193 protein-coding genes and 1 tRNA gene (1 of these 194 cut by a window edge) are annotated in these 230,686 nt (G+C 34.6%); 76 read left to right on the top strand and 118 right to left on the bottom strand.

What is annotated here, in order from left to right:
• The 13 genes from E5D58_RS04775 to rpsF all read right to left on the bottom strand — a co-directional run.
• Positions 1–1,306 carry the 5' portion of an alginate lyase family protein gene (locus E5D58_RS04775; protein WP_317129270.1) on the bottom strand. 896 nt of this gene lie to the left of the window's left edge, so 1,306 of the gene's 2,202 nt are visible here — the first part of the coding sequence; the start codon lies at positions 1,304–1,306; the stop codon falls past the left edge of the window.
• A 646-nt stretch (positions 1,307–1,952) separates the two neighbouring features.
• Positions 1,953–3,011 (bottom strand): T9SS type A sorting domain-containing protein, encoded by a 1,059-nt coding sequence (locus tag E5D58_RS04770; RefSeq protein WP_136480700.1) that lies wholly within the window; start codon positions 3,009–3,011, stop codon positions 1,953–1,955.
• 5 nt (positions 3,012–3,016) lie between these two features.
• Complete coding sequence (locus E5D58_RS04765; RefSeq protein ID WP_136480699.1) at positions 3,017–4,069, bottom strand: polysaccharide lyase family 7 protein; 1,053 nt, start codon at positions 4,067–4,069, stop codon at positions 3,017–3,019.
• Between the two features lie 73 nt (positions 4,070–4,142).
• Entirely contained in the window at positions 4,143–5,144 is a 1,002-nt protein-coding gene (locus E5D58_RS04760; RefSeq protein WP_136480698.1) for a sugar kinase, read from the bottom strand.
• 5 nt (positions 5,145–5,149) lie between these two features.
• Positions 5,150–7,456 carry a chondroitinase-B domain-containing protein gene (locus tag E5D58_RS04755; RefSeq protein ID WP_136480697.1) on the bottom strand — a complete coding sequence of 769 codons (2,307 nt, stop codon included), beginning with the start codon at positions 7,454–7,456 and terminating at the stop codon, positions 5,150–5,152.
• A gap of 98 nt (positions 7,457–7,554) precedes the next feature.
• Positions 7,555–8,793 (bottom strand): T9SS type A sorting domain-containing protein, encoded by a 1,239-nt coding sequence (locus E5D58_RS04750; RefSeq protein ID WP_136480696.1) that lies wholly within the window; start codon positions 8,791–8,793, stop codon positions 7,555–7,557.
• 207 nt (positions 8,794–9,000) lie between these two features.
• Positions 9,001–9,957 (bottom strand): sugar phosphate isomerase/epimerase family protein, encoded by a 957-nt coding sequence (locus E5D58_RS04745; RefSeq protein ID WP_136480695.1) that lies wholly within the window; start codon positions 9,955–9,957, stop codon positions 9,001–9,003.
• Between the two features lie 518 nt (positions 9,958–10,475).
• Positions 10,476–11,855 (bottom strand): histidine--tRNA ligase, encoded by a 1,380-nt coding sequence (gene hisS, locus E5D58_RS04740; RefSeq protein ID WP_136480694.1) that lies wholly within the window; start codon positions 11,853–11,855, stop codon positions 10,476–10,478.
• Positions 11,856–11,861: 6 nt separating this feature from the next.
• Complete coding sequence (locus E5D58_RS04735; RefSeq protein WP_136480693.1) at positions 11,862–12,332, bottom strand: DUF6495 family protein; 471 nt, start codon at positions 12,330–12,332, stop codon at positions 11,862–11,864.
• A 62-nt stretch (positions 12,333–12,394) separates the two neighbouring features.
• Positions 12,395–15,520, bottom strand: a complete 3,126-nt coding sequence (locus tag E5D58_RS04730; protein ID WP_136480692.1) for a TonB-dependent receptor — start codon at positions 15,518–15,520, stop codon at positions 12,395–12,397.
• A 135-nt stretch (positions 15,521–15,655) separates the two neighbouring features.
• Positions 15,656–16,102 (bottom strand): 50S ribosomal protein L9, encoded by a 447-nt coding sequence (gene rplI / locus E5D58_RS04725; protein ID WP_136480691.1) that lies wholly within the window; start codon positions 16,100–16,102, stop codon positions 15,656–15,658.
• Positions 16,103–16,115: 13 nt separating this feature from the next.
• A complete protein-coding gene (gene rpsR / locus E5D58_RS04720) occupies positions 16,116–16,412 on the bottom strand; it encodes a 30S ribosomal protein S18 (protein ID WP_019388303.1) in 297 nt (98 codons plus the stop codon).
• 2 nt (positions 16,413–16,414) lie between these two features.
• Positions 16,415–16,753, bottom strand: coding sequence for a 30S ribosomal protein S6 (gene rpsF, locus E5D58_RS04715; protein ID WP_136480690.1), 339 nt, complete (start codon positions 16,751–16,753; stop codon positions 16,415–16,417).
• Positions 16,754–16,961: 208 nt separating this feature from the next.
• Here rpsF and E5D58_RS04710 point away from each other — a divergent pair, with 208 nt between their 5' ends.
• On the top strand, positions 16,962–17,657 hold the full coding sequence (locus E5D58_RS04710; RefSeq protein WP_136480689.1) for a LytR/AlgR family response regulator transcription factor: 696 nt from the start codon (positions 16,962–16,964) through the stop codon (positions 17,655–17,657).
• Positions 17,658–17,672: 15 nt separating this feature from the next.
• Here the strand turns inward: E5D58_RS04710 and priA are convergent, their stop codons facing one another.
• The 4 genes from priA to nadC all read right to left on the bottom strand — a co-directional run bounded on the left by priA (position 17,673) and on the right by nadC (position 22,447).
• A complete protein-coding gene (priA, locus tag E5D58_RS04705; RefSeq protein ID WP_136480688.1) occupies positions 17,673–20,120 on the bottom strand; it encodes a replication restart helicase PriA in 2,448 nt (815 codons plus the stop codon).
• Positions 20,121–20,130: 10 nt separating this feature from the next.
• On the bottom strand, positions 20,131–20,559 hold the full coding sequence (locus E5D58_RS04700) for a DUF2147 domain-containing protein (RefSeq protein WP_136480687.1): 429 nt from the start codon (positions 20,557–20,559) through the stop codon (positions 20,131–20,133).
• Positions 20,556–21,503: a YihY/virulence factor BrkB family protein gene (locus tag E5D58_RS04695; RefSeq protein ID WP_136480686.1), complete on the bottom strand. Its 948-nt coding sequence runs from the start codon at positions 21,501–21,503 to the stop codon at positions 20,556–20,558. Before E5D58_RS04695 ends, E5D58_RS04700 begins: the two co-directional genes overlap by 4 nt.
• An 83-nt stretch (positions 21,504–21,586) precedes the next feature.
• A complete protein-coding gene (gene nadC / locus E5D58_RS04690; RefSeq protein WP_136480685.1) occupies positions 21,587–22,447 on the bottom strand; it encodes a carboxylating nicotinate-nucleotide diphosphorylase in 861 nt (286 codons plus the stop codon).
• A 130-nt stretch (positions 22,448–22,577) separates the two neighbouring features.
• On the opposite strand from nadC, the gene rlmH reads away from it, so the two are divergent.
• Positions 22,578–23,051, top strand: coding sequence for a 23S rRNA (pseudouridine(1915)-N(3))-methyltransferase RlmH (gene rlmH / locus E5D58_RS04685; RefSeq protein ID WP_136480684.1), 474 nt, complete (start codon positions 22,578–22,580; stop codon positions 23,049–23,051).
• On the opposite strand, the gene hpf is transcribed toward rlmH, so the two are convergent.
• On the bottom strand, positions 23,048–23,347 hold the full coding sequence (gene hpf, locus E5D58_RS04680; protein WP_136480683.1) for a ribosome hibernation-promoting factor, HPF/YfiA family: 300 nt from the start codon (positions 23,345–23,347) through the stop codon (positions 23,048–23,050). The two genes, rlmH and hpf, sit on opposite strands and share 4 nt — an antisense overlap.
• A 149-nt stretch (positions 23,348–23,496) precedes the next feature.
• Positions 23,497–24,507, bottom strand: coding sequence for a Gfo/Idh/MocA family protein (locus tag E5D58_RS04675; protein WP_136480682.1), 1,011 nt, complete (start codon positions 24,505–24,507; stop codon positions 23,497–23,499).
• Positions 24,508–24,587: 80 nt separating this feature from the next.
• Here E5D58_RS04675 and E5D58_RS04670 point away from each other — a divergent pair, with 80 nt between their 5' ends.
• From E5D58_RS04670 to E5D58_RS04620, 11 genes are all read left to right on the top strand, one after another.
• Positions 24,588–25,166, top strand: coding sequence for a non-canonical purine NTP diphosphatase (locus E5D58_RS04670; RefSeq protein ID WP_136480681.1), 579 nt, complete (start codon positions 24,588–24,590; stop codon positions 25,164–25,166).
• A gap of 68 nt (positions 25,167–25,234) precedes the next feature.
• Positions 25,235–27,454, top strand: coding sequence for a RelA/SpoT family protein (locus E5D58_RS04665; protein ID WP_136480984.1), 2,220 nt, complete (start codon positions 25,235–25,237; stop codon positions 27,452–27,454).
• Between the two features lie 26 nt (positions 27,455–27,480).
• Positions 27,481–27,939, top strand: coding sequence for a Fur family transcriptional regulator (locus tag E5D58_RS04660; protein WP_136480680.1), 459 nt, complete (start codon positions 27,481–27,483; stop codon positions 27,937–27,939).
• 7 nt (positions 27,940–27,946) lie between these two features.
• Positions 27,947–29,230, top strand: coding sequence for an adenylosuccinate synthase (locus tag E5D58_RS04655; protein WP_136480679.1), 1,284 nt, complete (start codon positions 27,947–27,949; stop codon positions 29,228–29,230).
• Positions 29,231–29,340: 110 nt separating this feature from the next.
• The gene (locus E5D58_RS04650; RefSeq protein ID WP_136480678.1) at positions 29,341–31,167 is read left to right on the top strand and encodes an OstA-like protein; all 1,827 of its coding nucleotides are present in this window, start codon (positions 29,341–29,343) and stop codon (positions 31,165–31,167) included.
• Positions 31,168–32,349, top strand: coding sequence for an aspartate aminotransferase family protein (locus E5D58_RS04645; protein WP_136480677.1), 1,182 nt, complete (start codon positions 31,168–31,170; stop codon positions 32,347–32,349).
• Between the two features lie 149 nt (positions 32,350–32,498).
• A complete protein-coding gene (locus E5D58_RS04640; RefSeq protein WP_136480676.1) occupies positions 32,499–33,887 on the top strand; it encodes a tetratricopeptide repeat protein in 1,389 nt (462 codons plus the stop codon).
• A 53-nt stretch (positions 33,888–33,940) separates the two neighbouring features.
• On the top strand, positions 33,941–34,903 hold the full coding sequence (locus tag E5D58_RS04635) for a DUF368 domain-containing protein (RefSeq protein WP_136480675.1): 963 nt from the start codon (positions 33,941–33,943) through the stop codon (positions 34,901–34,903).
• Positions 34,903–35,919 carry a DUF368 domain-containing protein gene (locus E5D58_RS04630; RefSeq protein ID WP_136480674.1) on the top strand — a complete coding sequence of 339 codons (1,017 nt, stop codon included), beginning with the start codon at positions 34,903–34,905 and terminating at the stop codon, positions 35,917–35,919. Before E5D58_RS04635 ends, E5D58_RS04630 begins: the two co-directional genes overlap by 1 nt.
• Positions 35,916–36,656 carry a shikimate dehydrogenase family protein gene (locus E5D58_RS04625; protein WP_136480673.1) on the top strand — a complete coding sequence of 247 codons (741 nt, stop codon included), beginning with the start codon at positions 35,916–35,918 and terminating at the stop codon, positions 36,654–36,656. Before E5D58_RS04630 ends, E5D58_RS04625 begins: the two co-directional genes overlap by 4 nt.
• A 106-nt stretch (positions 36,657–36,762) precedes the next feature.
• Positions 36,763–38,736: a DUF349 domain-containing protein gene (locus tag E5D58_RS04620; RefSeq protein WP_136480672.1), complete on the top strand. Its 1,974-nt coding sequence runs from the start codon at positions 36,763–36,765 to the stop codon at positions 38,734–38,736.
• Between the two features lie 49 nt (positions 38,737–38,785).
• Here the strand turns inward: E5D58_RS04620 and mazG are convergent, their stop codons facing one another.
• Positions 38,786–39,562, bottom strand: coding sequence for a nucleoside triphosphate pyrophosphohydrolase (gene mazG, locus E5D58_RS04615; protein WP_136480671.1), 777 nt, complete (start codon positions 39,560–39,562; stop codon positions 38,786–38,788).
• A gap of 466 nt (positions 39,563–40,028) precedes the next feature.
• Positions 40,029–42,422: a mechanosensitive ion channel family protein gene (locus tag E5D58_RS04610; RefSeq protein ID WP_235835855.1), complete on the bottom strand. Its 2,394-nt coding sequence runs from the start codon at positions 42,420–42,422 to the stop codon at positions 40,029–40,031.
• A gap of 279 nt (positions 42,423–42,701) precedes the next feature.
• On the opposite strand from E5D58_RS04610, the gene E5D58_RS04605 reads away from it, so the two are divergent.
• Positions 42,702–44,162, top strand: a complete 1,461-nt coding sequence (locus tag E5D58_RS04605) for a circularly permuted type 2 ATP-grasp protein (RefSeq protein ID WP_136480669.1) — start codon at positions 42,702–42,704, stop codon at positions 44,160–44,162.
• 6 nt (positions 44,163–44,168) lie between these two features.
• Positions 44,169–45,119: an alpha-E domain-containing protein gene (locus E5D58_RS04600; RefSeq protein ID WP_136480668.1), complete on the top strand. Its 951-nt coding sequence runs from the start codon at positions 44,169–44,171 to the stop codon at positions 45,117–45,119.
• 176 nt (positions 45,120–45,295) lie between these two features.
• Here the strand turns inward: E5D58_RS04600 and E5D58_RS04595 are convergent, their stop codons facing one another.
• The 9 genes from E5D58_RS04595 to E5D58_RS04555 form a co-directional block, all read right to left on the bottom strand.
• On the bottom strand, positions 45,296–46,264 hold the full coding sequence (locus E5D58_RS04595; RefSeq protein ID WP_235835840.1) for a transglutaminase family protein: 969 nt from the start codon (positions 46,262–46,264) through the stop codon (positions 45,296–45,298).
• Positions 46,227–48,782 (bottom strand): circularly permuted type 2 ATP-grasp protein, encoded by a 2,556-nt coding sequence (locus E5D58_RS04590; protein ID WP_136480667.1) that lies wholly within the window; start codon positions 48,780–48,782, stop codon positions 46,227–46,229. The genes E5D58_RS04595 and E5D58_RS04590 overlap by 38 nt, the downstream gene beginning before the upstream one ends.
• A 10-nt stretch (positions 48,783–48,792) precedes the next feature.
• Positions 48,793–52,128 carry a transglutaminase family protein gene (locus E5D58_RS04585; protein WP_136480666.1) on the bottom strand — a complete coding sequence of 1,112 codons (3,336 nt, stop codon included), beginning with the start codon at positions 52,126–52,128 and terminating at the stop codon, positions 48,793–48,795.
• 330 nt (positions 52,129–52,458) lie between these two features.
• Positions 52,459–54,726: an aconitate hydratase gene (locus E5D58_RS04580; RefSeq protein WP_136480665.1), complete on the bottom strand. Its 2,268-nt coding sequence runs from the start codon at positions 54,724–54,726 to the stop codon at positions 52,459–52,461.
• A gap of 1,389 nt (positions 54,727–56,115) precedes the next feature.
• Positions 56,116–58,893: a bifunctional aconitate hydratase 2/2-methylisocitrate dehydratase gene (locus tag E5D58_RS04575; RefSeq protein ID WP_136480664.1), complete on the bottom strand. Its 2,778-nt coding sequence runs from the start codon at positions 58,891–58,893 to the stop codon at positions 56,116–56,118.
• A 358-nt stretch (positions 58,894–59,251) separates the two neighbouring features.
• Positions 59,252–60,205 carry an AAA family ATPase gene (locus E5D58_RS04570; RefSeq protein WP_136480663.1) on the bottom strand — a complete coding sequence of 318 codons (954 nt, stop codon included), beginning with the start codon at positions 60,203–60,205 and terminating at the stop codon, positions 59,252–59,254.
• Between the two features lie 5 nt (positions 60,206–60,210).
• Positions 60,211–61,596, bottom strand: coding sequence for a peptidylprolyl isomerase (locus E5D58_RS04565; RefSeq protein ID WP_136480981.1), 1,386 nt, complete (start codon positions 61,594–61,596; stop codon positions 60,211–60,213).
• A gap of 25 nt (positions 61,597–61,621) precedes the next feature.
• A complete protein-coding gene (locus E5D58_RS04560; RefSeq protein WP_235835839.1) occupies positions 61,622–62,473 on the bottom strand; it encodes a peptidyl-prolyl cis-trans isomerase in 852 nt (283 codons plus the stop codon).
• 10 nt (positions 62,474–62,483) lie between these two features.
• The gene (locus E5D58_RS04555; protein WP_136480662.1) at positions 62,484–64,433 is read right to left on the bottom strand and encodes a peptidylprolyl isomerase; all 1,950 of its coding nucleotides are present in this window, start codon (positions 64,431–64,433) and stop codon (positions 62,484–62,486) included.
• Between the two features lie 152 nt (positions 64,434–64,585).
• Here E5D58_RS04555 and E5D58_RS04550 point away from each other — a divergent pair, with 152 nt between their 5' ends.
• Positions 64,586–64,822, top strand: a complete 237-nt coding sequence (locus E5D58_RS04550) for a hypothetical protein (RefSeq protein WP_394345701.1) — start codon at positions 64,586–64,588, stop codon at positions 64,820–64,822.
• Positions 64,823–64,948: 126 nt separating this feature from the next.
• On the opposite strand, the gene E5D58_RS04545 is transcribed toward E5D58_RS04550, so the two are convergent.
• From E5D58_RS04545 to bshC, 5 genes are all read right to left on the bottom strand, one after another.
• Positions 64,949–65,176, bottom strand: a complete 228-nt coding sequence (locus E5D58_RS04545; RefSeq protein WP_136480660.1) for a DUF3820 family protein — start codon at positions 65,174–65,176, stop codon at positions 64,949–64,951.
• A 10-nt stretch (positions 65,177–65,186) separates the two neighbouring features.
• The gene (locus E5D58_RS04540) at positions 65,187–65,720 is read right to left on the bottom strand and encodes a DUF922 domain-containing protein (protein WP_235835838.1); all 534 of its coding nucleotides are present in this window, start codon (positions 65,718–65,720) and stop codon (positions 65,187–65,189) included.
• 37 nt (positions 65,721–65,757) lie between these two features.
• The gene (locus tag E5D58_RS04535) at positions 65,758–67,692 is read right to left on the bottom strand and encodes a LysM peptidoglycan-binding domain-containing protein (RefSeq protein ID WP_136480658.1); all 1,935 of its coding nucleotides are present in this window, start codon (positions 67,690–67,692) and stop codon (positions 65,758–65,760) included.
• Positions 67,693–67,852: 160 nt separating this feature from the next.
• Positions 67,853–69,388 (bottom strand): glutamine-hydrolyzing GMP synthase, encoded by a 1,536-nt coding sequence (gene guaA, locus E5D58_RS04530; protein WP_136480657.1) that lies wholly within the window; start codon positions 69,386–69,388, stop codon positions 67,853–67,855.
• A gap of 133 nt (positions 69,389–69,521) precedes the next feature.
• Positions 69,522–71,132 (bottom strand): bacillithiol biosynthesis cysteine-adding enzyme BshC, encoded by a 1,611-nt coding sequence (gene bshC / locus E5D58_RS04525; protein WP_136480656.1) that lies wholly within the window; start codon positions 71,130–71,132, stop codon positions 69,522–69,524.
• Positions 71,133–71,398: 266 nt separating this feature from the next.
• Between bshC and E5D58_RS04520 the strand changes: the two genes are divergently transcribed.
• The 3 genes from E5D58_RS04520 (at position 71,399) to E5D58_RS04510 (ending at position 76,129) form a co-directional block, all read left to right on the top strand.
• Positions 71,399–72,940 (top strand): alkaline phosphatase PhoX, encoded by a 1,542-nt coding sequence (locus tag E5D58_RS04520; protein WP_136480655.1) that lies wholly within the window; start codon positions 71,399–71,401, stop codon positions 72,938–72,940.
• A 3-nt stretch (positions 72,941–72,943) separates the two neighbouring features.
• On the top strand, positions 72,944–74,734 hold the full coding sequence (locus E5D58_RS04515) for a cytochrome-c peroxidase (RefSeq protein ID WP_136480654.1): 1,791 nt from the start codon (positions 72,944–72,946) through the stop codon (positions 74,732–74,734).
• 132 nt (positions 74,735–74,866) lie between these two features.
• Positions 74,867–76,129: a carboxypeptidase-like regulatory domain-containing protein gene (locus E5D58_RS04510; protein WP_136480653.1), complete on the top strand. Its 1,263-nt coding sequence runs from the start codon at positions 74,867–74,869 to the stop codon at positions 76,127–76,129.
• A gap of 84 nt (positions 76,130–76,213) precedes the next feature.
• On the opposite strand, the gene E5D58_RS04505 is transcribed toward E5D58_RS04510, so the two are convergent.
• The 8 genes from E5D58_RS04505 to E5D58_RS04475 all read right to left on the bottom strand — a co-directional run bounded on the left by E5D58_RS04505 (position 76,214) and on the right by E5D58_RS04475 (position 85,003).
• Positions 76,214–78,871, bottom strand: a complete 2,658-nt coding sequence (locus E5D58_RS04505; RefSeq protein ID WP_136480652.1) for a DNA gyrase/topoisomerase IV subunit A — start codon at positions 78,869–78,871, stop codon at positions 76,214–76,216.
• A gap of 3 nt (positions 78,872–78,874) precedes the next feature.
• Positions 78,875–79,015, bottom strand: coding sequence for a hypothetical protein (locus tag E5D58_RS14920; protein WP_168796627.1), 141 nt, complete (start codon positions 79,013–79,015; stop codon positions 78,875–78,877).
• A 127-nt stretch (positions 79,016–79,142) separates the two neighbouring features.
• Complete coding sequence (locus tag E5D58_RS04500; RefSeq protein WP_136480651.1) at positions 79,143–80,993, bottom strand: DNA topoisomerase IV subunit B; 1,851 nt, start codon at positions 80,991–80,993, stop codon at positions 79,143–79,145.
• A 118-nt stretch (positions 80,994–81,111) separates the two neighbouring features.
• Complete coding sequence (locus tag E5D58_RS04495; protein ID WP_136480650.1) at positions 81,112–82,017, bottom strand: DMT family transporter; 906 nt, start codon at positions 82,015–82,017, stop codon at positions 81,112–81,114.
• A 127-nt stretch (positions 82,018–82,144) separates the two neighbouring features.
• A complete protein-coding gene (locus E5D58_RS04490; RefSeq protein WP_136480649.1) occupies positions 82,145–82,657 on the bottom strand; it encodes an SRPBCC family protein in 513 nt (170 codons plus the stop codon).
• An 86-nt stretch (positions 82,658–82,743) separates the two neighbouring features.
• Positions 82,744–83,838 carry a redox-regulated ATPase YchF gene (ychF, locus tag E5D58_RS04485; protein ID WP_136480648.1) on the bottom strand — a complete coding sequence of 365 codons (1,095 nt, stop codon included), beginning with the start codon at positions 83,836–83,838 and terminating at the stop codon, positions 82,744–82,746.
• Between the two features lie 67 nt (positions 83,839–83,905).
• Positions 83,906–84,508, bottom strand: a complete 603-nt coding sequence (locus E5D58_RS04480) for a thiamine diphosphokinase (protein ID WP_136480647.1) — start codon at positions 84,506–84,508, stop codon at positions 83,906–83,908.
• Between the two features lie 141 nt (positions 84,509–84,649).
• On the bottom strand, positions 84,650–85,003 hold the full coding sequence (locus E5D58_RS04475) for a 4Fe-4S dicluster domain-containing protein (protein ID WP_136480646.1): 354 nt from the start codon (positions 85,001–85,003) through the stop codon (positions 84,650–84,652).
• A 68-nt stretch (positions 85,004–85,071) separates the two neighbouring features.
• Here E5D58_RS04475 and E5D58_RS04470 point away from each other — a divergent pair, with 68 nt between their 5' ends.
• The 9 genes from E5D58_RS04470 (at position 85,072) to E5D58_RS04430 (ending at position 96,064) form a co-directional block, all read left to right on the top strand.
• A complete protein-coding gene (locus E5D58_RS04470; protein ID WP_136480645.1) occupies positions 85,072–86,130 on the top strand; it encodes an acyl-CoA reductase in 1,059 nt (352 codons plus the stop codon).
• Positions 86,131–86,207: 77 nt separating this feature from the next.
• Positions 86,208–87,272, top strand: a complete 1,065-nt coding sequence (serC, locus tag E5D58_RS04465; RefSeq protein ID WP_136480644.1) for a 3-phosphoserine/phosphohydroxythreonine transaminase — start codon at positions 86,208–86,210, stop codon at positions 87,270–87,272.
• Between the two features lie 47 nt (positions 87,273–87,319).
• Complete coding sequence (locus E5D58_RS04460; protein ID WP_136480643.1) at positions 87,320–88,270, top strand: D-2-hydroxyacid dehydrogenase; 951 nt, start codon at positions 87,320–87,322, stop codon at positions 88,268–88,270.
• A gap of 179 nt (positions 88,271–88,449) precedes the next feature.
• Positions 88,450–89,091, top strand: coding sequence for a DUF937 domain-containing protein (locus E5D58_RS04455; protein ID WP_136480642.1), 642 nt, complete (start codon positions 88,450–88,452; stop codon positions 89,089–89,091).
• Positions 89,092–89,297: 206 nt separating this feature from the next.
• Positions 89,298–89,750: a DUF6146 family protein gene (locus tag E5D58_RS04450; protein WP_136480641.1), complete on the top strand. Its 453-nt coding sequence runs from the start codon at positions 89,298–89,300 to the stop codon at positions 89,748–89,750.
• A 36-nt stretch (positions 89,751–89,786) separates the two neighbouring features.
• Positions 89,787–90,089, top strand: a complete 303-nt coding sequence (locus E5D58_RS04445; RefSeq protein WP_136480640.1) for a DUF6787 family protein — start codon at positions 89,787–89,789, stop codon at positions 90,087–90,089.
• Positions 90,090–90,469: 380 nt separating this feature from the next.
• A complete protein-coding gene (locus E5D58_RS04440; protein ID WP_136480639.1) occupies positions 90,470–92,866 on the top strand; it encodes a TonB-dependent receptor in 2,397 nt (798 codons plus the stop codon).
• A gap of 64 nt (positions 92,867–92,930) precedes the next feature.
• On the top strand, positions 92,931–93,503 hold the full coding sequence (locus E5D58_RS04435; RefSeq protein WP_136480638.1) for a type 1 periplasmic binding fold superfamily protein: 573 nt from the start codon (positions 92,931–92,933) through the stop codon (positions 93,501–93,503).
• A gap of 245 nt (positions 93,504–93,748) precedes the next feature.
• Positions 93,749–96,064 (top strand): patatin-like phospholipase family protein, encoded by a 2,316-nt coding sequence (locus E5D58_RS04430; RefSeq protein WP_136480637.1) that lies wholly within the window; start codon positions 93,749–93,751, stop codon positions 96,062–96,064.
• Between the two features lie 84 nt (positions 96,065–96,148).
• On the opposite strand, the gene guaB is transcribed toward E5D58_RS04430, so the two are convergent.
• From guaB to E5D58_RS04395, 7 genes are all read right to left on the bottom strand, one after another.
• Positions 96,149–97,621, bottom strand: coding sequence for an IMP dehydrogenase (guaB, locus tag E5D58_RS04425; RefSeq protein WP_136480636.1), 1,473 nt, complete (start codon positions 97,619–97,621; stop codon positions 96,149–96,151).
• A 118-nt stretch (positions 97,622–97,739) separates the two neighbouring features.
• A complete protein-coding gene (locus E5D58_RS04420; protein WP_136480635.1) occupies positions 97,740–98,195 on the bottom strand; it encodes a heme-binding domain-containing protein in 456 nt (151 codons plus the stop codon).
• Between the two features lie 4 nt (positions 98,196–98,199).
• A complete protein-coding gene (locus E5D58_RS04415; protein WP_136480634.1) occupies positions 98,200–100,671 on the bottom strand; it encodes a TonB-dependent receptor domain-containing protein in 2,472 nt (823 codons plus the stop codon).
• Entirely contained in the window at positions 100,652–102,016 is a 1,365-nt protein-coding gene (locus E5D58_RS04410; protein WP_136480633.1) for an HTTM domain-containing protein, read from the bottom strand. The genes E5D58_RS04415 and E5D58_RS04410 overlap by 20 nt, the downstream gene beginning before the upstream one ends.
• Positions 102,017–102,071: 55 nt before the next feature.
• Positions 102,072–103,178, bottom strand: a complete 1,107-nt coding sequence (locus E5D58_RS04405) for an imelysin family protein (RefSeq protein ID WP_205660296.1) — start codon at positions 103,176–103,178, stop codon at positions 102,072–102,074.
• A 93-nt stretch (positions 103,179–103,271) separates the two neighbouring features.
• Positions 103,272–104,468 carry a DUF4856 domain-containing protein gene (locus E5D58_RS04400; protein ID WP_136480632.1) on the bottom strand — a complete coding sequence of 399 codons (1,197 nt, stop codon included), beginning with the start codon at positions 104,466–104,468 and terminating at the stop codon, positions 103,272–103,274.
• 158 nt (positions 104,469–104,626) lie between these two features.
• The gene (locus E5D58_RS04395; RefSeq protein ID WP_136480631.1) at positions 104,627–105,490 is read right to left on the bottom strand and encodes a hydroxymethylglutaryl-CoA lyase; all 864 of its coding nucleotides are present in this window, start codon (positions 105,488–105,490) and stop codon (positions 104,627–104,629) included.
• A gap of 93 nt (positions 105,491–105,583) precedes the next feature.
• Here E5D58_RS04395 and E5D58_RS04390 point away from each other — a divergent pair, with 93 nt between their 5' ends.
• The gene (locus tag E5D58_RS04390) at positions 105,584–106,543 is read left to right on the top strand and encodes a spondin domain-containing protein (protein WP_136480630.1); all 960 of its coding nucleotides are present in this window, start codon (positions 105,584–105,586) and stop codon (positions 106,541–106,543) included.
• A 136-nt stretch (positions 106,544–106,679) separates the two neighbouring features.
• Positions 106,680–107,852: a zinc-dependent metalloprotease gene (locus E5D58_RS04385; protein WP_136480629.1), complete on the top strand. Its 1,173-nt coding sequence runs from the start codon at positions 106,680–106,682 to the stop codon at positions 107,850–107,852.
• An 8-nt stretch (positions 107,853–107,860) separates the two neighbouring features.
• Here the strand turns inward: E5D58_RS04385 and E5D58_RS04380 are convergent, their stop codons facing one another.
• A complete protein-coding gene (locus E5D58_RS04380) occupies positions 107,861–108,892 on the bottom strand; it encodes a quinone-dependent dihydroorotate dehydrogenase (RefSeq protein ID WP_136480628.1) in 1,032 nt (343 codons plus the stop codon).
• Between the two features lie 127 nt (positions 108,893–109,019).
• On the opposite strand from E5D58_RS04380, the gene pepT reads away from it, so the two are divergent.
• The 17 genes from pepT (at position 109,020) to cysK (ending at position 130,356) form a co-directional block, all read left to right on the top strand.
• The gene (gene pepT / locus E5D58_RS04375; protein ID WP_136480627.1) at positions 109,020–110,255 is read left to right on the top strand and encodes a peptidase T; all 1,236 of its coding nucleotides are present in this window, start codon (positions 109,020–109,022) and stop codon (positions 110,253–110,255) included.
• A 129-nt stretch (positions 110,256–110,384) separates the two neighbouring features.
• Positions 110,385–112,829: an arylsulfatase gene (locus E5D58_RS04370; RefSeq protein ID WP_136480626.1), complete on the top strand. Its 2,445-nt coding sequence runs from the start codon at positions 110,385–110,387 to the stop codon at positions 112,827–112,829.
• Between the two features lie 137 nt (positions 112,830–112,966).
• Positions 112,967–113,617 carry a hypothetical protein gene (locus E5D58_RS04365; protein WP_136480625.1) on the top strand — a complete coding sequence of 217 codons (651 nt, stop codon included), beginning with the start codon at positions 112,967–112,969 and terminating at the stop codon, positions 113,615–113,617.
• A gap of 43 nt (positions 113,618–113,660) precedes the next feature.
• Positions 113,661–115,709 (top strand): sigma-54 interaction domain-containing protein, encoded by a 2,049-nt coding sequence (locus E5D58_RS04360; RefSeq protein WP_136480624.1) that lies wholly within the window; start codon positions 113,661–113,663, stop codon positions 115,707–115,709.
• A 231-nt stretch (positions 115,710–115,940) separates the two neighbouring features.
• Positions 115,941–116,249: a hypothetical protein gene (locus E5D58_RS04355; RefSeq protein ID WP_136480623.1), complete on the top strand. Its 309-nt coding sequence runs from the start codon at positions 115,941–115,943 to the stop codon at positions 116,247–116,249.
• A 49-nt stretch (positions 116,250–116,298) separates the two neighbouring features.
• Complete coding sequence (locus E5D58_RS04350; protein ID WP_136480622.1) at positions 116,299–118,596, top strand: arylsulfatase; 2,298 nt, start codon at positions 116,299–116,301, stop codon at positions 118,594–118,596.
• A gap of 23 nt (positions 118,597–118,619) precedes the next feature.
• Complete coding sequence (locus tag E5D58_RS04345) at positions 118,620–120,266, top strand: hypothetical protein (RefSeq protein WP_136480621.1); 1,647 nt, start codon at positions 118,620–118,622, stop codon at positions 120,264–120,266.
• A 52-nt stretch (positions 120,267–120,318) separates the two neighbouring features.
• Positions 120,319–121,188: an MORN repeat-containing protein gene (locus tag E5D58_RS04340; RefSeq protein WP_136480620.1), complete on the top strand. Its 870-nt coding sequence runs from the start codon at positions 120,319–120,321 to the stop codon at positions 121,186–121,188.
• A 5-nt stretch (positions 121,189–121,193) separates the two neighbouring features.
• Complete coding sequence (locus tag E5D58_RS04335) at positions 121,194–121,703, top strand: peptidoglycan-binding domain-containing protein (protein WP_136480619.1); 510 nt, start codon at positions 121,194–121,196, stop codon at positions 121,701–121,703.
• Positions 121,704–121,796: 93 nt separating this feature from the next.
• Positions 121,797–123,350: an arylsulfatase gene (locus tag E5D58_RS04330; RefSeq protein ID WP_136480618.1), complete on the top strand. Its 1,554-nt coding sequence runs from the start codon at positions 121,797–121,799 to the stop codon at positions 123,348–123,350.
• 114 nt (positions 123,351–123,464) lie between these two features.
• A complete protein-coding gene (locus E5D58_RS04325) occupies positions 123,465–124,388 on the top strand; it encodes a transporter (protein WP_136480617.1) in 924 nt (307 codons plus the stop codon).
• A gap of 10 nt (positions 124,389–124,398) precedes the next feature.
• Complete coding sequence (locus tag E5D58_RS04320) at positions 124,399–125,229, top strand: hypothetical protein (RefSeq protein WP_136480616.1); 831 nt, start codon at positions 124,399–124,401, stop codon at positions 125,227–125,229.
• A gap of 52 nt (positions 125,230–125,281) precedes the next feature.
• Positions 125,282–126,130 (top strand): hypothetical protein, encoded by an 849-nt coding sequence (locus E5D58_RS04315; protein WP_136480615.1) that lies wholly within the window; start codon positions 125,282–125,284, stop codon positions 126,128–126,130.
• Positions 126,131–126,363: 233 nt separating this feature from the next.
• Positions 126,364–127,092: a DUF3575 domain-containing protein gene (locus E5D58_RS04310; RefSeq protein ID WP_136480614.1), complete on the top strand. Its 729-nt coding sequence runs from the start codon at positions 126,364–126,366 to the stop codon at positions 127,090–127,092.
• Between the two features lie 64 nt (positions 127,093–127,156).
• A complete protein-coding gene (locus E5D58_RS04305; protein ID WP_136480613.1) occupies positions 127,157–128,695 on the top strand; it encodes a phosphatase PAP2 family protein in 1,539 nt (512 codons plus the stop codon).
• A gap of 117 nt (positions 128,696–128,812) precedes the next feature.
• Positions 128,813–129,412 carry a YdeI/OmpD-associated family protein gene (locus E5D58_RS04300; RefSeq protein ID WP_136480612.1) on the top strand — a complete coding sequence of 200 codons (600 nt, stop codon included), beginning with the start codon at positions 128,813–128,815 and terminating at the stop codon, positions 129,410–129,412.
• Between the two features lie 32 nt (positions 129,413–129,444).
• Positions 129,445–130,356 carry a cysteine synthase A gene (gene cysK / locus E5D58_RS04295; RefSeq protein WP_136480611.1) on the top strand — a complete coding sequence of 304 codons (912 nt, stop codon included), beginning with the start codon at positions 129,445–129,447 and terminating at the stop codon, positions 130,354–130,356.
• A 73-nt stretch (positions 130,357–130,429) separates the two neighbouring features.
• Here the strand turns inward: cysK and yajC are convergent, their stop codons facing one another.
• The 3 genes from yajC to nusB form a co-directional block, all read right to left on the bottom strand.
• A complete protein-coding gene (gene yajC, locus E5D58_RS04290) occupies positions 130,430–130,726 on the bottom strand; it encodes a preprotein translocase subunit YajC (protein ID WP_136480610.1) in 297 nt (98 codons plus the stop codon).
• An 18-nt stretch (positions 130,727–130,744) separates the two neighbouring features.
• On the bottom strand, positions 130,745–131,215 hold the full coding sequence (locus E5D58_RS04285) for a DUF1573 domain-containing protein (protein ID WP_136480609.1): 471 nt from the start codon (positions 131,213–131,215) through the stop codon (positions 130,745–130,747).
• Positions 131,216–131,297: 82 nt separating this feature from the next.
• The gene (gene nusB, locus E5D58_RS04280) at positions 131,298–132,245 is read right to left on the bottom strand and encodes a transcription antitermination factor NusB (protein ID WP_136480608.1); all 948 of its coding nucleotides are present in this window, start codon (positions 132,243–132,245) and stop codon (positions 131,298–131,300) included.
• Positions 132,246–132,451: 206 nt separating this feature from the next.
• On the opposite strand from nusB, the gene E5D58_RS04275 reads away from it, so the two are divergent.
• Entirely contained in the window at positions 132,452–134,215 is a 1,764-nt protein-coding gene (locus tag E5D58_RS04275; RefSeq protein ID WP_136480607.1) for an ABC transporter ATP-binding protein, read from the top strand.
• Positions 134,216–134,369: 154 nt separating this feature from the next.
• A complete protein-coding gene (locus E5D58_RS04270; RefSeq protein ID WP_136480606.1) occupies positions 134,370–134,753 on the top strand; it encodes a PUR family DNA/RNA-binding protein in 384 nt (127 codons plus the stop codon).
• A gap of 122 nt (positions 134,754–134,875) precedes the next feature.
• On the opposite strand, the gene E5D58_RS04265 is transcribed toward E5D58_RS04270, so the two are convergent.
• On the bottom strand, positions 134,876–135,211 hold the full coding sequence (locus E5D58_RS04265; RefSeq protein WP_136480605.1) for a tRNA-binding protein: 336 nt from the start codon (positions 135,209–135,211) through the stop codon (positions 134,876–134,878).
• 46 nt (positions 135,212–135,257) lie between these two features.
• Here E5D58_RS04265 and E5D58_RS04260 point away from each other — a divergent pair, with 46 nt between their 5' ends.
• Positions 135,258–135,815: a thioredoxin family protein gene (locus E5D58_RS04260; protein WP_136480604.1), complete on the top strand. Its 558-nt coding sequence runs from the start codon at positions 135,258–135,260 to the stop codon at positions 135,813–135,815.
• Here the strand turns inward: E5D58_RS04260 and E5D58_RS04255 are convergent.
• From E5D58_RS04255 to E5D58_RS04235, 5 genes are all read right to left on the bottom strand, one after another.
• A complete protein-coding gene (locus E5D58_RS04255; RefSeq protein WP_136480603.1) occupies positions 135,812–136,297 on the bottom strand; it encodes a GNAT family N-acetyltransferase in 486 nt (161 codons plus the stop codon). The genes E5D58_RS04260 and E5D58_RS04255 overlap by 4 nt on opposite strands.
• A 2-nt stretch (positions 136,298–136,299) precedes the next feature.
• Positions 136,300–136,845: a YfiT family bacillithiol transferase gene (locus E5D58_RS04250; RefSeq protein ID WP_136480602.1), complete on the bottom strand. Its 546-nt coding sequence runs from the start codon at positions 136,843–136,845 to the stop codon at positions 136,300–136,302.
• 171 nt (positions 136,846–137,016) lie between these two features.
• Positions 137,017–138,654, bottom strand: coding sequence for a lipocalin-like domain-containing protein (locus E5D58_RS04245; RefSeq protein ID WP_136480601.1), 1,638 nt, complete (start codon positions 138,652–138,654; stop codon positions 137,017–137,019).
• A gap of 164 nt (positions 138,655–138,818) precedes the next feature.
• Complete coding sequence (locus E5D58_RS04240) at positions 138,819–139,751, bottom strand: peptidylprolyl isomerase (protein ID WP_136480600.1); 933 nt, start codon at positions 139,749–139,751, stop codon at positions 138,819–138,821.
• Positions 139,752–140,042: 291 nt separating this feature from the next.
• Entirely contained in the window at positions 140,043–142,247 is a 2,205-nt protein-coding gene (locus tag E5D58_RS04235) for a RecQ family ATP-dependent DNA helicase (RefSeq protein WP_136480599.1), read from the bottom strand.
• Positions 142,248–142,485: 238 nt separating this feature from the next.
• Between E5D58_RS04235 and E5D58_RS04230 the strand changes: the two genes are divergently transcribed.
• The 7 genes from E5D58_RS04230 (at position 142,486) to E5D58_RS04200 (ending at position 147,121) form a co-directional block, all read left to right on the top strand.
• Positions 142,486–143,403 carry a KpsF/GutQ family sugar-phosphate isomerase gene (locus E5D58_RS04230; RefSeq protein ID WP_136480979.1) on the top strand — a complete coding sequence of 306 codons (918 nt, stop codon included), beginning with the start codon at positions 142,486–142,488 and terminating at the stop codon, positions 143,401–143,403.
• Positions 143,403–144,227 (top strand): twin-arginine translocase subunit TatC, encoded by an 825-nt coding sequence (gene tatC, locus E5D58_RS04225; protein ID WP_136480598.1) that lies wholly within the window; start codon positions 143,403–143,405, stop codon positions 144,225–144,227. The genes E5D58_RS04230 and tatC overlap by 1 nt, the downstream gene beginning before the upstream one ends.
• Entirely contained in the window at positions 144,220–144,567 is a 348-nt protein-coding gene (locus E5D58_RS04220) for a carboxymuconolactone decarboxylase family protein (protein ID WP_136480597.1), read from the top strand. The genes tatC and E5D58_RS04220 overlap by 8 nt, the downstream gene beginning before the upstream one ends.
• 23 nt (positions 144,568–144,590) lie before the next feature.
• On the top strand, positions 144,591–145,331 hold the full coding sequence (lptB, locus tag E5D58_RS04215) for an LPS export ABC transporter ATP-binding protein (RefSeq protein WP_136480596.1): 741 nt from the start codon (positions 144,591–144,593) through the stop codon (positions 145,329–145,331).
• A 259-nt stretch (positions 145,332–145,590) separates the two neighbouring features.
• Positions 145,591–146,451 (top strand): SPFH domain-containing protein, encoded by an 861-nt coding sequence (locus E5D58_RS04210; protein WP_136480595.1) that lies wholly within the window; start codon positions 145,591–145,593, stop codon positions 146,449–146,451.
• 248 nt (positions 146,452–146,699) lie between these two features.
• Entirely contained in the window at positions 146,700–146,942 is a 243-nt protein-coding gene (locus E5D58_RS15100; RefSeq protein WP_136480594.1) for a hypothetical protein, read from the top strand.
• Between the two features lie 2 nt (positions 146,943–146,944).
• On the top strand, positions 146,945–147,121 hold the full coding sequence (locus tag E5D58_RS04200; protein WP_136480593.1) for an Arc family DNA-binding protein: 177 nt from the start codon (positions 146,945–146,947) through the stop codon (positions 147,119–147,121).
• Positions 147,122–147,141: 20 nt separating this feature from the next.
• Here the strand turns inward: E5D58_RS04200 and E5D58_RS04195 are convergent, their stop codons facing one another.
• Positions 147,142–148,032: a DUF808 domain-containing protein gene (locus tag E5D58_RS04195; protein WP_136480592.1), complete on the bottom strand. Its 891-nt coding sequence runs from the start codon at positions 148,030–148,032 to the stop codon at positions 147,142–147,144.
• A gap of 6 nt (positions 148,033–148,038) precedes the next feature.
• A complete protein-coding gene (locus tag E5D58_RS04190; protein WP_136480591.1) occupies positions 148,039–148,791 on the bottom strand; it encodes a CDP-alcohol phosphatidyltransferase family protein in 753 nt (250 codons plus the stop codon).
• 98 nt (positions 148,792–148,889) lie between these two features.
• Here E5D58_RS04190 and E5D58_RS04185 point away from each other — a divergent pair, with 98 nt between their 5' ends.
• Entirely contained in the window at positions 148,890–149,987 is a 1,098-nt protein-coding gene (locus E5D58_RS04185; RefSeq protein WP_168796626.1) for a putative type IX sorting system protein PorV2, read from the top strand.
• A gap of 47 nt (positions 149,988–150,034) precedes the next feature.
• Complete coding sequence (locus E5D58_RS04180) at positions 150,035–151,177, top strand: lipoprotein N-acyltransferase Lnb domain-containing protein (protein WP_235835836.1); 1,143 nt, start codon at positions 150,035–150,037, stop codon at positions 151,175–151,177.
• Here the strand turns inward: E5D58_RS04180 and E5D58_RS04175 are convergent.
• From E5D58_RS04175 to E5D58_RS04025, 31 genes are all read right to left on the bottom strand, one after another.
• On the bottom strand, positions 151,164–152,555 hold the full coding sequence (locus E5D58_RS04175) for a sugar transferase (RefSeq protein WP_136480589.1): 1,392 nt from the start codon (positions 152,553–152,555) through the stop codon (positions 151,164–151,166). The genes E5D58_RS04180 and E5D58_RS04175 overlap by 14 nt on opposite strands.
• 56 nt (positions 152,556–152,611) lie before the next feature.
• On the bottom strand, positions 152,612–153,622 hold the full coding sequence (locus E5D58_RS04170) for a glycosyltransferase family 4 protein (protein ID WP_136480588.1): 1,011 nt from the start codon (positions 153,620–153,622) through the stop codon (positions 152,612–152,614).
• Positions 153,576–154,883, bottom strand: a complete 1,308-nt coding sequence (locus E5D58_RS04165) for an O-antigen ligase family protein (RefSeq protein ID WP_235835835.1) — start codon at positions 154,881–154,883, stop codon at positions 153,576–153,578. The genes E5D58_RS04170 and E5D58_RS04165 overlap by 47 nt, the downstream gene beginning before the upstream one ends.
• 149 nt (positions 154,884–155,032) lie before the next feature.
• Positions 155,033–156,154: a glycosyltransferase gene (locus tag E5D58_RS04160; RefSeq protein WP_136480587.1), complete on the bottom strand. Its 1,122-nt coding sequence runs from the start codon at positions 156,152–156,154 to the stop codon at positions 155,033–155,035.
• 3 nt (positions 156,155–156,157) lie between these two features.
• Complete coding sequence (locus E5D58_RS04155; protein WP_136480586.1) at positions 156,158–157,201, bottom strand: glycosyltransferase; 1,044 nt, start codon at positions 157,199–157,201, stop codon at positions 156,158–156,160.
• Entirely contained in the window at positions 157,198–157,635 is a 438-nt protein-coding gene (locus E5D58_RS04150; RefSeq protein ID WP_235835834.1) for a serine O-acetyltransferase, read from the bottom strand. Before E5D58_RS04150 ends, E5D58_RS04155 begins: the two co-directional genes overlap by 4 nt.
• 96 nt (positions 157,636–157,731) lie before the next feature.
• Positions 157,732–159,060, bottom strand: coding sequence for a glycosyltransferase family 2 protein (locus E5D58_RS04145; protein WP_136480584.1), 1,329 nt, complete (start codon positions 159,058–159,060; stop codon positions 157,732–157,734).
• Positions 159,061–159,074: 14 nt separating this feature from the next.
• Positions 159,075–159,968: a hypothetical protein gene (locus E5D58_RS04140; RefSeq protein ID WP_136480583.1), complete on the bottom strand. Its 894-nt coding sequence runs from the start codon at positions 159,966–159,968 to the stop codon at positions 159,075–159,077.
• A 2-nt stretch (positions 159,969–159,970) separates the two neighbouring features.
• Complete coding sequence (locus E5D58_RS04135; RefSeq protein ID WP_136480582.1) at positions 159,971–161,398, bottom strand: MBOAT family O-acyltransferase; 1,428 nt, start codon at positions 161,396–161,398, stop codon at positions 159,971–159,973.
• A 2-nt stretch (positions 161,399–161,400) separates the two neighbouring features.
• Positions 161,401–162,564, bottom strand: coding sequence for a glycosyltransferase family 4 protein (locus E5D58_RS04130; protein ID WP_136480581.1), 1,164 nt, complete (start codon positions 162,562–162,564; stop codon positions 161,401–161,403).
• A gap of 3 nt (positions 162,565–162,567) precedes the next feature.
• Positions 162,568–163,371 carry a sulfotransferase family 2 domain-containing protein gene (locus tag E5D58_RS04125; protein WP_136480580.1) on the bottom strand — a complete coding sequence of 268 codons (804 nt, stop codon included), beginning with the start codon at positions 163,369–163,371 and terminating at the stop codon, positions 162,568–162,570.
• Positions 163,368–164,459, bottom strand: coding sequence for a glycosyltransferase (locus E5D58_RS04120; RefSeq protein WP_136480579.1), 1,092 nt, complete (start codon positions 164,457–164,459; stop codon positions 163,368–163,370). The genes E5D58_RS04125 and E5D58_RS04120 overlap by 4 nt, the downstream gene beginning before the upstream one ends.
• Before the next feature lie 4 nt (positions 164,460–164,463).
• Entirely contained in the window at positions 164,464–164,979 is a 516-nt protein-coding gene (locus E5D58_RS15165; RefSeq protein WP_317129267.1) for a serine acetyltransferase, read from the bottom strand.
• A gap of 115 nt (positions 164,980–165,094) precedes the next feature.
• The gene (cysQ, locus tag E5D58_RS04110) at positions 165,095–165,853 is read right to left on the bottom strand and encodes a 3'(2'),5'-bisphosphate nucleotidase CysQ (RefSeq protein ID WP_136480577.1); all 759 of its coding nucleotides are present in this window, start codon (positions 165,851–165,853) and stop codon (positions 165,095–165,097) included.
• Between the two features lie 2 nt (positions 165,854–165,855).
• A complete protein-coding gene (gene cysC, locus E5D58_RS04105) occupies positions 165,856–166,449 on the bottom strand; it encodes an adenylyl-sulfate kinase (protein ID WP_136480576.1) in 594 nt (197 codons plus the stop codon).
• Positions 166,450–166,557: 108 nt separating this feature from the next.
• Positions 166,558–167,946, bottom strand: coding sequence for an asparagine synthetase B family protein (locus E5D58_RS04100; protein WP_136480575.1), 1,389 nt, complete (start codon positions 167,944–167,946; stop codon positions 166,558–166,560).
• Entirely contained in the window at positions 167,933–169,105 is a 1,173-nt protein-coding gene (locus E5D58_RS04095) for a glycosyltransferase family 4 protein (RefSeq protein ID WP_136480574.1), read from the bottom strand. Before E5D58_RS04095 ends, E5D58_RS04100 begins: the two co-directional genes overlap by 14 nt.
• Entirely contained in the window at positions 169,106–170,260 is a 1,155-nt protein-coding gene (locus E5D58_RS04090) for a glycosyltransferase family 4 protein (protein ID WP_136480573.1), read from the bottom strand.
• On the bottom strand, positions 170,260–171,183 hold the full coding sequence (locus tag E5D58_RS04085; protein ID WP_136480572.1) for a hypothetical protein: 924 nt from the start codon (positions 171,181–171,183) through the stop codon (positions 170,260–170,262). The genes E5D58_RS04090 and E5D58_RS04085 overlap by 1 nt, the downstream gene beginning before the upstream one ends.
• A 5-nt stretch (positions 171,184–171,188) precedes the next feature.
• Positions 171,189–172,634 carry an MBOAT family O-acyltransferase gene (locus E5D58_RS04080; RefSeq protein ID WP_136480571.1) on the bottom strand — a complete coding sequence of 482 codons (1,446 nt, stop codon included), beginning with the start codon at positions 172,632–172,634 and terminating at the stop codon, positions 171,189–171,191.
• 20 nt (positions 172,635–172,654) lie between these two features.
• A complete protein-coding gene (locus E5D58_RS04075; RefSeq protein ID WP_136480570.1) occupies positions 172,655–173,659 on the bottom strand; it encodes a glycosyltransferase family 2 protein in 1,005 nt (334 codons plus the stop codon).
• A gap of 88 nt (positions 173,660–173,747) precedes the next feature.
• Entirely contained in the window at positions 173,748–174,842 is a 1,095-nt protein-coding gene (locus tag E5D58_RS04070) for a glycosyltransferase (protein WP_136480569.1), read from the bottom strand.
• An 11-nt stretch (positions 174,843–174,853) separates the two neighbouring features.
• Positions 174,854–175,543 carry an NAD-dependent epimerase/dehydratase family protein gene (locus E5D58_RS04065; protein WP_136480568.1) on the bottom strand — a complete coding sequence of 230 codons (690 nt, stop codon included), beginning with the start codon at positions 175,541–175,543 and terminating at the stop codon, positions 174,854–174,856.
• Positions 175,544–176,569, bottom strand: a complete 1,026-nt coding sequence (locus E5D58_RS04060) for a glycosyltransferase family 2 protein (RefSeq protein ID WP_168796625.1) — start codon at positions 176,567–176,569, stop codon at positions 175,544–175,546.
• On the bottom strand, positions 176,566–177,642 hold the full coding sequence (locus tag E5D58_RS04055) for a glycosyltransferase (protein ID WP_136480566.1): 1,077 nt from the start codon (positions 177,640–177,642) through the stop codon (positions 176,566–176,568). Before E5D58_RS04055 ends, E5D58_RS04060 begins: the two co-directional genes overlap by 4 nt.
• 6 nt (positions 177,643–177,648) lie before the next feature.
• A complete protein-coding gene (glf, locus tag E5D58_RS04050; RefSeq protein WP_136480565.1) occupies positions 177,649–178,797 on the bottom strand; it encodes a UDP-galactopyranose mutase in 1,149 nt (382 codons plus the stop codon).
• Positions 178,776–180,023 carry an ABC transporter ATP-binding protein gene (locus E5D58_RS04045; RefSeq protein ID WP_136480564.1) on the bottom strand — a complete coding sequence of 416 codons (1,248 nt, stop codon included), beginning with the start codon at positions 180,021–180,023 and terminating at the stop codon, positions 178,776–178,778. The genes glf and E5D58_RS04045 overlap by 22 nt, the downstream gene beginning before the upstream one ends.
• Positions 180,024–180,374: 351 nt before the next feature.
• Positions 180,375–180,725 (bottom strand): four helix bundle protein, encoded by a 351-nt coding sequence (locus E5D58_RS04040; protein ID WP_136480563.1) that lies wholly within the window; start codon positions 180,723–180,725, stop codon positions 180,375–180,377.
• 176 nt (positions 180,726–180,901) lie between these two features.
• A complete protein-coding gene (locus E5D58_RS04035) occupies positions 180,902–181,747 on the bottom strand; it encodes an ABC transporter permease (RefSeq protein ID WP_136480562.1) in 846 nt (281 codons plus the stop codon).
• A gap of 31 nt (positions 181,748–181,778) precedes the next feature.
• Positions 181,779–184,274, bottom strand: a complete 2,496-nt coding sequence (locus tag E5D58_RS04030) for a GumC family protein (RefSeq protein WP_235835832.1) — start codon at positions 184,272–184,274, stop codon at positions 181,779–181,781.
• Positions 184,261–185,055 carry a polysaccharide biosynthesis/export family protein gene (locus tag E5D58_RS04025; protein WP_136480561.1) on the bottom strand — a complete coding sequence of 265 codons (795 nt, stop codon included), beginning with the start codon at positions 185,053–185,055 and terminating at the stop codon, positions 184,261–184,263. The genes E5D58_RS04030 and E5D58_RS04025 overlap by 14 nt, the downstream gene beginning before the upstream one ends.
• 105 nt (positions 185,056–185,160) lie before the next feature.
• Here E5D58_RS04025 and E5D58_RS04020 point away from each other — a divergent pair, with 105 nt between their 5' ends.
• The 5 genes from E5D58_RS04020 (at position 185,161) to secA (ending at position 192,419) form a co-directional block, all read left to right on the top strand.
• On the top strand, positions 185,161–187,026 hold the full coding sequence (locus E5D58_RS04020; protein ID WP_136480560.1) for an ABC-F family ATP-binding cassette domain-containing protein: 1,866 nt from the start codon (positions 185,161–185,163) through the stop codon (positions 187,024–187,026).
• Positions 187,027–187,032: 6 nt separating this feature from the next.
• Positions 187,033–187,806, top strand: coding sequence for an O-methyltransferase (locus tag E5D58_RS04015; protein WP_136480559.1), 774 nt, complete (start codon positions 187,033–187,035; stop codon positions 187,804–187,806).
• 68 nt (positions 187,807–187,874) lie between these two features.
• On the top strand, positions 187,875–188,450 hold the full coding sequence (locus E5D58_RS04010; RefSeq protein ID WP_136480558.1) for a cob(I)yrinic acid a,c-diamide adenosyltransferase: 576 nt from the start codon (positions 187,875–187,877) through the stop codon (positions 188,448–188,450).
• Positions 188,451–188,678: 228 nt separating this feature from the next.
• Positions 188,679–188,900 (top strand): DUF2795 domain-containing protein, encoded by a 222-nt coding sequence (locus tag E5D58_RS04005; RefSeq protein WP_019387375.1) that lies wholly within the window; start codon positions 188,679–188,681, stop codon positions 188,898–188,900.
• 165 nt (positions 188,901–189,065) lie between these two features.
• On the top strand, positions 189,066–192,419 hold the full coding sequence (secA, locus tag E5D58_RS04000) for a preprotein translocase subunit SecA (protein ID WP_136480557.1): 3,354 nt from the start codon (positions 189,066–189,068) through the stop codon (positions 192,417–192,419).
• A 158-nt stretch (positions 192,420–192,577) separates the two neighbouring features.
• Here secA and E5D58_RS03995 read toward each other — a convergent pair whose 3' ends face one another.
• The 14 genes from E5D58_RS03995 to recR form a co-directional block, all read right to left on the bottom strand.
• The gene (locus tag E5D58_RS03995) at positions 192,578–193,267 is read right to left on the bottom strand and encodes a peptidoglycan DD-metalloendopeptidase family protein (RefSeq protein WP_317129266.1); all 690 of its coding nucleotides are present in this window, start codon (positions 193,265–193,267) and stop codon (positions 192,578–192,580) included.
• A 12-nt stretch (positions 193,268–193,279) separates the two neighbouring features.
• A complete protein-coding gene (rimO, locus tag E5D58_RS03990; protein WP_136480555.1) occupies positions 193,280–194,584 on the bottom strand; it encodes a 30S ribosomal protein S12 methylthiotransferase RimO in 1,305 nt (434 codons plus the stop codon).
• Positions 194,585–194,715: 131 nt separating this feature from the next.
• Positions 194,716–195,690, bottom strand: a complete 975-nt coding sequence (gene ftsY / locus E5D58_RS03985; RefSeq protein ID WP_136480554.1) for a signal recognition particle-docking protein FtsY — start codon at positions 195,688–195,690, stop codon at positions 194,716–194,718.
• Positions 195,691–195,947: 257 nt separating this feature from the next.
• On the bottom strand, positions 195,948–196,097 hold the full coding sequence (locus tag E5D58_RS03980) for a DUF4295 domain-containing protein (RefSeq protein WP_136480553.1): 150 nt from the start codon (positions 196,095–196,097) through the stop codon (positions 195,948–195,950).
• A gap of 46 nt (positions 196,098–196,143) precedes the next feature.
• Positions 196,144–196,326, bottom strand: coding sequence for a 50S ribosomal protein L33 (gene rpmG / locus E5D58_RS03975; protein ID WP_008271040.1), 183 nt, complete (start codon positions 196,324–196,326; stop codon positions 196,144–196,146).
• 25 nt (positions 196,327–196,351) lie between these two features.
• Positions 196,352–196,588 carry a 50S ribosomal protein L28 gene (gene rpmB, locus E5D58_RS03970; protein WP_136480552.1) on the bottom strand — a complete coding sequence of 79 codons (237 nt, stop codon included), beginning with the start codon at positions 196,586–196,588 and terminating at the stop codon, positions 196,352–196,354.
• An 82-nt stretch (positions 196,589–196,670) separates the two neighbouring features.
• Complete coding sequence (locus E5D58_RS03965; RefSeq protein ID WP_136480551.1) at positions 196,671–197,921, bottom strand: competence/damage-inducible protein A; 1,251 nt, start codon at positions 197,919–197,921, stop codon at positions 196,671–196,673.
• Complete coding sequence (locus E5D58_RS03960; RefSeq protein WP_136480550.1) at positions 197,921–198,262, bottom strand: Hpt domain-containing protein; 342 nt, start codon at positions 198,260–198,262, stop codon at positions 197,921–197,923. The genes E5D58_RS03965 and E5D58_RS03960 overlap by 1 nt, the downstream gene beginning before the upstream one ends.
• Position 198,263: 1 nt before the next feature.
• The gene (locus tag E5D58_RS03955) at positions 198,264–198,875 is read right to left on the bottom strand and encodes a fumarylacetoacetate hydrolase family protein (RefSeq protein ID WP_136480549.1); all 612 of its coding nucleotides are present in this window, start codon (positions 198,873–198,875) and stop codon (positions 198,264–198,266) included.
• Positions 198,876–199,652 carry a 3'-5' exonuclease gene (locus tag E5D58_RS03950; RefSeq protein WP_136480548.1) on the bottom strand — a complete coding sequence of 259 codons (777 nt, stop codon included), beginning with the start codon at positions 199,650–199,652 and terminating at the stop codon, positions 198,876–198,878.
• 100 nt (positions 199,653–199,752) lie between these two features.
• Positions 199,753–201,069 carry a dihydrolipoamide acetyltransferase family protein gene (locus tag E5D58_RS03945; protein WP_136480547.1) on the bottom strand — a complete coding sequence of 439 codons (1,317 nt, stop codon included), beginning with the start codon at positions 201,067–201,069 and terminating at the stop codon, positions 199,753–199,755.
• Between the two features lie 131 nt (positions 201,070–201,200).
• A complete protein-coding gene (locus E5D58_RS03940) occupies positions 201,201–201,815 on the bottom strand; it encodes an HAD family hydrolase (RefSeq protein ID WP_168796624.1) in 615 nt (204 codons plus the stop codon).
• Positions 201,808–202,377, bottom strand: coding sequence for a hypothetical protein (locus tag E5D58_RS03935; RefSeq protein ID WP_136480545.1), 570 nt, complete (start codon positions 202,375–202,377; stop codon positions 201,808–201,810). Before E5D58_RS03935 ends, E5D58_RS03940 begins: the two co-directional genes overlap by 8 nt.
• Positions 202,378–202,995 (bottom strand): recombination mediator RecR, encoded by a 618-nt coding sequence (gene recR / locus E5D58_RS03930; protein WP_136480544.1) that lies wholly within the window; start codon positions 202,993–202,995, stop codon positions 202,378–202,380.
• Between the two features lie 114 nt (positions 202,996–203,109).
• Here recR and E5D58_RS03925 point away from each other — a divergent pair, with 114 nt between their 5' ends.
• On the top strand, positions 203,110–204,558 hold the full coding sequence (locus tag E5D58_RS03925; protein WP_136480543.1) for a sodium:solute symporter: 1,449 nt from the start codon (positions 203,110–203,112) through the stop codon (positions 204,556–204,558).
• Here E5D58_RS03925 and E5D58_RS03920 read toward each other — a convergent pair.
• A complete protein-coding gene (locus E5D58_RS03920) occupies positions 204,529–204,891 on the bottom strand; it encodes a CoA-binding protein (RefSeq protein WP_136480542.1) in 363 nt (120 codons plus the stop codon). The two genes, E5D58_RS03925 and E5D58_RS03920, sit on opposite strands and share 30 nt — an antisense overlap.
• A gap of 107 nt (positions 204,892–204,998) precedes the next feature.
• On the opposite strand from E5D58_RS03920, the gene E5D58_RS03915 reads away from it, so the two are divergent.
• The gene (locus E5D58_RS03915) at positions 204,999–207,467 is read left to right on the top strand and encodes an outer membrane beta-barrel family protein (protein ID WP_136480541.1); all 2,469 of its coding nucleotides are present in this window, start codon (positions 204,999–205,001) and stop codon (positions 207,465–207,467) included.
• 460 nt (positions 207,468–207,927) lie between these two features.
• Here the strand turns inward: E5D58_RS03915 and E5D58_RS03910 are convergent, their stop codons facing one another.
• Positions 207,928–208,935: a 3-oxoacyl-ACP synthase III family protein gene (locus E5D58_RS03910; protein WP_136480540.1), complete on the bottom strand. Its 1,008-nt coding sequence runs from the start codon at positions 208,933–208,935 to the stop codon at positions 207,928–207,930.
• A 232-nt stretch (positions 208,936–209,167) separates the two neighbouring features.
• On the opposite strand from E5D58_RS03910, the gene htpG reads away from it, so the two are divergent.
• The 7 genes from htpG to E5D58_RS03875 all read left to right on the top strand — a co-directional run bounded on the left by htpG (position 209,168) and on the right by E5D58_RS03875 (position 217,328).
• Positions 209,168–211,078 carry a molecular chaperone HtpG gene (gene htpG, locus E5D58_RS03905; protein WP_136480539.1) on the top strand — a complete coding sequence of 637 codons (1,911 nt, stop codon included), beginning with the start codon at positions 209,168–209,170 and terminating at the stop codon, positions 211,076–211,078.
• Positions 211,079–211,295: 217 nt separating this feature from the next.
• The gene (locus E5D58_RS03900) at positions 211,296–212,450 is read left to right on the top strand and encodes an iron-containing alcohol dehydrogenase (RefSeq protein ID WP_136480538.1); all 1,155 of its coding nucleotides are present in this window, start codon (positions 211,296–211,298) and stop codon (positions 212,448–212,450) included.
• 221 nt (positions 212,451–212,671) lie between these two features.
• A complete protein-coding gene (locus E5D58_RS15175; RefSeq protein WP_136480537.1) occupies positions 212,672–213,496 on the top strand; it encodes an FKBP-type peptidyl-prolyl cis-trans isomerase in 825 nt (274 codons plus the stop codon).
• Between the two features lie 87 nt (positions 213,497–213,583).
• Positions 213,584–214,858, top strand: coding sequence for an acyloxyacyl hydrolase (locus E5D58_RS03890; RefSeq protein WP_136480536.1), 1,275 nt, complete (start codon positions 213,584–213,586; stop codon positions 214,856–214,858).
• Positions 214,859–214,893: 35 nt separating this feature from the next.
• Positions 214,894–215,529: an MOSC domain-containing protein gene (locus tag E5D58_RS03885; RefSeq protein WP_136480535.1), complete on the top strand. Its 636-nt coding sequence runs from the start codon at positions 214,894–214,896 to the stop codon at positions 215,527–215,529.
• Between the two features lie 41 nt (positions 215,530–215,570).
• Positions 215,571–216,812 carry a DEAD/DEAH box helicase gene (locus E5D58_RS03880; protein ID WP_136480534.1) on the top strand — a complete coding sequence of 414 codons (1,242 nt, stop codon included), beginning with the start codon at positions 215,571–215,573 and terminating at the stop codon, positions 216,810–216,812.
• 12 nt (positions 216,813–216,824) lie between these two features.
• Positions 216,825–217,328, top strand: coding sequence for a cupin domain-containing protein (locus E5D58_RS03875; RefSeq protein WP_136480533.1), 504 nt, complete (start codon positions 216,825–216,827; stop codon positions 217,326–217,328).
• Between the two features lie 7 nt (positions 217,329–217,335).
• Here the strand turns inward: E5D58_RS03875 and E5D58_RS03870 are convergent, their stop codons facing one another.
• On the bottom strand, positions 217,336–218,001 hold the full coding sequence (locus E5D58_RS03870) for a M15 family metallopeptidase (protein ID WP_136480532.1): 666 nt from the start codon (positions 217,999–218,001) through the stop codon (positions 217,336–217,338).
• Between the two features lie 38 nt (positions 218,002–218,039).
• On the opposite strand from E5D58_RS03870, the gene E5D58_RS03865 reads away from it, so the two are divergent.
• The 3 genes from E5D58_RS03865 to E5D58_RS03855 all read left to right on the top strand — a co-directional run bounded on the left by E5D58_RS03865 (position 218,040) and on the right by E5D58_RS03855 (position 221,198).
• Positions 218,040–218,633 carry an alpha-ketoglutarate-dependent dioxygenase AlkB family protein gene (locus tag E5D58_RS03865; RefSeq protein ID WP_136480531.1) on the top strand — a complete coding sequence of 198 codons (594 nt, stop codon included), beginning with the start codon at positions 218,040–218,042 and terminating at the stop codon, positions 218,631–218,633.
• 511 nt (positions 218,634–219,144) lie between these two features.
• Entirely contained in the window at positions 219,145–220,449 is a 1,305-nt protein-coding gene (locus tag E5D58_RS03860; RefSeq protein ID WP_136480530.1) for a DUF819 family protein, read from the top strand.
• Positions 220,450–220,499: 50 nt separating this feature from the next.
• The gene (locus tag E5D58_RS03855) at positions 220,500–221,198 is read left to right on the top strand and encodes a DUF4369 domain-containing protein (RefSeq protein ID WP_136480529.1); all 699 of its coding nucleotides are present in this window, start codon (positions 220,500–220,502) and stop codon (positions 221,196–221,198) included.
• A 58-nt stretch (positions 221,199–221,256) separates the two neighbouring features.
• On the opposite strand, the gene E5D58_RS03850 is transcribed toward E5D58_RS03855, so the two are convergent.
• From E5D58_RS03850 to E5D58_RS03815, 8 genes are all read right to left on the bottom strand, one after another.
• Positions 221,257–221,330, bottom strand: a tRNA-Thr gene (locus tag E5D58_RS03850).
• Between the two features lie 60 nt (positions 221,331–221,390).
• Complete coding sequence (locus E5D58_RS03845; protein ID WP_136480528.1) at positions 221,391–221,660, bottom strand: hypothetical protein; 270 nt, start codon at positions 221,658–221,660, stop codon at positions 221,391–221,393.
• A gap of 27 nt (positions 221,661–221,687) precedes the next feature.
• Positions 221,688–222,701 (bottom strand): type I phosphomannose isomerase catalytic subunit, encoded by a 1,014-nt coding sequence (locus E5D58_RS03840; protein ID WP_235835831.1) that lies wholly within the window; start codon positions 222,699–222,701, stop codon positions 221,688–221,690.
• On the bottom strand, positions 222,664–223,071 hold the full coding sequence (locus tag E5D58_RS03835; protein ID WP_136480527.1) for a 6-pyruvoyl trahydropterin synthase family protein: 408 nt from the start codon (positions 223,069–223,071) through the stop codon (positions 222,664–222,666). Before E5D58_RS03835 ends, E5D58_RS03840 begins: the two co-directional genes overlap by 38 nt.
• A complete protein-coding gene (gene idi / locus E5D58_RS03830; RefSeq protein ID WP_136480526.1) occupies positions 223,055–223,591 on the bottom strand; it encodes an isopentenyl-diphosphate Delta-isomerase in 537 nt (178 codons plus the stop codon). The genes E5D58_RS03835 and idi overlap by 17 nt, the downstream gene beginning before the upstream one ends.
• 113 nt (positions 223,592–223,704) lie before the next feature.
• Positions 223,705–225,627, bottom strand: a complete 1,923-nt coding sequence (locus tag E5D58_RS03825) for an OmpA family protein (protein WP_136480525.1) — start codon at positions 225,625–225,627, stop codon at positions 223,705–223,707.
• Between the two features lie 11 nt (positions 225,628–225,638).
• A complete protein-coding gene (locus tag E5D58_RS03820) occupies positions 225,639–226,571 on the bottom strand; it encodes a PorP/SprF family type IX secretion system membrane protein (RefSeq protein WP_136480524.1) in 933 nt (310 codons plus the stop codon).
• Between the two features lie 32 nt (positions 226,572–226,603).
• Positions 226,604–230,686 (bottom strand): Calx-beta domain-containing protein (locus E5D58_RS03815; RefSeq protein WP_136480523.1); only part of this gene is annotated, 4,083 nt, incomplete at its 5' end.

Here is a 230,686-nt window from a genome sequence, read left to right as displayed (position 1 = left end):
TACCGTAATCTTGAACTACTTCATTACCATCTTCAAATAAAGCAAAAGACAATTTATCATAATGACCGTGACTTAATCCATGGGCCGTGTATTTAAAAACCAATTCCAAACCGTAACTACGTAAAATTGCAACCCCTCCTTCATCGCCATTAGCCCCATCAGATAATTCAATTGATTTTTTCACAAAAGGTTTTTCCTTTCCTTCTTTTATACCCAAAGCAACAGCTAAACCTGCATCATCAAGAGTAACTTCATCTTGTTTCTTTGCTATACTTAGCAATTCTGGGTTGTTTCCTCCAAAATGATACGCAATATCTACTGCTGATACTAAAGATGAATTAAAGTAAGACATCCCTTTTTGAGAGTCGTTTAATAAAAAGAACTCTCCATCTTTATCTGATAAATTTAATAAGGCATTTACGCTTTTAATAAGTACACTATCCTTGAATTGGAATACTTTCTGTTCTGGTCTTTTATTTTGAAGTGCTTGTGCAAAAATTAAAAAAGGATAAGAAGCATACCTTTGATAATAAGGCCCTTCTGTAAAATACCCATCTGGAGAAAATGGGTCGTTTACATTGGCAAAAAAGCCTATGGCCTGACCTTCCTTTCGAATATAACCACCGTCGTCATCCTTTTCATTGGGATCATAATCAGCATTTTCAACACCACTCAATGCTCTTTCTAAAAGAACATCATCATCCATAACCAAAGCAATCATACCTACAGCAACATTACCCCAAGTTGCATGGTTATGAACCCTATTAAAAAACTTTAAATTATGTATTGATATATGATCTGCAAAAGGTCTAAATAAATCGTTTTCTAAAATATTGCGTTCATCTTCTGATAAAAAATCATAAATACAATCATAAGCCTGACTTGTATAAACCAGCCAATTAGAATCATTTAAACATTGCCAAAATAATTTACCTCGAGCATAGGATCTTGGTTTTGGATGAATAGGCCATTTTGGATATTCTTTTGCATATTCGAACAACATGTCCTTAACAAATTTGGCGTATTTTTCATCCTGAAGGATTTGATATAACACCCCTGCTTTTTGCATTAACACATAATTCTTTTTATGTGTTTCATGTGTGTATCCTCCAGAATAGTCTTTTGGAAGCGGCACATCAAAACCATTTTTAATTTCTGCATCAACTTCAACTTTGGTTGCTTCTAATGTTTTATCAAAAATGGGTATACGTCCTAAATTAGCCCTAATATCTTTGACACCTTGTTCTGTTAATATTAAACTTGGATGCTCTTGTTTGGTTGATGAAAATTCCTCTACCTTATTCACTGATTGCTTTTTACACGAAATAGCCATCATACATAATATAACAAGTAATACTCTAATTGACATTCTGTTTATCATCCTTATTTTAGTTAATTGAAATAACACCTAAATCTTTACTATCTGTACCTTTTCCTTTTAAAGGCGAATTATTCGATAACCCAAATGAGTTTTCAATGAACCCGGATTAAAAGTCCAAGGTTATTTCACGATACTAAAACTATATTAAATAATACAACACAAAAAAGTTTGCTTTCTCATGTTTTAACTGGTTAACCAGTTTGGTTTACCAAAAATAAACATTATAAAGCGTTATCCAAATTTTATTGTGTTAAAAACAGCATTTCAAACATTTTAGTAGAAAAAAAACACTTACAGCAACTTCAAACCAACATAATTATAAACTCCCCATTTATACGGACCGTTGCTCCCGAAACAACACTATTATATTCGGATGCCAAAAACAAAACCGTTTGAGTTACATCATGCAACCAAACATGCTTTAAAAGCAGCTACCCTCAAATTATGTAAATTAGTATTTAAAAACTCCTGATTGATAATCAGCCAAAAGCAAGGACGCTATTAACAAACTGACTAAGGTTCTTTTAACACATACAGAAACCTCCTACTGAAAATTACTCTATTTATTAATTCAATATTCAATTTTTTTGGATTGATTCATTGCACCGCCTGTAACCTTAATAATATAAGTCCCCTTGCTTAATGAAGGTATATAAAGGGTCTCTTTAGCTTTTCTTATGCTTTTTCTCAAAACTTTTCTTCCGTCGATTGTGTAAACTTCAATATGCTTAGCTTCTCGTGGTAGATTATATAGCTGTAGCGTGTTTGCAACAGAATCAGATACCACACAAAACTCATGCTTTGGTTCCAAAACATCTAGTGACAATGGTTCAACTTCTTCAATACTAAAATTTGCAAATAAGACCTGTTCATCTCTAAGGTCTTGCGGATTGTTCAAGCTTCTGTAAATACCCCATTTTGGTCGAACAAATTCTGCATCTTGCCTCCAATGAACCATATCATTATTTGAGTATTCGAATAATACAGCACCATCACTAACCCTTTTAATTTCAATAGAATAGGCGCCAGAAGTCCCATATTCTATTACTTCAGAGACTTCTAACCAGGTACCAATAAAGGGTTGTAAATCGGTTTTCTTTAATGTAATTTGGGTGTCAATTTCAGCATAACGTAATTCTAAGCGGTCTGGACTTCCCTTACGGGTAGTTAGCGTATACATGGGCATACCATCAAAAGGGCCTCCTACAGATTTTAATTGATGCAAATGTGTGAAATTAGGAGAAGATTGAAACCCGTCTGTCAACTTAAACTTCCATTTATAGATCACTTGTTCTCCTACAACACCCAATAAATTATCAGGAGATTTGGAATACGATTTTATTTCGTTACGCTGTCTATCAAAATTACGACATCTATCATTATCGGGCGTAACATGCATGTAAAAACGGAACACATTTGCGTTCAAATCAGCATCAAATAATTCATCAATATGATCACCAAAATCTTCATGTCCACAATCTGGAACTTCAATGGGGTTATATCCAGGAGCTAATACTGATGTAATCAGATTATAGGTATTCCCTAGTCCGTCGGCATCTAGACGCACTTGACCATAGCAATAAAGTGTAAATAGCCATGTAAACAAAACACTTATATATTTCACTTTCATATAGTTTAAAGTTTCTCCAAATTTATGCTATCTGGTACCGTTCCAAAACCAACCGTAGCCTCTTTAAACCAAACCTCGGCATAACTTCCATGAGCATATTGTGTTTTAATATCCCCATTGTAGGTTTCTGATTTTGTCGACTTGCCGTTAGCTTGATTATAAGCCCCTTGTTTAAAAATTTGTATTTCTCCAGCATAAGCAGAGTCTCGCTCAATTCCTTCCCTATTTCTGGACTCATATACTTTTAAAACTTGCTTTGGAATATTTTCTTTTTTTGAAAAATCTGATTTCAACAAGTTTTTTTCAAACCTTTTAGTTTCGTGTCCTTTGCTTGAGAAGGTTAAATGCATGATACCTTTATACACATTAATCTCATACCTAAACTCTTCACCTAAAGCAATACCATCTTCTGGCTCATCGGGATACCGGTCTTTACTTGTTCCTAGTACAGCCCAATTAGTTCCCCAAACGGCTGTTGAAACATCCCATCTTCCAGAATTATCACCCTCCGTGTTAATTTCGTAGTTCCAAAAAACAGAACCTTTAGTATGGCCTGGGAACTTTTTGTAAAATATTTTTAAAGGTTCATTTTTATGTCCTTCCTCACTATGTATCTGACCTATAACCACCGAGTAGGAAGATGGCACCCTTGCATCTCCTGTTGTTGATACATGCTGCACTTTTAATGTTCCTGTTAATTTACCTCCTACCTCTGGTATCCAATGTCTTTTTTCTCCCAATTCTGTCCTTGTATTATTGGAGGTTTTTGAAGTAATTCCAGAATTGGGGGTTTTGTAAACTACCCATTTCGTATTGTCTTCAATTTCCACGAAAAAAAACTGGTCTTTCTGAAAATTATCTAAAGTATCTGAACGTGTTCCATCTCCTAACAGAATTCTCCAGTTATGCATAAAAGGGATTACCTCGCTTGGATAAACTATAGTGCTTTTGTTTGCGTGATTAGTATTCTTTGATTTATCAATACAACCTATGTTAAGAAAAGTAAGCCCTATAACTAATAAGAATGGTACTATTATTTTTATATTTATTAGACTCATGCGTGTTAATTCTTTATGATTTGCTCTAGTTTAAAATAGCTTCTCTAGGGATAGATAAACTGGCTTTAATAATCTACCTCTTTATAGCCCCATATGTATTTCCGGCCATTAAACTGCTCACATTTTCCAAAGAAACAATATTGACATCTCCTGGAATTGTATGTTTTAAGGCACATGCCGCAGAGGCAAAATCTAATGCTAACATATCATCATAATGTAACAGCCCATATATTAAACCTGCCGCAAAAGCGTCTCCCGTACCAACACGATCTATAATATGCGTAATATTTAGCATATCGGTTTTAATATATGTCTCTCCATTCCATAATTTACCTTGAATCTGGTGATGCGAAGCACTCATGATTCTTCTTGTTTTTTTAACGACTTTTTTAATATGTGGAAAATGACTTACCAATTGTTTGGCTAAGCTTTGAAAATTATCTTTTGGAGCGCCTAATCCAAACATTTCCCTAATACCTCTGCTACTGGTAATAACAACGTCACTATTTTCTACCATATCTGGAATCACCTGTTGCATAGTTTTACCATACTTCCACATATTATTTCTGGAGTTTATATCTCCTGATACTGTGACTCCTAATTTATTTGCTGTTTTAATGGCATCAAGACAACATTTAGCAGCACCCTCAGAAATCGCAGGTGTAATACCAGTCCAATGAAACCAATCTGCATCTTTAAGAGCTTCTTCCCAATTAACCATAGAAGGTTGAATTAATGAAAAGGCAGACCCCTCTCTTTCATAAATCACTTCGCTGGGCCTATGAACCGCTCCTTTTTCAAGGAAATACTTCCCCATCCTATCATCTCCATAGATAACATTTTCAGTATTTAACCAATGTCTGCGCAAAAATTGTGTGGCTGCTTTTCCTAGAGCGTTATCAGGAAAACGCGTAACATGGGCAGCTTTCATGCCTAAATAAGCACAGGAAATACCAACATTTGCCTCTCCTCCCCCATAAACAAGTTCGAGCGATGAAGCTTGAGAAAATTTTTCATATCCCGGCGGAGACAGGCGCATCATAACTTCTCCAAATGTGACAACTTTTTTAACCATAACTTCTAATACATCAGTTTTAACTTTAAATTTTGCACAGTTTTTATTTGCCCAGAATTGGTTATAACATTCTCGGATTCCATATTGTTTTTGGCACCCCACAAAATGGCAACAAACTCGACTGGATTATTATTAAATGTATTCTTAGTAATATTTACATTCACAATACCTCTGTGATTTAATAAAATCTTATGCGCTTCGTTAACTCCGCAATTTGTAAACGTGGAGTTAGAAACTAGAAGATTTCCACCAATTGTAGATTCATCATAACCACCTCTGTAATAATCGATAACATTAGAATTAACAGAATTAAAACTACAGTTCATTACAGTCAAATACTCGGTATTATAATCTCCTTTATCATTAGTTTCTTCAGATATCTCAAGTCCATTCTCACAATGTGAAATGGTAGTATTCATAAAAGTTATTTCTTCTGCAAATGATTGCTTATACACCTTCAATGCATAGTTAAAATGACTGATTTCTGAATCAATAACTTCTAAACCAAAATGATTAAACATATTGTCTTTCAAGCTAGCAAATGCGAATTGGGTGTTTGTGCCTTTTAACTTGATGCCTTTCAATTTTAACTTACCATAGGGGTGCAACGCAAAAGCAGGTGTATTTTCAGGACCATTATATACTATCTCCGTCTTTCCTTTAGATTGAATAACTATGGGTTTGTTTATAATTAAAGACTCTGAAACCGTAAAGACACCATCCTGCAACTCTATAATATCGTTCTTTTCTGCGGTCCTTAATTTTAAATCCAACTCTGCATCATTGGTTACAATATGTGTTGTTGGCTCTTTAACTTCAACAACATTAGAATACCAACTTGCACCATATTTAGTTTTGTCTAGGAGGTCTAAATCAATAGGCTCTGAGTTTAAAAATGCACCTATTTGATTGGACTTACTCCTTGGATTTCCTAAAATATCTTTTGTAATAGTTTCAAAATCAAACCCACTATAAATTTCAACATCTTCGAAACCCAATATAGGCACACTAAGATCTTCTCCAATGCTGGTTAAGCTTAGGGTTTTTAAATCCAAACCATCTCGCTTTGCAAATGAGACGCCATTATTATGAATAATATTACTTGCAAAAGTAACACCATCAGCCTTATCATGTTCAATAATAGGCCTTGAATCCCCTAGCTTATTATAAATTACATTATTTACGACTTCTGTTCTTAGGGGTCTTGCTGAACGTATTTCAGATTTAGGTAATACGTTAGCCTGATCAATATTTGTTCCCACACCAAATTGCCATGGAGAATTACAATTCACATATGTGTTATAAGCCACTACAACATCAGTCACTTGATTATATCTGTTTAAGGGTGACTTAGGAATACCATTCATAATAGCCAATGGACTTCTAAAATTTTTTCCTTTTAAATTGTAAAATAGATTATTGGTAATCCAATGACCCGTATTCACAATTCTAATGCCGCCATAATTTTCGTTTTTACCATCTCCTATAAAGTAGTTACCATCAATCAAACAATAATTACCATGACGTGTTACAACCGAGCCTTCACTTCTATAAAACACGTTGTTTTTAATAATATTGAAATTCGTTTTACTTGAAATAATTTCCACTTCTCCATTACAAGCTTCAAACAAGTTATTTGCTATGGTTGTATTACTAGGAGACATGGATGTAAAACTGCTTCCTAGTTGAATGGTTTCTCCTCTAGCGCCACCTTTTCGAGGTCTTGGTCCAAAGTGGTTATTCACTATTTGGTGATAATTCCTAATACTTTGATTTCCTTTAAGATCAACGCGCACTGTTGGCCCACCATTTGTTTTTCCAGCAAGATAACAGTGACTTAATGTATTGTTTTTTCCATAAAATTGAACCCAGAGATTATCATCATCACGATTCAAGTTATTATAATCTAGAATAACACAATTTGAAACGCTACAATGATTGGCAACGTTTTTCTCGCTAGTTCTAAAAGCTATGACATTGCTTAAAGGAGAATGCCCGTTTCTAAAGAACAAGCCTTCTACTTTTAAATATTCACCGCTAATTTCAAGACTAGAAGTACCTTCAATAAATACACCACCCGGTGTTTCAGCTTTTAAAACTATTGGTTTTTCTGCTGTTCCTTTACCAATTAATTTAATTTCAACGTCTTTCCAAACACCATTAGCCAATATAATTTGATCACCTGGTTTCGCTTTTTTTATAGCTCCGAAAAGCTCATTAGAATCAGATACTTTTATAGCTTCAATAGTTGGTGCTTTTTCACACCCTAAACTTAAAAGCAACACACTTAAAAAAAACACAGCTATCTTCATGACATTCTATTTGTTGTATCAAATACTAATTAAAATGTTTTACAATAAGAAAAAGCCTTTTACGAGTAAAAGACTTTTTCCAAACAAAACTAAACTGACTACTTCTTAATTATTCTTTTAGTTACCGAACCTTGATCTGAGTTTATTTTCATGAAATAAACACCTCTTGAAAGTTCAGAAATATTTAAACGGTCATTTTTCAACGCTAGTCCCGATAATACTTGTTCCCCTAAAACACTGTATAAAGATATAGATGTTATGTCAATATTTTTTGTTGTGATAGTAATTACATCATTTGCCGGGTTGGGATAAACTTTCACGCTATGTGATAGTACATTTTTATCTAAACCTAAAGTAGCATCTGATACTACTAATTCTGATGAATAATTGAATGCTTTATCAACAGTATATATTTTGTAATAATTTCCAGCTGCATAAGCCTCATCAAAACTGGTGTCTGTACCTATATAAACGATGGTACCTTCAAGACTTCCTGTACCGTTGGTAGTCGTGTTACCTACTTGGTAAATACCATTTTGATTCGGATCATTATCTGCCGAAGGCATTGAAGTGTACTTAACCACAACATAGCCTCCACCATCAACACCACTAGCTGGTGCTGTCCAACCTACAGAAGCAGTACCACCATTATTGGCATATGTACCCCCTGTAGCCGCATCTGGAGCAGTATCGTCATAAGCACCTGAATAAACAACAAAATCATCAAAATGTATTAATGGTTTGTCTACATTCTTCTCGCCTCCTATTCTAGCTACAGCCCAATTTGAAGCATTAAAAGTATCACCCGTTGTAACCGTACCATACGTTTTCACCCAAGTATTAGCCACAAAACTTCCTACATCAGTTTTATTAGTTGTTTTCCCGCCAGAAGTATTATTCAAGTAAACACCTGGCTTTAAATTTTCATCTGGAAGCGCTTCACTAGATTTATAAAAAAATTGAACTGTATATTCAGTACTCACAGTCATAGTATTAGGAGACACTGTTGATGGTGCCTGAAGACGCGCATTGTCTTTATCGTTATTAAGCTGAGCCTGAACTGAAAAATTACCAGACCTTGCATCACTTGGGGTATCTAATATGCTCTCATCAGTGGTTCCTCCAGTAGTTGAAATAGACCATGTTGGTGATGGTGTATCTTTTGCACCACTTCCCTGACTCGCTAAGTTACCAGCAGTTTGCCCTTCAAGACCCCCATCCATTATAGGAAACTCTCCTATAACTTGTTGGCTCCAACCAAAATTTAAACCCAAACAAAACACCAAAAGAAAGTAAAACCTATACGATTGTTGTTTAAAAAGTAATGTTGTTTTCATAATGTAATAATTTTTAGAAATGTATTAGTTAGTATTTAACTGGTAAACAAATTATACTCTTGGAAAACCAAACTGGTAAACCAATTTGGTTTTCCAAATATATAAGTATTTATTGATTAAAAAAAAATATTTTTCCGGATTTAACGATTAGGCTAAATAAACCTTGACCCACTTACACCAAAATGTGACTTGTTGACATCCATTCTGTTAGGCCTTTTCCCATAAAGTTTGCAGCGTTTTTAAATCAGTTTTCATGGCTTGATACACCAGCTCCTCATTTATGGATATTTCTCTTTTTCCTTTTTCGGCGCCACCTAAATCATACTCAACGTGCAAGGACACAGGAGGGCGTAAATCGTACTTTTTTAATAGTTTAAAAAAAGATTTAAAGTCTACAACTCCTTTTCCTAATGGAACATTCATGATCTGCCATTTGCCATTTATTTCTACCCACTTAAAATCCTTTAAAACCATCGTTCTTACTTTAGATTTAAGTAGTTCAAAAGCATTCTTCCAAGAATTAAACCCCTCTACGGTAGCATGCCTAATATCAAATTGTACACCAAAATAGCTCGAATCAATATTCTCAAGTAATTGGTAAACCTCCCAAAAAGAGGCTCCAATTTTAGTACCGGCATGATTTTGATAACACCCAACTAGCCCTAAACTCTTATTAATTCTAGCCAGGTCTAATAATTGTCCATTATATTTTTTAAGTGTTTCTACCATCCCTAACTCATAATCATAGTTAAACCAATTGGTTCGATAGTATTTTATACCTTGCCTTGAGGCTTCCTGAAGAATATTTAAGTCCAAACGCCTCTCAACACTTTCAATTTGAGTGGTAATCATATTACATTTAGAACCTCCATTTATAATGCCCTTTATAGCTAAAGGTAAATCGACTTTCAAGTTAGAAGGTTCCACATGACCGCCGGGCCTAACTGTTAGATCCACCCCAGAAAACCCCATTTCATGGGCCTTGGCTCCTAAGGTCTCATAATCTAAAAATTGTAAATGCTTAGAAAATATACTAACCTCTAAAGGTTTTACAGCATTATAGTTGATAGGCGAAAACACACTGCTACTAAACCCCAAATTAGAAACAAAGCCCGTAGCTAAAGCTGCTTTCTTAATAAAATCTCTTCTTGAATATGGCTCCATATTTTATAATTCTTTCTCTACAAAATACGACTTTTATAAAGAAAAAAAAGCTCTATAAGTTTTAAAACTAATTAACACTTATTGTTTAGCTAAGAAAGATTTATTGGTATGAAACTTTACTAAATACCTGCTACACATTAAATTGGATACCTTAGGCCTACTATTAATCTAGAGTATAACTAATGGTTCTGTTCTCAATTACCTTATAAATCGTAACTGGTTTTAATGGAAGCTCTATTGGATTTTTTGTTAGCAAAACCTCTTTTAAGATAAGGGAGTTTTTTCTCCTCCAATTCTTGCCACAGTCTAATTTGAAATTCTTACATGTATCGCTTGTTGTAATGGCGCTATAAATTACATCCACTAAGTTAATTTATAGAACACCATAAAACCTCTCTAATGGTTTACATTGCCCACCGTTACGAATTTAAAAAGGCATGCAATGGAACTAGAAGTTTAAAAGCCAAACTAAAAAATGGTTCCTTCTTATTAATAGAAAAAAGTATGTTATAACGGACTTACTGTATAATCTTCACATGGTTAATCATGGCTCCTAAGGATAATTTGTGTTGCGCTCCTGAAGACATGTCTTTGAGTGTAAACAGATTTGAATTCATTTCTTCCTCACCTACCAAAACAACAAAAGGAATATGTCGTTTATTAGCATGATTCATTTGTTTTTTCATTTTAGAGGCATCTGGGTATAGTTCGGCATGGACTCCCTGCTCTCGCAATTGTTTTATTGCTTTTAAACTGAATAAGGCCTCCTTATCTCCAAAATTTATAAATAACACCTCTACATTTTTATTTACGGTCTCTGGGAATAGATTTAATTCTTCAAGAACCAGATAAATCCTATCCAGGCCAAAACTAATACCCACACCGCTCATGCTCTTCATCCCAAATATTCCAGTTAAATCATCATAGCGCCCGCCACCACCAATTGACCCTATTTTAACTTGATCTGGAGCAGAAACTTCAAAAATGGCTCCGGTATAATAATTAAGTCCCCTGGCAAGGGTAACATCTAGTTGCAATTTGGCAGTTAACAACCCTAACTCTGAAACCGCATGATTAATAAAAGCCAACTCTTCAATTCCTTTTTGACCTTCGTCAGAAGTCGACAATATATGCTTTAGACTTTCTATTTGAGCTTCAAAAGTTCCTGAAAGTGTAAACAATGGTTGAAGTTTTGAAATTCCTTCCTGAGAAATACCTTTAGAAAGCATTTCTTCCTTTACTTTATCTTCACCAATTTTGTCAAGTTTGTCAAGCGCCACGGTAAAATCAATAAGTTTATCGCTGGCCCCAATAACTTCGGCTATACCCGACAATATTTTTCTGTTATTAATTTTAATGGTAACGCCGTCTAATTTCAAGGCTGAAAAAACAGCATCATACAACTGAATAAACTCTACTTCCTGCCATAAACTTTTGCTTCCTACCACATCGGCATCGCATTGGTAAAACTCTCTAAAACGTCCTTTTTGAGGTCTATCTGCTCTCCATACAGGTTGTATTTGATATCGTTTAAACGGGAACTCAATCTCGTTTTGATGTTGCACTACGTAGCGGGCGAAAGGCACCGTTAAATCATAACGTAGGGCTTTTTCTGAAATAGAAGATGTTAACTTATTAGAATCTTTATTGGCATAGGCCTGTTCATTAGCTTTTGCTAGGTAATCTCCAGAATTTAGAATCTTAAAAATTAAGCGATCGCCTTCATCTCCGTATTTACCCATTAAGGTACTTGAATTTTCAAAACTTGGTGTTTCAATAGGTTGAAATCCAAAGGTTTCAAAAGCTCCACGAATCGTATTAAATATATAGTTTCGTTTTGCTACTTGTTCTGGATTAAAATCTCGGGTGCCTTTAGGAATACTTGGTTTTTGAGCCATTTAATTCTAATTTATTAACTTATCGAAATACATGTACAACTCGCCTTTAGTAATAACAGCGCCCTGTTCTATCATTTTAAATTTATCGAGGTTTTTATCCTCTGAATAATCTTTATCAGCTTGCAAAAACTCAACGTTTTCATCCATCAAATTTTCGCGTAACCAGTTATAACCTTCCTTAGTTGTAATATCAATAGCATCATTCTTCACATTAACAACAATGGCGTGCATTTTATCTTCGCCCAACTGGAATAAATACATATGCTGTGCAGAAAAATGTTCAAGGTATTCTGCTTTATTTAGAACACCTTCCCAAATTAAATCGCTAAATACGTCAAGCTCAGTTTCTGCCAATTCGGGTTTATTCGCTTTTAAATTTGTCCATTCATCAGCCGTTATAGACTGTGTCGCCAAAAAATTAATAAACTCTTGATGTAATTCCTCAAATTGTTCTTTTGTAAGTCTTGAATACTTCATTGTATATAAATAAATGCGCCCCTAAATAGGAGCGCAAATTTAAGAATATATATGGTATTTTCTTAGAAAATGTAGCGTAATCCCACCTGAGCTTGCCATCTTGAAGCCAAACTGGAATCAAACCCAAATGTAGCTGTTTGATTTTGATTAAAAGAATAGGTAGGCACGTTATTATCATCAACAGTTACACCTATTGGTTGTACATTATTTGGTTGTTGAATAACACCCCAATTTGAATTTAACAAATTACCAAAATTCAAAATATCTAAACTAAACTGAATGGTATTCGTTTTATTTTCGGAAACTTTTAATCTAAAATCCTGAAGCACTTTAAGATCCCATCTGCTTCTCCATGGGGCGAGAGCTCCATATCTTTCTGCGTACTGACCACGCCTTCCATTTAAATAATCATCTTGCTGAATATAGCGTTCTAAAGCCGCTCCATCTCCTGTATTAGCAAATTGCATCTGGCTAATATCACTCGGCGTAGGGATATAAATTAAATCATTTAAACCAGAACCATCGCCATTAATATCACCTCCATAGGTATAGTTAAACCGCCCGCCTTGAGCATACTCAAAAAACATAGACACCGTTGTTGCCCACTTATCATTTCCAAACACCCACTTTTTACTTGCTACACCAATAATTCTGTGCGTATCTCCATATTTAGAAAATGCTAAAACATCATTATTTACATTCCCTAATGCGGGATTAAAGGCAAAAGCATCTCCCGTAATTTCTGCTTCTATAGAATTAACATCTTGAGAATTTAAATAGCTATACGCTAACATGGTATAAAACCCATTGTTAAATGTTTTTTGACCTTTTATGGATGCATTCCAAATGCGCCCTTTATCGGAATTTGTAAAAACATAAGCATTGTTAATAATGTCATCTGACGTATAAATAGGTCGGTTATCCACGCCTTGCAATGTTCCTGATGGTGGCAGTAAGCCCCAGTTTTGAACATGTGCCCCGTTAATATCTTTGGTATATGATACATCACCTGTTAAGATAATACCGTTTTCAAATTTATAATCTGTACCTATATTAGTTCTCCATACTTGTGGGAATTTATAATCTGGATCCACAGCCTGATAGAAAAACACTTCAGGATTGGCCACTTGATTTCCTAACCATACAAAAGGGAAGCGTCCTGTAAATATTCCAGATCCGCCGCGTAACTGAAACGTCTTATCACCTCTTACATCATAATTAAATCCAACTCTTGGAGATACTAACCAATCATTATTTGGCATTTTGGTATTATCGAGAAAAACGGTTTCTCCTGTATTAGGATTTACATAAGGAATCTCTGGTACGTAACAACAAGCTCTATCAATTACTTCTTGAGCTTTTTGAGCCGTGTCAAAAAACAAAGGTTTATCAAAACGTAAACCTGCGGTTAGCTTAAATTTTTCTGAAATATTCCATTCATCTTGAAAATAAAAAGCCAACTGCCCAACGTTGGTCTCTGCTAGTGCCCAACCACCAGGGTTTCCAACACCATTTGCTTCTAATGTATTATGAGCTGCGGTGGCATCTTTTAGCATCGTATCAAGACCTCCTCCTGGTGCTGAATCTGCCAGCAACTCTGAAACACTTCCGTAAGATGGAAAAAACACACCACGAGCCCCGTAAACCCCAAGATTGAATGAGTTATCGAATTCAAATTTTTCAAAAGACATCCCAATAGTAATGGTGTGATCGCCTTGATAGAAGTTTAAATTATCTGTAAACTGAAATACTTTTTGGTCTAACTTATTATGAATCGAAAATGGTTCATGACCCGCAATTATATAATTAGAGCCGTCTTCTTGAACAGTTATAGTAGGCGCAGGAACCGATAACGGATTTCTAAAATCATCAAAATGCGTGTAACCTACCTGAAGCTTGTTCGAAGATACTTCAGATAAGGTGGAATTGAGCTCTAACTGAATAGACTGAATATTATTATTGATTTCATACCCAGAGTTTTGAAACTGTAAGGTAGCCGCATTAGGACCTCTAAATCCAAGAGCCGTTGGGTGAGCTGGTTTTTCCTTTGAAGCCTCTAAAAAATTATAGATAACCGCTAACCTATTATTATCGTTGATATTCCAATCTAATTTAAATATACCTTTTGTAGAATTAGATGCATATGTAAAACCTTCATAAGCCCCAGTATTATAACCTAATGTTGCTAGGGCGCTTTGAACCGCCATTAAATCTGTAGCGGTCACTCTAGATTCATTAATGGCTCCCGTTCCTCTGTTTGGTACCCAACCATTCGATCCTAAATCATCACGCTCATCTTTTTCAAAGTTCACAAAAAAGAACAGTTTATTCTTTACAATAGGTCCGCCCAGAGCAAAACCATACTGAGATTGATTTAAATCTGGTCTTGTAACTTCTTCTCCTTTTATCTTTTTCCCAGTCATACTTTCATCTCTATAGAAACCATAAACCGTTCCATGAAACTCGTTAGTACCGCTCTTTGTTACTGCGTTTACGGATGCACCTGTAAATCCAGATTGAGTCACATCGTACGGCGCTAGAGACACTTGAATCTGATCAATAGCATCTAAAGAAACCGGTTGCGCACCTGTTTGCCCTCCCGGAGTAGCGGCATCTAGCCCAAAAGGATTATTAAAAATAGCTCCGTCGAGAGAAAAATTATTGAATTGATCGTTGCGCCCTCCAAAGGAGTTTCCATTTGCAGTGGGTTCTAACCTTGTGAAATCGGAAGCCGACCTCGATATGGTTGGCAATCGTGTTAATTCCCTTCTACCAACACTTGTTTCAGCACCTGTTCTGTCACTGTTAAACGTTCCTGCGCCTCCTGTTCCTTGAATTACAACAGCGTCTAGCTGTTCGCTATCTTCAGATAAAACCACGTCGATATTTTGGGTATTACCCAAACTTAAAAACACATCGTTAAGCGTTTGCTCTTTATACCCTACATAACTAATGGTAATGGTGTATGGACCTCCTACTCTAAGGTTCAATAAGTTAAAACGTCCATCGAAGTTTGAAGCAGCACCATACTTAGTACCTGTTGGTGTGTGAATAGCTAATACATTCGCACCAGGGAGTGGGACCGATGCTTCGTCTAAAATTAATCCCTTAATGTTTGATGTGGTTACTTGAGAATATGCCAGTAGACCAAAAAACAAAAAGAAAATAGCAAGGTTTGTTTGTTTCATTTTGATTATGTTATTTGAATTAGTCTGAAATCTACTATGCATGCATAGTAGCTGTTAAACAAAAGTACCACAAAAAAAAGCCACTCGGAAAGAGTGGCTTAACTTTATTTAAAGCTTTTATTAACTATTTGTTAATTAGCTTGCTTGTGCAATTACTTCAAAATCAAGATCTACAGATACTTCTCTGTGTAAACGAATAACAGCAGTATACTTACCTAAACGTTTTACCGTAGTAACTGTAATGAATTTTTTATCAATAGTTTGACCCTCTTTTTCTAAAGCAGCAGCAACATCTATATTATTTACAGATCCAAATAATTTGTCTCCAGAACCAACCTTTGCTGGTATTTTAATTTCTAATGCCTTTATAGCTTCTGCAATTTTATTGGCATCATCAACTATTTTCTTTTCTTTGAAAGCACGTTGCTTCAAATTCTCAGCTAATACTTTCTTTGCAGAAACTGTAGCCAAAATAGCCTGTCCTTGAGGAATTAAAAAATTTCTACCATAACCGTTCTTAACTGTTACAACATCGTCTTTAAATCCTAAATTTTCAACGTCTTGTTTTAATATAAGTTCCATTGTTATGTGTATTTTATTTTAATAAATCTGCTACGTATGGCATCAATGCTAAGTGACGTGCTCTTTTTACGGCAACAGACACTTTTCTTTGATACTTTAATGAAGTACCTGTTAAACGTCTAGGTAAAATTTTACCTTGCTCGTTTACAAACTTTAATAAGAAATCTGGATCTTTATAATCAATATATTTAATTCCAGACTTTTTGAAACGACAATATTTCTTTTGCTTATTAGTTTCAATATTAAGCGGTGTTAAATATCTAATTTCACCGTCTTTTTTTCCTTTTGATTGTTGTTCTATTGATGACATAATTAAGCTTTTTGTTTAAGTTTATCTCTTCTTCTCTCTGCCCAAGCAACAGCATGTTTATCTAACTTCACAGTTAAATAACGCATAAAGCGCTCATCACGTCTAAATTCTACTTCTAAAGCATCAATAACCTCTCCTGGCACTTGATACTCGAATAAGTGATAAAACCCACTTTTCTTGTTTTGAATAGGGTAAGCTAATTTTTTAAGCCCCCAATCTTCTTTCGATACCATCTTAGCGCCGTTAGAAACAAGAAAATCTTCATATTTCTTTACTGTTTCCTTTATCTGATCTTCAGATAAAACGGGATTTAAGATGAAAACAGTTTCATAATGATTCATAAAAATCGTTTTTATTGTTAAAAATTGGCTGCAAAAATAAATAATTTCTATATATTACACAATATTCTCTCTTCTTATTTATTAGCAATTTTAACTGATTAAAAATTGTTAAAATTATGTTAAAATAAGCACTTTACCGATGTTTTTTGGTTTTAAGCCGAATTTTTTGTACTATTGTCGATATCTTAACCGAAATAATATAAATGTTATGACTTTAAACTGTGTAGTAGTAGACGATTCAGCAATACAACGTCTCTCTATCGTTAAGTTAGTAGAGAATCACCCCTCTCTCAACTTAATTGCAGAGTACAGTAGTGCTTTAGAGACTAAAAATGGTTTAAATACGCATCAAGTTGATTTAATCTTCTTAGACATTGAAATGCCAGTGCTAAATGGATTTGAACTTTTAGACGTATTAAACAACAAACCCCAAATTATTTTCGTAACCGGTAAAACAGAATATGCTTTTAAAGCGTTTAATTATGACGCTACCGATTACTTACACAAACCCATTACAAGAGAACGTTTCAATACCTCTGTCGACAAAGCCTTAGAGCAGCACAGACTTACTCAAGACTTTAAAGAAGAAGATGGTGAACACATTTTTGTAAAAAGTAATCTTAAAAAGCGTAAAGTATACATTAAGGATATTAAATGGATTGAGGCTTTAGGTGATTATGTAAAGTTAGTTACCGAAGAAAACAGCTTAGTTGTTTTATCAACCATGAAAGCTTTTGAAGCAGAACTGCCCGAGGGTAAATTCTTAAGAATACACAAATCTTATATCGTTAATCTAGACAAGATTGACAGGTTTAACAGTAAAAATGTTGAAGTTGGAGCCTACGAAATTCCTTTAAGTAGAAATAAAAAGACCCAACTTGTTGACGCTTTAAATAATATTTAGAAACCAACAACTAAATTAAAAGTTATCGACATTTAAAACTACTTTAACCGACCGAAAATCTTTTATACTAAAGAAGCTATTGTTTATTTTAATAATAGCTTCTTTTGTTTTTGATAGCGATTGCTTTTTTGGAATTTTTACCAGAATATTTTTATGAAATTGATTTCGTATTCTAGCAACTGGAGGTGCCTCGGGACCTAGAACAAAATCTCCAAATAATTGCCTTACAGACTTAGCGTACCAAATAGAGGCTGTCTCAACTCTATTATAATCCTTGTGTTTTAAAGTTATCTTTATCTGCTTATAAATTGGCGGATATTTAAAGTTATAGCGGTCGTTCATTTGCTCCTTATACATCTCTCCATAATTATTAGTTGAGACCTGCTGAAGAATATTATGATTCGGATTATATGTTTGAACAAGTACTTTTCCGCGTTCTTCAGTTCTTCCAGCCCTGCCAGAAACCTGTACCATTAATTGGAAACTTCTTTCGTGTGCTCTAAAATCAGGAAAGTTGAGCATATTATCTGCATTCATAATTCCAACCAATTTTACATTTCTAAAATCTAAACCTTTAGTCAGCATTTGCGTACCTATTAAAATATCAATTTCTTGCTGCTCTAAAGCGGTAATAATTTTTTCGTATCCATGTTTACCTCGAGTAGTATCTAAATCCATTCTCGCCACCTTATAATCTGAAAACAATAACTTGGCCTCCTCTTCTATCTGCTCTGTACCAAAACCCTTACTATCCATTTCTGGGCTACCACAAGCTTCACACGTTTTATGCATGGCTGTATTATAACCACAATAATGACATCGTAATTGATGTCTATATTGATGATAAGTTAAACTTACATCGCAATTTGGACATTGAGGAGCATGTCCACAAGTAACACATTCTATAACAGGAGAAAAACCACGTCTGTTTTGAAACAAAATTATTTGATAGCCTTCCGTTAACGTCTCATTCATCTCCGCGATAAGCCTATCGCTAAAATGCCCTTTCATTCGCTTTTTTTTAAGCTTATCTTTTATATCCACAAGCTCTATGTCCGGCATTAACACATTATTGTAACGATATAGCAATTCAACAAAACCATATTTTTCTTGCTTAGCATTATAATAACTTTCTAAGCTTGGGGTTGCCGAACCTAAAAGCACCTTAGCACCATGCATGTTTGCTAGAACTATGGCGGCATCTCTGGCATGGTATCTTGGGGCTGGGTCAAACTGCTTATATGATTGTTCATGCTCTTCATCCACTATAACTAACCCCAGATTATGAAATGGCAAAAATATAGATGATCTAGCTCCTAACACTACCTGTGCTTTACGTTCATTATTTAAAACGTTGTTCCAAACTTCCACCCGTTCATGAGTTGAATATTTCGAATGAAAAACAGCTACCTGCTCTCCAAAATAATTCTGCAACCTTGTAATTAACTGTGCTGTTAAAGCTATTTCTGGCAACAAATAAAGCACCTGCTTATCCTGCTTAAGCGTGTCTTCTATAAGCTTTGCATACACCTCTGTTTTTCCAGAAGATGTAACGCCATGCAATAAAACGGTATTATAAGTATTAAACAACGATTTGATTTTAGATAAGGCTGTTTGCTGATATGTATTTAAAAGCTTTGAAGTCTCTGTATCCTCACCAGAGTATACTACCCTATCTGTTTGAATAAAATATTCCTCAAGAATTTCCTTGTCAATTAATGTTTTAATGATAGCGCTTGAGGTATCGCTCTGTTTTACCAAATCTGATACTTTAACAGGCTTTTTCGTTTTACTTGAAATAGAGAATAAACTTAGTACTACCTTACTTTGCTTTGGTGCTCGATTTAAACCATCAAGCAAGTCATGAAGTGCTTTTTCTGAAGAAAATTTAGAATGCATCTTAACGTACCTTACTAGCTTAGGTTTGTATTTTTCATACACCTCTTCTTCAACAACAATAGCTTCTTTTTCCAGTAAACGCTTTATCACAGGAAGCACCGTTTTCTTATCAAGTATGTTGGAAATATCATGAATTTTAAGCGATGACTGATGCTGCAAAGCTTCATAAATTAAAAACTCATCGTCTTTTAAAACCGATTCATCAAAAACCCCGTTGCCACCCTTTATAATCGTTTCACTTTCTAAAATAAATGCATTTGGTAACGCTGCTCTCATAACATCTCCTAACGTGCACATATAATAATTAGCAATCCATTCCCAAATCTTTAGTTGCTTGGTATTTACGATGGGGACTTCATCTAAAATTTGCTCAATGTCTTTTGCTTCATATGTAAGTGGAACCTTGTTATGGACACTAAAAACAAGGGCTGTATAGATTTTGGATTTGCCAAAAGAAACAGAAACCCGCATACCAGTTTTTAAAAATTCAGCTTCTGCATGTGTTACCCTATAAGTGAATAACTTTTGTAGAGGAATAGGAATTATGACATCAATAAAATACATGAATAATCATTTAATTAATGACGCGTTCCCAATTTTGAGTAGCAAATAAAAAAGCAATATACCCACGGACATTTAAAATATTAACATTCGTATCTTCTAACCAAATTTTGCATTTATATGTTTTTCCTTTACTAGGATTAATAATGGTTCCTCCTTCATAACCATTACCTTTCTTAATCATGTCCTTTAAAATTACCATACCAAGAATAGGTTTGTTTTTATAAGAGCCATCACATTTTGTGCATAACGCATCTTTGCGTTCTTTGTTCAATATTTCAACTATCTTCCCATAAACTTTTCCATTATCTCGATAAATTTCTACAATGGATTTTTCTTCTCCTGTTTCATCATCAATAGTTTTCCATTTACCAAAAATATCTTGACCATTAGAAAACATAGGTAGCACCAAAACCAAGCATATGAGTATGTTTTTTTTCATTTCTTTCTTTGTTTTTTCAAATTATTTAATGACGCATTAAGCTCATATCCTAATAACAAGATATTTGAATTAAGCCATAGGTATAACAGTAAAATTAATAGCGCACCTATTGAACCATAGAGCTTATTATACTGACTAAAATTCTCTATATAAATACCAAACAAGTACGATGTTAAAATAATTAAAAGTGTTGTAAACAAAGCGCCTACAGAGAAAAACTTAGAGTGCTTCCCCTCTTTAGTTCCAAAATAGTACAAAGTCGCTGTAGCTAAATAAACCATAATGACGAAAAACACATATTTTACTACATTGGTCCAAAACACCCCGCTATTACTCAAATCTATACCTGTATTCTCAAAAGCGTGAAGAACACCTTGTACTATGTATAGTTGGAAATACCCGAGAACAGCAATAGTAATGATAAGCAAAAATGCTAGAATGAGGGCGATGCTCATCGCATATAAATACTGCTTATAAATACTTCTTGTGGTTTGTTCATGATACGAATTCTCAAAACCTGAAAAAACAGCATTAACCCCATTTGCCATTAAAATGATGGATAGTAAAAATACTGATGACAGTAAGCCACCTCTTTGCGAATTATCAATATTTTCGAATATATTGGCAAAAAAGAAGTCGGAGGTACTAGGCGGTAAAAAAGACTCAAGAAATTTCAAAAACTCTATCTTAAAATCGTCAATTGGGATATAGGGTATAACTATTAAGACAAATAGTAAAAACGGAAATATTGCAGTAAAAAAACTAAAAGCTATGGCACTGGCTCTTGTTGTTAAAGCCCCCTTTACAATGCCCGTAATATACAACTCAATTAAATCGTAAAAAGACAAGCCCTCAAGCCCGGGAAGCTTCAACTTCTTTAATAAGCCAACCAATAAATTTATTACCGGAATCTTATCAAGTTTATCCTCAATGGGTTTTGTCATTAATATTTGTTTTGAGCTATCAAAACAAAGTTATTAAAATTAAGAATGTTTCTAGGTGCTCCTAAAAATTAAAAAAAGATTTCTTACTTCATGGCTTTTAAACTCAAATCCATGTTATGCACGGAATGTGTAAGTGCTCCACAAGATATATAGTTTACCCCGCATTCGGCATAATGCCTAATGGTAGTTTCATTAATATTCCCTGAAGATTCTGTCAAACATTTATCGCCAATCAATTGAACGGCCTTCCGTGTATCTTCGTAATCGAAATTATCCAATAAAATTCTATAAACACCGTCGTTGCTTAAAATTTCTTCTACCTCAACTAAATCCCTGGCTTCAACCATGATTTGTAAATTCTTACCAGTTTCTCTTAAGTACTGCTTAGACATTTCAATGGCCTTAGTTATTCCTCCGGCAAAATCAATATGATTGTCTTTAAGCATAATCATATCATAAAGTGCAAATCTATGATTTTCTCCCCCTCCAATTTTTACAGCCCATTTTTCTAAAACACGAATTCCTGGAGTGGTTTTTCTAGTATCTAAAATCCCTGTTTTTGTACCTTCAACAAGATTTACAAACGTTCTTGTTTTCGTAGCAATGGCGCTCATGCGTTGCATCGCATTAAGCACCGTTCTTTCAGCTTTTAAAATAGATTGTGATGGCCCTTCAATATACATGACCACATCTCCATATGTAACCTCTGTTCCATCTTCTATTCGAACATCTAATTTTAAATTCTTGTCCACATAAGCAAACACCTTTTTCGCAAAATTAACACCTCCTATTATCCCTTTATCTTTCACCAACAACTTTGCCTTTCCTCTTGCATTTTCAGGGATACAAGCTAATGAGCTATGGTCACCATCTCCTACATCTTCTCGAATAGCATTTGCAATTATCGATTTTACTTCGGTATCAAACTGCTCTTGTGTAATCATAATTTTTTTGAGATTTTGCAGCAAAAATAAGAAATTGATTTACTAAATTAAATTTTACTTTTACGAAATTTTTATTTTTCTTAATATTTCAATGCGTTATTCTTAAATACGAAAGACTAATTTTGATTTTATGACTATAAGACTTATTGCCATAGGCAAAACCGACAATAAAGCACTTATCCAATTAATGGATAATTATATAAAACGGCTTGGGCATTACATTAAGTTTTCCTTGGAAATTATTCCTGATATTAAGAATAGTAAAAACCTAAGTGAAAGCGTTCAAAAACAAAAAGAAGGAGAACTTATTTTAAAAAAGTTAAACCCATCGGATATTATGATATTACTTGATGAAAACGGAAAACAATTTGATTCGGTAGGTTTTTCTTCTTACCTGCAAAAACATATGAATTCAGGTATTAAACAACTGGTTTTTGTTATTGGAGGCCCTTATGGATTTTCGGAAGACCTCTATAAAAAATCAAATGGGAAACTGTCATTATCGAAAATGACCTTTTCCCATCAAATGATTCGTTTATTTTTTATCGAGCAACTTTACAGGGGTTTTACCATTTTAAAAAACGAACCCTACCATCATCGCTAGTGCGTTTTATAAACTTGCTTTCTTTTTTTAAGCTGGCGCTCTAAATCGCTAATGGTTTCTCTAACCGATACTTCAAAATTACGCTCATTAGATGTTGCAAATATTCTTGGACCTGGTAAACTTAACTCTATATTGCAAATTTTACCTTCAGTGTGATTCTTCTCATCTTGTTTAAAGTGTACAGACGCACTTATTAAAAACTCATATCTGTTAAAAATCTTTTCTAGTTTTTCTTTCGTGAAAGCTGAAAGTGTTTCGCTTACATCGACTCCTACATACTGAATGTTTACTGTCATAATCGTTCTCTTTTTTTATTTATATTTCATTGGAAAGATACAAGAATTTTGCACAACAGAAATTAACAAAAATCATAAAAAAACTATAAAAAAAATATCAAATTAAAGGTTCAAAGCAGATGAGATCCTTAGACCTATTGGCAGGTATTTTAACTTTCTAATATCTCTATTTGTTTAACTACTTGTAATTCTGTTACTGGAAATGGTTGTTCAAAAATCAAAGTGTCATAAACAGCATCGAACACCTTTAAATAGGATCCCTGAACAGATTTAATCTTTTCCGTTTTTGACACTTCATTATCTATAGTAACCAATACACCTTCTTGATTTGGCTGCTCCAACCCGAAGTTAGGGTCGTTTGGAGACAAACCAGATTGCAATTGTCTTTCTTGAGTATCGCATCGATGCTTAGTATATGATCCCTTTGAACCATGCAAGACAAACGCAGGTGGAATATTTGCCACCAATAAACTAGTGGTTAAAAAAACGTGCAGCCCATTTTTATACGTTAATTGAACATACGCATAATCATCTACTTCTGTATTTGGTCGGTTTTTACCAGTAAATTTTGTCCATTCAATTGGTTCCCCAAATAATGCCAATGCCGCATCAACCAAATGAGGACCCAAATTATATAAAACACCATTTCCAGGGACATTAGACTCTTTAGTGATATTATCAGAAATATTATACCTGTATCTATCATACCTAAAGTGTACTTCAATTAATTGCCCTAGTCTGCCAGATTCAACCATATGTTTCACAGATAAAAAATCACTATCATATCGCCTATTTTGAAATGGCATAATACATCGGTTTTGTTTGCTAGCTTCTTCATACAGGGCTTTTGCATGAGAAGCCTTAACAGTAAAAGGCTTCTCCACAAGTACGTGTTTTTTTGCTTTTAACGCTTTCATAGCAAATTCGAAATGCGTCGAGCTTGGGGTATTCACAACAACCAATTCAATATCAGCTTGTGCCAATAGATCGTCTACATTGTCATAGCTAATTATTTTAGGGTAAGTCATAATTGCCTTTTTAACGGATCGTTCTACAATAGCCGTTAGCTCAAAGCCAGGGTGTATCTTTAAAAACGGGCAATGAAATAGGCTACCCGACATACCAAAAGACAAGACTCCCGTTTTAATTATTCTATCCATATTTTCGAATTTATCCTTTTTTTTATTTCGTTTAAATCAATATCGCAGTAATTTTGAAATTTAAATATTTCTTTTTCATTATGCAACTCGTATTCGCAACCAATAACTTAAATAAATTAAAGGAAGTTCAAGCTCTAATACCTAAACATATTTCATTACTAAGTTTAAAAGATATTAATTGCTTGGAAGATATTCCTGAAACACAAAATACTATTGAAGGTAATGCCATACAAAAGGCGGAGTACATAAAATCTAATTATGGATACGATTGTTTTGCAGATGATACAGGCTTAGAGATTAATGCTTTAAACGGAGCTCCCGGAGTGTATTCGGCCAGATATGCAGGTCCTCAAAAAAATTCGGATGATAATATGAAAAAAGTGTTATCGGAATTAGAAAAGGGCTCCTCTCGAGAAGCCCAATTTAAAACGGTTATAGCCTTACATATTAAAGGAAAAGTCATAACATTTAAAGGTATTTGCAAAGGAGAAATAACTCAAGAAAAAATAGGAAAAAAAGGTTTTGGCTACGATCCCATTTTCAAACCTGAATCGTACCAAAAGACCTTTGCTCAAATGGATTTGGAATTAAAGAATAAAATTGGACACCGCGGAAAAGCAATAACCCAATTAGTTTCGTATTTAAGTTCTTTAGACTAATATTATAACAACAAAAAGGTAATACAGAGGTTGGTGGTTTCTTTTGTTTATCTTACTTTTAATCTATGATGACAGCAGAAGACATAGAAAAAGAAAATGCAGCTATTGCCAAGGCATACAAAGAACTACTTAAAGTAAGTTACACAACGCTCTCAAAGGAAGACAAGCACCTTATAAGACGTGCTTTTGAAGTTGCTTTAGATGGCCATAAAGATCAACGTAGGAAATCTGGCGAAGCCTACATTTTTCACCCTATAGCAGTTGCCAAAATTGTGGCCCAAGAAATAGGCTTGGATGCTACTTCCATAGCCGCGGCTTTACTTCACGATGTTGTTGAAGATAGCCCTGATTATGAAATCAAAGACATTGAAAAAGAGTTTGGAAAAACGATTGCTAAGATAGTAGATGGACTTACTAAAATTTCTTCATTGAGTAAGGAGAAAGATATGGACGTGTCTTTGCAAGCTGAGAACTTTCGAAAAATGTTACTTACACTTAATGACGACGTAAGAGTTATCATCATTAAAATAGCAGATAGGCTTCACAACATGCAAACCATGGATTCTATGAGGCCAGACAAGCAGGATAAAATAGCCTCTGAAACCTTATATATTTATGCCCCGCTAGCACATCGTATTGGACTGTACACCATTAAAACTCAACTAGAAGATTTAAGTTTAAAATATACGGAACCCGATGTTTACAACGACATTTTAAATAAAATCAAAGAAAGTAAAGAGCAGCAAGATTTATACATTGAACAATTTAGTGATGTTGTTAAAAAAGCATTGGATAAAGAACATTTTGAATACACCATAAAAGGGCGACCAAAATCAATCTTTTCCATTCGAAAGAAAATGTTAAATCAAGGCGTTTCTTTTGATGAAGTTTATGATAAATTCGCTATTCGAATAATTTATAAGAGCGATATTGCTAATGAAAAATTCCTTGCTTGGAAAATCTACTCTATTGTTACCGATCATTTTAGGCCCAACCCTCTGAGGTTAAGAGATTGGATTACCTCTCCCAAAACCACCGGCTACGAAGCATTGCATATTACTGTGATGGGGCCCAAAGGGCGTTGGGTAGAAGTTCAGGTACGTAGTGAACGTATGAATGAAATTGCCGAAAAAGGGTATGCTGCGCATTATAAATACAAACAAGATGGTGAAAAAGAAGATAGTCTTGAGAACTGGATTAATAAGCTTCAAGAAGCCTTAGAAAGTACTGAGAGTAACGCTGTAGACTTTGTAGAACAATTTAAGCTGAATTTATACTCCCAAGAAATTTATGTCTTTACTCCCAAAGGAGATTTAAAATCATTACCTAAAGGTGCTACGTCCTTAGATTTCGCTTTTAATATTCATACTGAGGTAGGTATGAAAACCCGTGGTGCCAAAGTTAATGGCAAATTAGTGCCACTTAGCCATGAATTACAAACAGGTGATCAAGTAGAAATATTAACCTCAGAAAGTGCAAAACCAAACCCTAACTGGTTAGAATACGCGACTACAGCCCGAGCAAGAGGTAAAATTAAATCTGCTTTAAAAGAAGATCGAAAAATAATTGGTGAAGAAGGCAAGGAAATATTAAGAAGAAAACTAAAACAGCTAAAAATTAACCTTGACGAAAAGACCGTTAATGAATTGGTTAACTACTTCAAGCTCAAAACAAGTTTAGACTTATTTTACCGCGTTGGCATTGGGTTTATTGACAACGCCATGCTCAAGAATTTCGCGTCTTCTAGAAGTAATGCCTTAATGAGTTTTATAAAAAACAAAATTTCTAGAAAGGCGCCACCGTCAAAAGAACAGCTTGAAAAAAATGAAGTCACCTCAAACTACGATTTACTTGTTTTTGGCAAAGACGAAGAAAAGTTAGATTATAAGCTAGCTAATTGCTGTAATCCTATTCCTGGAGACAAGGTATTTGGTTTTTTAACTGTTTCCGAAGGTATAAAAGTTCATAAAAAAAACTGTCCGAATGCGTTAAGTCTGCAATCTAATTACGCCTACAGAATCATGACCGCCAAATGGGTGGATTCGACGCAGCGCGAGTTTTCTGCTAAAATTGCACTCACTGGCATAGACCATATTGGACTGGTAAATGAAATTACAACCATTGTTTCTGAAAACATGCATGTGAATATGAAGAGTCTTAGTTTTGAGAGTAACGATGGCCTGTTTTCTGGAAAAATAAGTGTTGTAGTTAAAAACAATACCATAATCAAAAAACTGCTTGATAAACTAAAAAAAATTAATGGTATAGATAAGGTTACTAGAGTGTAAAAAAAGTGTAAATTTGCCAGGCAATTATGAATTCAAAATCAGACTCAAAAAATCAAGAGATCGTTAAAAGCGTTTTTACAAGCTTTTTAGAAACAAACGGACATAGAAAAACACCGGAGCGCTACGCTATACTTCAAGAAATTTATAACAGTAATGAGCATTTCGATATAGAATCTCTATATCTAAATATGAAAAACAAAAAGTACCGGGTTTCGCGAGCTACACTGTACAACACCATAGAATTACTTTTAGAATGTGGCTTGGTTAGAAAACACCAATTTGGTCAGAATCAAGCGCATTATGAAAAATCTTATTTTGATAGACAACACGATCATGTCATACTAACCGATACAGGCGAGGTAATTGAGTTTTGTGATCCCAGAATTCAGTCAATAAAGAAAACAATCGAAGAAATTTTCGATATAGAAATAAACAACCATTCACTCTATTTTTACGGAAATAGAAAATCAACAACAAATAACTAATTTTAAAATGGCAGTAGATTTACTACTTGGACTACAATGGGGCGACGAAGGCAAAGGAAAGATTGTTGACGTGCTTACATCAAATTATAACATTATTGCACGTTTTCAAGGCGGACCAAATGCGGGCCATACTCTAGTTTTTAACGGAAGGAAACATGTTTTGCATACGATTCCTTCAGGAATTTTTCATGAAGATGCCACAAATTTAGTTGGAAATGGCGTGGTTATCGATCCAGTTATCTTTAAAGGAGAACTTGATAAGCTTGCAGAGCAAAATGTAGACTTTAGAAAATCGCTGTTAATATCGCGTAAAGCTCATATTATCCTTCCTACACACCGCCTTTTAGACGCGGCTAGTGAAGCTTCAAAAGGAAAAGCAAAAATTGGTTCTACCTTAAAAGGAATTGGGCCAACATATATGGATAAAACTGGTAGAAATGGTATTCGCGTTGGCGATTTAGAATTAAGTGATTGGAAAGAACGTTATAGAGCACTTGCGGACAAGCACGAATCTATGATTGCTTACTATAATGTAGATATTGAGTACGATTTAAAGGAATTAGAAGCAGAGTTTTTTAAAGCCGTAGAGGTTCTAAAATCTCTAACGTTTATTGATTCGGAAGAATATATTTACCAAGCTCAAAAATCTGGTCAGTCTATTCTTGCTGAGGGAGCACAAGGATCTTTATTAGATATAGATTTTGGAACCTATCCATTTGTAACTTCTAGTAACACCACGGCGGCAGGAGCGTGCACTGGTTTGGGTGTTGCGCCAAACCAAATAGGTGAAGTTTTTGGTATTTTTAAGGCTTATACCACACGTGTTGGTTCAGGGCCGTTCCCAACAGAGTTATTCGATGAAGATGGCGCTACTATGGCAAAAGTGGGTAATGAGTTTGGAGCTACCACAGGACGTCCAAGACGTTGTGGCTGGCTAGATCTTGTTGCTTTAAAATACGCCTGCCAAGTAAATGGTGTTACCCAGTTAATGATGATGAAAGGCGACGTGCTTTCTGGCTTTAAAACCTTAAAAGTTTGTACTGCTTATAACTATCAGGGAGAAACTATTTCTCATTTACCTTATAATATAGAAGCTGAAAATGTAGAGCCTATCTATACTGATTTCAGTGGATGGAATGAAGATTTAACTGAAATGTCGGATGCTTCACAAATGCCAGAAGCATTGCACGACTATATAGCATTTTTGGAAAAAGAACTTGAAATCCCTATTACTATTGTCTCAGTAGGCCCAGATAGAAAACAAACTATTTTCAGAAAAGAACTTGTATAGTTTAGAATAATAGATTTTAAAAAAACGCTCCAAATAATTTTGGGGCGTTTTTTGTTACAACAACAAAAACACCATATTAATCGTTATTTTTGCGACAAACTTTTTACATTTTGAATAAACTACAAGTTTTTCTTTGTTCATATATTATAGTCTCGTTTTCAGTAGCAACTTCATTAAGCGCTCAGACTAAAAAAAAGATTGAAATTGAATACGCAGGTAAACTCACAATTGATGAAGCCAATTATCCAGGGGCCAAAGTTTTAACGCGCGATGACAAGCAACAAGTCCACATAAAACATGGCGGAGCAAATATGTGGTGTGATAAAGCGTTTCATTACACTAAGGAAAACTTCATTGAAGCCTTTGGCAATGTGCTTATTAAAGAAGGTGACACTATTAATATGACCTCTAAATATGTTGAATATAGCGGCATAACAGAATTGGCATTTGCAAGCGGAGATGTTGTTTTAAAAGATCCAAACTCTACGATATCTTGCGATACTTTGTATTTTGATAGAACTAAACAGCAAGCTTATTATAGAAGTGGAGGTACAGTTGTTAAGGATTCTTCAGGAACAATTACCAGTCAAATAGGACGGTATTACATGAAAACCAAAAAATATCAGTTTGTTAATGATGTCGTTTTAGTAAACAAAGAATCTACCATTAATTCTAACTATTTCGATTTTTATTCCGATACTGGTCATGCCTATCTATTTGGCCCCTCTACTATTACCACCCCCACCAGTAAAACCTATTGTGAAAAAGGGTTTTATGATACGGAAACTAAAATAGGACACGCCCTTAAAAATGCTAAAATAAATTATGACAACCGAATTGTTGAAGGAGACAGTCTTTACTTTGACAATAATAAGAGCTTCGCATCTGCATCAAACAACATTGTTGTTACAGACACTATTAACAAAAGTATTATTAAAGGTCATTATGCCGAAGTTTACAGAGAAAAAGACTCCTTATTTATAACTAAAAGAGCTCTTGCCATAACCATTCAAGAAAACGATTCCATTTACATGCATGCCGATCGAATTATGGTAACTGGTAAGCCAGAAGAACGTATTTTAAACGCTTATTACAATGCCAAAATTTACAAATCGGATTTAAGTGGCAAAGCCGACTCTATTAATTCCAATCAAAAAACTGGATTAACCAAACTCATCAATATTTCTAGCTTCAGTTCAGAAGATAAGTTTTCTGTAAATCGAAGACCAGTCATTTGGAATATTGAAAATCAAATGACAGGAGATACGATTCATCTGTATTCCAATAATGATACTGAAAAAATAGATTCTCTCGTAGTTTTTAACGATGCATTTATAATTAGTAAAGATACAATTAGTGCTAATGGGTATAATCAAATAAAAGGACTCTCTTTAGTTGGATTATTTAACGACAAAAACGAACTTAACCAAGTCGATATTACTAGAAACGCCCAGTCTATTTTTTATGCGAGAAATGACCAACAAGAACTTATAGGTATAGATAAAGCCAAATCGGGTAGTATATCTATTCTATTTGAAGAAGGGGCTATCGAATCTTATTCACGTTTCAATCAGGTTGATGGCACCTTGTACCCTGAGTCCATGTATCCTAAAAAAGAATTACTCTTAAAGGGCTTTGATTGGCGGGACAGTGAACGTCCGCGGAATGTTGAGGATTTATTTATTGATGACGATTTATATGAGTTACCCGTAATTAAGGGATTAGACGATTACGTTCCTCAAGAAGAATTTCTAGATGAAGACATGATTGAGCGGGTTAAAGAAGCTGAAGAAAGTAGCCCCTCTGGCATCAAAGAACCCTCTAAAGCATCGAGAAACCTTCCATACAGGTCTCAGAGTCAAAAAGACTCTCTCTTATTGTCTGCGAAAGAAATAAAGAAACCAGCGCAGTCCATTAAAAATGAAGGTATTAAATAAATGACTTCAGACTTTTATAAATATCAGACCCAAACATCCCCTCACCCATTAGGAATGGAAATAGCCCGTGCAGAAGGCTCTTATATTTTCGACACTAATAATAAAGCCTATCTAGATTTTGTTGCTGGGGTATCTGCCTGTCCATTAGGTCATAGACATCCGAAAGTGATTTCTGCCATAAAAGAACAACTTGATAAGTATTTACATGTTATGGTTTATGGGGAGTATATTCAAAATCCAGCTGTAGAACTTGCTAAGCTTATAGCCAAAAACACAGAACCTTCTTTAGAAACAACCTATCTAACAAATTCAGGAACCGAAGCTATTGAAGGTGCTTTAAAACTAGCCAAACGCGCTACAGGGCGCAGTGAAATTATAGCCACGAACAGAGCATACCACGGAAATACTATGGGCTCTTTAAGTGTTATGGGGTATGAAGAACGCAAACAAGCATTTAGGCCACTTATCCCGGGGGTAAAGTTTATAGATTTTAATAATCAAAAACAACTTTCAGAAATAACAGAACAAACGGCTTGTGTTATTTTAGAAACTATACAGGGAGGTGCTGGTTTTATTGAACCAACCAATAATTATTTGTTAAAAGTAAAACAAAGATGTAAAGAGGTTAAGGCCTTACTTATTCTGGATGAGATACAGCCTGGTATTGGAAGAACAGGAAAACTGTTTGGTTATCAACATTATAATTGCATTCCTGATATTTTAGTTACTGGCAAAGGTCTAGGGGGCGGTATGCCTATAGGTGCCTTTACAAGCTCTGCTAAACTAATGGCCTTGTTACAAGACAAACCTAAACTTGGTCATATTACCACTTTTGGTGGACATCCCGTGATAGCTGCTTCGGCGCTTGCGACCCTTAAAGAGATTACAACTTCTAACTTAATGGTATTGGCATTAGAAAAAGAACAACTTATTCGTTCTTTACTTGTACACCCATTAATTCAAGAAATAAGAGGAAAAGGGCTTATGTTGGCCCTAATAACGCCATCAACGGGTATTACCAACGCTTTAATACTTGAAGCTCAAGAAAGAGGCCTTATATTATTCTGGTTACTTTTTGAGCCCAAAGCAGTTAGAATTACGCCACCTCTTACTATCTCTAACGATGAAATAGTTAAAGGATGTCATCTCATTATTAGCATTTTAGATGATTTAAAGACATAACCTTATTTGTTTAACAAATTGATTTTCAAGACAAAACCATTAAAAACGGCATAACTGTTGATTACTTTGTTAAAAACATTTAAGTGAACTTACATTCTTAATCAATTAGAATCTTAAATTTATTCAAGTCGAATCTTACAAATGTGCTTATGGAGTTTAGTCATGATGACAACAAAAATTTGCCGCTTACCAAGTTTGAATCAATGTTAAAAACGAATCATGTTTTGTTCTTTGATTCCGAAGAATTTGAAAACATTATTCATCATTACCTCAACCAAGGAAAAATAGCCCTAGCAAAAAAGGCGATTAAATTAGGACTTGACCAGCACCCAACATCCATAAACTTAAAACTTTTTAAAGTAGAAATATTTGTTTTTGAAGACAAACTTCAGGAAGCCGATAACCTCCTGAATGAGCTGCATAGTTTAGACCCAATGAATGAGGAAATTTACATTCAAAAGGCCAATGTTTATTCTAAAAAAGACAACCACCCAAAAGCAATTGAAGTTCTTAAAAAAGCATTACAACTAACTGATGATGTTGTAGATTTATACTCTTTAATTGGTATGGAATATTTATTTCTAGACAATTTTGAAGAAGCAAAAGTTTATTTCATGAAATGCCTAGAAAGCGACTTAAATGATTATTCTGCACTATACAATATCATTTATTGCTTTGAGTTCTTAAATCAAAATGAAGATGCCATTTCTTACTTGAATATATATTTAGATAAAAACCCGTATTGTGAGGTTGCATGGCATCAATTAGGGAAACAATACTTTATTCTAAAAGACTATAAGAAAGCGTTAACATCTTTTGATTTTGCTGTGATTTCTGACGACACTTTTGTTGGCGCTTACCTTGAGCGAGGTAAAACCCTCGAAGCGCTTAAACGATACGAAGACGCCATAGAGAATTACACCATAACACTTAAACTTGATGATCCAACCTCTTATGCCTTACTAAGAATAGGCAGTTGTTATGAAAAATTAAATAACGATGAATTGGCCCTTCAGTATTTTGATAGAACTGTTCATGAAGATCCGTTATTAGACAAAGGATGGATTGCCATTACTAAATTTCATAACAAAAAAGGCGATTATCAAAAAGCACTCTATTATATAAACAAGGCTATTAATATCGATTCAGAAAACGTTATCTATTGGAAGCTTTATTCTCAAATAAACCATAGATTAGACCATTTTGAGGAGGCAGAACGTGGATACAAAAAGACTCTCGAATTAGGTAATTACGAATTAAATACGTGGTTATCAAGAGGCGATTTATTAATAAAACTGGGAGAACCAGAGGCAGCGATTTACAACTTTGAGCAAGCCATTGAATTTTATCCGGACAATGCAGAAATTGAATATCGCTTAGCTGGTCTATATCTGTATTTAAACGAAACAGATAAGGGTACCTTTTATCTTAAAAATGGGATAAAGCACAATCTTGATTATGCCTTTATTATAGAAGAATTGTTTCCTAAAGTTTCTAATAAAGTACTTGTAAAAAAACTTCTTAAAGCGCACCTTTAGTCTCTTTTAAATATTAAAAATGTATACCTTTGACTTTTGTCAAAATACTAACTATGCATCGAAGTTTAAAAGATTATATAATCGTTACATTTAAAGGGTTAGCCATGGGTGCAGCAGATGTTATACCTGGAGTTTCAGGAGGCACCATTGCCTTTATTTCGGGGATTTACGAAGAACTCATCCAGAGTATCGACAATCTTAGCTTAGAGGTTTTCAAGATTTGGAAAAAAACAGGGTTTAAGGCTGCATGGCAATCAATTAACGGGAACTTTCTTTTAGCCTTATTTTCAGGCATAGCAATAAGTATTTTATCGCTTGCAAAAATTATTAAATGGTTACTCGCAAACGAACCTATTTTATTATGGGCTTTCTTTTTTGGCTTAGTACTCTCCAGCATTCTCTTTATTGCAAAGCAAATTAAAAACTGGAATGTCACGACCCTTATAGCCATTATTATAACAAGCGTAGTCTCGTATTTAATAACGTTGGCAGAACCTTTTGCTTCACCAGACAGTTCAATTTACTTGCTTTTTTGCGGATTTACAGCAATTATAGCAATGATATTACCTGGTGTTTCAGGGGCCTTTATTTTACTTATTCTTGGCGCATATCAAACCGCCATTGAAACCGTTAACAATTTAGTGGAAGGAATTTTAAAGAGCAATTTCGAGCTATTTAAAGATGCATTTATCAACTTTTTATTACTAGCTATCGGCGCTGTTGTTGGTTTAAAAGTATTTTCTAAAATCCTGAACTGGATGTTTCAGCATAAAAAGAATATCACTCTAGCCATACTTACGGGATTTATGATAGGGTCACTTAATAAAATATGGCCTTGGAAAGAAACCTTAACCTGGCGTATTAATTCTCACAACGAAAAGGTACCGTTTCTAGAGGAAAGCATTTCTCCCTTTGCTTTTCAAGGGCACAATCAATTACTTTTTGCTCTAGGTTTAATGATTTTAGGTTTTTTAACTATTTTTATTTTAGAAAGACTAGGAGCAAAAAAACAATAATGCAAAGTACTCGAACATTTCGTGATAGGTTTTTCCTTGTTCTTAAAGGACTTGCCATGGGTGCTGCCAATAAAGTGCCAGGTGTATCAGGTGGTGTTGTTGCATTTGTTGCAGGTTTTTATGAGGAGTTTATCTATTCGTTAAAAAAAGTAAATAAAAAAGCTTTTGCATTATTAATTAATGGTCGATTTAAAAGCTTTTATAGATATATTAACGGTAGATTTCTAACCTTACTATTTTCAGGAACTGTTATTAGTTATTTTAGTGTTTCTAAGGTGCTTGACTATCTTATAAAACACTACGAACTTTATGTTTGGAGTGTTTTTTTTGGTATGATAATAGGCTCGATATACTATATATACAGAGAGTTTGATGATTGGCATTACAAAACTTACATCTCCCTTTTTATTGGAATTTTACTTGGAATTAGTATTAGTTTTTTAAATCCAGCAAAAGAAAACGACAATTTATGGTTTGTTTTTTTCTGTGGTATTATAAGTGTATCCGGGATGACGCTTCCAGGATTTTCAGGGTCCTTCATACTAATTTTATTGGGAAATTATGTGCTGTTGCTTGTAGATTCAGTAAATGCACTGTATGATACCATAGCAGATATATTCACTGGAGATTTTAGTTTTATTCGTAATAACGAAAGAATAGAAACACTCCAAATTCTTGCAATTTTTACATTGGGCTCATTGGCAGGTTTAGTTAGTTTTTCACATGTGTTAAGCTATATTTTAAAAAACTATAAAAGTATTACGCTTGCTGCCATAACAGGGTTCATAATAGGATCATTGGGAGTTGTATGGCCCTGGAAGAATACCTTATATAAATTAGATCCAAACGGCGATTATCTTCTAGATTCTAGAGGAGAAAAAATAATTGAAAATTACGAACGCTTCATCCCAGAATGGCATGGAGAAACATATCTTGCTATTGGTTATATTCTAGTTGGAATTGCCATAGTATTAGCGCTGATATGGTATGGACAAAAAACCACAACAAATAAATGAACAAATTAGGGCTTTTAGGTAAAAATATATCTTACTCATTCTCTCGATCTTATTTTAAAAATAAATTTGAAAAGGAACACATTGAAAATACATCTTATGAGAATTTTGATATTGAAAACATTGACCTGTTTCCTTCCATCATAGAAAATACTCAAGATTTAAAAGGACTTAACGTTACAATTCCGTACAAGCAAGAAGTCATGCCATTTCTCAATAAAATAAACAAAAAAGCCAAAGCCATTGGAGCGGTTAACACAATACGAATAACTAAAAAGGGGAAGCTTATTGGGTACAATACCGACTGCTATGGTTTTAAAAAGTCTATTGAACCCTATATAAAAAGCCATCATAAAAAAGCTCTTATTCTAGGCACTGGAGGTGCTAGTAAAGCCATTGCATATACCTTCGAAGAAATGGGCATAACTTATGCCTATGTATCTAGGAAGCTCTCAAATAATGTCGATTTCTCGTATGAAAGCCTTTCCGAACAGGATATTAGAAACCATCAACTCATTATTAACTGCACACCATTAGGCACTTTTCCTAATGTTGGTGATTGTCCAGACATCCCTTATCAAGGTATAACTGAAAATCATATTTTATTTGATTTAATATATAATCCACAAGAAACCAAGTTTTTAAAACTAGGAAAGGAAAACCATGCTATCACGATTAACGGCCTTAAAATGTTAGAGCTACAAGCCGAAAAAGCATGGTCCATTTGGGATTTAAAATAAAACTTCAAGTATATTAGTTAAAACCGCTTGTAGCTCTTTGTTTATACTGTTCTTGTTAGTATCTTTAAAGTCAAAAGAAATTTGACGAACCTTAACATTTTTTAAAATGTCTGATACAAATACCACAAATCAACTAGAAGGAGCCGACAACAAGAATTCTGAAAAGAATTCAGCAGAAGTCAATCAAAATGATACGTCAAAACCTAATATGGGTAGTGACAAAACAGAGGTTCAAGAAGAAGCTGTAGAAGAACAGGTAGAAAACTCAGAAATTATAGAAGCACAGGACGAGGTTATAAATGAAATAGAAGAATCGAATGCCGAAGATGCCGAAGATGAAGGCAATAAAGACCGGCATAAAATTGAGGTAAAGGACTATGACACCATGTCTCTAGAAGCCTTAGCTATTGAATTAGAAAGACTGCTTAGAACAGAGAAAATTCAGGCCATTCGCTCTCATGTTAATAGTATTAATGCTGAATTTAAATTGAAATTTCAAGCCTTAATTGATGAAAAAAAAGAAGATTTTATCAATAGTGGTGGAAACGAAATAGATTTTTATTATTCTTCCCCTGTTCAAAAAAGATATAAAGAAGCTTACAGAAACTACCGTGCTAAACTAAACGAGCATTATCAAAGTTTAGAGAAAAATCTAAAACAAAATTTAGCCGATAAATTAGCCATTATAGAAGAATTAAAGGGCTTAATAAATGTTGAAGAAAATATAAACACCACATACAAACATTTTAAGGAACTTCAAGAACGCTGGAGAAACACAGGTCCTATTCCGCGGGACAAATACAACAATGCATGGAATAGCTATCATCATCATGTAGAGTTATTCTACGATTTTCTGCATTTAAATAGGGATTTACGTGATTTAGATTTTAAACACAATCTTGAAAAAAAGCTTATGATTATTGAAAGAGCTGAAGAGCTTGCCAAAGACGATAATGTTATGCGTGCCTTTAGAGAGCTTCAAGAATTGCATAAAATGTGGAAAGAAGAACTTGGTCCTGTAGGAAAAGAACATAGAGAAGAAATTTGGGAGCGTTTCAAAGCGGCAACCAAGATTATCAATGATAAACGCCATATTTATTTCCAAGAAATTGATAAAGTATATGAAAAGAACTTAGAGAAAAAGGAGGAAATTATAGCCAATATTGAGGCTATAGGGGCCCAAGAAAGTGGTTCTCATGGCTCTTGGCAAAAAAAGATAAAACAAATTGAGGCGCTAAGAGAGGATTTTTTTAATGCGGGTAAAGTTCCTATTAAAGTAAATGAAGCAACTTGGGCTAAGTTTAAAGATGCCGTTAGAACTTTTAATAGAAAGAAAAACGCGTTTTACAAAGGTTTAAAAAAAGAACAATACAAAAACCTTCAGCTTAAATTGGAACTAATCGAAATTGCCGAAGCCAACAAGGATAGTGACGATTTTGAATCTGTAACCCCATTGATGAAAAAAATACAGAGCGATTGGAAAAAAATTGGGCATGTGCCTCGAAAAGATAGCGATAAAATATGGAAACAATTTAAAGCAGCTTGTAACCACTATTTTGATAGAATTCACGCCAAAAGAAATGCAGCTACCCAGGAACAAGTGGAAGCTTACAACAAAAAAAATGACTTACTAAATGCCTTAAAGGAACTGAAATTACCTAAAGACAAGGAAGAAGGTGTTAAACTGGTTAAAGAAAAAATTAAAGATTGGCATACCTTTGGGCGCGTACCAAGCGACAAACGCTATATTGACAGTAAATTCCAGAAAACTATCGATAGCCTACTTAGCGCTCTAAAACTTGATAAAGCCGAGGTCGAAATGATTAAGTACGCGAATAAACTTGATGTTCTAAATAATTCTGATAGTAGTAAGAATTTAGACAATGAACGTACTTTTATTCGAAAGAAAATTGATGAAGTAAAAGGACAGATTAACCAATTGGAAAACAACTTGCAGTTTTTTACCAATGTAGAAGACAATAATCCTTTGGTTAAGGAGGTGCATCAAAACATAAAAAAGCACAAGGCCGACTTAGAGATATGGAAAACTAAATTGCAAAAAATAAAGGAGTTATACTAACTCCTTTATTTTGCAGTTCAAATATTAAATTTTAGAGCTAGTTTTTAGATTAAGGTATGTGTTTCGCTTCTTCCCAAAACGCATCCATTTCGGCCAAGGTCATATCCTTTAGGGGTTTATTCAAGCTTTTAGCCTTTTCTTCGAGATACTGGAAACGTTTCGAAAACTTCTTGTTAGTCCGCTCCAAAGCGTTTTCAGGGTTAATATCTAAGAATCGGGCATAATTTACCATAGAAAAAAGCACATCACCAAACTCGCTCTCAATACGGCCTTTATTCCCCAATTCAATTTCATCATTAAGCTCGTTTAACTCTTCCTGTACTTTCTCCCATACCTGCTCTGGTTGTTCCCAGTCAAACCCAACACCAGCAACTTTTTCCTGAATTCTATTGGCCTTTACTAAAGCTGGTAAACTTTTAGGCACGCCCTCTAAGACGCTAGTTTTACCTTCCTTAAGTTTCAAATTTTCCCAGTTGCGCTTTACATCTTCTTCATTATTCACCTTAATATCTCCATAAATATGTGGGTGCCTATTGATAAGTTTTTCACATATTTCGTTACACACATCGGCGATATCAAAATTCTTAGTCTCACTACCAATTTTAGAATAGAACACAATGTGTAACAACACATCGCCTAACTCCTTTTTTACCTCGTCTAAATCATCATCTAAAATAGCATCACCCAACTCATATGTTTCCTCTATAGTAAGATGACGTAGCGTTTCCATAGTTTGCTTTTTATCCCAAGGGCATTGGGCTCGAAGTTCGTCCATTATGGTTAACAACCTATCAAAAGCTTTAAGTTGATCTTGTCTGGAATTCATGTATTATGTTTTGTGTAAAAATACGATTTTGGTTTACTTGATTGGAATAGGTTTTTTAAACAAAAAACCTCTCATCAATTTCTCTTGTTTAGCGAAGATCGATTTGTTTTTTTGATAATTAAAGATAACATCACATTTTTTATATTTATCAGTAAAACATGTCTTTTTTCTCGTAAAAATAGTTTTAAACATCACTAAACAAACGAGACAAAACTAACTGCTGTAAAATATTTTCCAGAGAAATCTTTTAACAACTCATAAACCTTGGGATAAAGAGTTTACAACTTTATCAATAGTACCAGTATATTCTATACTTTAATACTTAGCAGCTACTCTAGGTTGTCTTGTTTATAGATGTTATATCAATAATTAGATGAAATTTACCACATTCCGTTATGCCCAGCTAATTAACTATATTTATTAATGGGACACACGTTATAAAAAACACAGCTAATTAGCGAGTCCGTCAGCCCTGTTTTCGTTCTTCCGATATAACTCGTCTTACTGGAGCAGGAGCATCAATACCCTCTTCTTTGAGCTTTTTAAATATTTCTAACGCAATATCATTATCGGTATTCAGGGTATCCGAAAATGTGGTCCAGTACATTAAAGAAAAACTCAGATTACCATCAGGGTCATAACCATGAAAATAAGTTGTTGGCTCTGGATATGCACTTGTATTAGGCTGATCTTTTGCTATTTTATTAAACAACTCAATAACTCGTTCTGGGTCGGCATTAGCAGACGTTTTCATTGCCACATTACTTCTTCTATTTCTATTAGACAATGTCCAATTAACGACTTTCTTCGAGATTAAATCACCATTAGGAATGATAACTTCTGCACCAGAATATGCCCGGATATTGCTAGAACGTACCCCAATATTGGTAACAACCCCCATTTCCATATCCACCTCAATAGTGTCTCCAATATTCACTGGGCGCTCAAAAGCAAGAATCAACCCCGAAACGAAATTAAGAACCACATTTTGTAAGCCAAAACCAATACCAACACCAAGAGCACCAATAATAAACCCAAGCTTGCTCAAATCTACTCCTGCCGCGGTAAATCCTGCATAAAGCCCAATAGCGATCACCACTATTCTTAAAACCAGTGAGACAGCCGGAGCAAGCCCTCTAGGCAAGACATTCACCATCCATTCATCTTGAAAAATCGCTGCTGCTAGTTTTGACAGAATCAAGGCCATGACGAATATTCCCCCAAAAGCCAGCATGCCTCCTAAGGAAATAGTCATTTCTCCAATTTGCCATTCTACTGCTATAATTTCGTAATATCTATTTAGAATATAATCGTACAATTCAAACCCCTTAAGTGTAAACACCATCCAAACAAGAAAACCGATGAGATTAAACAATGGTCTTATTCTTCGGTGAGTTGCATTTACTAACGACGACAAAGTCTGGATGCTAGTGTTAGTTCTAAACTTAAAAACTAGAATTACAAGACTTATAAAGACTTTTGTTGATAGGTACACGACAAATGCAAAAACAACAGAAATCAGTACGGCCCTTGTTAAGTAATTTGATAAAGCAAACATGCCTATTATATTAGCAATGACAGCGATTATAAGCAATGCCATAAACAAGATAGAAATCATGTTGAAAGGCCGAATAATTTGCGAAAAATTCTTAGGATGCTCTTTAACAGTTTTTCGTCCAATGTACAAAGACGTTACCAGTAATAAACTAATAAACATGGCCAAATTTCTTAAGAGATAAGCTTTAGAACCAATAAATGCCTCAAATACATTAATAATATAAACAATAAACAATAACCATAAAAAGGTGCTAATTCTTTTATTCGTCAATTTTGGTAATAACAAAACGGTAGTTAGTAAAATTACTAGTATATGAAATTCGGCATAAGCTGGAACCATGGAATCATAAAAGAAAGCCGATATTAACATCCCTGCCGATAAGGTTGTAAGGATGGGATTAACAAGAATGGTTTTAGCTTGAATTTCTACAGGGTTTTTTAATGACAAAATTTCCTCTTTATTCCATTTTTTATTGGCTGTAAGAAGAAAAACCCATAATAAAACAAGGAAGACTATTTGGAGTATAGCCGTTTTCATATTTAAACGGAAAAACTCTACAAACTGGTTCTTGTTTCGTTTTACCCCACTTACTAACAACTGATATGAAGATGGTGTTTGAAAGGCTAAACTATCACTAAGTGCCATCATATCAGCCTGTTTCCAAATCGGCTTTTCATCAAAAACAAAATAATCTTTGCGTCTTTGATTCTCGGCAACCTCAATATTTGAGATTTCCTGATCAATAACCAAGATTAATTCTGTGATTTTTTTTTGAACTTTAAATACATCATCAAGTCTCAAATGTGCAGCCTTTAAGACTTCTCGCAAAGAAGAAATAGCCCGGTTCAAACTTTCCTGCATATCTTCAGATTCACTCCTGTTTGCAAGTTCCTTTTTAGTGAGTTCCCACTTGTTTAAATCTGAAAACACTTGGTTTACAATTTTGCTTATCTCTTCAGAGCGATCCTTAATGGCATTTTGATGTTCATCTAAAACCGTTTTATAATTAGACCACTCTACTTTTCTTACTTTTAGATCTCGCAACGTGATGTCATCTCGTTTAAATAAAACCGTATCTACTAGTTTAAGAATATGAGGCTTTTTCAAGGTTATAATTGAGTCTATTTCAAAAACTCGTGTATTATCATCTAAAGCACTTTTAAGTTTGAGTAACTCCTGACCTAGTTTCTCGGACTCTTCTGAAATATCACCAAGCTCGATAAATTTCTGAGCCACAGATACACTATCAACCACCACAGCAGGTTCTTGTGCGCGCATACCAAAAGACACAAATAAAAGCATCAATACAAAACAAGTTATTCTAAACATTGAAGGAGTCATAAACACTAGGATTAAAACCACCAATATACTCAATAATTTGCTTTAAGTTTCTAGCACTTTAATGGATTGTACAGAAACTTAGTTTCGTACAAACAGATTAAATATTGATGATTTACAATTCAACAATAAAACCCATAAAATATTATAGCATCCCTATAATATAGATGTATTTTTATTGAATTACGATAGATTAACATTGTATTTATTGATAATTTTATAACTGATTATTACGTTATTTTTATGGATAAAAAGACTCCCTTATTTTCTTCGTATTCTTTTAATAATAACTTTCTAGATGAAGTTTTCGATTCTAAAGGCTCCATAAGAGAAGTTTACAAAACTTTATTTGATCTGTATGAAGAACATAGCACGGCAGATTTTGAAGCTTTAAATGAATATGCAAAGAATTCCTTTTTTAATCAAGGTATTACGTTTCAGGTTTATGGAAATAATGAAACCAAAGAGAAAATTTTTCCTTTTGATTTGTTTCCCAGAATTATTGATCATAAAGAATGGGATCATATAGAACAGGGTGTTTTGCAACGGAGCAAAGCGCTTAATTTGTTTTTGGAAGATTTATATCACGATCAACACATCATTAAAGAGGGCATAGTACCCGAAACACTCATTGAATCGTCTGTCAACTATTTGAAAGAGATGAAGGGCTTCAACCCTCCTGGAGGCATTTATAATCATATTTCAGGAACAGATTTAATAAAACATGCTGATGGCAATTATTATGTTTTAGAGGATAATATTAGATGTCCATCTGGGGTGAGCTATGTTATATGCAATAGAACAGCATTAAAACGTGCTTTATTCGGTGTTTTCGACAAATATCAAATTCATACGGTTAATGACTACTCTCAAAACCTTCTTGAAATATTAGAAACTGTAAAACCAAAAGGTGTCGATAAACCCAATTGCGTAGTGCTTACGCCAGGTGTGTTTAATTCTGCATATTATGAGCACTCTTATTTAGCAAAAGGTATGGGTGTTGAACTGGTTGAAGGTAGAGATCTTTTTGTTGAGGACTGTTTTGTTTATATGAAGACCATCAATGGCCCTAAAAAAGTGGATGTGATTTACAGAAGAATTGACGACGCATTTATTGACCCCGAAGTTTTTAATCCTGATTCTGTTTTAGGTGTTCCTGGTTTATTTAAAGCTTATAAAGCAGGTAATGTATGTCTTGCCAATGCACCTGGTACTGGTGTAGCAGATGACAAGGCTATTTACACCTACATGCCAGCAATAATAAAGTATTATTTAAATGAAGACCCTATACTTAAGAATGTACACACCTATCATTGCAGTAGAAAAGAAGATTTAGAATATGTACTAAATAACATTCATAATCTGGTAATAAAACCTGTTGATGAAGCTGGGGGCTATGGTATTCATATAGGAAACAAATTATCTAAAAAAGAAATAGAGAACGTTAAAGCCATTATTCTAAAAACACCCAGAAAGTATATTGCCCAACCCATAATGTCACTTTCAGTACATTCTACCTATATAGAATCTGAGAAATCTTTTGAGCCTAGGCATGTAGATTTACGAACATTTACCTTGCTAGGAAAAGACAAGAGCTATGTTTTAAAAAGCGGTTTAACTAGAGTAGCTTTAAAACGAGGAAATTTAGTTGTGAACTCATCACAGGGAGGCGGATCAAAAGATACGTGGGTATTAAAAAAATAGAAGTTTATGTTAGCTAGAGTAGCCAATAATTTATTTTGGATGAGCAGATATATAGAACGCTCAGAGCATGTTGCACGATATTTACGAGTTAATTATTTCTCTTCATTAGATGCTCCTAATGAGCTGTCGCAATCTAGGCAGTTTGTTTTAAGGTCCCTACTTTTTATGGTAGGCGAACCCGTAAAAGAAGGTACTCATGTTAAAGAAACGGATGTATTATACAATATCTGCCTAAATCCTAAAAAGACCTATTCGATAATAAATTGTGTAAAATTAGCTCGTGAGAATGCTAATAGTTCTCGTGATTTATTATCTACAGAATTGTATGAGGCCACAAATAAATTTTATCATTTTGTTCTAAACTATTCCTCAGATTATCTAGTAACAAAGGGTTTATATGACTTTGCTACAAATATTATAGAGTTTACAGCAATATTAAAAGCAAAGATTAGAAGTACCTTGCTTTATGATGAAGTTTATTCCATTATTAACTTAGGGCTAAGCATGGAAAGAGCAACACAAGTTATTAGAATAATTAATTCAAAATATAACGATATACAAATCATAGAGCTTAAAAAAGAAGCAGGTGCCCTGGTGGCACCCACCTTAGAGTGGGATACATTATTACGTTGTGTAGAGTCTTATGATATGATGAGAAGATTTACAAAATCAAGTCCAAACAGCATTAACACTCTAGACTTTTTAATATTAAATCATCAATGTCCAAAATCTGTTATCAATAGCCTGTCAGATGTATCGCACCATGTGCATAATTTATCAGATGACACTAAACCCCAAAAAGGGTCTACGGCATTTTTAGTAAATAAAATATACGCTGAATATCAATATAAATACATTGAAGAAATTGAAGTTGACTTTAGAACGTTTATAGAAACTATTCTTAATAAATTAGTTGAAATCAGTAAAAAAATGGAAGAAGAATTTTTCTATCATTAGAGATTAGTATTTATGAGGGCTTTAATTAATAAAAGTTTGATTTCACAGCTTTTTTGATTAATTTAAAAACATGGATAAAGCACGGATGCAATCAACGCTCATCACTAATGCCGATGCTGAATTAATAAATCAGCAACAGCAGCAGCAACAATAATTAATTGTAAATAAATACACTGCTAAGAAGACTGTATTTGACCATCTGTATCTGTATTATTTAATGATCTAATATCAACAGAAACACTAAGTTTACTGGTGCCAGAGCTATAAACGACTCCTTTTAATGGCGGAACATCGTAATAATCTCTTCCCCAGCCTACAACAATATGTTGATTTTCTGGAATTTTATTGTTTGTAGGGTCAAAATCAACCCATCCGAACCCAGGAATAAATACAGCAAACCATGCATGAGAAGCATCAGCTCCAATTAGTTTAGGTTTTCCTGGAGGTGGTAATGTTTCAATATATCCACTAATATATCTTGCTGGCAAACCCACACTGCGCAAACAAGCAATACCTATTTGAGCAAAGTCTTGACACACCCCTTTTTTCTCTTCCATAACAACATCCAATGGTGTGGACACATTTGTAAAACCAGAAACAAAACTAAAATCAGTAAAAATACGCTGCATTAGCTCTTTTGTAGCCTCAAAAACAGAGCGATTGGGTTTAAAAGACTCTAAAGCATATTCCTTTATATTAGCTTTACTATTCTTTATTAATATGGAGTCTAAAATAAATTGTTTGGGTTCAAAGTTTTCCATAGTATTGACAGACAAACTATCTAATGCCGAAGCCAACGTAACTTGGGTACTTTTCTCTGAATAAAAGCTTTCTTTAATAGCTGAATAATCTCTAGAAATCTTGCATGCAGAGGTTACTGTTAACCTTTTATGTCCTTTTTGTATAGAAAACCGCGTAAGGTTATTCCCAAAAAAATCTTTTCGTTCTGAAAACTCTGATGGTTTTGGATCTATATCGACATGATATTCTAAAAGTTCTTGACCTGGTGACTGCCTTGGCTTAATGGTGGCAATATTATGACCAAATACAACCTCCTCACTATAGCTATACTCGGTAATATGTGTAATTAAAAAGTCCATAACTGTATTAACTAAACTTTTGCCTTGTAAGTTGACTTTGGTCATCAACATGGTTAAAGTAAGTGTCTGAAATAGCCTTTGAAGTTCCGTAAAGCAATTTATTTAACTCAGCCAATAACTTATTTAAACGTTCTCGTAGATATACATTATCTTCAGAAACAAACATAAGATCTTCAACCGAAACTAATCTTAATTTAGAAAAAGCCTCAAAAATCGGTTTTTCATAATCTTGTAAGGCCCCTTTAACCTTTGAATGTGGTAAATGTGCAATATCTTTTTTCAACCGTTTAACCAAATACGTCAATGAACGCGCATATTTTGTATCCAAAAGAATTAAAGAAATGACGCTATTTATATTTATATAGGAGCGATAAGTGTATCTGTAAATATTCAAACTTTCATGACTGTGCAACATAGCCTCTAAAATTTCATATTCTATATAATCTTCCGTTACAACAGTTAACATGCTCTGAAAATTAGATATATTCAATATGACACGCTCAAGATTGAGTCCAATAAAATAAAGAAGCAAACCTTGATCAACCAAAATACTTTCTTCAATTAATCCCATAAATGCTATTAGCCTAGTGATCAATCGGTCTAATACTTTTATCAATTTTTTATAAGATAACAACTTAATATCTTCATTAATTATTGGGTCCCATATTTGATGAATACTTTCAAAAACGCGCCACATATCCGTTGACCATAAGTTTCTAATAGAATAATAAGAATTACTAAACATTGCCAAGGTATGGGCTAAACTCCCTACTTTGTGCTTATCTACAATAACAGAAATTAATTCATCCTTTAGATTACTTACTGCAGGTTCTTTTTTGTCGCCAACAAATCCAGGATAGGTATTAGTTAATTGCGTAACGGAACGTAATAGTATACTCAATTTGGTATTTTGCTCAAGATTAACAACTTCTTCATTGTTTGCCATTTGATTGAGTACCATTCTTAAATGCCTACTCGTCACTAAAGCTCTTCCAATATAACGTCCAGCCCAATATAAGTTTTCTGCGGTTAGACTAGGCAAGTCATTCAATCCTGCCGCAACCACTGTATTAGTATTATCAACCCTTGGAACCTTTGTTCTTACTAAGTTTTCATCTATGATACAAAAATCTTTACTTGTTCCGCCGCGTTGATTGCTAACGCGTACATTTTCTTTAGTAGATGACACCCTTACCAAGCCACCAGACATCACAGTGTATCCTTTATCTTTAGCTATTGTAAACGCTCGGCATACCATATTTCTTGGTTCTAGCTTACCTTGTACTAAATTCGGTACGGTAGAAAACTTTATTTTCTCTTGAGCTACGTATAAATGTGGTCTACTTTTTATTTTAGCCTTTAACGTTTCGAGTTCTTTTTCATTTAAAAACTCAGCAAAAACAATACTTTCCCTATTCGATTTATCTATACGCTTAATTACTAGCTTGGAAATATCAGACAATACATGATCCAACTCTTTTTTTTGCCCACACCACCAGGTAGCAATCTGCGGTAAAATTAATTTCTCATCCAAAAAGTATTTAGCAATAGCCGGCATAAATGGAATAAGACCAGAGTTTTCAATAATACCAATGCCTATTGGATTTAAAATACTTACATTTTTTCTTCGAACAACATCTAACAAACCAGCCACTCCAAGATACGAGTCTTCACGAAGTTCTAACGGATCTACAAAAATATCATCCACCCTTCTGTAAACAACATCCACTTGTTTTAATGCTTTAAGTGATTTCATCCAAAGTTTTCCGTCACGCACCACTAAATCACTACCACGAACTAAAGGGAAACCATAATACGATGCCAGATAGGCATGCTCAAAATACGTTTCATTATGCGGTCCAGGAGTAAGCACAACCACAGTTGGATTAATCTTGTTTTCGGGTGCCGCATTCATTAACAGTCTATTAAAATCATTTAAAAACTGATCTTGTCCGCTTACATGAATATTTCTATATATATTGGGTAATACACGACCTGCAATGGTTCTGTTCTCTAGAGAATACCCCATGCCCGAAGGTGCTTGAGCTCTATCATTAACCACCCACATTCTACCATCTGGTCCTCTAGATAAATCGGCTGCATAAATTGATAAATACTTATCTGTATTAAATTCTATGCCATCACACTGGCGTAAAAATCCTCTGTGTCCAAAAATAACCTCATGTGGTATAATCCCTTTTTTAAGTAACTGCCTGTCTCCATAAATATCTTTTACTACTAAATCGAGTAAAGTAGCTCTTTGTTGCAAACCTTTTTCAACTTTATTCCATTCATTTTTATGCATTATGAATGGCACAAGATTCAAGCTCCATGGGCGATTAAGACCATTGGGGTCATTATACACATTATAGGTAATACCATTTTCAGCTAGATTCCAATCAATTTCTCTTTGTCTTGAAATTAGCTCTTCAGTCCCTAACTTTTTTATTATTTCATATAAATTCTTCCAAGTGTCCTTAACGTCTCTATTATCTTGAAACATTTCGTCATAGGCAGCACCTTCAAAATAGTTTTCAATTAACGACTCAACATCCACCTTCATAAAAAATTAATTATTTTTTACGCAAATCTAAGGTATTTGGAAATTCTGGATCAACAGGAAGCGTTTTATATCTGAACTTTCTTTGGCTTTCCTGTTCTTCTACAGTTCTTAGTGGCGCTGAAACATCACTAGCCGTTATCTCTTCTATAATATCAACTTCGGTTTGAGTTTCTCCTATATCCCAGAAACGATTAATTCTTCTTGACTCTGCTTCGAAACTATTTACAGGAAAAGTATCATACGACCTTCCTCCGGGGTGCGACACAAAATATTTACATCCGCCAATAGATTTTCTATTCCAGGTATCTACAATATCAAAAGCTAAAGGTGTATCTACTCCAATCGTAGGGTGCAAAGCAGAATAAGGATCCCAAGCTTTATATTTAACCCCAGCTACATATTCGCCTTTTACGCTAGTTGGTTGCAACTGTACTTTCACACCATTACAGGTTAACACATATCTTTCCGTAGTAAAGTTTGTAACTTTTACCTGTAACCGTTCTAAAGAAGAATCCACGTATCTCGCCGTTCCGCCTCCTGTCATTTCCTCACCTAAAACATTCCAGGGTTCAATAGCGGCTCGCAATTCTAAATGAATATTATTAATATCTACCATGCCATGTAATGGAAATCTAAACTCAAAGAAAGGATCAAACCAGTCTTCTTGGAATTTATACCCAGCCCTGTTAAGCTGTTTAACCACATCTTTAATATCTTCCCTTACATGATGTTCTATTAAAAACTTATCATGTAATTCGGTTCCCCAACGCACTAGGTCGTGTTCATACGGTTTTTTCCAGAACCAAGCCACCAATGCTCTGACAAGAAGCATTTGTACTAGACTCATTTTAGGATGGGGTGGCATATCAAACCCGCGAAGTTCTAATATTCCCAACCGTCCTGATGATGAATCTGGAGAATATAATTTGTCAATACAAAATTCCGCTCTGTGTGTATTACCTGTTAAATCTGTAAGCAAATGTCTAAACAACCTATCTGTTAGCCAAAACGGTACCTCTCCGTCCTTAGGTATTTGGCTAAACGCTATTTCCAGCTCATATAAATTTTCCATTCGGGCCTCGTCTATGCGAGGCGCTTGGCTGGTTGCGCCAACAAAAGCACCTGAAAATAAATAAGATAAGCCCGGGTGATGTTGCCAAAACGTTAGTAAACTCCTTAACAAACTAGGTTTGCGTAATAATGGACTATCTGCAGGGGTTATACCTCCAAGCGTTACATGGTTTCCTCCTCCAGTACCAGTATGTTTACCATCTAACATAAACTTCTCTGTACCTAATCGTGCTTTTTTCGCCTCACCATAAAGCATCAATGTATTATCTACTAAGTCTCCCCAATTGTGAATAGGATGCACATTTACTTCAATAACACCTGGATCCGGAGTAATCTTCATAGACTCCACTCTATTATCATGAGGTGGATTATAACCTTCTAAAATCACCGGGATTTTTAATTTCTTAGCAACAGCTTCAATGGAGGCTATTAGATCAAGAAAAGCATCAATTGAATTGAGAGGGGGTAAAAACAGGTATAGTTGACCGTCTCTAATCTCTGAGCAAATGGCCGTTCTTACAAAATACTTCGGTTTTTCAGAGTCTATACCATTCTCACAAAAATGCTTGTACCTTGCATTTACTAAACGTTTAAAGCTTGGCAGTTTTTTCCGTTTTTCAAATAAGTCTGGTTCGTAAATTGGAAAATCTGCAAATTCAGGCTTTATTATCAAGGCGTTCAAAGGTAGTCTTAGTCCAATAGGTGATGTCCCTGGCGTTAAAAACAAATGCCTTCTTCTAAAATCCCATTCTGAACTAAACCATTGTGCTTTAGACTTATTTAAAGGTAAAACATACCCCGCAGCCTTATCTGTTCCTCTTTCGAGTATTTCCGCTATGCGTTTCCTAATAAGATCTTCACTATTTTCATCAGTTATATCAATATCAATGGGCATATTGCCTTCTTCCCATAATGAATAAAATGCATCCTCATAGGCAGGCATAACGCTTTCAGTTGATACGCTTAGGTAATCACATAACGTATCTAAAAATAACTTATCACTGCCCTCAGGTACTTTAGAATTTGGAGCAAAGCATGAAAGTAGTTCTGGATTATTCCAAATAACTTTACCGTCTTTTCTCCAGTATAATTGAATCTCCCAACGTGGTAATGGCTCTCCAGGGTACCATTTACCCTGGGCGTGGTGTAACATACCTCCATTGCCCATTTTGTCTAATAAGCGTTTTGTTAAGTTGTTTGCCAACTCTCTTTTGTGAGGACCGTCGGCATCTGTATTCCATTCTGGAGCTTCCATATCGTCAATAGACACAAAAGTGGGCTCCCCGCCCATCGTTAACCGTACATCTCCCTTTTGCAAATCGCGCTCTACTTTATGCCCTAATCTATTAATGGCCTTCCATTGTTGATCTGTATAAGGTTTGGTAACTCTTGGCGATTCAAGGATTCTTGTCACAGAATTACTAAAAGAAAACTCTGTTTCGCAGGGATCTGTCATCCCAGTAACCGCAGCAGCACTATCATAATGCGGGGTACAAGCCAAGGGAATATGTCCTTCTCCTGCTAGTAAACCAGAGGTTGCATCGAAGCCTATCCAGCCCGCACCTGGCAAATACACCTCAGTCCATGCGTGCAAATCTGTAAAGTCCTCCGGTGGCCCAGAAGGGCCATCCAGTGATGGTTCGTCTGCCTTTAATTGTATTATGTAACCAGAAACAAAACGTGCTCCAAAACCTAAATGTCTTAGCACTTGTACAAATAACCAAGCATAATCTCGACATGAGCCTGTTTTAAGCCTTAAGGTTTCTTCTGCACACTGAACACCTGGCTCAAGCCTAATATTATAAGATAAATACTCATATATTTTTTGATTAAGATGTGTTAAAAAATATATGGTCTTTCTAGGCGTGTAATCAATCGTTTTTAAAAATTCGGCTATAAGATCGTGTTTATCATTTACTTCTAAATAAGGTGTCAGTTCTTTTTTTACACTTTCGGCATATTCAAAAGGGTAATCTTCAGCACTTTCCTCAACAAAAAAATCAAAGGGATTAATAGTCTTTAAGTCGGCAATAATTTCCACATCAATCGATAATTCATCAGTCTTTTCAGGAAAAACCACACGGGCCTGATAATTTCCAAATGGATCTTGCTGCCAATTAAAAAAATGGTTTTCTGGAGTTATTTTTAAGGAATAAGATTCAATTGGAGTCCTACTATGAGGCGCCGGTCGAAGTCTAAATATATGTGGAGATAGACTAACTCTCCTATCAAATTTATATGAGGTTTTGTGAGAAAGAACAACTTTTAAGGCCATAAAAAAAGTTTAATGAATACATTTTTCTTTGGAATAAAGTTATTTGTTTATTTCTAAAAAAACTACTATTCAAGGAGATAAAACGACTTAAAACACAATCCAATAAGTAGTTATATAATATCCTTTTTTATTAAGTCTCAAAACGAAATATCCTAAAAAAAAGGATGAATATATTATTTATATGATATTTAAAAACCAGTAAAGCCATACTAATATGATAACAATTTTAACCTATTCGCCCATTAAATGGTGCTATAATTTTTATACTAAGAATATTAGTAATAATAAACCAACACCAAAATGTTGGTTTTTATGTTAGCTAAAGAAAGATTAAGCATTTTGCTTCTTTATAAGATTTAAGGCAGACCCTTCTTTGTACCAAGCAATTTGTGCATCGTTATAGGTGTGGTTCAACTTGATAATATCTTTGCTGCCATCGGTATGTACTATTTCTAGTGTTAATTGCTTGTCTGGAGCGAATTCATTTAAATCCAAAAAGTTGAAGGTATCATCTTCCTGTATTAAATCGTAATCCGATTCATTAGCAAAGGTTAAACCTAACATACCTTGTTTTTTTAAATTGGTTTCATGAATACGCGCAAAAGACTTGACGATTACTGCGGCGACACCTAAATGACGTGGTTGCATTGCTGCATGCTCTCTAGATGACCCCTCGCCATAGTTATGATCTCCAACCACCACAGTTTTAATGCCCTTGGCTTTATAAGCACGTTGAACATCTGGCACACCACCGTAATCACCCGTTAATTGGTTTTTAACAAAATTTGTCTTTTTATTAAAGGCATTTACGGCACCAATTAAAGTGTTGTTGGCAATGTTATCTAGATGTCCTCTAAAACGCAGCCATGGCCCTGCCATAGAAATATGATCGGTAGTACATTTTCCAAATGCTTTAATTAATAGTTTAGCCCCAGTAATGGAATCCCCTAAAGGCTCAAATGGCGTTAAAAGCTGTAAACGTTCTGAATCGTCTTTTACCACAACATTAACGTGACTTCCATCTTCCTCTGGTGCCAAATACCCATTTTCTTTTACATCAAAACCTTTAGGTGGTAATTCCCATCCTGTTGGTTCGTCTAACATGACCTCCTCTCCATTTTCATTTATTAGCTTGTCGGTCATTGGGTTGAAATCTAACCGTCCAGCTATCGCAATTGCAGCCGTGATCTCTGGTGACGCTACAAAAGCATGCGTATTTGGGTTACCATCGGCACGTTTTGCAAAGTTTCGGTTAAAAGAATGTACAATACTGTTTTTTGGTGCGTTTTTAGGATCTGAATATCTAGCCCATTGCCCGATACATGGTCCACAAGCATTAGTAAATATCTTAGCATCTAATTTTTCAAAAACTTGAAGTATCCCATCACGCTCAGCAGTATAACGTACTTGTTCAGAACCTGGATTGATACCAAACTCTGCTTTAGTTTTTAAGCCTTTATCTAATGCTTGTTGGGCTATTGATGAGGCTCTTGACAAGTCTTCATAAGAAGAATTAGTACAAGACCCTATTAATCCCCATTCTACTTTTATTGGCCAATCATTATCAGTGGCCTTTTTAGACATTTCTGAACCTACAGTAGTAGATAAGTCTGGTGTAAAAGGTCCGTTTAATAGGGGGCCTAGATCTGATAGATTAATATCTATTACCTGATCAAAATATTGTTCCGGATTGTTGTAAACTTCTGGATCTGCGGTTAAATGAGGCCTTACATCATTAGCAGCATCTGCCACATCTTCTCTATCCGTTGCTCTTAAATAACGCTCCATAGAATCATCATAACCAAAGGTAGATGTAGTTGCTCCTATTTCGGCTCCCATGTTACAAATGGTTCCTTTTCCAGTACAAGACATTGACAAGGCTCCAGGTCCAAAATATTCTACAATGGCACCTGTTCCACCTTTTACCGTGAGAATTTCTGCAACTTTAAGTATAACATCCTTAGGTGCGGTCCAACCCGATAGTTTACCTGTTAATCTAACACCAATTAATTTTGGAAACTTTAATTCCCACGCCATGCCAGCCATTACATCTACAGCATCAGCTCCTCCTACACCAATGGCTACCATCCCTAAACCACCAGCGTTAACCGTGTGAGAATCGGTACCAATCATCATCCCTCCAGGAAATGCATAATTTTCTAAAACTACTTGGTGAATAATACCTGCTCCAGGTTTCCAAAAACCAATACCATATTTGTTGGAAACAGACTCTAAGAAATCAAACACTTCACTACTTACCGTGTTGGCATGCTTTAAATCTTTGGCAGCCCCTTCTTTAGCTTGAATTAAGTGATCACAATGCACCGTTGTAGGCACTGCTACCTTATCTTTACCAGCTTGCATAAACTGCAACAACGCCATTTGTGCTGTCGCATCCTGACACGCAATTCTATCGGGCGCAAAATCAACATAATCTTTCCCTCTTTGAAAGGCCTTAGTTGGCATACCATCCCAAAGGTGATTGTACAATATTTTTTCAGAAAGCGTTAGTGGTTTTCCAACAACTTCTCGTGCCTTATTAACGTTCTCTGCCATTTTGGAGTAAACGCCTTTTATCATGTCTATATCGAATGCCATAACCTGTATATTTAATGTTTAATGCTTTTATGTTCAGAATCACTAATATACGAAATTTGGACACCGATTGAAACCGAATGAAATAGAGTTCTTTTATTTTAAATTTGGTAAAATCTATTTAACCAGATCAGTTAAAACCTTAGAATATGTGGGCTACTTTTTTCGTAAAGCAAAAAACTGAATTCTTTGACTTTATGAGAAAAATTGTTAAAATTCGTGTAATGTCGGCTATAAGTCATTAAAATTACTCACCTCGAAAGTTAGCAAATATTGGCACTCAAATCTTTTAATTATAAAAATATCTGCCACAACTTTTTATTAACAAAAGTTGATAAATTTCCGGTAAATCCCTAGGACAAAAGGTGGTTTCAAAAAAAACTCTTACTTAAAATAATTTGTTTAATAATTTAAACATCACAACAAAAGCACTAAATTTGTAGAGTAAAACAAAAAACGCCAATGCTGTTAACACTGACGTTTTTAAAAAGGAGACTAAATTTTGTACATCTAGTCAAAAACATCTCTTAATTTCTGTTTATTTGTTTTGGACGCAAATAAAACTTTTAGAAATTTAAATGTTTCGTTTTCCTTAAATAAGAATTCAAAGGCATTCTAATGGCAACTAACGAATGCCTTATTTTTCTAATTCAAAGATACTATTATTTCATATTGATTTTACACGAATTCATGCAATATTTTTTCACAAAAAACACACAAAGCAATGAAAATCAATTGATTAAAAACTTACAAACAGAAAAAAGTTAACAACTTTCATAATAAAATTTGGTATCACTTCACTAACAATCATTACAAAAACCTAAAAGACCAAAAAAAGTCGCTGATTATCAGTTATTTATAATAACAAAACATTTACTAGCACCGTATACAAAAGCATTGCGTCTAACCTTTACCTTCGGAAAGATCAGCGCAACCGAAAAAAATTCAGCCAATTTTGGTATTTTGGTGTTTCGCAACGCTTTGCATATATAACGTTAAACGAATCACTCCAAAAACCCAAGAATTTTAGAATTCAAAACCCCAATAGCAAGTACGCCCGCGTTAGGAGTTAAAATGACATCTTTTTTAACCTAAGCAAATAAGACGTCATTACGAGGAGGTATGACGAAGTAATCTCTTTACTGTTTAGAGATTGCTTTACCATATTCCCAATGACGTTCGTTTGAGATATTAAAAAGATATAGTGGAAAGCCCTACCTGTTTCCTGCAAGGTTTTGGAAAACTTGTAGGTATTAAAGGTAACGATCTTTTAAAAATCAAAGGTGAAATGAGAAGATTGTCACGTCGCTCATGCTTCGCTCCTCACAATGACGCATAAAAAAAAGCCCGAGCATAAAACTCAGGCTTTTAAATATATGATTGAATCTGTAATTAGATTACCAATTCTTTTTGTGACGGCTTAAACTTAGTTAATACAATACCTTCAACTGCTTTTTCATACTCTTCCATAGTTGGTGTTCTTCCTAAAACAGTCGATAACACTACTACCGGAGTTGATGATAATAAAGACTCTCCTTTTTTACCATCGGCATCTTTAACCACACGCCCTTGGAACAAACGTGTAGAGGTTGCCATAACCGTATCTCCTGGTTCTGCCTTTTCTTGATTACCCATACAAAGGTTACAGCCAGGACGTTCCAAATATAGCATGTTTTCATACTTAGTACGCGCCAATCCTTTAGGGGCACTATCATCAAATTCAAATCCAGAATACTTCTGTAGCACTTCCCAATCGCCTTCTGCTTTTAACTCATCTACAATGTTATACGTTGGAGATGCAACAACTAAGGGTGCGTTGAATTCAACCTTACCATGCTGCGCTTCAATATTCTTTAGCATCTGAGCTAAAATCTTCATATCCCCTTTATGAACCATACAAGAACCAACAAATCCTAGGTCTACTTGTTTAGTACCACCATAATAAGATAACGGACGGATAGTATCGTGCGTATAACGTTTTGAAGGATCATCGTTGTTTACATCTGGATCGGCAATCATTGGTTCAGCAATTTCATCTAAATCGATAACCACCTCTGCGTAATACTTGGCATTTGAATCCGGTCTTAAAGCTGGTTTAATTCCTGTTTTTATCTCAGTAATTCTAGTATTCGCTTTATCAACTAAGCCTTGCAGTACTTGCTTATCATTATCCATACCTTTCTCAATCATGATTTGGATACGGTCTTTAGCAATTTCTAACGATTCTATCAACGTTTCATCTTCTGAAATGCAGATAGATGCTTTAGCTTTCATTTCTGCAGTCCAATCAGTAAACGTAAAGGCTTGGTCAGAAGTTAATGTTCCGATATGAACCTCAATAATTCTTCCTTGGAATACGTTCTCTCCTCCAAACTGCTTTAGCATTTGTTGCTGTGTTGCATGAACCACATCACGGAAATCCATGAAGCTTCTCATGTTACCTTTAAAGGTTACTTTAACCGATTCTGGAATTGGCATGGTAGCCTCGCCAGTAGCAAGCGCTAAGGCAACGGTTCCTGAATCTGCTCCAAAAGCAACACCTTTGGACATACGTGTGTGTGAATCTCCACCAATAATAATATCCCAATCATCTACTGTAATATCATTTAATACTTTATGAATTACATCGGTCATAGCATGGTACTGACCTTTAGGATCACGTGCTGTAATTAATCCGAAGTCGTTCATAAACTTCATTAATTTAGGAATGTTAGCCTTAGACTTATCATCCCAAACAGATGCCGTGTGACATCCAGATTGGTAACTCGCATCAACAATAGGAGAAACCACTGTTGCTGCCATCATTTCTAACTCCTGAGAAGTCATTAATCCTGTAGTATCTTGAGACCCTACAATATTAACTTCTACACGAACATTAGATCCTGTATGTAATGTTTTACCTGGAGTGGTTCCAACAGCATTTTTATTAAAGATTTTTTCAACTGCTGTTAAACCTTGCCCTTCAATAGATATCTCTTTAGAAGGTGCATAAACTTGAGGCACATCTATGCCTAATAGCTTACAAGCAAAGGTTTGTAATTTTTTACCGAAAACCACAGCATAAGATCCACCAGCTTTAATAAACTCCATTTTTTGTGGTGTTAAAGCAGCAGAAATATCTTTTAACTCTTGGTCTCCCTTATATAATTTCTTTTCTTTTGTATTGATTGTTAGAACAGTTCCTGTTTCAACAGAATATACTTGTTCTAATACTGGCTCTCCATCAGCGTCGTAAACTGTTTTTCCTTCTGCATCTTTTTTAGTTACCCAGTTTTTAAGGTCGATTCCAATTCCTCCAGTTACACCAACAGTCGTTAAGAAAATTGGGGCAATTCCATTAGTCCCAGCAATTACAGGAGCAATGTTAATGAATGGTACATAAGGACTTGAAGAAATACCTGTCCAAAGTGCCACGTTATTTACACCAGACATTCTTGAAGATCCCACACCCATTGTTCCTTTTTCCGCGATCAACATCACACGCTTATCTGGATGTTGCGCTTTTAAAGCCAACACTTCTTGTTGCATGTCTTTATTATGCTCAAAAATACACTGACCGTGTAACTCTCTATCCGATCTAGAGTGTGCATCGGCACCTGGGGATAATAAATCTGTTGAAATATCACCAATCCCAGCAATATATGTTACAACATCAATCTTCTCTTCTACTTCTGGAAGTTTGGTAAAGAACTCAGCCTGAGCGTAACTTTCAATAATATCTTTTGAAATAGGACACCCCCTTTTTATAGCAGCTTCCAATCTCTCGATATCAGCCTCATACAAGAAAACCTGCGTTTTTAAAACTTCAGCAGCTTTCTTAGCGATATCAACATCTTTTTGATCTAAAACTAAATCTAGCAATACTTTAATTGAAGGACCTCCTTTCATGTGAGACAATTGCTCAAAAGCAAAATCGGGAGTAATTTCTTCAACAACAGATTCACCAAGAATAATCTCTTTTAAAAATTCAGCCTTGACACCTGCAGCACTTGTAGTTCCTGGTAAGGTGTTATAAATAAAAAAATTTAGAGAATCTTCTCTGTGTGGGTTATCTGAATCTTTAATCTGAGCAATAATTTCGCTGGTTAGTTCAGCCGCATCGATTGGCTTAGGATGTAATCCCAGAGCTTTTCTTTCCTCAATCTCCTTGATGTAATCGTTGTAGTTCATAAATGAATTTATTTCTATGTTAAATTGCCTTGTTTAAATAAATCGAGCTTTTTTTCAGTCTCTAAACATAACCATACTTTTATCAAAAGAGTAAGGTTGAATTTTAAACAAAAGCGACGCAAAATACAAATTTAATGCAAAGATGTAAAACTAAAAGTAAGATATAAATACGTATTTATACTTAATTATTATAGTAGCATAATTATTAAATATGATTTAAATTTTATCAAAAAAAACTTCATAAAATGCATATTCAACAAGTCGATGTTTTAAAAAACTTGCGCTATACCATGCTTTCGAAAATTCATTAAACAGAACAACGAATTAATTAGGATAAAAGCGCAGCATTAATTCAGACTTAAAATAAACCCTTTATAATCTGTGTTTCTGAAATACCCTCGGCCTCAGCTTTGTAGTTTTTAATAATTCTATGCCTAAGTATACCTTCTGCTACGGCTTGAACATCTTCAATATCTGGCGAAAATTTACCTTGAATAGCCGCGTGTGTTTTGGCCGCTAACACTAAATTTTGAGAAGCTCTTGGTCCTGCTCCCCAATCAACATATGTTTTAACAAGTTCAGGTGCCATCTCGGAATTTGGGCGTGTCTTGCCAACCAAAGCCACCGCATATTCAATAACATTATCTGCCACAGGTATCCGACGAATTAAGTGCTGAAAGTCGATAATTTCCTTGGCTGAAAATAAAGCATTTATTTTTAAATCGGTATCGTTTGTTGTAGCCTTTACCACCTCTACTTCTTCATTGAAAGATGGATAATCTAAATTAATAGCGAACATAAACCTATCTAACTGAGCTTCAGGTAAGGGATAAGTTCCCTCCTGTTCTATTGGGTTTTGCGTAGCTAAAACAAAATAAGGTAAGCTAAGTTTATAATGATGTCCTGCAACCGTAACCGCCCGTTCTTGCATCGCTTCAAGCAGAGCTGCTTGTGTTTTGGGAGGGGTTCTGTTTATTTCATCTGCTAAAATAATATTTGAAAAAATAGGGCCTTTAATAAATTTAAAATGTCGGTCTTCGTCCAAAATCTCACTACCTAAAATATCACTAGGCATTAGATCTGGGGTAAACTGAATACGTTTAAAATCTAACCCTAAGGCCTGAGCAATTGTGTTTACCATTAAGGTCTTTGCTAATCCTGGAACACCAATTAATAAAGAGTGTCCCCCAGAAAAAATTGAAATTAAAATCTGCGTTACTACCTCTTCTTGACCAATAATAATTTTGGATATTTCTTTTTTTAAATCTTTGAATTGCTTTACAAAGTTTTTAACGGCAACGACATCTGACATACGACTTATTTTTTTAACCAATTACCGGAGAAATCACAATCTCTATAATCACCACTAATTTTGATATAAGTATCTACTATATGTTCTTCTTGCCACGCTTCAATGGCTTTTATCTTTTTCTCTTCTAGTGCTAGCTGTTTAATCTTTAAATAATCTCTAGCATAATCTGCTTTATGCTCGTTAACCCTATCTGTAACTCGCAATATCTTAAACTTAACATTGCCTGTTCTATCTTCTTCCCTTAAAACTAAACTTACCTCTCCATCTTTCAAATTTTGTATTTGGGAATACAATTCAGGATCCATTCTTGTTAGTTCAAAATTATAGTCCTGTGTTGTTGGATTAATTAACTGCCCGCCATCATTACGTGTCTCTTCCTCATCACTTGCCTCTCTAGCAGCATCGGGAAACGATATTATGCTATCAACTATTTTTTTTCTTACGCCTTCTAACCGTTCTTTCGCCTCCTTAATAGCTTCGCTAGACACTTTTGGTGTTAATAAAATGTGTGCTACGTCATATTCTTGACCTCTAATTTTTTCGAGCATTATGATATGATAACCAAAATCAGTCTTAAATGGTTCAGAAATTTCGCCTTCTTGCAACGAAAACGCCACTTCTCTAAACTCCTTTACCATTTGAGGCTTTTTTCTATGCAACGTATATTTCCCGCCTCTTGATGCTGAACCTGGATCCTCCGAGTACAGAACTGCTTTAGACCTAAAACTAGCTCCTCTTTCAAGAATATCTGCTTTAAAACTTTTCAATCTATCGATCACCTTTTGTTTAGCCTCCTCAGAGACAATTGGTTCTGCAACAATCTGCGCCACTTTTAATTCTGTTCCAAAAGTTGGTCTTTCTTCTTCAGGTATTTTTTTAAAAAAAGTCCTCACTTCTTCAGGTGTTATTTCAACCGCTTCGACAATTTGACTTTGCATACGTTGCGCAAGCATATTGGCTTTATTAATTTCAAACATCTCATCCCTAAAGCTCTGCTCATCTTCTTTTTTATAAATAGCCAAAAGCTTTTCCATAGATCCATTGGTTTGCTGCAAAAACTGCTGAATCTGATAATCTACATTTCGTCTAACTTCGGAATCTGGAATAATAATACTATCTTGAATAGCATGATGCGCATATAACTTATCTTCTAGTAGTTTTCCAAACAACTCACAAGACCCAATTTCATCTGTGTTTACGCCTTGAGCTTTCAGCTGAAGCATCGTTTTATTGATGTCGGAATCTAAAACAATGTAGTCTCCTACTACGGCTGCAACGCCATCAACTTTTCTTGCATTTTTTGTAACTACAGTATCTACCTTTTTAGATACAGTCTCCACTTCATCTTCAATAATTTCTTGGCTAAATGCTTGAATATTAAAAAGCGCCATATATATGGCTACCAGACATTTTAAATTAATTATATATTTCAAATTGTTTGTTTTTTATAGCATCCTTGGTAATATCTTTTTCCAACTCTCTAATGAGTTCAAGTTTTCGTTTGTTAATCACTATCTGATCAATTGTGGGCTTAACATACTCTAATGGTGCTGTTTCATTTCTTAGTAAAACCTCATTTATTTGCATCAAATATACTCCTAATGAATCTTTGAGTTGTATAAAATTAGATTTTTTTAACAGTTGGTTTTTGTTTTCTGGTGTAACAACAGGAATTTTCTTGATAACATGGCTTAATTTAATCCATATCGAATCATTAAATGAATAGGATTTAAATTGAATGGATATAGAATCTAAGATTTTCTTATCCTCATTATCAAAACGCTCAAAACGCTTTTTAATCTTCTTATAATCAAAAATGTTTTCATCTAAGTGTACATATCGAAACTTAAGAAGTTCCTCATTAAGTTTAAAAGCCTCTTTATTATTTTCGTAGTACTTCCTAGCCTCATTAAAGGTTACTGTTGTATCAATATTACGCTGGATAAGGGCTTGCATATATGCTTTGGTATATAAATCATTTCTATACTGAACTACCAGTTTATCAAACATACTCTGCTCATCTTCACTTAAATTCAAAACAGCACCATCTAGCAATAGTTGTTGTGTAGCCCATTTATTGATAAAGTTTTGAACTATTAATGTGCTATCCGCTTTTGATGCTTCACTAGGAACCAAATCCTTTATGTCATTATAGTACAAATAACTCTCATTAACTCTAGCTACAAGATTTTCCTCATCTGGTTTTTTTAAATAACCACATGAAATAAAAAACACTAAAAGCCATATGAATACTAATGTTTTACGCACCTTTTTATGTTTATTTAAGCTCTCCTTTCACTTTATTAAGCACGGTTTCATTAACCTCAACCTTATATTTATTAGCCAAATCACGCATCCACTTTTCCTCCTTGTAAGTTTGATAATCATTAATAACCGCTCCTTTGGCTTCATCGAGTGTTTTCTGCTGACTCGGCATAACTTCTTTAACTTGAACTACTACATAGGACTGATTATGTTTATATATTTTGGAAACCCCTTTTTGAAAAACTAAATTTTCTGGTAGTCCTTGATGTGAAGCGTCCAGAACACCAGTAGTAAAAATAACTTCTATTTTGTCATTACTATTAACCAAAGTTTTTATCTTTTCCACCTCTAAGCCCTGCTCCAAAAGTTTTGACACCTTTTTAATATTTTTTTTGCTCGAAGACGTTGCTACAATCGCATCAATCCTTTTTGGAGTCACATAGTTTTGCTTATTATTTTCATAGTAGTTTTGTACCTCAATCGAGTCTGACTGAGTTTCATTCCAAATGGTCTCTTCCATTAACTCAAACAGTAATAAGCCATCTCTATACTCAGAAATTAGATGGGCATATTCTTCATTGTCATTTTCTAAATGATCCTCTTGATACTGGATTACTTCTTGACCTAAAAAATCTTGGTATTTCTTAGTTAGTAATTGCTCAAAGGGTTCTTTTTGTCTTGAAGTTCTCATTGTTCTTAAAAGGAAATCGGCAAAATCTTGATACGCTATATTTCTATCTCCAATCATCACTAAAGATTCGTTGCCTTTAAAGTTATCTGGTAACTTCCATGAATTGGTAAAATAGCTTTCATCCAATATCGATTCAAAATAACTTAAATCTGGTTGATGGGTATCAACTTCATATTTTTCAACTAGTTTCTTTATCAAGGCTTCATTAATTAATCTAGATCTTGAATCTTTCTTTACGCTCTCAACTAATTCAGGCTCCAACGTTTTAAAATCTGGAACTGGTTTTTTGCCCAGTAACTTAATGATATGCCACCCATAATTAGTTCTTACAGGTTTAGAAAACTCACCAATACTATCTAAAGAAAAAGCTTTATCAACAAAAGGTTTTGCATCTATATCACTTCTTCCAAAAGCAGCCAATTTACCACCATTTTGAGAAGTATTTCGGTCCGTTGAAAACTGCTTTGCAAGTTCCTCAAAGCTTTCTCCTTGCTCAAGTTTCATATAAATATCTTGAATTTTGTCTTCTAGTTTTTCAGACAAAGAATCATTTTCTCTTTCAGCAATCATAATATGTGCTACCTCAACTTTTCCATCTGACTTTCTTTTATCTATAACCTTTACAATGTGATATCCAAAACGTGTTCTGAAAGGCATGGAAATTTCACCAACATGGGTGTTATATGCCATACTTTCGAATTTATAAACCATTTTAAAAGCACCAAAATACCCCAGTTTTTCTCCAAAAACCGTTGAACCATTATGTACTTCTTCTCTAACCTTATCGAAACCCTCTTTTAGAGCTCGTTCTCTAAGTTTTAATAAATCGTTGTATACTTTTAAAGTGTCTTCTGGAGTGGCTGTTTCTTCAATCCGAATTAAAATATGATCCGCTTCAACCTCATACACAGATCTTTCGTAAGCCTCTTTAACCAAGTCCTCTGTTACTTGAGGGTCTGACATATAGTTTTTTGCCAATTGCTTTTCATAACTATTTAGCTCTTTTAAGTACGATTTTTTCTTATCGTATCCTAAATTTCTAGCCTCCTTAAGCTTTAACTTATATCTTGTAAAAAGTTTTAAATACTCGTCTACATCTTTTTGAGAATCGTCTTGAACTAAATCCAGATTCTTCCTGTATACTCTAATAAATTCAGAGGCGTATACTGGTTCATCGGCTACTGTAAAAAGCACTTCTTTCTCAACTAACTGGGCGTAACCAGGCATTGCCAATAAAACAAAAAGTAACGTAAATAAGGGTCTAAAATTCATTGAAATATTTTTTTTGAATAGATACAAAAATAGTAATATAAAGCAATTACACAAGTAGTTTTAGGAACGATTAAACACAGTAATTAGTATACTTTTTCTATTTTTGATAAGGTCTAACAAGAAGTTATTTAACCAATTAAAAAAAGAAAATCTTGAGAAAACTAAAGCTCATTTGGGACTTTCGTGGAGGCAACGCATATGAAACAGCAAAACATCATGAAATCCATTTAAAAGAATATATTAAAATAGAGCAACTGGACGTATCTGTAACAGGAGCTGAATCTCTAACCGATATGCACGCTATTGCCTTTTTAGTTATTGATGAGCAATACATGAAACCCATTAGAGATGCTTTAAAACCTCATAGAGGTCAAGTTTTCAAAAATTAAAGTGATTATCGTAATAACGTAATACATAAGCCGTATACTCATTGAAAATTAACGTTTTAAGAAAAATATGGCTTAGCATCATGAATTTCAGGATTTAAAACAATTAACACTAAAAAACAATAAGTATTATCTTTTATATTGACTCTGTATGTTCCTTATCAAATCTTCTAAGCCGTTAAGTTTTAATTCGTATACCTGTTCTAGCATTTTACCCAATTTACCTTTAGGAAACCCTTTAGCATGATACCACACTATATAATGCTCTGGTAAATCGATAAGATACCTATCTTTATACTTCCCATAGGGCATTTTTGTGAGAGCTAAATCGATTAAAAATTGTTTATCCGGTAACATATCACCCACCTCATAATTTAAATTTATCGAGCTTTTTTAACGCTCCTTGTACATCAGCCTCCCATTTATTTTGCGACTCCATATCTCTTGAATAATCGGTCGATTCGTCATATACATCTTGAAATCTAGACCAAGCCTCCAAAATACTATCGTGTACTTTTTTTAGTTCAAACTCAATAGAATTCGAAACTTTTAACGTATTAATTCTTTGTCGAAGTTTACGTGCAAACAACTCGGTAATATCAAAATGCAACTGTTCATGTTTTAACACATGTGTATCAGCCAAGCCTATTCGATACCAGGATTGTTCTGGGTAAAAGTGGGCTTGAACTGTCGATGTAAAATCCAAAATATCCCCGTTCTCTGTTTTGGTTAAAGAAAACCCAAAAGCTATTCCAGAAGCAGTCAATGCCGCAGCTCTTTCGCGAGTATTTGGCGGCGCTTTAAAATCATTCCAATCCAACTTATTTGAAGCCTCCCATGGTATAAAAGGCTCATCTTGTAAACAGCATAAACAACTAATAAAACAAAGTAATCGAATCACACAAAAGGATATGTTTATAAAACGTATAAGTTAGCGCTTAGTGTTTTACCTCAACTATATTCAAATCATCATACCTTACCAAATAAACAGCATTGTTGTAATAACCTCCAGACAGCTTCTTTTTGTATGCAAATTTATTTTCAACATACTCCGTTAAAGCTGCATTATTAACAGACAAGTAGATGCCCTCTGAAGACACCAATCTTAAAACAGTATCCATAGTTAAATCAAACCCCTTCACTGCTCTTTTATTAGGGGTAATATTGTAAAGTTCAGAATATTTTTTTACAAAAATATTATTATCCGATTCACTATATTCTTTTGTTGTTGAAGCAAATTGAAATTTGAGTTTTGATAAGTGCGTATTGTTAATTTGGTCACCTTGAAAAGCAGCATTAATATGAGTTGTTACTAGCTCAATATCAACTGCCTCTTGCTCTAACTCTTTGTCTTCTACTTTAATTAATGATGCTAAAACACTTGTAACATTTGAAGCAAAACCATGATTTCTAGTCTCAAGAAAAACCAAATTTTTCCCAGGTTTTAATACTGATTCGATATCATCTTTTGTTACAAAAAATTCGTCTTTCCCGTCTTTATTTTTTCTTGATTGAACATGAGTAGCCTGTGGGAATTCGGTTTTAATATCTTTAGCTATGGCAATGGTTTTAGTATCTGATACCACGATAATATTATAAATAGAATCTACGCTCCTAACATAATTAAAGATTTCATTTTTCAACAAAGCATCCGATGGTTTAGATTGAAACACGTTTTCATATAACTCTACCTTTGATCCTATGGGAGACATTATTGGCGTGTTGTAAATCCTTAATTCTGAAGCTGCTTTATCAAAACACTTTGGCGTTAATGGCCCTATAACAGCATCAACATCTTCAAAATTATTTTTATTTATAATTTTAGAGACTTCACTTATTTGATACTTAGTGTCGTAAACATCTATCTTAAGCGATACACCAAGCTTTTTTAACGAATCTGCAGCAACTAATATGCCCGAATAAAAATCTAACGAAGCGTTTAAATAGGGATCTTTTTGAATACTCCTTTTAGTACCGGCAATAGAATCAAAATCTACTCTATTCAACCTAAAAGGCAACATTACAGCTATATGCTTTGTTGAAACATCAGAAATACTGTCTATTAAATTTACGGGTTGCAAATTGGATGAAGCAGCACTTGTAATGTCTTCGGAAAATGGAATCTTTAAAATCATTCCCGACTTTAACCCACTTTCTTTTAAGTCTGGGTTTAAAACTTCTAAAGCTTCCTGATCCAAACCGAGCTTAAGCTTTAGTCTGTAAAACCCTTCCTTAGGCAATACCGTATAATAACTGTACTTACTATCCACCTCTTTTTGCTTGTCTGCATCAAGATTTGGAACATTGATAACTTCGCCCTCTTTTAAGACATCAGCCATATTGGGGTTTAAAGCTTCTAATTCTTCTACCGTAATTCCATACTTATAGGCTATACGCCATTTACCTTCTTTCGGTTTAACCGTATACTCTACTGTTGTATTTGTTTCTTCTACAATTTCTGTTATTTCAAATATTGGAATTTGAAGCTTATCTCCCTTTCGTAAAGGGTTTGAATATAAAAAATTGTTATACTTTTTAATATCTTCTTCTGTTACATCATAGCTTTTAGAAAGACTATATAGTGTTTCCTTTCGTTTTGTCTTATGCGTCTTAAAACCTTTTAGTTCTTTTGAAATCGTAACTTTAGGTTTAACCGCTTTTGATATGGGAATAATTAAAACCGTATTAGGCTTCAGACCATTTTTAGCATCAGGGTTAAACTTTAAGATATCTAAAGGGGTTACAAAGTAACGCTTAGCAATACCCTCAATAGTTTCTCCCTTTTTGACTTGATGTGTACTAAAATTTTGAGCATTAATATTACTAAAGCTAAAAATACACGTTAGAACTAAAACTAATAAAAATCGATTCATATGATGATATTATCTCTAAGACATAAAAATAACCAAACCCTACCAACAATCATATATACGTATTTTCCTAAAAAAAGGATGATTGTTGATCATTTTCTAACACTTCATCACGAAGTGTGCCATATTGGTTTAATACACAACGGCAAAACAACTTAAGATATTATTCCCACTCAATAGTGGCAGGTGGTTTAGAACTAATATCATAAACTACCCTATTCACCCCTTTTACCTTATTTATAATATCATTGGATGTTTTTTGAAGGAACTCGTATGGTAAATTTACCCAGTCTGCAGTCATTCCATCTGTGCTTTCAACGGCTCTTAAAGCAACACATTTTTCATATGTTCGCTCATCTCCCATAACACCTACACTATTTACGGGCAGTAACATCGCTCCGGCTTGCCAAACCTTATCATAAAGCCCCCATTCTTTAAGACCATTAATAAAAATAGCATCAACGTCTTGTAAAATTCTAACTTTCTCTGCGGTAATGTCTCCCAATATACGAATACCTAAACCAGGACCTGGGAACGGATGCCGCCCAAGTAATTCAGGATCTATTCCCAAACTAGCTCCAACTCGTCGTACTTCATCCTTAAAAATAGCTCTTAAAGGCTCTACGATATTAAGCTTCATAAAATCAGGAAGCCCACCTACATTATGATGACTTTTTATGGTTGCTGAAGGCCCTCCAGTAGCAGAGACACTTTCAATAACATCGGGATATATGGTACCTTGTGCCAACCATTTAACGTCGGTGAGTTTATGTGCCTCGTCATCAAAAACTTCAATAAAGGCATTCCCGATTGCTTTTCGCTTTTTTTCAGGATCTTCAATACCTTTTAGTGCCTCCAAAAAACGATTTGATGCATCCACACCTTTTACGTTAAGCCCCATACCTTCGTACTGATTCAAGACACTAGCAAACTCGTTTTTACGCAATAACCCGTTATTAACAAAAATACAGTATAAGTTTTTCCCTATGGCTTTGTTTAATAAAACCGCAGCTACAGTTGAATCAACACCGCCCGATAAACCGAGAACCACTTTATCCTCGCCAACTTTTTCCTTAATGGCCTCCACCGTTTCCTCAATAAAAGAATCTGGTGTCCAATCTTGATGGATTCCTGCAATGTTTACTAAAAAATTCTCTAATACCTGCTTACCATCAGTAGAATGGTAGACCTCTGGATGAAATTGAATGGCATAGGTTTCTTCTCCATTTATTCTATATGCGGCGTTCTCTACATCATGCGTACTTGCAATCAAAACTCCATTTTCTGGGAGCCTTTTAATGGTATCACTATGGCTCATCCAAACTTGACTACCAGTATGTATGTGTGCAAAAAAGGGCTCATTTCCTTTTATAAACGATAAGTTTGCCCTTCCATACTCCCGTGTGTTAGACGGTGCTACTTCTCCTCCCGAAAAATGTGCCAAATATTGTGCTCCATAGCATACCGCTAGAGTTGGTTTTACCCCTCTTATTCCAGACAAATCAGGATGTAAAGCATCTTCTCCCCTTACTGAGTTTGGACTACCAGAGAGAATTACCGCTTTGTAATCTTCAAGGTTATTTGGAATTTTGTTAAATGGATGTATTTCGGAATATATGTTGAGTTCCCTAACTCGACGGGCAATAAGCTGTGTATACTGCGATCCGAAGTCTAAAATTAATACCTTATCATGTTGCATGCGCAAAAATAGGAATTGATTTTATATTGGCGAATATCAGCAAAAAGAATTTTAATTAAATTTAAAACATCTTGTTTAAAATGGGCTCAAGGTTTTATTCTTATTGCAGTTTTCAGCATACAACATATGCTTTTTAAAGCCCATCCATAGTTAAGATTGTAAAGTTGCCACTTAAAGGGTCTAAATTCTTTATCAAAGAATCTATTAAGGCATCACCATATTCTAAATAAAACTCAGAAAAGTTTACACTTCGTTCTTGTAAACTTTGATTCGGAAATAATTGATTTTGAAGCTCCGTCATTCGATAAACCTTATCGGACAAGGTTTTCTTCTGAGCCTGAAGCAATCTTTTTTCCAACTTTTCAAGTCCTTTTAATTGCTTAACTTCTTGCGCTTTTACGGCTCCTACAAAGGATGCATCCGTGACTTCAGCTATTTTAAAAAGTTCCGTAAATTGTTGCTTTAAGTGCTCTTTCTGGGATGAGAAATCTATATTAATATTCGATATTTCCCGCACTTTTTTATTTATCAATGCATGTCTGTTTAAGAACAAGTCCGAATAAGAAATTGCTAAATTCTCACGCTTTTTCTTCTGACCTCCAGACTCAAGCAAAACAGAATTCCTAAGTAACAAAATAGGGAAAGGCACATGTACCGCGTTAAAAGTAGATTTTAATTGCAACCAATAAGACAGCTCACCTCCACCTCCAATATAACAAAGATTAGGCAAAATAACCTCTTGATATAAAGGTCTCATCACCACATTTGGCGAAAAGCACTCAGGCTTAAGCTCTAGATGCTCCAATAAAACTTCTTCATTCCATTGAATATCACTATTTAAAACTTTGTATATACCATCTTCGTAAACAATACGTTCCCTTAAACCTTCTGATAAATAAAATAAGTTAATGTAACGTGGGTTAACCTGAACTTTGTAATCAGAGGACAGTTTTTCAATCACCTTATTGGTATCTGTAACGGCCCTATAGGATATATGCTCTGTAAGTTCATCCTTCATAAAAGGTACGAATAACCTCTTTAACTCAGAATTATTGGCATCTATAATTACCAAACCAAAAGCCTTAAACAGCTCGTTGGCAATATACCTAGTGGCCTGTGCCAAATTAGAATGATTTAAATAAGCTTCTTGAAACAACAAGCGAATGTGTTGGGCATTTTTAGAGTGGCCTAATTCTTCAGAAAACACCTCAAACACAGCTTCCAAGCCCTCATTAGATAATTCACCTACGGCCCCACTCGCAAACCTGTTCCATTGTACCTTCTTTCCTTTAAAATTAAAATAATTTATTTCTTCAAAATCATGATCTTCCGTCGCCATCCAATATACAGGTACAAAATTATAATCAGGGTAACGCACTTTTAATTGTTCCGAGAGGTTTATTGTCGACACAATCTTGTATATGAAATATAGAGGACCAGTAAATAAATTTAGTTGATGACCAGTAGTAATGGTAAACGTTTTTTTATCCTTTAAACTTTCAATATTCTGTATTGTAATGCCTGAGGCCTTAACATTTTCATATTGCGCTAAAACCGATGACACCAATACATCTCTTGACTCTTTATTAAAAGACTTAGTTTTTTCAGCGATTTGAGATTTAAAGTTTTCTAAACTTGGAAAACGATTATATAAAGGTTTTAATTCTGGTTTTTCGTTTAAATAATCACAAATCAATGTTGAAAAAAAACCTGTTTCATGAAACGGAAGTTGATTTATCTGCATATATCTTTTTAAAACCTTGTAAATATACAGCTATTCTTATTCTAGAAATCTAAAAAATAAGTTAAGAAATTTATTCTCCAATAACCTTTTGTAAATACTCTGATAACATATGCCCTACAAGAACAAAATTGACATAATAAATTATTAAACTGGTTAACTTTTTTATAACTCTCAATTAATAAAAGCGCATCACTCAGTTAACAAGTTTATGAAATCCTAGCAATAATTTTGAAGCAAATAATAACCAAAAAATATTCTATTAAATTATGAAAAAATTTCTTAAACTTTTTATGATACTAACCGCACTTACAGCTGGCAGTATGGTTTTTTACAGCTGTGAAGATGGAGAAGACGGTATAAACGGTATCGATGGTAAGGACGGTGCTGATGGTAAAGATGGTGAAAACGGAAAAGATGGTCAGGATCTAACAATTTCTGAGTTGATTCCTTTAACCGCATCTGCTACCCCAAACTTATTAAAAGTAGATCCTGCTTTTTCTAATATTGAGGTTACTCCAATCTTATCGTCTGAAGACGTTCTTGAAAGCACCCCAAATTTTGTTTATGGCTCAATGGCCGATGGTGCCGGCTTATTAGCTGAGGGGGACGGCACATTCACGCTTATCAATAATATTGAAGCAGATTATTCTATAGCAAGAATCAAGTTAAACAAAGATTTACAACCACTGCATGGTGAATATATTTTAAATGCTTTTGCCACTGCGTTTACAGCGCAATGTTCAGGTTCCTTAGTAACTCCTGAAGAACACGGCTTTGGCCCCGTTTATTTGTCTGGTGGTGAATGGGGAGGCTCATCAAAAGGTGTTTTTGCTACCAACCCTTATAAATCAGCTCAAAATGCTAGTAGTGCTATTATGCTTCCTAAATTAGGACAATGGTCAACAGAAAACGCCGTTGTAATTGGTAAAGATGCATACTCCGACAAAACTGTTGTATTTATAGGTGATGACCATTCAGACAATTCAGTGCCATCGGGTCAACTTGGAATGTATGTTGGTAGTCGAGGTGATTTTAGCAGAGGAAAACTATACGGGTTACGAGTAACATCGGCTGGAATTGACTTTGAAATGGACATGGTTGAAGGCACAGAGTATAATGCCGATTTTATTGAATTAGAAGAAACCGAAATTAGCTTATTAGATGCCGAAGCAAAAAGTAAAGGCGTTATGGGCTTCTCTAGGCTTGAGGATATAGATTGGAGACGTGGTTCGGCAGCCAATCAAAGAGAAATTTATTTTGCTGTAACTGGCAGAGACAAACCAGATTTAATTAATAAGGGTACCAGACTTGGACGAATTTACAAAGTTGTTTTAAATGACACAGACCCTACAGGCCCTGCAAAAATAACCTGTGTTTTAGATGCCGATAAAGAAGGTGGCAAGGCAGATGGCTTCCATTCACCTGACAATATTCTTGTTACAGAAAACTTTGCATATATTCAAGAAGACCCTAATGGATATGCATCATTAAACCCTGATATAATTGGCTATGCAAAGCTATACCAATACAACCTATCAACAGGAACTGTAAAAACTGTATTGGAATGCGACCAAGATGCTGCTGCAACGGCCGGATATGGCACTACTGATAGAAGATGGGAGTTAACAGGGATGATTGATATAACAGAAACTGTCAAAAATGGAAAAAACACCTTTTTATTAATTACCCAAAACCACGGTTGGGAACCTGCAGATGGTTCTGCTTTTACCGATGTAAATGCCAACTCTGCTTACAACTCAAGAAAAGAAGGTTCTGTTTTACATGTAATTACTGGATTAGAAAGATAATTGATGAATACAATCTTATTAAAAGTAAAAGCTAAGGCATATACATATAGTATATGTCTTTTGCTTTTTTCTACAATCGCTTGCAAGAGGGATGCTGAAAAAAATAAAATCGGCTATAATGAAGAAACTATTGAAACGCTCTTTTTATCAGACATAAATCAATGTATTAAATCTCTTGATTCTATCAATAATCAAGGAAACGTTAAACTTGATTACTATAAAAAGGCTCGCAAACATTTTAAACACCTGGAGCCTGTTTTAGCCTTTATAGATCAAAACAACTATAAATCTCTAAATGCCCCAAATATTCTTCAAGTTCATGAAGAAGACCCAACCGATATTAAAATAAGAAACCCTTTCGGGTTTCAGGTTATTGAAGAGATGCTTCATGAACAGCCAATAGATTCTTTAAGACTTGCTGAAACGGTTAAGATAACGAGCAGTAGACTTAAGCTTATTGAAAAAAACACCTCTATCAATTTAAAAGATTACCACATTATATGGCTATTGCGCAACCAAATTGTTAGAATTGCTACTACAGGAATAACAGGGTTTGATTCACCTGTACTTAGTCAATCCTTGGATGAAAGTATATTCTGCTACGAAACCCTTGAGAAAATCGTTGAATTAAATAGTGATAAATTTAAATGTAAAGCTCTATATAATAACCTTGTTAATGCCTTTGACAAGGCCAAAACAGCTCTACAAAATGATTTTGATAGCTTTGATCGTTATGCCTTTATTCAAAACCATATTCACCCACAATTAGAGCTTTTGGTTGATACACAAAACGATTGGAATATTGTATTTCCTTTTAATCTAGCCCTATCAAACACGTTATCATCTCTGTTTTCAAAGGACGCATTAAACGTAGATTTTTTCAGTGATTATAAGAGTGATACGACGCTTTTGACAAAAAAAATACAATTTGGAAAAACCTTATTTAATGATAATAATCTATCTAAATCTAAAAATATGTCATGTGCTTCATGCCACATTCAAGACAAGGCTTTTAGCGATGGTAGGGTAACTTTTGATAGCAGACAAAAACGAAATTCGCCCACTTTAACGTATGCTGCATATCAGCAGCTATACTTTATGGATGCCAGAATGGGAAGTTTGGAGGGGCAAATTATTGGGGTTATTAATAATCATGACGAATTTAATATGTCTACAGATTCTATTGTTGCTAGGGTAAAATCGACCCCAAGCTATAAAGTCGCTTTAGATTCCCTTTATAGAAATCAAAGAGATGAATTCAATATACGGCATGCCATAGCCTCTTATGTAAGAACATTAAGCCCTTTCAATTCAAAATTTGATAAAAATATAAATAAGACCGAAAATTCACTTACCAAGGTTGAAAAAAGAGGTTTTAACTTGTTTATGGGAAAGGCTGCATGCGCAACATGTCATTTTCCACCATTGTTTAATGGAACTGTTCCTCCAAATTTTACAGATACCGAATTAGAAATAATTGGCGTACCCAATACCAGTAAAAATATAACACTAGATGACGATTTTGGCAGATACCATGTTCTTAAAACAATAGAAAGAAAAGGAGCTTTTAAAACACCTACCATAAGGAACATTGAAAAAACAGCCCCATACATGCACAATGGTGTTTATCAAACTTTAGAACAAGTAATGGATTTTTATAACAGAGGTGGTGGCGCTGGATTAGGATTTGACATACCATTACAAACCTTACCTTTTGATAATTTAGAGTTATCTGATGATGAACAAAAAGCCATTATTGCTTTTATGAAAACATTAACTGACAATTCGTACTAAAAAAAGCCGACAACAAAAAAAGCTTAAAAAACCCAAATATTAAGTTTTTTTTAACTTTTGCAATTAGTTAAAAATTAGACTATTAAAACAAAATTTCGTAAATTAAAGCCATAGTTGAAAAAAGAAAAAGTCATGAAAAATTTAGCCCTTTTAAGTTTAGGTTGTGTCTTTCTGTTTGCTTTGGTTTTTCCAAGTACGCTTTTAGCTCAAACTGACGAAGCGTTCACAGAACTTAAAGGAAAAGTTGTGGATGCACAATCCAAAAAGCCATTAGTTTTTACTGATGTTGTAGTAAATAATTCAAACATTAGTACCGTTACAAATACTGAAGGCGAATTCCTCATTAAAATTCCAGAACGCTTATTAGCAGAAACCATAATAGTTTCACATTTAGGCTTCGAAAAGAAGGAATTTAATATTTCTGCTATGGATAAACTTAAAGAAATAGTTTTAAATCCAGTTGTTACAACTTTGAATGAAATTAGTATTATAAGTACAAACATTGATGCTAAAGACATCGTATTGGAAGCTCTTAAGAAAAAAGGTAATGCGTATACCAAAGAAAATACGCTTATGACAGCTTTTTACAGAGAAACAATTAAAAAACGACGTAAGAACGCCTCTTTGTCTGAAGCTGTTGTTAAAATTCATAAGCAACCTTACTTCGATTATAGGAATGATAACATCGAGCTTATAAAGGCAAGAAAAAACACAAATTATACTAAACTAGACACCTTAGCTTTAAAACTTCAAGGAGGTCCATTTAGTAATTTGTATACAGACATGATAAAATATCCTGAGTATATATTTACTGAAGATGATTTACCACTTTATAAGTTTCAGTTTGAGAACTCCACGCAAATAAACAATCGATTAATCTATGTTATAGGTTTTAAACAAAAGGAAGATTATAATACCCCATTGTACTTTGGAAAACTTTATATTGATGCTGAAACAAGAGCATTAACTAGCGCTGTTTATAGTTTGGATGTGTCAAATAAAACACTTTCTAGCAGAATGTATGTGCGTAAAAAGCCTAAGAAAGTTGATGTATACCCCACCGAAGCCAGCTACAGGGTTAATTACAGAATTAAAGACGACAAATGGTATTATGCCTACAGTAACATAACCTTAACTTTTAAAGTAAACTGGAAAGGCAAACTATTTAACAGCAGCTATACATTGAATAGCGAGATGGCAGTAACTGACTGGCAAATTAATAATCAAAAGCTTGCAAGTGTAAAAAGGCAATTGATTAGACCAAGTACTATTTTAAGTGAAAAAGCTTCTGGCTTCTCGGATCCAAGATTTTGGGGAGCATACAACATTATTGAACCTGAAAAATCTATAGAATCTGCGATTAAAAAAATCCAGAAACAATTGAAGCGGACTTAAATTAGTTTAATTAAAAAAGGTGAACCTAACTTCGGTTCACCTTTTATTTTCTCCATTGTTTTGCTCTTAGCACAATATAATACCCTAGAATAATGTTATCTGCCCCTCATCATCATTTTTTGTTTCATCAGGAACATCTGAACTAGTACTAGAACTTTTAGATTCACTTTCAATTGATTCTGAAGACACCTCTTTCTCATCAACCACCTCTAGGTCATCTGCATGTACCTCCTCTGGAGCATCATACGGCAGCGGATCTAACAAATTAACTTGATTAATCTTTTCCTTGGTAAGTTGATTTCCTAAAGCGGTGATTCCTTTAATGGCTATAAACTCTTCTAGATTTATCTCGAGATTATCTTTGCGGTCTTTACCCCGTTCTTTGGCGTATACCACTTCTGCCATAGGTCTCCAATCTGTTGAAACAATTTCTAACTGCGAATTTGGATGATCAGAAATAAATGATTCCTCTCTACCTTCTTGCTCGATTAAAAAGCGCTTAACATAGTACAACTCCTTTTCTCCATTATAATAAACTACTGATATTGGCTTTTTTGGCACCCACTTTTCCAACACAAGCATATCATCATCAAAATGCATGGTCACTTCGGGCGTTACCGTTTTTACCATTCCAGACTGCGTAATAATAAGTAGCTTATCCTCTCCCCTAAACTCTCCAATGAGCTCTCCTCGACCATCGACATTAATACGCTGTACAGTTTCATCAAACCAAATTTTTCTAGGTTTTAAGGTGGAAACTCCTTTTTCCTTTAACTCAACACGCTTAACCGGATATTTAGTGACTAAATTCCCCTTAGATACTCTTCCCTTTATTAAAATATCGGCAAAATCAATATCCCATTTCAATTTTTTAATACTACCTGCCTGTCTAAGATTTACGGTTACGACTTCGGCCTCTCCATTAGGATTTGCCGAAAAATATAAACAAACCGAGCCCTTATTCCCATTGGTTAAATCATATTCTCTATCTCTAGTGATACTAGTAACCGCAAAACGCTTTATATAGGAAGGTCCGCCCCTTCCATCTCTATAAATCATATTGTAGATAGTTCGCTTATCTTTTTTCTTAAAAACGGCAACATAAATGATATCTTTCCCGATAAAAGTCTTTGCATCTACTTTTGTTACCATCATTTTTCCTTCTTTAGTAAAAACGATTATATCATCAATATCACTGCAGTCTCCAACGTACTCATCTCGTCTAAGCGAAGTTCCTATAAACCCTTCGGCTCGATTTACATAAAGCTTGGTATTTCGAATAACCACCTTGGTGGCATCGACATCATCGAAAGTTCTTATCTCAGTTTTACGTTCGCGCCCTTCTCCGTAGTCCTTTTTTAGTCTTTGAAAATATGCAATGGCATAATCTACAAGATTTTCTAAATGATGTCTTATCTCAGCTATTTGTTCTTCTAAAGCGTCTATTTTTTGTTGTGCTTTATCAATATCGAATTTTGAGATACGTTTAATCCGTATTTCCGTTAGTCGTACTATATCATCTTCGGTAACAGCGCGCTTTAAATGCTTAATGTAAGGCTTTAGTCCGTTATCGATAGCAGCAATTACCCCTTCCCATGTCTCTTCCTCTTCTATGTCGCGATAAATTCGATTTTCAATGAAAATACGCTCTAATGACGCAAAATGCCACTGCTCTTCAAACTCCCTTAATTTAATTTCGAGCTCTTGCTTTAAAAGCTGTACTGTATTATCCGTACTTCTTCTCAACATTTCTGAGACTCCAATAAACAGAGGCTTATTATCTTCTATAACACAACCCAACGGAGAAATGGAGGACTCACAACTTGTAAAGGCATATAAAGCATCTATGGTTTTGTCTGGTGACAGTCCTGATGGTAAATGCACTAAAATCTCAACCTCAGCAGCCGTATTATCCTCTATTTTTTTTACTTTTATTTTTCCTTTGTCATTAGCCTTTAATATAGAATCTATTAATGATGAAGTTGTGGTTCCAAAAGGTAATTCACTTATTACCAATGTGTTCTTATCTAACTGCGAAATTCTAGCACGAACACGAACTTTACCACCTCTTAAACCATCGTTATACCCAGAGAAATCTGCAATACCTGCAGTTGGGAAATCGGGAAGAAGTGTAAACTTCTTTCCTTGAAGGTGCTTTATTGAAGCATCTATAAGTTCAATAAAATTATGCGGTAAAATTTTTGTTGACAAACCAACGGCAATACCCTCACCACCTTGTGCTAGTAAAAGAGGAAACATAACAGGTAAGTTAATGGGCTCTTTTCTTCTACCATCATAACTCGCTTGCCATTCCGTAATCTTTGGATTAAAGACTACGTCTAGACCAAACTTTGAAATTCGCGCTTCTATATAACGTGAAGCTGCCGCACGATCGCCAGTTAAAATATTCCCCCAGTTCCCTTGGGTATCAATAAGTAAGTCTTTTTGACCAATTTGCACCATAGCATCGGCTATACTAGCATCTCCGTGAGGATGATATTGCATGGTATGACCAACAATATTAGCCACTTTATTATACCTTCCATCATCTAAATCTTTCATGGAATGCATAATACGTCGCTGGACAGGTTTAAACCCGTCTTCAATTGCAGGAACGGCACGCTCTAAAATAACGTACGAAGCATAATCTAAAAACCAGTCTTTATACATCCCCGTAACACGAGTAATGGTTTCTTTGGGCTCGTCTTGTTCGTTAATTAAATCGTCTCCTTCTTCAATCATTAACTATTTTGATTTTTTTGGTGTTCCGTTAAGCATAACTCTTCCTTCCCTATGCAATCTATGTACTTGCTCACTACTGGTATGTACATGTAAATGCTTATACGAACGCTTTCTCGGTGCTGTCTTTTCTTTATTATATAACATCTTATTTATAGTTTAATATCTACCAAAAGTAGAATGTTTATTTAAATTTAATACTCTCAAAGCTTAATTACAAATTTAAATCCAGAGATTTTCTTAGCCATGGAGTTCCTCGAATTATTGACCTAAGTCACTCAATAATATCCATTTCAACTTTCAAATTATCAATAATAAACTCTTGTCTTGAAGGCGTATTTTTCCCCATATAAAATGCCAAAAGTTCTTCTATCGACATATGGTCATCCAACATAATCGGATCTAAACGAATATCGTCTCCTATAAAATGTTTAAACTCATCTGGCGAAATTTCTCCTAACCCTTTAAATCGAGTAATTTCTGGTTTTGGCTTTAACTTTTCAATCGCATTAACACGTTCCTCATCAGAGTAACAATATATAGTCTCCTTTTTATTTCTCACGCGAAATAAAGGTGTTTGCAAAATATAAAGGTGCCCTTCTTTGATAACCTCTGGAAAAAATTGAAGAAAAAACGTAATTAAAAGCAAACGAATATGCATGCCATCCACATCGGCATCTGTCGCGATTACAACATTATTATAACGTAAATCTTCTAAAGATTCTTCAATATTAAGTGCTGCCTGAAGCAAATTAAACTCCTCATTTTCGTAAACAATCTTTTTACTTAACCCATAACAATTTAAAGGTTTTCCCTTTAAGCTAAACACGGCTTGTGTATTTACATCTCTAGACTTTGTTATACTTCCTGACGCCGAATCGCCCTCTGTTATAAAGAGTGTTGTTTCAAGGTTTCTTTCGTTTTTTGTGTCGCCGAAGTGCACTCTGCAGTCTCGTAATTTTTTGTTATGCAAACTAGCCTTTTTAGCTCTATCTTTTGCTAATTTTCTTATACCAGAAAGCTCTTTACGTTCTCGCTCTGCTTGTAAAATTTTCTTTTGAATGCGTTCAGCAGAATCTGGATTTTTATGTAAATAATTATCCAGATAACGTTTCATAAAATCGTTGATATAAGTTCGCACCGTAGGTAACCCGCCACCCATATCGGTAGACCCGAGCTTAGTTTTGGTCTGACTTTCAAAAACAGGTTCCATAACTTTGATAGCAATGGCACTGACCACAGATTTTCTTATATCGGAAGCATCATAGTTCTTTCCGTAGAATTCCCTCAAGGTTTTAACGAGCGCCTCTCTAAAAGCATTTAAATGGGTACCTCCTTGGGTAGTATTTTGCCCATTTACAAAACTATTGTACTCCTCACTATATTGCGTTTTACTATGTGTTAAAGCGACCTCAATATCGTCTCCTCTTAAATGAATTATAGGATACAACAGGTCCGATTCATTAATTTTTTCAGACAAAAGGTCTTTTAAACCATTTTCACTAAAATACTTTTCACCATTGAAAACGATGGTCAGCCCAGGATTTAGATACACATAGTTTTTGAGCATTTTAACAACATACTCACTTCTAAATTTATAGTTTTTAAAAATCGAATCATCTGGAATAAATGATACTTTAGTTCCTTTTCTTCTAGACGTTTCTTCAAGAAATTCTTGGTTGGTCAAATCTCCTTTCTCAAACTCTGCCGATGCACTTTTCCCATCACGACTGGATTCTACCCTAAAATAGGTTGACAAGGCATTAACTGCTTTGGTCCCCACACCATTAAGTCCAACAGACTTTTTAAAGGCTTTAGAGTCATACTTGCCCCCAGTATTCATCTTTGAAACTACATCTACAACTTTACCTAAAGGAATCCCTCTTCCATAATCACGCACTGTTACTTTGGTTCCTTGAATAGATATTTCAATGGTCTTACCAGCTCCCATAACGTATTCGTCTATGGAGTTATCCAAAACTTCTTTCAAAAGAATATAAATCCCATCATCTGGGGAGCTCCCGTCGCCCAACTTACCAATATACATTCCTGGTCGCATGCGGATATGCTCTTTCCAGTCTAATGAACGTATATTATCTTCGGTATAATTGGATTGATTTGCCATTAAATATGCGGTGGTTTTTTAAGCTAGAACGCTAATATAACATAACCAATTAAAAAATAAAATAGGCGGATAACAAAATAATTAACAATAAAAAAAGATAATTGTTGAGAACATTACATCATACTTTTTCTCCTTTTTTTAATGACACTATAAGAATGCTTATTATGACCACCAAAGTACCAAATAACTGCAATAATGTGAGTGATTCATTTAAAAAAACAGCTGCCAAAATAATTGTTGAAACTGGCCCCAATCCAGCTACTATTGCAAAGTTGGATGAGTTTATCATTCTAATAGACGCCGAAACTAAAAAGGACGGTATTACGGTTGCAAAAATTGCTATTAAAAACCCCAAAAGATACACTTCCCTTGAAAAGCTTGTTAAATCTAATCCATTTATAAAACTGTAATGAATAAATACACATATGCAAGACACTATCATAGCATAAGCCGTAAATTTCATAACTCCAAATTTTGGTATTAACCAACCACTCCCTACCAAATAAGACGCATAAGTTATCGCGCTGAGTAAAATAAAGAACCCTCCTAAATAAGCTTCCGGGCCAGAAATTTCAATTTCCTGATAAAACGTTATAACAATACCAAGGTAGGTTACCCCAATGGCTGCTCGTTGTAGGTTATTAATGCGTTGCTTTAAAAACAGCCTGTTAAGCAAAATAACAACCGTTGGGTACAAAAATAGAATAATACGCTCCAAACTAGCTTTTATATAGATAAGCCCTATAAAATCAAAATAGCTTGCCAAATAATACCCTATAAACCCAAAAAACACAACCCAACAATAGTCCTTTGTGGTTTTTGTAATATGAATATTTTGATTTCGATATAAAAAAGCAATAACAACATAAAATGGAAATGAAAACAACATGCGCAGTAATAACAGGCTAACAGGGTCTACATTATGATTATAAGAAAGTTTAACCATAACCGCTTTCGATGAAAACAAGACGACACCCAAAATTCCAATAGCTACTCCGTACCAAAACTGTTTTGTAGATTTCATATCACAAACTTAATTGTGTATGTTTTTATAATAGCTCTGTTAGTTTTTAAATTACGATGTCCAAACATAAAATCACCGAAAGAAATTTAAAAACTCTTAAAAAAAATTGAGAACGTACGGATTAAACCTAGAGTTGATAAACTTGAGCACTATCAATCATTTTAGTTTTGGTAATAAATTTAACACCTAAATTTGATTCAGCCTCCTTTTTTAAGCACGTTGCTCTTATTTTAAGAACCTTAGTAAGGTATCTATTTAAGACAAAAATATTCATCAATTTTCCGAAAACACCATAGGGCAATTCAAAATAAAACTTATCTGTCATTATAGTTTTATTACCAGCCTCTTTAAATATATGTTCATGACGACAGGACTTAAACACCCCTAAAATCATCTCATCAACGAAAAAATACGGTTTACTAAATGCTGTCACTTTGGAAGTAATATGCTGCACAACACCAAGATGAATAACCTCCCAGCTAACCCACTCCCCCAAGCCTATATGCCCAGAGGTTTTTCCCGCAAAGGGTATTTCCGTAACATGCTCTAAGGATTCTTTTTGAAAATCAATGTTTCGAGCTAAATCAAAACAAGTATGTACATCAGAATATATTTCAGTTCTAATTTCAATATGGGGCATTTTATAAGAATTATACTAATAGCATTAGCTAAAATAGATAAATTCTTACATATATTAACAATAAAACCTACAAAAAAACTATCAATTTACACGTTAAAGAGGAAATGCATCACATCACCGTCTTTAACAATATAATTCTTTCCTTCAACGCGCATTTTACCTGCTTCCTTAACTTTTGATTCGCTACCATACTCAACATAGTCATTATAGGCTATAACCTCTGCACGTATAAAACCTTTCTCAAAGTCTGTATGAATAACCCCAGCTGCCTGTGGTGCTGTTGCTCCAATATCAACAGTCCAAGCCCTTACTTCCTTCACCCCTGCTGTAAAATAAGTTTGCTGATTTAAAAGCTTGTAAGCACCCCTTATTAACTTGGCCGACCCCGGTTCGTCCAAACCAATATCTTGCAGAAACATTTGACGCTCTTCATAATCATCTAATTCATTAATATCTGCCTCTGTACCTACAGCTAACACAAGCACCTCTGCATCTTCATCTTTAACCGCTTCCTTTACCGCTTCTACATAGGAATTTCCTGATACCGCAGCCCCTTCATCAACATTACAAACATACATAACAGGTTTATCGGTTATAAACTGTGAAGGTTTTACAAAATCGATAACATCTTCTTCACTAAACTCAAGTGCCCTTACTGACTTTCCAGCCTCAAGTCCTTCTTTTATTTTGAGCAAAACTGCTTCCTCTTTTTGGGCTTCTTTGTTTCCTGTCTTCGCGGCACGTTTAACCTTATCTAACTTCTTTTCAACCGTTTCTAAATCCTTTAGCTGAAGTTCCATATCGATGGTTTCCTTGTCTCTAATAGGGTTTACATTACCATCAACATGAACAATATTATCATTATCAAAACAACGTAATACATGAAGAATCGCATCTGTCTCTCTAATATTAGCCAAAAACTGATTTCCCAGACCTTCGCCCTTGCTCGCTCCTTTTACTAAACCAGCTATATCAACAATCTCAACAGTTGCAGGTATAACCCGCTCAGGACTGACTAAAGATTCCAATTTTTCCAAACGCGGATCAGGCACATTTACTACCCCAATATTGGGTTCGATAGTACAAAATGGGAAGTTTGCACTTTGCGCCTTCGCATTCGATAAACAATTAAATAATGTTGATTTCCCTACATTTGGTAACCCTACAATACCTGCTTTCATAATAACTAAAATTTTGCGAGCCTGCCTGTCTGCAAGCAGGTGCAAATGTAATTAATTCCCGTTTATTTTAATCATTAATAAAGATAAACAAGTCCCCAGTTTTGAAAGCAATCTCTACATGATTGGTAATAGCGATGTTCCTAGTTCCTAAACGATCTCCAAAACGCAGTGTTTCATTAAGTAACGGATATTGTAATCCTATTGTGGTTATGCCTTCTGCACTAGGCATCGGAACTAGAGATACATGCTTTTTCAAACAGTTTCTAATAACTTCGTTTGGTCGCGCTAGAAAATAATAGCCATAATTATCAAAAAACGTTAATCGTATTTTATTTTTCCATTGCAAGGCTGTATGCAAGTTACCCATAAAATGATCCTGCTCCTTGCCACTTGCGCCGTAAACATGAACATCAACATAATTTCTATTAAAAAGAATCTTCAATACCTTATCAAAATCTGTATAATTTTGATTTGGCGTATGAATAATCTCGACATCCTTGGGTGGCTCAGTTAAAGAATCTAAATCACCACTAATAAAATCTGGTTTAATATTAAATCGCGAAATTGTTTTATACGCCCCATCGGTCGCACAAACAATACCATAATTACTAGAATCTGGCATTGCATTAGGTTTTTCGCCGTTTAACAAAAGTAATGCTGTTTTATTCATACTTCAAAAATACAAAACCTTAGCCCCTAAAAGGGTTACAAAAAAGTCCAACCAACTACTTACATGGCTCTTTTCATTAAATAAAAACCCCAAGCACTAGCTTAGGGTTTTATGTATCGTTAAAAACAATTTTAAGCTTTTTTAACCATCTGGATGCATAAAGCGCTGTTTAGCTAATAGCTCTTCTTCCGTCTCAACAACATCTTCATCAGGCACACAACAATCTACAGGACATACAGCTGCACATTGTGGCTCGTCATGAAACCCTTTACATTCTGTACATTTATCTGGAACAATATAATAAAGCTCATCGCTAATAGGTTCCTGAGCCTCATCGGCATCTACTTCAGTACCATTCGTTAATACTACGGTACCCTCTAAACTTGTACCATCCTTGTAGCGCCAATCATCGGCACCTTCATATATTGCAGTATTTGGGCACTCTGGTTCACAGGCACCACAATTTATACATTCGTCTGTTATAATAATTGCCATAGCGTATTTCTTTTTCTAACTTTGCAGTCGCAAAAATAACGCCAAAACCCTTCATAACCAAATTCAGAATGCAATTACAAGAAAGAATTGATGCTTTTGTAAATTTAGGAGATTTTTTAAGGCAATTTTCTAATGAAGATATCTGTAAAGCCGATAATATTAAACACAATGATTTATTCTTTGATGGTTTTAAGCATCAAATAAAATTGGCTGAAGAACACAATGGCTGGTTTACTAGAGATAATATTCATTTTGCACTAAAATCTTGGAGCGATGCATTAACTAAAAAAAACTTAGATACCTGGTTAAAACATTACACTATCGAAGAGGTTTCTCCAAAATTGGTAGCTATTATAATGGCAGGCAATATTCCTTTGGTTGGGTTTCATGATTTCCTATCGGTACTTATTTGCGGACACGACGTCCTGATTAAGCAATCATCAAACGACAAGCACCTATTGCCCTTCTTAAGTAAATACTTGAAATATGTTGAACCTCAGTTTAATGAAAAAATTCGTTTCACCGAAAAAAAAGTAGAAGGTTTTGATGCCGTTATTGCAACAGGAAGTAATAATACCGCAAGATACTTTGAGTACTATTTTAAAAACAAACCATCTATTATAAGGAATAATAGAAATTCGGTTGCTGTTTTAACTGGAGATGAAAGTGCAGACGATTTAAAAAATTTATCTGAGGATATTTTTAGATACTATGGTTTAGGCTGCAGAAATGTTTCAAAACTCTTTGTTCCTAAAGGTTATAACTTCAATTCTTTTTTTGAAGCTATATACCATTGGCACCCTATAATTGAAAAAGCAAAGTATGCAAACAACTACGACTACAACAAGGCTGTATACTTAATGAGCGAATTTGACATGCTTGAAAACGGATTCTTTATGATAAAGGAGGATGAAAGTTTTGCCTCCCCCATAGCAACACTTTTTTTTGAATACTATGAGGATTCTAACCAATTAAAAGAACTTTTAGATGAAAAAAAATCACAGATTCAATGCATTGTTTCAAAAGGTTTTTCTGAAAACGAAATAACATTTGGAGCCACGCAAAAACCACAGCTTTGGGATTATGCGGATGAGGTAGATTCTGTTGAATTTTTGTTAGCAATTTGACGAAAAAATTATTGAATATTTAGCATAAAATCCCCAATTAATTAGCAACTTTGCATCTTAATTTTTACCACATAAAAATGAAAAAACATAACTTTAGCGCAGGACCAAGTATTTTACCACAAGAAGTATTATTAAAAGCTTCTGAGGCCATAGTTGATTACAATAATAGTGGCTTATCATTAATAGAAATATCACACAGAAGCAAAGAATTTGTTGATATCATGGAAAATGCTAGATCCCTGGCTTTAGAATTGCTAGGTTTAGAAGGCAAAGGTTACAAAGCCTTGTTTTTACAAGGTGGAGCTAGCACACAGTTTTTAATGGTTGCTCTTAACCTTTTAGAAAAAAGAGCAGGATATTTAAATTCTGGTTCGTGGGCAGCAAAAGCCATTAAAGAAGCTAAAATTTATGATGACATCTATGAAGTAGCCTCTTCTAAAGATGCGAATTACAATTATGTACCAAAAGGCTACGAAATCCCAGAAGATTACGATTATTTTCATTGTACTTCTAACAATACAATTTTTGGTACTCAAATGAAATCATTTCCAAATTCACCCGTACCAATGGCTTGTGATATGAGTAGCGATATTTTCTCTCGTACTCTAGATTTTACGCAATTCGATTTAATCTATGCTGGTGCGCAGAAAAATATGGGGCCTTCTGGCACCACTTTAGTAGTTGTGAAAGAAGACATTTTAGGCAAAGTATCTCGTAAAATACCATCTATGATGGATTACAAAGTACATATCGACAAAGGGAGCATGTTTAACACACCTCCTGTATTTCCAATCTATACCTCGATGCTTACATTACAATGGTTAAAAGATTTAGGTGGTATAGCTGCTATCGAGAAAGAAAACGAAAAGAAAGCGAGCTTAATGTATTCAGAGATTGATTTAAACCCATTGTTTAAAGGGTTTGCAGCGAAAGAAGATAGATCTTTAATGAATGCTACCTTTACTCTAGAAAACGACAACCTAAAAGACACCTTCGAAACCATGCTTAAAGAAGCTGGTATTAGCGCTGTTAATGGACACAGAAGTGTTGGTGGCTATAGAGCCTCTATGTACAATGCATTACCACTTGATAGCGTAAAGGTTTTGGTTGAAGTTATGAGTGAATTAGAAAGTAAAGCTTAAAAATATAAATTAATGTTTTCGTGATTGCGGAAATAAAAAACAATAAAATGAAAGTATTAGCAAACGACGGTATTTCCCAAAGTGGTATTGATGCCCTAGAAAAAGGAGGCTACGAAGTTATAACAACTACTGTTGCCCAAGAGCAATTAATCAACTATATCAACGAAAATGATATTACTGTATTATTAGTTCGTAGTGCAACAACCGTACGTCAAGATTTAATTGATGCCTGCCCAGGATTGAAAATTATTGGTCGTGGTGGTGTTGGCATGGATAATATTGATGTGGAATATGCACGCGAAAAAGGATTAAGCGTTATTAATACGCCTGCGGCTTCATCGCACTCTGTTGCAGAATTGGTATTTGGACATTTATATGGATTAGCTCGCTTTTTGCACAACGCTAACAGAGAAATGCCTCTTGAAGGAGATAGTAATTTTAAAGGCCTAAAAAAGGCCTACGCAAAAGGCACAGAACTAAAAGGAAAAACTTTAGGTGTTTTAGGTTTTGGTCGAATTGGTCAGGCAACAGCAAAAGTTGCACTTGGAGCTGGAATGAAAGTAATTGCATTTGATCCATTTTTAGAAAAAGCCAATTTAAAATTAGATTTCTTTGATGGCCAAACTGTTAGTTTTGATATTGAAACAATTTCAAAAGAAGAGGTATTAAAGCAAGCTGATTTTATCACACTTCATGTTCCAGCTCAAAAGGATTATGTTATTGACGAGGCTGAATTCAATTTGATGAAAGATGGTGTTATTCTTGCCAATGCAGCGCGTGGCGGTGTAATCAATGAAGTAGCCCTTGTAAAAGCTATTGAAAGCGGAAAAGTTGCTAGAGCAGCTCTAGACGTATTTGAAAATGAGCCCAAACCAGAAATGCAGCTGTTAATGAACCCTGCTTTATCTTTAACGCCTCATACCGGTGCTGCTACGAACGAAGCTCAAGATAGAATTGGAGAGGAACTAGCCTCACAAATAATTAATATTTTAGGATAACTATCTGTCTTATTAACAATTGATAGTTAAAACAGTTAAAAATACCCCTAGCATTAAATGCTAGGGGTATTTTTTTTTAGATGTGACTTAACTAATATTCCTGTGTCATATCAACAGGTATGTAAACTTTTTTTGTACCTTATTCCATCTATTATTAATCTCTTTAAATATAACATATTATGTCAGGAATCTTAGATTTATTAAACAGCGACCTCGGAAAAACCATTATTAGCGGCGTTTCTGGTCAAACCAATCAACCTCAAAATAAAACACAGGATGTTTTAACTATGGCCCTTCCGGTTTTAATGGCAGCCATGAAGCGTAATGCTGCTACGCCTCAAGGTGCCGAAGGTTTAATGGGGGCTCTAAACAATAATAAGCATAATGGCAGTATTCTAGACAATCTAGATGGTTTATTCAACGGAGGTGTAAATGACGAGGTTATAAACGATGGAAGTAAAATATTGGGCCATGTTCTAGGAAATAAACAACATAACATCGAGAATACTTTAGGGGCTAAGGCCGGAATGGATGCTGGTTCTGTAGCTCAAATTCTAAAAATTGCCGCTCCAATTTTAATGGGAATGCTAGGAAAGCAAACACGCCAGCAACATGTAAATTCATCAAGTGGAATTGAAAGTTTGTTAGGAGGATTACTAGGCGGTAACTCTGCTAAACAAGAACAAAGCTTTTTGGAGTCCATTTTAGATGCCGATGGTGATGGAAGTGCTATTGACGATGTTGCCAATATGGTATTAGGAAGTAGTAAAAAGCAGAGTGGTCTTGGCGGACTACTGGGAGGCCTTTTTGGAGGTAAATAAGTAAGTAAGATCACGAGACATTATTTTTCAAGCTAAACCTCTTTAGGTTTAGCTTTTTTGTTAAAGTCTATTTAAATAAAATTGTCAGAGCAGAAGAATTTTGTATATTTTTTTTGGTTAACTCATTGAGAAGGCCCCTATGCTCATTGCACCTTTTATAAAAAGCATGTGCACTTTATATTTGAGGGAACATAAATTAAAGGAAAATGAAAAATGTATTGTATCTCTTCGTTGTAATTCTTCTGGCGTTCGCTTGTAATACGTCAAAACCAAGTTCACCCTCAACGTCTCAAAAATTATCCGACGAAAAAATAGAGGCTTTAAAAACTAACGACACCGTTGTAATTGAAAACGAAAAGCTAGAATATGAAATCATTATTATTGAACCTGGTTTCAATTATTGGGTAAATGCCATCGCACGACCAAGAGGTTACTACTCTCAAGGTTTTTTGGAAAATAGAAACAGACTTATGGTCATGGAATGGAACCAACGTGTCTTACAACCGCAATTGTTTAATCGAAACCTATACGAACTTCAAATAGATTATCAACCTACAATTGACTATGGTTATGAAGTAAATTACTTACTTTACAATTACTTTATTTACTTTCAGTTAACCTACAATCAAAGATTAGGACCATTTGTGCCTCGTATTTAATTATGTTTTATTTATTTTTGCTTCAAATTTTAAATTTTGAAAAAGTTAAAAGAACGTTGGGGCATTGAACACAATTGGCAAATCGTTGTTATTATGATTGTTTTTGCTATTACAGGTTCTACAGCTTCATATATAGGAAAACCCATTTTAGGTTTTTTAAACATCAGCACCGAAAACTTTGGAGGATTTGGGTATTGGATCATAAGAATACTACTGCTATTTGTGCTTTACCAATTTATGTTGGTATTTTTTGGATGGGTTTTTGGTCAATATAAGTTCTTTTGGAATTTCGAAAAGAAAATGCTGCGAAGAATAGGATTAAAACGTTTTATAGATTAATTGCAAGAACTTAAAAAACATATTGTTTTTAAGATAGTATCAACTTTAATTGTGTTGATACTACTAGCCCCTGCAACCATAAAACTGGTTCATTCATTTGAACATCACGAACATAATTTATGTGAAAAAACCGATGTTCCTAATTTTCATAAGTGTGAATTAGATTGTACTTTCTATAAATATAATCTTCAACAATATTGTCTAAAAACTCAAAACTATAATCTAAGTATTTTTTTAGTTAATAATTTTGAGATTCCCTCTTCAACATATCAGTTCTTTTATAGCTCTTATGTTTTATCTGGCTCGCTTCGAGGGCCTCCCGTTCTGGTTTAGTACCCCACTTTAAACCAAGAAACAAATACAATTAAACACATAACATAATGAAGCACAATTTATTGATTGTGGCTCTATGCTTTTTTGGCTATACCAATGCTCAAAATTGTACATACACTTTTATCGGTAAGGTAATAGATTATCATGATAGTACACCAATGTCTGGTGCAACCGTATATATTCAAACACAAGATAATTATACTACAGCAGACGTCAATGGTAAATTTTCTATTAAAAACCTTTGTAATGGTAAACTCAACCTGGTTATATCTCATGTAGGCTGTGAAACTAAACATGTCGAAATTGATATTATTGGAGACACCTTTAAAGAGATAAATATGGAACATCATTTAGAGGAGTTAGACGAAGTTAGTTTAAAAAGCAAAGGGAACAAGACTACTAAAACTGCTCAAGAAACGGTTATTAAAGAAGATGTTCTAATACGTTACAGTAACTTAAGTGTAGGTGACGCCCTAAAGGAAGTGCCTGGCGTGTCTTCCATAAATACGGGTAGCACTATCGTAAAACCCATGATAAACGGTCTACACAGTAGTAGAGTTCTAATTCTTAATAATAGCGTGCGTTTGCAAGATCAAGAATGGGGAATTGAACATGCTCCAAATATTGACATTAATAGTGCAAGTCAAATTTCGGTTATTAAAGGATCGGGGGCTTTAGCGTATGGGGGTGACGCCATTGGAGGCGTTGTTGTAATAAAACCAGGAAAAATTATTCGTAAAGACACCCTTTATGGGCGTACTATTTTGGGGGGACAAACTAATGGACGCGGCTACAATGTATCATCTTCTTTAAACAAAAACTATAATTCGGGGTGGTTTACCCAATTGCAAGGTTCTTATAAAAGAAATGGAGATTTTAATGCCCCCGATTATAACCTTACTAATACTGGCCTAGATTCTAAAGGCGTATCGGTGCGACTAGGACAAAACAAGTTTCCATCAGGCTTTGAACTGTATTATAGTTATTTACATAATGAAATTGGTATTTTAAAAGCATCCCACATTGGTAGTGTATATGACCTTGAGCGCGCCATAAATTCTGGACAACCTACCGTAATCGAAGACTTTAGCTACGACATTAATGCACCAAAGCAAGAGATAACACACCATTTAGCAAAGGCAAATTATTTCAAGCGTTTTCAAAACTTTGGAAAACTTACATTTCAATACGACTATCAAAATAATAAACGTCTTGAATTTGATGTTAGAATTGGAGATAGAAGGGACGTCCCGGCAGTAGATTTAACCCTCCAAACTCACACGGTTTTGGCCGATGTTAATCTGGATACAAATCTAAGCCGAAAAGTTAATTTTGGTTTAATGGGGCGCTATCAAAATAATTTCGCCAACCCAGATACTGGAGTGAGACGACTAATCCCTGATTACAATACTTACGATTTCGGAATATACACAACTACGGAATGGCGCATAGACAATAATTTAATTGTAGATGCAGGCACCCGTTATGACTTTAATAGAATAAATGCGAAAAAGTATTACCGCAAGTCCAGATGGGAAGAACGGGGTTATGACGAAGATTTTTCAAACATCATTATTGAAGAATTGCCAACCCAATATTTGACTAATCCTATTTTTGATTATCATAACATCTCGGCTTCTATTGGGGCAAAATACTATCTGAATCGCAAAAGTTATATCATAGGAAATTATGCCCTCGCTAGCAGACCACCTAATCCATCCGAATTATTTAGCGATGGCTTACATCATTCTGCAGCGCGATTTGAACTCGGTGATCTTAGATTTAACAAAGAGGTCTCTAATAGAATTTCAGGATCTTACAACTACAGTTCATCCAACTTCAATTTCTCTGGAGAAGTGTTTTATAATCAAATTGATGGTTTTATATTCTTAAGACCCTTCGACTTGATAAGTACCATAAGAGGCCCCTTTCCCTATTGGGAATATCAACAAACCAATGCTGAAATGTTTGGTGTTGATATAAATGCAACTTATAGCTTCACAAATAGTTGGCATATTCAAAACAAAACGTCGTTTATAAAAGGTTATGACCTTAAAAACGACCTCCCTTTAATTGATATGCCTCCGTTTAATACTATAAATCAAATTACCTACAACAATACAGCATGGCATAACTTTTCAGCTAGCCTAAAATCAGAATGGGTAGCCGAACAGAATGAATATCCCAATTTCAATTTTGAAGTTGAAGATCAGCTTACTGGAGAGATGATAACTATTGATATTAGCAGCCCGCCACCAGCTTATCATTTATTACATTTTTATAGTGAAGCTTCTTTTTCGCTTAGCGCAACGACAAGTCTAAATATCGCGTTAGGAATTAATAATCTGTTAGATACTTCTTATAGAAATTATTTGAATCAGTTACGCTTTTTTGCTGATGACTTAGGCCGTAATATAACATTACAATTACAACTTAATTACTAATACATTTAATATAAATACCCAAAAATTTAAAACAATGAAAATCAATTATTTAACTTCAAATTTTATGAAATCTACTAAATTTTTTATCGGAGCGATTTTTTGCTTAACGCTTGTAACCTCATGTTCTGATGATGACACGCCACCTCCAGTTCTTGAAGAAGAATTAATTACCAATGTTATCTTAACTTTTGCAAATGTTGCAGACGCTACAAATACTGTTATTATGACTAGCGTGGCTCCTGATGGCCAGGATGGCGCTTCAACAGAGGTAGTTGAAGGAAGTTTTAAGGCCAACGCTACATATTCACTTAGTCTTGCATTAACAAACGAAACTGAAACTCCTGCAGATGACATTTTAAATGACGATATTATCCCAGAAGCAGATGAGCACTTTTTTGTATATGCTGTAAATGATATGAATTTAACCATGACTAGAGATGCTGATGATATAGATGCTGCCGACGGCAATAAACTAGGTGTAAAAACAACTTGGGATGCTGGTGCTGCAGGTACAGGCAAAGTAAATATCACTTTAGTACATGAACCAGAAGGAGCCGATGATTCTGACGAATGGGGTTCTGTGACAGGCGGTTCTGAAGACTTGAACATCACGTTCTCAGGTGTTGAAATTAAATAGTAACTAGAATTACTTTGTATCATCATAAAAAAGGCTGCTTAATTAAGCAGTCTTTTTTTTGTGCTTATCTCATCCAAAAACAAAATGACCAAGCCTAAGAGGTGCAAAAAATAATGACTTAACACTAAATGCTTTTAGAAAATAAAACGAAATCAACATGCGTGATTTAGAAATACACTTTAAATCACTAAAAAGTAAATTATAAAACGAAATTATACTATTTTAGTTTATCATTATTTTCTTTTATGAAACGCAAATTTGCCCTTTTAAGTTTAGTACTAGCCTGTTTAATAGGTTCGGCACAACAAGATAAAAAACCTAAAGTTGCTCTTGTTCTAAGTGGTGGAGGCGCCAAAGGTGTTGCACATATTCCCGTATTACAAAAACTTGATAGCTTGGGTATTGTTCCTGATTTGGTTGTCGGGACCAGTATGGGTAGTGTTATTGGGGGACTATATGCTGCTGGTTATTCTGGTGATGAAATTGAAAAACTCACCATGCAAGTTAATTGGAATGATATTCTTGGTGGAACCATAGCTCTAAGTGATGTTGGTGTAGAAGAAAAAAGTGAATTTAACAGGTACTTAGTAAATTTAGATGTTATTGATGGAAAGCCTAAAGTAAAACCAGCCCTACTAAAAGATCAGAACTTACGTGAATTGCTTTCAACTTTATTATTTCCTGTATATAAAGTCCAAGATTTTGATGAGTTACCTATTCCATTTCGTTCGGTCACTACCGACTTGGTGCATGGCAAAGAAATAGTGATTAAGGATGGTTCTTTGAGTTTAGCTATTAGAGCAAGTATGTCTATTCCTAGTGTTTTTGAACCTGTTAAGTATAATGGCACGCTTTTGGTCGATGGTGGTGTTTTAAACAATTTTCCAACCGATGTTGCTAAACGCTTAGGAGCAGATATTATTATTGGTAGCGATGTAGGTGGTGGAATGGAACCCATAGAAAGGCTTAATGATATTACCACCATATTGTTTCAAACATCCATGATGACTAGTAACCTAAAAAACCCTGACAATCAGGCCTTGTGCGATATATTAATAGACCATTACCCTAACCTTACATACTCAACTCAAGATTTTGCTAAATCGCCAGAAATTTATACGCAAGGTCGTATTGAAAGTCAAAAGAAACTACCTCATCTAGTGGCTTTATCAGAAAAACTTAAAAAGTACCCAAAAAGAACACATAAACTACCTGATATTGGCAACGAAATTACATTTAACGACATTGAATATCAAGGTGTTAGTCGTGAAAATATGAGTTTATTAAAGGCTCGAATGCATATTCTTCCAAACAAACCGTACACACCAGAACATTTAGCCCAAGCCATTGATAGGGCTATGGGCACCGAAATTTTTAACCAAATAACCTATAAACCGAAAATTACAGAAGATAAAACTACACTTGTGCTGACCTGCTATGAAAAAGCTAGAAATCAAATTAACGGTACTATACACTACGACACGAGACAAGGTGTTGGTTTAGTTCTTAACTATACAGGAAGAAACATATTGGGATATTCTTCTCGTCTACTTATAGGAGCTGATATCGCCGAACAGCCTAAATTAAGATTGGAGTATCAACAAAACATCGGAGATACTAAAAAATGGTGGTGGCGAGCTCAGACTTTTGGTCAAAGAACAAAACAGAGTTATTATGTTGGTGGTAATTTAGGAGAAGAATTAAAAAGTTCGTTTTTCAAGTCGAATGTTCAGTTTAATAGGGATATTAATCCTTTATCTGATTATTTTGGAGTGGACGTTAATTATGAGCATAATAAAACTAAACCCATACTTGACCCCAGTGTTAACAATAATATTTATGACCTAAGACGCTACACCAGTGATAATATAGAATTAAGTGTTTATTTTATGAAAAATAGCATGGAATCTGTGTTTTTTCCAAAACATGGAACAGCTTTAAAGACTCGCTTAGCACGGTCTATTTTACATAGAGTGAATGTTCAGTTTGATGAAAATTTTGAAGACAATGTTTCAGGAGATACTAATGGTTTTATAAAATTTAGTTTTGATATTGAAAAGCGTATCCCGCTTAAACCTACGCTTTCGTTAGTTTTGAGAGGTACTACTGGGTTAACCTTTATAGATACTGAGCAATCTTCTAAACTTTCGTTTTCTCAATATGGGGTTGGAGCTCAGTACAATTTAGGAGGTAACTTACCTCTTAACAGAAGAGATTCATATAATTTAAGTGGCTTAGGCGATTCTCATCTTATTTGTACTCAATTTATAAAAGCCCATTTAGGTATGCAGATTAATCCTATGAGGCATATTTATATTACCCCTTATACTAACTTCGTTTCTGTAGGTTTTGGGACCACCGCAGACTACTTTAAGAATATTTTATCTTCTAGTGGTAATTGGACAGAAACCTCAGAAACCAGTATGCTTTTTACTGCAGGTTCTACCTTTGCGTATCATTCTATTCTTGGTCCCGTAAATTTTGATATTTCTTATGTAAATCAAATTAATGAAATCCCTTTATTTTTTAGTGTAGGCCTTAATTTAAAAATCCCAGAATAAGCACTTTAAAACTGTATTATAGTCATAAAAAAGTCACACATAGGCTATGTGTGACTTTTCAAAATTAATTATTCTTAAAAAGCTTTATCTTGAATAGTTAGGTGACTCTTTTGTGATGGTTACATCATGAGGGTGACTCTCATTAATACCACTAGCCGTAATTTTTACAAACTGCCCCGATTCTTTTAGTGTATCTATATCTTTCGCACCACAATATCCCATTCCTGCACGTAAACCACCAATAAATTGATGTATACTTTCATACAATTCTCCTTTGTAAGGTACTCTTCCTACAATACCCTCTGGAACTAGCTTCTTTATGTCGTCTTCAACATCTTGAAAATAGCGGTCTTTACTTCCTTGTTTCATAGCCTCGACAGAGCCCATACCTCTATAAGATTTGAATTTTCTTCCTTCATAAATTATTGTCTCACCAGGCGATTCTTTGGTTCCAGCTAAAAGAGACCCCAACATAACAGTATCTGCTCCAGCTGCAATAGCCTTAGGAATATCACCAGTATATCTAATACCACCATCTGCAATTACGGGTACACCTGTTCCTTTTATAGCCGCCGACACTTCTAATACTGCCGAGAATTGAGGAAAACCTACACCTGCTACAACACGAGTTGTACAAATTGAACCTGGCCCTATACCCACTTTTACCGCATCTGCCCCAGCCTCTACTAAATACTTAGCCGCTGCACCAGTTGCGATATTACCAACAATAACATCTAATTCAGGAAACTTTGTTTTTATTTCTTTTAAAACTCCAACCACACCTTTTGTATGTCCGTGTGCTGTATCAATAACAACCGCATCTACACCAGCGTTTACTAGAGCTTCTGCTCTTTCAACAGCATCACCAGTAACACCAATAGCCGCAGCAACTCTTAAACGACCATACTTGTCTTTGTTAGCATTCGGTTTCTGACTAAGTTTTGTAATATCTCTAAAAGTAATTAAACCTGATAACTTATAGCCATCATCAACAATCAATAACTTCTCAATCTTATGTTTTTGAAGAATTTTTTCTGCATCTTGAAGGGAGGTACCAACTGCGGCCGTTACCAAGTTTTCACTGGTCATTACTTCAGTAATTGGTCGCTTATTATCATGTTCAAAACGCAAATCACGGTTGGTAACAATGCCTTTTAAAATACCCAGATCATCAACAATAGGAATACCGCCAATACCATACTCGGCCATATACCTCTTTGCGTGTTTTACTTTAGCCTTTAGAGGCAAAGTAACTGGGTCAATTATCATTCCACTTTCGGCACGCTTCACCTTTCTAACCTTCATGGCCTGTGCCTCGATAGTCATATTTTTATGTAAAACGCCAATCCCTCCTTCTTGAGCCATAGCAATAGCCATTTTACTCTCAGTTACCGTATCCATGGCGGCAGATATAATCGGTACATTAATGGTAATGTTTCTGGTAAACTTAGTTTTTATACTAACTTCTCTTGGTAAAACCTCTGAAAAAGCTGGAACTAATAGAACGTCGTCGTAGGTTAAACCTTCTCCAACAATTTTGTTTTGATGTGCAGTCATGTTGCAATTACAGTTATAATTGCGTGCAAATATACAATTTAATTACGGATTTAAGCTCTTAAAATCTGTTAAGAAATCAATAGAAAAAGTACAACTATTTTTGTAATATCAAATAAGTCTATTGAATCTCAAAAGCCCCCCTTGCCTTTTTTGCCCATGCAATTAAAGCTTCTTTTTCTTGGGGCGTTATTTCCCCGTGTAACCAAGTATAAGAGTCTAAAGGCATCTTACCTTCTTCCAACTCTTCTATTAATTCTTCAAGCTTATGATCTTTCTTTTTATCGCTGTACGAGTTCCATTTAGAAACGTTAAAATGCTCGTTACCTTCTTCTATATGATGTCCAATCCATAGAGACACTGGAGCAATTTCGGCATACCAAGGGTATTCCGTTTTATTGCTGTGGCAATCATAACAGTTGGCACTTAACAGTGCTTTAACCTCTGCACTTGGTTTTGTCTCTTTTTCAAATGCTGTAACCTCTCTTAAGTTGGCATTATTCTTTTCTGGTCTATAAAATTGTAATAATCCTAAAATAATCAATAAACCAATTAATACTTTCTTAACTACTTTCATTGCGCTATATTTTAATTTGTAATGTTGTATACCAATTTCTTGGAGCAGATGGAATAATTCCAGGTCCTGGATAGCCCGTTGCTCTGCGTGTAAAATAACTAGTATCTAAAAGGTTGTTTATCCCCGCTTCTAACTTAAATATTTTATAACTGTAAGATATTGAAATATCAACTATATTATATTCAGGAATTTCTCCTACTATCCCCTCTCTGAGTCCTCCAGGAATATCCTTTCTAGAATTAAAGGCATCTGTAAATTGTTCAGAAAGATACGTATATTGAATGCTACCAAGTAGATTTTTATATCCAAAATGTAGTGTAGTCTTTAAATTAACTTCTGGAATAAACTCAACTTTATTTCCTTTAACACCATTTACTTTAGAGTTTGTGTACTCGGAATCTATATAGGCTAAATTTAAGCCTAAATTTAACTTATAATTAGAACTAGCCTGCAATAAATCTATTACATTCCAATCAACAAAACTCTCTACCCCGTAAATAATGGCATCTCCTGCATTTGTTCTTACCCAATTAGCTCTGTCATCCAGAATATTTCCAATCCTACCATTATACTGTACCGTAAAAACACCAACATCATAAGAAAAAGCCCTCTTATATCTACCTCTTAATCCAACATCGATAGTAAAACCTTCTTCATCTGTAATTTCTGGATCTATAATAAACGTAGGGCTAACCGTTCTAATATCACTGAATGTTACCGACCTATAGTTTTGAGACACATTACCATAAAGCTCTAAATATTCGTTAGGCTTATAACTGGTACCAACACCAAGAAGTACAAAGGTTCGATCGAAAATGCGGTTATCTTCAAAAGCCTCAGAGGATATCAAATTATTCGCATTATCATAGTTTTTCTGGTAATACATTCCATCACTTTCGGTTCTAATATGTTCCAACCTAAATCCTGGTGTTACTGAAAAGGTATTTGAAAACCTAAAAATATTCTCTCCAAAAACAGCTAGGTTTCTATTTGGATACTTAAAATCTGATTCGTTGGGGTATTCTGGAAAATCGTTATTAAAAATGGTAAAATTTGCATCAGTTCCCTTACTCCCGGCACCCTGTAAACTGGCATTATTAGCATGGTAATACTTCGCTCCTACAAGCAACGCAGACTCTTGATTAATAAAATTATACTTGGTTAGCAATCTGGCTTCGGCGCCCCAGTTCTTAAAATCACCCACAATAACATCTCTGTTGTAGAAGAATGTCCCGTCGCTATTTTGAATATCTTCGGTTGTAATAGGGTTTTTATTTAACCCAGTTGGATAGGGGTCTCCTCTAAAACCTACAGCTTTTCTCGAAGCGTCTAAACCAAAAAAGTTAAACGTAAAATTCGTCTTTTCACTAAATTCGTGCTTGAGCTTCAAATTATAAAGCAACCAATTGACCTCAAACCAGTTTCTAGTTCTATTGCTCTGCAAAGGATCTTGATTAAACATAGTATCGGTAAGACCACCAGCTTGTTGCGCTAGATAATTTAAATAGGTTAACTCACCTTCTAATTTTGTTTTTTCACTAAACTGATATCCTAAATGAGCGAAAACATTTTTTGATTCAAATTCAGAGTTTGGCCTAAAACCATCTCCTTTCTTAGAGTTAAAAAAGGTGTAGTAACTAAACTTATCCTTAGTACCACTTAAACTTGTAAAGTTAGTGTACAAACCAAAACTCCCTAAAGTATTTCTTGAAATTAACTCAATAGGTTTGTTGGGATTTGGGGACTTCATCTTGAAATTAATAAGCCCTCCAAACTGGGTTCCATACTGTAACGATGCTGCCCCTCTAATTATTTGAATTTGTTCAATACCCTCAGATGCTGGGGTATAATAACTCTCTGGATACCCTAAAACATCGGCACTAATATCATAACCATTTTGTCTGGTATTAAAGTTTGAAGTTCTATTAGGATCCAATCCTCTACCTCCAATATTTAACTGTAAACCCGCATCATCGTTTTGATATATATTTAAACCAGCTACCTGACTGTATATTTGTCGAGCATTATTTGAAGCTAAATTAGCCATGGATTGCTCAACCAAAACAACCTCTGTTTTTTTCCCAGCATAAATAGCTGTTCCTTCAATATCCTTTAATCTCTGTAATTCAAATAGCTTCTGCCTTCTTGCCGTAACTTCTACCTCACTTAATTGTGTGGTTAAATCTTCTAATACAATGTTTAAATTATTATCTTTTGATGACTGAACGACAATTTCCCTCACTTCATATTCAAAAGAAAAAAATACCAGAGTGAGGCTTTCTTTAGAGGTTGAAAACTCAAACTGGCCGTTAGCATCTGTGGTAGTTATTAAACCTAATACTTTATCATAAATATTCACTTCTGCAACGGGCGTATTGTCTTCTGAAAAAACAACAACGCCTTTTATGGTATGCTGCGCGTATAACGTAACGCTAAATAAAAATGCTAAAACAAGTTTACAATCCTTTAATCTCATCGTTAAAAGGTAATATCCAATCTTTTGGTTTTAATGATTCTTTTTGTTGATACAAATCAACTTCCTTATTAATATAAGGCTGGCTTAATCTTCCGTTTAGAGCCACAAAGCTCTCAACAAAAACCTGAACATTTTTATGGCCTTGAACGGTAAAATGATCTCCTAAGTAATGTGCGTATTCAAGAATAAAATCGGGTTGAAAACTCATCTGCTTCTCTTGAAATTCGGTTAGAAAGTCGCTGTTATCCACATAAAAAAACTGACCTGTTTCTGAGTTCACAATTTTAAATGTTGATATTCCCATTTTCTCTATTAGCATAACGCGCCATGAGAATCGGAAACCTTCTTCTGTCCAAAACAATTCACCAGGGTATAAAACATGTCTAAACGGAAACAAAACTTGTATCGCAAAAAACACAGCAAACATAGTAATTACTGGTTTTCTAAAATGATAAGAATAGTACGCTTTGAAGTTAATAGTTCCTTTAGGTGCTAATCCCTTAAACACATTCTTTATAAAGAAAATAATCTTCTTGTGTAAGCCAGAATCAAAGAATATTAAGGTCGATACTATCATGATAAATGGAAACATGCCAATAGGAAACAGAACCCTTGTAAAAATGTGGAAAAAAAGCACCATTAAAAAAGCAAAAAGCCTGGTTCTTTTATACAATAGCAGGAATGGTATGGCCAAATCATAGATCATGCCGCACCAACTCATAGCAAAATGAAACCAATCTTGATGCATCAGCGAATTACCAATTATAGGTATATCGTACTTTGAAGGCAACCATATTTTCAATGGCATTGCTCTAAACAACCAATCGCTATTAACCTTTGCCAATCCGGCATAAAAATAAACAATCCCCAACAGAAGTTTTATGGCATCAATGGTCCAATTTGGTACATTTTTGTAAGATGTATTTCTAAAGATATTATCCACTGAAAAATAAGCATTCGCTGGCAAAAAGATCATTACAAAACTCAGCAGACTTATAAAATAGTAATGGTTAAGGTATGTGGTTTTATCCATTAACTCGATATAAGTAAAACTTAAGAAAAAAGTAATAGTGGCTAACCTATATTTATAACCCATAGCAATCATTAAGGCTGCAGTGGCACAAATGACAAAAAGAAGATAGGTATAGTTTCCCAAAGGTTTTACCCATTCGAAACCATAATAAGAAAAGTGAAACTTTGGTTCAATATACAACGTTTCTATCCATCCATGATACCAAAATCGTATCATACCAAAACACATCATGATTCCAAAACATATCCTAAATACTGCTAAAGGCGCAGCATTTGTTTGTCTATTGAGGTATTTGGTAATCTTAGAAATCATGAATACAAAAAAAGGTTGTCTAAAAACGACAACCTCTTACTAGTTTTGTGTGTTATTAATCACCATCTGCATCTACATAATCAACACTTATATTAAAAGCCTGAAGCATATCTACTTTTAAAAGGACCACAATCTTTTGAAGTGCATCATAAGTTTGTGTCATTTTCGTATTATCCGTATTTATTTGCTTGTAAAAATCATCTTGCAAACCTTCAAGTTCTGTATTGGCCTCGTCCAGTCTTGTGTTTATAGCAGACACCAAATCATCTCTTTTTAAAAACTCCAAATACGTTTTAAAACTTTCACCTTTCCCTGCACCATTATAGGCTTGTCCGTTAAACGACTTATTGGCAGCCTCTAAAGCTAGCAATGACAAAGTTTTAGAGTGCACCTTACTATAAAACCCCTCTACCTTCTCTGGTAATGGTGTTGCTGAAAAGTTTCCTGCTGGAATGCCTATTTTATTGGCTCGAAGTCCTTTTTCAAAATAAAAAACGTAATCGTTTGTAAATTTATTTAAGGCACTTGTGGCTGTATTTTCAGTTGAATTAACAAAAGTATCTCTATAAGAAGTAGTCCAATCTGTGAGAACCATACCTGTTAAGGATTCCATTTGATTAACTAAGTCTGATAAATAGGTTTTGTATTTATCATCTGCATATTTAGCAAGTATGGATGTATCATCAGAATCAACGCCAAAAAGTAAATAATCTAAAGCTGGAAAACCAACAGCATCATTGTTATTAGTGTGTTCTAAATCATAAGATCCGGACGCAATATTACTTTCAATATCAGACACCGAAGTGGGATACACATTCATTTGAAAACCATATAAAATAGCCTCTGCTTTACCAATATTGAACATTTCTACAAACTGCCATACTTTATAAGCTTCTAACCAAGCCTTTCTTAAAGTTTCTAAATTAGACTGATTAGGAGTAGCTACAAAAACATCTTTAGCTGTTTTTAAAGTTGAAAGCTTTGCACTAAGGTCTTGATAAGCGGGTATAATAATGTTGTCGGCTAAATTGCTGAGTAGAGCCCCCCTATCATAGCCATCACCATTATTACCTCCATTGGGGTTACCCTCCGAAGAAGAACTGCATGCTAGCATGCACCATAAAACTAATACCGACCAAAAAACTTTTCTTAATGTAAACATATCTTTAAAAAATATTTGCAAAAGTACTAAAAAGTAGCCTTTAAGAAACTACGCTTAAAGACTACTTTTTATAAAAATAATTAACCATTTTTTTTATTCTTTAGCTTCATCAACAGTAAAGTTAAACTGAGCTGCAATGTCCGCCGAAATCACATCTAAAGTTTCCGGAGCAACATCCCAAAATCCATTATTATCCAATAAAGTATTTAAGAACGCATCGACCTCTGACTTTGAAAAATAAGGATCATTAGAATTTGGCTTTCGCGTAAATTGTAAACTATAAATAAATCCAAAGCCTTCAGATAAATCATGAAATGCAGCCGCCTTATCAGCGCTTAAAACATTCTTTCCTTGCTGTAAATAGTAAACCGCACGAACTCCAATAACCTCAGAAATTTTTTCTTTAATTATTTCTGCTTGTTCATCTCTTACCGAATAATTCTTTTCAACAATTGCTGCTCTTCCTAACTTAAATGCATGATAGATATCATCAGCAATGCCAGTAAAGTCAGGATCTTCTTCAACACTATTTAAATACTTATTAAGAAAACTGTCTGCTCCAAGCTTTGGGTTTGCAGCATCTGCTTCTGCACCATATAAATATCCAAATGCCTCATCCCATTTATGCTCCATAGTGGTGTAAGCTTTTCCATCCAGTAAAACATCATTGTTATTATCTTCAACATTCGTACCTGCGTCAAGCACAGCCGTGCTTAAATAATTATTGAGTATTTGATCGGTCATTAAGGCACCTATTAAAGACTTTATAAATGCTTGATTGTACTCTAATCCTTTCCCATTAATATATCTAGTAGAACCACCGCCGCCTTCTTGAAGCTGTCCTGCATTTCCAGCAGTAGCTGTTTTTGACCAATTGGGGAACACCTCGTTTACTTGCTGTTTTATCCAAAAATCGAAATCTGCTTTTATAGCATTCGCATCGGTTGAGTTAGCAGAGAAATAATCTGTCGAGGCCGCCGTTTTGCTTCTTATATTTTTCCCTGAGCTGTTTAAATTGGCATCGGAAAAATCGTTGTTACCTTCTTGGTGCGCAAACATAGCGTCCAAAGCCGCTTGGGTTTGTGTATTATCCAATAAAGCTGATGCAAGTTCTTCTGCCATTGCAATTCTAGTTGTTTGTCCAGAGTAACTAACTGTTGAGTTGCCATTTCTTGTAAAGGCATAATTTTCTGGGGCTTGAACGTTTCCATTTCCTATGTTATCGTCATCATTAGAACATGATTGAAATAAGGCAGAAACAATAAAAAAGCTAAGTAGTGTTTTCTTCATTTTTAGATTTTATTTAGACTTAATATAAATAATGATTCGATTCAGCTGCAAATATAAAACTCATTACGAGTTAAGCAAAGTTTATTTAGATTAAATTTAAATAAAGATTTTTTTGTAAAAATAAAACGCTGAAAAACAACTGTTTATTTTAAAAAAAATTAATGATAAAAATTAAATATTTTAGAAGCTTCATTATGCGCACTCTCAAAACTAAGTGCATTTAAGGGGTTACACTTAAGGGTAGTAAAATAAGATAATAATCTTTCCGTAGGCATATTCCCGGTTAGTTCATCTTTTGCCATAGGGCATCCTCCAAAGCCTTGAATGGCCCCATCAAAACGAAGGCACCCTGCCCTATAGGCAGCATTTACTTTTTCGTACCAAGTGTGAGGCGTTGTATGCAAGTGTGCACCAAATTCAATATTGGGATATAACGGAATTAAATTTTTAAACAAATAAGCTATAGTTTCTGGCGTAGACGCACCAACCGTATCGCTTAGCGATAAAATCTTAACTCCCATATTGGCCAGTTTTTCGGTCCAATTACCGACAATATCAACATTCCAAGGGTCGCCATAAGGATTACCAAAACCCATTGAAATATAAACCACGACTTCCTTGTTATGAGCTTCGGCAATTTCCAATATCTTAGATAGTGTAACAACAGATTCTTCAATCGTTTTATGTGTGTTACGCATTTGAAAATTTTCAGAAATTGAAAATGGATAACCTAAATAGTCAATCTCTTTGTGCTCACATGCTGATAATGCTCCTCTGGTATTTGCAATTATAGCTAATAACTTGCTTTGGGTGTTACTTAAATCTAGACCTTCTAAAACCTGGGCAGTATCCACCATTTGAGGAATAGCTTTAGGCGACACAAAACTCCCAAAGTCTATGGTGTCAAAACCAACTCTTAGTAATGATTGAATATATTGAATTTTCTGCGAGGTAGGAATAAAATCCTTTATGCCTTGCATAGCATCCCTCGGACATTCAACTATTTTTATTGGCTTAGACATTTTTTTTAATTGGTGGTGCTAAAAATAATACTTTATCCTGTAAGTCGCACAACCTAGCAACGACATAAAAACAACATTTATAAACCACTTAAAATGAAAACATCTCTACGCATAATTTCTTTACCTATTCTACTTATTGGACTCATCACCCAAATATGTACAGCTCAAAGTACTGCAAATTATAACATTGCGGTAACAACAATCTGGAATGCCGACGACCATGGTAGTATACTAGACAACACTTTACCTAACGATCCGCATTGGTCGCCCTTAGCTTTAGTAACGCATAAAAACCCAAATGAGTTTTTACAATTAGGAGCTATTTCGAGTCAAGGTGTTCAGGATATTGCAGAGTTTGGGGGGACCACTAGTTTTAAAAGCGAAGTGAATACTGCGATTGCGTTAGATAAAGCTGACCAATACTTACAATCTGGTTTTGGTCCCAGAGGCGCTATTAGCACTGCTAGCATTAATAATATTACGGTTAGTGAAGACTACCCTTTGGTTACGCTCTTATCTATGATAGCTCCAAGCCCAGATTGGTTTATTGCCGTGAATAGCGAGTCCTTAAGGTCAGGAAATAATAATGAAAATGATGGATGGAAAAGCACTTATAGTTTAGATATGTTTGCTTACGATGCAGGAACCGATGATGGGGCTGACTATGAGTCTGCAAATAGTGTCAGCGTCCCCAAGGTAGGAATCTTTATGATTAATTCTGCACCCATAAATGGAAAAAAAATTGCTACTGTTACGTTTACGCTTAACTCAACTTTGAGTGATGTAGAAACCGAATTAAATGCAAATTTTTCCCTTTATCCAAGTCCTGTAAACAATGGAAAGATATTTGTTTCAGGCGTTAATGAATACTTGTTTAAAAGCCTAGAAGTATATTCAGTTTTGGGTCAGCGCGTTAAAACAATTTCAGCCTACAGTCCATATCAGACTAACACTCTGGAAATTGATGTCTCTGGCTATGAGACTGGTTTATACCTTGTAAAACTAACATATCAGAATGGGTTAACAACATCTCAAAAAATTTTGATACAATAGAAGGAGGGCCTTAATAAAGACGATAAGCCTATGAAATTAACCTTTCATAGATTTATCGTTTTTTATAAATGCTTCAGCGTTTTTTTTTTACATAACTTGTTCAAGGGCATACATTTGATTAAATGTTTTGCTCCAAATGAAACTTGTTAATCACACGATTACTCTTCTACTTCTCGTAATTTCAGCCAATTTAACTTCTCAAAATGGGGATATATCTTGTGGTACAGAAGAAAGCCCAGAATTTATTTACAAACTTCAATCTATTAAACCTGAACTCAAAAAAATTGAGCAAGAGGTGTTAACAAGGTCTTTTTCAAAAAAGACTGAATCAAAGCAAAACATACAAAAGGTACCTGTTCAGTTTCACATCTTAAGAAATAGTGATGATTCTGTAAACATTGATGCATATGCTATAAACCAAGCACTAGAAAATTTAAATGATATTTTTATTGAAACTCAATTGAAATTTTATTTGTACCAAAACATAAACTATATAACTGATTCTGACTACATTCAATGGAATAAGGGAGACGAAGTTCATGTCGTAAAAACCGATTACACCTCAGGGATAATAAACATTTATTTTACTGATAATATTAAAAATAGTTCAGGCAATAATATTTGTGGCTATAGTATTAACAAGAACAATAGTCATCTTATCATTATGAAAAAAGACTGCTTAAACAATGGATCGTCTTTAGCTCATGAAATGGGACATGTTTTTTCATTATTGCATACACATGGACCAAGTAACTCAAATACTAGCAGTGAGTTAGTAAATGGCAGTAATTGTGATACCGAAGGAGATGGTATTTGCGACACCCCAGCTGATCCATGCTTGTCTTCAAATAATGTCGATAATTTTTGCAGCTATACAGGAGCCGAAAAAGACCCGAACGGAGACTCGTATTACCCTGATACGGAAAACATCATGTCGTATTCTCGAAAGGGGTGCAGAAATCAATTTACACCACAACAATTAGCCAGAATGTATGCCTATTTCAATGTTGAAAAAAAAGCTTTTATACAATCAGAAAGTATAATTCAAGTTAACGAAGATAGTTCGGATAATTATGATTTGAACAAGGTTTCTATTTATCCAAATCCTATATCCGAAAATAAAATATATTTAAACAATCAGAGCACCCTAGCGCGAGTTAATTACCAAATAACTAATTTACATGGTCAGATTTTAATGTCTGGTGAAGTTATAAATAGTATCATAGACGCCAGTTCGTTGTCATCTGGTACTTATTTTCTGGAATTAGCAGGTCCAGATTACCGGGTGGTCAAGAAATTTATTAAATAGGTAATTTATTAATTAAGTAAAAGGGCTTTGTTAATGCGTTTTACTAGACTAGGACCTTCGTAGATAAAGCCCGTGTAAATTTGAACCAAGTCGGCTCCAGCTTTTATTTTTTCTAAGGCATCTTTTTCAGAGTGTATACCACCTACTCCAATTATTGGGAATGATTTTTTACTGTTTTCTGCAAGGTATTTAATAACCTTAGTACTTTTATCTTTTATGGGTTGCCCACTTAGTCCTCCATTGCCAATGGCTTCCAATCTTTCTTTAGAAGCTTTTAACCCGCTCCTATCGGTAGAGGTATTACTAGCTATAACGCCATCTAGCCCAGTATCCTCTATTAGGTCAATAATCTCATCTAACTGCGTGTTATTTAAGTCGGGCGCTATCTTTAAAACAATTGGTTTTTCAACATCAAATGTCTTATTAGCCTTTTGTACGGCTCCTATAAGCTCTTCTAAATAATCCTTGTCATTTAACTTGGCATGACTCCCAACATTAGGACAACTTACATTAAGTACAAAATAGTCCACATAGGGATGCAGCTCAGTAAAACATTCTAGGTAATCTTTGGTATAATCTTCAGGTTTCGTATTTGTATTTTTACCAATATTCCCTCCTATTATTAAGTGTCCTTTATTCTTTTTTAATTGAGAAATTGCGGCCTCCAAACCATTATTATTAAATCCCATTCGATTAATAATACCCTGATCGTCTTTTAATCTAAATAGGCGTTTTTTAGGGTTACCAGATTGCCCCTTTGGAGTTACAGTACCTATCTCAATAAACCCAAAACCAAAATTAGCTAATTCATTATACAGAACCGCATTTTTATCGAAACCAGCTGCAAGACCTACTGGGTTTTTAAACGTCAAGCCAAATAGTTTTCTTTCTAAACGTTTATCATCTACCACATACAAAGCTCTGAACACCCCAGACAACCCGGGTAATTTTGAAGTAAACTTAATTAAAGAAAATGTAAAATGATGTATTTTTTCAGGATCACACAAGAAAAATAACGGGCGAAGTAATAATTTGTACATCTGTATTATTTGTGCAAAAATACGCTATAATAGTCTAATTAAAAAATACACCATTCCTAAGATTTAAAAATTTAATAATTGTATTTTAGAGGCTATAAATTAGCTATTCAAAACTTCAATTTTCATTATGATTTCCAAAGAGCATATCATTAAACGTTTTATTAGTTACGTTACTATAGATACAGAGTCTGATCCTGTTTCCAAAACAACACCAAGTACAAAAAAGCAGTGGGATTTAGCCAATAAATTGGTTGAGGAACTTAAAGCAATTGGTATACACGATGTAAGCATCGATAAAAACGCTTATGTTATGGCAACATTACCTAGTAACCTTGATTATGACGTACCGACCATTGGTTTTATTTCTCACTTCGACACCTCACCCGATTTTACTGGGGCTAATGTAAAACCTCAAATTGTTGATAACTATGATGGAAAAGACATCATTTTAAATAAGGAAAGCAACATTATACTTTCTCCCGATTATTTTGAAGACCTGTTGCTTTACAAAGGCCAAACTTTAATTACTACGGATGGCACCACTCTTTTGGGTGCTGATGATAAAGCTGGTATTTGCGAAATTGTTACAGCAATGGAGTATCTTATTAGTCATCCAGAGGTTAAACATGGAACCATAAAAGTAGGCTTCACGCCAGACGAAGAAATTGGTAGAGGCGCCCATAAATTTGATGTTAAAAAATTTGGAGCCGATTGGGCCTATACCATGGATGGTAGTCAAATAGGAGAACTAGAATATGAAAACTTTAATGCTGCGGGAGCTATAGTAAAGGTTCAAGGTAAAATTGTTCATCCTGGTTATGCCAAAGGTAAAATGGTTAACTCCATGTACATAGCCACAGAGTTTATTAATTCCTTACCAAGAATGGAAACCCCAGAACACACAGAAGGCTACCAAGGGTTCTTTCACCTACACGATATAAAAGGAAATGTTGAAGAAACCACCTTAGAATATATTATTAGAGATCATGATAAAGGTCATTTTGAAGCTAGAAAAGAAATGGTGGTTAAGCTGACCAACGAGCTTAATTCTCAGTACGGGCGTGAGGTTATTACGACTGAAATTAAAGATCAATATTACAACATGCTTGAAAAAATTGAACCCGTTATGCATATTGTTGAATTAGCTGAGAGGGCCATGATACAAGCAGGTGTTAAACCACTTATAAAACCTATTAGAGGTGGCACTGATGGATCACAACTAAGCTACATGGGGCTTCCTTGCCCGAATATATTTGCTGGTGGTCATAATTTTCATGGTAGGTATGAATACGTTCCTGTAGAAAGTATGATAAAAGCAACTGAGGTCATTTGTAAAATTGCTGAATTGGTAGCTTCAAAATAAAAGATTTACATGCTAAGTTCCTTTTTTATCACTTAGGATAGTTAGATCTTGACAGTAAAATCACACATGTATTAACAAATGTTAACAATTATAAAGTACCTTAGCCAAAATTAATTAAACTCTTTAAAAATGAACAAAAACAGCATTATCTGCAAAATAGCTACTTGTTTGTTATTGGTAGGTCTCTCATTTTCCTCCCTAACAAGTTGCGAACAAGGTAAAAAAGATAATCCCACCTCTGAAAATTCAGATGGGTTTAAAGGTAAAATTGCCCTTGATATTAGGGATTCTGAATCCGACTGGTCTGCATTTACACCAAAATCCGCACCAGAAGGAGCTCCTAATATTTTATTCGTTTTATATGATGACACAGGCTTAGGGGCTTGGTCTCCATACGGAGGACGTATTAATATGCCCACCATGGAAAGACTTGCCGAAAACGGATTAACCTATACACAATGGCACACTACTGCGCTATGTTCTCCTACCAGATCAACCATATTAACAGGTAGAAATCATCATTTAAACGGTATGGCGTCTATTACAGAAACGGCCGACGGCTTCCCAGGATCTAATGGACGTGTTCCTGATGATTGCGCCCCTTTTGCTCAAATTTTAAGAGATAATGGATGGAGCACCTTTTGGATAGGTAAAAACCACAATGTTCCAGAGCAAGATGTTGCTCCTGGAGGCAGTAGAAGTGAATGGCCAACTCAAATTGGATTTGATCGCTTTTATGGTTTCTTAGGTGGAGAAACTAATAACTGGTATCCAGATTTAGTCATGGATAATCACTTTATTGAGCCACCGGCAACCCCAGAGGAAGGTTATCACTTATCTAAAGATTTAGCGGACCAAGCAATCACCATGTTGCGAAATAAAAACGCAACAAACCCGTCTAAACCATTCTATATGTGGTTTAACCCGGGAGCTAATCATGCACCGCATCATTCTCCTGCTGAATATACAGCAAAGTATAAAGGGAAATTTGATGATGGCTACGACGCTTATAGAAATTGGGTTGTAACTCGAATGAAGGAAAAAGGGATCCTTCCCGAAGATACAGGTATGGCCGATTTTAATCCGATGCCTGAAGATATGGCGAACCCCGCTGATTTTGTACGTCCATGGGAAGAACTAAATGCCGATGAAAAACGTTTATTTTCAAGAATGGCAGAAGTGTATGCTGGCTTTTCTGAGTATACTGATGCACAGGTAGGTCGCATAATTGATTATTTGGAACAAACGGGGCAACTCGAAAATACCATAGTACTTTATGCTGCCGATAATGGCGCTTCAGGGGAAGGAAGCCCCAATGGTTCTGTTAATGAAAATAAATTCTTTAATGGATACCCCGATAGTCTTGAGGAAAATTTAAAATACATGGATGTTTTAGGAGGTCCAGATACATACAACCACTTTCCCACTGGTTGGGCTGCCGCTTTTTCCGCTCCTTTTAAAATGTTTAAACGCTACTCTCAATATGCAGGGGGTACTAATGATCCATTGGTTATTTCTTGGCCAAAAGGTATCAAAGCGAAAGGTGAAATTCGTCATCAATACCACCATTCAACAGATATCGTGCCTACGCTTCTGGAGGCCTGTGGTATAGAAATGCCTCAAGTATACAATGGTGTAAAACAAACCCCTTTATCGGGCGTGTCCATGGTGTATTCATTTGACTCTGAACCTAATGCCCCAACCCAAAAGGAAGTACAATACTATTGTATGCTAGGGACTAGAGGTATTTGGAAAGATGGTTGGAAGGCTGCGGCTGTTCATTCCCCTCTTTCAGGAAAAAGTAATTTTGATGCTGATGTTTGGGAACTATATCATGTAGCCGAAGACCGTTCAGAAACTAACAATTTGGCTAAAGAACACCCAGAAAAACTACAAGAATTAATTGATGAATGGTTTAAACAAGCAGAAATCAATAAAGTGTTACCACTTGATGACAGAAGTGCTGCTGAAATACTTGGTACTGAAAGACCATCTCAAGAAAAACCAAAAGATCGCTACATCTATTACCCAAATACCGCTCCAGTTCCTGAAGGCGTCGCTGTAAATGTACGTGGTAGAAATTATAAAATCCTTGCTAATGTAGAAATTACTAATGCCAATGCAGAAGGTGTTTTATTTGCCCATGGTTCCCGCTTTGGTGGTCACTCATTATTTATAAAAGATAAAAAGCTATACTATGTATATAACTTTCTGGGTATAAAACCAGAGCAAGTTTTTGCTTCTAAGGTCACGCTCAAACCAGGAAAGTACACCTTAGGTATGGAATTTATCAAGGACAAGCATGGTGAATATGGAGAATCTCTAGGTAATACAAAATTGTATATCAATGAAACTGTTGTGGCTGAGGGCCCAATGAAAACACAGCCTGCAAAATTCACACTTTCTGGTGATGGGTTATGTATTGGTTATGATAGTGGCGATGCCGTGAGTGAATTGTATGAATCTCCCGGTGAATTTGAAGGAGGTACTATTCAAGGTGTTGGGGTTACTGTAGAAGGCACACCATATATGGATTTAGAGGCTGAAGCAAAACGATTAATGATGAGTCAATAACTTTTATACACAAACGCAATAATAGCACTAAGGGTATAGAGCATTCTATACCCTTTTTTTTATAAAACATGCATCAGCAATTACTTTAAAACGTTTCAATTTTGTAAATTGGTTTAAACTAAAGTATTTAACCAACCATGAAAAAAGAACCATCCAAGGCCCAAATAGAGCGCGGTAAGGGTACACTAAAAAGTCTCACTATAGTTATTAATGTATTATATGCCTTAATGATATTTCAGGCGTTTTTAATACTCCCTCGGCCCGATGACCCTGAACTACAATTTAGTACATTAACCCAGATATATGAAGAACATGTATCTACACTTATCGTTATAGCCATTGGCCTTGTTATGGTTATAATTTACTGGATACAGTTTAATAGGCAACTTGGTAACTTAGTAAGAAGTACCCCTGCACATGCCTCGCTTACTATTCTTCAAATGTTTTGCTTAATGATTTATTTATACTTTGTTAGAATAGATATGGAAATGGACGGTTTAAAGTTTGCCTTACAAATGCAAAGTGTGTTTTTAGCTGTAGCGGGATTTCTTGGGGCCTATAATTGGATGTATGCTACAAAAAACGAATTAACATCCGATCAAATTGACGAAAAAGAAGAGAAAACCTTTTTACTGTCTTCCCTCCCAGAACCCACAGCGGCATTAATCTCCCTTCCTTTTGCTTCTATAAGTCCAACAGTTTGGACCATTTCTTTTTTAGTCATTATTCCACTTACCTACTTTTTTAAGTATTTAGAAAAACAAAAAATAAAGGCTGCCTCCAATTAGTTGAGCCTAGCACTTTTTAGTAATAATAGTTTATAACTTAGTTATGTTATCAGATTACATATTCATATTTTTTGCTGGGATAGCCATAACCACTGGAATTTCTTATTTATGGTTGGGTATTGTTAAGCATAATTCTAAATCCCCATTGTTTTTTGGGCTTTTTGCTATTTTCTCCGGGGCTTATTTTATATTAAGAACCCTTGATATAAAACATTTTGAGTTGTTCCTATTTGTTGCTGTTGGCATGTTTGTTTTATTTCCTTGGTATTTCAACTATGAATGTAATTACAGAAAAAAAACATTACCATGGACTGTAACTGCCCTAGGAGTTCTCTATTATATAACGGTTCAATTTCATATTAGGTTTGACTGGTTTCGCTTGGAATATATCTTCAGCTATTCAGCATATGCGGTAACCATATATTGTTGCTATGTGGCTCTAAAACACTTATACAATACAACAAATAAGTTACAATTACCTTTGCTATTGGCGACCATATATTACACCATATTTGTTTTAGAAGAGATTGCATACAATTATTTCGGCGCTATTTTACCATGGCGTCAACTTTTTAGTTTTACCTACTTGGACTTGTTTCCAGTATTTATTATTGGAACACAATTGGTCATTTTAGTATCGCACGACCTAGAAAAATCTAAGCTTGAAAAGTCAATCAAGTTTTATAAAAACAACCTAAATCGTATCCTCGATCAAACCAATACCATGGTAGTCTCTGTTAATCTAAACGGAGAAATCCTATACACCAATACGTTTTTTAAAAATTTGTTTCTAACCCATAACACTCAAAAAGCAACTAACCTCAAAATGCTCATTTCCAGCGGTGCTATAAATACCTTTGAAACACAGGTCTTCAATGAAGAAAACATTACAGGTAATATTATTTCTAAATTCAAACAAAACAATAAAGAAATGTCTATTGCATGGTCTTTTGTAAAAGTCAAAGCTTCGCATACTTCAAAAGCCAATAGTTACATCTACCTTTTCGGTCATGATATAACCGCCTTAGCAGAAACGGAAGAAAGCTTACGCATTGCTAATAGGGATTTAGAAATCTTAAAGAACAAACTACAACAAGAAAACATTCAACTTAAAAATGAATCTGCCCTATATCATGATTCGAATACCCTTATTGGTAAAAGTCCGAATTTCAATTATGTTATCAATAGGATAGACGATGCGGCACCTTTAAATGTACCTGTTTTACTGGAAGGCGAAACCGGAGTTGGTAAAGAATTATTTGCTAACGAAATTCACAAAAAAAGTTTGAGGCATGGACAACCTTTTGTTAAGGTAAACTGTGCCGCTATTCCAAAAGATCTTTTAGAAAGTGAACTATTCGGGTATGAAAAAGGTGCTTTTACCGGTGCTGATAAACTAAAACGCGGCCTTTTTGAACTTGCAGACAAGGGCACTTTATTTCTTGACGAATTTGGAGAACTTCCATTAAGTCTTCAACCAAAGCTGCTACGAGCTTTACAAGAAGGTGAGATACAGCGTTTAGGAGCCGAAAAAGGGATTACTATTGATACGCGAATCATTGCAGCAACCAATGTCAGTTTAGCAACGATGGTGCAAAGTGGCGAATTTAGATCTGATTTGTATTACAGAATTAACGTGTTTCCTATTACCATCCCCCCTTTAAGAAACCGAGCAACAGACATCCCTTTATTGATTCAATTCTTTATTGCTGCATTTAATAATAAATATAACCGCCATGTTAAGGAGGTTTCCCAAAACCTAATGGACGATTTAACAAACCATAAATGGCCAGGAAACGTTCGTCAATTGAAAAATGTTATTGAACGTGCTGTAATTACAACCAATGGACCTGTATTAAAACTAGCTGAAGCCCTACCAGCAAATGATAATCTTAATATAGAAGGTCGAAAGAGCCCTAAATCAATTGGGAAATTAAGTTTAACTCTAGCCGATTATGAAAGAAATTATATTGTGAAGGTTCTCGAGCAATGTAACGGACAAATATCAGGAAAAAATGGTGCTGCTAGTATTCTTGATTTACCCGCCAGTACTTTACGGTCTAAAATGAAAAAACTAAATATTAGCCGATAAATTAAGCGTAGTGCGTTTTAAAAAGCTTAGTCTGTTACGATATTTAGTCACGATATATCGCGCAAAACCATATATCGTTGTTAGTTATTTTCGCTAGCAAAACTTCAAGAAAAAAAATATCTATACAAAAACCGCTTATTTAAAGCACTTTACAGGTTCTTTTCTAACCAAAGAACATTCTTGGCACACCAATTGTCATGGACAAATTAATAACCAAGCTTAAAACCAGCCATGTACTATCTATTGCTTCGATTTGATATCCCAACAGATAAACTTTATGAATTTAATCTCTCCATGGACAGATTAGTTAAATGGCCGGTATATGCACTTTATACCTCCAATGTAAATACAGAACATAAATCGTTTGAATTTATTAAAGAGTGGGCTAAAAAAGAAAATATTAAAAAAGATCTTGATAGTCCAGATTTCACGAATTTAATGGGTGCTATCGAAGTATTAGGATTCTTAAAGCATTTTAATATTCATGAAGGTAAAACACTAGAAGATTTTGAAAATAATTACATAAAACATAAAGTTTAACCGAACAAAAACTAACAACTTCAAACCATAATCAAAAAATTCAAACACAATGAAAAACATCCAGCTAACCATATTAAGTGTATTTTTATGCTCGGTGTTTGTTTTGAATGCACAAGACAAACAATTCAAAGGTAAAATAGGAACCACATTAGCGGATTCTGAAGAATATTGGCCAGAACCTACAAAAGCGCCTGAGGGAGCCCCAAACGTACTCATCTGGCTCATTGATGACATGGGGTTCGGGCATTCTAGTGCCTTTGGAGGACTAACCCCAATGCCAACTATAGAAAAGCTGTCTAAGAACGGTTTACGCTTTAACAATTTTCATACTACCGCTTTATGTTCACCTTCAAGAGCAGCTATAGCAGCAGGACGAAACCATCACAACATTGGTATGGGATCTCACTCGCTAACCGCAATGGGGTTCCCTGGGTACAACGCCCACCCACCAGAATCTGCTAAAGGATTTTCAGAAATCCTTAAAAGAGAAGGATGGTCTACCATGTTTATTGGCAAATGGGATCATACCCCACAATGGGAAAGCACCTTTGCTGGCCCTTTTGACCGCTGGCCTTCTGGTGATGGATGGGAACACTTTTATGGTTTTATGTCGGGAGATATGAACAACTTCAACCCCATCATGTGGATAGACCATACGCCTATGCAACCCAATTATGATCAACCGGGATATCATGTAAATGAAGATATGGCCGATACTGCAATCAATTGGATCTCTATGCTAAAAGCATCCGACCACGATAAACCATTTTGTATGTTTTGGGCAACCGGCGCTGTACACGCCCCACATCAAGCTCCAAAAAATTGGGTAGAGAAATTTAAAGGTAAATTTAATATGGGGTATGATAAAGCCAGAGAATTAATATTAGCCAACCAAATTGAAATGGGTATTGTACCAAAAGGCACAAAATTATCGCCTCGAGACGAAACCATTCCTGCTTGGGAAACCCTTAATGATCAAGAAAAAGAATTGTATGGCAGGCAAATGGAAGCTTTTGCTGGGCAATTAGCTTATACAGATTATGAGTTTGGTCGTGTTTTAGATTACCTTGAAAAAATAGGCGAACTTGATAACACTGTAGTAATTTTTACTTCAGACAATGGAGGCTCTGGAGAAGGCGGTTTACATGGTACGTTTAACGAAAATGGTTTTTTTAATGGGGTACCAAATATTCCTTATGAAACCAATAGCCAATACATGAACGAATGGGGTAATAAAATTGGCGTTTGGCACGTCACTGCCGGATGGACCCAAGCTGGAAACACACCATTTCAATATTACAAACAATCTGCTCATAGAGGTGGTAATGCAGATGCCTTGGTTATTTCTTGGCCAAAAGGTATTGACAAAGAAAATAACGGACAAGTAAGAGAACAATACCATCACATTATTGATATTGCGCCAACCATTCTTGAAGCTGCTGGTGTTGAAGCTCCAGAGGTTATTGATGGTGTAAAACAAATGCCTTTTGATGGGGTGCCTATGAACTATTCGTTTAATAAACCAAAAGCAAAAGACACCCGCAATGTACAGTACTATGAGTTATTTGGAAACCGCGCTATTTATGCCGATGGTTGGACTGCAGTAACGCTTCATAGAGGCAAAAGACCATGGGTACTAAATGCTACAGGATCTATTGAAGATGATAAATGGGAGCTTTATAATTTAAAAGAGGATTTTTCTCAAAGCAATAATGTTGCCGATAAGTATCCTGAAAAACTCGCTGAACTTAGAGCGCTTTTCAAAGAAGAGGCTCTCAAAAACAATGTACTACCTATAGATGGCGATGTTGGACCACGCTTAGCTAAAATGCAAGCGCAAGCAGCTCCGCAAGAAAAAGAATTGGTGTACTGGCCGCCTTCGGCAATTCGTGTGCATGAGTCAGTGGCACCTCCAGTGAAAAACAAATCTCATGAGTTAATTGCAGAAATGGAAATTCCCGCCTCTGGTGCAGATGGTATGCTAGTCACAGCTGGCGGCCGTACGTCTGGATATGCACTCATGATTTTAGATAATCAATTAATATATATCTATAACTATATAGGGCACAGAACGGTACTCATGTCCTCTGAGAATGTTCCTGTTGGTAAATCAGAATTAAAAATGGTCTTTACAAAAACAGGTGAGTTTAAAGGCGATGCCGAACTTTTCATAAACGGAAAAAGTGTGGGGAAAGTAGAAATTCCTAAAACCATTCCTGCCACCTATAGTATAGAGGAAACCTTTGATGTTGGTCAAGACACAGGATCTCCTATTATAGAAGATACCTACGCTGTACCATTTAAAAACACGGCCTTACAAAAATTAACGGTCTTGGTTGGAGAATAAAAATGAAAACAAATTTAATCTCAATGAAAAAAGAAAACCTAATACTATTTTTTCTCATACTTATAACGCTTCTTGGATGCAAAGAACAAATAAAAGAGGCTGAAGAAGCAAAAGAAGAAATAAAAACGACAAAACTTAGTCACCAACTCCCTCCTACTAATCCTTTCTTAATTGCGAATAGTAGTTATCCGTCAGTACATTCAAACCCTGCCCAAAGTGACGTTACCAAATGGGCAACTTGGAATGAAAACATAGCCATTAAGGCGGAAAACACACAATGGTTACCATGGGTAACTTCCATAGGTACAGTACATCGTCCTTATGGTAATGGTGAGGAAGCTTTGTTTGTTTCTGGAACCAATAAAATTGGAAAAATCAAAATCACTAATGGCGCTTTTGAATGGGTTGATGAAGTGGTGGTGCCTGGATATGACTATGACGTACCCTCTGAGAACGAAATAGAAGCAACCGTTAATGAGATGATAGCCGGTGGAACCGATGAATCTAAATACCTACCGCCCTATGCAAAACATGTTAAAGCGATTAAGCAAAGTTCAGCAAATATTGGAAATGGTATATATACCATGATGGACCATGAAGGGAACTATTTCTGCGGATTCGGAACCTCTATATTCAAGGTTAGTGATAAAACACCTGGAGATATCAATTCTAAAATTGAAATTGTAAAAGCATTTGATGTCAAAGATGGCGTAACACCAGAAGAAGCCAAACAAATTAGTAGAATATTTGCATTAGGGATGACCTATGATGGTAATATTGCTGTGGCGATGCCTGGCATCATTGCTGTTTTAGACAGAAACCTTGAAAATATGCAATATGTTATTCTTGAAGGTGAAGCGGTAGATAATGGTATTAGCATCGATGATAACGGGGGGATTTATTGTGTAACCTCAAAGTACATGCGGAAGATTGTATGGGACGGTAAAAAAATATCGGATAAGGAAGAAGATGGCGCATGGAAATCAGAATACGATTATGTTCCCAATCCAAAAGCACTTTCAAGAGGCTCAGGAAATACACCATCTTTAATGGGGTATGGCCCTGATGAAGACCATTTAGTTTTTGTTGCCGATGCTGGAGATGATATTAGTGCGGTCGCATTTTGGCGCGATGACATCCCTGAAGATTTCAAACAAAAAGAAGGCACCAAATCAAGACGAATTGCAGACCAGATAAAACTTAAAATAGATGTTCCTGCAACTATTGAGTGGTCGCCACATATTTACGGAAATGGCGTTATGATGATGGCTTCTGCTTGGCCAGACCCTGTCTATGATGAACATGACAAACTAGCAATTTTTGAAACGGTTTTAACTGCAGGTGTGACTAGACAACCTCCTACTGGCGTAGAAAAATGGAGTTGGGATAAGGAAACCTACAGTTTAAAAAGCGATTGGACCATACAACGTGGGTTGCAATGGGCACTCTATCCGGTTTCTGCTTCAGCAAATACAGTAACGCTTACAATAGCCGAAGAAGGAAATTATGCGCTACAAACGGTTGATTGGAATACAGGTAAAGAAGTGTCTACAACCAACTTAGGGAACAATCCTATTTTTAACACCGCAGGTGGCTTATTTATTCCTATTGATGAAGATAGAATTTATATCACTGGTGTTATGGGCCCTGTTATGATTACGAAACCTTAAATAAAATGACCTCGTTAAGTAACTGAATTATAATGTAAATAATTTATAGCTCATGAAAACAAAATATCAATTCCATGCAATGCACTCCTTGTTATACCTAATTTTATTAGTAGGACTAGGTGCGCCTTCGAGTGCCCAAAACGCTAATCATTTGGATACAAGTGGCACATGGCTTAACGACCCTATTACGGACTGTAAAGTTTGGAATTCTAAACCAATTGGCAATGAGACTATTAGCTGGTCTGGAGGCTGTGATGAGAATAACCAAGCATCTGGTAATGGCGTTTTAGTTTGGCTAAAAGACGGTAAAATTGTAGGCAGGTTTACAGGAACCATGAATAAGGGTAAAGCCCAAGGTTATGGAACATTATACTTTGAAGTTGACGATGGCTATGCCCAATATAAAGGTGATTTTAAACATAGTGAGATGCACGGTAAAGGGGTTATGCTTTTTCCTGACAAAAGCCGTGTAGAAGGCGACTTTAAACACGATGCCATGAACGGCTTTATAAAAGCCATAAACGCAGATGGTGGTAGTTACGAGGGTGCGGTAAAAAACAATGTACCCCATGGCACGGGCTACCAAATTACACCCGGCAAAGAGGAGTACTTTGGTGACTTTGTAAATGGAAAACGTGACGGACAAGGCACCCTCCTACTTCCCAATGGAGATACCTATAAAGGGCAATTTAAAAACGATTTAGCAGAAGGCTCTGGATTATTAACTACAGTCACTGGAGAACGCTATGAAGGATCATTTAAAAACGGTAAACCCGATGGTTCTGGTATCTATACAGCAACAAATGGCGACATCGCCAAAGGCCAATTTGTACAGGGAGAACCCGATGGTAAGATTACATTTACCCTTAAAGATGGAAGTACTAAAGAAGAAGAATGGAAAAATGGAAAACAAATAAAATAACGCACATGAAACCTAAATATATCATTTTTACCATCGTATTTATAACGACTGCTTTGATAAGTCAATCAACATTACAGGCTCAAGTTATGGGTCGCGCCTTTGGCGGTGCTTTAGGAGGTGCGGCTTTAGGCTCTTTGGTTGGTGGGCGCGATGGAGCGCAAACAGGAGCTATTATTGGAGGGGTTGTAGGTTTAGCGCAAGGTGCCCAAGAAAAGAAACAACGTGAAGCCTATGCACGGCAGCAAGCAGAAAGACAAAGAATACAAGCTGCTCAGGAACAAGCTGAAAATGAAAGACGTAAAAAACAAGACGCACAAAAAGAAAAAACATCAGGAACCATCTTAGAAATTCAGAAATGCCTAGTTCGCCTAGGCTATGACCCTGGAGATATTAACGGAAAAATGCAATCCAGCACTCAAAATGCCATACGTTTATACGAACAAAAGTATGGTTTACTGGAAACTGGACGACCATCACAAGAGTTACTAAAACATATGCTTAAAAATGGTGGTTAAGGCTAAAAAAATAAACACAAGCACTAAAGATTAATAGCAACTAATCTGATAAATAATTATCTTGTATTTAAATTAACATCAAAAATCAAATTTATGAAGAAAACAAGTTTATCCATTATAATGCTATTTTGTATTATTTTTGGATCTTTCGCTCAAAAAAACAAAAAACCAAATATCCTTGTGATATGGGGTGATGACATTGGTCAATTTAATGTAAGTGCCTATAATATGGGCATGATGGGCTATAAAACGCCTAATATTGATCGTATTGGAAAAGAAGGCGCCACATTCACAGATTGGTATGGCCAACAAAGCTGTACTGCTGGTCGTGCCGCTTTCATCACCGGGCAATCGCCAATAAGAACAGGACTTACAAAAGTAGGTTTACCTGGTGCTCCAGAGGGTATGAAAATTGAGGATCCTACTATCGCCGCTTTACTAAAAGACCATGGCTATGTAACCGGTCAATTTGGTAAAAACCATTTAGGCGATAGGGACGATATGCTGCCTACCAACCATGGTTTTGACGAGTTTTTTGGTAACCTGTATCACTTAAATGCCGAGGAAGAACCAGAATTACCAGACTATCCAACAAACTTCAAATTCGATGATGGATCGACTATGAAAGAACGTTTTGGACCTCGTGGGGTTATTCATTCGTTTGCCGATGGTAAAATTGAAGATACAGGACCATTAACAAAAAAACGTATGGAAACTGTAGATGTAGAAGTGACAGACGCCGCTTTACGCTTTATGGATGATGCCGTAAAAGATGACAAGCCTTTCTTTGTTTGGTGGAACAGTACGCGTATGCACGTATGGACGCACTTAAAACCAGAATCTGAAGGAAAAACTGGACTAGGCGTTTATGCTGATGGTATGGTTGAACACGATGCCATGGTAGGACAGCTTTTAGATAAGCTTGAAGAGTTAGGAATTGCAGATAATACCATCGTCATGTATTCTACCGACAATGGTGCTGAAGTATTTACTTGGCCCGATGGTGGAACAACCATGTTTGCAGGAGAAAAAGCAACGCAATGGGAAGGTGGTTTTAGAGTACCTACGGTTATAAGATGGCCGGGAGTCATTAAACCAGGTACAATTATTAATGACATTGGCGCCCATGAGGATATGCTACCTACCTTTTTAGCCGCGGCTGGAGATACACAAGTTAAGGAGAAACTAAAAAAAGGGATGCAAGGACAATCTTTAAATAGAAATTACAAAGTGCACCTTGACGGGTACAACCTTATTCCTGCATTTAAAGGCGAATCTGAATGGCCGCGTAAAGAGTTTTTATACTGGACGGATGATGGTTCTTGCGCTGCACTACGCTACAATAACTGGAAAATAACTTTCTTAAGACAAAATGCACATGGTATGCACGTATGGCAAGCCCCCTACGAACAATTACGTATGCCTATGGTGGGTAACTTAAGATCCGACCCATTTGAGAGAGCCCACCATGAAGCTATAGGTTACGGGAAGTGGCAATTTGAACATATGTTTGTTTTTGCCCCTGCTGGCTTTTATGTTGGTAATTGGCTGCAAAGCTTTAAAGAGTTTCCTCCAAGACAAAAACCAGGAAGCTTTAGTTTAGACCGTGTTATGGAACAAGTAACCAAAGGAGCTGGAGATAAATAACCTTTTTACCACGATTAATAGCAGCATGATTAAGCAAAAACCGAATTGTTTTTATATTCGGTTTTTGTTTCGCATGTTCATTTAATCTTGCAGATGGCGATAGAATAATGAATCATGAAAGTATTAAAATTGTCTTTTTTCATTTTCATATTCCTAGTTTTTGGGGATTCTAGTTATGCACAAGATCTAGAACCACGAGCCATAACAAATTTACCTATCGGCACTAATTTTTTATTAGGTAGTTATGCATATACAAGCGGTAATATCTTATTAGACCCTTCCCTACCTATTGATGGATTAGATGCTAGACTGAACAGCTTTGTTTTTGCCTATGTAAGATCCATTAATTTTTTTGGGCAGTCAGCTAAAATTGATGCGGTACTCCCCTATGTTTTTGGAGATTGGAATGGTGAAGTTGTAGGTTTACCCGACCGCTTTTCACAAGATGGTTTTGGCGATTTAAGAGTACGCTTATCCTTTAACTTTTTGAACTCACCAGCCATGTCTATAACAGAGTTTTCCAATTATACAGCAGATGTTATCTCAGGTTTTAGTATACAAGTGATTGTGCCCACTGGGAAATACAACTCTAATGAATTGGTAAACTTGGGATCCAATAGATTGGCCTTTAAGCCACAATGGGGGTTCGCCAAAACTCTTAATAAATGGAATATCGAAACCTATGCCAGCATCTGGCTGTTTACCAATAACACAAATTACCTAAACGGAAACAAACTAGGGCAAAAACCGCTTTACACAGTCAAATTTCACCTTATAAGAGATCTGCCAGAAAACATGTGGATATCGGCCAACATTGGATATGGCATTGGAGGTCGTGTGATAGTCAATAATGTAGAGCGCGATTCTAAAATTTCTGCTATGCGATTTGGTCTGCACTATGCCATACCCATTAACAGACATGCCCTTAAAATTGGCTATGTTTCAGGCATACGATTTGAAAGAGGTAGTGATTTTGACGCCCTAACATTAACGTATCAATACAGATGGCATACATCTGCAAAACAACTTACAAATTAACACTTATAATATGAAACATTTTTTACTTTTAATTTTCCTTTCCGCATCGTTAATCTCTTTTTCACAAGAGGAAGAAAATTCAGGAGAAGGTGGACAGGATGATACCACCAAAGCACTAGATGCAACGGCAACACAATGGAGTTTTCAATTTGCTTATCAAAGCATGCCAGATTATTACAGCGACATTGTAAACGGTGCTCCTAGAGCAGCCGGTTTAGATAATTATGTGCAACTTCGCATTGTCGCACCAATCCCTTTAAAAGGCCTTACTATTTTGCCACGCGTTACTTTAAGGCATTATGAAAATGTGAATACTGGAGACAGCGGCATAGGAAACACGGAGATTTTTGCCTTAATCATACCAAAGGCCTTTGATTGGGGAACAGGACGTACTGGTATAGGTCCAATGGTAACCCTTCCAGGAAATGAAAAGGTAGCTAGAGATGAATGGGGTTATGGGCTTTCTGGGGCCTTAGTAAACACCTCGGGACGTTGGTTTTATGGTGTTTTACTAACACAGTCATGGCGATCTATTGATCCGCGTACATTACCTGCAGGATCCGCCACTACCAACCCTTTAGGAATTGCACCGTTTTTAAATTATAGATTTGGAGACTCGGGATACTATGCCGGAAATGGCGATATGGTGGCACAATACGATTGGAGTAGTAAAAGTTTTTATCTCCCCATAGGACTTCGTTTGGGTAAAGTTTGGGTTTTAGATAAAGGCTCTATTAATGCCTATGCAGAATATCAAACAAGTGCACTATATAAAAGTTGGGAGGGGCCAGCAGTTCAAAACTCCTTTCGATTAAACTTTACCTATACCATGCCTATTTAATTTAGGATAGATACAATATGCCTTTTAAAGAATGGCGCTAAACAACAAACCAATGAAAGTGTACAAGAAGCTATTTAGACTGTTTATAATTCTCTTCTCTGTTAGTTTTAACACTTATGCGCAAGAAGAAGCTCATAATGAAACAACTCGTGAGGGTAGAGAAAGCACGAAACCTTTTTACAGATTAGACTCCCAAAGAACTTGGCCATTTTTCAGTTTTCTTAATGACTCAGGGGATGATGCGAGTACCCTAGGCTTAGAATTTGAGAGCACCATAAAAGTAGGAAAGTATAATATTAAAAACATCTCTTACTTTGAGGTAAATCAATACCCAAGACCCATTCCAGGGCAGCCAGTTGGAAACCCTATTGAAGGCGGAAATATAAAAGCCGTAGATGGCATTAACGATTTACTTATGGGCTTTTGGTTTACTAAAAAGGGAGCACACCATGGGAAACATCATCTATCACTGGGATTTGCAGCTCAATTACCCACTGCTGCAGACCCTTCATTAGGAAGTGGCAAATGGTCTATTGGGCCTAGCTTTGACTATGAATATGAAAATGGCAGATTATTTGCTGGAGCCATAGCGCTTCAACTTTGGTCTGTTGCCGGATCATCACAACGAAAAGATGTAAATATGCTTATGATTAAACCCTTTGTTGTATATAATGTAGCTAAAAGATTCGACCTTATTTATATGCCTTATGGGGTATCTGTATACTGGAATAAGCCATCTAGCGAGGCTGTTTATTTACCTCTGGGAGGTGGTGGCCAATACCAATTCCCTTTAGGAAAAACAACAACACTTAATACAGGCCTTCAATTCTTTAAAAATGTAATAAGGCCTACCAAGGGAACCGTATATGATTTACGTTTTTTAATAGAATTTGTGTTTTAAGCTGACATACAAAATAAACAATTCAAAAAATGAAGCAACAATGAATAAAGTAAGACATCTTTTCACCAATAACAAAAAGTCCTCAGTGCTCTTATTAATTTGTAAAGTTGTGTTTTGCTTTCACTTATTAAATTTTGCTTCTAAAACAACAATATTTAGAGGAGTTATGCTGTCCCAATAGTACAACCTTTTTCAAACTTAAATACGAATTAGAACTAACAATAAAATTTATTATGAAATCGCTATTACCAATCCTTATCCTTCTTCTTAGCATGGCTCCGGTACTAGCCCAAGAAGAACAAAAAGAAACAAGACCTATGCATAAAAACGAGGTCAAGTTTCAATTAACAGATGTTATTAACGGCAGATATACCGTAGGTTACGAACGGGCAGTTGGTAGGCACATTGGTGTAGCATTAAGCGTTGGTAACAAAACCAAAGACGGCTTGCTAAAAATCTCAGGGCTTGATTCTGAATTCTTCAAAACTAATGACTTGACATATAGCGGATTTAGAATTGTTCCGGAAGTTAAGTATTATCTAAACGAACATACTCAGGGCATGCTTAGCGGGTTTTATTTTGGAGCGTATATCACCTATGTTAATTTAAAGTCTGAATTCAAAGGCATATATATGAATGAGGATGGAGATTTCCCTTTTCACTATGATGTAAACATAAGAACCAATAGTCTAGGGTTTATGGTGGGCTATAAATTACCTGTCTCCAAACGATTTTATATCGATTTTATGATTGCAGGTCCAGGCGCTGGAAATTATAGATTTGAGTTCAAAGAAATAGTCGCCGCACCAGATGAATTTTGGATTGATCTTAATGATGAACTAGAATTAATTTCTATTTTTGATTTAATTAATGCAGATTTCGAGTTTTCATCATCAAACACTAGTGACAGCCTAATATTACCTTCTTTTAGGTATGGCATTACTTTAGGTTACTCATTTTAATAATTTAATAGTAGTGTACAACATACGCTTTCTTAAAAAACTAAATAACAAAACGACTACAAACATGAGAATTTCAATAGCTTTTATATTAAGTCTAACCATAAATTTTGGTTTTGCTCAATATACATTAAACCCTAAGACAAAGGCTAGTTTTGCTTCCAATTATAGTAAGACAAACAATAACTTAAGACCATCGCAGAATATAAATTTCCATCAACTATATGTAAATAAAAACGGTGAGTATGAAAATACCCATAATAATTTTTCAAATGCAGCAGACGGTAAATTTGCCAACGATTACTTTAATCTGCAAGATTCAAGCCTAGTAGTAAAGGAAAAATGGTACAAGACAGACACTGGAACGTCCCTATTAATAGCTGGAGGATTAATTACGGCGGGTACTATCATGCATTTTAATACCGACTTTAAAGTTGGGGTAAAAGATGAAATTAATAGGTATTTACCAAATTTCCATAATACGATTGAAGATATCACGCAATACGTGCCCTATGCTGCCGTATTTGCCTTAGATGCTGCAGGCATAAAAAGTAAGCATAGTACGTATCGTAAAATGTCTACTATTGGAACAGCCATAGGAATCAATATTATTGTGGTTCAAGGAATGAAGTATAGTATTGCAGAGCCTAGACCTGATGGTTCTGCCAATAATTCTTTCCCTTCGGGGCACACAGCCACCGCTTTTATGGGAGCGCATATATTTCATAAAGAATACAAACACCGCAGCCCATTTTATAGTATAGCAGCCTATACTTTGGCCACATTTACAGGCGTTATGAGGCAATTAAATGACAGACACTGGATTTCTGATGTGTTTGCCGGAGCCGGTATTGGTATTGGTTCTACAGAACTTGCTTACTTTTTAAATGATGGCTGGTGGAAAGAAAAAGGTATTAATAACATAGAAATTACAGAACGTAAAATTAATGAATCGAAACCGTCTTTTCTTGGCGTTAAAGTGGGGTATGCTAGTTTGGTTAATTCTACGGATGGCAATGAGCCGGGTCTTGAAGCTAAAGAAGGGTTTAAGATTTCGTTTGAAGGGGCATACTTTTTTAACAGACATTTAGGTTTAGGAGGTGAAATAGGGTTTCAAAGTTTCCCAAACACGATAAGCGATGCTTTAAAAGCTGAATTTGATGCTGCCGGATTTGAGGTGCTACCGCAATCTGCAGGTAACAGACTGTATTATTTTGGACCACATTATCAAATACCTTTTGGTAAAAATATTTTAGGAGCAAAATTACAAGCAGGGGTTGTTTCTGGTCCTAATACCAAGATTTTTGTTAGAGAAAAACAAAATACATTTGATTTAAAGGAAGATCCGCCACAAGAGTTTGTTTATGCCGATTACGATCCCAAGACATCTTTTAGTTGGACTTCGGGCCTATATTACAAAAGGGTTATTAGCAAAAATTTATCTTTAGGTGCTTTCTTTGATTATAACTGGGCCGATTTAAAATATGACGTCACCTATATGGAAGATTTTAATAATGGTGCTCCAATTTATTTTCCTAAAGAGCGTAAAACTACAAACTACGATTCTTATGCCTTTGGTGCTAATGTTAATATAATGCTGTGGTAATAAAATAAGACTGAATAAGCGCCATTGCTAAGGACACACTAATTACAGCCAATAGATTTTAATTAAACTAAAATTTATTGGCTATTTTTATTAATTCATTATTTAACTCCTTCAAAAATGAAAAAAGTAAGTTCTGTTGAAGAATATATTGAAGTACATGCTCACTACAGGGAGGCTTTAAAATTATTACGAAGCATTATACGCTCCACAGAACTAGAAGAATATATAAAATGGAATGCTCCTGTATATGCTCTAAATAATAAAAACGTTCTAAGCATGGGGGCTTTTAAAAACCACTTTGGTATCTGGTTTTTTAATGGCGTTTTTTTAGAAGATAAACTCCAAGTATTACAAAATGCCCAAGAGAATAAAACCAAAGCCATGCGTCAAATGCATTTTAAAAACATTGAGGATATAAATACAGAGATTGTTTTGGCCTATGTAAAAGAAGCCATTGAAAATCAGAAATTAGGAAAAGAAATCAAGCCAGATCGCTCTAAAAAAGAAATACGTATTCCTGATCTTTTAAAAGCTCTTTTAAAAAACAATGCGTCCATGAAACTAGCTTTTGAAAGATTATCGCCTGCAAAACAAAGAGAGTATTGCGAGCATATATCCTCCGCCAAAAAAGAAACGACCAAACAAAACCGACTAGATAAGATAAAACCTTTAATTTTAAAAGGTGTCGGTTTAAATGATAAGTACAAAAACTGTTAACATTACATATAAAGCTATTTAAATAAATCATTATGAAAATTAATAACATTTTAGAAGGCGTTGGTGACACCCCCGTGGTGAGATTGAGCAAATTATTCCCAGATGCCAATGTATGGATGAAGCTTGAAAAAGCAAACCCAGGGGGAAGTATTAAAGACCGTATTGCCTTATCGATGATAGAAGATGCCGAAAGCAAAGGACTTATTACAAAGGACACAGACATTATAGAACCCACATCGGGCAATACAGGCGTTGGTTTAGCCATGGTATGCGCTGTGAAAGGATACAAACTTACTTTGGTAATGCCAGAATCGATGTCTGTAGAAAGACGCGCTTTGATGGCAGCTTATGGGGCTAACTTAGTTCTAACACCAAAGGAAGAAGGACTAGGCGGTACTATTGCCAAAGCAGACGACATGGTGGCAAAAAATAAAAATGCTTGGATGCCGTCGCAATTTACAAACCCTGCAAACCCAGAAATTCATAGGCAAACTACAGCCAAGGAAGTTATTAACGATTTCCCTAATGGGATCGATTATTTAATTACTGGTGTGGGAACAGGTGGTCACATTACGGGTATGGCAGAAGTTTTAAAAGAAAAATTCTCTGGTTTAAAAGTATATGCTGTAGAACCTAACGATTCTCCTGTTCTATCTGGTGGCGAACCAGGACCACATCCTCTACAAGGCATTGGCCCAGGTTTTTTCCCTGAAGTATTAAATAGAGCTTCCCTAGATGGCGCGATTAGAATTACAAAAGAAGAAGCTTTTGCTGAAGTACAGAATATAGCAAAAACCGAAGGCATATTGGTTGGTATATCTTCTGGAGCATCTTTAGCTGCTGTTAGAAAAAAAATAAACGAATTTAATTCAAACGACATCGTACTCACCATGAATTATGACACTGGTGAACGGTATATTTCTATAGATGGCTTACTATCGTAACGGGTGTTAAAAAACAAAAAAGGCTTACTAATTGCAATTAGGAAGCCTTTTTTGTTAAAGATAATCTATAGCCTTATTTAGCTTTTTCTGGTGCGTTAAGTTTTGAACTTAACTCCATAGAAATTGAAGATCTATCAAATTTTAGTTTACCAGCCATGGTCTCTAAAACACAGCTGTTATCTTTATCGTTTAATTCGGCTACCTTACCGTGTAAACCACTTTTGGTAATCACTTTATCACCGCGCTTTAACTCTGCAGCGAATTTCTTTTCTTTTTTTGCTCGTTTCATTTGTGGTGCAATCATAAAGAAATAAACCACAACGAACATTAATACGAATGGTAATAAACTACCTATTCCACCTTCTCCCATATTATTTAAATTTAGCTTTTAGCTTGTTGGTTTTGCTTTATTAGGATCTGGTTTTACAAAAGCTGTAATTTTAACTAGTTCCGATCCCTTTTCAGTGTTGGCTGTAACTGTAATTGTTTTTGTTATTTTGTTAGACCCACTACCGTTAAACTTTACAGTAAACTTTCCTGTAGCACCTGGAGCCAATGGTTCTCTGCTCCAATCTTGTGGCACTGTACAACCGCAAGAACTCTTAATATCTGTAATAACTAATGGTGCATCGCCCGTATTTTTATAACTAAAAACAGTTTCAACCGCCTGTCTTGATTCTATTTCTCCAAAATCGTGCTCTTTTTTATCAAACTCTATCACTGGGAATTTTGAAGCCACAGCATCTCTTTCAGCAGCCGCTTCAATATTTCGCGCTTCTATCTTCTGGGCAGCATTTTCTTTACAAGATGCAAACGCTAGCAAGCACAAAGTACTTAATCCTAAAACTATTTTTCTCATAACTCTTATTTAAAAATTTTGGTCTGTAAAAATAATAATTATTTGGTCTACTAAAAACTTTTATAACGTTCTTAACAGATGGCTACATTAAGCCCCGTCCTACTTTTTTTAATGTACCCGAAGATTCATACTCCTTAACAAGCTTATCCAAAATACCATTAATAAAAATACTGCTTTTAGGTGTAGAATACTCTTTAGATATTTCTAAATACTCATTAATAGTAACTTTAACTGGTATCGATGGAAAGTTTTTTAACTCAGATATGGCCATCTGTAATAGAACATAATCAACATTGGCAATGCGGTCGGCATCCCAGTTTTTAGTTTTCTCCTCAATTTCTTTATTGATTGCCGTTCTATTTAAAAGTGTCTTTCTAAACAAATCGATAGCAAACTGTTTGTCTTCATGGTCTTTATACAGCTTAGGCACAAAATAACGCTCTGGCGCTGTATTTTTCACTTTTCGAAGCATCTTTAAAATGGTGGTATTTACAGTTGGTAAATCGTCTAACCAAGTTAAATTTTTATCTTCTAAATAATCGTAAAGTTTATCGTTTGGAGCAATAACCTCTTTAAAAATGTCAACAATAAAGTCTTTATCTTCTTTAAAATCAGAGACTCTAGTGCTCATGTAATCTTGGTAAAGATCGCTAGCTAATATTTCCTTAAAAATAACGTCCACATACTCACCATCCAATTCCCAATTCGAAATCTTATGTGCCTCGAATGCTTCATTTAAACTTGTATTAGACTTTAAAAGTTTAAGAAGTTGATTATTAATAAATTTTCTATTGGGATCTTTGTCTTCCTTAGTAGGAAGGTGTTTGTTCTGTTTTTTTTGTAAATCGTTTTCAGCTCTCTTTTGAACCTCTATTAACAAAGACATTATTAAGAGGTAGAGATTAAACATATTATCAATACTAAAAAGTAAAAACTTCTGATCTTTACTTAAATCGTCGCTTTCGCTCCCTTTAAAAGCATATAACGTTTGCATTACTTTTACACGAATATGTCGTCTGCTTAACATCATTACAAAGAACTTTATTTAAAAAATATGAAGACTTTCATTGTTTTTACCAGGGCAAAAATAATACTATATTTAATATAACCTGCAGTAATATTCATTTTATTATTTTCATGACGCTTTAAGCTATATTTAACATAGCACGCTTTATTTACGCGCGTATACTAATCTTTTAAACCCTATATTTGCGCTTCTATTTGTGTTCATTGCTCATGAAAGAATTACAACATTTAAATAAATACTTTTTAAAGTACAAGACTCATTTGGTTCTTGGTATTATCATTACCATTGTAGCCAGGATATTTTTGCTTTATACACCAAGATATGTTAAGCAAATATTTGTTGTTATTGAAAAACACACCAACGGCGGGGTTTCTCTAGACATCGTTAAATCTGAACTTACGGAGGTTATTCTACTAATAATTGGTGCCGCAGTAATTGGCGGTGTTTTAACGTTTTTTATGAGGCAAACCATAATAAACGTATCCCGTTATATTGAATACGACCTTAAGAATGAGATTTATGAGCAATACCAAAAACTAACTCTTAATTTTTACAAAAAGAATAGAACTGGTGATTTAATGAATAGAATTACTGAAGATGTTGGTAGGGTTAGAATGTACGCCGGGCCCGCCATTATGTACAGCATCAATACGATTGCCCTATTTGTAATTGTTATTATTTACATGGTTAATGCATCACCAAAATTAACCTTGTATACTATTTTACCGCTACCCATTCTTTCAGTAATTATTTATAAACTCAGTAAAGAAATACATAAACGTAGCACCATTGTGCAAGAGTACTTATCTAAGCTTTCCACTTACACCCAAGAGTCATTTAGTGGTATTTCTGTTATTAAAGCCTATAGTATAGAGCCGCAAACTTCAACAAATTTTAAAACTCTAGCAGCAGAAAGTAAAGGGAAACAAATTGAATTAACTAAGGTGCAAGCTTGGTTTTTCCCAATGATGATTTTACTAATAGGCGCCAGTAATTTGCTGGTTATTTATGTTGGTGGCATGCAATATATAAACGGAGAAATTGAAAGTATTGGTACCATTGCAGAGTTTATTATTTATGTGAACATGCTTACATGGCCCGTAGCTACTGTTGGGTGGGTTACCTCCATTGTACAACAGGCAGAGGCCTCCCAAAAACGTATCAATGAGTTTTTAAAAATTGAACCCGAAATAAAAAATACCGCTACACAACCCAGTAGGATAACCGGAGACATTTGTTTTAAGGATGTTTATTTTACCTATGATGATACTAATATTGAAGCCCTAAAAGGCATCAGCTTTAATATAAAACAAGGCGATACTTTGGCAATCCTTGGAAAAACAGGATCGGGTAAATCTACAATTTTAGACTTAATTGGAAGGCTCTATGATATTGATAAAGGTTCCATTACCATTGCCGATACAGAAATTACTCAGCTTAATTTAACAGATCTCAGAAACCATATTGGCTATGTGCCCCAAGATGCCTTCTTATTTTCAGATACCATAAAAACCAACATAAAATTTGGAAATCAAAAGGCTACTGATGAAGACGTTATTGCCGCTGCCAAAAACGCACAGGTTCATAAAAATATTATCAAATTCAATAAAGGTTATGATACCGTTTTAGGAGAACGTGGTATTACACTTTCAGGTGGACAGAAACAGCGTGTTTCTATTGCTAGAGCAATTATTAAATCTCCAGAAATTCTTTTGTTTGACGACTGTTTATCTGCTGTTGATACAGAAACGGAAGAAAAAATACTAAAAAATCTCAATAAAATATCTAAAGGGAAAACCACTATTATAGTGAGTCACCGTGTGTCTTCTGCCAAAAATGCCGATAAAATAATTGTACTAGACGATGGTAAGATTGTACAAGAAGGTACGCACGACACCCTTATACACTCGGAAGGGTATTACAAACATTTATACTTAAAACAGCTAAGCGAAAACACCTCCAGCAATTCATAAGGATTTAATTAATAGACATCTAAATGAAATTGATTTGAACGAAACGCAGCAAAAAGTAACATTTCAAAAAGAAACCTCATAAAATGTTGGTTAGTAACGGTTTTTTTTAGATTTTTGATACACAAATGAAATTTATCAAATTTTAAATTCAATTATGAATAATAACGGTATGATGGAGAAAGAGGAAATTTTTTCGAAAGTTCTTAGAGCTGGGAGACGCACTTATTTTTTTGATGTAAGAGCAACAAAAGCAGAAGATTATTACTTAACGATTACTGAAAGTAAAAAATTTACAAACGATGACGGATCGTTTCATTACAAGAAGCATAAAATCTACATTTACAAAGAGGACTTTGCCGAATTTAAAGAGATTTTAGCTGAAATGACTGATTATATTATTAGTGAAAAAGGAGATGAAGTTATTAGCGAACGTCACCAAAAAGACTTCAAGAAGGATTATGATCAAGCACCTAGGGCTACTGAAGATCAATTAAAAACACCTGGGAGTTTCACAGATATTGACTTTGATGATATTTAAAACACCTAGTTAACAAATATAACCGCTACCGATGGATAGCGGTTTTTTTATATCTATTCTTAACCAATTGTAATGGCCAACGAAAACTATAAAACAACACTTCTTATAAATAGATGAATGTATCAACTTACCGGAGTGCCATTTTTTACTTTAACTTCGTTCTTTAGTAATATAACGTCTTTGCCATGCACTGCTCCCAGGACTAAACATTCACTCATAAATTTACCAATCTGTTTTTTAGGAAAATTAATCACAGCCACCACTTGCCTATTTATTAGGGCTTCCTTTGTGTACAAACTCGTTATCTGTGCAGAAGACTTCTTAACACCCAGGTCTCCAAAGTCTATCATTAATTTATAAGCTGGGTGTCTGGCCTCAGGAAAGTCTTTAGCTTCTATAATGGTCCCTATTCTGAGATCAACTTTTTTAAAATCCTCAAAAGTTATTACAGCATTCATTTTTTAAAAATACAAATAATCACGAACTTTGAGTAAAAATTGAATCATGGCTAGAACTCCTTCAAACATGCTACCTTTAGGTACCAAAGCTCCTTATTTTGAATTACTGGACACCGTTAGTGGTAAACTTATGAATTTGGACAATCTTAAAGGTAAAAATGGTACGGTAATTATGTTTATTTGTAACCACTGCCCTTTTGTTATTCATGTAAATAGTCAATTGATATCTTTGGCTAATGAGTTCCAATCAAAGGATATTAGCTTTATCGCAATATCGAGTAATGATGTTATAAACTACCCACAAGATTCTCCAGAAAACATGAAAAAACATGCAGTAACAGAGGGGTATCCCTTCCCTTACTTGTATGACGAAAGTCAAAATGTAGCCCATGCATACGATGCTGCTTGCACCCCTGATTTTTATGTTTTTGATAATATGCTTGAATTGGTTTACAGAGGCCAGCTTGATGATTCAAGACCTGAAAACGGAATTGCATTAACTGGAAGCGATTTAAAGCATGCCTTGGAATGTTTGATTGCAGGAAAACCTAATGAAAACCCCCAGAAACCAAGCATTGGGTGCAATATAAAATGGAAAAACTAATGAAGTTTTAGTTGCCAAATACCTACATGCTGCCATTCCCCAAACTTTAATCCAACTTCTTTAAGTTCGGCTACTTTTTTAAAGCCAAATTTTTCATGGAGTTTAATACTTGCTGCATTGGGTATGGTAAGAACTCCCAAGACCGTATGCAATTCTGTTTTTCTTAACTGTCTAATTAGCGTTTCATATAACTTGGTTCCAATTTGCTTTCCATGAACTGTATGTTTAACATATACCGTTGACTCAGCTACATAATCATATGCTGGTTTTGGTCTAAACCTACTCCCATAGGCATACCCCACTATTTCCCCTTCTAATTGGTAAACAATACATGGGTAGGCGTTATTTATACGCGTTAGCTTGTTGCTAAACGTTTCTAACGTAAGTGGTTCAATATCAAATGTGGCCGTTGTATTAAGTACATAATAATTATAAATATCCAGTAACTCTTGAGCATCAGTTATTTGAAATGGTCTAATCATTTTTATAACCAACCTTTACTTTTCATGATATTTTCAACATGAGCATAATGATGATTACTATGCCAAGCGTAATTACCTGTATTATAGCTTAACAATACCTCGCTATCCGTTTCTGGATGTATAAAGCTTTTACTAAAATCTTCTTTAGACATAGACCTTAATAAATTCACTAATTTATAATGAATAGCCTTTATATGCTCCAGAGACATTTGGATTGGCGAATTCTTGCTATCATCTAACTCAGCCCAAAGGGCTTCATCATAAGCTTTAATAAGCGGTTTGTTTTCTGTTAACGCCCATTTGAATCTGGTATAACTATGATGATGACTGTCCGAGACATGATGAACAACTTGCCTAATTGTCCATCCTTCTGGTCTGTATGGTGTGTCTAGTTGTTTTTTAGAAAGGTGCTTTACTAGCGCTTCGAACCGAATTGGAAACTGCTCTAACGTTTCTATCCAATCCATTATATGTGCTTCGGTTATAGGGTTAGGACATTCGAATTGTCCAATAGGATATCGTAATTTGTATAGTTCCTGCTCTGTCATAAAAACAAATATAGAGAATTATCTAACGATTTCGACCAGGGCCTTATTACAAAAATCTGCGCTATAAAAAGAGCTAATCAACCCTAAAAAGCTTATTCGTCAGTATACTAAAATAAATGCTTTACCTGCCCCTCCAAAAGCGATAAATCTTACAGCATTGTAATGGCTCGTTTATTTCTTCACGAATTTTAGAGTCTCCTCTACACCTTTTGAACTAAACTTTAAAAAGTAGATACCGTTAGGTAGTGTTTGTATGCTTATTTCTTGATTAAATGATTTACTAATAGTTTTATAAAGCATCTGTTGTCCAGATATATTAATTATTTCAACAGTCGCTTCCTCTTGGTTATTTATATTTATGAAAATACTTTCTTTAGCAGGATTGGGATAAAAACTTAAAACAGGCTTATCAAAATTCAAAATGCTTAATGTAGAAAGTGAAGTTAAACTAATAACTTCAGTATTTAAGGTTTTGTCCTTGGAATAAGCTTTAACCTTAAACCAAACGTCGTTTTCGTTATTTAATATTGGGGTTCCATCCCAAACATATGATGTTTCTGGTATGCCCTCAACAATGGTATTAAAGGTTGTTTTATTATCAATACTATATAGCAAATCGTAAGTTAATGGTCTACCGTCGTCAGGATTGTTCAGGTTCCAAGTAATGGGACTCTCTGGGTCAAAAACACCATTTGCGGGCAGCGATATACTTATTTCTGGGTGTTCGTACCTATGCAATAACTCAGCAAAACCTACACCATTAACAGGGATATTATTAATAGAACCAGAAATAGTTGTTGTGCCTTCAAAAAAATAGAAACCCAATTCAGATATTAAGACTTCAGAAGTTTGGTGATTACTTGTAATTATAAGGTCTATATTTTTAGTCGAAGATGTTAATCGCCATTTTTTCGAATAACAGCGCTCATTATCCGGAGTAAAAAAATACTCCAAGCGTTCTATTTCAAAATCGGATATAGTGTACTGCGTATTTTGATTCTCATCGACATAAGCAGACATAATCCTGTACTTAGCATTACTAGGGATCGTTCTATTAGGAGTAAATATGTTCCAAAGATTCAAATCGGTGCCGTTATCAAGCTTTATACTAAACCATTCGTAGTCTTCCCCTGTAAAAGGGTTAAACGTTCCATACTGTCTATCTATCCAAGCTTCACCTGTAACTGCCTCTGTCTCGCCATTTACTGTTAAACTGCCACTAACACTATTTTCTGTTTGCGAATAATAATAAGTGTAACTAGAGGCTCCTTGATCAAACAAACCATCTCCACCAACAATTAGCGGTCGTTTTACAGTAACTAATTCTAGTGAAATACTTACTTCTGAACTTGCGGCACTCAACTCATATTCAAACGGAATAGTAGTTCCGCCATCTTTTTTATTTCTCCAAAATTCATTTCCCCCCAAGAATAAGTCTGCTTCAATATCTAAACCTAATTCTGACAATATGTTATAATTTAGGGCCTTGGTATCTTGATAAAAAGTACCCGTTTCTTCATCAGTAACATTAAGCACCCTAAACCCATCAAAATTAAAAGGAAATACCGAGGTAGGTCTATAAAAATAGGCAAGCATAAAACTATAAGCTTTATTAGTCGTAGTTGTTATGTGTCCAGACACATACCACCATTCCAAAGATTCGGTAGCGTGTCTTCCTTCATCTAATGGAAAACTTATTTGGGTTGTTGGGGTCGTAGAAGGGGTATAGGGATAAGTTTTCCACTCTTGAGAATATCCAAAAATGGAACCAAATATGAGCATTATGGTAATTATGGCATTAAGTTTCATAGGAATTTGCTTTAAATCTCAAATGTAAAGTTTGAGAAAAAACATAACAAAGATTGAGGTTAACTTACATTTTTTGAACTACAAATGACAACTGTTACCCCTTAGAAGCAAAAAAGCACCTAATTACTTAGGTGCTTTCAAAATATGTGTTACTGGAATGTTCTCTATTTAACATCCATTAATTCTACATCAAATACCAATGTAGCGTCTGGCGGAATAACTCCTCCTGCTCCAGCACTACCGTAACCTAAATTACTTGGAATTACTAGGCGGGCTTTATCTCCAACACTAAGTAACTGAATGCCTTCATCCCAGCCTGGAATAACTTGACCTACTCCTAAAGGAAAATCAATGGGTTGATTTCTTTTGTATGATGAGTCAAATACTGTCCCATCAGATAACTGTCCTTTGTAGTGCACAGAAACCGTCTTTCCTTTTTCGGCTTTGGCGCCATTACCTTCTTGTATAATTTGGTAACGCAATCCGCTATCTGTTTTACTGAAACCCGTAGCTATTTTTTCAAGTTCTGCCTCTGCAGCTGCTTTGGCTTCTTCTAAACGTTTTTCTCTAGCTCCTTCAAAAGTTCTAAAGGCTTCTATAGCATTAAACGCTTCGGCTTCTTTACCTTGACGTACAATCTCAATAGATTCTATAGCATCGCCTTGAGCTATGGCATCCACTATATCCTGACCTTGTTCAACTTTTCCAAAAACAGTATGCTTATTATCTAACCATGGTGTTTCCACATGCGTAATAAAAAATTGACTCCCGTTAGTACCTGGTCCAGCATTGGCCATTGAAAGCACTCCTGGTCCATCATGTTTTAAATCTGGATGAAACTCATCATCAAATTGGTACCCAGGATTTCCAGCTCCTGATCCTTGAGGACATCCTCCTTGAATCATAAAGTCTGGAATGACTCTGTGGAATTTTAAACCATTATAATATGGTGTTCCTTGAGGCTTTGCTGAATTTTCAAGATTCCCTTCAGCCAAAGCAACAAAGTTACCCACTGTTCCTGGCGTTTTTTGGTACTCTAAAGCCACTAAAATTTCACCTTTAGATGTATTAAATTTTGCGTATAAACCGTCTTGCATGTTTCTAATTTTATTTAAGCTGCAAATATATGAAATGATTTATGATTTTACTTTTTAACTCCGTAATTATAACCATCGTTTTACAGCAATGATTTTTTATGACATTTAACTTGTATGTCATACTTGCAAAGTTTGGCAACATATTACCAAAAACCAGATGCCTTTAGATACTTAGCCTGAAGATATGATAGCATCCATAATGGAAAAAGAGAGACATTTCAAAATACAAGAAGCACAAAAGCACTATCATCAATTACAAAAAGACAAAATCTTATGTTTAAGCATTACAAATTAATTAGCGACTTCACTAATAAATTTAATTCTGTATAATCTTAGTTCCTCATCGTCGTAATCACCATCAAATTCCTCAATGGCATCATCAATATCATCAGTTTCAGAATCCATAAAGTACTCATGAATTTCTTCTTGTTGGTCTTCGTCTAAAATTTCATCAATCCAATAACTAATATTGAGTTTTGTGCCAGAATACACAATCCCTTCCATTTGTTTAATAAACTCATCCATCTCTAGGCCTTTGGAAGATGCTATATCGCTTAGTGGTAGTTTCCTATCAATGTTTTGAATAATATAAAGCTTATTCGCCGAGTTAGTTCCTGTTGATTTTACTACCAAGTCATCTGGACGAACAATATCATGCTCCTCAACATAACTAGCTATTAAATTAACAAAATCCTTTCCGTATTTTTTGGCCTTCCCATCTCCAACACCATGAACATTTCCAAGTTCTGATATGTTCACCGGGTACTTAAGAGCCATATCTTCAAGCGATGGGTCTTGAAAAATCACAAAAGGTGGCACGCCTAGTTTCTTTGCATTTTTTTTACGCAAATCTTTTAGCATCTTCATGAGCACACCATCCGCAACTGCAGGACCTGTTTTAGCCGCAGTAATAACAGAACCATCTTCTTGTTCTCCTTCAAACACATGGTCTTCGGTCATCATAAAAGATTTAGGGGCTTTTATAAATTCCTTCCCTGCATCAACCAATTTTATAACCCCATAGGTTTCAATGTCTTTACGCAAATATGCAGCTACTAATACTTGCCTTAATAAGGCCATCCAATGTTTGCTGTCTTTACCCTTACCTTTGCCGAAAAATGGTTGCTCATTGGTTTTATGAGATTTAATAAGGGCATTTTCTTTTCCAATAATAACATTAACCAAGTCTTTAGATTTGTACTTCTCATTGGTGTCTCTAATAACTTCCAGCAGCAATTTAACATCGTCTTTAGCTTCAGTTTTCTTCTTGGGGTGCCTTACATTATCATCCATATCACCACCTTCACCCGTTTCATTATCAAATTCTTCCCCAAAATAATGCAGTATAAATTTTCTCCTCGAAATAGAAGTTTCTGCAAAGGCAACCACCTCCTGAAGCAAAGCATGACCTATCTCCTGTTCTGCAACCGGTTTTCCAGACATAAACTTTTCTAACTTTTCAATGTCTTTATAGGTGTAGAAAGCTAAGCAATGGCCTTCACCTCCATCGCGCCCTGCTCTTCCGGTTTCTTGATAATAACTTTCTATACTTTTTGGAATGTCATGATGAATAACAAACCTTACATCGGGTTTGTCAATCCCCATACCAAACGCTATGGTAGCAACCACCACATCGACATCTTCCATTAAAAATCTATCTTGGTGACTCGATCTGGTTTTGGCGTCTAAACCTGCATGGTAGGGAACAGCATTTATACCATTTACTTGAAGCACTTGAGCCAACTCTTCCACCCGCTTTCTACTTAAACAATAAACGATTCCGGATTTCCCTTCATTTTGTTTTATAAATCGTATAATATCGGCGTCGACTGTCTTGGTTTTTGGCCTTACTTCATAATACAGATTAGGTCTGTTAAATGACGCCTTAAAAGTTTTTGCATTACCTATTCCTAAGTTTTTTATAATATCCTCCTGAACTTTAGGTGTAGCTGTTGCCGTTAGTCCAATAATTGGAATATTCTCTCCAATACGTTTTATAATATGGCGAAGGTTTCTGTATTCTGGTCTAAAATCATGGCCCCATTCGCTAATGCAATGTGCTTCATCTATAGCCATAAATGAAATCTTCACCGTTCTTAAAAACTCAACGTTCTCTTCTTTAGTTAAAGATTCAGGAGCTACATAAAGTAATTTAGTAATACCATTTACTATATCTTCTTTAACCCGTTTAATTTCAGTTTTATTTAAAGATGAGTTAAGTACATGTGCTACACCATCTTCTTTTGAAACACCTCGTATGGCATCCACCTGATTTTTCATTAGTGCGATTAAAGGAGACACCACAATGGCTGTACCTTCTTGCATTAAAGCAGGTAATTGATAGCAGAGGGATTTGCCTCCACCAGTAGGCATAATGACAAATGTATGGTTCCTTCCTAATATACTTTCAACGACATCTTCCTGTAGTCCTTTAAATTTATTAAAACCAAAATATTTTTTAAGAGCTGCGTGTAGTTCACTTTTTGCTATTGACATCAATTTTAAGAAAATTAATTACTTATTCTAACTTCAAATCATCATTATTAATCATACCTATCAAATTAATTATGTATTTGAAGACCCCTCATTTTTTTTCGTTAATTTTGTAACGAATTTACAATATAATTCAATTTCTGTATCTCTAAAGATAAGAAATTCTTTAACATAAAATCAAAAATAGTAAAATTTGAAAGACAACAATTCCATCATTGAAATGGCCATGGACACCATTGAAATGGAAAGCAGATCTATTTCAAACTTATCTCAACTTATTACTGCAGATTTTGCTGAAGCTGTTAAACTTATATATAACTCAAAGGGGCGTGTTATTATTACTGGTATTGGTAAAAGTGCCATTATAGCCAGTAAAATTGTAGCTACTTTAAATTCAACTGGCACACCGTCTGTATTTATGCATGCAGCAGATGCTATTCATGGCGATCTCGGTTTAATCTTAAAGGACGATGTTGTTATTTGTCTTTCTAAAAGTGGAAATTCACCAGAGATAAAGGTACTTATTCCTTTAATAAAGAATGCCCATAATAGAATCATTGCTATTACTGGGAATACCACTTCTTTTTTGAGTAAAAACTCAGATTACGTTTTAAATGCTTTTGTAGAAAAAGAAGCTTGCCCAAACAACCTGGCACCAACTACAAGTACGACAGCTCAAATGGTAATGGGAGACGCCTTGGCTGTATGCCTTTTAAAATTAAGAGGATTCTCCAGTAAAGATTTTGCCAAATATCACCCTGGTGGAACCTTAGGCAAAAAATTATATCTAAGAGTTCAGGATATATCCACCACCAATGAAAAACCAAATGTAAGTCCGGATGCCAGTATAAAAGACGTTATTGTAGAAATATCTAAAAAAATGCTCGGTGTAACCGCCGTCGTTGAAAATGGTTCGATAATTGGAATCATAACAGATGGCGACTTACGAAGAATGTTAAGCTCTGTTGATGACTTTTCTAGTTTAACAGCAAGGGACATTATGGGAAAAACTCCAAAGGTTATAAATGCCACTGCCATGGCTATTGATGCCCTTGAGATTATGGAAAACAATGATATATCCCAATTACTTGTGGAAGAAGATGGACATTATGCTGGTGTGGTTCACTTACATCAGATAATAAAAGAAGGTATTATATAATGGCAAAAAAAAATATTAACGAGATGTCTTTTCTCGACCACCTAGAAGATTTACGTTGGCATTTAATACGAATTTGTTTAGCTGTAGTTATAGTCGCAACTTTAGCCTTTATTTTTAGTAGGTTTATTTTTAACGCCATTATTTTTGCACCATTGAACATGAGTTTTCCGACTTATGATTTTTTATGCAAAACAGCAACCTTTATAAATCTAGACACCACGTTTTGTAATGAAAAAATTCCTTTAATATTACAAAATAGGACAATGGCAGGCCAATTTTCTGCAGATATATGGACCGCTATTTTAGGAGGTTTTATTATATCGTTCCCATACATCATTTACCAACTCTGGAAATTTATCAGCCCTGGGTTGCATGACAATGAAAGACGTCATTCCAGAGGATTTATAATTATTTCATCGTTACTTTTCTTTTTGGGTGTTCTATTTGGATACTACATCGTAACGCCGCTATCCATAAACTTTTTGGCAAATTATAGTATTTCGGAGATTGTTGATAATCAGATCGATATTAGTTCTTACATTGCTTTAGTGAGATCGTCTGCCCTTGCTTCTGGTCTAATTTTTGAGCTCCCAATAATTATTTACTTTCTAACTAAAATTGGACTGGTAACACCCGAAATTTTAAGAAAATATAGAAAATATGCCTTAGTAGTTGTGCTTATCTTATCCGCAATCATTACCCCCCCCGACATAGCTAGTCAGGTTATTGTAGCAATTCCTATTATAATTCTTTATCAGGTTAGTATTTACATCTCTAAGATCGTTGTAAGAAATCAAATGAAAAAAGAAAAACAACATGTCTAATATTGTACAAGAGTTTAATGACTATTGTTCTAAAGTGAACGACAAAATTTTAGCAGATAATAATAAAATTATAAAACGAATTTTTAATTTAGATACTAATGCATATACCGAAGGAGCTTTAGATATTAAAACGATGGAACTACTAGATTTGGTGACTTCGGTTGTTTTACGTTTTTATGATTGCGTAAAATATCACCTTAAGAATTGTTTAAAAGCAGGACTAAAAAAGGAAGAAGTTGTTGAAACTCTAAGTATTGCCACCTTAGTTGATGGCACAATTATTATTCCGCACTTACGCCAGGCTTATGAGTATTGGGATGCTCTGGAAGCCAATAATTAATTAAAATTTACGTTATTGCAATTATGATTTTAAAAGCTGATAATTTGATGAAGTCCTATAGTGGACGCAAAGTGGTAAAAGACGTATCTCTTGAGGTGCATCAGGGTGAAATTGTTGGATTATTAGGTCCTAATGGCGCAGGAAAAACAACCAGTTTTTACATGATTGTTGGTTTAATTAAGCCTAATGGCGGTCATATTTATTTAGATAATACAGAAATCACAAAATATCCTATGTACAAAAGAGCACAAAATGGTATAGGGTATTTAGCTCAAGAAGCATCTGTTTTTAGAAAACTGAGTATTGAAGACAACATTTTAAGCGTGTTACAATTAACTAAGCTTAGTAAAAAGGAACAGTTACATAAAATGGAATCCCTTATTGACGAATTTAGTTTGGGCCATATTAGAAAAAACAGAGGGGACTTACTTTCTGGTGGAGAACGAAGGCGAACAGAAATTGCAAGAGCTCTAGCTACCGATCCTAATTTTATTTTACTTGATGAACCTTTTGCAGGGGTTGACCCCGTAGCTGTTGAAGATATTCAAAGAATTGTAGCCCAACTTACCAAAAAAAATATTGGCATTCTTATTACAGATCATAACGTACAAGAAACTTTAGCAATTACAGACAGAACTTATTTAATGTTTGAGGGTAGTATTCTTAAAGCGGGTAAGCCAGAAGAACTCGCAGACGATGACATGGTTAGAAAAGTTTATTTAGGTCAGAATTTCGAACTTCGGAAAAAGAAAATTAGAGACTAAGATCTAAGAATTGTTAGATTGCATCCTTTTTTATTTCTCTTTAAAGTCTTGTGTTAAATCTTGGTTAACCAAATTGTTTATATCTTGGTGAACCTCCCTTTTCACCTTACATAAGCATTCTTTTTATTTTTTATCAATTATTACCTACGTTGTTGGTAAGGAAGCGCTAGTGGGAAATACTTCAATAATAATTCAATTTATTAAAAATATTATTATATCTTTATGATATCAAATTAATATCATTTTAAATTTAAATATTATGAAAGAAGAGAAAATAATTACACCTGCTAATGGATACCTTATGCTATTCGTTTTTTTCTTGCTATTCGTTGGAAGCATTGCGGCTTTAATTGTTACTGAGAATTTCAACTTTGTTATTGCTACATTCTTAGCAGTTTTTATCGCCCCAGGTTTTGTTATGGTACAACCGAACAACTCTCGAGTACTCCTTCTGTTTGGCAAATATGTTGGCACCATTAAAAAGAATGGATTTTACTGGACAAACCCACTTTATTTTAAAAAGAAAATCTCTCTTAGAGCTAGCAATTTTGATAGTGAACGTTTAAAAGTAAACGATAAACTAGGTAATCCAATAATGATTAGTACTATTCTGGTTTGGCGGGTGCAAGACACTTACAAAGCAGCTTTTGATGTTGATAATTATGAGAATTTTGTACGCGTACAAACAGACGCGGCTGTTCGAAAACTAGCAAGTATGTATCCTTATGACAACTTTGCAGATGAAGGTCATACCGAGGATATTACATTAAGATCTAGTGTTAATGAGGTTAGCGAAACATTGGAAAAAGAAATTGACGAAAGACTGTCTATCGCTGGTATAGAGGTTTTAGAAGCAAGAATAGGATACTTGGCATATGCTCAAGAAATTGCAAATGCCATGCTAAAAAGACAACAAGCAACTGCTATTGTTGCCGCAAGACACAAAATTGTTGAAGGTGCCGTAAGCATGGTAGAAATGGCCTTAGGTGAACTTGGTAAAAAAGAGATTGTAGATTTTGATGAAGAACGAAAAGCAGCTATGGTAAGTAATCTTATGGTTATATTGTGCGGTGATAAAGATGCCTCTCCTGTATTAAATACCGGTACTTTAAATCATTAAACATGAAAATTTTCAAAGAAGAACAACGGTTTACACAAACGTGGCTCATAGTATTAATGCTTATAAGCATTGTAGTTCCATTTGTTTTATTGACTAAATCTTTTTTAAAACAAAATTTGAGCATCCTCAACTACATACTTTTATCCAGCATTGTTATACTGTGTTGCTCAATAGTATTTATTTTTAAACTTACCACTCGAATAGATGACCATGGTATACACTATCAATTTTGGCCCATACATCGGAAAATGAAAACCATTCCTTGGTCGCATGTTTTACACGCTGAAACAAGAACCTACAACGCCATCTCCGAATATGGCGGCTGGGGATTAAAGGGTGGCAGTTTTTATGGAAATAAAGGTCTTGCCGTAAATGTTAAAGGTAATATAGGTATTCAGCTAATACTTAAAGACCAAAAAAAGTTATTACTAGGAACTCAAAAAAAAATGGAAGCGGATCTTGTTATTTCAAGATATTTGCATAAAACATAATCATGCCAAAAAAGAAAGCTTTTGCACTACGTTTAAATGAAGATATGCTCAAAGCCATTGAAAAATGGGCTTCTGATGAATTTCGCAGCACCAATGGCCAGATTGAATGGATGCTAAACGAAAGCTTAAAAAAAGCCAAACGAACACTCAAAAAACGCCCGCTAGATTCAGAGCAATAGCGCCTTATACATACACATTCTTATCCAGACGCAAAAATCCGGTTTCTCAAGTAATTAAATAGCTTCACTATTAAAAGTACTGTGAATCCTACTAACAGTCCAACAACAAAATCCCTTAAAAACCCAGGAATATTTTCCAAAAAATGATGGAAAAACTCAATATTATGAACAAAAATACCTCCCGCTACTAATAAGAGCGCAATCGTACCAATCACAGCTAAGCTTTTAATAACCCATGGCAAAGTTTTAATAAGCAGGTTACCAAGCAGATGCGTAAAACTCTTTTTATTAGTGTTTAATCCTATTAATTTCAACCCAATATCGTCCATTCGAACAATAAGTGCTACGATACCATATACCCCAATGGTAGCAATAACCGCAACAATAGTAACCACCAAAATTTGAAATAATAGAGGTTCTCCTACAACAGTACCTAAGGCAATAATTATAATCTCAACAGAGAGAATAAAATCTGTAAAAATAGCCGACTTTACCTTTTTCTTTTCAGCAGCCTTCTGCTCTTCCTCAGATAAAGAAATATCAATATCTTCCTGTGTATTAGCTTCATCATGATTTCTATAAAACAAGACATGATATATTTTTTCAGCACCTTCAAATGCTAAATACACCCCACCAAGAATCAATGCCAATGTCACACCCCAAGGCGCAAATGCACTTAGTAAAAAGGCTATTGGTAAAATAATGACCTTGTTTAAAGCAGATCCTTTCGTAATAGCCCAAAGTACTGGCAGCTCTCTAGAAGACACAAACCCTGTAGCTTTTTCGGCATTTACCGCCAAATCATCGCCAAGAATACCGGCCGTCTTTTTGGTAGAGATTTTACTCATTACCACGACATCATCCATAAGAGCAGCAATATCATCTAATAATGCAAAAAAACCAGAGGCCATAATCCTTTAATTTGAAGTTAAATTTTCTAAAACAGAGATGAATATATAGAGCAAGATTATACAAGGTATGGCTACAAATTTTAATACCACTAATAAAACCATACATAGCAAAATAAAGATATATCGGCTCTTATTATTTATAAAACTAAAATCTTTAAACTTAAGTGCAAATAATTTAATATTAGAATTAAGCAAATAAGCACTCAATACCGTAAAGCTAAGTAAAAACCATCTGTTAAAAATAACAGTGTTTATAGCATCATTATTTTGAAACTCTACAATTAAAGGCAAGGATAAAACTAATAAGGCATTAGCTGGTGTAGGAAGTCCTTTAAAATAGGTTTGCTGTTCATCATCTATATTAAACTTAGCGAGCCTATATGCCGAAGCGATGGTAATTAAAAGTCCGAAAAGAGGAAGCCCCGAATAAGTTAATCCATTCCAATTTATCGCCATTTCCCAGCCACTAAAATCTGTACCAACAGGAGATACTTCCATGGTAAACTCCAATAATTTATACATAACAATTCCAGGAACCAAACCACTAGTTACCATATCTGCAAGCGAATCTAACTGAAGGCCTAACTCACTTTGCACTTGTAGTTTTCGGGCAGCAAAACCATCAAAAAAATCAAAGAAGATACCTAAAAAGACAAAAAATGCCGATACTATAAAGTTAGCATTGACTGCAAAAAGCACTGCAATACTGCCACAAAAAAGATTTAAAAGTGTGAGAATATTGGGAATATGCTGTTTCATTATAAAAGTATATTTGCGTAAAAATAAAAAACAATTTGAGTCTATTACAAGTATTAAACAATATCTATATTAATTTGAAGTTTATAGGTTTATAAATTATGTGCATCTTTGTAAAAAAATTGCGTTTGAGGCTCTGCATATCCACATGCTTTTGTGTTATATCCATGTCATTATTCGGGCAAACGGTTAGAAAATATTCTAACGAGTTTATGAATATTGGTGTGGATGCCGCTGCTTTGGGTATGAGCAATGCTGTAACAGCTCATAGTTCAGATGTTAATTCTGGCTATTGGAACCCTGCAGGTCTTGTTAACCTTGAAGATAATCAGTTGGCACTAATGCATTCAAGCTATTTTGCTAATATTGCCAATTATGATTATGCGGCTTTTGCCATGCCATTAGATAACAGGAGCGCCGTAGGCTTTTCACTAATTAGATTTGCTGTAGATGATATTTTAAATACAACGCAGCTTATCGATGAACAAGGGAATATTAATTATGATAGAATTAGCCTGTTTTCAACTGCCGATTATGGATTAACATTTTCGTACTCGAGGCGCTTACCAGTACAAGGGTTTAACTATGGCGTTAATGCCAAAGTAATTCGTAGAATTATTGGTGATTTTGCTTCCTCTTGGGGGTTTGGCTTTGACTTTGGACTGCAATATGAAACATCAAACAATTGGAAATTTGGTATTATGGCTAGAGATATTACAACAACATTTAATGCTTGGGCCATTGATGAAGACGAATTTTCGAAAATACAAGGTGCGGTGGCTGATCAAAACCAAGAACTTCCTGAAACTACGGAAATTACCATTCCGAAACTTCAAATAGGCGTTTCAAAAGTGGTGGATTTTAATTATGATTACACCCTACTTACATCGGTAAACTTAAATATGAGGTTTGCCGAAACCAATGATGTTATTTCAACATCATTTGCTAGTATTAATCCGGCTGTCGGTTTTGAATTTGGCTACATAGATATGGTGTATTTAAGGGCTGGTATGGGTAATTTCCAAAACGAATTGCAACTCGATAATACAGATCAACTTACTTTTCAACCCAGTTTCGGCTTAGGTTTTAAATATAGTGGCATTCAAATAGACTATGCATTTACTGATATTGGGGATCAAAGTGTAGCCTTATATTCTAATGTGTTTTCATTAAAGCTTGATTTTAGTATCTTTAGATAATGCGCAAAAAATTACATCTTCTATTTTACTTTTTACTTATTATAAAATTGGGGCATACTCAAGAAAAAAAGCTATCCCCTCATTCAGAAATAAGTGTTTTAACAGTTGGTCCTGGCACATCTTTAAACGATGCCTTTGGTCATAGTGCTTTTAGAATTAGGGATCGACAAAATCGTATTGATGTTGTTTATGGTTATGGAGAATATGACTTTGGTGCCCCTTATTTTTATTTAAAATTTGCTCAAGGGAAACTTCATTACCTTATAAGTAAAACAGATTTTACGAGGTTTTATCAAATTTATAATTACTATGACAGAAGTATTAAAGAGCAAGTCTTAAACCTTTCGCTTGCTGAAAAACAAAAACTATATGATTATTTAGTTACCAATTATAAACCTGAAAACCGGAGGTATTTATACGACTTCTTCTTTGATAATTGCGCAACTAAAATTAAAGATGTTACTAACATTACCTTAAATGATGGCATTGTGTTTAAAAAGCCTAAAGACTTTAAAGACACTACATTTAGAACCTTAATTCAGAATAACTTAAATAAAAATTCCTGGGGTAGCTTGGGTATTGATATTGCTTTAGGCTCTGTTATAGACAGACAAGCTTCTACAGAAGACCATATGTTTTTACCAGAAAATATTCATAGATTCTTCAGTGTGGCTACAAAAAATAAAAAAGGGGATTTATTGGTTAAACAAAGTCAAACACTTTATTCAAAAAAGAACACCATAGCAGCCAACAATTTTATTTTTAGCCCCTTATCAATTCTTAGCCTCGTCGGGCTAGGCATTCTATTTATTACCTACAAAGATTACAAACGGAATGCCCAAAGTAAATGGTTAGATATTTGTTTGTTCTCCATTACTGGTAGTATAGGTATTTTACTCTTACTACTATGGTTCGCAACCAATCATACTGGAACCCACCAGAACTATAATTTACTGTGGGCCTTTGCTATAAATATCTTAGTTGTTGGACAGTTTTTTAAAAAGAATGTAAACCAATGGTTTATAAAATACATCAAGCTATTAATTATTCTTCTATGTCTATTAACGCTGCATTGGATTATTGGTGTACAAGTCTTTGCGATAGGGCTCATTCCATTATTACTAGCATTGGCTGTTAGATATCTGTTTTTGGTATTCTATTATAATAATCACCATTCTACTGCCCCCTGAAGAAAATAACAGTACTAAGGGTTTTTATGATCACGTTTATATCTAATAAAAAGCCCCGATGCTTTATATAATACAAATCGTATTGAAGTTTCGTTAAGGTGTCGTCTACAGATGCTGCATATTTTGTTTTAACCTGTGCCCAACCCGTTAGTCCTGGTTTTACCATATGTCTGGTTTCATAAAAAGGCAACATTTGAGCTAATTCTTTTACGAAAATTGGACGTTCTGGTCTAGGCCCAATTAAACTCATTTCACCTTTTAAAATATTTATAAACTGTGGGATTTCATCGAGTCTGGTAGTTCTCATAAACTTTCCGAACTTGGTTATCCGAGTGTCTCCTTTTTTAGCCCAAACCGCACCATGCTGCTCAGCATTTTTAACCATGGTACGATACTTAATTATTTTAAATAACCTTCCGTTCTTACCAACACGCTCCTGTGTGTAAAAAAGAGGCCCTCTATTTCCTATGGCATTACCAAGAAGAATAAGTGGCAAGAAAACCAAACCCGATAACAAGCCAATAAGCGACACCAAAATATCGAAGAGTCTATGGAAAAACAGATAGAGCTTATTTTGATTATTTCTACTAAAAGGGAAGTAACGGTAAAAGTCTTTCCCCACAAATTGTACAGGAACCCTATGATTCATATCCTCATAAACCTGTATGTATTCATTTATCGGAAACCCCTTTTCCATGAGCTTTAGTAGTTTGTAATAAATCTCGGATGTTATACAATCTAAATTAAAACTTGCCACTACGATTTCAGAAATATATTCCTCATTGATAACCGTTTCAATATCCTTTGGATGGTATTCAGGAATACCTTTAAATTTTATGGTGCCAACTTTATTAGCTTCACAATTCACAAAACCAACAATCTTATAATTGGGGTCTGAATTGCCTAACGATTCAATTATAGCATGAATATTAGACGTTTCTCCAATAATTAAGACCTTTTTATAAAAACGTGGAGAGGCCACAAAATTTATATAAACAAATCTCCAAGAAAAAAGACTAACCAAAATACCTAAATAAAAGAACAGAATTTGCAAACGATTCTCTGGAAGAACTGGTGTAAAAAACGGTGTTAGCAAATAAAACAAAACTGTTACAGACACCGTAAAAACAATACTAGTAGCTATTTTTTCTAACTTACTACTTTTTTGAAGGTCATATAATTCAAAAATGGTCCCAAAAATCCATAGATACAGAATTAAAACAAACACCCATGTCCAGTTTGCTTTGGTTAACGTGAAATAATCAAAATGAAATGAATTACCTAGTAAATACAGGACAAGGAGTACAACTAATACATCAAAAATACGCAGCAACACCTTACGCTCTGATATATTAAAATGGATACCCGGTTTAGACATTCAATAGCAAATTTTTCTTGCTGCTAAGATAACAAGTAAAAGTCAGATAACATATGTTAACAAAGTAAAGCTTTCCACTTTTCCTTAACGATGTTCCAATCAAACTGCTCTACTTTTTGTCTTGCCTTAATACACATCTCTTTGGTTACTTCCTCATTATTTATAAAGTGCTTAACTGCCAATTTAAATGCATCCAAGTTATTTGGCTCTAACAATATACCATCTACCCCATGTTCAATTAAATAAGGCATACCGCCTACGTTAGTAGAGATGATAGGCAACCCAAGAGCCATGGCTTCTATAACACTTACTGGTGTATTATCTATATTCGTTGTGTTTATAAAAATATTGAAATCCCTTGCTTTATTATGCCAATCCTCCTTGGACAATAATCCAGTAAATTCTACATCGACCTGGAGCGCTCTGGCCAACTCTTTTGTTTTACTTAAACTTCCGTCATTATCGGGGCCTATCATACATAAAGATGCTTTAATACCTTCATCTTTGAGCGCTTTTAAAAGCCTAACCGCCAATTGTGGATTGTAAAACTTAGAAAATGACCTTACCCACAAAAGTTTAACCTCATCGATAGGCCTCATTTTAAAAACATAATTTTTAATGGCTATATTATTTGGAATGTATTCCAAATTTGTGAAACCTGCCTGTTTAAAATGAGCATATAAATACAAAGAAGGTGCAACATTTTTAAAAGCATTTTCAAATATTTGTACAGACATTTTGGGAAAGCCCTTTAGCCTTTTCGGAAGGTTTCCTCCATGAAGTATAGGCATATATTTAAGCTTAAACCATCGGCACAGTTGACTCGTTAAATACGCATAATAAAAATTTGATGTACTGTATGTATCAATTAAAACATAGTCTACACTATTTCTATGCCGTACCACACTAAAGAGCATATCGCAAAGGCGAATAAGCTTATTCTGCTTCGAAGAACTTATATGTACTGAAAACCCCTCCTTTTCCAAAAGGCTCCCCATGGTTTCAATAGTTGTTTTTGTCTTACCTTTTTGCGATAGCTTGTTTCCTATGTATAGTAGGTTTGTCATGGGTTATGTTTAATAATGATAGGGCATAGATAAAAGCTGGTGCCGCAATGCGCATTGATGAATGATTAATGGTAGCAAACCAAAAACATAAAAACGCATAAAAATAATAATTTTTCGTGTTTTGAGTTCTGTAAGCTAGTGGTGCAAAAACTAAAATTAAGAGAATTACTATCCCTAAAAACCCATGCTCGGCAAGTAGCCTACTTACTTCATTATGTGTTGGCAAGCCATCCCCTTGCTCTTCAATTCTTTTGTCTTTCGTTCTGCTGGCACCAACACCTAAAATAGGATTTTTAACAAAGCCTTCAATTTCATCCATAAACAATGTAAAACGCCCTGTAGTGACATCCTTCTTTTCTTCCCCTAAAGCGTTTTCGTTGGCGTATCGTTTATCAATTAACCCCATCGTTTGATTAGAACTAATTACCCAAGTTACAACCATGACGCTTAAAAAAAACATAACTCTTCTTAATATCACCCCTTTAATTCGAATAGGAGCATTAACAAAATAGCTTAATAGGAAAAAAGTTAAGCACAGCAGTCCAACCAAAACCCCTCCTCTACTAAAAGTCACTACTGCCCGAAATGAAATTGCTACAAAAAGTATAATATTTAGGACTTTTATTCCTAATTTAGAAGATCCTGAAATTAGTCTAGCACCCAATAAAAACATACCTAATCCCAGTGCGGTGGACACTTGATTCGCTCCAAAACCTCCAGATGTAGCCGCATTAGAACTTGTTCCAGAGAGTACGTCTTTTACACTCGGATTGTATAAAAAAACATAGGTTGTTAGTGAAATTAAAGGTAGTAACACATATAAGAGAACATCATCCAACTGCTTCCGTGAGACTGTCCTGTTGTAACAAAATACGCTTGCCATGCCTAAACAGATTGGTCCAGACAATACAAACAAGATGTTTTTCCTAAAATTAGCTTCAAAACTTAGAGTCATAGAGGCCACAAAAATAGCTGGCACCAAGCAAAACAAATATATAAAGTACGGATACGATCTGCCTGATGCCCCCTTGTAATAGATTCCTAACAGCGTAAATAAAATAACAATATACTTACAAACTTCATAAGACAAGGCACTTTTGGTCATTCTAAAAAACACCTCAGCCCCTACAAAATAAGCACATCCCTTTAGTACTATCAGGCTCTTTTCTCTTTTGGGAGTAACAATTATTTTTCGAAGAAAAAAAAGGAGCGCAAGAATAAAATAAATCTTCCCTAAATCTCTATTTAAAAAAATAATCACTCCAAATAGTAAATGGAGGACAACTAAACCTGTATAACTAAATTTGTTTCTCAAACCAATGCATCAAACTTAATATAAACTATCGAATAATATAGCGATTAAGCTATGTTTTTAATGATCACCATACTAAGGAATTAAAGGCAAACTTCTTATTTTGTTACTACTTCTTTTTTTATCCTCTCTAGATAATAGGTGTACGTAAATAAACCGATAAGTCTCTGCTCACTTTGCATAGACTTCAATGTAATTCCATCCAAAGTATGAACGTGCTCAATCAGTGTTTTTAAATTTTCACTAGTATTGGGGGCCGATATAAATCCATTAATATCGCTATGTATATATTGAGCAATAGAAGACACTTTAGACACTATTGGAATACACCCAAAGTTTAAAGCCTCTGCAATGACTTTTGGAAAACCTTCGGACGCCGACGATGGTAATAAAAAGAAGTGCGCTTTTTTAAAGACCTCAAAAACCGCTTCAAACTTTAAAAAACCATGAAAAATAAAGGGTACACCTACATTCTTTGCCAAAGCTTTGTATTCCTCCATCTTAGGCCCATTCCCAATTAAATGAACTTCTTTTATAGCTGTTTTATCTTCAATTAAGCTAATGGCCTCAATGATTCTTCTAACACCTTTTTCGTCTTCTAAACGGCCTGCAAAACAATATATATAAGGCTTTTTAAACTGCTTGTCCCTTAGAACTTGCATACCTTGCTCTCTAAATTCTGGTGTTAAACATGGATTCTCAAAGGTTAAACACTGTTTAGGTTGATTTAACCATTTACCGTTAATTGTCACCTTCCGTTTTTGTCGCTTTAAAAACCAGCGCTGTATAGCATATCCAAAAGGCGGGTTTTCCTGATTCCAATTGCCTGCATATTTAAACCACCCATTTTTTGTGGAAAAAAGAGTTAACAGAGGTATTAAATAAACACCTATACCCGTTGGGGCTCTTAATTGAAAAAGATCTACTTTATTTAAATATTTAAAAACTTTAAAGATGGTAGCTGGTGCATGCCATACAATGTCAAGCTTATCAATTAATCGTTTACCTCCAGTATAAGGTATAGGAACAAAGTGAATATTATTCGAGGTATAAGGCAATGAACTAGGTGGCGGTACTTGGTCAAGGTGTGTAGCGATATGATACACCTCATCAAAAATAGTGGCTAAATAGTTTATTTCTGTCAATGTAGGTCCCCACCCAACAATCTCACCACTAGTATCGGTATAATGTTCCGTGTGCGATATAATTAAAAGCTTCATTTGTTAATTTAATTTCGAATAAATAGCTAGACAATTCTTAATGTACCTTTTCTCACTAAAACTGGAACTATAAATGATGTTTAAATCATACTCGTTAAAAGTTTCTAATTCTAGCACGCGTTGTTTCCAAGAAGAGAGGTTAAAGGTGTCTATAAATAGCTTTGGTGTTTTTTGACCTATGGTTCTATAAACTTCGCCCGTGCTATAACTTAAAAAGCTTAGATTTTGTGCCATATACTCAATAAGCACCAAAGGGCCGCTTTCAGATAAGGCGCAATGCAATGCCAATTTATAGTGTTTTAGCTGTTCTTGAATATTGGTAGTTTCATGATTAAAATTTATAAAATCATGATAATTCAGGCGCGCAATTTCATCCTTAAGCAAAGCAAAGTAATCTTTGTCTTGAACCTTACCAAATATGGTTAGGTGTGCTTTCAATTCATGGGCCAACTTAATTGCAAACAACTGATTTTTAACTGGCTTGATATTTCCAACCATAACAAGTCCTTTATCCCCTTCTTTTTCAGGAGTCGGATAGATAGCCCTTGAAATGGTATTCGGTAATACAAAAACCGACTTTGGTTTTATATTTAACTTACTAGTTGCCCAAGATGTTAAACTCTCGCTAACACCAATATAATACGCTGGTTTAAATATTTTAAAAAAACTAGGCACACTTACATCTGTATCGATACTACCATAATGGTCATGAAGTATCACTTTTGTTTTAACACCAAACAAAAGCTGAACTAACCTAATATACTTATAATTGTAGCGCATATGCACATGAATTACATCGTATTGGTTTATAATAAAAGCACACTGTTTTAACGAGCTATACGACCATATTTTTCTTCGCTTTAACTCAAATACTTTAACATCGCTTTCCAATTCATTAAACAATTCTCCTCTATTTAAGAGCAATAATAAAGCAACATTTACATGAGCCTTATTTAACCCATTAACCCCTAATAAGGCCATTTTTTCTGCACCACCAATACCTAAAGTATCAATAACATGTAAAACGTTAAAGTGAGCTACATTCATGACGATTTCATTTCTTTTGCGGGAACACCAATTAAGGTAACATTACTTTTATCAAAGCTTTTAGTAACACAAGCATTAGCACCAATCGAGACATAATCTCCAATAATTAATGGGCCAATTATTGTTGCATTTGCACCTAGTGAGCAATTATCTCCAAGTTTAAAATATCCTTGTTTGTGTTTATTAAGCCCAATTATATTGCCACCTGTTAGGGTCAAATTCCTCCCTATTTCGGCTTGCCCAGAGATTACGCAACCCACCGAGGGGTGCAAAATTAATAAGCCTCCAGAAATATTCGCCTTGTAATGAATATCGATATTTGAATAAGCTTGAAAAAGTAATATAATGGGCAAGAACAATAGTCTTAATCCTGGATATACTTTTTTAAAATTAAGAAATAACATTCTTTCCGTACGGTATAATAACACCCCCATAAAAGCGCGAGTACAAAAAAAATAAAGAAACCTTACTTTTTTTCGACCCACTAGTCTTAATATATCTCGATATAAAAAACGCAGTTGCATCATTTATTATAACATTTCTACTTTTGGTCCTTCTTTTAACTTTTTGGATGATAATTTCCAAGACTTAAGCACTTGAAACAAAACCAAAGGCATCAACACCAACACCAAGATGTACCCAAGCACCATTAATTTTTGATTGTTTTTAAACTTATAGGGGACCAGTGATATAGGTACGGTCTTTAATAAAGCATAGCGAGACGCAGCATTCCCATAGTACTTTCTGTAGAGGTATAAAACACTTGGAATGGGTCTTGGCGCCAATAAGTTTTTAGTTCTAAAGGCATCCCAGCTTCCCATTTCTCGAAGTCCGCCACTGCCAACTTTTAAATGTAAGCGTTCCGCTTTGGGGTTCGACACATTTAAATATCCTGCCAAATATCCTCGTAGACCAAATTCGCCATCGCCCATACGTTGCTTTTCAAATTGCCTGTCAAAAAGACCAATATTTTCAAAGATCTCCTTTTTAATTAATACATTCCCAGTATCGAGCTGATCACTTATTCTAAAGAACGAGTAATTATCGGGTACTTTCGCCCCAACCTTCGAAATGGAAACCCCCGAAGACATATGCGCCCCAAAATAATCTAAAGTCTTTAAATGATTGTACACCCAATTGTTATCTACTCTAGAGTCATCGTCAAACAACAAAATAAAATCGCCTTTAGATTGCTTAATAGCCGAGTTTCTGGCGAGCCATAAAGCCTTTTCTTCTTGTTGCGTAATATGAATATCTAGATTAAAGGGTTCGTAAAAATCCTTTCTAAATGGACTGGATTGATCTACAACGATAACCTCTAAATTGGTATAGTTCTGCTTTTCTAAATCCTCTAGAACATCTTTTAAATAGGGGTATCGATTTAGTGTTGGTATAATAACGCTTACCATGGGCTTACTTTCAATAAGCTTCGAACTAAAACTATCGAAATGTTCATGCGAAAATGCATGTTTTGCCACATTATCTCTTTGAGTAGACCATGCTTTAAAACAAGCCGATATTTCAGCAACGGGATTCTTAAAACTCAAAATTCTTATACCCAGTACATATATCACCCAAAACGCATGAAAGTTTTTCCTAATAAAACGATATTCATCAATGCGGGGTAAGGTTTTAAAATTGCGATAAGTCTCAGTATCTCCAATGTGTCCTTTTTCTATGGCTTGCCAAGATAAATCGTACTCCTTAGCCAAGGCACTGGAATAATTTATATCGGGCTCTAAATGCTCTAGAACATCCTTTGGTAAGGCTTTAACAACAGGGTACACCGATGTCTCATCTTGCTTATTTAGTCTAAAATAATGCGTTGGCTGTAAATATTTTAAAAACTTAAAAGGCATACACTCTATTGTAATTAATAGTTGTTTATAAATTCATAAGCAAACAACAAACTTGCTTTTTTATTTCCATAGGTATTAACATGAATATCGTCATAAAAATAGGTGTCATCCTTGAAGATATTCGAATGATCTATGCTCTTTATGAACTCGTCATCAAAACTCAAAGATTTTGTTCTTAAAGGAGAAAAATAATAAATCAACTCAATATTATGATCATGACAAAGTTCTTTTAATTTATTTAAATAATCACTTTTAAAACTGACCCTAATGTTTGTTTTTGGTTTCTTAGTATCATTATTCAATTTTCGATTTGGATAAGCATAATTCCCTTTACTATCAAACCTATTCCTTTTACTTGGTTTAACGGTGGCAATCAATGAAGGAAAAAACAATTCAATATTATAATATGAAACTCCCAAAAAAGGCATCCATTCGGACCATTTTAATACATTTATTGCACTTTTAGGTTTTAACGAACTAAAGTAGTTTTGAACATAGCTTCTTTTAATAAAAGGTAAAAACCGATAGTCATTGTCACCAATAAATTCTTGGTTTTTGCCATATTCTTCTGCACTAGCCACTAATATACATGACGCTGTTTTTTTTCCTTCTGCCAAAAAATGCTTCAACATTAAATAATGATTAGCCATCCCTGTATCATCTATAGATAAATTGAAACCATTCATGCCTGTTATAGAATCTATAATAGTTGTATTCAATGTAGTTAATCCTGTACTTGCCCCAATAATTACGTAATCATATTCGACTTCATCAATACTATTTACTAAATAACAAGGCTTGTAAAAGTCCGATTTATTTAAAGAATATAGACTTCCAAAAGAAATTAAATTAACAACCAAAAACAGCAATGCAAAAAAACCAAGTAAATATTTAAGAAACTGTTTCATTATTAAAATTGAAAATAAATAAATTCTGCTGGGTTTTTAAATACTCCTAAAAACAAAATAAGAACAGATATACATAATAAACCGAACCCCGATAGGTGTACTTCATTATACTTCTTTTTAACTGCTCTAAATTCTAACCAAAGCATTACCAATATGCTAAAAACTGAAATTAAAGCAAACAACAAAGTCTTTGAGGTTTTATATAAACTAGTTATAGAAAAATCATCTATACTAAACATTCTAAAGGTATATTCGAGTGCAAATGTAATATTATCAGCTCTAAAATAAACCCATGCAAAGCTTACTATAATAAAAGTTAGTAGTACTGAAATACCATCCTTTAACTTATAATTATGCGCATTAACATATTTTCTGTTTTTATTAATTAATAGCAATGGAATAAATAAGGATGCATGAATCCCTCCCCAAATTACAAAAGTCCAATTTGCCCCATGCCAAAAACCGCTTACTATAAAAATTATAAAAACGTTGCGCGTTTGTTGCCACTTATTTCCCCTTGAGCCTCCCAATGGGATATATAGATAATCTCGAAACCAGCTTGACAATGAGATATGCCAACGTCTCCAAAACTCAGCAATATTCCTAGAGAAGTAGGGAAACTTAAAATTAGTCATTAAGTCAAAACCAAATAATCTTGAAACTCCAATAGCTATATCTGAATATCCGGAAAAATCGCCATAAATTTGGAAGCTAAAAAACAATACTCCAATCCACAATTCTAAAGTGCTATAGCCTATTGGATTTTCAAATATTTGATTTACAAAATAAGCACAATTATCAGCAACTACTATTTTTTTAAACAAACCCCAAACAATTAAACCTACACCGCTTTTGGCAAATTCAAAATCAAATGATTTAATTTTTGAAAATTGTGGTAATAAATGACTAGCCCTCTCGATGGGGCCGGCTACTAACTGTGGAAAGAAAGCAACATAGGCAGCAAATGAAACAAAATCTTTTGTTGGAGCTAACTTTTTTCTATATATATCAATTGTATAACTTAGGGTTTGAAATGTGTAAAAGGATATCCCCACAGGTAAAATAATCTGCAACGTACTAGGGTGAAATTCCACACCAACTAATCCCCAAGCACTTACCCAACTATCGATAAAAAAGTTATAGTATTTAAAAAAACCTAGCAATCCTAAATTAAAGACTAAACTGATGATTAAAAAAAGTTTTCTATAAGCATCAAACTTTTTATTACTAAGACATATCCCTAATGTAAAATCCACTAAAGTACTTGCTATAATTAACCCTAAAAAGCGATAGTCCCACCAACCATAGAATACGTAACTTGCTACTAACAATAATATGTTCCTTACCGTTAAGGATTTTTTAAAAACAAACCAGTATAAAATAAATACCGTTGGCAAAAAGATTAAAAAAGTAACAGAATTAAATAACATATTTATTGATTATAAAATTCTAAAAAGTTTTGTTGCTGCTTCTCAAGATTAAAATTATCTCTAACCCTCTTCTTTGCAGTTAAAATAATTTTATTTTTAATTTCTTGACTTAAATCAATAACATGTAACAAAGTTTCTGTTAAATATTTATACTCATTTTTTGGTACCACCCATCCCGTTTCTTTATGAATAATATTTTCAGATAAACCTTCAGCGTCAGAAACCACGCATAGCAAGCCCATAGCTTGAGCTTCTAAAACAGCATTACAAAACCCTTCTGAAATACTATATTGAACATAAATATTTGACCTCTCATATAACTCACGAACTTGTTCTCTATCTTTTTTTCCAACTAAATGAACCTGATCTGTTAAGTCCATTTCATGAATGGCGAAAGCAATTCGTTCGTAATCATTTCCATCACCAACTATAGTATAAGTAAAAGAAATTTGCTTTTTCTTTAATTCTGCAAGGCTTTGAAGTGTTTGTACAATACCTTTTTTCCAATGCAACCGAGCTACAGTTAAAAAACGAATCTGTGATTCATAGTCGATTTCCTTTTCCTTAAAAAAAGATACATCTATTGCTGGAGTAATTTTTTCCACATGTACAGATTTGGATAACCCTAAGTTCTTCGCCAGAGTAATTAAATCATTTGAAATAGTATGAACCTTATTCACGTGCTTCCATAATAAATTATAACAATTTTTATGCTTTAATGGATAAATAGCGATATCAAACCCTCTTAAACTTACAGCCAATTTAGCCTTTATACTTTTGGCTACAAGCTCTCTGTTTATTGCCATAGTTGCAAAGCCGAAGTGTAACCAATCTATATTTAATTTTAATAAGGTAGCATTAACATATATTTTCTCTAAAATTCGTTTAAAAGGTGTATGCTCTTCTCTTTCCAATTTATAATAAGTCATAACTCGTTTAAAATAGAAAATTAAACTTAAAAACACTTTGAGCATCATGAAAAGCTGTAGTACCTTATTTTTATAAATTTTTGGATGTTCACGGTGCTCGCACAAATCAAATTTCACACCTTTCTTAGCTGTAATTAAAACAACTTGATGTCCATGCGCTTGCAAACCTTTTATTTTTGATCGAAAAAAAGTTTCAGAATAAGCTGGTGTTGAGGGAAGAATTAAAGCTATTTTCATATGCTATTTATAATACTTCTTTCTTACCTCATTATAAAATTCTATTTCAAGGCCCAATTTATCCATTGCATATTCCTTTTCTGCTTCACTTATTTGAAATTTTACGTTTTTAAAACTCCGTTCATTTAGATTACTTAAATTTAAATTTAATGTAGCACTTAAATCTTTTATACATGCATCAAAGTTATCTTGAAAATAGACTTTGTTTACTTTCTTAAGGTTATTAAGGCCTTCTTCAATTTCTAGTGCTTTACTAAACGTAAATAATTGATTGTGCAAATATTTATCACTTAAATTATCAATAAAATCTTTAAAAGATTTGTTAAGCAAGTGTTCTTGACTTTTTAGAACAAAAAATGATGGATCCAATTGATAACCCATATCATCATCTACCTGTGTTACCCAACAATAGTATTTATAGAGTGATACTAATCTTTTATAAGGGTCTCTAAACATTGTAAATGTAAAAGTATTGGGCTTAAGGCTTAATTCCCATTGTGTAAAATGGGCACTTGCAAATAAGTAATCTCCCTGTTCTATTAACTCCCTATTGTACCGAACGAACGAAAATTTTCCACCCAGAATAATTGGTTCTCTTCTTACAGTATCTAAAGAAAACTTATCTAATCCCCAAAATGCACTATTTATTGAAGTTCCCGCAGACTTCCTAATATGCAAATGATATACCCGATCAATACCTTCTGGCAAATATTTTGAATTATTATAAAAATATTTGGCCAATAACACCTTAAGCTTTCTATGGTATTTCTTGTAAGTCCAACTATTCCTTATTTTTTTTACTATCATCTGCGAAGCATTAATTTATAGAAGCTTTCTCGTTGCTCAATAAACGAATCTAAACTAAAATTTTGACGAACCCAATGTATTAATTCTAACTTATCAAATTCATGATTATTAATAAAGAAATTTATCTTTTCAGCCAAGTCATTGCTATTAGAAGGTTCAAATAAAAACTGTGGATATTTATGTAAAATGTCCTTAATACCCGAAATATTGGAACCAATAACTGGAATTCCCATAGCCATAGCTTCCAATGGGGCTATTGGCATCCCTTCCTTCCTACCTTCATTTTTTGTAGGTATCACAAAAACATTAGACAAAGCTAGATAAGGTTTTACATCCATTTTCTTTCCTAAAAACAAAAACTCATCGTTATGATATTTTATTTTTAAAGCATCTGCATAGTCACTTTTATCGTTTCCTATTATCAGCACTTTTATCTTCTTATTATTTATGATTTTAACAGCATCTAATAATACCTCAATTCCTTTTACAGGAACCATATTAACCACCGTTGCTATTACAAAATCATTATCACTTATCCCTAAATTACTTGCTAACCGAAAATTCTTACTCTGAGGGCTATATTCAATGGTATCAACTCCTAAAGGAAGTTGTATCACTTTATTTGGCATCGATTTAAAAAAATCACTCAACATATCATTGTTAATAGCAATGATTTTTGAACTTAATTTTGAACGCCATAACCAAGCTTTATTTCCCCACCCCATTGCTTTTTTTGTATACACAAACGGAATTCCTACTAATTTTGCTGCCAGTGGTTCAGAAAAATCTGAGCTCCAGTGCCAAGAATGTATAATATCGAATCTGTGTTTTTTAAAAAAACGACAAATTTTCAAAACTTTAAAAGCAAACGAAACTAAAGGCTTATAGTCTGCGGTAAACTGAAAAACATGAATAGGCACGTTTAAGGCCTCTATTTTTTTAAAAAAGGCACCTTTGGTATGGAAAACACATATTTCGGGGGAAAAAACAGTTTTATCAAGGCCTTTGACCAGATCATAGACAACCTTTCCACTTCCTGCCGTATCAAAATTTGGAATTGTATATAAAATTTTAATTTTCTTAGGCATGAAATTACATTTCTAAAGTTTTAATTACTCTTGCAGGGTTACCCACTATAACACTATTTGAAGGTACCGATTTAACCACTACCGATCCAGCTCCAATAGTCACATTATCACCAATACAGATATCACCAATAATACATACATTTGCCCCTACTGTGACATTATTTCCTATAACGGGTAACAAATTATTATCGTTAAATTTATTACCCACCGTTAATCCATTTCTAAATTCAAAATTTTCACCAATAGCCTTTGCATTTATTACTGTTGAAAAAGGGTGAAAGCAAACTAAACCACCATCTATTTTAGTACTTCTAAAAATTTTACATTCATAGTTTGAAGTAAATAGTCTATTGAAGTAGGTTATCTTTTTCTTTGTTCTCCAAAAAAAAACAAAAGCAAAAGTCGGATAATGAATCATAAGATGTTCGAATTTTTTTTGAACACTCTCATGTTTAGCTCTACACCCTCTTACTTTGTAGGTATGATTGATATCTGCAATTATGTTTTCATTAAATTTCACATGTTTTTTGAAAAAAATATATAAAATCAGCTTTTTCAAGCTATGCTTTAATAAAAATATGGGATTAAACAAACTCATAATGCAAATGAAGAAACAGGTCTTACAATATATTATCTTATTCTGCTATAAATGATGGATTCAATAAGTCTTTCTTGTTATATCTCAGTTCAAAAGACTCAGGCGTTTTTATATGATATCCTAGGGCTTTTAAAATGCCATGTGATGCCGCCGTATCCCACTCCATAGTTGGCACAAATCTAGGATATATATTTGCTAAACCTTCGGCAATCAACATAAATTTTAATGAGCTTCCCATTGAAATTAGCTTAACATTTCCTTTAATACCATTTATATAATCTTGCGTTTTAGCGTTTGAATGCGACTTGGAGGCAACAAGCACTTTTTCTGAAACATTTACCTGACTTTTCTTATATGTTAAAAACTTCTTTACTTTTCCCTGAAGACTAAAAGGTTCAATTGATTCACCTCCAATAAACATTTTATCTAATGCAGGAGCATAAACGATTCCAAAGATTGGAAAATCCTCTTTTATAAGCGCAACGTTTACGGTAAATTCATCCGTTTTGCTAATAAACTCTTTTGTCCCATCAATAGGATCGATACACCAATACAGATCCCAGTGCCTCCTAACCTCATAAGGAATTTCTTTTCCCTCTTCAGATAAAACTGGTAAACCATAAGTGCTTAATCCATCTGTTAAAATTTGATGAGATGCTTTATCGGCATTGGTGAGCGGTGATAAATCCTCTTTACTTTCAATTTTAAAGTTATTGGAATTATAAACATCTAAGACAGCCTTTCCTGCTTGTTCAGTTAATAAAACTAAATCATCTAGAATAGCGTTTATATTCATTATTACAAGGTCATTTTATCATTAAGCTTTAAAGCTATAGCTTCTATAATATCGACTATATCCTTATTTTCTGTATCAATAGTCATATCAGGTTGCACAGGTACTTCATATGGAGCGTCAATACCTGTAAAGTTTTTAATTTCACCTTTTCTGACTCTTTTATAAAGCCCTTTAATATCTCTACGCTCGCATTCTTCTATAGACGTTGACACAAAAATTTCAAAGTAATTTTCACTTCCTACAATATTTTTAATATTATCTCGGTCTTTTCTATAAGGCGCTACAAAAGAAGCCAAAGTTACTATACCCGTATCAATAAATAGTTTGGACACTTCTCCAACTCGTCTAAGGTTTTCAGATCTGCTTTCAGGAGAAAAGTTTAAATCCTTATTTAGACCATTACGAAGGTTATCTCCATCAAGAACAACCGTTCTAATACCTTGTTTGTAAAAATAAACATCAAGAGCATCAGCAATTGTGGATTTCCCAGAACCAGAGAACCCAGTTAAAAGAATTAAAAATGAATTGTGGTTATTCATTTTCCTTCTTTGCTCCCGAGTATTTGACAAAGTTTGTGGAATTATGATTTTGTTCATGCTTAAAACTATAAATTAGCCAAATATGTAAAACATTGTACCTAAAAATTAGGGTGCATTTTAATAGATTCAATTACCTAGGCTAAAACTTCAAAATTTAAGTGATCTTTAACTTCCAAGGTTGTTTTTAAAAAATAAGCTCAAAGTTACTAATATACTTATTGAATGAGAATAATATACCTCATTTTTATTCTTGAATAAGTCATAAAATGCATTAATCACATTTTTGTCAATAAATTGGTTAAATTCTTCTGCAAATAAAAACTTCTTTAGATTCTTATCATTGATTTTCCCTAAAAACTGCAACTCCCAATTTCTTTGAATATATTTTTCACCAAAAACCACATTAAACTCCCTTTTAATTTTATTTACAAATCTGTAAGGTACATTAAATGGTACTCTATTCAAATGATAATTATATAGGTTAAACGGCTTATTTTCTTGCCAAGTTATTTGAGCTATTTTAGAGTTTCTTTTTTTTATATACTCAATTTGAATTTGTCTATCTGCTAAAAAATTTTCTGGAACAGTACAGATAAACTCGCACATTGCATTATCATAATAAGGCAGTGTGATCGGTTTTTTCTCCTCAAAAACCGCCAGATTTATTGAAGTCCATCTAGGTGCCCAATACATAGATTTGAAGGCTCTTATTTTAGCACTAGAATTCTTTATGTCAATATCATTTAATAGGTTTTGTAATCTTCCTCGCAAATAACTTTCAAAATCCCCTGGCAATTTCCAAAGTTTCCATAGTGCTGTTGCAAGCTCAAGTCCGCCCTTTTTTACAATTTTTTTCAAAACCAGTTCTAACTCTTGATCTGCAGTCAAGTTTTCTTCACACATGCTATCAAAAAGGACGTCTCCCCAATGGCCTAATGAAAACACATCTCCCATTGCCTCAAATTTCTCAATTATAGCCATTTGTCTTGGGTGAGTAAAATCAGAATAGCAGTTATTAATCTTTGCCAAGTCTGCTATTGTGTCCCACAAATACCCTTTTGGAATTTCAAATGCTTCAAATCTAAAATTGCAGATCTTAGCTATGCTTTTTGATAGTTTAGCCTCTGGATACCCACCTTTGTAACTATAACTATAAGAGTTTACATCTTTATCTAACTGCCTTAAAGCCACTGCTTGAGTCCTGCTATCTAGTCCTCCTGAAAGTGGTAAAATAACCTGCTTACCCAAAGTTTTTTCCTCTATAATACTTTCAAACAAACTTGTAAACTCATTTAAATAGGCTTCAAAAGTTTCATTTGAAGGACTGTAATGCCATCTAAACCAAGATTCACTTTTAATTAAGAACCCATCATCATCTATAGTATGCATACTCGCTGGACTTAAAACAACTTCATCCTTCCAATAAGTGTCTTGGTCTAGAAAAAAGCCAATAGCTGCAAAAACACAAATAGCCTCAAGGTTTAGTTCGTGTGGCCCTTTTAGTTTAGCAAATTGTTGCCTTATAGGTATAATATCTGTTTTAACTGTCTTCATTTAAGCATGCTTTATATAAACGCTCCATACCCAACACCATATGATCTTCCGTAAATTGGTTTTCTACTTTTTTCCTTGCCTGTTGGCGCATGTTATTTAATATGTTATCTGGTGTTTCATTAAAATTGATGATAACGTCTGCCAGTGCTTCTGGGCTTCTTAAAGGTATTACCCAACCTTCTTTGTTATGTTCAATAAGTTCTGACATCCCACCACAGTTTGTACTTACAACTAAGGTTCCTAATGCCATGGCCTCGATAGCCACATTAGCAATACCTTCTTCAATACTTGGCAGTAACATCATGTCGGCTTTTTTTACAGCTTCAAAAACGGCTATTTGAGGCAAAGGCTTTAACAGCTCCACAAATTCTCCTAGCTTATAAAACTCACGGAGGTAAATTAACTCTTCATTTTGCCCAGCTCCAATAATAGTGTACTTAAAATTTATTCCATGCGCTTTTAATAGGGCGCAAGCTTTAATCGCATAGTCGTAACCTTTTTTCCAATGCGGTCTACCTACCGATATTAGTCTTAAGCATTTAGTTTTTTGATATTTTTCACCATAAGGAACTTTTAACAAATTTAATCCACTATAAACCACATAATCTATCTTATAAGGACTGGTATAAATTAAATCACCTTTACTGGAAATCGCTTTGGACACAGAATGAAACCCTGCTATTTTAGGAAACCATTGCTTTAAATAGTTCAAATTATCCGCATCCACAAAAGGGCGCACATTAATATGATAGCCTCTTTGACTTAATACTATTGGATATTTTTGACTCATTAAAATAGGCTCTAGAATAGGAATATTGGACACCCATTGGGCATGAATAATATCTGGATTAATGCTTTTAACGGCTAGTTCAAAATTTTGATTATGAAGTGCTTTCCTGTCAAACTTAACAATATACAATACTGTTAAACATAAACGTTTTATAGACAATTGAGATAGAGCCAAAGATACTGAGGTCTTTATGAATGCAAGTTTATTTGAGTTTGATCCCAACTTCACATAATGAACACCTTTAATTGGTTTCATCAATTCATCATTAAATCCAAGAATATAAACCTCATGCTTTTGCAACAACCCAATTACCAATCGATTAATAAATGCTGTAGTTTTGAAAGTTCCATCAAAGATTACTATTTTCATCTAATCTAAATATCTATTGTAAATTGTTTCTAAGCCCTTAATTTCATTTTTTAACGAAAACTTTTCTCTCAATGCTTTATTGTACGAACAAAGATCTTCAAAATCCAAATCTATAACTTTAATTATTGCTTCATCTATTGTCTCCACATTAGTGATATCATATATCACTCCATTAACACCATCTTTAATAATTTCAGGCATCCCTCCTACATTTGAAATAACGCAAGGTATGTTATGAAATGTCAAATCTAATAATCCATTAGATAATGCTTCTGATAATGATGGTTGAATAGAAAAATCATACTCCTTGTATTTTATTTGAAGAAGACTATTTTTTAAATACCCTTTAAGGCAAACGGAACCAACCAATCCCATCTGAGAAATTCTATACTCCAAAAACTCATATAATGGACCATCGCCATAGATATCGATTCTAATATCAATCCCACTTTCTATTAATCTTTTAACACTATCAAGAACATAAAAATGTCCTTTCTCCCATACAAGTCTTCCAATTACAATAACTTTAATAGTCTCCTTTAAATTTACTTTAAATTCCTTTTTAATGTTTTCATTTAAAGGTTGATTTCCTCCTCTATAGACTACTGAGGTGGTAATACCATCCTTAATTTCATATAATTGCTTTTTTAAAAAAAAACTAATAACATGAATATGAGAAAATGAACTTAGACGTTCTTTAAAAGTTTCTTTGCCTTCAATATTTCTGGTATTAATCAATATGTCTCTTCCCCTTAAAGAACAAACTATTGGTATACCTTTTGCCTTTAAATAATCTAAAATACGAGAATCAACAACTTGTAAATGATGTAAATGAATCACCTTTGGGTCACTTAAAATCAATTCTTTCCATTTTAAAAGAAATTTAATTTTTTGCTTAAATGAAAATCCTGTTAGTGATTTTTTTAAAAATTTATCTGTAAGACATTTTATAATGTAAGGAATACTGTCCGGTTTAAACTTCTTAATTCCAGATGAAGAAATAGAAAGAATCTCTATTGTGTCTGAAGTATCATAAGCAAGATCAGAAATAACCACATGATTTAAATTACTAATACCATTAATAGTATTTAATAAATTAGTTGTATATGGTTGATTCTTATCTCCAAAAGTCCTTACTAGGTGCAGTACGTCCATTATTCCTTATTTTTCAAAACTAAATCCATAAATTTTTTGTTAAAGATATCTACTCCGTTTTGATTCAAATGATGAGCATCATAAAAATGTAATGAGTCATCAAGTTTAACAATCTTATTAAAATTATAATAGCTGCCTTTGGTTTGCATCAAAGAGTCAAAATAATCATTATTTAATATTGAATTATATTTTGCCTTAGTAATCGGAGCTTGAACCAAAACGTAATTTATTTCACTTTTGTTTAATTTTTTTAAAATCCTATCAAAAGCTTTTAATTGAGCTTCTCTAAATTGTAACGTTTCTCTTTTAAAAGTTTCATAGCTGTAAAAACTTAAATCTTTTGACATGTACCCCCCTTTATGATAATGATTCTGTTTGCCTAATGATAGCGACTTAGTATCTAAAGTAGTCTTATTAAACAATAGATCATGTATAGACCTATATAGAAATGTGTTTAAAACCTTGATGTTTCTTTGTTCTAAAACTAGTTTTAATGAACTAAAATCATTTAAATCATTATTAATTAAATCAATAGAAGACTCTACACCCTCATTTGAAAAAAGCATCGGACTAACTTCAAAAACAACGAACTGCGGGCTTGTAGTTTTTAAATATCTCTCCAAAAGTACCTCTGTTTGCAATGGTGTTTGTGCACTTGATCCCAAATTAAAAACTTGATAACCTTTATTGATAAATATACGTGTATCAAACCCTCTATAGGCATGAGATGATCCTAAGAATAGAATATCTAGATTATTATATTTTTTTACCTCTTGCAATCTTATGTTATTATGTCCTAACTCTATAATTAAGTTGGGTCTTCTTTTAGACGGCAGAAATCTACTAAAAATGAATAGACCGACAATATAAAATACAAATGCAACAACACCGAACTTAAATATGTTTGCAAAAAACCTCTTCATGTTTTTTAAAATTGAAAATAAATAAATGGTAATTCATTTGAATGCATATACATCCCAATTAAAAAAATCAACACTGCATAAACGCTCCATCTCAAAGGTCTGGTCATTACTGTTTCTAGCTTAGCAATTGCAAAATCTTTTTTTCGACCAAACCATTCAATGGTATTAAAAAAGATTAACAAAATTAATGTAGGATAAATTAATTTTCTAATGGTATAAACAGGTAATGAAAACAAACTAGAATCAAAAATAGCTATAGAAAAATTTATAGCATGATTAATGTTTTCTGCCCTAAAAAATATCCATGCAAAAACCACAAACCCGTAATTAATCAATATTTTAAAACAATCAACAACACCTGGTATAGTCGTTGAAATTGCTTCTGTATGGTATCTGTTTTTATTAAATAACATAAGCGGAATAAAATACAATGCGTTTAACAAGCCCCAAACAATAAAAGTCCAATTTGCTCCATGCCAAAACCCACTTACCAAAAATATAACAAACACATTTCTTATTTTACTATATGGACTTCCCTTACTTCCCCCCAACGGAATATATAAATAATCTCTAAACCATGTGGACAATGAAATATGCCACCTTCTCCAAAACTCACCAATATCTCTCGAAAAATAAGGGAAACTAAAGTTTTTCATTAACCGAAATCCAAACAATTTTGATGTTCCGATAGCAATATCTGAATACCCAGAAAAGTCACCATAAATCTGAAATGAAAAAAAAACCGCCCCTAAAACCAGTGTACTTCCTGAATAAGCATCAGAGTTATTGAAAACCATATCTGCATAAACAGCACAATTATCAGCGATAACCATTTTTTTGAATAAACCCCATAAAATTTGTCTTAATCCTTCTACAGCTTCATCATAAGTAAATTTCCTTCTTTTATAGAATTGTGGAAGCAAGTTCGTTGCTCTTTCAATTGGCCCTGCAACTAATTGGGGAAAAAAACTAACAAATGCTAAAAAAGCAATAAAATCATCTGTTGGTGCTAATTTACGTTTGTAAACATCAATGGTATAACTTAAAGTTTGGAATGTATAAAAACTAATCCCTACAGGTAAAATAATATTTAAAGTTTTTATGTTAATAGTTTTACCAAAGAATGAAAATGCAGTTATAAAGTTGTCCAAAAAGAAATTACAATACTTAAAAAAGCCAAGTAAACCCAGATTAACAACTATACTTATCCATAAAAGGAGCTTTCTTTTATTTGTTCTTTCCTCGGTTGATAATAATCTACCAATAAAATAATCCACAACCGAACTAAATGCTATTAAGAATAAAAAACGCCAATCCCACCAACCATAAAAAACATAACTAGCAATGACGATTAATAAGTTCTGATACCTTATTCTTTTATTGACAACTAACCAATAGATCACAAATACTATTGGTAAAAACCAGGCAAAATCTATTGAGTTAAACAGCATGATAAAAAAAACCTTTAATATTATAAATCAATATTATCAGTAGAAACATTTTCATATGATTTTGAGTTGATATTAATTAGTTTATATAAATAAACCAACCCTTTACCAGTTAATAAATAAACAGGATATATCAATGCTATTTTTAATAAAATACGTTTTAACTCAAACTCTTTTAAACGATAAGCCTTAAAAAGATAGTAATATAAAATTCGTGATTCCTTAAACTTAAAAACTTTTAATAGAGCCTTAAAGTAAATATTTTCAAGTTTCTTTTTAACCAGTCTAGGTGTTAAAACGTTTATATCTTTTAGTACTCTTAATTTGACTTCCATACTAGACTTCACCTTCGATGGCTCCTGATTAAAATATGCTCCGGTAATAGAATTATTATGCCTTCTAACTTTAATTAAAGATTTATTTAATAAAACAACATCATCATAATTATTCTTAAGTACTCTTTGTATAAAATCGTACTCTTGTGACTTAGTTAAGGTTTCGTCTAATTTTATATTTGCAACAATACTTCTTTTCCACATAGTTGTTTGCAGATTAACTTTTAATCGTCTGGTAATAAAGTCATAATAGGCATTACACCTTATTCTATTCGGTTTAGCTTCCTTTTCAATTGTTTTAAAGTCTGACGAAAATCTATCAAACAAACAAACACTAATACCCTTATTTTTGATTATTAGACCCTCAAGTTGTTGTTCAAGTATCGTAGGTACCATCAAATCATCAGAATCAAACCACTTAATGTACTCCCCAATGCTTTTTTCAAAACCATAATTACGTGCTGCATTCCCTCCTGGTAATCGATTCTTAGGGCGGTGATAATACTTAAAACGAGCATCTTTCTTACGATATCCATTTAAAACCTCAACAGTATTATCGTTTGATCCGTCGTCTATTACAATACATTCCCAATTGGAGTGGGTTTGAGCCAAAATAGAGTCTAAAGTTTCTCCAATAAGATGAGCTCTATTATATGTTGGAATTATTATAGAAATTAAAAATTGATCTTGCATTAATTTTTTAAGGATAAATGATACTTTAAAACTTTATTGGCTCTATACAAAACCAGAAATTCAAACCTCTTTGATGATATAACTATTTTTAAAAAGTGCATTTTCTTAAATGTTCAGTTAAAATATCAATATGCTTATCTTCTGAAAAGTTAGACTTAACGAATTTTTTACCTGCTTTACCAAAGTTTATGGCTTCTTCTTTATTTAACAATAAAAAGAGAATTCTGTCTGCCATAGCGTCAACATCATTTTCATCAACCAAGCAACCTGTCTTTCCATCCAAAATCACATCAGGAATCCCGGCATGTTTTGTTGAAACAATAGGTAAACCGGCCGCGGAAGCTTCCAGAATAGCTACCGGAGTTCCTTCACTGTCTCCGTCATCAGCAATTTTAGAGTGCTGGATAAACATATAGGAAGATTCTAAGAGCTTTATATGCTCTTCTGTGCTTATCCTTCCCAAAAAAACAACATTTTTATCAATTGACAGGTGTTTAGCCAGATCCTTAGATGCATTTAGCAATACGCCATCTCCTGCAAACTTTAATGTTGCCGTTGGAAATTTTTCCAAAACTTTTTTAAAAGCTAATATGGTTAAGTGAGGAGCCTTTTTGTCTACAAAACGCCCTATTGCCAATAATTGGGGTTTGGAAAAATTAGGCTCAATGTTAAAAAATGTATTTACTGGTCCGGCAGGCGAATAAATAATCTTGTCTTGGGAGCAATTAAATTTCATTAAATTTATTTTCATATGCCTGGAAACGATAAAAAGCTTGGAAGCAAATTGAACTAATTGTTTGTAATTTTTATCATTTTCCTTTAAAACCTGATATTTAGAAATTTCATAACCTAAACCTATAGTCGCCAACGGTATATTTAAATGTCTACAAACATTAACAACACTTGCTCCTTTATTTAAAAATTCAGCAAACACTAAATCTACTTTTTCTCTTTTTAAAATAGAGATTAAAAATAATTCTTTAGATGAAAACTTCTGCTTGAATAGTTTAACTTTCAATTTTATAAGTAATTGTTTGCTTTTGGATAGAGGCTTTCCTTCACAAACACTTGGAACACCTTTTCCATGAACTACCACTTTTTCAAATGGTAAATTATCTATATGGTTCTTTATGAAGGTCTCAGAATTTTTGTAAGGTAAGGGCGTTAAAATTGCAAGTTTCATTAAATGATAGTTTAATAATATTTTTCTAATAATTGATAGAGATATGCTTCGCCTGTTCCTTTTCTAAGTTCAATATTATCTAAGATAGGTTTTATTTCTTCTATATTAATTTTCAATTTATTTCCTTTATTAATATACGTAGCTAAAGCCTTTTTAGAAAAGTAATTTTCAATAGCACAAATAATATCAACAACATTTATACTTTCACTGGTTCCTAAATTAACAATGGTGTTATTTATATTTTTGGATGTTAATATTTTGTCTACAACATCATATAAATCGTCCACATCTATAATATTCCTTTCAGCATTTTTCCAAACTGTCAAACTCTTTTCATTGAGAATAGCATCAACAAAAAAATTTAATAATGTATTTTTATTCCCTCTAGATCCAACCACGTTAGAGACGCGAAATATTATATATGAATTACAATTTTCCTCAATAAATTTTTCAATTTGAACTTTATGCTTTACGTACGGCCTTTCATTGACCGTTGGATCAGCAATACTACATGTACTAAAATAAATAATTTGTTTTTCTGGGTTACTAAAAACTGTATCTTCCAATAAAAGCAACTCTCTTTGAAAAGCTTCTCTTCTTGTTTCTATTGAATTTGAAACTCCAGAAGCAAATATAACAGTATCATTTACATTTTGATACTCTACAAAAACAGAAGCCAACAAACCATTTCCTACTACCATTTAATTGTTCCTTTTCAATTTAGCTTCTATTAACATTTTAACTGCCTTAATTTTCCATTTAAGTGACAAGATAAAAAGTAATTTAACTCTTGTATATTTTGAAATACGTCGTCTATTCTTTAAAAATGTTTTTTCAAGTATATCTTCTTTTATATCTCTTAGAAGTGTTTTGAAGTAATCTTGATTGTAAAGGTTTAATTCCATATTGTTAACCAACACCTGGTTACTCCAAGTTTGAAACTTTAGAAAATCAGATAAATCATAGCGAGCATTGGTCATCAACATTTTAATTATAAATTCATCAGAATATATTCTCTCGTCATAATTTAATTTTTTCCATAATCTGAGTTTAATAATTTTCTTCTTTTCAACTTGAATAGGCTTGTATTTACTACATACTTGCGAATCATGTATTCTATAAAAATAGAGTGGTTCTTGAAGATTATGCATCTTTTCTTTATAACCTGTACGAGCCCAAAAATCGTAATCTTCAGCATGCCACATACTATCATCAAAAGAATAATCTTGATAAGCCTCCCGCTTAAACATGGTTGCCCCAATATTTATAGGCGCAGAGTTAAACATAGCGCACATAATTTCATCATGCGTTTCCTTGTGCTTTATAAGTCTATTCCCTGCTCCAAAAGATTGCAACCAAGAACCACAAGCCGATATTTCTGGATGAGATTCAAGAAAATTAAATTGTTTCTCAAACCGTGTTAAATCATTTATATCGTCACCATCTACACGAGCGATATATTTATTTTTACACATTTCAAAACCAATATTCAAACTATCTACAAGGCCTTTATTTCTCTCTTTTACAAAAACGGTGATTCTTGAATCTCCTAAAGCTCTTATGAGATTTACTGTATTGTCAGTTGAGGCATCATCAATAACAAGTACATCAAAATCTTGAAAAGTTTGATTTAATACACTTTCCAAACACTCCATAATATATTTTTCAACATTATAAGTGGGTATTAAAACGGTAATCTTTGGCTTTTTTTTGATATTCTTGATCAATATTGACAGTTTATAATATTATTAGCAACAAGGCTAAGCGCGTCCTGATAAGCCTTATTTGATAAATCCATAGCATACCAATTCTTCAAATTGGCTTGATTTTTTATTTTGTATTCTTTATTTATTAATGTTTCATTGGTTAAAACTTCCTTTAAATTGTTTAACTCAAACGAAATTATCCCATTTCTATTTTCAAAATAACAGTGTCCTTCAGTAGTCGTCATTATAACAGGAGTCCCTAAAGCTATCGCTTCTATTACATTTAAATCGAAATAACTTTTCCTATTCGGACTAATTACAAAATCAACACTTTTTATCCATGAATAAACGTTACTACTAAAACCTAAATCATAAATGTTTTCAGACATTATAGTTTCTCCGCCTCCTATAACAAAAAGGCGGATATCCTTTCTTTCCATAACAGCTTTTTTAAAACCATTTAATAAAACATCAAAACCCTTTATCTCATTTCTACGGCCTACATATAATATATTAACATAATTTTCTTGCTGAATTGGGTATTGTAATTTAGATTGAATAGGCTTTATACCAGTAGTCAAATAATGAATTCTGTGCTTATCTGAAATTACAGAGTCATAAATAGGCAAACACTCTTTATTAGGTAAAACCAGAATTTTAGCTCTACTAAAAATCTCGTTCTCTAAATTCTTTATATAATCCAAATGCCTTTGTTTTGCTCCTAGAGCTGCTTCCTCTGATGAGGGTAATTCTGGCGAGTGACATTGAAAAATAACAATTTGCTCTTTGTTAATGAGATGTTTTACATCTGCATAACTATACATGTCATGAAAATATAAAAACTTAAATCTTGGAATTTTAATGTATTTATTTGCCAAATACTTATTCCTGTATCTGCGAATATTTAAAGCATCAAATCTTAGATGAATTTTTTTTAACAATGATATATTATCCAACTTCCTTATTTCATCTTGAACCGAAGTCACATTTGGAGGTAAATTATCTAAAAGACATTTATAATAATACCCTCTAGGCCCTCCTTCATTACCTTTTAATTGGTAATCATGAACTATAAGTATTTTATCTTTTACCAAAACTTATTATTTTGAAAATAATTTATCAACTCTCTTTTGAGAGTCTATACACTCGATAAAATAGTTAGCATACTCCAGAGCTTCCTCTATAACCTTATCCATATCTAAATAGCGATAAGTTGCTAGTCTACCAACAAATGAAACATTAGAATTACTATTATCAATTTCGTTTTTATATAGCCTTAAAAGCTTCAAATCAGCTGGCAACCTCTTTGGGTAATAAGGGTCATCATTTTGTTCTGTTTCCTTACTAAACTCTTTTAAAACAACGGTGTCATCATGGTTTTCCCATGGAGCAAAATGCTTATGCTCATGAACCCTTGTATATTTAACGTTCTCCTCACAGTAATTAATTACAGCATTTCCTTGATAGTCTCCTTTAAAAGACTCCTCTTTAAAATAAACGGTTCGATACCCCAATCTACCATATTTATTGTCAAAATACCCATCAATTGGGCCTGTATAAAAAACATGATCAAAATCTTGATTCATACTTCTGGTATATTCCTTCTCCAATTCAAGCTGAATATTATCATGATTTAGAATATTGCCAACCATTGCAGTGTAACCATCCTTTGGGATTCCTTGATATTTTGAATTATAATAATTATCATTATAATTAAACCTAACAGGTAACCTTTTTAAAATTGAAGCTGGCAGCTCCTTTGGGTCACATCCCCACTGTTTTTTTGTATATCCATGAAAAAAATTGTAATACAATTCGTTTCCTAGCATGCTTAGTGCCTGTTCTTCAAAATTTTTGGGTTCCTTAATATCAACTATTTTTGATTTTAAAAACCCTTCAACCTCATTCGGTTTTAATTTAACTTTGAAAAACTGGTTTATAGTTAATAAGTTCATAGGCAAAGAAAACACTCCCCTTTCCGTATTTGCTATTACCTTGTTTTTATAAGGCATTAGTTCCCCATAACTATTTACAAAATCCCAAACATCTTTATTATTTGTATTAAATATATGAGGGCCATATTTATGAACCATTATATTTGTCAATTTATGTCTTTCTGTATGACAGTTTCCTGCTATATGATTTCTTTTGTCTATACAAATAACATTAAATCCCTTTTCGGCTAATTTTCTAGAAATAACCGCACCACTAAAACCTGCACCAACTACTAAATACTTTTTATTTTCCATACCTCATCACTTATCAAATAACCTTTAATATTTTCACCTGACTTTTCTATGACTGTATCACCAATTATCACAAATGAAATAAAATCATCTTTTCTATCAAACACTTCTCCTTTATTCCATAAAGCTGCTTCAACAAAATATTCTCCTCCCTTTAAGTTCTTAGTTGGTAATAATATTTTTATATGAACAAACCCTGTATTGATGAATTTATTATCGAATGGAAGAGAGATTATTGGGTCGTTTAAATTCGATAATAGAGTGCTTCCGAAGTAAACATCTGTAGCATCATTAATGTAAAGTTCAAAGTTTAAGTAAATTTTTTCGCTCCTTTGAATAGCTCTTTCCACTTCATCCCCCAAATCATCAGTAATAAAGACTCGTGCAACATAATTACTATTGCAATGCCCCTTTTTGTTATATATTTTTTGGGCTTTTTCATTTTTCAAATAGAAATCTATACAAGAATCAACATTACCTTGAAAATCAATTTTACCATCAACTAAAACAACACCTCTTGTACAAAGGTCTTTAACAGCCGCCATATTATGACTCACAAACAAAACAGTTCTGCCATCGCCTTTACTAATATCCTGCATCTTACCAATCGCTTTTTTCTGGAACTCCGCATCACCAACCGCTAAAACCTCATCGACCACCAAAATATCGGGCTCTAAAAACGCCGCCACCGCAAAGGCTAAACGCACTTTCATCCCAGAGGAATAGCGTTTAACCGGTGTATCTATGTAACGCTGGCATCCAGAAAACTCTATTATTTCGTATAATTTACTGTTAATTTCGGCTTTGGTCATCCCCAGAATAGCGCCATTTAAAAACACATTTTCTTTCCCCGTCATTTCTGGGTGAAACCCTGTACCTACTTCCAGTAGCGAAGCGATGCGTCCTTTTGTTTTTATTTCGCCGGTGGTAGGTCCTGTAACTTTAGATAGTATTTTTAATAAGGTCGATTTACCAGCGCCGTTTTTACCTATAATACCTAGCACCTCACCACGTTCTACCTCAAAACTAATATCTTTTAAGGCCCAGGCATACTGCGATTTCCCTTTAGTGGCTCTATCGTTAGTCTCGCCAATCTTTAAATAGGGGTCTTCTTTACCTCTCATCCTATGCCACCATCTATTTAAATCGTGACTTATAGTACCCGTACCAATAGTTCCTAAACGGTATTGCTTAGATATATTTTCTACTTTTAAAATGATATCTTTCATTAATAGTGAACAAATGTTATTGAGTGATGAATAGTTTTACTTATCGATAACAAAACGACACTTAAATTACCCATAGAAGACATAGCACTCTGTAAAGCAGACAGCCTAAAGGTTGTTTTTTGTTCTGATTTTTTTCTATATAAGCTAATCATTTCTTCTTAATTCATTTTTTTTAACGCGGTATTAAATTCCAAACCTTATAATGGATTGAAACTTCAAATTTAATTAATACTACAAACATAAAACTCGCCGAGACAATTCACCATCTACTATTAACTTTTTCCTATTTACCACTCACACTTCATTATTCACCACTCACTGGCAACCATTCCACTTCTCACTACGCCCTATTCACTTATTCAATATATAGTTTCCAAACCCTAAAAACAGTTTCTTCACGGCTATCATAAAGTCTTCTAATTCTTTATTTACGACCCCAAACTTTAATCTTATTGATGATAATAGATACTGTGTTTCTAGTTCAGCCAATGACCCTAGCGCTATCATTAAAAACTGAACCAATTCCTTATCTCCTTTTCGTGCAGCTCCTTCAACTACATTTGAGGGTACTGAAACCGCTGCTCTTCGTATTTGACTTAACAACCCATAACGTTCTTCAGAAGGAAAATTTGAAGTAAACGCGTAAACGGATTCCACCAAATTCATGCTCTTTTTCCAAACCTCTAAATCTTTATGATCCATAACTTATTTTTATAGTGAGCAGCTTGTTAGTAATTTATATTTAGCCATGTTGTCAAGAAACCTTTATATTTTTTATTATTTTTTCATTCCTTAGCTTCTCTTTATACCTTTACTTTTAATTTTGTACTTCTCCTTTCACATTTCACAACTCACGTTTCACTTCTAACTTCTCACCACTAAATCGTATCAATAAAACTCTTCTCGGTCTTATTAAAAACTAAAACTCCTAATAAAAACACCCCAGCAGCAAAGCATAAGGTATAAACCACACCAAACATAGAGGTTGTACCCTCTCCCAGCAACACAAAACGTGAAAACTCAATAACATAGGCCATCGGGTTATAATCTACCGCCCAAGCAAACCCATTATTGGCAAACAAACTATAAGGCAGCGTAACCAAAGACACATACATGAGTAATTGTACCCCAAAGTTTAACAAAAACGATAAATCTCTATATTTTGTTACCATAGAAGAAATAATCATACCTAAGCCTAAGCCTAATAAAGCCATAACTATTACAATAACTGGAAAAAACAGGGCGTATAAATTGGGCCTTACGGAGCTACCCTGAAAAACAAAATATAAATAGAATGCCACAAAAATGGCTAATTGAATGCCAAATTTTATAAGATTAGATAAAACAATAGACAAGGGCATAACGACTCTTGGAAAATAGACCTTACCAAAAACAGCCTGATTCTTCTTAAAGGTATCTGCCGTTCCAGTTAGGCACTCTTTAAAATAATTCCAAGATACCACACCCGCCAAATTGAATAAAAACGGCGGGATACCACCGGTATCGATATTGGCAATCGTGTTAAATACTAAGGTAAAAATTACGGTAGTAAATAAGGGCTGAATCACATACCATAAAGGCCCTAAAACGGTTTGTTTATAAACCGTAATCACATCACGTTTTACAAACAGTAATAGTAAATCTCGATACTGCCATATTTCTTTAAAATTAAAATCTATTAATTTCTTTTTTGCCGAAATTGTATATAACCACTCGTTTTTCAAAGTAAAATAGGTTTGTTTTATTGGGTAATAATTAAGCCTTGCGTTTCATTTTTTGTTTTAACTTCTGAATAAAACCTTTCTTTTTAGGGCTCTCATGGTAACTAGAACCATAAACCCCATAGCCATAACCGTAGCCATAGCCATAGCCATAACCCATATTTTTACTCTTACTAAGCTTGTAAAAGTTTAAAATAAAACTTAAATTTTTAATTTCCTTAGCTTGATATTTAGCATTTATAAACTGCAGCATCCCCTTTTTAGTATAGTTAACTCTAAGCATAAATATATTGGTATCGGCATACTTAGTTAAGTCTTGAGCATCGGTTACTATTCCTAAAGGTGGGCTATCTAAAATAATCACATCATATTTTGACTTAAGCACCTCTATAAAGGTATCCATGCGTTCACTAATCAATAATTCAGAGGGGTTAGGCGGAACAGGTCCCGCTGTGATGATGTCTAAATTTTCGATAGCCGTGGTATTTGTGATCTCTTCTAAACTGTGTTCTTCAATCAAATAATTGACCACTCCCTTGTTATTAGTGAGATTGAAATCATCAAATATCTTGGGTTTTCTTAAATCCAAACCTACTAAAATCGTTTTCTTGCCTGATAAGGCATGGATAGTAGACATGTTAATAGAACAAAAGGTTTTACCTTCGCCACTTATAGATGATGTTATTAATATGGTTTTGGCAGCATGTGCAGCTTCATTATTTTTAAGTACAAATTGTAAACTGGAACGTATGGCTCTAAACGATTCTGCTACTGCTGATTTTGGTTTTTCATAAACCACCAAGTTGTTTTTATGCTTGTCTTTACCCACAACTCCTAAAATAGGAATATTAGATAAGCGCTTCACTTCTTCTACGCCATGAATGGTATTATCCAGAACATATACAATAAAGAGTATTACCAAGGGTATAAATAGCCCTGCCAAAATCCCCATCATATAATTCAAGGAGGTATCTGGGCCCACTAAGCCTGCACCAATATCTTTAGCTTCATCAACTATAGTAATATCAGAAATGTTTGCTGCCCTAGCGATAGCAGCCTCACTGCGCTTGGCGATATATTGATCATAAGCCGCTTGACTTACATTTAGTTGGCGCTGTATTTTTAAATACTCTTGCTGGTCATTAGGCAGACTTGACAATCTGTTTTCAATAGCACCTATGGTTTTGTTTAATGATTTAAGCTGCCCATTCAAGGTGTTTTGAGTGGAACTAATGGTAGCTAAAAGTACATTTTTCTCCGCATCAATTTGACGGTCAATATTTCTAAAAATACTGGATTCTTCTCTTATTGTATATTCTCTTGTTTTTCGTTCCGTTGACAAGGCAATAATTCTGGCTACACTAGCTACAATATTTACCTCATCAATTCCTACCGAAGTTGGAGCCGCTATACCTGAGTAATCAGTTTCTGTTCTTAGGTAATTTTCTAAAGAATTTAAATAATTTAGCTTTACTCGAATCTCTTCTTGTTGGGTTTCTAAGACCTGAAGATTAAGTGATGCTTTTTCCATATCACCTTCCACATCAACAATATCATTCTTTTTTCTGAAGCGGTCCATTTTTTCACTAACACTCCTGATATTCATATCTACCGATGACAAGGTGCTGTCAATAAAGTTTATGGTGTTGGTAGCATAAATATTCTTGCGCTCTAAATCGGTTTGACTTAAAATAGCTGAAGTCGTATTTAAAAAGTCAACTATTTTATTTTTATTATGACCTAAAAGGGATAATTGAATAATGGATGTAGATTTTTCAAAAGCGCCTACCCTGATACTATTTTGAAAGCTATTAACCACTTTATCAAAGCTCTTAAACCTCAAAAAATACTCAGCGTTGGGTTTTATAATGAAGCCATTTAAGTCTAAAACACCATTTAAAAATGGGAGTACAACAGACTCTCCAACCCTATATGTTTTACTAAAAGGCCCTACAGGTAGGTTAAAAATAGTTTCAAATTCTTTTGTTGCATATAACTGGCCCTTGCCTTGATTTTGTTCAAATTCAGTAAATACCTCAAAACTCATTTCATCCACAAATCGGATGCCGATAAACTGATTAAGCAATTGTGGGGCGTCTAAATTAGGCTTAAATACGAAAGGGACTTTTTTATAAACATCTATTTTCTGGTATTTACCCTCTTCAAGATAGTCCAAATACAGTTTTAAAGAATCTACCACCTTTTCATTGTGTGTTCTGGTCTTCAAGCTGGTCATAACCTGACCTACTTTACCAGAAACGCCTCCCCAATTAAAAGAGATACTGGTAGTAGCTGTAGAAAAGGGACTTTTATCATTTTCAATAGAAATAAGGGACCCTAACTTGTAAATATTCTGCTTTCTTACATTAATAAAATAGGCCGTGAGCAACCCCAACACTACCGAGATTGCAAACAGTTTCCAATAACTTATAATTTTGAAGAAAAAGCCTTGAAAATCGAACGCGAAACTGGCGCCTTCTTCTTCCATATGTTTTGAATTATACTCAGTCATCCCTTTAAAGTCTATCAATTAACAAAATTGTCGTGGACACAAAGGTTAACATAGACAACACAAAAAGTAAGGTCTCTCTACCCGTAGAGCCCACACCCCAAGACTTTTGTTTTAAGGGCTTTACATAGATAATATCATTAGGCTGAATATAGTAATACTGCGATTTCATAACATCATCTTTAAGCAAATTTAAATGATGTACCTTTTGACCTTCCGGATACTGCCGTATAATCATCACATCCTCTCTATTCCCCACTGTGGTAATATCACCAGCATTAGCAAGGGCTTCAAAGATGTTCAGTCTATTTTGATATATCGTTTCTGAACCTGGTGCATTAACCTCCCCTGTAACCGTATACAACAAGCCTGTTAGTTTTACAGAAACAAATATATTGGCTGCCTCCTTAAACTGCTCATCTAACAGCTTCTTTTCAAGAAGCTTTTCTAGTTCCTCAGTGGTGTAGCCCAAAACATTCACATTGCCTAACAAAGGAATGCGAATGTTTCCGTGAATGTCCACCGAAAACCCATCGAAATAAGCCCGTTCCTCACCATTGGCATTTAAATTTTCCTCCCCAACTGGGTTAAAAATTTGAACACTCTCTTGATCCAAGGCTTTAACTCTTATATTTAAAATATCGTGTACTTGTATACGATATGGTGCTTGCTTTTCTTGTATCACCATTAAAGAGTCAATGGCCGCTTCTGTAGGTTGTATATAGGTTAACTTTTTGGTTGGAATACAAGAGACCAACACCACATTAATCAAGATAATTACTACCAGAAATTTGCGCTTCATTTAAGGCTGTTTGATTTTTCACAAATATAAGTTTTAGCCTTGAACCATGAAACTAATGACGGACTTTTTGGTTTTTTGTCCGTTATTTGCAAAAAATATTACATTTTGAATTATTTAACAGTAGAAAATATATCAAAATCCTACGGAGAACTCACACTGTTTGAAGATCTTTCCTTTAGCGTACATAAAGATCAAAAAATAGCCTTTGTAGCTAAGAATGGTACTGGAAAAACCTCGATATTAAATATCCTTTCTGCCGAGGACACCCCAGATTCTGGCCATGTGATTTACAGAAAAGACATTAAAGTTTCTTTTCTTTCTCAAGATCCTAAATTTGATACAACCTTAAGTATTGAGGAAACCATATTGGCTAGTGAAAACCCCATTTTAGAAGTCATAACAGATTACGAAAAAGCGCTATTAAACCCTGAGGACACTGAAACTTACCAAAAAGCCTTTGATGCCATGGAGCATCATCAAGCTTGGGATTTTGAAACCCTGTACAAGCAAATTCTATTTAAGTTAAAACTTGAAAATTTAAGTCAAAAAGTAAGCACCCTGTCGGGCGGACAAAAAAAACGCCTTGCCTTAGCCAACGCCCTTATTAACAAACCCGATTTACTTATTCTAGATGAGCCCACCAACCACCTAGATTTAGAAATGATTGAATGGCTGGAAGCCTTTTTTGCTAAAGAAAACATGACCCTTTTTATGGTGACACACGATCGGTATTTTTTAGAACGTGTTTGTAACGAGATTATCGAACTCGATCAAGGAAAGCTTTATCCTTACAAGGGCAATTACAGCTACTATCTGGAAAAACGTGCCGAACGAAAAGAGCGAGAAGCTGCAGAGGCTGGCAAAACCAAACAGCTGTTTAAAAAAGAACTCGAGTGGATGCGCCGGCAACCCAAAGCACGAACCACTAAATCAAAATCACGTATCGATGATTTTTTCGAAATTAAACATAAAGTACACCAACGACGCACAGAACACGAGATTCAGCTCGAACTTAATATGGAGCGACTAGGAAGCAAGATACTAGAGTTCCATAAGGTGTCTAAAGCCTTTAAAGACAAAACCATTTTAAATGGATTTGAATATACTTTTAAAAAAGGCGAACGTGTGGGTATAATTGGGAAAAACGGAACCGGAAAAACCACCTTTTTAAACCTCCTTACACAATCCTTAGCACCCGATGCTGGTAAAGTGATTAAGGGAGATACCGTTAAGTTTGGATACTACACTCAACATGGTATTACCATAAAACCAGAACAAAAGGTAATTGATGTTATCAAAGCATTTGGCGATTACATCCCTTTAAAAAAAGGACGACAAATAAGTGCCCAACAGCTTCTTGAACGCTTCTTATTTAGCAGAAAAAAACAATACGATTATGTTGAAAAACTTAGTGGCGGAGAACGTAAACGTCTGTACCTATGTACGGTTTTAATTCAAAACCCCAATTTTTTAATACTGGACGAACCTACCAACGATCTGGATATTGTGACGCTTAACGTGTTAGAAAGCTTTCTTTTAGATTTTCCAGGCTGCATTATTGTGGTATCGCATGATCGGTATTTTATGGATAAAGTTATTGACCACCTTTTTGTTTTTAGAGGTAATGGTGTGATTGAAGATTTCCCTGGCAGTTATACAGATTTTAGAGTTTATGAAGATAGCCAACCCGCTGTTTCGAATACCAACGATACGCCAAAAAAAGAAAAAAACGCTTGGAAACAAAATACAGCCTCAAAACTGTCTTATAACGAAGAAAAAGAACTTAAAAATATTGAAAGTAAACTCAAGTCTTTGGCTTACGACAAAAAAGCTCTGGAAGACAAGTTTAACAATCCTGATTTAACTCAAGAAACTATTAAAGAGTTGTCTGATGAACTGCAAGATATTATTGATCTTATAGAACTAAAAGAAGAGCGTTGGTTCGAATTATCGGCAAAACTGGAAGATTAAACAGGCATGATGTACCAAGTAAGGCAGTATTTAAGGTTTCTTGTAAAGTCCAAAAATCAGCATGGTGTGCACTCCCCTTTTGTGTTTGATCTAGTCACCAAGTGCTTCTATGACAAAACCAAATACAGTAAGTACGCAGCCATTTTAAACTACAAGAAGACCTTAAAAGCGCATAAAGAAGCTATTGAAGTAACCGACTTGGGAGCCGGTTCTCATATTATGAAAACCAAAACGCGGCAGATCTCTGATATTAGTAAAAATGCTGGAACCACAAATAAACGTGCTAAACTTTTATATAGACTTACCAAATACCTCAACTCTGAACATATTTTAGAGTTAGGTACCTCACTCGGTATTGCCACACACGCCATGAGTCTTGGAAACCCTGATGCTAAGATCAGCTCTATTGAAGGCTGCCCAAATACCGCCACTTTTGCTGAAGGATATTTAAACACTTTTAATGTTCAAAATTGCCATATCATAAAAGGAGATTTTAAAAGTATTCTTAAAACGCTTCCTCAAAAAACTTATAACCTGGTTTTCTTTGATGGTAATCACCAAAAGGAAGCCACTTTATACTATTTCCATACACTCCTTGAAAACGCAAATAACGATTCTGTTTTTATTTTTGATGATATTTATTGGTCTAAAGAGATGACCGAAGCTTGGGAAACCATAAAAAACCACGCCAAAGTAACCGTTACTGTAGATACTTTTTTTTGGGGGATTGTGTTCTTTAGACAAGAACAAGCCAAAGAACACTTTAGAATTAGAGTTTAGTTGCTAACTCCTCCAGATTATCTTAAATTTGAATAAAAACGGCTAAACAGCCTTCTAAGAAAAAGAACATGAAAATCTATACAAAAACTGGTGACAAAGGTACAACAGCTTTATTTGGTGGCACCCGGGTCCCCAAACACCATATTCGGATTGAAAGCTATGGCACGGTTGATGAGCTCAACTCGTACATGGGGTTAATAAGAGATCAGAAGATTAACCAATCATACAAAGATTTAATAATGCACATTCAAGACCGTCTTTTTACGGTTGGTGCGATACTAGCCACAGATCCAGAAAAAGCGGTACTTAAAAACGGTAAGGAACGTTTAAATATTCCTAAAATTTCTTTAAACGACATCGCAAGACTTGAACAAGAAATGGATACCATGAATGAGGCACTACCACCAATGACTCATTTCGTGCTACCCGGTGGCCATCAAACCGTGTCATTCTGTCATATTGCACGCTGTGTATGCCGAAGAGCCGAGCGATTAGCTACGGCTTTAAATGATTTGGAAGCCATAGAACCTAATACACTAATGTATTTGAACCGTCTTTCTGACTACCTTTTTGTCTTGGCACGAAAGTTGACCTTTGATCTCAAAGCAGATGAAATAAAATGGATTCCCGAAAAAGGAAATTAATTACGATTACCTCTAATAGGTTTAAAGATTAATTACAAGGGCAAAACAAATACCCATAAACCATTTCTTTACAGTTGTTATAAAGTTTATTCGACGTTATTACCGAGATATGCGGACTTTATTTAGTAATAAATTGCGTTCTTTTAATTAATGATTTAAATATTTCACTTTTTCCTTGCGTGTTTAAACTAAAAAATTATTTTTGCAGAAAATTAAACACGACAGCTCATGTATTGGACATTAGAACTAGCATCTTACCTAAGCGATGCACCTTGGCCAGCAACAAAGGATGAATTGATTGATTACGCAATTAGAACGGGAGCCCCGCTCGAAGTTGTTGAAAATTTGCAATCCATTGAAGATGAAGGAGACTCCTATGACTCAATTGAAGAAATTTGGTCTGACTATCCAACTGACGAAGATTACTTGTGGAATGAAGATGAATATTAAAAAAGCATAAAGAACCGTTAAAAAGTCTCGATACGAGGCTTTTTTTTTGTTTTAAACTGTACAAAAAAGCGTAACAAAATGTATCTTTGAATGCCTTTTAAAAACGCCCTATAATTGCGATTAACACCTAGGTAAATCCTAGTTAAAATATATAAAATAACACTCATGAGTTTTTTAAATTCTGTCCTTAAAATATTTGTTGGCGATAAATCGAAACAAGATGTAAGCGCCATTACCCCAATTGTTAATAAAATAAAAAGCTTCGAAGCTGCTTTAGGAGCGCTTTCTCACGATGAGTTAAGAGCAAAAACAGCAGAGTTCAAAACAAAAATAGCCAACGCTAATAAAGAGATTGACACTCAAATAGCAAACCTTACTACCGAAGCAGAAAACACTGAAGACATCGATTCTCGTGAAGATATTTATGAGCAGATAGATAAACTTAAAGATGATGCCTATAAGATTACAGAAGATGTTTTAAACGACATTTTACCGGAAGCCTTTGCGGTTGTTAAAGAAACTGCCAAGCGTTTTGTAAATAACACCTCTATTTCTGTAGTCGCTAACGAGTTCGACAGAATGGTTTCTGGAGAAAAAGACTATGTAACTTTAGAAGACGATAAAGCCGTTTGGGCAAATTCTTGGGATGCTGCTGGAAAGGCTATTACCTGGGATATGATTCATTACGATGTGCAATTAATTGGTGGTGTCGCTATGCACCAAGGAAAAATTGCCGAAATGCAGACTGGTGAGGGTAAAACATTGGTAGCTACTTTACCTGTATACTTAAATGCCTTAGCAGGTAAAGGCGTACATCTCGTAACTGTAAATGATTATCTGGCGAAACGTGATAGCGCGTGGATGGCCCCGATATTTGAATTTCATGGTTTAAGTGTTGATTGTATAGACTACCATCAGCCAAATTCCGAAGCTAGAAGAAAAGCTTACAATGCCGACATTACCTATGGTACCAATAACGAATTTGGATTTGACTATTTAAGAGATAATATGTCTCATGCGCCTGAAGATTTAGTGCAACGACCACACCACTATGCTATTGTCGATGAGGTCGATTCAGTTTTAGTTGATGATGCGCGTACTCCATTAATAATTTCTGGACCAATACCCAAAGGCGATCATCATGAGTTTAATGAATTAAAACCTAAAGTAGACGATATTGTATCCGTACAACGCAAATATTTAACGGGTGTGCTAGCGGAAGCTAAAAAACTAATCAAAGAAGGGGATACCAAAGAAGGTGGTTTTCAATTGCTTCGCGTTTATAGAGGTATTCCAAAAAACAAAGCCTTAATTAAATTTCTTTCTGAAGAAGGCGTCAAACAACTTCTCCAAAAAACAGAAAACTTCTACATGCAGGACAACAACCGAGAGATGCCCAAGGTTGATGCGGAATTGTACTATGTTATTGAAGAAAAAAATAATCAAGTTGAGCTTACAGACAAAGGTGTTGAATACATTTCAGGAAAAGACAATCCCGACTTCTTTATTTTACCAGAAATAGGAATTGAAATTGCCAAAATTGAAGAACAAGGCCTTTCTGCTGAAGAAGAAGCGAACTTAAAAGAAGAGCTATTTAAAGAATTTGGAATCAAGTCTGAACGCATACACACCTTAAATCAACTTTTAAAAGCCTACGCTTTATTTGAAAAAGACACGCAATATGTGGTAATGGACAATAAAGTAATGATTGTCGATGAACAAACAGGGCGTATTATGGATGGGCGTCGTTATTCTGATGGATTACACCAAGCTATAGAAGCCAAAGAAAATGTAAAAATTGAAGATGCTACGCAAACCTTTGCAACGGTAACCCTTCAAAATTACTTTAGAATGTACCGCAAACTGTCTGGTATGACCGGTACAGCCGTTACCGAAGCTGGTGAATTTTGGGAAATCTATAAGTTAGATGTTGTTGAAATCCCTACAAATAAACCCATTGCGAGGGACGATAGAGACGATTTAGTCTATAAAACCAAGCGGGAAAAGTACAATGCGGTTATTGACGAGGTTGTAAAATTATCTCAAGCAGGCCGTCCCGTATTAATTGGTACAACCTCAGTTGAAATATCGGAACTCCTTGGTAAAATGCTAAGCATTAGAAAAATACCTCACAATGTATTAAATGCCAAACAACATAAAAAGGAAGCTGACATTGTAGATCAAGCTGGTCGATCTGGTCAGGTTACTATAGCAACCAATATGGCAGGTCGTGGTACCGATATTAAGTTATCTGATGAAGTGAAAGCAGCAGGAGGTCTTGCCATTGTAGGTACAGAACGTCATGATTCGCGTCGCGTAGACAGACAATTACGTGGTCGTGCTGGTAGACAAGGAGATGTTGGTAGTTCGCAGTTTTATGTATCGCTAGAAGATAATTTAATGCGTTTGTTTGGTAGTGAGCGTATTGCCAAAATGATGGACCGTATGGGATTAAAAGAAGGCGAGGTTATTCAGCATTCGATGATTTCAAAATCCATTGAACGCGCACAGAAAAAAGTTGAAGAAAATAACTTTGGGGTTAGAAAACGTTTATTGGAATATGATGATGTTATGAATGCCCAACGCGAAGTGGTATATAAGCGTCGTCGTCATGCCTTACACGGAGAACGATTAAGAGTAGACTTAGCGAATATGATTTTCGATACTTCAGAAGGTATCGCAGAAACAAACAAAGGTGCGAATGATTTCAAAAATTTTGAATTTGAACTTATTCGATACTTCTCTATGAGCGCCCCTATTACCGAAGAAGAATTTGGAAAGCTTTCCGCTCAAGATATTACTTCTAAAATTTACAAGGCAGCTTTCGAACATTATAGAGAAAAGATGGCGCGTAATGCAGATATTGCATTTCCTGTTATTAAAAATGTTTATGAAACCCAACGCGATAAATTTAAACGTATTGTAGTACCATTTACAGATGGAATTAAAAGTTTAAACGTGGTTACAGATCTGGAAAAGGCCTACGAAACCAATGGTAAACAGTTAATTACAGACTTTGAAAAGAATATTACACTGGCCATTATTGATGATGCTTGGAAAACACATTTACGTAAAATGGATGAGTTAAAGCAATCTGTTCAATTGGCCGTTCATGAACAAAAAGACCCGCTCTTAATTTATAAATTTGAGGCCTTTGAGTTGTTTAAAGCCATGATTGACCAAGTTAATAAAGATGTAATTTCATTCTTGTTTAAAGGTGAATTACCTCAAGAGACTCAAGATACGATTCAAGAAGCTCGTGCTAGAAAAAAGGAAAAACTAAACACGCAGAAAGAAGAAATTCCGAACCTAGATGAACGCTCCGCACAAAGCCGAGCTGTAGGAAACACCCAACGTCAACCTGAAGTGGTTGAAACTATAGTGAGAGACAAACCAAAAATTGGACGTAACGACCGTGTCACTATAAAGCATGTAATGAATGGCGAAAATAAAACGGTTAAATATAAGCAAGCCGAACCTTTAATTGCTAAAGGAGAATGGGTTTTGGTTGAGGATTAGAGCTTAAAATATATAGAGATCTAAAAAGTCGTCATTCTGAGTAACGCAAAGGAATCTTTAAAAATCAACTTGCTTATTTTGAGATTACTTCGAAATCAAAATTTCTCGTAATGACGGTTTCAAACTATTTTTCGGACAACTTGATATTTTGGTTTGTACTAAAGTTTCAACAGTAAATTAGGATTGGGGCAGTTTTTAGAATAAAATTCTAAATGGGATCTAGCACACACACCAGGGTAATCACCCGCCATACCTTGTAAATCTCTAATGATTTGAAAATGTAAATGTGGTGGATAATCGCCATTAACCGTTTCATCACCTAAGGTTCCTATTTGTTCACCTTGTTTAAACACTTGACCTACAGATAAATTCCCAAGTGATTCCAAACTTAAATGACCATAGAGTGTGTAAAAAGGCGTTTTTTGAAATTCATGTTGTAAGATTATGGTCGGCCCATAATCTCCAAAATTGGTATTGTTTTTAAAACTGTGCACTACCCCATTTAAAGGCGTAAAAATTGGGGTATTGGTACTGCTCCATATATCGATACCTAAATGAATATTACGATTGTTATCGTCCTCAGAAGAAAAATACGCACTGCGGTTATAGATATTTCGGTGTTCCAAATAACCGCCATAGGCTACTAAACCATTATGTTCGGCAATTTTCTTATTGACATATGCCCCCAAAGTTTCAGAGGATGAAACGCGTTTTAAATTTAATTCGGTATTTGAAACCGACAAATCTAAAAGCACATATGTAGCGAGCGGAATAGTAACATCCAACACATACAACGGTGCTTCAGAAATCTGATTTAAAAATGATGAAAAATCATCCAAGAGTCTCAAATATTGAAGGTTCTATTTAACTACTTCGGCGTACAAATCAAAATCTTCGGCCTCAATCACTTTTACGTTGGTAAACTCTCCAGTTTTTAAATAGGTGGAAGTCGCATCAATCAAAACCTCATTATCTACATCTGGCGAATCAAATTTGGTTCGACCAATAAAGTAATTACCTTCCTTTCGATCAATAACCACTTTAAATTCTTTACCAATCTTTTGCTGATTTAACTCCCAAGATATTTGAGATTGAATTTCCATAATTTGATTGGCACGATCTATCTTCACTTCCTCTGGCACATCATCTTCAAGATTGTAAGCATGTGTATTCTCCTCATGACTATAAGTAAAACAGCCTAAACGTTCAAAACGCATAGTCTTAACCCACTGTTTTAACTCTTGAAAATTTTCTTCTGTTTCTCCAGGATAACCAACAATAAGCGTGGTTCTAATGGTCATTTCTGGAACCTTCAATCTAAAATCTTCTATTAGTTTTGTAGTTTTAGATTTGGTTGTTCCACGGCGCATACTTTTTAAAACCGAATCGGAAATATGCTGCAAAGGAATATCTAAATAATTACAAATTTTTGGCTCCCTTTTCATAATATCAAGCACGTCCATAGGAAACCCTGTTGGGAATGCATAATGCAAACGAATCCATTCAATACCTTCAACCTCTACCAAAGCTTCAAGCAATTCTGCTAGATTGCGCTTTTTATATAAATCGAGTCCATAATAGGTTAAATCTTGGGCAATCAAGATTAACTCCTTGACTCCGTTTGATGCTAACTTTTCAGCCTCAATAACCAAATCTTCTATTGGGGTGCTTTTGTGTTTACCGCGCATAATCGGGATCGCGCAAAAAGAACAGGGTCTGTCGCAACCCTCTGCAATTTTTAAGTAAGCGTAATTTTTTGGTGTTGTAGTTAATCGCTCCCCAATCAATTCGTGCTTATAATCGGCACCTAAAGCTTTAAGTAATCCAGGGAGTTCGGTAGTTCCAAAATATTGATCTACCTTTGGTATTTCCTTTTGCAAATCAGGTTTATAGCGTTCGCTTAAACATCCTGTAACAAACACTTTATCTACCTCTCCTGATTCCTTTTTTTGCATGAATTCTAAAATAGTATTCACACTTTCCTCTTTGGCATTATTAATAAAACCACAGGTATTGATAACAACCACATTTCCTTCCTCCTCGTGCACAACATCTTTACCGCTAGCCTTAAGCTGTCCCATTAACACTTCGCTGTCGTAAACATTTTTACTACAGCCAAGTGTGACCACATTAATCTTATTTTTTTTCAGAGATTTTGTACGCATATCAATTGTAAATCAGGGCGCAAAGATAAGCAATGATTATGGATATACGTTTTGAATTCAAAAACATCTATTAAAACGCATGAGGTAAATAGTTCTTTCCTAAAAGCAGCAACTATTCTTATACTTAACCGCTATTTAAAAAAAGAATCTACAAATTCGAACTTGTTGAACACTTGCAAGTCTTCAATACCTTCCCCTACGCCAATATATTTAACAGGAATTTGGAATTGATCAGAAATACCAATAACCACACCGCCTTTCGCAGTGCCATCAAGTTTAGTAACTGCCAAGGAGGTTACCTCTGTAGCTGCCGTAAACTGTTTAGCCTGCTCAAAGGCATTTTGCCCAGTAGATCCATCTAAAACCAAAAGCACATCGTGAGGTGCATCTGCAACTACTTTTTGCATAACACGCTTTACTTTGGTAAGCTCATTCATTAAATTCACCTTATTATGAAGGCGTCCCGCAGTATCAATAATAATAACATCAGCATCTTGGTTTACTCCAGACTGCAAAGCATCGAAAGCTACTGATGCTGGGTCGCTTCCCATATCTTGACGTACCATGGGCACCTCAACACGATCTGCCCATACTTGAAGCTGGTCTATAGCTGCCGCTCTAAATGTATCTGCTGCCCCTAGAACTACCTTTAAGCCTTTCTTTTTAAACTGGTAGGCTAATTTGCCAATGGTGGTTGTTTTACCAACGCCATTAACGCCCACTACCATTAATACATAAGGCGTTTTGCCTCCACTTACTTGCTTTGGTAATTCTGGAATGGTATAATCGGTTTCCTCTCCCGAATTTGTTTCACTTAATAACGCAGCTATTTCTTCTCTTAGAATTTGATTAAGCTCGTCAGTCCCTAAATACTTATCTTTCGAAACACGTTCCTCAATACGATCAATAACCTTTAAGGTGGTATTAACTCCTACATCACTTGATACTAAAACCTCTTCAAGGTTATCTAGAACCTCATCATCTACTTTAGATTTACCGGCTACAGCTTTACTTAATTTGCCAAAGAAACTTGATTTTGACTTTTCTAATCCTTTATCTAGTGTTTCCTTCTTTTCTGAAGAAAATATTTTTTTAAAAAAACTCATGTTACGCTTGGTTGGTTTTTAGTTTGATCTCTATTTTACGCTAACGACGGAGACATTTGTTGAAGCCCCTTGTAGAGAACGACTGCCCAAAAGTCCTAACTATACCCTAAAACTTATTCAGGGAAATAAATAACGCCCAAACAACAACAGACAACTATCTTACCACATTTTACGGTCTGTTATTTTGGCAGATAAATATAAACAAAAAAGCCACTTTCTCTAAGAAAGCAGCTTTCAATATCTTAAAACGAAACCTTTTATTTCTTTAAAAAGTCGTTAACTTGGTCTGGACTCATTATTGATTCAACAAACATGTAAGCTCCTGTCTTTGGAGATTTAACCATTTTAATGGCTTTTGTTAATCTTTTAGATCCTGTCTGTAATGATGCTACTGCTTTTTTTGCCATGATTCAAATGTGGTCATTTGAAATTTTACTTAGGTAAAATCTCTAATTATTTAATTTCTTTATGAACTGTCATACGTTTAAGAATAGGATTAAATTTTTTAATCTCCATTCTGTCTGGCGTATTCTTTTTATTTTTAGTAGTAATGTATCTTGAAGTTCCAGGTTGGCCTGAAGCTTTGTGCTCTGTACACTCTAAGATTACTTGTATTCTGTTACCTTTCTTTGCCATGTCTTATTCTTATTAAATACAGCTATTATTTTAAAAACCCTTTAGATTTTGCTTCTTTAATTGCTGCAGAAATACCTATTTTATTAATAGTTTTTAAAGCAGATGTAGAAACTTTTAAAGTCACCCATTTATCTTCTTCTGGAATGTAAAAACGCTTCTTAACTAAGTTCGCATTAAATTTGCGTTTAGTTTTGTTCATCGCATGAGACACGTTGTTACCAACCATTGCCTTTTTTCCTGTAAGTTCACAAACTCTTGACATTCTATATAACTTTAAATTCTTTGTTGCTTAAAATCGAGGTGCAAATATACAAATTCTTTATATTATGCCAACCTTTATTTTATCAATTTTTAAAAAATTCTTTTAGAAGCATTTCTAAGGCTTTATTGACAGCCTTGTTTATGACTTTTAATCTTGAATTCCCGAAGTTAAATGCCTGAGAATAAACCCCTGTTCTTGTGGCAATAGCAATAAATACGGTACCTACTTCGGCATCTGAATCCCCTTTAGTTGGGCCCGCATTTCCTGTAGTAGCCATAGCATAATCACTATTAAATAATTGCCGAGCATTTTTTGCCATAGCCTCTGCCACGGGCGCACTCACAACCGAATAGGTATCAATATCTGCTTTTGAAACTTTTAATACATTAATTTTTGACTCTGTTGAATAAGTTACTAAACCTCCTTTAAAAAAAGCAGAAGCACCAGAATGCGATGTAAATCTCTCGGCTACGGCTCCACCGGTACAACTTTCTGCAATTGCTAAAGTACATCCCATTTTAGTAAGTTGTTTCGCTAACAATAATTCTACAGATCCATCTTCGTCCTCAATTCCTGCATACTCTTTTTCAATTAACGGGATAACTTTTTCGATTTGCTCTTGCACCTCTTTTTGAAGTTTTTCTTCATCATATCCTTTAGTGGAAAGTCGCAAACGCATCTTTCCCAAGTTTGGCAAATAGGCTAACTTTATGCGACTTGGAAGCGCATCTTCCCAAGATTCAATTCTAGCAGCCAGAGCACTTTCTCCCAATCCATACACAATCATTGTTTTATGCAAGATAACAGGGCAATTATATTTACCTTGTAACCTTGGAAGCACCTCTTCCTTTATTAAAGCCTTCATTTCATATGGCACCCCAGGTAAAGAAATAAATACTTTATTAGATTTTTCAATCCACATACCAGGTGCCGTACCTAGCCTATTCATTAACGGTTCAGACTGAGATGGTATTAGCGCTTGATCTTTATTTACCTGCAACATCTCTGTTCTAACATGCTGCCTCCAAATAGTTTCTATATTTTCTAAAACGGATTCATCTTTTACAAGCGTATCATTAAAATATTCGGAAATTGTCTTTTTAGTTATATCGTCTTTGGTTGGACCAAGTCCCCCAGTACAAATAATAATATCTACGCGACTTTCAGCATCAGCTAATGCTTGAAGAATATGTTTTCTATCATCTTGAATAGATGTGATTTGATGTACAGACACACCAATTTTATTAAGCTGCTGAGCAATAAATGCTGAATTTGTATCAACAACCTGACCAATAAGTAGTTCGTCACCTATGGTGATGATCTCGGCTATCATTACAAATTAAAATCTGATTTAATTTCAGCAGTGGCCTTTTCCACCGCAGAAAGAACAACTGCCAACTGATTGCTAATGTCCAAACCTCGCTTTTCAAATTTACCCCAGTCTTGAACCTCAATAAGGGTATCTAACACCCCAAGTTCAAACAAATCTACAGTAGGTTTCATTTTGTGGGCAGCTTGGTATGCATTAAAATAATCTTCTTCGGCCACGGCCTTTTTTAATCGATCTGCATCCACAGGGACTTCTTCCAAAAACGCCGCTGCCAAAGCCGCAATAAAGTCCTCATCATTGTCTGCCAATTCACTTACCCTATGTAACTTATAATGCTGTTCCATGTTATTTTACTGTTATTGAAAACATCTCCTTTTCCTCTATATATCCCTTAAGTTTATCGTTGGCATTTACTTTACCAACTCCAGAAGGTGTGCCTGTAAATATAATATCTCCAATCTTTAATGTGAAATATTTTGACACATATTCTATGATTTCATCAATTTTCCAAAGCATATGGCTAGAATTTCCATTTTGAACAATTTTATCGTTCTTTTTCAAAGAAAACTGAATCTTATTTACATCTAGTAATTCATTTTTTGGAATCCACTTCCCTATTACCGCGGCTCCATCAAACGATTTAGCCTTTTCCCATGGCAAGCCTTTCGACTTTAGATGACTTTGCAAATCGCGTGCTGTAAAATCGATACCAAGTCCAATATCTTCATAATACTTATGAGCAAATTTTCTATCAATATACTTACCTACACGGTTAATTTTAACTAATACCTCAACCTCATAATGCACATCATCAGAAAAATCGGGAATAAAAAATGGCTGTTTCTTTAGTAAGATAGCCGTATCGGGCTTTAAAAAAATGACAGGTTCTTTGGGTTTTTCATTTTCTAACTCCTCAATGTGCTCTGTATAATTCCTGCCGATACAAATTAGTTTCATTTAACTTAGCTTATTATTAAAATTTCTCAATTTAATGGCCGTAAGTACCTTTTTGGTATACAATGGAAAGTCTGCATTGAGTAACCATCCAAAATAGCCGGGTTCTTTCTCTAAAACCTCTGTTACAAGTTTTCCTTTGTGTTTTCCAAAAGAAAAACACTCTTCGCCTTTTTTATTGTATGCTATAAAACCAGCAAAATCGGCAAACTTCTTCCTCGAACTAAAGGCTGCCAAAAACTTCGTATTATTTTCCAGTTCGTCATACTTTTCAACCTGCGCTTTTAAAACTTCATAAGTCGCTTTTGTATCAGCTTCTGCACTATGGGCATCTTCAAGGTTTTCATTACAATAAAATTTGTACGCCGCACTTAAAGTACGTTGTTCCATTTTATGGAAAATAGTTTGAACATCTACAGCCAAACGATTTTTCATATCAAAATCTATACCTGCTCGTAGCATTTCTTCCGCCAATAAAGGGATATCAAATCTGTTGGAATTAAATCCGCCTAAATCCGAATCTTTAATCATGTTATAAACCTCTTTCGCTAATTCTTTGAAAGGAGATTCGTTAGCAACATTTTCATCAGAAATTCCGTGGATGGCTGTTGTTTCTTTTGGAATAGGCATTTCTGGATTTACTAACCAGGTTTTACTTTCTTCTGTTCCGTTTGGATAGACCTTTAAAATGGAAATTTCAACGATTCTATCTGATGTAATATTAATTCCTGTTGTTTCTAAATCAAAAAAGCAAATAGGTTTGCTAAGGTTTAATGACATATTCTTTTTTTTTTAAACATTTTATACCAGAACTTATAATGAAACATTAAAAAACCTAACCTCAATGGTTAGGCTTTACCTCTTCTAATTATGGTTTATCTTATAGTTCCCTGTTAATATCCCAGGCTTCTAAATAGTCTTTTACTGCTTTAACAAACATGCCTCCTAATGCGCCATTAACGACACGATGATCATAAGAATGTGATAAAAACATTTTGTAGCGAATTCCAATAAAGTCTCCATCTGCAGTTTCAATAACGGCTGGAACTTTTCTAATGGCTCCTAAGGCCAAAATACCAACTTGTGGCTGATTAATAATTGGTGTTCCCATAATACTACCAAAAGACCCAACATTAGTTACCGTATAAGTGCCACCTTGAATTTCATCAGGTTTCAATTTGTTTATTCTTGCCCGATTAGCCAAATCATTAACCTGTTTGGTCATACCCACCAAATTAAGCTGATCTGCATTTTTAATTACAGGCACTATTAAATTGCCATCGGGCAATGCCGCCGCCATGCCTAAGTTAATCTGTTTCTTTTTAATAATTCTATCACCTTGAACAGAGATATTCATTAATGGAAAATCGCGTAAGGCCTTTGCTATAACCTCCATAAAGATCGGCGTAAATGTTAAATTTTCGCCTTCGCGTTTCATGAAACCGTCTTTTACTTTTTTTCTCCAGTTCCAAACATTAGTTACATCTGCCTCAATAAAACTTTGAACATGCGCAGAGGTTTGCAATGACTCAACCATGTGATTAGCCACTAGCTTGCCCATTCTTGTCATTTCAACAATCTCATCTTCCCCACTAGGAACCACTGAAGTTTTTTCAGGGTTAACTTCGGCAGCTGACTCCTCTATTGTTTTTTCAGCTTCAACTTTTACGGCTGCAGGCTTCGCACTTCCTTTATTTTCAACATAATTTAAAATATCATCTTTGGTTACACGTCCCGCTTTACCCGAACCTGAAATCGTGTCCAATTCTTCTTGAGAAATCCCTTCTTCCTTTGCTATATTTTTAACTAAAGGCGAATAAAAACGCCCACTTCCTGACACTATAGGAGTTACAGTCTCTTTAGCAATACTGACAGCTTGCTCAACTTGTTCTATTACTTTTTGCTCTTCTTCTGAAATGCGCTCATCTGGTTCGGAAACTTCCTCTTCACCCCCTCCTTCTGTTTCAATAATGGCCAAAACTTCACCAACCTGAACCACATCATCTACATTAAACAAGCACTCCACCAAAACGCCATCCACCTCGCTAGGCACTTCACTATCCACTTTATCGGTGGCAATTTCTAAAATAGGATCATCCATTTCAACGGTATCTCCAACTTCCTTTAACCAAGAGGTGATAGTCGCTTCTGCAACGCTCTCACCCATTTTCGGTAATTTAAGCTCAAATTTTGCCATATCAATAATCTAGTACACTTATTTTAATTTAGTTTTGCGAAATTAACAAAATAAAAGGGTTTTTTATTGATTTTATTCATCATTTAACCCTCTTTTATCACGCAACTTAACTGCTTGCAAAGTTAAAGCCTTTAATCAATTACATCAAAAGAAATTGAATTATGTTTTAACTCCTCAAGAAAAGTTTGGCTGGGGTTGACAATTAAATTAAACTTAGCAACCTTGGCTAGTGGTAAGTCATCAATATGATCCGTCACAAACGTGTTTACTGTCCCTAAATTATTAGCCTTCAGGTAATTTAAAACATTTTGTTTCTTAATATTTTTAACATTTTCAAAGCGACCAGAAAAGGGATCGTTAGAGAATTCCGTACCAAGGCATAAATCAAATGCTTCATCTTGAGCAATAATATCTGCATAACAAGATGGAGCAGCTGTGGCTAAAATTTTAAAACTAAAACTTTCGTCTTTTATAATAGGTATATGGTGTCTTTTAGATTTCATTGAATCAACAAACCCTCTGTAATTGATGTCTGGTCTATCTTTCACTACATTCAAAATATTATATTTCATTTTGGCATGCGAACTTGTTACTCTAGAAAAAAGAGCCAAACTCAATTTAATAAGAAACAACAGTTTTAGATGAGACAAGCCGAAAATCAATAAATATTTGATAAAATAATGGAAGGTGTTTGCTTTGTATAAAGTACCATCCAAATCGACCACCAAAACTTTATGACTATTCAAAATCTCCTCCTTTATAATCCTGTGACCAAGGAAACCTCACTAAAACATTCTTAAACAGGTAATAATCTGGTTTAACTAACGACGTTTCAATGGTCCAAGCAATAACCCCTGTCTTAATAATTGCCTCTGGAAACATTTTCATTAAATTATTCTTAACAATAAACATCGTCTTTCCTGAATCCAACGCATCATCCAAAACCAATATTCTCTTTGGGTTAACATTTAAAGACGCTTTAAACGGAAATTTGATTACGATGTTTTTTAGCTCTTCTAAATCTAAATCTTGTATTGCTTTTCTTGCCTTTCTAGATTCGATTTTTCTTAAATAATCACTAATAAAATATGGTAATAATCTAATAAAAAACTTTAGTAAAAAACGCTTAGTCAAGCTTGGGTTTCTTTGTAATTTAACAAGCTCAAACTGGTCAAAACCAAACTCCTTTACCACAAAACCACCTCCATTTAAAATACCGATAATCAATTCTGGATCAAAATCCAACTTTGTCTTTAATTGACCACATTGCTCTACAAACGTCTTCTTATCTAGAGTGATAACTTCCATTTAAATTTTTAATGAAGACTCGAAAGGAATTCTGTTAACTATACTTCTGCCAAGCGTAATTTCATCGGCATACTCCAATTCATCTCCAACCGATATCCCTCTTGCAATTGTGGATGTAATTATTTCAAAATCTTGGATTTGCTTATAGATATAAAAGTTGGTAGTATCGCCTTCCATAGTGGAGCTTAAAGCAAAAATGAGTTCCTTTATACTAGATTCTTTTACTTTACTTACTAAACTTTCAATGTTTAAATCATGTGGACCAATACCGTCCATAGGAGATATTTTGCCTCCCAAAACATGATATACCCCTTTAAACGAACTTGTATTTTCAATAGCCATAACATCCCGCACATCTTCAACAACACAAACAACTTCTTTGTTTCTACTAGGGTTTGAACATATTTCACACAAATCTAAATCGCTAATATTATGACAGGTTTTACAGAATTTTACGTTTTGTCTCATATTCTGCAAAGCCTCTGATAATGCCAACGTTTGCTCCTTAGGCTGTCTTAACAAATGTAACACTAAACGTAACGCCGTACGTTTACCAATACCGGGTAATTGAGACATTTCATTCACTGCCTGGCCTAATAAGTTAGAAGAGAATTCCATGAAAGCGAAATTACTATTTACACATGAATTTCACTAATTTACGCAACTCTTTTAAATAATCTCTGTTTCATTTTGCTTAATATTTGTAATTTCCAATCCTGAAAACATCAATGCATGACAGCCACTCAAATTCTACTTCTAATAATAGCCTATTTTGTTGTCCTAATTTTAATATCTTATTTTACAGGAAAGGAAGATAGTAATGCTGCCTTTTTCAAAGCTAACAAATCTGCACCATGGTATTTAGTAGCTTTCGGAATGATAGGTGCTTCGCTATCTGGGGTAACATTCATTTCTGTCCCCGGAGCTGTTGAGACAAAACAATTTGGGTATTTACAAGTGGTTTTTGGGTATTTTTTTGGGTATTTAGCTATAGCCTATATTCTACTTCCTATTTATTACAAACTTAACCTAACCTCTATTTACACGTATTTAAAAGACCGTTTTGGCAATGTAAGTTACAAAACTGGTAGTATTGCCTTTCTTATTTCGCGAGTTGTTGGAGCCTCCTTCAGGTTATTTTTGGTTGCCAAAGTGTTACAGCTACTTGTATTTAACCAGTATAATATTCCCTTTACAATAACAGTAATTATTACAATTGCTCTTATTTGGCTATACACCTTTAAGGGCGGTATAAAAACCATCATTTTTACAGACACCTTACAAACCCTATTTATGTTAATCTCTGTAGTGGTTACCATAATCTTTCTGGCAACTGCTTTAGACTTAAATAGTATTTCGGAAGTCTATACAAATGTAAAAGAGAGCACCATGAGTAAAATCTTTTTCTTTAATGATGTTAATGACGCACAATACTTTTTGAAAAGTTTTCTTGCCGGTATGTTTATAACTATAACCATGACAGGGTTAGATCAAGATATGATGCAAAAAAACCTTACCTGCAAAAACTTAAAAGAAGCTCAAAAAAATATGATCTCTTTTAGCATTGTTTTAGTTTTTGTGAATATTTTGTTTTTGGTTTTAGGTTTAATGCTTACGCAGTATGCGCAAGTAAATGGGATTTCAGCACAAAAAGACAACCTGTTTCCAACTATAGCCATGTTACCTGACATAGGCATTATAACCTCTGCTTTCTTTTTATTGGGCCTCATAGCCGCAGCATACTCAAGTGCAGATTCCGCTCTTACCTCTCTAACTACCTCTTTTTGCATCGACATAATAGAACTAGACAAAAAACCTGAAACCTCACAAAAACGCATTAGAAAACAAACTCATGTAGCCATGAGTGTTTTATTAGTAATTGTTATTGTTTTATTTGATGCTATATTTAAAGATGTATCCGTAATTTGGGAATTGTTTAAAGCAGCTGGTTACACCTATGGTCCTCTTTTAGGTTTGTTTGCCCTAGGTATATTTACCAAAACACAACTTAAAGACCAGTATGTATGGGTAATTGCGCTCGTTGCTCCGATAATCTCATATTTGATCAATGTATACTCAGTAGAATTGTTAAATGGCTACCAAATTGGTTTTGAAATCCTAATCATCAATGGGCTTCTTACATTTTTAGGATTAATACTGATTCGTAGAAAGCAGCACTAGAGTACAGGCTTCTTCATAAAAAATATTATTTTTTTCTAGAATTTGATAAAATACTGGGTTCTCAGTTCCTGGGTTAAATATAACACGATGAGGATTTAAAGACACAATATAATCGTAGTAATCTCTCTGTCTATTTGCATTAATGTAAAGTGTAATGGTATGTATACCTTTATAGGGTAACAAATCAGTATCTATAACAACACCAGAAACCTCTCCCTTTTTCAAACCAAAAGCCACAACATCAATACCCTTTGCAACTAAACGCTGCGGAGCATAATTGGAATACCTATTGGGTTTTAGAGAAAGGCCAAAAACGAGGGTTTTCTTTTTCATATATGTTAAATTAATGTTAAGTCATATAAATTTAGTAACAGATTGCGAATATATCCGTCTCTTTAATAATACAACAAAACAATCATCAATCAAACTAATCACTCAAAATGAAAAAAATTTTCTTCTATTGCGCTTTATTTTTCGCAATAACTTTAAACGCACTAACCACAGATCCTACAGCAGAAAAAACAGGTTCTATATCAGGTAAAGTTTTAGACGCCAATTTAAAAGAACCCTTACCTTATGTTAACGTTATTGTTAAAACTGCCAAAGGTGAAACATTAACTGGAGGAATAACTCTTGATGATGGCTCCTTTAAAATTGAGAAAGTTGCCGAGGGTAACGTGGTAATAAGCATACAATACATTGGCTACAAAACATTTAATAAAAACGTTACAATTGGCAGAGGCAATTATAATGTAAACCTGGGTAATATATTCCTTGAAGAAGAAGCTGAAGGACTTGATGAAGTAACCGTAGTAGCAGAAGTGTCTACCATCCAACAAAAGGTAGACAGAAAGGTAATTACAGTTGGAAAAGATTTAATCACAGCTGGGGCAACCGCCAGTGATATTATGAACAATATTCCGTCTATTAACGTAGACCAACAAACAGGAAACATAAGCCTTAGAGGTAATGAAAATGTAAGGGTTATGGTTGATGGCAAATTAACTAATGTACCTATTGCGCAACTATTAAGACAAATCCCATCAACCTCTATTAAACAAATTGAACTCATTACAAACCCTTCCGCTAAGTATAATCCAGAAGGTATGAGTGGTATTATTAATATTAAATTACACAAAAACACACAAGTTGGGTTTAACGGAAATCTTAACGTTGGTGTAACAAACGAAGTTTTTGCAAAATTTAATAGCTCCATTGACATGAACTACCGTAATGGAAAATTCAACTTTTATGGTAATTACGGGAACAACATTGGTAAATATGATAACTTCGGAGAAGTTAACCGTCTTGATGACAATTCTAAACAAGATTTTGCATTTCAAAATGACAACAAATCTCACCTCTACAAATTGGGAGTTGACTATTATTTAAACGACAAAAACACCATTTCGTTCTTTACAAACCAAAACATCTTTGATGGAACAGGAACGAGCTCAACAATTTTAACCTTCCCTACATTAAGTCAATCTCAACTATTTAATAACATTTCCGAAAATAACTCTGGTCAATACAATTTGGCCTACAAGCATGAATTTAATAATGAAGACGAAACGTTAGATATTGAGATAGATTACAATGAATTTGAAGCTACCGAGATTGCTAATTTTGATTTTATAAACTTTACATTTCCTACTGATTATATGGATAATGTGAATACAGATAGAGGTAGAACCACTGTTAATGTTGACTATGTAAAACCAGTTAATGACAACACTAAAATAGAAGCCGGTTTAGAAGTGCGATTATTTAAATCGGATATTGGGTATTCTTCAACAGGACAAACCTTTAATGGCCAAGGCGAAATTATTCCAACACCAAGTACAGATTTTGAATACAAAAGAGATATTTATTCAGCGTATGGCACTTACTCAAAAAATTTCGAAAAGTGGAATTATCAAGTGGGGCTCCGTGCGGAGCAAGTATTTGTAAATGCAGATGCTTTGAGAACATTTGATGATAACACAACCGAGCTAATCCCTTTTGAAAACAATTACTTCCAACTATACCCTTCCATATTTTTATCCTACATCCCATCAGAAAAAAACACGTATCAATTTAGTGCAAGCAGAAGAGTAGACCGTCCAGGTTTACAACAAGTAAACCCAATAAGACAATGGAGTACCCCAAGAGTATCCTCTTATGGAAACCCTCAATTAGAACCTCAATTCACCAATTCTGTTGAGGTAAATTATATTAGAAATTTGGAAAACGGAACCATAACTGCTGGTGTATTCTACAGGTTTATTGAGGACAATATCAATAGATTCCTGATAATCGATAGAACAGACATTACCTCTGGAAATGTCATTCTCTCTTATAATAATTTTGAAAACACCTCAGCATATGGTGTAGAACTGTCATCTGGTTATAGGCCTACAAAATGGTGGAGTTTTAATGCTAGTTTCGATCTGTACTCGCAAACGCAACGTGGTATAACAGAATTTTTAGATACCGATGATTTACCTAATGCCACCCCTGAAGATATCGTAAGGCTAACTAAGGAAGTTGATAACATTGTATGGAACTTAAGGCTTTTTAATAATTTTAAGGCCTCAAAAAAACTTAGCTTTTCCGTATTTGGTATGTACAGAGGCGAAGAAAAAGGTATCCAATTTACGAGAAAACCCATGTATATGGTAAATACTGGAATGCGATACAACTTCTTACCAAACGACAAAGGCACCATTAGTTTTAACTACAATGATATTTTCAATACCATGCAATTTGAGTTTGAAACGGACACACCTTTCCCAGGGTACGGAGCCTTTAACTGGGAAAGCAATACATGGAACATAGCACTTTCTTACAGATTTGGAGGCGGAAAGTACAGATCACTCAAAAGAAAAAGACGCGACAATAACGAAAAATCTGGAAGCGGATTCCTTTAAAAACATTTAACAGCCCTGCATAGTAATTGATGGTTAGTGTTATAGCATGGTTGTTATTTAAGAAACTCCGAAGTTGCAACTTCGGAGTTTCCATTTTACTAATAGTAACACTATTACTATGTTAAAATTTCACTAGTTCACAATATATAAAAAGGTTTTACGTTTTAAATTACATACTTACCTAGTTAACGAATGAATAATTATTTAGAGTTAGTCGTCTACACATATCAAAATTCGTAATAAACATAAGTATAAAAAACTCGAACTTAGGTTTCGAGTTTTTTCATTATATGTTAAAAAACGTTAAATAATATATGTTGATGCAATATTTTGGTTCAAATTGCGTCTAATACATTAAGATTCTTCACTTTAGTGTTAGTTGAAGTTGATTAATAGCTAGAAAAACCCGAAGTGCATGCGCTTCGGGTTTTTTGTATGTGGGTAATAATATTATATTTATTTAACTCCATTTAATAATAGCACTCGCCCAAGTAAAACCGCTTCCAAAAGCAGCTAAAACAACATTATCTCCAGACTTAATCTTTCCCTCTTCCCAAGCCTCAGTAAGTGCAATAATAACAGAAGCCGCTGTAGTGTTGCCGTATTTCATAATATTGTTGAATACTTGATTATTGCTAAGTCCAAACTTTTTTTGAATAAATTGGGCTATCCTAAGATTGGCCTGATGCGGTATTAACATATCAATATCCTCCTTCTTTAACCCATTTTTACTAAGTCCTTCATGAATAACTTCGCTAAATCTAACAACGGCATGCTTAAAAACAAAAGTACCATCCATATAAGGAAAATATGAAATATCCTCTTCTTCAGATTCCAAAATCTCTGGAACCCAATGCGCTATACTTGGTGACTCTACTATCAATTTATCGGCATATTTACCTTCACTATGTAAATGCGTTGATAATATACCTTTGCTACTATCCTCCTCTCTAGATAACACACAGGCTCCTGCTCCATCACCAAAAATAACAGTCACTCCTCTTCCCCTAGTAGTTTTATCCAAACCATTACTATGGTATTCTGCTCCAATAACCAAAACATGCTTATACATTCCTGTCTTTATAAACTGATCGGCGACAGAAATAGCATATACAAAACCAGAACACTGGTTTCTTACATCAAGAGCTCCAACGGTAGGCATATCTAGCATATCTTGAATTTGAACACCACAACCTGGGAAATAATAATCTGGACTCAAAGTTGCAAATACAATAAAATCAATATCATCTTTTGATAATCCAGCGCGTTCAATAGCTATTCTTGCCGCCTTAGCCCCCATAACTGCAGAAGTGTCTTCGCTTCCTTCTTTTATCCATCGACGTTCCTTAATACCTGTTCTTTCCTGAATCCAAGCATCACTAGTATCCATCATTTTAGATAAATCATCATTAGTAACCACATGCTCTGGAACATATTTTCCTAACCCAGTAATTTTTGAATTATACATATCAATGCTGTTTTTAAGGTATAAAAAAGGTTCATTTTGTTGGAGTAACCAAATTACAAAATATTAAATGGAAATTACAATTAATAAAATTCAAAATAACTTATATCAAAAACAAGCCACCGCTAAAAGAACTTAAAACTAGTAAAATATGTCAGTTTGTCACATTTATTCAATTGGCATTTTTGTTGTCTTACAGTCAAACATATCAAAACAATAATAAACATTATATATTATGACAAAAGGAAACATTAATGTATCGGTAGAAAACATCTTCCCTCTCATTAAAAAATTCTTATATAGCGATCACGAAATCTTTTTACGTGAGCTAATTAGTAACGCAACAGATGCTACTTTAAAATTAAAGCACTTAACAAATGTTGGTGAAGCTAAAATAGAATATGGTAATCCACAGATAGAAGTTAAAATTGATAAAGAAGGTAAAAAACTTCACATTATTGATCAAGGTTTGGGGATGACGGCTGAAGAAGTTGAAAAATACATTAACCAAGTAGCCTTTTCTGGTGCTGAGGAATTTTTAGATAAATACAAAGATTCTGCTAAAGATTCAGGAATTATTGGTCACTTTGGTCTTGGTTTTTACTCTGCTTTTATGGTTGCCGAAAAGGTTGAAATCATCACAAAATCTTTTAAAGATGAACCTGCTGCACATTGGAAATGCGATGGTTCTCCAGAGTTCACCTTAGAATCTGCAGAAAAAGCAGATCGCGGTACAGAAATCATTCTTCATATAGCGGAAGATTCAACCGAATTTTTAGAAGAAAGTAGAATTAGTGAACTTTTATTAAAGTATAACAAGTTCATGCCTATTCCTATTAAATTTGGGACCAAAGAGGTTAATGACCCAGAACACGAACCTAAAACTACAAAAGATCAGGACGGAAAAGAAACTACAGAACCGCACAGGCAAATAACGGTTGATAATATTATTAACAATCCTAACCCTGCTTGGACCAAACAACCTTCGGAATTAAAAGATGAAGATTACAGTGGTTTTTACAGAGAATTGTATCCAATGCAGTTTGAAGAACCATTATTTAATATTCATTTGAATGTAGACTACCCATTCAACTTAACAGGAATTTTATATTTCCCTAAGTTGTCTAACGACATGCAAATTCAGAAGGATAAAATTCAACTTTACCAAAATCAAGTATTCGTAACAGATAATGTTGAGGGCATAGTACCAGAATTTTTAACTATGCTTCGTGGAGTTATTGACTCACCAGATATTCCTTTAAACGTTTCGCGTTCATACCTGCAAGCTGATGGTGCAGTTAAAAAAATATCATCTTACATAACGAGAAAAGTTGCAGATAAATTAAAATCGCTATTTAACAATAACCGTGAAGATTTTGAAGCGAAATGGAACGATATCAAAATAGTCATTGAGTATGGAATGCTTTCAGAGGAAAAATTCTTTGAAAAAGCAGATGCCTTTGCCTTATACCCAACTGTAGACGGCAAATATTTTACTTACGAGGAGCTTTACAATAAAATCAAAGCAAAACAAACAGATAAGGATGATAAGCTTGTAATACTTTATGCTTCTGATAAGGATGCGCAACATAGCTATATCGAAGCTGCCAAAGCAAAAGAATATGAAGTACTTTTACTAGATTCTCCAATTGTATCGCACTTAATTCAAAAACTTGAAAGTACTAAGGAAAATATTTCATTTGCTCGTGTGGATGGTGATCATATAGATAATTTGATTAAGAAAGATGACAACACCATTTCTAAGCTTGATGAAGAGCAAAAGAAAGCTTTAGACGAATTATTAAAAGAAGTCATTCCATCTGATAAGTTTATGGTACAACTTGAAGCCATGGATAGTAACGCCAGTCCTTTTATTATTACCCAGCCAGAATTTATGCGTCGAATGAAAGAGATGCAACAAACTGGTGGTGGGGGTATGTTTGGTATGGGTAATATGCCAGAAATGTACAACTTGGTAGTAAACACAAATTCTGAATTGGTAGGTGAAATTATTAACACCAAAACCAAAAAGAAGCAGGAACGCTTAATAAACCAGAGTTTAGATTTAGCTAGATTATCTCAAGGCTTGTTAAAAGGTGAAGAGTTAACAAACTTCATTAAGCGCAGCTACGAAATGATAAAATAAGTTGACGCGCTGAAAATTTCAGCAACCAATATAAATCAAAAACCACTCTGCGAAAACAGGGTGGTTTTTTTGTGAATATGCTTAATATTTTGTTATGATATACATGCTAAAAAATGAAGTTCTTTTTTTTTAGGAACATGACAAAACTCATCTAAAAAAACTAAAACAATTGAGTCATTTGTAGTTCAATAAAGTTAAACCATAAATTATTTGAACTATGTTAGAGAATCGTAGAATATACTTACCCCCATTAAGCTTAATTGGCCCAGGAGCTTTAGATGATTTGGGCGAAGAGTTAAAAACACTTCCATATAAAAAAGCACTATTTGTTACAGACAAGGTTTTAGTACAGATAGGAGTTGCTCAAAAAGTATTAGATGTTGTTGAAGCTTCTAATATAGAAACTGTTGTTTTCGATGACGTACACCCAAATCCAACCGTTAAAAATGTTAACGATGGTTTAGAATTATTAAAAGAAAATGACTGCGATTTCATCCTAACATTAGGAGGTGGCTCGCCACAAGATTGCGGAAAAGCTATTGGAATTTTAGCTACTAACGGAGGAAATATAGAAGACTACGAAGGTATTCACCTATCCCAACATGCATCTTTACCCATAATTGCAATAAATACAACTGCAGGTACAGCTAGTGAGGTAACTATCAATTACGTGATTACTGATGAAGTGAGACACATAAAAATGGTAATGGTCGACAAAAACTGCCTCGTATCTATTGCTGTTAACGACCCTAAATTAATGTTAGATAAACCTGCTGCATTAACCGCTGCAACAGGAATGGATGCGCTAACACATGCCATAGAAACCTACGTTACTAAAGGCGCTTTTGGTTGGTCTGATGCCTTAGCTCTTGAAGCTATAAAGCTAATCTCTCAAAGTTTAGAAAAAGCGGTTGTAGATGGTCAAGATCTTGAGGCAAGAAGCAAAATGGCCTGGGGCCAATTTATTGCTGGACAAGCATTTTCTAATGCTGGACTGGGGTATGTGCACTCTATGGCGCACCAACTAGGTGGTATGTATGACCTCCCTCATGGTGTTGCAAATGCAATTTTATTACCCCATGTAGAACAGTTCAACATCCCTGCATGTGCTCATAAACTAAAAAAAGTAGCAAGAGCCATGGGTGTAGGAGTATTAGAAATGAGCGATACGCAAGGAGCTAATGCCGCCATTGAAGCCATTAAAGCACTATCAAAATCTGTAGGGATACCTTCCGGATTAAAAGAGCTTGGGGTAAAAGAAGAAGACTTTAAGGAAATGGCTAAAAACGCTTTAGCCGATGTTTGTACAGGTGGAAATCCAAGAGCCGTTACACTACAAGACACCATAAACATATATAAAGCGGCCATGTAAAATTAATTCTGTTATGTTAATTAAAAATCTCCAAGTAGTCATTGCGATTTTCTTGGAGTTTTTTTTCGTTAGAGAGTCTTCCATAAAATCAGCAATCAAACCGTACCTAGTTTGAGACCATGTACACATTTGACTTTATGTAATTAAGTGCTAACGTTTAACAAAAAATTATATATTCAATCTTCCAATTTACCATATATTTGCCTGAAATTTTTTAAAGCATGAGACATCTTTTTTTAGCCATATTACTAGTATTAACTTCCTGTAGCAATGATGACAATACGTCTATTGATTACAAAAATCAAAATGATGAAGAAATAAAAAGTTACATTGAGACCAATAATTTAACAGCTACTAAAACAGAATCTGGTCTTTATTACGTTATTGATAATCCAGGAGAAGGTGAAGCACCAACTTTGGCCGACAGGGTGAAAGTAAAATATAAAGGTTATTTAACCGACGGAAGTGTTTTTGACGAAAATCAAGAAGGGTATTCTGTTTGGCTTCAAAGCACTATAATAGGTTGGGCAGAAGGCATTAGTAAATTTAAAGAAGGAGGAAGTGGAAAACTTTTAATTCCAGCACATTTAGGATATGGAAGCAATAATAATAATGCGATTCCTGGTGGCTCTGTACTTATTTTTGATATTGAGTTAATTTATGTGAATTACAAAACCGAAAATGACCTTGAAATCCAGAACTACTTGGCAAATAACAATATAACGGCGACAAAAACCGATTCTGGTCTTTACTATACTATTAATACACCAGGTAGTGGGTTACAACCAACAGAAAATGACAATGTAACTATCGATTATAAAGGCTATTTTACAGATGGGACTGTTTTTAATGAGCTTACAGCTGATATCAGTCTGGATATTCGAACACTTATAGAAGGCTTTGCTGAAGGCATTACTTACTTTAACGAAGGCGCTAAAGGATCTTTAATCATTCCTTCACATCTGGCTTATGGTAATACAGGAACTCCTTCTATTCCAGAAGGGGCGGTTCTTATATTCGACATAGAACTCAAGTCAATTAATTAAATTCTTAGCAACAGTTAAATTTACAGCGGTTATTTTTAGAAACCATTAAACATCACTACTTTAGTTTTTAAACAACTAAACTACAGTATGAAATCATGTTTAAGGTTTATCCTTTGCTTATTTTGTTTCTCGCAAATTAATGGGCAAAGTACTCCCTCAAATAAAAGTGATTTATTCTACAATGCCGAGCTTTATCTTGGTAAGACCTTAGAAGCCAATACCAATTTTCCTGAAACTAGGTTACAGACAGGGTTTATTTTTAGCATGGGTAGTTTAAATAAAAACAATACCGCCGCTTGGGTTAAGCAATTAGGGGTGCCAAAATCAGGGTTTAGCGTGTCCTATACAAATTTTGGAAACAATGCTAAAATAGGAAGTGCTTATTCATTCATACCCTACCTTGAATTTGGTTTATTAAAAAAGAAAACTGATAACTTAAATCTAGCTGTTGGTGTTGGAGGCGCCTATGTTGACACACAATTTAGTAATGAATCCAACCCTTTTAACAGAGCAATTTCTACAAAGTTTAATTGGGCTTTTAGGTCGGTATTATATTATAATGTGCACAAGGCCTCTAGAATGAATTGGAGGCTAGGGCTAGGATATTTTCACCACTCCAACGGGCATACCCGATTGCCAAACCAAGGCCTAAACTCATTGTTGGTAAGTGCATCTGCATTTATACCATCGCAAAAAAAAGCTAAGCACCCTCTCTCTGAACAAGAAAAAAAACATAAAGAACGGAGTAAACAAACATTTATCAATTTTCAAACAGGTATAGGGCAGAACGTGCTTTCTGAATTGGACATTACTAAAAGAGAAGTCTATACGTTCACAGCATCGGCTGGAAAAGTAATAAACAAAACTTTTAAGTTTGGTGGAGGTTTGTATTATCGGTTTTTAGAAGGTTATTATGACTATATTAAAGATGATGGTGAATTGATTTCTGAACAAGTTCCGCACTTTAGGGAAAACCCGTATAAATACGCCACAAATTTTGGGATTTTTGGCAGTGCAGAACTATTACTAAGTCATGTAGGGATTGAATGGAATGTAGGGTTCAATGTTTATAAACCTTTCTATAAAATTGACTATCAATTAAATCAAGGATACTCTTTTTATGATGGCGAAAAAACGGTATTCTTTCTTGCAGAACTAGATTGGTACTATGAAGTTAAAAGAACTGTATCTAGTAAACTAGGATTGAAATACTACATTATAAACACGAACAATTCTCCCGCACATAATACCTTTCTTGGCGTATACATCAATTCAAACCTGGGACAAGCAGATTTTACAGAACTTAGCCTAGGTTATATTTACAGATTTAAATTAAAAGACAGAAAACCTGCAAGAAGGTAAAATTATCTATCTTAGTTTCAAGAAAAACATTTTTTTTGGAAATAGTCTCAACTAATATTGCAAAACCAACGACCATTTTTTGGAATGGTAAAGAGATTAATACAGGTATTTACAAAAACCCAGTTAATGAACCTATTCTATTAGGGAGTCAAGGCGTTCAAGATGATGAAATTGCAGATAGAAAGGTTCATGGCGGAGAATTTAAAGCCTGTTATATATTTTCTGCCGATCACTATAATTATTGGAAATCTTTATACCCTAATTTAGAATGGAACTGGGGCATGTTTGGTGAAAATCTAACTGTATCAAGTCTTAATGAAAAGGAACTTCATATAGGTGACATCTATAAAATTGGTAAAACACTTGTTCAGGTAACACAGCCCCGCGAACCATGCTTTAAATTTGGAGTTAAATTTAATAATCAAAATGTTTTAAACCAGTTTATTGATTACGGATATTCCGGAACCTACGTTCGTATTTTGGAAGAAGGGTATGTAAAAACAGGAGATAAGATAGAACTTGTTGAGAAAGCAAAAAACAGTATTAGTATTTTTCAATTATTCAGTTTATTATTTAGCAAAGACAAAAATAAAGATCATATCAAATTAATAATAGATAACAGCGCGCTTCCAAAGAAAAAACGTGATAAGCTTAAAACCTATTTAAATTAAGGTTGGCTAGTTTGCACTATCTTTGCTACAAATAATCTTACATGTCATTTAAAGACTTAAATTTAAGGCGCCCTATTTTAAGGGCGGTGGCTGAGGCTGGGTACGATAATCCTACCCTAGTTCAAGAAAAAACAATTCCTCTTGTTTTAGAGAAAAACGACATCATTGTTTCTGCGCAAACAGGCACAGGTAAAACTGCAGCATTTGCCTTACCTATTTTACAACTTCTTTTTGACAGACAGGACGTTGCAAAAAAAGGAAAAACTATAAAAGCGCTTATTGTTAGTCCAACCCGTGAGTTAGCCCTTCAAATTGAACAAAACTTCAAAACCTATAGTGTCTATACTAATTTAAGAAGCACAGTAGTTTACGGAGGCACCTCCATTGAACCCCAAAAGGAAATACTTAAAAAAGGAGTAGATATTTTAATTGCTACTCCAGGAAGGCTGTTAGATTTACATAAGCAAGATATTATCAATCTAGATTATGTTGAGACCTTAGTTCTGGATGAAGCAGATTTAATGCTCGATATGGGTTTTATTTATGATGTAAAAAAAATAGAACGCTTGTGTACTAGAGAAAAACAAATTCTACTGTTTTCGGCTACCATTCCATATAAGGTTGAACAATTGGCAAATGCTATACTAACAGGTCCCAAACGCATAGAAGTAGCCAAAAATTCATCTACCTCAACACAGATTAGACAGCTATTATATTATGTCCCAAAACGAAATAAAATTGAGCTCTGCTTACATCTTTTAAGAAACACTATTAGAGGTAATATTATTATTTTTAGACGTACAAAATTTGGTGTTGACAAGTTAGAAAAGACCCTTTTAAAAAATGGATACAACGTAGATAGTATTCATGGAGATAAGAGTCAAACTGCAAGACAAGAGGCTCTAAATAATTTTAAAAAAGGGCACATTAATATTTTAATTGCTACAGACGTTGCTGCCAGAGGTATTGATGTTACTAATTTAGATGCCGTTATTAACTTTGATTTACCTAACATTCCAGAAACCTATGTACATAGAGTTGGTAGAACAGCCAGAGCAGGAAAATCAGGTACTGCATATTCGCTGTGTTCTGCCGATGAAAAAAACTATGTAAAAACCATCCAACAGCTAATTTCCTTGCAACTTGATGTTATGGAGGATCATCCATATCCACTAGACCCCAAAGCAAAACCTGTAATTCACAAATCGAAAAAAACAGGTAGTAAACATAAAAAAGGCCGTAAAAGTGTAGCCTCAAAAAAGAAAAAGAAACGCTGGTACTAAAAGAGTATATCCATGAGTAAAGGAGAAAAAATAGCCAAACAACTTAACCTTTTACCGCATCCCGAGGGAGGTTTTTATCGGGAAACTTATAGAAGTTCAGGAATATTAGATTCTATTAGTTTAGGACCAAGTTTTACTGGAAAAAGAAACTTTTCAACGTGTATATATTTTTTACTAACATCGAATACGTTTTCTGCCTTTCATAAAATTAAGCAAGATGAAATTTGGCATTTTTATAAAGGCGCTCCTATTAAGTTACATATAATAGATACAAAAGGCGCATATAAAAACATCATCATTGGCAATAATTTAAGTAATTATGAAACGCCTCAGTTTATTGTCAATGCTAACAATTGGTTCGCCGCCGAAGTGATGGAATCAAATAGCTATTCCTTACTTGGTTGTACAGTCTCTCCTGGTTTTGATTTTAAGGATTTCGAACTTGCTAATAGAATATCCCTAACAAAAGAATTTCCAGAGCATTCCAGAATTATTGAAAGACTAACAAGAGATTAGTTTCATGTTAATCTATTATAAAATCAAAATAAGTTTTGGGGTATGGCTCGTCTTTTAGCGTAAAATGCCACCACTCTTTCGGATAATTTCTAAAGCCATATTTACTCATAAGGTTTTGAAGCAACTGTCTATTGGCTTTTTGCTTATCAGTAATATTATCGTAATTTACCCAAGAAACTTCTCCAAAAAAGTCAAATGGACTCCCCATATCCAAAGGTTTCCCAGTATTTCCATCTATAATAGTTAAATCTACTGTACTTCCCCTACTATGTCCAGATTTACTAGCTATATAACCCTTTTCAAAGAGGTTTCTTTTTTTTACATCAGGATAAAACATAGGTTTTTTAATCGTATCGTGCAAAGCTCTTGCCCATCTAACAAAATGATTTACGGATCTTTGCGGCCTATAGCCATCATAAACCATTAAACATAAATTTTGGTCTTGTAAAGCTTCATGTACTAACTTCAGTGCCTCCGCGGTTTCAGTGGTAAGTATTAATCTATTTGATTGATAGCCATCTATTGGTTTACCAACAAAATTGTTTGATGAAAAATAACGTAAGTCTACATCCATATCTGGGATAACATCTTTAACATAAGAAAAGCCATCTGGTATTTGACCAGTAACATTCTCAAAACATAAAGACATAAAAAAGATTAGTATATACCTCATAAAACTTATAATTGTGCTAATTTAGAAAATAAAAGAACATGCTATTTGAAACACCATTAAATTTAGATTTAAAGGATGCTACTCTGGTTTATTATTCAAACTTTTTCAGTAAAAAAAAGTCCGATTTCTATTTTAGTGATTTAATAAAAACCATAAAATGGCAACACGATAGTATAACCGTTTTTGGAAAATCATATTTACAACCTAGGCTTACCGCTTTTTTTGCAAGCAACAATAAACCATATAAATACAGTAACATTACAATGACTCCTTCGCCATTTAAAAACAGTCTGTTAGAGATTAAAAAGACTGTAGAAAAAAAGCAGCGTACCGAATTTACAAGTTGTTTAGCAAACTTATATAGAGATGGACAAGATAGTAATGGCTGGCATGCCGATAACGAAAAAGAGTTAGGCCACACTCCTTTAATTGCTTCTGTTTCCTTGGGATCTGAAAGAGTTTTTAAACTAAAACATAGATATGACAAAACTCGAAAAGCAAGCATTGTTTTAGAACATGGCAGCCTCTTGATAATGAAGGGAAACACTCAAAAGTATTGGTTGCATCAAATCCCTAAAACAAAAAAACCGATAGGACCACGTATTAATTTAACATTTAGAATTATTGCATAAAAAAAACCGAGTTCCCTCAAACTCGGTTTCCTTTCAATTTGCTTTTTAATATTATGATGCTAGATTTGGGGTCTCCTCATCAACAACATAATGCAAATATTAATTAATTAATCCATTGAACTAAAAAGTGTGTTATTTAGTACACTTCAAATATAGAATTATTTAAAATATAAAAACGATTAAAAGCTATTATATTCGATGAAATACACTTTTTTTTAACATTTCACGTTGATTTCACCGATATTATCGACCAAAGGCACCTAAAAGGTTGTTTTTATCATCGTGAAAAACACCTACTTTTAATCATTAAAACTAAAAAAGCACCCTTATTTAAGGGTGCTTTTTACTAACTAACCAACCAAAATATGTATTACAATTATAAAGTTTAAAGTAACCACTCGATAAACCTATTAAAAATTGCAATCAATTATTAAATCGCAAAAGTCATGCCAAACAAACATTGGAAGCCTTTATCTTTTTCATATATTGTCTTTTTATTTGAAATACCTATATGAATAATCAACCTTTATTTACACAGGACACTATAATGTTTGGTCTTCTCATGCTTTCCTTAGGGTTTGTATTTTACACCTCAACAAGTTCTAATACCTTATGGAAAAAATTCTATAAATATATTCCAGCATTGCTTATGGCCTACATGGTTCCTGGGACATTAACCACCCTTGGAATTATTGCTCCCGAATGGACCGTTGTTAATGAATCTGGAGAAACAGTAACGCATCATTCACAAATCTATTACTTAGCCAGTAGATTTTTATTACCTGCTGCTCTTGTCCTCATGACTTTGAGTATTGATTTAAAAGCCATATTCAATCTAGGACCAAAAGCACTTATTATGTTTTTAACTGGGACTATTGGCGTAATCATTGGAGGTCCTATTGCCATATTAATAATTTCAGCTATCTCTCCAGAAACTGTTGGAGGTGTAGGACCTAACGCTGTATGGAGAGGACTAGCCACTTTAGCAGGTAGCTGGATTGGAGGAGGTGCAAACCAAGCTGCCATGCTTGAAATTTATGAGTATAATACTAAAAATTATGCTGGCATGGTTATCGTGGATATTGTAGTAGCTAATATTTGGATGGCTATTTTACTATTGGGTATTGGAAAATCGGATAAAATTGACGCATGGCTAAAAGCCGACAATAGTGCCATTGAAACTTTAAAAGAGCGCGTGTCTTCTTATGCTAATAAGATTTCTAGAAGTCCTACTTTAGCTGATTATATGATTATTCTGGGCATAGCATTTGCGGTTGTCGGTTTATCACATTATGGTGCCAATTCGCTATCAGTATTTTTAAAATCAAATTTTGATGCTATAAACGATAAATCCTCTACCATGTCATCTTTTGGCTCCCAGTTTTTTTGGATGATAACCATAGCAACAGCATTAGGCATATTACTTTCTTACACAAAGCTCAAACAATACGAAGGGGCTGGCGCAAGTAAAATAGGCAGTGTTTTTATTTATATTTTGGTTGCTAGTATTGGTATGAAAATGGATCTTACCACGGTAACAGAAAATCCAGGTTTAATTGTTGTGGGATTAGTGTGGATGAGTATTCATGTTTCTTTACTGCTCTTAGTGGCTAAAATTATTAAAGCTCCCTATTTTTTCTTAGCTGTTGGAAGCAAAGCAAACATTGGAGGTGCGGCCTCAGCTCCGGTTGTTGCCTCTGCATTTCATCCGTCGCTTGCAACGGTAGGTGTGCTTCTCGCAGTATTTGGATATGTTGTGGGAACCTATGGTGCTATGCTGTGCGCAGAACTTATGAAAATTGCGTCAGGAGGTTAGCTTTTATTTAATAATTATATGATATTTGCCTTCAAAATTTATTATTCTTGATGAAAAAAATTATTTCCGTATTTGTTGTTCTAATTGCAATGTCTTGCTCTACTAAATCAAATAATTTAACCGTAAAAGTTGATGTAAAGGGATTAAAAAAAGGTATCATATACTTAAAGAAGATTAAAGACACCTCCTTAGTTACGGTAGACTCAGTTGTTGTTAACGGCAATTCAAATTTTGAACTCCATGGACATGTTGAATCCCCTGAAATGTTCTTTCTTTATTTAGATAAAAATAGCTCTGAAAAAGATAGAATCAGTTTTTTTGCTGATAAAGGCATTACAGAAATAAACACTTCTTTGAAAAACTTTGCTTTTGATGCTAAAATTAAAGGTTCTAAGCAACAAAAAGTATTTGAAGAGTATCAAACCTTTATTTCAAAAAGTAACAATAGAAACCTCGACTTACTCAAAGAAGCTTTCGATGCAAAGAAAAATAATGATACGATTAAATTAAAAGCTATAGAAAAAGAGCAAAGTGGAGCTTTAAGAAGAAAGTACTTATACATCGTTAATTTTGCAATTAATAATAACGATAGCGAGGTATCTCCATACCTAGCTCTTTCAGAGATCTACGATGCTAGAATTGAGTTGTTAGATACGATAAACCAATCGTTAACTCCAGAAGTAAAAAATTCTAAATACGGTAAAGAACTAGAAAGGTTTATTAATGAAATTAAACAAGAATCCAAATAAAACTGGTGCTAGAATACAAGTAAAAAAAAGCTTCGCTAATTGCGAAGCTTTTTTTTTGAGCCGATGGAGGGACTCGAACCCACGACCTGCTGATTACAAATCAGCTGCTCTAGCCAGCTGAGCTACATCGGCGTTTTAACGGGTGCAAATATAATATCTAAAACAATATTTGCAAGACCTCCGTTAAAAAAATTATCCTAACTTATTAATTTTATCAATTAGAGCTTTTCCTTTTTCCTCTAACTCATTATTAATAGCCTTAAAATGCGCTTTAGGGTTGTCTATGTTTTTAGCATTTACCTTAGCAATTAATTCATCAAAAGTTTCAATGGCTTCATCGATAATGGCTTCACTTGCTTTGGTATCCTTATCTGTATTGGAATATTCCCAAACATAAACAGCTTCAATAATATCGCCCAATACATAATTTATATCCTTTTTTAAATCTCTAACATTTGCCATAATTTCTTATTTAATTTGATTACAAAACTACACATAAACTTCTAATAGTGTAGCTTTTTTAGTATTAATTTCATAGTCATCAATCACTGCAGGCAGCAGCACAGTTTCTCCAGTTTTTAAACGCTCCTTTACGTTATTTGCTGAAATAGAAACCTCTCCATCTACACATATATATATTACAAATGAACCTGTATGATTCTTTTTAGTCAATGTTTTTGTTAAGCTTAAATAATTAGTTGTAAAATAAGGACAAGTTACCATCTCGTTAGACTTGTTTTGAGTTCGTAAATAATCAACTCTAAAATTATCTGGCATATCAAAATCAAAGGCATCAATAGCTAAATCATTGTGAAGCTCTCTTTCCTTGCCATAATCATCCACCCGATCCCAATCATAAACGCGGTAAGTGATATCACTAACTTGCTGAATTTCAGCAACCATAACACCAGCTCCAATAGCATGAACCCTACCTGCCTCTATGAAATACGTATCACCTTTTTTTACCATATCAAAATTTACGATATCCGTAAGTGTTTTGTTTTCAAGATGACTTAGGTATTTCTCCTTTGTCATTTTTTGATTAAAACCCACTATTAAATTCGAATCTTCATCGGCTTGCATGACATACCACATCTCCGTCTTCCCAAAAGAATTGTGTCGCTTTGATGCTAATGCATCATTAGGGTGTAATTGAATAGACAAGTCTTTTTTGGCATCGATAAACTTAATTAATAAGGGAAACTTATTTTTAAAAATCCTATAGTTCTGTAGACCTAAAATATCCTTTCCAAAAATCTCTACTAAATCTTTCAATGTTTTACCTTTTAATGGTCCATTTATAACCACTGAGGTGTCCCCATCAAGATCACTAATCTCCCAACTCTCACCAATAGTATTAGATTCTGAAGCTTTATTGAGAATCGTTTTTAATTTTTGTCCGCCCCAAATTTTTTCTTTTAAAATAGGCTTAAACTTTAGAGGGTAGAAACTGCTTTTCTTATTGCTATCCGGCATAGGTAACAAAATTTCTGGGGGTTTCATAAAGCGTAATTTCTAAGTCTAAAGACTCAGAAATTTTTGGTTTAATTTTGTTATAAATAACCACGGCAATGTTTTCCGCAGTTGGATTTAGGTCTTTAAACTCTGCCACTTCAAGATTTAAATTTTTATGATCAAAGGTCTCTTCCACTTGTGTCTTAATGATATCTTTTAAAACCTTCATATCTATAACATAACCTGTATCCTTATTAATAGTTCCAGTCACACTCACAATTAGCTCATAGTTATGCCCATGAAAATTAGGATTGTTGCATTTCCCAAAAACTTCATCATTTTTTTCAAAACTCCAGTCTTTTCTATACAATCTATGAGCTGCATTAAAATGTGCCCGCCTACTAACTTTCACTTTCATGATTTAAATTTATATATTCATAAAACTTATCAAAAATTACTTTAAACCATTCTGTATATAGCTTTGGATATTTGGAGATATCCGATTTTACCATCTCCAGCGGCATCCATTTCCAATTAGCTACTTCATCTAGATTAATTTTAGGTTCTCCATTATAAGTACCTAGTAAAACATGATCTAATTCATGCTCTGTTAAACCATTATCAAAAGGAGCTTTGTAGATAAAGGATATTGACTCCTTAAGATCTACTACAAAACCCATTTCTTCCTGTAATCTTCGCTTTCCTGCATCAATATTAGATTCACCTTCTCTTTGATGACTACAGCATGTGTTAGTCCATAATCCAGGAGAATGGTACTTATCTAAAGCGCGCTGCTGAAGCATCAATTCATTCTTATTATTAAAAATAAACACTGAAAAAGCACGATGTAATACTGCCTTTTCATGCGCCTCTAACTTAGGCATAAGACCAATTTGCTCATCCTTTTCATTTACAAGGATAACTTTTTCTTCTTCCATAGATGAACAAAAATACAAACAAAATATAAAATTGCTTAAACTCCTTAATAAATAAAACAAAAAAAGTGCCTTAATATTTAGGCACTTTGTAAAGTTATAAACTCCTTTTAAAACTAATTTTCGATAATAATAAACTCACTACGCCTATTAGCTTGATGTTCTTTTCTAGTACAATACACGCCGTCTTTACAATGGTTAGTTAATTGAGACTCGCCATAGCCTTTTCCTGTTAACCTTTCAGGAGAAATGTTTCCATGTTTAATTAAATAGTTTTTGGTTCGTTCGTTTCTTTTATTGGACAGACCAATGTTATACTTTTTTGTCCCTCTAGAATCTGTATGCGACCGAATATCAACTTTTACAGTAGGAAACCTATCCATATAACCAATTACTTTGGTTAATTCGCCTTTAGCGTCTTTTCTTATAATAGCTTTATCAAAATCGTAATAAATCGGATTTAAACTAAGTAACTCACTAAGATCTGTTCCTACTGGAGCTGGAATAGCTTCAAGTTCTACAGTCACATGCGAGGTTTGGCTAACATTCGAAACGATGGTGAAATCTATAAAATTATCATAATAACCATCTTTCCTTCCTTCAATGAGATAGGTCTGTTTTAAACAGTCTAGATTATATATAAAAAGACCTGCTTCATTAGTTTTTAATGATACCAAAACATTTTTATCTTCATCGTACAAAACAATATTAGCATTGGCCAAAACCTCTTTTGAGTATTTATCGATCGCAATACCTTCAAGGATGGGTTTACATTCAGGAACTGTGAAACTATATATATCATCATCACCTTGTCCTCCTATACGATTAGACGAAACATATCCTTGACCTGTATCTTCATATATAACATAGCCAAAATCATCTTTTGGACTATTAATGGGTCTTCCTACATTTTTTACTTCTGATGCCCCAATGGCTTTTACGTCGATTTTAAACACATCTAACCCTCCAAGCCCAACATGTCCATCTGAAGCGAAATAAAGTATATCCTTATCGCTAATAAAAGGAAAATTTTCCCTGCCCTCCGTATTAATTTTATTACCCAAATTAACTGGGGTCCCGAAGGTCCCATCATCATTAATATCTACCACATACAAATCAGAACTTCCAAAACTTCCGGGCATATCTGAGGAAAAATAGAGTTTCTTTTCATCAATACTTAATGCTGGATGTGCTACATTGTACTCTTTACTATTAAATGGTAATGGTTTAATATTTGTCCATTCTCCATTAACCAAATCCGCTCTAAAAATTTGCAAAACATGAGCATTTTTACTGCTTTTCTTGAACTTACCCTTGTAATAGTTATTACGTGTAAAATAAAGTGTTTTACCATCTCTTGAATAAGCTGCAGACGATTCATGATATTTACTATTAATGTCTTCGCTCAACTCTTCTACTTTATTCAAAGAATCTATTGAAAATAGATTTAAAAAAGGTTGCCCGTTCCAACCGTACAACTTTTCATCAGTATCTCGCGATGATGCAAAAATTAGTTTTCCATTATGCGTGGAGACTCCAAAATCAGAAAAAGCCGTATTTACTTTTAAACTCTTTAAATCGAATGTTTTAGACACTTTATTTATGTCCCGTAAATAATTAGAATGATTGGAAAATGACTTGGATCTTAGATCTTCTGGGTTTGCAGCCACAAAATCCTCCATTAACTTATCAGCTTCGTTATACTTCTCTTGCGCTTTTAAAGCATGAACATATCTAAAATAGTTTTCAGCTTTCAGTGAATCTACCTCCTCTCTTTCTTCTCTAGAACTTAACAATTCTTCATACCATTTGGAGGCATCTTCCATTTCTCCGTTAAAGTAATATACGTTTGCTAATTTCTCGATAATATCTGAAGAGGCATTCGGTCTGTAAGCCAGATTTAATAATGTCTCCTTAGATTCATCATACTGCAGATTATTATATTTTTTCGTAACACTCTTTATTTTCCCCATTTGAGAGAAAGCACTAAAACCAAAGGAAATAGAACAGAGTATAATTAAGTATATTTTTAGTTTCATATCTTCTTGTTTTAAAAGAATCGTGGCGAAATAATTTTACCTATTTGCGATAATTCAAATCTTAGCAAGACCTCGTGAGATCCACTATTATAATTATTTAGAGCTGTAGTGGTTGAATCATAAGCATATCCAACAAAAAACTGCTCACTCACTTGAAAACCAACCAAACCACTAATAGCATCATTCCATCTGTATGCCAAACCTAAGGTAAATTTCTCATTAAATAAGGCATTTACGGACAAATCAGCTATTAGAGGAGCTCCAGAGACCCCTTTAAGCATAAACGCTGGTTTCAATTTTATGCTACTGTTCAAATCAAAAACATAACCTCCAATAAGAAACATATGGAGTTTTTCTGTTGCTAATGACTCTTTAAAATCATCATAATGCGTCGTCGTCAGTACATTTGGAACAGACAACCCCAAATACCACTTATCTGAATGCAAATACACCCCAGCACCTATTGTTGGAGATATTAAATTTACGTTTTCATTAAACACCACGTCAGGATTTTGGAATATTCCTTTACTCCAGTCGGTATCTAAAAAATGTAACCCTGCTTTGGCTCCGAAAGACAACTCAAGATCCCCGTAATAATCTACGGGAATGGTATATGATACATTGGCATCTAAATAAGTTTCTTTAGCCGGTCCAATCTCATCGCTAACAACATTTAAACCTAAACCTATCCGTTCATTGTTTAATGGTGAATGAATTCCAAAAGTTATTGTCCTTGGTGCGCCTTCAATACCCACCCATTGAGCTCTATATAAAGCAGTGGCACTTAATACATCTCTTTGACCTGCGTAAGCTGCATTCACACTCATAGTATTATACATATACTGTGTATATTGAGGATCTTGTTGTGCATGTAAACCACAGCTTAATAGCGAAATAAACACTACCAAAATTGCCTCTTTTATGAATGATGCTTTTTCTATCATCTCTTTAAATTCGTTTTGCCACTAACTTTTAATTACCTATTTATATACAACCAGCCCACTTTTGGTTCTGAACCATTGCCCAAATCTAGCACATAATAATACGTTCCTACAGGTAATTCCTCCTGAGCGTTGAAAGTAGCTCTACCGTTTGAAATACCTCCCCAGTCATTTTTATAGTTTCTTGCTTTATAAACTATATTACCCCAACGGTTATAAACCTCCAAACTATTATTTGGATAATCTTCAATACAATTTATTACTAATGTATCGTTAATGCCATCACCATTAGGTGAAAACTCGTTAAAAATTAACAAACAACCTAGTACCGTAACAGTTGAATCATCCAGAATATTGCCATCAAAATCATCACCATTATCACTAACATCAGATATCTCTGTTAAATAATTACTCTCAAGAGCTGTGGCAATAACGCTATTTGACACCCCTCCAGAATTGATAGCTTGTTGGTCTATTATAAAACTTGCGTCATAAATTGCGATTTCTCCAGGTAATAGACTCCCCTCTGCACTATCAAAACTAGAACTAACAAAACTTGGCCCACTAGTCAAATCTATTGGAATGCCCTGGGCATTCATAAAGATATCTTCCAGTTGAAGATCAATTATTTCAACATTTCCAGTATTCTCAATTTCAATTGTATAATTAATTCTGTCTCCTATATCTTCTCCCAATACATCTGCTAATTTAGTTACTTCAATACTTGCAACACAATTAACAGGCGATGTAACCGGTAAAGTAATACTTGTTCCGAAAAAACTACATGGATTATCAATATCCGTCCCATCGGCTATTTCATCCCCATTTGTAACCCCATCACCATCGCAATCTCCTAAAGGATTAGATAAACAATCGGTAATGGTTACCTCGCCACTAGTATCCGTATTTACCGTATTTCCACTAGTTACTGTTCCCGATACCGTAAAGGTCTCATCTCCTTCAGAGATAGTATCATCAATAATTGGAATCGATACAGTCGTGCTTAAACTTCCTGATGGGATGGTGATTGTTGTGGTCGTACTCGTGTAATCTAATGAATCCGCTGTACCATCACTCGTAACAATATCTATAGACGTGTCTACACTACTTGCTACATCAATACTAGCCGTTACCGTGACACTGCCTCCATCTTCTGCTATACTCTCATCACTAATAATAAATGTTGGAGTTGCTTCATTATCTAGTATCGTTACCTCGCCACTTGGATCGGTATTAACCGTGTTCCCACTGGTCACTGTTCCCGATACCGTAAAGGTCTCGTCCGGCTCATCTATTAAATCATCTATAATAGAAATAGATACCGTCGTACTTAAATCTCCTGCTGGTATGGTGATCGTTGTGGTGGTTGCTGTGTAATCTGATCCTGATACTGCTGTACCATCACTAGTCACTATATCGATAGTCGTATCTACACTACTTGCAACATCTAAACTTGCCGTTACATCTACTGATCCTGCATCCTCATCTACGGACTCGTCAGAGAGACTTACCGTTGGCGTGGGCTCATTATCTAGTATCGTAACCTCGCCACTTGGATCGGTATTAACCGTGTTCCCACTGGTCACTGTTCCTGATACTGTAAAGGTCTCATCTGGCTCATCTATTAAATCATCTATAATAGAAATAGATACCGTCGTACTTAAATCTCCTGCTGGTATAGTGATCGTAGTGGTGGTTGCTGTGTAATCTGATCCTGATACTGCTGTACCATCACTAGTAACTATATCGATAGTCGTGTCTACACTACTTGCAACATCTAAACTTGCCGTTACATCTACTGATCCTGCATCCTCATCTACGGACTCGTCAGAGAGACTTACCGTTGGTGTAGGCTCATTATCTAGTATCGTAACCTCGCCACTAGCATCCGTGTTTACCGTGTTCCCACTGGTCACTGTTCCCGATACCGTAAAGGTCTCGTCCGGCTCATCTATTAAATCATCTATAATAGAAATAGATACCGTCGTACTTAAATCTCCTGCTGGTATGGTGATCGTTGTGGTGGTTGCTGTGTAATCTGATCCTGATACTGCTGTACCATCACTAGTAACTATATCGATAGTTGTATCTACACTACTTGCAACATCTAAACTTGCCGTTACATCTACTGATCCTGCATCCTCATCTACGGACTCGTCAGAGAGACTTACCGTTGGCGTGGGCTCATTATCTAGTATCGTTACCTCGCCACTAGCATCCGTGTTTACCGTGTTCCCACTGGTCACTGTTCCCGATACCGTAAAGGTCTCGTCTGGCTCATCTATTAAATCATCTATAATAGAAATAGATACCGTCGTACTTAAATCTCCTGCTGGTATGGTGATCGTAGTGGTGGTTGCTGTGTAATCTGATCCTGATACTGCTGTACCATCACTAGTCACTATATCGATAGTTGTATCTACACTACTTGCAACATCTAAACTTGCCGTTACATCTACTGATCCTGCATCCTCATCTACAGATTCGTCAGAGAGACTTACCGTTGGCGTTGGCTCATTATCTAGTATCGTAACCTCGCCACTTGGATCGATATTAACTGTATTACCACTGGTCACTGTTCCGGATACCGTAAAGGTCTCATCTGGCTCATCTATTAAATCATCTATAATAGAAATAGATACCGTCGTACTTAAATCTCCTGCTGGTATGGTGATCGTTGTGGTGGTTGCTGTGTAATCTGATCCTGATACTGCTGTACCATCACTAGTCACTATATCGATAGTCGTGTCTACACTACTTGCTACATCTAAACTTGCCGTTACATCTACTGATCCTGCATCCTCATCTACGGACTCGTCAGAGAGACTTACCGTTGGCGTGGGCTCATTATCTAGTATCGTTACCTCGCCACTAGCATCCGTGTTTACCGTGTTCCCACTGGTCACTGTTCCCGATACCGTAAAGGTCTCGTCCGGCTCATCTATTAAATCATCTATAATAGAAATAGATACCGTCGTACTTAAATCTCCTGCTGGTATGGTGATCGTTGTGGTGGTTGCTGTGTAATCTGACCCTGATACTGCTGTACCATCACTAGTCACTATATCGATAGTCGTATCTACACTACTTGCAACATCTAAACTTGCCGTTACGGTGACACTGCCTCCATCTTCTGCTATACTCTCATCACTAATAATAAATGTTGGTAAAACACAATCAGTAGGAGCTGCTACAAACAAATCAATAGTACATCCATTCAAAATAGCTGTCAGCGTAACATCTGAATTTACATTAATATTGGTTACTGTATCTAATAAATTATCCACAATTCCTTCTGTAGAAGTTACTGTCCCATTAGTATTAAACGAAATACTATATGTTAATCCATCTGCAGAACAAATAGTACTTATAAATGTTAAAATAGGCAATGGATTTACAATGACATCCACTTGTGTTGCTAAACTCTCACATCCATTTGTATTTGTTTGTGTTACATATACCGTTTCTGTACCTACCAATCCACTTGGAGAAAATGTATCATCATTGTCAATTATAGTATTCAATCCTGAATCACTATACCATGTAAAACTGGATCCAACTAATCCCGTTGCTGTAATATCTAATATAGCATCTCCATCACAATAAGACGCTCCACTTGCAGTTGGTGGAACTGGTATAGTTATATCTTCTGTGATGGTCACAGTATCGGTAGCCACACAGCCATTGTCCGCATCGGTTACGGTTAAGGTATAGACCCCTGCTGCACTGATTGTTGGCGTGGCTGTATTAGCACCACTGTCTATCGTACCTCCTGTCCAAGCATAGCTTAATGCCCCTTGACCACTAGAGCCTGTGCCATCTAAAACTAAGGTCGTTACCGCACAGGTTAGTTCTGCTGTTGTGCCTGCATCTGCTGTAGGGGCTAAGATATCTTCTGTGATCGTCACAGTGTCGGTAGCCACACAGCCATTGTCCGCATCGGTTACGGTTAAGGTATAGACCCCTGCTGCACTGATTGTTGGCGTGGCTGTATTAGCACCACTGTCTATCGTACCTCCTGTCCAAGCATAGCTTAATGCCCCTTGACCACTAGAGCCTGTGCCATCTAAAACTAAGGTCGTTACCGCACAGGTTAGTTCTCCTGTTGTGCCTGCATC

The organism is Cognatitamlana onchidii (assembly GCF_004804355.1).
GTDB lineage: Bacteria > Bacteroidota > Bacteroidia > Flavobacteriales > Flavobacteriaceae > Cognatitamlana > Cognatitamlana onchidii.
The sequence above is the reverse complement of the archived record's forward strand: the minus strand, read 5'-3'. Positions and strand labels throughout refer to the sequence as shown.

Bases quoted from the DNA above. Each gene is read 5' to 3' on its own strand.
- E5D58_RS04710 (WP_136480689.1), top strand. From the start codon at position 16,962: ATGACTTTAAACTGTGTAGTAGTAGACGATTCAGCAATACAACGTCTC.
- hisS (WP_136480694.1), bottom strand. From the start codon at position 11,855: ATGGCTCAAAAACCAAGTATTCCTAAAGGCACCCGAGATTTTAATCCA.
- ychF (WP_136480648.1), bottom strand. From the start codon at position 83,838: ATGAAAGCAGGTATTGTAGGGTTACCAAATGTAGGGAAATCAACATTA.
- E5D58_RS04365 (WP_136480625.1), top strand. From the start codon at position 112,967: ATGAAAAAAGAACCATCCAAGGCCCAAATAGAGCGCGGTAAGGGTACA.
- bshC (WP_136480656.1), bottom strand. From the start codon at position 71,132: ATGCAGATAAATCAACTTCCGTTTCATGAAACAGGTTTTTTTTCAACA.
- E5D58_RS04330 (WP_136480618.1), top strand. From the start codon at position 121,797: ATGAAGAAAACAAGTTTATCCATTATAATGCTATTTTGTATTATTTTT.
- E5D58_RS04345 (WP_136480621.1), top strand. From the start codon at position 118,620: ATGAAAAAAGAAAACCTAATACTATTTTTTCTCATACTTATAACGCTT.
- E5D58_RS03865 (WP_136480531.1), top strand. From the start codon at position 218,040: ATGCTATTTGAAACACCATTAAATTTAGATTTAAAGGATGCTACTCTG.
- E5D58_RS04435 (WP_136480638.1), top strand. From the start codon at position 92,931: ATGAAATCTACTAAATTTTTTATCGGAGCGATTTTTTGCTTAACGCTT.
- E5D58_RS04275 (WP_136480607.1), top strand. From the start codon at position 132,452: ATGAAAGAATTACAACATTTAAATAAATACTTTTTAAAGTACAAGACT.
- serC (WP_136480644.1), top strand. From the start codon at position 86,208: ATGAAAAAACATAACTTTAGCGCAGGACCAAGTATTTTACCACAAGAA.
- nadC (WP_136480685.1), bottom strand. From the start codon at position 22,447: ATGATTACACAAGAGCAGTTTGATACCGAAGTAAAATCGATAATTGCA.
- E5D58_RS04695 (WP_136480686.1), bottom strand. From the start codon at position 21,503: ATGACAAAACCCATTGAGGATAAACTTGATAAGATTCCGGTAATAAAT.
- E5D58_RS03900 (WP_136480538.1), top strand. From the start codon at position 211,296: ATGTTAGAGAATCGTAGAATATACTTACCCCCATTAAGCTTAATTGGC.
- E5D58_RS04630 (WP_136480674.1), top strand. From the start codon at position 34,903: ATGCAAAGTACTCGAACATTTCGTGATAGGTTTTTCCTTGTTCTTAAA.
- E5D58_RS04210 (WP_136480595.1), top strand. From the start codon at position 145,591: ATGAAAGAAGAGAAAATAATTACACCTGCTAATGGATACCTTATGCTA.
- cysQ (WP_136480577.1), bottom strand. From the start codon at position 165,853: ATGAATATAAACGCTATTCTAGATGATTTAGTTTTATTAACTGAACAA.
- E5D58_RS04190 (WP_136480591.1), bottom strand. From the start codon at position 148,791: ATGAAACAGCATATTCCCAATATTCTCACACTTTTAAATCTTTTTTGT.
- E5D58_RS04360 (WP_136480624.1), top strand. From the start codon at position 113,661: ATGTTATCAGATTACATATTCATATTTTTTGCTGGGATAGCCATAACC.
- glf (WP_136480565.1), bottom strand. From the start codon at position 178,797: ATGGAAAATAAAAAGTATTTAGTAGTTGGTGCAGGTTTTAGTGGTGCG.
- E5D58_RS04400 (WP_136480632.1), bottom strand. From the start codon at position 104,468: ATGAAGAAAACACTACTTAGCTTTTTTATTGTTTCTGCCTTATTTCAA.
- cysK (WP_136480611.1), top strand. From the start codon at position 129,445: ATGAAAATTAATAACATTTTAGAAGGCGTTGGTGACACCCCCGTGGTG.
- E5D58_RS04585 (WP_136480666.1), bottom strand. From the start codon at position 52,128: ATGGCCTTAAAAGTTGTTCTTTCTCACAAAACCTCATATAAATTTGAT.
- E5D58_RS04595 (WP_235835840.1), bottom strand. From the start codon at position 46,264: ATGACCAAAGTCAACTTACAAGGCAAAAGTTTAGTTAATACAGTTATG.
- E5D58_RS04015 (WP_136480559.1), top strand. From the start codon at position 187,033: ATGATGTACCAAGTAAGGCAGTATTTAAGGTTTCTTGTAAAGTCCAAA.
- E5D58_RS04075 (WP_136480570.1), bottom strand. From the start codon at position 173,659: ATGCAAGATCAATTTTTAATTTCTATAATAATTCCAACATATAATAGA.
- E5D58_RS04750 (WP_136480696.1), bottom strand. From the start codon at position 8,793: ATGAAAACAACATTACTTTTTAAACAACAATCGTATAGGTTTTACTTT.
- E5D58_RS04025 (WP_136480561.1), bottom strand. From the start codon at position 185,055: ATGAAGCGCAAATTTCTGGTAGTAATTATCTTGATTAATGTGGTGTTG.
- E5D58_RS04250 (WP_136480602.1), bottom strand. From the start codon at position 136,845: ATGACAGAGCAGGAACTATACAAATTACGATATCCTATTGGACAATTC.
- E5D58_RS04700 (WP_136480687.1), bottom strand. From the start codon at position 20,559: ATGAAAAAAAACATACTCATATGCTTGGTTTTGGTGCTACCTATGTTT.
- E5D58_RS04575 (WP_136480664.1), bottom strand. From the start codon at position 58,893: ATGAACTACAACGATTACATCAAGGAGATTGAGGAAAGAAAAGCTCTG.
- E5D58_RS04420 (WP_136480635.1), bottom strand. From the start codon at position 98,195: ATGAAAGTAGTTAAGAAAGTATTAATTGGTTTATTGATTATTTTAGGA.
- E5D58_RS04470 (WP_136480645.1), top strand. From the start codon at position 85,072: ATGCAATTACAAGAAAGAATTGATGCTTTTGTAAATTTAGGAGATTTT.
- E5D58_RS03960 (WP_136480550.1), bottom strand. From the start codon at position 198,262: ATGGAACAGCATTATAAGTTACATAGGGTAAGTGAATTGGCAGACAAT.
- E5D58_RS04450 (WP_136480641.1), top strand. From the start codon at position 89,298: ATGAAAAATGTATTGTATCTCTTCGTTGTAATTCTTCTGGCGTTCGCT.
- E5D58_RS04405 (WP_205660296.1), bottom strand. From the start codon at position 103,178: ATGTTTACATTAAGAAAAGTTTTTTGGTCGGTATTAGTTTTATGGTGC.
- htpG (WP_136480539.1), top strand. From the start codon at position 209,168: ATGACAAAAGGAAACATTAATGTATCGGTAGAAAACATCTTCCCTCTC.
- E5D58_RS04670 (WP_136480681.1), top strand. From the start codon at position 24,588: ATGCAACTCGTATTCGCAACCAATAACTTAAATAAATTAAAGGAAGTT.
- E5D58_RS03925 (WP_136480543.1), top strand. From the start codon at position 203,110: ATGACAGCCACTCAAATTCTACTTCTAATAATAGCCTATTTTGTTGTC.
- E5D58_RS04520 (WP_136480655.1), top strand. From the start codon at position 71,399: ATGAAAAAATTTCTTAAACTTTTTATGATACTAACCGCACTTACAGCT.
- E5D58_RS03820 (WP_136480524.1), bottom strand. From the start codon at position 226,571: ATGATAGAAAAAGCATCATTCATAAAAGAGGCAATTTTGGTAGTGTTT.
- E5D58_RS04240 (WP_136480600.1), bottom strand. From the start codon at position 139,751: ATGCAAGACGGTTTATACGCAAAATTTAATACATCTAAAGGTGAAATT.
- rplI (WP_136480691.1), bottom strand. From the start codon at position 16,102: ATGGAACTTATATTAAAACAAGACGTTGAAAATTTAGGATTTAAAGAC.
- E5D58_RS15100 (WP_136480594.1), top strand. From the start codon at position 146,700: ATGAAAACCATTCCTTGGTCGCATGTTTTACACGCTGAAACAAGAACC.
- E5D58_RS04620 (WP_136480672.1), top strand. From the start codon at position 36,763: ATGTCTGATACAAATACCACAAATCAACTAGAAGGAGCCGACAACAAG.
- E5D58_RS04635 (WP_136480675.1), top strand. From the start codon at position 33,941: ATGCATCGAAGTTTAAAAGATTATATAATCGTTACATTTAAAGGGTTA.
- E5D58_RS04085 (WP_136480572.1), bottom strand. From the start codon at position 171,183: ATGAAGAGGTTTTTTGCAAACATATTTAAGTTCGGTGTTGTTGCATTT.
- E5D58_RS15175 (WP_136480537.1), top strand. From the start codon at position 212,672: ATGAGACATCTTTTTTTAGCCATATTACTAGTATTAACTTCCTGTAGC.
- E5D58_RS04625 (WP_136480673.1), top strand. From the start codon at position 35,916: ATGAACAAATTAGGGCTTTTAGGTAAAAATATATCTTACTCATTCTCT.
- tatC (WP_136480598.1), top strand. From the start codon at position 143,403: ATGGCAAAAAAAAATATTAACGAGATGTCTTTTCTCGACCACCTAGAA.
- E5D58_RS04495 (WP_136480650.1), bottom strand. From the start codon at position 82,017: ATGAAATCTACAAAACAGTTTTGGTACGGAGTAGCTATTGGAATTTTG.
- guaB (WP_136480636.1), bottom strand. From the start codon at position 97,621: ATGACTGCACATCAAAACAAAATTGTTGGAGAAGGTTTAACCTACGAC.
- E5D58_RS03935 (WP_136480545.1), bottom strand. From the start codon at position 202,377: ATGGAAGTTATCACTCTAGATAAGAAGACGTTTGTAGAGCAATGTGGT.
- rpsF (WP_136480690.1), bottom strand. From the start codon at position 16,753: ATGAATCATTATGAAACTGTTTTCATCTTAAATCCCGTTTTATCTGAA.
- rimO (WP_136480555.1), bottom strand. From the start codon at position 194,584: ATGCGTACAAAATCTCTGAAAAAAAATAAGATTAATGTGGTCACACTT.
- E5D58_RS04385 (WP_136480629.1), top strand. From the start codon at position 106,680: ATGAAACTTGTTAATCACACGATTACTCTTCTACTTCTCGTAATTTCA.
- E5D58_RS04390 (WP_136480630.1), top strand. From the start codon at position 105,584: ATGAAAACATCTCTACGCATAATTTCTTTACCTATTCTACTTATTGGA.
- E5D58_RS04170 (WP_136480588.1), bottom strand. From the start codon at position 153,622: ATGACAAACCTACTATACATAGGAAACAAGCTATCGCAAAAAGGTAAG.
- E5D58_RS04580 (WP_136480665.1), bottom strand. From the start codon at position 54,726: ATGGCATTCGATATAGACATGATAAAAGGCGTTTACTCCAAAATGGCA.
- E5D58_RS04130 (WP_136480581.1), bottom strand. From the start codon at position 162,564: ATGAAAATAGCTTTAATTCTTCCCTCAACACCAGCTTATTCTGAAACT.
- E5D58_RS04415 (WP_136480634.1), bottom strand. From the start codon at position 100,671: ATGAGATTAAAGGATTGTAAACTTGTTTTAGCATTTTTATTTAGCGTT.
- E5D58_RS04100 (WP_136480575.1), bottom strand. From the start codon at position 167,946: ATGAAGACAGTTAAAACAGATATTATACCTATAAGGCAACAATTTGCT.
- ftsY (WP_136480554.1), bottom strand. From the start codon at position 195,690: ATGAGTTTTTTTAAAAAAATATTTTCTTCAGAAAAGAAGGAAACACTA.
- E5D58_RS04080 (WP_136480571.1), bottom strand. From the start codon at position 172,634: ATGCTGTTTAACTCAATAGATTTTGCCTGGTTTTTACCAATAGTATTT.
- hpf (WP_136480683.1), bottom strand. From the start codon at position 23,347: ATGACAGTAAACATTCAGTATGTAGGAGTCGATGTAAGCGAAACACTT.
- E5D58_RS04460 (WP_136480643.1), top strand. From the start codon at position 87,320: ATGAAAGTATTAGCAAACGACGGTATTTCCCAAAGTGGTATTGATGCC.
- E5D58_RS14920 (WP_168796627.1), bottom strand. From the start codon at position 79,015: ATGTTATATAATAAAGAAAAGACAGCACCGAGAAAGCGTTCGTATAAG.
- E5D58_RS04145 (WP_136480584.1), bottom strand. From the start codon at position 159,060: ATGCCTTTTAAGTTTTTAAAATATTTACAGCCAACGCATTATTTTAGA.
- E5D58_RS03920 (WP_136480542.1), bottom strand. From the start codon at position 204,891: ATGAAAAAGAAAACCCTCGTTTTTGGCCTTTCTCTAAAACCCAATAGG.
- E5D58_RS03840 (WP_235835831.1), bottom strand. From the start codon at position 222,701: ATGAAACCCCCAGAAATTTTGTTACCTATGCCGGATAGCAATAAGAAA.
- pepT (WP_136480627.1), top strand. From the start codon at position 109,020: ATGATTTCCAAAGAGCATATCATTAAACGTTTTATTAGTTACGTTACT.
- E5D58_RS04325 (WP_136480617.1), top strand. From the start codon at position 123,465: ATGAAAGTATTAAAATTGTCTTTTTTCATTTTCATATTCCTAGTTTTT.
- E5D58_RS04230 (WP_136480979.1), top strand. From the start codon at position 142,486: ATGGAAAGCAGATCTATTTCAAACTTATCTCAACTTATTACTGCAGAT.
- E5D58_RS04745 (WP_136480695.1), bottom strand. From the start codon at position 9,957: ATGGAGCCATATTCAAGAAGAGATTTTATTAAGAAAGCAGCTTTAGCT.
- E5D58_RS04455 (WP_136480642.1), top strand. From the start codon at position 88,450: ATGTCAGGAATCTTAGATTTATTAAACAGCGACCTCGGAAAAACCATT.
- E5D58_RS04500 (WP_136480651.1), bottom strand. From the start codon at position 80,993: ATGGCAAATCAATCCAATTATACCGAAGATAATATACGTTCATTAGAC.
- E5D58_RS04125 (WP_136480580.1), bottom strand. From the start codon at position 163,371: ATGATAGTAAAAAAAATAAGGAATAGTTGGACTTACAAGAAATACCAT.
- E5D58_RS04660 (WP_136480680.1), top strand. From the start codon at position 27,481: ATGAATTCAAAATCAGACTCAAAAAATCAAGAGATCGTTAAAAGCGTT.
- E5D58_RS03980 (WP_136480553.1), bottom strand. From the start codon at position 196,097: ATGGCAAAAAAAGCAGTAGCATCATTACAGACAGGATCTAAAAGATTA.
- E5D58_RS04355 (WP_136480623.1), top strand. From the start codon at position 115,941: ATGTACTATCTATTGCTTCGATTTGATATCCCAACAGATAAACTTTAT.
- E5D58_RS04245 (WP_136480601.1), bottom strand. From the start codon at position 138,654: ATGAAACTTAATGCCATAATTACCATAATGCTCATATTTGGTTCCATT.
- E5D58_RS03880 (WP_136480534.1), top strand. From the start codon at position 215,571: ATGTCATTTAAAGACTTAAATTTAAGGCGCCCTATTTTAAGGGCGGTG.
- E5D58_RS04120 (WP_136480579.1), bottom strand. From the start codon at position 164,459: ATGCCTAAGAAAATTAAAATTTTATATACAATTCCAAATTTTGATACG.
- secA (WP_136480557.1), top strand. From the start codon at position 189,066: ATGAGTTTTTTAAATTCTGTCCTTAAAATATTTGTTGGCGATAAATCG.
- E5D58_RS03875 (WP_136480533.1), top strand. From the start codon at position 216,825: ATGAGTAAAGGAGAAAAAATAGCCAAACAACTTAACCTTTTACCGCAT.
- E5D58_RS04045 (WP_136480564.1), bottom strand. From the start codon at position 180,023: ATGAAAGATATCATTTTAAAAGTAGAAAATATATCTAAGCAATACCGT.
- priA (WP_136480688.1), bottom strand. From the start codon at position 20,120: ATGTATTTTATTGATGTCATAATTCCTATTCCTCTACAAAAGTTATTC.
- E5D58_RS04090 (WP_136480573.1), bottom strand. From the start codon at position 170,260: ATGGACGTACTGCACCTAGTAAGGACTTTTGGAGATAAGAATCAACCA.
- rlmH (WP_136480684.1), top strand. From the start codon at position 22,578: ATGACTATAAGACTTATTGCCATAGGCAAAACCGACAATAAAGCACTT.
- nusB (WP_136480608.1), bottom strand. From the start codon at position 132,245: ATGATGTTAAGCAGACGACATATTCGTGTAAAAGTAATGCAAACGTTA.
- E5D58_RS04570 (WP_136480663.1), bottom strand. From the start codon at position 60,205: ATGTCAGATGTCGTTGCCGTTAAAAACTTTGTAAAGCAATTCAAAGAT.
- E5D58_RS04605 (WP_136480669.1), top strand. From the start codon at position 42,702: ATGGATAAAAAGACTCCCTTATTTTCTTCGTATTCTTTTAATAATAAC.
- E5D58_RS04410 (WP_136480633.1), bottom strand. From the start codon at position 102,016: ATGATTTCTAAGATTACCAAATACCTCAATAGACAAACAAATGCTGCG.
- E5D58_RS04065 (WP_136480568.1), bottom strand. From the start codon at position 175,543: ATGGTAGTAGGAAATGGTTTGTTGGCTTCTGTTTTTGTAGAGTATCAA.
- E5D58_RS04185 (WP_168796626.1), top strand. From the start codon at position 148,890: ATGTGCATCTTTGTAAAAAAATTGCGTTTGAGGCTCTGCATATCCACA.
- E5D58_RS03945 (WP_136480547.1), bottom strand. From the start codon at position 201,069: ATGGCAAAATTTGAGCTTAAATTACCGAAAATGGGTGAGAGCGTTGCA.
- E5D58_RS03965 (WP_136480551.1), bottom strand. From the start codon at position 197,921: ATGATAGCCGAGATCATCACCATAGGTGACGAACTACTTATTGGTCAG.
- E5D58_RS04760 (WP_136480698.1), bottom strand. From the start codon at position 5,144: ATGGTTAAAAAAGTTGTCACATTTGGAGAAGTTATGATGCGCCTGTCT.
- E5D58_RS04265 (WP_136480605.1), bottom strand. From the start codon at position 135,211: ATGAATGCTGTAATAACTTTTGAGGATTTTAAAAAAGTTGATCTCAGA.
- E5D58_RS04070 (WP_136480569.1), bottom strand. From the start codon at position 174,842: ATGAAACTTGCAATTTTAACGCCCTTACCTTACAAAAATTCTGAGACC.
- E5D58_RS04305 (WP_136480613.1), top strand. From the start codon at position 127,157: ATGAGAATTTCAATAGCTTTTATATTAAGTCTAACCATAAATTTTGGT.
- E5D58_RS03870 (WP_136480532.1), bottom strand. From the start codon at position 218,001: ATGAGGTATATACTAATCTTTTTTATGTCTTTATGTTTTGAGAATGTT.
- recR (WP_136480544.1), bottom strand. From the start codon at position 202,995: ATGGAATTCTCTTCTAACTTATTAGGCCAGGCAGTGAATGAAATGTCT.
- idi (WP_136480526.1), bottom strand. From the start codon at position 223,591: ATGGAAGAAGAAAAAGTTATCCTTGTAAATGAAAAGGATGAGCAAATT.
- E5D58_RS04545 (WP_136480660.1), bottom strand. From the start codon at position 65,176: ATGTTACCGGATAAACAATTTTTAATCGATTTAGCTCTCACAAAAATG.
- E5D58_RS03860 (WP_136480530.1), top strand. From the start codon at position 219,145: ATGAATAATCAACCTTTATTTACACAGGACACTATAATGTTTGGTCTT.
- E5D58_RS04380 (WP_136480628.1), bottom strand. From the start codon at position 108,892: ATGTACAAATTATTACTTCGCCCGTTATTTTTCTTGTGTGATCCTGAA.
- E5D58_RS04255 (WP_136480603.1), bottom strand. From the start codon at position 136,297: ATGATTAGACCATTTCAAATAACTGATGCTCAAGAGTTACTGGATATT.
- E5D58_RS03950 (WP_136480548.1), bottom strand. From the start codon at position 199,652: ATGTCATTAAACCTTAGCAAACCTATTTGCTTTTTTGATTTAGAAACA.
- E5D58_RS04300 (WP_136480612.1), top strand. From the start codon at position 128,813: ATGAAAAAAGTAAGTTCTGTTGAAGAATATATTGAAGTACATGCTCAC.
- guaA (WP_136480657.1), bottom strand. From the start codon at position 69,388: ATGCAACATGATAAGGTATTAATTTTAGACTTCGGATCGCAGTATACA.
- E5D58_RS04590 (WP_136480667.1), bottom strand. From the start codon at position 48,782: ATGAAGGTGGATGTTGAGTCGTTAATTGAAAACTATTTTGAAGGTGCT.
- E5D58_RS04490 (WP_136480649.1), bottom strand. From the start codon at position 82,657: ATGCCCCATATTGAAATTAGAACTGAAATATATTCTGATGTACATACT.
- E5D58_RS04195 (WP_136480592.1), bottom strand. From the start codon at position 148,032: ATGGCCTCTGGTTTTTTTGCATTATTAGATGATATTGCTGCTCTTATG.
- cysC (WP_136480576.1), bottom strand. From the start codon at position 166,449: ATGAACAAAATCATAATTCCACAAACTTTGTCAAATACTCGGGAGCAA.
- E5D58_RS04095 (WP_136480574.1), bottom strand. From the start codon at position 169,105: ATGAAAATAGTAATCTTTGATGGAACTTTCAAAACTACAGCATTTATT.
- E5D58_RS03890 (WP_136480536.1), top strand. From the start codon at position 213,584: ATGAAATCATGTTTAAGGTTTATCCTTTGCTTATTTTGTTTCTCGCAA.
- E5D58_RS04430 (WP_136480637.1), top strand. From the start codon at position 93,749: ATGAAACGCAAATTTGCCCTTTTAAGTTTAGTACTAGCCTGTTTAATA.
- E5D58_RS04475 (WP_136480646.1), bottom strand. From the start codon at position 85,003: ATGGCAATTATTATAACAGACGAATGTATAAATTGTGGTGCCTGTGAA.
- E5D58_RS04730 (WP_136480692.1), bottom strand. From the start codon at position 15,520: ATGAAACAAACAAACCTTGCTATTTTCTTTTTGTTTTTTGGTCTACTG.
- E5D58_RS04155 (WP_136480586.1), bottom strand. From the start codon at position 157,201: ATGAATGTAGCTCACTTTAACGTTTTACATGTTATTGATACTTTAGGT.
- E5D58_RS04735 (WP_136480693.1), bottom strand. From the start codon at position 12,332: ATGAAGTATTCAAGACTTACAAAAGAACAATTTGAGGAATTACATCAA.
- E5D58_RS04175 (WP_136480589.1), bottom strand. From the start codon at position 152,555: ATGTCTAAACCGGGTATCCATTTTAATATATCAGAGCGTAAGGTGTTG.
- E5D58_RS04140 (WP_136480583.1), bottom strand. From the start codon at position 159,968: ATGAAACAGTTTCTTAAATATTTACTTGGTTTTTTTGCATTGCTGTTT.
- E5D58_RS04665 (WP_136480984.1), top strand. From the start codon at position 25,235: ATGACAGCAGAAGACATAGAAAAAGAAAATGCAGCTATTGCCAAGGCA.
- E5D58_RS04480 (WP_136480647.1), bottom strand. From the start codon at position 84,508: ATGAATAAAACAGCATTACTTTTGTTAAACGGCGAAAAACCTAATGCA.
- E5D58_RS04350 (WP_136480622.1), top strand. From the start codon at position 116,299: ATGAAAAACATCCAGCTAACCATATTAAGTGTATTTTTATGCTCGGTG.
- E5D58_RS04565 (WP_136480981.1), bottom strand. From the start codon at position 61,596: ATGGCGCTTTTTAATATTCAAGCATTTAGCCAAGAAATTATTGAAGAT.
- E5D58_RS04770 (WP_136480700.1), bottom strand. From the start codon at position 3,011: ATGAAAGTGAAATATATAAGTGTTTTGTTTACATGGCTATTTACACTT.
- E5D58_RS04640 (WP_136480676.1), top strand. From the start codon at position 32,499: ATGGAGTTTAGTCATGATGACAACAAAAATTTGCCGCTTACCAAGTTT.
- E5D58_RS04505 (WP_136480652.1), bottom strand. From the start codon at position 78,871: ATGATTGAAGAAGGAGACGATTTAATTAACGAACAAGACGAGCCCAAA.
- E5D58_RS04515 (WP_136480654.1), top strand. From the start codon at position 72,944: ATGAATACAATCTTATTAAAAGTAAAAGCTAAGGCATATACATATAGT.
- E5D58_RS03855 (WP_136480529.1), top strand. From the start codon at position 220,500: ATGAAAAAAATTATTTCCGTATTTGTTGTTCTAATTGCAATGTCTTGC.
- E5D58_RS04510 (WP_136480653.1), top strand. From the start codon at position 74,867: ATGAAAAATTTAGCCCTTTTAAGTTTAGGTTGTGTCTTTCTGTTTGCT.
- E5D58_RS04310 (WP_136480614.1), top strand. From the start codon at position 126,364: ATGAAATCGCTATTACCAATCCTTATCCTTCTTCTTAGCATGGCTCCG.
- E5D58_RS03825 (WP_136480525.1), bottom strand. From the start codon at position 225,627: ATGAAACTAAAAATATACTTAATTATACTCTGTTCTATTTCCTTTGGT.
- E5D58_RS04655 (WP_136480679.1), top strand. From the start codon at position 27,947: ATGGCAGTAGATTTACTACTTGGACTACAATGGGGCGACGAAGGCAAA.
- mazG (WP_136480671.1), bottom strand. From the start codon at position 39,562: ATGAATTCCAGACAAGATCAACTTAAAGCTTTTGATAGGTTGTTAACC.
- E5D58_RS04755 (WP_136480697.1), bottom strand. From the start codon at position 7,456: ATGAAGATAGCTGTGTTTTTTTTAAGTGTGTTGCTTTTAAGTTTAGGG.
- E5D58_RS03845 (WP_136480528.1), bottom strand. From the start codon at position 221,660: ATGGCAAATGTTAGAGATTTAAAAAAGGATATAAATTATGTATTGGGC.
- E5D58_RS04235 (WP_136480599.1), bottom strand. From the start codon at position 142,247: ATGTCAATAGCAAAAAGTGAACTACACGCAGCTCTTAAAAAATATTTT.
- E5D58_RS04340 (WP_136480620.1), top strand. From the start codon at position 120,319: ATGAAAACAAAATATCAATTCCATGCAATGCACTCCTTGTTATACCTA.
- lptB (WP_136480596.1), top strand. From the start codon at position 144,591: ATGATTTTAAAAGCTGATAATTTGATGAAGTCCTATAGTGGACGCAAA.
- E5D58_RS04765 (WP_136480699.1), bottom strand. From the start codon at position 4,069: ATGAGTCTAATAAATATAAAAATAATAGTACCATTCTTATTAGTTATA.
- E5D58_RS04160 (WP_136480587.1), bottom strand. From the start codon at position 156,154: ATGAAGCTTTTAATTATATCGCACACGGAACATTATACCGATACTAGT.
- E5D58_RS03955 (WP_136480549.1), bottom strand. From the start codon at position 198,875: ATGAAACTAATTTGTATCGGCAGGAATTATACAGAGCACATTGAGGAG.
- E5D58_RS04555 (WP_136480662.1), bottom strand. From the start codon at position 64,433: ATGAATTTTAGACCCTTATTTACGTTACTTTTTGTTTTATTGGCAATG.
- E5D58_RS04395 (WP_136480631.1), bottom strand. From the start codon at position 105,490: ATGTCTAAGCCAATAAAAATAGTTGAATGTCCGAGGGATGCTATGCAA.
- E5D58_RS04010 (WP_136480558.1), top strand. From the start codon at position 187,875: ATGAAAATCTATACAAAAACTGGTGACAAAGGTACAACAGCTTTATTT.
- E5D58_RS03915 (WP_136480541.1), top strand. From the start codon at position 204,999: ATGAAAAAAATTTTCTTCTATTGCGCTTTATTTTTCGCAATAACTTTA.
- E5D58_RS04285 (WP_136480609.1), bottom strand. From the start codon at position 131,215: ATGAGAAAAATAGTTTTAGGATTAAGTACTTTGTGCTTGCTAGCGTTT.
- E5D58_RS04320 (WP_136480616.1), top strand. From the start codon at position 124,399: ATGAAACATTTTTTACTTTTAATTTTCCTTTCCGCATCGTTAATCTCT.
- E5D58_RS04370 (WP_136480626.1), top strand. From the start codon at position 110,385: ATGAACAAAAACAGCATTATCTGCAAAATAGCTACTTGTTTGTTATTG.
- E5D58_RS04440 (WP_136480639.1), top strand. From the start codon at position 90,470: ATGAAGCACAATTTATTGATTGTGGCTCTATGCTTTTTTGGCTATACC.
- E5D58_RS04135 (WP_136480582.1), bottom strand. From the start codon at position 161,398: ATGTTATTTAATTCTGTTACTTTTTTAATCTTTTTGCCAACGGTATTT.
- E5D58_RS04645 (WP_136480677.1), top strand. From the start codon at position 31,168: ATGACTTCAGACTTTTATAAATATCAGACCCAAACATCCCCTCACCCA.
- yajC (WP_136480610.1), bottom strand. From the start codon at position 130,726: ATGGGAGAAGGTGGAATAGGTAGTTTATTACCATTCGTATTAATGTTC.
- rpsR (WP_019388303.1), bottom strand. From the start codon at position 16,412: ATGTCATCAATAGAACAACAATCAAAAGGAAAAAAAGACGGTGAAATT.
- E5D58_RS04270 (WP_136480606.1), top strand. From the start codon at position 134,370: ATGAATAATAACGGTATGATGGAGAAAGAGGAAATTTTTTCGAAAGTT.
- E5D58_RS04005 (WP_019387375.1), top strand. From the start codon at position 188,679: ATGTATTGGACATTAGAACTAGCATCTTACCTAAGCGATGCACCTTGG.
- E5D58_RS04610 (WP_235835855.1), bottom strand. From the start codon at position 42,422: ATGCTTTTATTTGTGTCTTTTGGTATGCGCGCACAAGAACCTGCTGTG.
- E5D58_RS04535 (WP_136480658.1), bottom strand. From the start codon at position 67,692: ATGAATCGATTTTTATTAGTTTTAGTTCTAACGTGTATTTTTAGCTTT.
- E5D58_RS04200 (WP_136480593.1), top strand. From the start codon at position 146,945: ATGCCAAAAAAGAAAGCTTTTGCACTACGTTTAAATGAAGATATGCTC.
- E5D58_RS04150 (WP_235835834.1), bottom strand. From the start codon at position 157,635: ATGGGGGTGTTATTATACCGTACGGAAAGAATGTTATTTCTTAATTTT.
- E5D58_RS03910 (WP_136480540.1), bottom strand. From the start codon at position 208,935: ATGTATAATTCAAAAATTACTGGGTTAGGAAAATATGTTCCAGAGCAT.
- E5D58_RS03835 (WP_136480527.1), bottom strand. From the start codon at position 223,071: ATGAAAGTGAAAGTTAGTAGGCGGGCACATTTTAATGCAGCTCATAGA.
- E5D58_RS04220 (WP_136480597.1), top strand. From the start codon at position 144,220: ATGTCTAATATTGTACAAGAGTTTAATGACTATTGTTCTAAAGTGAAC.
- E5D58_RS04600 (WP_136480668.1), top strand. From the start codon at position 44,169: ATGTTAGCTAGAGTAGCCAATAATTTATTTTGGATGAGCAGATATATA.
- rpmB (WP_136480552.1), bottom strand. From the start codon at position 196,588: ATGTCAAGAGTTTGTGAACTTACAGGAAAAAAGGCAATGGTTGGTAAC.
- E5D58_RS04315 (WP_136480615.1), top strand. From the start codon at position 125,282: ATGAAAGTGTACAAGAAGCTATTTAGACTGTTTATAATTCTCTTCTCT.
- E5D58_RS04675 (WP_136480682.1), bottom strand. From the start codon at position 24,507: ATGGATAGAATAATTAAAACGGGAGTCTTGTCTTTTGGTATGTCGGGT.
- rpmG (WP_008271040.1), bottom strand. From the start codon at position 196,326: ATGGCAAAGAAAGGTAACAGAATACAAGTAATCTTAGAGTGTACAGAG.
- E5D58_RS04040 (WP_136480563.1), bottom strand. From the start codon at position 180,725: ATGGATCATAAAGATTTAGAGGTTTGGAAAAAGAGCATGAATTTGGTG.
- E5D58_RS04335 (WP_136480619.1), top strand. From the start codon at position 121,194: ATGAAACCTAAATATATCATTTTTACCATCGTATTTATAACGACTGCT.
- E5D58_RS04260 (WP_136480604.1), top strand. From the start codon at position 135,258: ATGGCTAGAACTCCTTCAAACATGCTACCTTTAGGTACCAAAGCTCCT.